Here is a 220,556-nt window from a genome sequence, read left to right as displayed (position 1 = left end):
TGAGATAGCTCGCCACCGAAAGTTCGCGGCCGTTGAGCGTCGCATCGCCAATGCCGTAAACGCCCTGATCCGTCTCGATCTTCAGGGTGACGAAATTGCGGCCGGGGCATGTGACGATGACCCGGGCATTCCTGATCTTCGGCATCGGCCTCCCTTCCATCTCGTTTTTTCGAGCTGTTGCGATAGTTGTCGTACAACTTTATTGACAGAGCCAGCGAAAAAGGAAAAGTGTTTTGTTACCGGTGTCATAAAATTGCTCGCCGGTGGGAGGATGTAGGATGGTCTGGAAGTCCGTGGCCGGCTGTGCAGCGGCGCTTGCGCTCGTCGTGCCAGTGGTCAGCGCCGCGCAAGATGCGGCGATCGTGCACCCGAATCAGTGGCCGGCGGTCGTGACGCCGCCGCCCGTGGATCCAGCGATCGAAAAACGCATCGAGTCGATTCTCGCGCGCATGTCGCTCGACCAGAAAGTCGGCCAGACGATTCAGGGCGATATCGGCAGCGTCACGTCGGAGGATGTCGCGACCTATCATCTCGGCTCGGTGCTCAATGGCGGCAGTTCCTCGCCCGGTGGCGACGAATTCGGCCCCGCCTCGGCCTGGGTTGCCGCCGCCGATGCCTATTATGCCGCATCGATGCGCCCGCAGGGCGATTTGCCGCGCATTCCGGTGATGTGGGGCAGCGACGCCGTGCATGGCCATAACAACATCGTCGGCGCGACGCTGTTCCCGCATAATATCGGCCTGGGCGCCGCGCGGGATTCTGCGCTGATCGGGCGAATCGGTGCGGCGACCGCCGCCGAGCTGCGCGTGACCGGGCTCGACTGGACTTTCGCCCCGACGATCGCGGTGGCGCGCGACGATCGTTGGGGCCGGACTTATGAGAGCTTCTCCGAGGACCCTGCGATCGTCGCCGACTATGCCACCACTTATGTCGAAGGCTTGCAAGGCAAGCGCGGAAGCGCCGACTGGCTCAAGGGCGCGCATGTCATCGCCACTGCCAAGCATTTCCTTGCCGATGGCGGCACGCTGAATGGCCGCGACCGCGGCGATGCGCAGATTTCCGAAGCCGATCTGATTCGTCTTCATGCCCCCGGTTATATCGCCGCGCTCAATGCCGGGGTGCAATCGGTCATGGCGTCCTTCTCCAGCTGGAACGGCGCCAAGATGCACGGCAATTCCGATCTGCTGACCGGTGTGCTCAAGCGCCGCTGGGGTTTCGACGGGCTGGTGGTCGGTGACTGGGACGGCCATGCCAAGGTGACCGGCTGCACCGCGACTGATTGTCCCGCTTCGATGAAGGCGGGGCTCGACATGTTCATGGCGCCGAATAGCTGGCGCGCGCTCTACGCCAGCACGCTTGCCGCGGCGCGTTCGGGCGCCTTGCCGATGGCGCGGCTCGACGATGCCGTGCGGCGCATCCTGCGCGTCAAGCTGCGTGCCGGATTGTTCGAGGCCGGGCCGCCATCGACCCGGCAGCTGGCGGGAAAATATGATCTGCTCGGATCGCCCGAACATCGCGCCATCGCGCGCCAGGCGGTGCGAGAATCGCTGGTGCTGCTCAAGAATCAGGGCGTGCTGCCGCTCAAGGCGTCGGCACGCATCCTCGTGGCGGGGGATGGCGCGAATGATGTCGCCAAGCAATCGGGCGGCTGGACGCTGACCTGGCAGGGTACCGGCACCAAACCCGAATATTTCCCCGGCGCGCAATCAATCTGGGCCGGGGTGCGCGACGCCGTTGCGGGCGGCGGCGGGACCGCCGAGCTGGCGATCGACGGGCAGTATAAGGTGAAGCCCGATGTCGCGATCATGGTGTTCGGCGAAGACCCTTATGCCGAATTCCAGGGTGACCGCGCCGACTTGCTGTTCGACGACAATCGCGACGCGCTTGGCGTGATGAGGCGGTTAAAAGCGCAAGGCGTGCCGGTGGTTGCGGTGTTCCTTTCCGGGCGTCCGCTTTGGGTCAATCGCCATATCAATGTCGCCGACGCGTTCGTCGCGGCATGGCTGCCGGGATCGGAGGGCGGTGGTGTCGCCGACATGCTGTTCGGCAAGCAGGAGTTTCGCGGCAAGCTGTCCTTCTCCTGGCCGGCGAAAGCGACGCAGTCGCCGCTCAATGTCGGCGATGCGACCTATGCGCCGCTTTACCCCTATGGTTATGGCCTGACACTCGCCGATCGCCGCCCGGCCGCGCCGCTGTCGGAGGATTCCGGCATCGACCTGTCCGCGCTTGCCAGGCCGACCGGCCCATTGTTCGATGCCGGTCGTGCGACCATGCCGCGCGCGCTGCAGATCGATGGGGCGAACGACAGCCCGCAGCTTGTCACCGGTACCGCCGACAATGGCTCGATCGCCATCCGCCCGGTCGACCGCGACCGGCAGGAGGATGCGCGCGAGGTCAGCTGGAGCGGTCATGGGCGCGGCGCTGTGCTGATCGCCAATCCGCGCCCTGTCGATCTGGCCCGTACCGGTCCGCTCGCGCTGGCGATTGCGCTACGGGTCGGTACTGCGCCTGCCGGCTCGGTGGCGCTCGAATTGCACTGCGGCGCGGGCTGCACCGGTAAGCTCGATGCGACCAGATCGCTCGCCGCGCTTGCCGGGCGCGGATGGCAGACCCTGACGATACCGTTTGGCTGCCTGGTCGGCGCCGATCTGTCCAAGGTGAGCGCGCCGTTCGTGCTCACCACCGCCAACACGATGCGGCTGACTTTGTCGTCGGTCGCGATCGTCGAGATAAAGGGAAAAGCCGTATGTCCATGATCGCTCTCGCGCCGATTGCCCTTGTTGCAGCGGCCGCGACTCCGGCCGAACCCGCCATGCCGCAACGCGCGGCGATCCTTGCCGCCACCCAGCGTGTCGCCGACTGGCAACTCGCGCATCTCGACACCTTCGATCACATGCCGGCCGCAGCGAAGAGCGTGCGCGACCCGCGCGACTGGCAGCAGGCGACCTTCTGGGCCGCGCTGACCGAACTTGCCGACCGTAGTCCCAAGCCGGTCTATGCCAAGGCGCTGCTCGATCTTGGCCGGAAGGAGCAATGGCGGCTGGGCGACAAGCCCTTCCATGCCGATGACCAACTGATCGCCCAAGCCTGGTTATGGGATGCGAAACATGGCGCGGGGGCAGCGGCGATCGCGCCGGCCCAGGCCTATTTCGAAAAGGTCTTCGCCAATCGTCCGACTGGCGATCTGGCTTTTGTCCTGGGTCCGCCGGGCAGTGGTGATCCGCCGTGCACGCAGCGCTGGTGCTGGTGCGATGCGCTGTTCATGGCGCCGCCTACCCTGTTGCGCATGGCGCGCGCGACCGGCGACCAGCGCTACGCCAGCTTCGCGCATGAGGAGTTCCGCGCCACCACCGATTATCTCTTCGACAAGGGCGAGCACCTGTTCTTCCGCGACAGCCGCTTCTTCGACCGGCGCGACCCGGCCGGGCGCAAGCTGTTCTGGAGCCGTGGCAATGGCTGGGTGATGGCCGGCCTGGTGCGCATCATCCAGGTGCTCGATACGAATGATCCCAGGCGTGCCTATTATATCGACCTGTTCCGCGACATGGCGGCGCGGCTCGTCACGCTGCAAAAGGCCGATGGCTATTGGGCGCCCTCGCTGCTCGACAATGGCGCCGATACACCGCCCGAATCGAGCGGCACCGGCTTCTTCACTTATGCCTTTGCGTGGGGCGTCGATAGCGGCGTGCTCGACCGCAAAATCTATCGCCCTGCGGCGATCAAGGGGTGGGCGGCGCTGCAGCGCGCGGTGCAACCCGACGGCAAGCTCGGCTGGGTGCAGCAGGTCAGCGACCGGCCCGACAAGGTCGCGAAGGACGATACGCAATATTATGGTGTCGGCGCTTTCCTGCTCGCGGGCAGCGCGATGGCCGATCTCGCGCGGCGTGAGGGGAAACGGTGATGCGCCAGGCATTTTTGATGGCGCTCGCCTTGCCGATGTTGGTCGCGGCGGCTCCAGCACCCAGTCCGGATCGCTGGGCGGATCAGCCGCATGGCCCGACCTATCTCACCGCGCCGCCAATGCACGACACGGTCGATAGGCGCCTGATGCCGCAGCTTGAAGAACTGCTCGCGCAGCTGCTGAAGGAGAAGCGCGCCATGACCCTGGGCGGGGTCAAGGTCTTCGAAAGTGGCGACAAGTTCCTGCCCGGCAAGATCGCCATCGCCATGTCCTACCGGCTGCTCGAATTGCCCAAGGACGATCCGCGCCTCGCGCAGCGTCTCGCCGATTTTGCCGACATCGCCGATCTGACGGTCGACGATACCAACGACACCTGGGGCATGTATTATTACATGTCGGCGCTGCACCAGCTGAAGGAAGCCGGGTTGCTCGACCGCGCGGTGCGGCCCGCGACACTCGCCAAATTGCGTGTGAAGCTCGACTGGCATCGCTTCGTGCGGCCCAATTTGACGCTGATCGACCTGCCCAACAATTATTTCGGCGTCGCGTTCAGCGTCGCGCGGCTGCGCTTCCTGCTTGGCTGGGAAGATGCCAGCGGCAGCGATGCGCTACTGGCCAAGACGCTCGATCATTATCGTCGTTATTCGGGCAAATATGGCTTTGCCGACGAGACCGAGGGTGAAGGCCGCTTCGACCGTTACAGCGTGCTGCTGATCGGCGAGATCGCCCAGCGGCTGGTCGAAACCGGCATGACCCCGACGGCTGAGGTCAAAGGCTGGCTACGGCGTTCGATCGACCTGATGCTGCCGCGTTTCAATCTGGAGGGCGAAGGGTTCGAATATGGCCGCAGCATTGGCCCCTATGGCGAAACCGCGTTCCTCGAAGTGCTGACCGCCGCCGCACGGCTGAAAGTGCTGAGGCCGCAGGAGGAGCGTATGGCCTATGCTTTCTCCAGCCGGATTGCCGCGCGCTATATGGATTTCTGGGTCGATCCGGCCAGTGGATCGGTCGATATGTGGGGGCAAGGCCGGCGCACTGACGCCTATCGCGGCAAGCATCGCATCTTCGGCGAGAATCTCAGCCTCGCGCGCCAGTATCTCTACACCGACGCGATCTGGAACAGCCTTGGCTATCGCGGCAAGGCACCGGCAAGTGCCGATTATGCCCGTTGGCTGAAGGCGCTGCCGCGCATCACCACCACCTGGTTCGCGCGTGGCGATCATGACCGTGCGCTGGTCACGGTGCGCGACGGCGGGCAGGTCATCGGCTTGCCGATCATCAATGGCGCCGAGGGGCAGCATATGCACAACCCCTATTTTCCGGTGCCCTTCTCGCCGGGCATGCTGCAGGGATCGGCCGACGCGGCTTATCCCCATCTCGTGCCGCGCATCACGCTCAGCGACGGCAGCGTGCTGATGCCGCTTGCTTACTTCAAGGGCGTAACGGTCAAGCGTCGCGGTGCAGTGACCGAGGTGAGCTGGCGTCAGGACGCGCTCGACCTGATGGGCGCACCCAACGCCAAGGCCGACCCGCGCGTGACGATCGTGACGCGCTATGTGCTGGCGCCGGGCGAGATCACGCGCAGCGACACGATCACCGCCAAACCCTTGGTCGGGATCGCGCGGATCGATCTGGAATTCGCCAGCTTCTCGCGCGGGGCGACGCAGCACGGGACCTGGATTCGATTCGGCTCGGGCGAGGTGTCGGGATTCGCGACGCAAGGGCTGGGCGACTGTGCCGTGACGCCGATCGATGCCGAGCCTTATCGCGCCCCGACAGGCCCGTTCAACACGCTCGTCCGGTGCGGGAAAACCGTGGATTCCGCGAGCGGATCATCTCCCAAAACTCTCACGTCAAGCTGGACATTGTCATACAACTCTCGAAATCGGGATTGACACTGCTCATGACGCGACTAGTTTCACCCATCAATGACACCGGTGACAATCGGGTCGTAGGCGCACCGGGGCGCTGACGAAATGGGGAGGATTACATGACCGACACGACGAGGCGCCGTCATATGATACGCGCGATCCTGCTGGCCTCGGTCGCCGGAATCGGCGTGTCGCCACTCACCGCATCGGCTGCCGACCTGGGGTCGACGCTTGGCACTGAAGTACTGCTCGCGGGCGCAGCGACTGATCCGGTCCCCGATCCAATTCAGGACCAACCCATTCCGCCGGCCGACACCGCCGACATCGCTGCGGAGGAAGGGACCAATGACGACATCATCGTCACGGGCGCCCGCGCCACGCAGCGTTCGTCGATCAGTCTGAAGCGCGATTCCTCAGTAATCGTCGATGGCCTGGTCAGTGACGAGATCGGCGCGACCCCGGACAATTCGGTTGGCGATACGCTCGAGCGTATCACCGGAGTGACGGCCGATCGCTTCAAGGGCAATGCCAATGAACTGTCGGTGCGGGGGCTTGGGCCGACGCTCAGCTTCTCGACCTTCAATGGGCGCGAAGTGTCTACCGCCGGCCCCGACCGCTCGGTCGCGTTTCAGCAATTCCCCTCCGAACTGGTCAATGGCGTGCTGGTCTACAAGACGCAGCAGGCCGACTTCCTGGAAGGCGGCGTCGGCGGCGTGATCGAGCTGCGCAGCCTGAAGCCGCTCGACTATGGCAAGCGCCGTATCCAGGCCGAGTTCCGTGCCGATTATCAGCCCAAGGACAATGACGTCTATCAGCATAGCGGCATCGGTTACCGCGCGAACATCTCCTACAATGACGTGTTCAAGACCGGCATCGGCGATATCGGCATCAGCATCGGTTATCAGCGCCAGGACACCAGCGCGCCGGAGGATTATTACAACGCCAATTCGAGCTTCCAGCTGTGCAATACCTCAGCCAACAACCCGTTCGTTTTGTCGGGTAACCAGACAGCGGCCGGGTCGAATCAGAATTGCGCGAGCGGGACCGGCCCGCGTGTCGTTTCCGGCACGACCGTTGGCGAAACGCGCGGGCAGAACTATTACGCCAATTCCTCGCGCAGTTTCCGCACCCAGAAGACCGCCGAGGTGCGTGATGCGATCATCGGCGCGTTGCAATGGCGTCCGTCGCCTGATCTCGAAATCTCCTTCGACGGGCAATATTCCAAGCGCGACAGCCTGGAGGACCGCAACGTCCTGTCGATCGCCGAAGGGCTGCGCGGCGTCCAGCCGCTGATCATCGGCACTGGCAGCAACGGCTATTCGAAAGGCGCGCTGATCAGTTATCGCGGCAATTCGAATATCGAGAACCAGCTCGAGAAGCGCCAGCGCAACGAGGAGTATCTCGGTGGTGGACTGAGCTTCACCTGGACGCCCGATCGCTGGACGATCAGCGCCGATGGTTCCTATTCGCGCTCGCGTCGCACCGAGACGCAAAAGGCGACGCGCATGCGCTCGACCGGTCGCGTCGGCTATACGCTGACCTATGTCGGCGACAATGTCGTGCCGAACGTCACGTTCGAGAATTTCGACGTGACCAACCCGGCCAATTTCCTCTCGGTCGGCAATAGTTCGGTATATGCGCGCAACCGCTTCGTCACCGATCGCAAGGACGAGATCTGGGCCGGCCGGTTCGACGCGGCGCGCGAACTCGACGGCTTTCTGACCTCCGTCAAAGTCGGTGCGCGGGTGTCCAACCATGATCGCACCAACGACAATGCCCGCAACTCCGATCTCAACGTCATTCCCGGCCTCGCCCCCGATGTCGCGGCACGCATCACCGCGGCCAATCAGAATTGCCGCGCACCCTTCACCACCACGTCCTACATGTCCGGACAGGGCACCAACCTGACCAATTGGGCGACGTTCGATAATGATTGCCTGTTCCGGGCCTTTGCCGGCAGCGACGATGCGCTGGCCTATCCCGCCGATGGCCGCGACCCGAGCGACATCAATGTGCGGGAGCGGATCTACGCCGCATACGCAATGGCGAACTTCCGCTCGAATGCCGGCAGCATACCCTTTAGCGGCAATATCGGTCTGCGGTATGTCCGCACCGACATTACCTCGATCGGCTATCGTCAGCCATATCTGATCACCATCGATCCCAATGCCGACAATTACGTCGTGGCGACGGATTCGCTCGGCACCGTGTCATCGAACACCGCAAAGGGGCGCTACCAATATCTGCTGCCCAGCGCGAACATCGCCTTTGATCTGACCGACAAGGTGAAGCTGCGTCTTGCCGGCTATCGCGCGATTGCGCGTTCGGGAATCGAGAGCTTCGGTGCGGGGATCACGATCACGCCGCAAACGAGCTCCGTTCCCGGCGCCGACAACATCGTCCTCAACGCCACCACGGGCAATCCGAACCTGAAACCGTTGCGCGCGTGGAATGCGGACGCCTCGATCGAACTCTATGCGTCGAAGGACACGCTGCTGGCGGTTGCCGGCTATTACAAATGGGTGACCGGCGCTGTCATCGGCGCATCGACGCCGATCCCGACGCCGATCACGGTGACGACGCAAACGCAGATACCGGGCAGCCCTCCCGGTCCGCGCGAGACACGGAACCTGATCATCAACCCCGTCGCCCCTGCCAACGACCTCAATACACGCCATCTCTATGGCGTCGAAGTGACGGCGAACCACGCTTTCACCTGGCTACCGTCGCCGCTCGACGGGTTCGGCGTCACCGCGTCGGCGAACCGCGCCTTTGCCGATTTCGAATTCCCCGACACCTCGACGCTGGCGAACGAACTCGATCCGTCGAACCTGATCGGGCTGTCGAAATTCACCGCCAGCGGCTCGGTCTATTTCGAGAAATGGGGTGCGTCGCTGCGCGCGTCCTATCGCTACCGCTCATCCTATTTCAAACCCAATGGCGGCACCAATCGCGAGGTGCGCGGGGCGGATTATATCAACCTTTCGGCACAGTATAATCTGACCAGGAACATCCAGCTGAAAGCGCAGGCGCTCAACGTCACGGGCACCAAGGACGTGTTCTACAAGGGCGGGTACGACAGCATCGCCGAGGTCAGCAACAGCGGGCCGCAATATTTCCTCGGTTTCCGGGTGCGCATGTGAACCCGGTCGGCAGGGCGAGTCTTCTCCCCGCTCTTGCCGTTTTCGCCGCTGTCGGAGGGGTTCCTTCGGCAGCGGCGGATTTTTCCTTGCGTGCACCCGCCAAGCCATCGGTGTGCCGCGCGGAGGAAGGATATGCCGCGGCATTCGGCGGACGCCGCACTTTCTATCTCAAGCCCGACCAGCTGCTCGCGATCAAGGCGGCGCGCGACAGCGACCCGGTGGTGGCGAAAGCCTATGCCGCGCTGATCGAGCGGGCCGACGTCGCACTGAAGCGCAAGCCCGGATCGGTGATGGACAAGACCACCATTCCCCTGTCCGGCGACCGCCACGATTATCTCAGCATCGCCCCCTATTGGTGGCCCGATCCGGCCAATCCCTCCGGCCCCTATATCCGCCGCGACGGCGAAGTGAATCCGAAGCGCGACACCAGATCGTACGACCGCACCGCGATCGGGCGGATGAGCAGCGATGCCGAGACGCTGTCGCTTGCTTATTATTATAGCGGCGAGCGCAAATATGCCGACAAGGCCGCGCAGGTCATCCGCACCTGGTTCCTCGATCCCGCGACGGCGATGAACCCCAATGCGACATTCGCCCAGGCGGTGCCGGGCCGGGAGAATGGCCGGGCCGAAGGCGTGCTCGATACCAGCGCATTTCAGCCAGTGATCGACGCGGTCGGACTGATCGGTCCATCGGGCGCGCTGAGCGACGCGGAGAACAAGGCGCTGGAGGCGTGGTTCGGCCGCTATATCGACTGGATGCTGAAAAGCCCCACGGGCCGTGAGGAGCAGGCGGCGAAGAACAATCACGGCATGTGGTTCGATGCGCAGCTCACCCACTATGCGCTGTTCGCGCGCCGCCCGGAGATTGCGCGGAAGACGGTGGAGGACTTCCCCAGGCGCCGCATCGCGGTGCAGTTCGATCCCTCCGGCTCGCTGCCGGCCGAACTGACCCGGACGCGCAGCTTCCATTATTCGATCTATGCGCTTGAGCCGGCCTATGACGTGGCGGAGATCGCGGCCTGTCTCGATCTCGATCTGTGGAACTATGCCGACGACAAGGGGCGGGGCCTGCGCAAGGCGACCGATTTTCTCAGTGCCTATCGCGGCCAGCCGGCAGCCTGGCGCTACAAGGAAATGCGCTGGCCGGCGGGCGAGCTGGACGCGCTGCTGACTCGTGCCGACTGGGCCTGGGGGCCGGGGCGCTATCCGCGTTCGGGCGAAGGCACGCTCGCTTTATTCTATCGTACCGACACACGGTGATGACGAAACGCCGCTTTCCTCCCCGGAAACGATTGCTGCTGGTGCTTGTGCCGATGCTCGGTCTGCTGACCGGTGCGGCGGCGCCGCGCGCTACCGTCTCGACCGCGCTGTATGGCACGCTCGCCGATGGCCGCGCGGTGCAGCGCCACACGCTGACCAATGCGCGCGGCATGACGGTCGAGATCATCGATTACGGTGCGGCGATCGCGCGGATCAGCGTGCCGGACCGGGCGGGCAAGGCTGAGAATGTCGTGCTTGCGCCCGGCGATCTGGCGGGATTCGTCGCCAGCCGCCGCCGTTATGGCGCGATCGTCGGTCGCTATGCCGGGCGGTTGCGCGGCGCGGCGCTGGTCGACGGCAAGACCTATCCGCTCGCCGCCAATGCCCTGGGCGTGACATTGCATGGCGGCGATCCGGGCTTCGACCATGCGGTGTGGCGCGGCCGGGCTTTCGAGACGCGCCGGGCGGTCGGAGTCGCACTGGTCCATCACAGCAAGGCCGGCGAGCAGGGCTTCCCCGGCGCGCTCGATGTGACCGCGCGCTACAGCCTGGCGCGCGACGCCAATGTCCTGACCCTCGACATTTCCGCGACAGCGGATCGGCCGACCGTCGCGAACCTGACCAATCACAGCTATTTCAACCTGACGGGTGGCGGCAGCGTTGCGTGTCATAGCCTGGCGGTCGATGCGCGGCGCTGGGTCGCCACCGACACGCGGCGCTTGCCGACCGGTGTTTTGCCACTGGTCGCCAGGGGGCCGCTCGACTTCGTCAAGGCAAGGCCGCTCGGCCCGTCGCTGCACTCCACCGAGCCGCTGATCGCCGAAGGGCTCGATCATATGCTGGTGCTCGATCGCGGCGGCACGGCGCAGCTGAGTGACGCGACGTCCGGTCGCATGCTGACCGTCTCGACCACCGAACCCGGCATGCAGGTCTATACCGCCAACGCGCTCGACGGCACCGACAGGGATGCCGCGGGCCGGCCGCTGGCGCGCCATGGCGGCATCGCGCTCGAACCGCAGCATTTCCCCGATAGCCCCTGGATCGCCGCGTTCCCCAGCACGCGCGTGTCGCCCGGCCATCCGCTGCGCTGGCACACGCAATGGGCGTTCGCGGCAGGCCGCCCGACACCGTGCGATGCGGGAAACGCGGCATGATCGGGCGGCGCGACCTGCTGATCGGCACGGCGTGCCTGGTCTTGTCGAACGCGGCGGCGGGCAGGGCGGGCGCCGCGTCCGCGCCGGTCGATCTGGCCGCGATCGAGCGGACGCGCGTGATGCGCGCCGGGTCGGCATTCCTCGCGCACGCACCGCGCACGATCGCCGCCATTCCCGCGCCGCGCAGTCCGGGGACCCGCCACGATTATTATTCCGAGGGCGATTATTGGTGGCCCGATCCCGCCAATCCCTCGGGGCCCTATGTGCGCCGTGACGGCTTCTCCAATCCGACCAAATTCGACGGCCACCGCGATGCGCTGATCCGCTTCGGGGTCGAGATGCCCGCGCTGGCTGCCGCCTGGGCGTTGTCGAAGGATTCGCGTTACGCGCAGCACGCGGTGGCGCATCTCAAGGCCTGGTTCGTCGATCCGGCGACGCGCATGGCGCCCAGTCTGGCGCATGCCCAGGCGATCATCGGCGTCAATAGCGGGCGCGCCATCGGCATCATCGACACGCTGCAGATCGTCGAGGTCGCGCGCGGTGCGGAGCTGCTCCGTCGCACCGGGGCGCCGGGGTATGTGGCGATCCGCGCCGGCGTCGAGGGCTGGTTCCGCGACTATCTCGCCTGGCTGACCACCTCGCCGGCGGGCCGGGAGGAGCGCGACCAGACCAACAATCACGGCACCTGCTGGCTGCTCCAGGCCGCGGCCTTCGCGTCGCTGGTTGGCGACACGCCAGTGATCGATGCGGTGCGCAAGCGGTTGATCGAAACGATCATCCCGCACCAGATCGCGCCCGACGGCAGCCAGCCGCTCGAGCTCGCCCGGACCAAGCCGTACAGCTATTCGCTGTTCAACCTCGACGTGCTTGCCGGTGCCTGCCGCCTGTTGTCGCGCGACAATGACCTGTGGCGCTTCGCCACGGCCGATGGGCGCGGGATCGGCAAGGCGATCGGCTTCATGGCGCCGTTCATTCGCGACAAGGCACGCTGGCCCTATGCGAAGGATGTCGAATATTTCGACGACCTGCCGGTACGCCAGCCAAGTCTGTTGTTCGGCGGCGAGGCGCTGGGGCGGGCCGACTGGCTGACCTTGTGGCAATCGCTTGATGCGGATCCGACCGTGGCGGAAGTGGTACGCAATTTCCCGATCCGTCAGCCCCTGTTGTGGCCCGCCACGGGCCTGACCGAGACATTTGCCGGAAGACAATTCGAGTCCGGCGACAGCATATATCATGGAAGGACGGCATGACTCGCGACACTTTATCAGGCGGCACGGTAACGTTTCAGGATGGGCCGCACGCGACCGCGGCGCGTTTCGTCGCCGCGCGCCGCGATGCGCGGCCGCTCGCCGATTATCCGGGCGTGCAGCCGCAATCGCTCGAGGATGCCTATGAGATCCAGCGCATCGCCATCGATCTGCGTGGCGATACGGTCGGCGGGTGGAAGGTCGGGCGAATTCACGCGCCGGCATCCGACCGGCTTGGCGCCGAGCGGCTCGCCGGGCCGATCTTCACCGACAGCATCATCACGCATGACGACGATGCGGTGACGATGGCCGTGATCGATGGCGGCTTTGCCGCCGCCGAGGCGGAGTTCCTCCTGCGTATCGGCACCCGGCCCGACCCGGCCAGGACCGACTGGACGATCGCCGAAGCACGCGCATTGGTCGACCGTGTCGCGATCGGCATCGAAATCGCCAGTTCGCCGCTGCCCACGATCAACGACCTGGGGCCGGCGGTGACGGTATCGGATTTCGGCAATAACAACGGCTTGCTGGTCGGCGCCGAAGTGCCGGGCTGGCAGGATGCCGATCTCGATGCGATCCCGGTCATGCTGTCGATCAATGGCGTGGAGGTCGGTTGTGCGACGACCGCGACGATGCTCGACGGGCCCTGGGGCGCGGTGCGCTTCATCGCCGCGCTGGCGGCGCGGCGCGGCTTGCCGCTCGAGCCGGGACAATGGATTTCGACCGGCGCCGTGACCGGCGTCCATCCGGTCGCGACGGGTGACCGGGTCGAGGCGCATTTCGGCACGAGATTGTCGGTCGGCTGCACCATCGCCGCACAGAACGGCACGCATCATCCGGGAGAGAGATAATGGCGACGCGCGATACAGTGGTCGAGAACGCCGCCGAACGGATCGGCCGCTATCGCTGGCTGATCTGCGGCCTGTTGTTCGCCGCGACGGCGATCAATTATGTCGACCGGCAAATGATCGGGGTGCTTAAATCGACCATCTCGGGCGATCTCGGCTGGTCCGAAACGACCTTTGCCGACGTGATCTTCTATTTCCAGGCGGCCTATGCGATCGGCTACCTCAGTTTCGGCTGGATCATCGACCGGCTTGGTGCGCGGGTCGGCTATTCGATCGCCTTCGTGATCTGGACCGCAGGCCATACGCTGTGCGGCTTCGTGTCGAGCGCGGCGCAATTCTCCATGGCGCGCTTCGTGCTGGGGATCGGCGAATCCGGCAATTTCCCGGCAGGCATCAAGGCGGTGTCGGAATGGTTTCCGGCCAAGGAACGCGCCTTCGCCACCGGCGTGTTCAACGCCGGCGCCAATATCGGCGCCGTGCTGACCCCCTTGCTCGTGCCGGTCATCACCATCGCCTATGGCTGGCGCATGGCGTTCATCATCACCGGCGCGGCCAGCCTGATCTGGCTCGTCGCGTGGATCGCGCTGTATCGCCGCCCGCGTGAAAGCACCAAGGTCGGCGCCGCCGAACTGGCCCATATCGAAAGCGATCCGGTCGATCCGGTCGAGAAGATCGGCTGGCTGAAGCTGCTGCGCTATCGCCAGACTTGGGCCTTTGCGTTGGGCAAGTTCATGACTGATCCGATCTGGTGGCTCTTCCTGTTCTGGACCCCCGATTTCCTCGGCAAGGCTTATGGCCTCGACCTGCTCACCTTTGGTCCGCCGCTGGTGGTGATCTACCTGATCTCCGACTTTGGCAGCGTCGCCGGCGGCTGGGCCTCGTCGAAGATGATGAAGCGCGGCCTGCCGGCCAATCGCGCGCGCAAGCTGACCATGCTTGCCTGCGCGATCCTGGTGACGCCGATCTTCTTCGCGCAATATGTCGCCAGCCTGTGGGCGGCGGTCGCGATCATCGGCCTGGCCACCGCCGCGCATCAGGCCTGGTCGGCCAATCTCTACACCCTGCCGTCGGACATGTTCCCGCGCGCGGCGGTGGGGTCGGTGGTCGGCATTGGCGGGACGGCCGGTGCGATCGGCGGCATGATGATGGCGAAGTTCGTCGGCTATGTGCTGCAGACCACCGGCAGCTACACGCTGATCTTCGCGGTCGCCGGCAGCGTGTACCTGATCGCGCTGGCACTGATCCATATCCTGGTGCCCCGCATGAAGCCGGTCGACGTGACCGCGGCAATGTAGGAACCGAACTGGCGCTTCCCCGGCGGCTGCCGGGGAAGCCGGTTGCCGATCACCCGGGCGTACCGCCATCACCGCATGGCGGTGATCCGCCCGATGAATGGGGACGTTCCCGGCGGCTTCAAGATCATCCGCAAAGGGCTCGATTCCGTCCGCGAATATTTCAAGAACTAGGCAGGACCCGGCCTAACCGGCCGGACTTTTTCGTGGTAGCGTCATTGCATGGAGGGCGAGCGCGAAATTTGGTTCTACAGGATCCTCTGGGGCTACACTCCCGTCCACTGGAAAGGCTGGCTGGTGCTTTTCGGGTTCGTGACTTTCATCCTCGCCGGATCGTTCGGCGGCAAAGCGGTGCTCGACGCGCTTGGCTTGAATGATGCCGACTGGATTCCGTTTCCCTTATTTTGGCTGACGGGCTTCATCCCCCTGATGATGATCGCTCACCGCCACAGCCGATAAGCGACTGTATCACCAGGATGGGTCATACACGTATATAGGCCCCATAGTTTTCCTGACACGACCAGCATGGCTTGGTAGAGCCCCTGAAGGGCAGGGGGCTGTACGCATGGACGAAATTCTCATCATCGCGCTGGCGAGCGCGCTGGGATCCGCCTGGCTTTCCGAGGCGACGTCGCGCGGGGTGATCACCTTTCTGCGCGATCGCGTCAGGCCCGATCCGGCGAAAGCGAAGCGCCTGGCACGGCTGATCGCCTTTGTCGCGCTGGGTTTCGTGATCGTTGCCGCACTTAGCCTCTTCTTGTATTTCTATGCCGACAAAATCGTCGCCGCGCTGCTGGCGGCAATATCGAAACCGAGCAGGACAGATCGAATATCCCTTACCCTTGTCGGCGTTGCCACGGGGGGCTGCTCTTCCTGTTTCGCAAATATGCGCGGGTCGGATACGGCGTGCTCGAGGTGCTGGTCGCCATTGTCGGCATTGCGGGATATCCATCCTCGCCGCAGGCCGGTGGCATCCCATGGCTGATCAGCCTGCTTGGCCTGATCTACATTCTTGTGCGGGGACTGGATAATATCGATGTCGGCATCGCCGCCAGGCGTGGCAAATCAGACGAACCAGCCGGGCCGGGCGAGGCGATCGCGGTGAAGTAGATCACGCCCCCGGCGGCAAAGAGCCTTGCTGGAGACTGATCGACAATTTGACCTGTTTTGACCTGATAATCGGCGCAGATTTTTTCCTTCCTGTTCCGTTGGATTTTTCAGGCGATTTTCCGGTTGATCTTCAATGGCTTGGTCCTGGTTCACCTGTTATCGAATAACAGGTCAGGAACAGGTGAATAACAGGTGGGTAATAGGCGCCTGTCGATGCCGGAACAGGCGTGCCGCAGGCTCGACACCGCTTGCTGTTTCATGCTGTTTTCCGGCGGTAATTTTTCCGATGCTGTTAAGTTGGATTTTCGGCCCGAAATACCGGCAGCTTTTCAACGGCTTGCGGGCCAAAATGCTGTTATTGAATAACAGCATGGAAACAGCATGGAAACAGCATCATAACAGCATGAAACCGGACGCTGTTCCGCGCTCGAACGGCAGGTGGCAGCCGCGTGATATTTCCAGTCATGTCAAAGAGCGGCGGCGGCCCATGGAGGGACCTGTCGCGGCGCTGTGCTGGCATGAACGGCGGTGCGTTTGAATCGATGGTCCGGCGCGACGCGCGTCATTGCGTCCGGTCGAAATGGAGCGTGATGCGCGACATGCGCAGCACGAAGCCGCGCGCGTCGTCGTCCGGCGTTATGTTGAACAGGCCGCCGCGGAAGGCGCCTTCGTCATTGCGCTTGAGCGCGATCGGCCCGGTCTTGCCGCCCTTGGCGGTCTCGACCGTCAGATCGATCGTGTCGCCCCTGACGTCGATGACATAGGTCGCGGCGATATTCGGGTTGCGATAGCGGCCACTCAGCGCCGAGCCGTCGGTCGAGGGCTCGGCAATGGCCGGCAGCCCCTCATTGAGCGCGGCGATCACCTCGCCGGCCTGTTTCGCCGGGTCGATCGCACCATTGTTGCACAGCAAGGCGATGCCGATGCGCTTTTCCGGCAAGCGGCCATAAAGCGTCCTGAACCCCGCAGCCCCGCCGGTGTGGTGGAACCAGTGCGGCCCAATGATCAGCCCATTGCCATAAGCGATGCCACGGCCCGATCGCACCACCGGCGCACCATTGGTGAATGTGCCGGGTGTGGTCATCAGCCGGGTGATTTCGGGCGTCCACACCATGTGGCCGGAATCGATGTCATGATCCCATTTCGCCAGATCGTTCACCGTGGTGATGAGTCCGCCGGACCCGCCAAACAGCGGATAGGCGTCGGCCGGCGTGATCTTGCCGTCGGCGGCGACATAGCCGCGGCTGGCGTCGGCATCGGTGGTGCGCTTGCCCAGCATCATGAAGCTGCGCGTCATGCCCAACGGTTTCAGCACCTGCGTGTTGACATAGTGCTCAAACGATTGCTTCGAGACGCGCTCGACGATCTCCGACAGCAGCAGATAGCCGCCATTGGTATAATCATATTGAGTGCCGGGCGTGAAATTGGTGTCCTTCTGCCGCAGCACGCCGGCAAGAGCGTCGGCGCGGCGGGGTGTGGAGATGTCGAGATTGCCTTCGAGCGCAAGCAGCGCGAGTGAATCGCGGATGCCCCCGGACATGTTGAGCAGCATCTGCACGGTGACGGTGGTGCCGTAATCGGGCAGTTCGGGGATGTATCGGCGGATATCTTCGGTCAGCGAAACCTTGCCCGCGACGACGAGCTGCATCAGCGCGATCGCGGTGAATTGCTTGGAGACCGAGGCAGCGTAGAATTGCGTGTCCGAACCGATCGCGCGGCCCGCCGCGACATCGGCGGCCCCGGCATTGACCAGCTCCGCCGTCTTGCCGGCGCGGAAAATGCCGACCGCACAGCCCGGCGCGGCGGTTGGGGAGGGGACGGCAAGCGCCGCCGCGATCCGGCTCGATGCTCCCGGATCGGCACTGGCCGGGGTTGCGAGCAGTGCGGCAAGCGACAACCAGCCACAGCGCGCCATTGGAGTCCTGCGATAGGGTGCGGGCCGCGCGGTGCGCCCGGTGATGCGTTGTGAAGCAAGCGCTGCCATGCCGAGAGATCCCCTGATTTCCTGATCGGGACGCACCATCCCTGCGACGGCCATGGCGAATCCAGCACCAAGCGTTCAGGGTTCCATAGCTTATCGTTATAGGCAAGCTGGCCGCCCGACATCGCGCGACGTTCGCTGGGGGGCATTGCGATGAAAAGGGCTGTTCCCCGGCGGGGGGCTGGTCGCCGGGGAACAGCGGGCTGCGGGACCTAGTGCGCCGCGCCCATTCCGACGCCGGCCTTGGGCTTGGGCGCGAGCCACACAGCCGCTGCGGCGATCACGAAGATCACAAAGGCGAGGGTGAAGACATGCGTCGCGCCGATCGTCGAGGCCTGCGCATCGACCAGCCGGTCGACCGCGCCGCGCGCCTGCTCGGTGGTCAGGCCGCGTGCCTCCATCGTCGCCATGGTCTCGCCGACGCCATTGAGCGAGGGCACCATGTCGGAGCGGCTGACTCGTGACGCATTGTCCCAGGCGGTGGTGGCCATCGCCGTGCCGACCGCGCCGCACAGCGTGCGCACGAAGCTCATGATGCCCGCCGCCGAGGTCGTCTCGCTCGGTTTCACCGCCGACAGCGCCAGCGCGGTCAGGCCGATGAAGAAGAAGGGCATGCCGATCCCCTGCAGCAATTGCGGCATCGACAGCGTCCAGAAATCGGAATCGGTGCTCCACCCGGCGCGCAGCAGCGACATCACCGCGAGCCAGGTGATCCCCGCACAGACAGTGATGCGAAGGTCGACCTTGCCGATCAGCCGTGCGGCGATCGGCGACATCAGCACCGCGAAGACGCCGACGAACGCGGTCGCATAGCCGGCCTCGGTCGCGGTATAACCGACCACCGATTGCAGCCATAACGGCGTCAGCACGACCGAGGCGAAGAACGCGCCGAAGCCCAGCGCCACCGCGACCGTGCCGACGGCAAAGCCGCGATGCCGGAACACCTTGATGTCGACGATCGGGTTCTTTTCGCCCAGTTCCCAGATGACGAAGGCGGGAAAGCCGATCCCGGCGATAATCGCCATCGCGACGACGAAGGGCGAGGAGAACCAGTCATGTTCGCGCCCGGTGTCGAGCATCAGCTGGAACGCGCCGACCCACACCACCAGCAGGACCAGCCCGACGATGTCGATGCCGACCTTGGCCTTTTTGGTCTCGAACGGCGTGATCAGGCGGGTGACGACGAAGATGCACAGCGCAACGACCGGCAGGTTGATGAAGAAGATCCACGGCCAGGACCAATTGTCGCTGATCAGCCCGCCCAGGATCGGCCCCGCGACGGGGGCGCAGACCGTGGTCATCGCCCACAGCCCCATCGCCGCGCCCGCCATCTTTCTGGGGAAGACGCGCAGCAACAGGCTTTGCGACAGCGGCATCAGCGGGCCGCCCGACAGCCCTTGCAGGATGCGGAAGACGACCAGCATCTCAAGGCTGCCCGACAGGCCGCACATCATCGAGAAGAAGCCGAAGCCAAGCAGCGACATGATGAACCAGCGCACCGTGCCGAAGCGCGCGGCGAGCCAGCCGGTCAGCGGTACGCTGATCGCGTCGGCGACCGAATAGGACGTGATCACCCACGTCCCTTGCGTCGGTGAAATCGCCAGCCCGCCGGCGATATGCGGCACCGAGACATTGGCGATGGTCACGTCGAGCACGACGACGAAATTGGCCAGCGCGAGCGCGATCCCCGCCAGCAACAGCTTCCCGCCGGCCAGTGGCGTCGGTTCGGCCGCGGTCATCTCGCTGCCCGTCATCTCACTGCCGGCCATGTTATTTGCCGCGGGTGTCGATGACCGCATCCATCGTCAGGCCGACGCGCAAGGGATGCGCGCTGAGGTCCTTCGGATCGATCGTCACGCGCACCGGCAGGCGCTGCACCACCTTGACCCAGTTGCCGGTCGCGTTCTGCGCCGGGATCAGCGAGAAAGCCGCGCCGGTGCCGCCGGCGAAGCCGGTGACCGTGCCGTGATACACCACATTGCCGCCATAAAAGTCGGAGGTCATTTCGACCGGCTGGCCGATTTTCACATGGCGCAGCTGGCTCTCCTTGAAATTGGCGTCGACATAGGCGGTGGCGATCGGGACCAATGTCATGATCGGGGCACCGGCCGCGATGCGCTGGCCGATCTGCACCTGGCGGTTGGTGACGATGCCATCGACCGGCGCCCGGATCACGGTGCGCGAAAGATCGAGCCGCGCCTTGTCGAGCCGCGCCCGCGCGCTCGCCACATCCGGGTTGGTTTCGATCGTTGTGCCGCGCACCAGCGCTTCGCTCGCCGCTGCGTCGCCGCCGGCCGAATTCTGCGTGGCGATGGCCGAGGCGACACCGGCATTGGCCAGGTCGCGTGCCGCACGCGCGCTGTCATAGGCGGCGCGGGCGCTACTCAGTTCCTCGGCCGAGGCCGCGCCGCTGCCGACCAGCTGCTGCCGGCGGCCGAAATCGATCCGGGTCCGTTCGAGCGTCGCATTGGCGTCGATCAGCCGCGCGCGCGCCTGGGCGATCTCGGCAGCGCGCGACTGGACCTTGGCGCGGGCGGAATCGGCCTGCGCAAAGGACTGGCCGAATTTCTGCTGTGCCTGGCGCAGCGCGGCTTCGGCGGTGGCGACGTCGATCCTGGCATCGGCGTCGTCGATCACGACCAGAATGTCGCCCTTCTTCACCGCTTGCGTCCCGCCGACGCGGACTTCGGTCACCGCGCCCGAGACGAGCGAAGTGACTTGCGCCGAATCCGCGCCGACATAGGCGTTGTCCGTGTGCACGCGCCCGGCCTGAGTCAGGAAATACCACAGGCCCCAGATCACCGCGATCGCCACCACGACGATGCCGAGGATGGTCAGCAACTTCCGGCGCTTGCCGGCGGTCGGCGGCGCGATTTCGACTTCGGTTGCGGTCGGCTGCGCTTCTGCGTCGGCCATTACTTCGTTCCCCCTGCAATTTCGGGTGTCTTGTTGTAGCCCCCGCCGAGCGCGCGGATCAGTGCGATATCGAGCGCGACGCGGCGCGCTTCGAGATCGACGACGGCGCGCCGGGTGGAGAGTTCGAAATCATCAGCGGTGAGGACGGGCAGCAAGGTCGACAGCCCGCCCTTGTAGCGTAGCGCGGCGATGCGGCTCGCATCGGCGGCGGCGGTCAGCGCCTGCTTCTGTTCGGACAACCTGTGGTCGAGCGCGTTGCGGCTGGCCACGGCATCGGCCGCTTCGTGCAATGCCGCGATCAGCGTGCTGTCATATTGCGCGACCGCGACGTCATAATTGGCGCGCGCCTGGACATAACGGCCGCGGATGCGTCCGCCGTCGAAGATCGGCAGACTGAACGCCGGCCCGGCCGAGCCATAGCTCGAATTGCCCGCGATCAGCCGCCCGAGCCCGAGCGATTGCAGCCCGACCACCGCCGACAGATTGATATTGGGATAGAAATCGGCCTTTGCGACCTTGATCCGCTTGGCCGCCGCTTCGGCACGCAGCCGTGCCGCCACGATATCGGGTCGGCGTCCGATCAGGTCGATCCCGGCGGAGTCGGGCACGCCGACCGCGCCGGCGGCGAGGGTCGGCCGGGCGATGGCCAGTCCGCGATCCGGGCCCGCCCCGATCAGGGCGGCCAGCCGGTTGCGAGTCAGCGCGATCGCTTCGTCGAGCGCGGCGATATCGGCGCGCGCCGCCGGCACGCGCGAATCCGCCTGGCGCTGGCTGCCCAATGCATCGACGCCGACCGCCACGCGCTGCGCGGTCAGGGTCGCGGTCGCACCGCGCACGCGCAAGGCCTCGACCGCGACATCGCGCTCGGCATGATATTGCGCCAGCTCGGCATAAGCGGCGGCGACATTGGTGGCGAGCATCAGCCGCGCCTGATCGGCATCGACCCGCGCCGCATTCGCCTCGGAGGTCGCGGCGGCCAGCGCGGCGCGGTTCTTGCCCCACAGGTCGAGGTCGAACGACGCGGTCGCGGTCAACCGACCGGTATCCTGGATGCCGTCGGGCACGAATTGCGGTGGGATGCCGAGATTCTTGCTTTGCTGGTTGCCGCCGACCGTGCCGTCGACGCTCAGCCCGGGCAGCAATGCCGCGCCCGTCTGCCGCGCCAGCGCATCGGCGGCGTTGATCCGCGCCACCGCCGCCGTCACGTCGGGCGAGGATTTCAGCGCTTCGTCGATCAACCCATCGAGCTGGGGATCGCCGAACGCCGTCCACCAGGCCGCCTCCGGCCAGGCCTGCGTCGTGCCGGCGGTGGTGGAGCGCAACGTCTGCGTCGAGTCGAGCGTCGCGGCGGCGCGCGGTTCGGGCGTCGCGCCGAGGTCGGGCACGGTCGCGCAGCCGGCGAGGAGCACGGCAGCCAGCGTGACGGAGCACGCCGAAAAGGAAACGGAGAATCGACGCATGGTCAGGCCTGATACTATCTGGTATCATTCGCCCCTGATCCTGTTCGTTACGGCTGTCAATCAAAATGATACCAGATAGTATTACCCACACCTCCAGCGGCCAACTCGTGCGGTCAAGCGATGAGGATGTGCATGGTTCGGCCTTTGTCGTGGTCGATCCCGCCACCGCCGCGAAGCAGCCGGACGGCCGCGCGCAACGGCGCCAGGCCTTTGTCGATGCGGCGCGCGACGCCTTTTTCGCCGAGGGCTATGGCCAGACGGCCATGTCGACGATCGCCTCGGCGGTCGGGGGGTCGAAAACCACGCTCTGGTCCTATTTTCCGTCCAAGCAGGATCTGTTCGCCGCGGTGGTCGATGATATCGTCGACCAGTATAGCAGCGTGTGGATGATCGATCTCGACCCCACCGAACCGATCGAACCGACGCTCCGCCGTTTCTCGACCGCGATGATGGCGACGATCCTGTCCGAGCCGATCGTCGCGCTGCACCGTATCGTGATGGGCGAAGCACAGCGTTTCCCCGAACTTGGTGCGATGTTCTACGAACGCGGGCCGCAACGTGGGCGGGCGCGGCTCGCCGCCTATATCGGAACGGCAATGGCGGATGGCCGGTTGCGTTCGGGTGACCCGATGACTGCCGCGCGGCAATTCGCGTCGATGTGCAAGTCGGGGTGTTTTCAGGAAATGCTGCTGGGGATCGAAGGTTTTCGCAATCCGGGCAGCGTCGCGCAGGATATCGAGGCGGCGATCGACACCTTCATGCGGGCATGGGGCGCAGCGCGATAGATCGTTCGGTGATCGCGGGCGGATCCGGCTATCCATGGCCCGTGCTTTGCGCAATATCGGCGGGTTCCCGACCCCTGACGGAGTAAGCCATTTGTCGCCGACACCATCCGATCGCATCGTCTGGCAGGATGTCGAAGGCGAACTCGTGCTGTTCGATCTGCGCGACGAAAAATACCATGGCCTCAATCCGGTCGCGTCGGAGATATGGCGCAGCATTGCCCGGGGCGACAGCGTTGGCGCGATCATCGACACGCTCGCCGCGCGCCATGCCGCGCCGCGCGCGACTGTGGCGGACGACGTCAATGCCTTTGTCGCCCAGGCTCTGGCCGGCGGCTTGCTTGAACCGGACGACACGCCCGCTTGAATGGAATCGTCGGCGTCGTCCTGACCGACGGCCGCGACGTCACAGCTCGACCGGAGTTCATCCGCCGCACCGCGCCGCGGGTCCGGCGGGACGGATGCTGATGCTCTATGGCCAGCGACTTCGATTGGCCCAGCCTTGTGCCGGACGAGAGTCTTATGCTGTCGAAGTTATGGAAGAATGCCGGTTTTCGGGATCAGCTGAGGTCGGATAATCCATCACCGTCCGGAGAGCCGGTTGCCGTCGTCCCGGGAGTAGCTGTTGAGCAATGATCTCCGACTTGATCCGGGTCGTTTTCGAAGCGGCCGACACCGCCCGGGGCGTCGTATCATCTCTGCCTGAGGCGAACGAACAATGTTGGCCCCTTTATCAACAAGGGCCGCGCACGCACCCCAAAGTGCATACGCGGCCCAGTCGATTGTCGAGGCAGGTCTATTTTTTGGGCAGGGTCGAGGAGAAGGCTCCGTCGGCGGTCGTGTTTCCGTCGAGGCGATTGTCACCATAGCTCTTCACGATTGCCGAACTGAGCAGCATGATCCCCGTGCCGTTATTGGTGATCGTGGTGTTTCCGACGCGCGCCGTGGTGGCTGCGCCGTTGATGATCATGCCATAGCCGGTGTTCTGAGTGATGTTCGAATCGGTCAGCGTGAAATCCGCCGTGCCGGTGCTCGCCGGCGTCTTGATCAGCAGGCCGCTTCCGTTGTTGATCAATTGCGTATTATTGATCGACGCGACGATCTGCGACCCGACGATGCCGGTGGTATCGATCCGCAGGCCGACGTTGAGATTGTTGACGATCTGCGAATTGACGATCGCGATCCGGGCCGTCACCCCGGTGGCCGGCGCCACGTTGATGCCGCCGGTCGTGACCGTCGATGCACTGCCGCTATCCGAGATGATCGTGTTCTCGACGAACAGCTGCGCGTTGGAATTGGGCGCGAAATTGATGCCGTAACCGTTGCGGAAGGCGCGGATCTTCATGTTGCGCACGACCAGCGACGCGCCATTCAGGAACGTGATGCCGTTGGTGCCCGAACCGACCGCGGTGTTGCCCAGACCCTCGAGGTCGATGCCGGCGATCACCACGCTGACATTGGTGCCGTTGATGATGAAGCCATTGACGCCCGACGCGGTAATGCCGCCCTCCGGGTTGTTCTCGCAGATGATCGAGATCGACTTGGTGATCGTGACCGTGCCGAAGCCGCCCGGATCGAGGCAGTTGATCTCACCGCCCGCGGCGGTCTTCGAGATCGCGCCGGCAAAGGTCTTGCACGGCGCGGTGCGGCTGCAAGGATTGACGTCGTCGCCGACACCGGAAATCCAGGTCCGCGTCGCCTGCGCCGCTGCCGGCGTGGCGTAAATCAAAGAGCTCGCCAATAGCGCGAACGCGGCGACCAATAGGCGCTTGCCAAATATATTCATGATATCCCCCCCCAGAGGTGCCGGTGGAACCGGTGATGCTCCATTAACCACAAAATTGTCGGGCTGCGACAATTATTTTAGGAGGGTGATCGGGCGCCTGTGCCATCTTGCGACGCGCGCATTGAGTCAGGCCTGCAATATTTCATGATGGTCGACGCCCGGCGTCATCTCGATCAGGAAATCCGGGTCGAACGGATAATATTTCGCCACTTCAGGATCGCTCCCGGCAAAGCGTGCGATCGCTGCCATGTCGGTCCAGAAGGTAAGCATGGTGATTTGGGTGAACTCGCCCTCCTGCCGGTGGAGGCACCACGCGCCGGCATTGCCCCTGACCGCGCGATAGTCGGGCAGTGAGACCGAACGCATCAGGTTGAGATAATCGGCTGCCTTCGCGGTCGGCACCGCGCCCTTCCAGATTCTCGCAATCATCGCAGACGCCCTCCGCTGGTTGACGCCTGCTTGTCCGGCGATCGGCCGGCTGTGACGAGCGTCGGCAGCGCCAAAGGAACGGCAGATCACGCCAATCACTCGGCTGCCTGAGGCCATTCTCCGTCGTGCCGGAACGCGGCGCGAAACTGGCTTGGCGTGGTGCCGACGACGCGGCGGAAATGGTGCCGGAACGTGTCGGCGGCAGCGAAGCCGGCGCGCTCGGCGATGCGCTCGACCGGCAAATCGCCTTCCGCCAGCATCGCCTTGGCCAGCCGGATGCGCTCGATCAGGATCCAGTCATAGGGTGTGTGCCCGGTCGCCGCGCGGAATTTGCGGAAGAAGGTGCGCGGGCTCATCGCGGCCAGCCCGGCAAGGGTTTCGATCCGGTGGTCGCCGGCCGGGTCGCGGCGCAATTGTTCGATCACGTTCGAGAATGCCTTGTGATGGACATCGGGCACCGGGGTCTCGGCATATTGCGCCTGTCCGCCTTCGCGGTGTGGCGGCACGACCATCGCCCGGGCCGCGGCGTTGCAGGCGGCCGGCCCGAAATCGCGGCGCATGAGATGGAGCAGCATGTCGATCCCGGCCGACGAGCCGGCCGATGTGACGATGCTGCCCTGGTCGATATACAGCGCCATCGCATCGACCGCGACGCGTGGATGGTCGCGCGCCAATTGCTCGGCGAATCGCCAATGCGTCGTCGCGCGCCGCTCATCGATCAGCCCCGCCGCCGCGAGCACGAACGCGCCGGTGCAGATCGACACGATGCGCGCGCCGCGCCGATGCGCCATGGCCAGCGCGGCGGCGATCTGGTCCGGGACCGGTCCCATGCGCCATCCGGGCACGATGATGGTCTGCGCGTCGTAAAATACCTGGTCCGCCGCGGGGACGGTGAGGGGCACGCCGCGATCGGTCATGATCGCCGCGCCTTCGAGCGAGAAGCTGGCCACCGCATAAAGCAGTTCGCCCTCGGTCGAGCGGCGGTTGCTCAGCACCTCCAGCGCGGTCGCATATTCGAACAGACACAGGCCCTGATAGGCCAGGACGGCGACTGAATGGGGCGGATGGGAAGAGGGTTTTTCTGGCATCATCATCTTATGGCCGAAGATCATGCCAATCTCAACGATTGGCGCGATGTTGAGCGCATTGGCATTCGCGTCACTTGCCCGCCACGCGCGCGGCGATAAGGATGGCGCCATGCCCGATGCGCCAACCAGCTTGTCCCTTGCCGGTGTCGGTCGCGGGTTTCGCGATCTGTTCGCCGCGGCGATCGCCGTTGCGGTGTTCGGCATCGGCTTCGGCGCGGCGGCGGTCGAAGCCGGCTTCACGCCGGTGACCGCGGCGGCGATGAGCGGGTTGGTCTTTGCCGGGGCGGCGCAATATGCCGTGCTCGATTTATGGCATTATCCGCTGCCCTGGCTCGCGATCCTGATGACCACGCTGGCGATCAACGGCCGCCACGTCGTGCTCGGCGCGACGCTGGGAGACTATCTCGGCGCCGCCCCGCCGGTGCGGCGCTATGCTGTGCTGGCGGTGCTCAGCGACGCCAATTGGGCCTCGACCCGGCAGGCGATTATCGGCGGCGAACGCGACCTTGGCCATTTGCTTGGCGGCGGCTTGCTGCTCTGGCTGAGCTGGGTCGCGGGGACTCTGGTTGGTGCGTTCGCCGGTGCGGCGATCGGCGATCCGCGCCAGTTCGGGGTCGATGCGTTGATGCCGGCCTTTTTCGTCTGCGTGCTGATCGCTGCCGCGAAAGGGCCACGCGACGTGCCGCCCTGGATCGTCGCGGGTGGCGCGGCGGCCGGGCTTTCGCTCGTCATGCCGACGCATTGGGCGATCATCGTGGCGGCGCTGATCGGCGCGATATTCGGCTATGCGCTCGATGCCCGGCGCTGAGATGTCGGCCCTGGCGATCGGCATGATGGCGCTCGCCACCTATGCCACGCGCATCCTGGGCGCGTGGCTGGTCGCGACGAACCAGGTGCCCGATTCCGTGCGGCGGCTGCTCGACCATCTCGCGACCTGTACGCTTGCCGCGTTCGTGGTGCCGGTGGTCCTGGCCGGGGACGTGGCGCTGGCCGTGGGTGTCAGCGCCGCGACGGTCGCGATGCTGATCCGGCGCTCGTCGCTGCTGGCGATGGCAGTTGCGGTGTCGGCGACCGCGCTGGTCAGGCTGCTCTGACCGGCATCGGGGACGTTACGAGGCTGGCGGCTGAAGTGGGCAATCGCCGTCGCGCTTGCCGCTGACGCTGCCGACGCCAAGGATGATCTTCGCGCGGCGCTCGAACGTCAGCGCCTGCCAGCGGCCACTATTGCCGATCGCGGTGCGGCTGCGCAGGAATGTCAGGCTGAGCAACTCATATTGTTCGGCATCGATCGCGGTCGCATCGATCAGGCAGTTCCAGCGCTGCACGTTCCAGCCATGGTCACGCGCCACGCCATCCTGATCGATCGTCTCGGCCAGCGCCTTGTACCAGGCGATGATCGCGCGCAGCCGCGGCCAGCGTTCGGCCTCGGGCATGACAGACAGTTTGGCGCGCAGCCGTGCGACATCCTCGTCGCCGGGCAGGAAGCCCTGTTGCACGCGCGTGTCGATCGCCCAGCGCACTTTGCGCAGAGTCATCGGCCCGGTCGGGAAGACGCGCAGCAGATCGAGCCGCACCGCGTCGAGCAAGTCGATATAGGTGTCCGCCTGCACTTGCAGCATGGCGTCGCTCTCGAAGATCGCAGCCAGCTCGGCGGTCAGCACCGGGTTCAGCCGCCCGGTCGCATCCTCCGCGGCAAGGATCGCGGCGCGGCACGTGTCGCCCACCGGCACCGCGCGGCACGCCTTCGAAAAGAGCAATTTGCCATAGGTCGGCGCCAGCGCCTTCAGCGTCTGTTTGAAGCGTCCGGTCGAGCCAAAGCCGTCGCGCCATCGCTGCAACACCGGCTGCAGGCTGCCGGTGCCGAAATTCCACTGCGCCATGCCGACCGAGATCAGCTGGCTGTCGAAATTGCCCGCCGGCATCGCCCAGCAGCCCATGGTTTCGGGGATCGATGTCTCGGCCATGCGCGCGAAAATGCCTGCGCGGTCGAGTCCGATCTCCGCCATGCGCGTGGCGGCGGCGGGGTCGATGCGGATGAATTGCACCATGCCGGCCGCGCTCGGGACATCGCCGACCATGCGGCAGGGCGGCGGGGCAGGGACGGGGGGCTGATCGGGGATCAGATCCTGTGCCGGGGCGATCGGCGCTGCGAACGACAAGAGCGCCGCGCCGATCATGGCGATCACTCGGGCGATGCGGAATGTGCCGATGTCCATCCCGCCAGCTTAGCCCGCCGGCGGGCCGGGGCAATGCATCCGATCAGCGCAACGCCGAACGCGGCGTGGGCGCCAGCCGCAGGATCTGCGGCGCACGTTCCTCGTAGTCAGCGAGCGCCGGGCCGATCGTCGCGTCGGCCCGCACCGCCGTCATTGCCCGGTGATAAGCGGCACTGTCGGCAACGCGGGTGAACCAGACGAACAGTTTCTCGCTTTGCCGCACCGGCAGGCGCGGGAAATTGTTCGGCGCGCGTTCGGGGACATAAGCGGAGAGTATCGGCAGTCCCGCCGCGATCAGCGCCGGCCGCATCCGATCGTGAAAGAAACGCGCGAAACCCTCATCGGCGTCTTTCCACAGATAATGGATCGTTGCGACCACCAGCTCGCCCGGGCCTCCCGCCACCGCCGATCGGGCTTGCGGGCCGAACCCGAGATCGGGCGCAGCCGGATGCAGCAGCAGGACATTGTCATTGTCGTCGAGCAGCGCATTGGCTTCATCGCGATGCGCTTGCCAATGGGGTCCGAAATAGAAGGCGTTGAGCGCGGTTGCGCGCGCCGTCATGCTGGTAAATTCGCGGACCCAGGTGAAGCGATCCGGATCGTCGAGATCGCGAAACTGCCCGATGATCCGTATGCCGAGCGCTTCCTGGCTATCGATGAATTCGCGCTCGAACAGTGCGATCATGGCGTCGCGGCGGCCCTTGACGATCTTGTACTGGCGCACCTCGATCACGGGTTGCGTTTCGGGCGGGCCGGCGGCGATGGCGCCGCTGCCCAGGGCTGCGAGTCCGGTCATGGTCATGCCGATCATTCTCCTGCGCGATAAGGGTGTCGTGATCATGAGCGGTGGAACGCCATGATCCAGTTGACCTCCCAACTGGTTCCGCCGTCGGCCGAAAAGGCCTGAGTCCATTCGGCGTGCGCCTCGTCGATTGGCTCATAGGTGGTGCGCACCCGGATCGGTTTGCCGGCGAAGAGATCGTCGCCGAAGAAAACCCCCTTGCGCCCCGTGAACCCGCCGACCACCGGCGGATCGATCGCGGGCGAGCGCCGGTCGATCCACCAGATCGACCATGAATTCGTCGGCGCGTCGAACAACCGGAGCGAATGCGCGCAATACGCGCCGCCGGGATCGTCGAGGTCGTTGATATCGATATTGCCCAGGCCATTCAGTACCGGATCGACCCGAAGCGTGCCGGGAAAGTCGAACCAGTCCCGCGCCCCGGAGAGCCTGGCCGTCAGCTTGCGGTGTGTGACCCGCCACTGACCGTGGAGGAAATCGAAGCCCTTTGCGCCCTTCGTCATTGTCTCGTCCTGACCCACGACTCGCATACTCCCTGTCTGATATTGCCATAACAGACCGGTTGTCCGGTTTTGTCAATGATGCTATCCGCGGTGCGAAGTCAGGAGGCACGAATGGCGCGCGCGGAACGGGCGAAATTTCGCAAGAACGACCCGGCAGGGATGCGCAAGCGCGTGATCGACGCAGCGGCCTGCGCATTCCAGGCGCAGGGTTATGGCGCGACCAGCATGCATGATGTGGTGCGCGCGGCGGCAGTGACCGGGGGCGCGCTTTATCATCACTTTCCCACCAAGAAGGATCTTGCGCTGGCCGTCGTCGCCGAGCGTGTCTCGGGTGAGATTGCCGAGACCTGGATCGCGGCGGTCGATGGCGCGGCGTCAGGGGCCGAAGGCGTGGTTGCGGTCTTCGAGGAAACCGCCGACGCGCTCGACCGGCAGGGATCGGTGTCGGGGTGCCCGCTGGGCAATCTGGCGCTTGAACTGTCGCTTGCCGATGACGGGCTGCGCCGGGCGGTCGAAGGCGAATATCGCGCCTGGCAGGATGCGATCGCCGCACGCCTCGACCGTGACGAACGGGCGGGACATGCCGATTTCGTCGCCGGCGATGCATTGGGGCTGGCCGATACCGTGGTGGCGATGTTCACTGGCGCGATGTCGATCGCCAAGGCGCGGCAGGACGCCACGGCACTGCGCGCCTGTGCGCGTCGCTTGCGCCTGATGATGGGGTTACCGGCTTGAGCTGAACAGAGGCGCGGCGCCAAGGTGAGATGGGCGTTGCCTGACGCGGGGACGTTGCCGAAATCGACCGATTTCGGCATTCGCCCCATCGGCGGGCAAGAGAGCATCTGCTCCGTCCGTCAGAGCGGAATGCGCAGCAGCTCGGTCGGTGCCTGCCGTACGGTGGCGGGTGTCTTCGAATCCTCGTACAAATCCCATTGCGCATTGGCGACGACCAGCATGGCGCCATGGGCGATGGTCACCTGAGTCGGATCGCGCAACGGGCCGGCGCGGGCGAGGAGTCCTGCCGCGACCGCGCGGGTCCCGGCGGGGTCGAGGGTGATCGCGATCAGCCGGGCGGGGCGCCAGCCATTCTGCACCGCGACGATCCGGCCACCCCAGGCGGTGAGGCCGTCCAGGCCGTCGAGCGCCACGCCCGGCGCGGTGCGCACGGGTCGCGCTGTCCCGGTCGCGAGGTCGACCACCGCCAGGCCATAGGCATAATCGGCGACATAGAGTCGCCGTCCGTCGGCCGATGCGACCATGCCTTGCGGACTGCGCAGCACGCCCGGCGCGAGCACGACTTCGAGCCGGGTGCAGCCGGGCCGGCAGCGATAGACGCCGCCGCCGCGGCTGTCGGCGGCGAAGATGCCGCCGTCCGGCCCAGGTGCAATGTCGCCAAGGCTGATGGCGTCGCCGGTCGGTCCCGGAATCAGCTGCCGACCGGGCCCGTCGAGCGACAGTTTCAGTACCCCGCCCTTGCCCGATGCGCCGGGCGCTCCGGGATCGAGCGCCGCCCAGAGCAGCTTGCGCGGCGGATCGATCGCCAAGGCCATCGGCGCGCCGAGACCGGCGGGAACCCGCCGGAATTGCCGCGCTCGCCCGGCGCCGTCGATACGGTAAATCGCGCGGCCGACGACGCTCGACACATAGGTCGCGTGAGCGCGAGGATCATGAGCGATCCCTTCGACCAGCCGGATCGTCGCCGGCAGTCTCGCCGCAACGCTGCCGCGCGCGACCGGCGTGTCGTTGGCGGCAAGCGCGGCGACCAGCGGATCGCCGGCCAATGCGCCGAGTTCGTCCGTGATCGCTGTCGTCCCCTTGGCGGAGAGCGTGCCGCCCTGCGCGACGAAGCGCGCGAGCAGGGTGCGCAGCCGGGCCCGGTCATGCGCGTGCAACGCCGCGCCGATCGCGGACAGGAGCAGGCCATTATTGCCGGGCGATGCCAGGATCGCCCGGTCGAACGCCGCGGCACGATCGGCGGCCCGCGTCGCGGCGATGTCGCGGGCCGATTGCCAGAGCGCGCGGACACCGAAGAAGTCGCCGACTGGCGCATCGTTCGCAGCGAACAGGGGGAGCAAAACGACCGCTAGCCAGACAGGCTTGCGGCGCGGAACGAGCGCGAGCGTCACGACCATTCCGCCATCGGGCGACCGTCGTGATGCGGCACCGCCGGGCTCAATCGTCCCGCCGGTTCAGCATGATATGATCCTGCCGTTCGCGATCATTTCGCGCACGGCCCGGCGATAGCTGCGCCCGACCGGCAAGCGGTTTCCGGTATCGGTGGTGAGCTGGTAACTGCCCGTCGGCAAGCGGCGAACCGAGGCGATGCGGTCGCGATTGACGATGCACGATCGGTGGATGCGCGTGAAGCGTTGCGCATCGAGCTGTTCGAGGATCGCCGTCAGCGATTCCCGATGAAGGTAATTGGCGTCGCCGAGATAGAGGCGGACATATTCACCCTCCGCTGCGACCCAGTCGACCCGGTCGAGGTCGACCCGCACCGTCTCCCCGCGACGCTGTACCCAGAGGTGACGCGGTTCGGTGAGGTCCCCGGCGCGTTCGCGGCGCAAGGCGTCGAGCTGTCCGGCAAGATCCTGGAGCCGGGACTGCGCACTGCGGTCTTCGATCGAGCGGCGGATGCGGTCGATCGCGGTCTGCAACCGGCCGAGCCGGATCGGCTTGGTCAGGAAATCGGTCGCACCGGTTTCGAATGCCGAGGCGGCGAAATGCGGGTAAGCCGTGACGAACACGATCAGCGGCGCGGCTTCCCCCGTCCGCGCGAGCTCCTCGACCACATCGAACCCGTCAAGCGCGGGCATTTCGATATCGAGCAGCACGGCATCGGGCGCGAGCGCCGCGATATCGGCCAGCGCCGCCGTGCCGCTGGCGGCGGTACCGATGATCTCCACCCCGTCAATCCGTTCGAGCAGGTCCTGCAACCGCTGGACCGCCAGCAGTTCGTCATCGCACAGCAACAGGCGAATGACCGGCGTCACCCTGCGGTCGAAAAGGGAATGTCGATCATGACCAGAAATCCCCCATCCTCATCCCGTCCGCTGCTGATAGCACAATCGGTGTCGAACTGCGCGCGCAGCCGGTCGGTAACATTGGCCAGGCCGACCCCGGTACCCTTGCTGGCCGAGGCGGTGCCGCCTTTCGCCGCGCTGTTATGCACGCTGATGTGCAGGCGGTTGCCCGCCCGCCGCGCCACGATGTGCAGCCTGACCGGTTCGACGCTCAATGCGACGGCATGGCGCACGACATTCTCGACCAGCGGCTGAGTGATCAGGCCGGGCACCAGTGCGCCCGCCGTGTCGGGGGACATATCGATCTCGACCTTGAGCCGGTCGGGGAAGCGCAGCGTCTCAATCGCGAGGTAAAGCGATTGCAGCTCGATCTCGCGCGCCAGCGGGATATCCTCCTGCGGGTCGAGCGACAGGCCCGCGCGCAGGAAATCGGCGAGATTCTCGACCATCAGCTCGGCCGTCTCCGCGTCACGCCGGGAGATCAGCGAGGCGATCGAATTGAGCGTGTTGAACATGAAGTGCGGATTGAGTTGATAGCGCAGCGCGCGCAACTGCGCGGTGTGTGCGACGCGTTGCAAATGCGCGATGCGGCGTTCGCGGTCGGCCAGTTCGAGGCTGGAGGTGATGGCGAGCAACAGCGCGCAGAGCGCGGCATAAGCCCAGAACCATTGCAGCAGCGCGCCAAGGAACATGCCGGCATCGAAGGTCTCGCTATAGGATCCTTCGACCAGCAGCCGGAACAGCGCGATATTGGCGCCGCCATGGATCAGGCACCCGATCAGCGCCAGCAGCGCCGCGGTACCGATCTTCACCCGCATCGACCGCCCTGCCAGCCGCCGCAGCCGATCGGCGATGACGAAGGAAATGCCGACGCCGATCAGCGTCACGCACAGCCGGGGCAACAGAAAGGCCAGCTTCTCCTCTTCGCCCAGATTGAGATGGCGCAGGATGGTCAGCATGGTGACCTGGGCGAACCAGAAAAGCAGGATGAACCATGTCGTGGTGCGGCGCACCAGCCGGGTGCTTTCCGTCTCCGCGACAAAGGCGTCAGTCATCATGTCCATAGTCCATCGTAGCGAGCGGCCGGTTCAGGGAAAACGGGCGTGCGTGACGTTGGTCGGCCCCAGCGTGCCATTGGAACCTTTTATGCCGTTCACCTGCGTCTCGATGCTGTTCGCGACGTCGCGGATCGGGGCGCAAGCGTGCACGATTACTATCACGGCATGGACCGCATCGCATCCCGTGCCGGCCATTGGACAAGCCCCGCCGCTTTCCGCCCCGCCGCTTTCCGCCCCGCCGCCTTCCGCTCCGCCGACACGTGCGGCCAAAGGGTCGGGCTGCATTCATTGAGCATTCAGGCAATTGACTACATGCGTAGTCATGATGATTACGGGCGTAGTCAGTACGGAAGCGATTCGAATGGCAAAACGGATATGCGGTGCGGAATACCGGGTCGCGGACGTGAGTCCGGACGCAGCGCCATTCCGATTTCCAATCCATGAGTGAGGAAGTGCGTATGCCGTCATCGCCATCAGCCGCCGAGGAAAGCCGCCGTCCGCTGATCAAGCGCGGCGCGCTGACCGCGACGTTCGACCCGATCGAGATTTGCTGGAACGGGCGGCGCGTGCCGCTCTCGCCGATGGAGGCGGTGATCGTCGCGCATCTGATCAAGCGCGAACGCGCGCGTTGGGCGGACATTCGCCAGGTGCTGGTCGACCATGGCGCGGGCGGCGACACGTGCGAAGTGCTGGTGTTCCGCATCCGGCGCAAATTCGCCGCGCTGGGCGCGAGTGATCCGATCGACACGATCCGCGGCTGGGGGTTGCGCCTGCGCGTCGAGCGCGACGCGCGCGGGTCGCGTTCGTTGTGGATTGGCGCGACCGAAGTGATGGACTGGAACGCGGAAGCTTAGGTGCCCCGGAACGCGGCGAGATCGATGCCGTGGCGGGTGATCTTGTCGTAGAAGGTCTTGCGTGGAATGCCGAGGAGGGTCAGCGCCCGGGCCACGCTGCCGCCGCTGGCACGCAGCGCATCCTCGATCGCCTTGGCTTCGAACTGAGTGACGCGGGTGGGCAGGTCGGCGCCGGGCTGAAGCGGCACGGCATCGTCCGGCGCTTTCAGTCCGAGCACCGTTTCCAGCGCGAAGTTGCGCAGCTCTCGGACATTGCCGGGCCAGTCATGGCTTTGCAATTTGCGCCGCAGCGCATCGTCGAGCACGACATCGGCGGCATCGAGGCGCTGGCGGAATTCCTCGACGAATGTCGCGAACAGCGCGAGGACATCGCCGGCGCGCTCGCGGAGCGGCGGCACGCGCAAGCGCAGGACGTTGAGACGATAGAATAGATCGGCGCGGAAAGCGCCGTCCGCCACTGCCTCGGCCAGGTTGCGCTTGCTCGTCGCGACGACGCGCAGGTCGACCGGCTGGGGACGATCAGCACCGACCGGCAGGACCTCGCGTTCCTCAAGCACGCGCAGCAGCTTGGCCTGGATTGCCGGCGACATGCTGTCGATTTCGTCAAGCAACAGCGTGCCGCCATTCGATGCGGCGATGCGGCCGGCGCGCGGTAGCCGCGTGTGCGCGACACTGTCGGCGGCATGGCCGAACAATTCGGTCTCGGCCAGTGCCTCGGGCAGCGCGGCGCAATCGACCGCGACGAAGGGCCGTCCGCGCCGTGGACCAAGCCGGTGCAGCATCAGCGCGACCAGTTCCTTGCCGGTGCCGGTTTCGCCTTCGACCAGCACATCGACATCGGCCTGGGCGAGCTGGCGGATCGTCGCGCGCAAGCTGACCATCGGCGCGCTCTCGCCGATCAACGGACCGTCGCTGTCGCTCTCCGCCGCCGCGGCGCGCAGCCGGCGATTGTCGATCACCAATTGGCGCCGCTCGAGTGCCCGGGTGACGCTGGCGGTCAAATGATCGGCGGCGAACGGTTTGATCAGGAAATCGAACGCGCCATTGTGCAGCGCCGATACCGCCATGGTCACATCGCCATGCCCGGTGACCAGGATCACCGGGATGTCGGCGTCGAGCGCCCGGACATGATCGAGCAGTTGCAGCCCGTCCATCCTCGGCATGCGGATATCCGACACGACGACACCGGCGAATTCCTTGGTGATCGCGGCCAGCGCATCGGGCGCGTTTGCAAAAGGCCGTACGTCGAACCCGGCCAGGTCGAGCGCCTGCACCGTGGCGAGACGGAGCTGGTCGTCATCCTCGACGAAGATGACCGAAGTGCTGGTGTCGAACATCAGGCGCGCCTCAGGGTGAACAGGAAAATGGCGCCGCCGGACGAAGGCGAGGGCGCAAGCGCGACATCACCGCCGAACTCACGCGCGATATCGCGGGCGATGGCGAGGCCGAGACCCAGTCCCTCGGGCTTGGCCGAGGTGAAGGGGGTGAACAGCGCATCGGCGATCGCCGGATCCACGCCGGCGCCCGTGTCGGCGACCGCCACCTGGACCATCTCATCGCCGCTGACGCGGATCGCGACCTGGCGCGCCGCCTGGCCCTCGACCGCGTCGAGCGCGTTCTGCAGCAAATTGATCAGCACCTGTTCGAGCCGCACCCGGTCACCGACCACGGCAGTTTCGCGTAAGGGAACGGGCAAATCGACAGTGATCACGCCGCGCGCGCGTTCGCCGATCAGCAGCAAGGCGCCGTCAATCACTGATCCGATCGGCACCGCACCGGTCGTCGGTGTGCGCCGCCGCGCGAAGGAGCGGAGTTCGGCGGTGATCGTGCCGATGCGCGCGGTGAGGCCGACGATCTGGTCGAGATTGCCGCGTGCGGTGTCGGAGGCGCCGCGATCGAGGAAACGCATGGCGTTTTCGGCAAAGGTGCGGATCGCGGCGACCGGCTGGTTGATTTCGTGCGCGACGCCGGCAGTGATCTGACCGAGCGAGCCGAGACGGTTGGCCTGGGCCAGTTCCTCGCGCGCGGCGCGGAAGCGGCGATCGGCCTCGATCCGCTCGTGCGATTCGACCGTCAGCCGGGCATTGGCGTCGCGCAATTCGACGGTGCGGTACGCGACTTCCTTTTCCAGCGCGGCGCGCGCTTCATTCTGCAAGCGCCGCGTATCGGCGGCGCGAATGAAGAAACCGGCGGCGAGCCCGACCAGCAACAGGATCGCCGCGCCCCATAATCGCGCCCGCGTCGTGGCCGCGGCAAGCGCCGGTTCAAGCGGTTCGAGCCGGACCAGATGCGCGCCGGTCAGCGCGGCGACTTCTGTCGCGACGCGGTACCGCGCCGCGCGATTGCCCAGCGCAATGGTTGCCGAGGGTCCAGCCAGTGTCAGGGGAGCGGGAATCGGCGGTTTCGCGCCGAACTGCAAGGTGCGGCGCGCATCGGCCAGCGTCGCGGCGTCAAGATCATGGGTGGTGCGGAAGCGCCAGTCGGCGCGGCTGGTGATCAGGATCACGCCATGCGCATCGGTCACGAAGCTGATGCCGCCGGCGCGCGCCCAGGCCTGTTCGAGCCGGTCGAATTCGACCTTGACCACCACCGTGCCAAGCGCGCGCGCGCCCCGGTCGACGCGGCGCGCGAGATACAGGCCGGGGCGGCCGCTGACCGTGCCGAGCGCGAACAATTCCGATCCGCCGGTGCGCATCGCGTCCCTGAAATAGGGCCGGAAGGCGTAATTCTGCCCGACAAAACTGGTCGGCAGCCGCGCATTGCTCGACGCAAGCGTGCGGCCGTGCGCGTCGATGACATAGATCGCCTGGGCATCGGTGCGGCCGGCCAGCAATTCGAGCGTGCCGTTGAGCCGCGACTGCGCCGCCGCGTCGCCGCCATCGAGCACTGCTGCGACATCGGGATAGTCGATCAGGACCAGCGGCAGCAGCCGGAACTTCTGCAGTTCGCTGGCGAGCAGCCCGGCCTGCGCGCTGGCTGTCTGGCGCGCCGCGCCATCGGTGCTGCGGTCCGCCTCGCCCAGCGCCCAGCGCCCGCTGACCAGCACCAGCGCGGCGATGCCGGCGAGCAGCAGAACAAGGGCCAGGGTCAAGCGAGCACGGAAGCGATTCACTTGAGCGGCATATCACACATGTCGAAAAATACTGTGCGTATTATCGCACAGAACCCGGGCCTCGATTGCCGTATGGTGGAATGATAATCGATAATTATCAACAGCTTGTCCCGATACGTCGGATCGCTGGCATGGCCCGGTTGCCCGATTAGGATAGCCGGCGAGGGTCCAGCTACAAGAGGCCCGGCGCACAAGCCGCGCCGCAAGAGGGGATCCATGAAAGTCACAGCCACCACAGCGTTGCCCGGCACCGACAGCCGCAAGCCGATCTACACGCACCTGTACGTCCAGGTGCTGGTGGCGATCGCGGCAGGTGTCGTCGTCGGCCATTTCTGGCCCGCGACCGGCGAGGCATTGAAGCCGCTCGGCGATTTCTTCATCAAGCTGGTCAAGATGGTCATCGCGCCGGTGATCTTCCTGACCGTGGTCAGCGGCATTGCCGGAATGCGCGAGCTGTCGACCGTCGGACGCATCGCCGGCAAGGCGTTCGGCTATTTCCTGTTCTTCTCCACCCTGGCGCTGATCGTCGGGCTGATCGTGGCCAATCTCGTCCAGCCGGGCGCGGGGATGAATATCGACCCCGCGACGCTGCACAGCGCTGCCGTCGCCGATTACAGCCATCAGGCAGCCGAGACGAGCTTCACCGGGTTCGTGATGGCGATCGTGCCGACGACCCTGGTCTCGGCGCTGACCGAGGGATCGATCCTGCAGACCCTGTTCGTCGCGATCCTGTTCGGCGTTTCGCTGCTGCTGGTCGGACGGCCGGCGGATCCGGTGCTCGACCTGGTCGAGCGCACCGCGATCGTGGTGTTCAAGCTGGTCTCCGTGCTGATGCGTGTCGCGCCGATCGGTGCGTTCGGCGCGATCGCCTTCACCATCGGCAAATATGGCGTCGGCAGCCTGGTCAATCTCGGTGCGCTGGTCGCGACCTTCTATCTGACGTCGCTGTTCTTCGTGCTGGTGGTGCTCGGCGCGGTCGCGCGGCTGCACGGCTTTTCGATCCTCAAGCTGATCGCCTATCTCAAGGCCGAACTGCTGCTCGTGCTCGGTACGTCATCGTCCGAGGCCGCCTTGCCCAGTCTGATGGAGAAGCTGGAACGCGCCGGCTGCGACAAGGCGGTGGTCGGGCTGGTCGTGCCGACCGGCTATTCGTTCAATCTCGACGGCACCAACATCTATATGACGCTGGCCGCCCTGTTCATCGCGCAGGCGTGCAATGTCGACCTGACCTTGGGGCAGGAACTGGCGCTGCTCGGCGTGGCGATGCTGTCGTCCAAGGGCGCGGCCGGCGTGACCGGCGCGGGCTTCATCACGCTCGCCGCAACGCTGTCGATCGTGCCATCGGTGCCGGTCGCTGGCATGGCGCTGATCCTCGGCGTCGACCGCTTCATGAGCGAATGCCGCAGCCTGACCAATTTCATGGGCAATGCCGTCGCGACGATCGTCGTCGCGCGCTGGGAAAATGCGCTCGACCGCGACCAGCTGACCGCGACGCTCGCCAACCGTGGGACCACCGATCTCATGTCCTCAAATTTCGTCGCCCCAAAACTCGGCGACGACAGCGGAATCATGACCGAAAAACCATAATCGACCGGGGAGGATATATATGACCAGGGGGCTTCGTGCCGCGCTTCGCGCGGGAACAGGGCTGATTGCGCTGACCATTTCGGGCATCGCCTTTGCACAGGAGGCGCCGCCGCAGCCGATCGAGAACAGTGCGCAAGCGGCAGCGCCGGAGACCCTCCCGGACGACGCGGCGACACCGCAGCCCGAGGGCGACATCGTCGTGGTCGGCTCGCAGATCAAGGGCGCCAGCTCAACCGCGGCATTGCCGGTGACGGTGGTCAGCGCGAAGGAGATCGATGCGACCGGCGCGCTGTCGGGCGACGATTTGATCCGCTCGATCCCGCAAATGGGCGATGTCAGCTTCAATCCGTCGAACAACCCGCAGACCAGCAATGCCGCGCGCGGCGACGTCAATTCGATCAATTTGCGCAACCTTGGCACCGGCAACACATTGGTGCTGCTCAACGGTCGCCGCCTGGTGCAGCATCCGTCCAGCCAGGCCGGCGAGGGCAATGTTCCCGTGCTTGGCTATAATTCCAACGCGCTTCCCGTCGCGGGTATCGAGCGGCTCGAAATCCTGCGCGACGGCGCCGCCGCCATCTATGGCGCGGATGCGGTTGCCGGCGTCGTCAACACCGTGACCAAGACCGATTTCCAGGGCCTGACGGTCGATGGCCGCTATCAATATGCCGAGGGTACGCACCGCAAGGAATATGAGGTGACCGCGTTCGGCGGCACCAATTTCGCTGACGGGCGCGGCAACATCTCGCTGTTCGTCGATTATACCAGGCGCACCGCGCAGCTCGCCGAGGATCAGCCCTATACCGCGACCGCCGACCTGCGCTCCTATTTCGCGGACGATCCCAGATTCGCTCCCAACCTCGGCTCGGACGGGCGCGCGACGCAGTCGCCCTGGGCCAATTTCGCGGTCGTTGGCGGCCCGGGCACGATCAAGGCGGGCGCAACGTCGCTCACCAGCCTGGCCGGTGCATTCCATACCCAGTCGATCACCAGCCCGGGTTGCCTGGTCGCGGTCAATGCCGACACCTGTTATGGCTCAGGCACGCGCGCGACCGCGGGGGCGCTGCGCGAGGAGCGGTTCGACGGCGCGATCGGCACCACCGTCTCGCCGAGCATTCAGCGCTACAACAGCTTCCTGACCGCACATATCGACATCAGCGATACCGTCACCGCCTATACCGAGATCGGCTATTACCAGGCCGAGACGCACGCGATCCAGCCGCCGACGATCAATCTCAACGCGATCGTCGTCCCGGCGAGCAATTACTGGAATCCGTTCGGTCCGGTGACCTTCGCCAATGGCACGCTCAATCCGAACCGCATCCCCGGCCTGACCAACGTACCGATCGCGGGGCTTCCGGTGCGGCTATCGACCTATCGCTTCGTCGATACCGGGCCGCAATATGTCGATGTGAAGAATTGGCAGGCACGCTTCCTCGGCGGGCTGAAGGGCAGGATCGGCAGCTTCGATTTCGACACCGCCGTGCTCTATTCCAAGGCGCAGGCGACCGACCGCTCGGACGCGATCGACATGACCGCGCTGCAGCGCAGCCTCGCACTGTCCACGCCCGATGCGTACAACCCGTTCAATGGCGGCTGCTCGAAGACGCCGACCATCGGCGACTGCAACCCCTCGTCGCAGGCGGCGATCGACGCAATCAAGTTCAAGCTGCGCCGGCAATCGACCACCACGCTCAGCCTGGCCGATTTCAAACTGTCGCGGCCCGACCTGCTCCGCTTGCCCGGCGGCGATCTGGGTATCGCCTTCGGGGTCGAGGCGCGACACGAAACCCAGCGCGACGAGCGCGACGCCAACCTCAACGGCAACATTGTCTTCAAGGATTCGGTGACCGGCGAAACCTCGCTCAGCAACGTCGCCGCAGTCAGCCCGACGCCGAGCACACAGGGCGCCCGCACCGTGCTCTCCGGCTTTGCCGAGCTGGCGGTGCCGGTCGTCGGCCCGGACATGAACATCCCGCTGGTCCGCCGCTTCGACGTACAACTCGCCGGGCGTTATGAGCATTACAGCGACTTCGGATCGGTCGCGAAGCCGAAGATCGCTGCGGCCTGGGATCTGGTCGACGGGATCCGGCTGCGCGGTTCCTGGTCCAAGGGCTTCCGCGCGCCGAACCTCGAACAGACCAAGACGGAGCAATATTCACGGCTCGGATCGGCCATCGATTCCTATCGTTGCGAAGCCGATCTGCGCGCGGTGCCCAAGCCCCGTATTCCGGATTTTCCCGGCTGCCAGCGCACCGTCAGCTTTTCGATCTTCGTCAGCGGCAATCCCGATCTGAAGCCCGAGAACAGCACCAACTGGAGCGTCGGTACCGTCCTTGAGCCAAAGCTGTGGCCGCGCCGCTTCGGCAAGCTGACGCTGACTGCCGATTTCTGGTCGATCAGCCAGGTCGGCATTGTCGGCCAGTTCGGCACACAGAACGCACTGGTGCTCGATTATCTCCTGCGCATGAAGGGATCGAGCAATCCCAATGTGATCCGCGCTGCACCGAATGCCGACGACATGACATTTTTCAACGGCACCGGCCTGACCCCGGCGGGCGCCGTGACGCAGATTCGCGATCAGTTCGTCAATCTGTTGCCGCAAACGGTGCAGGGCATCGATCTCGCGCTGCTCTACAACGTCAAGAAGACCGGGATCGGCGATTTCGACCTGTCGATCAACGCCGCGCGGCTGACCAAATATTCGCGCGACACGCCGCCGTCGGTACAGGCGCTGTTCGATGCGCGTGCGGCGGGCGACATCAATGTCGCCACCCCGCTGACCGATGCGAGCGATCTGATCCAGGTGCGCGGCAAGCCGAAATGGCGCGTGACCGGGTCGCTGACCTGGACGCTCGATCAGATCCAGGTCGGCGGCTTCGCCAATCTGATCAGCTCGGTCTACGACACCAGCTTCCTCGACAATAAGGGCAACCCCTATGTCGTCGACGGTCAGACGACGTTCAATCTGTACGCGCAATATCGCTTCAAGGGCGGCGCGCTGGACGGCACGCGCATCCGGCTCGGTGCGCGCAACCTGTTCGATAAACAGCCGCCGATCACGGCGGACGGCTATCTGGGGTCGCTTTACAGCCCCTATGGCCGCCAGCTTTATGTCACTATCGGCAAGCGATTCTAAAGGGACGACATGATGATCAAGCTGTTGCTGAAGGCGGGTCTGGCATTGGCGGTGCTGGAGGCAGGCGTCGCGCCCGCCGCCGCACAGCAAAAACCGCGCACGATCCTGTTCGTCGGTAACAGCTTTACCTATGGTGGCCATTCGGCGGTGCATTATTACCGCGGCGACGCGGTGACCGACCTCAACAATGAACGCGTCGGCGGCATGCCGGCGCTGTTCAAGACCTTCACCGAACAGGCCGGGTTGAACTACGCCGTCAGCCTGGAGACGATCGGTGGCCAGGGCCTCGACCGCCATTTCCAGACCAAGCGCGCACTGCTCAACCGGGCGTGGGACGTGGTCATCCTGCAGGGCCATAGCGTGCTCGACCGCGACGCACCGGGCGATCCGCGAGTGCATGTCGCCAATGCCGGGCTGCTTGCCGCGATGTTCACCGCCGCCAATCCGGCGGTCGATGTCGAACTGATCGCGACCTGGGCGCGCGCCGACATGGTGTACAAGAAAAAGAGCCCGTGGCTGGGCAAGCCGGTCACCGTGATGACCGCCGACCTGCGCGCGGCGTCGGATCTGGCGAAACGATCGTCGCGCGACATCGACGGCGTAATCCCGGTCGGTGAAGCCTGGACCCGCGCGATGGGCGAGGGCGTGGCCGACCCCAATCCCTATGACGGCAAGCCCTTCGGCCAGGTCGATCTGTGGACTTATGACCAGTATCACGGCAGCACCTATGGCTATTATCTCGAGGCGCTGATGGTGTTCGGAAAGATCACTGGCATCGACCCACGCACGCTTGGCGACAAGGAACGCGCCGCGGACGAACTGGGCATCTCGCCGAGCGAAGCGGTCGCGTTGCAGCGCGTGGCATATGAGCAACTGGCCAAGGGATAGGCGTGGTGCCCTCGGGCCGGGGCGCTTTGACAGAGCGCGACGTAGCATCTGGTTGAGCCGCTACTGTCATCCCCGCGAAAGCCGGGATCCCGCTGCCTTGCTCCGAAGCTAGAAAAAGAAGCGGGATCCCCACTTTCGTGGCGATGACGGTGGGAAATCCACTCAATGCCGCCTGACTCGAACGCGAAGTGCCCCAATGCCGCCGCGCTCTTTCTTCGTGTCGAGAACAGGATTGCCGTTGCCCGGCCGGTGCACTGGCTTGGTGCATGGCCCCAGCCGCCATGCGGGCGTCCGATACTGCGCTCGACGCTTTAGCTGTCCTGGCGCCTGCCCATCCAGATCGTCCGGGAATCGACGCTCTCCGGCGGCGTGATGTCTGCGAAGCCCGCCTTCCGCCAGAACCGGACCGCGCGTGAATTGCCTCGATTGACGCCGACATGGATGGCGTCCACGCCGTCGGAGCCAGCTTCAGTCAGCCATGCATCCAGCAGGGCGGCGCCATGTCCGCGTCCCTGCGATCGGGGCAGCAAATTCAGGTGCAGATGTGCCGGGAAAGCGGCGACAATCTCTTGTGGCGTTCGTCCGGGGTGATGGATCATGAACTGGCGGCGCTGGTCGGCGCTCCATCCTTCCTGCGGCGTCGGCCCGGGATCGGGATAGCGCAACCGCAACGCCGGCCACCAGGCTTGCTCCAGATGATCCTCCCAGGACCGCGTGTCCGGCACGCCGAGGGCATATCCGGCGATGCCCTGATCATCTTCCGCGACCAGCGCCAAGTCCGGCTTCAGCACTGCGTATGGCGCTGAATAGATGAGGCCGATCAACCGCTTGTCGGCATAGAGGTGCGATGCGTCCGATCCCGCTTCGCCCGTGGCCAGCGAAATGGCGTATAGCGACTCCAGGTCAGCCGGCTGGTAGCGGCGTAGCGTGATCATGGGCGCATCGTAGGGCCGGAACGCCATCTTCGCCATCGGTCCAATGTCGCGCGCGGAACATGTCTGGACAGCCGCGCCGGTCACGGGCTTAACACCCGGATGCAGCCTGCCGACCTTGCGACGATCACCCGGGACGGTCCGATCATCGTGTTCGATGCCCTGTGCGTGCTGTGCGCGGCCAATGCCCGGTTCGTGCTGCGCCATGACCGTCGGCATCATTTCCGGCTCGCCTCGATGCAGGGGCCGGTCGGCGACGCGTTGTACCGCGCGCACGGCATCGATCCGACACAGCCCGAAACGCTGATCCTGGTCGATGGCGACCGGGTGTCGATGAATTCCGATGCGGTGATCGCGATCTGGTCGGGGTGTGGCTGGCCGTGGCGCGCCGCCGTCGTGCTGCGCCTCGTGCCGCATGTCATCCGCGACCCGATCTACCGGCTGGTCGCGCGCAACCGCTATCGCTGGTTCGGCCAGCGCGAGACATGCTGGCTGCCTTCGCCCGCGGATCGGAACCGCGTGCTGTGAGCGTCGTGCTGATTCTGGGCGGCTATGGCGGGTTCGGCGCGCGGCTGTCGCGACGACTGTCCATACGGGGGCATAAGGTGCTTGTCGCGGGCCGGCATGTCGACAAGGCTGCCGCGTTCTGCAGCACGATGCCCAATTGCAGCCCGGTCGAGGCGGACCGCGATGGCGATCTTGCCGCGATACTGGCGGAGCATCGGCCCGACTTGCTGATCGATGCCGCCGGGCCGTTCCAGACCAGCGGCTATCATGTGGTCGAGGCGTGCATCACCGCCGGGATCGATTATCTCGACCTGGCCGATGGCCGCGCCTTTGTCGTTGGGATCGGAACGCTCGATGCGGCGGCGCGGCAGGCCGGGGTGGTCGCCGTGTCGGGCGCGTCGAGCGTGCCTGCTCTGTCCAGTGCGGTGGTCCGCGATCTCGCGACGGGCATGGAGCAAATCATGTCGATCGAGATGGCGATCAGCGCGTCCAATCGCGCGGCGGCGGGCGCATCGGTCGCCGCCGCGATTCTGAGCTATGCCGGCAAACCGCTGACGCTATGGCGTGGCCAGCGTTGGGCGCGCGCCTTTGGCTGGCAGGAAATGGGCAGCGAACGTTTCGTGCTCGATGACGGCACGACCCTGGGGCGGCGGCTGGTCGCGCTGGCCGATATACCCGATCTCGATCTGCTGCCCGACCGGTTGCCGGGCAAACCGGCGGTCATTTTCCGCGCCGGGACCGAACTGGCGGTGCAGAATGCGACGCTGTGGCTGGCGAGCTGGCTGGTGCGGTGGCGCTGGATCAGGTCGCTGTCGGGGCTGGCGTCGTGGCTGTTGCCGCTGCAGCGGCGGATGGCAGGCTGGGGATCGGACCGGTCGGGGATGGTGGTGCGGCTGTTCGGCCTGGCCGGCGGCAAGCGGGTCGAGCGGCGCTGGACGCTGATCGCGAGCGCCGGCGATGGCCCCGAAATCCCGACGCTCGCCGCCGCATTGCTCGCCGAGCGGATCGTGGCGAAGGAACTGGCGCCCGGCGCGCGCGATGCGGGACCGATGCTGGCGCTGGCGGATTTCGAGCCGGTCTTTGCCCCCATGGCGATCCGCCACGAGACGCGACAGATCGCGCAGCCGGCGCCGCTCTATCAACGGGTGATGGGTGACGCCTTCGCCCGACTGCCGGACGAGGTGCGCCGGATGCACGAGGTGCTACGTGACGGCGGCGCACAGGGGCGCGCGACGGTCGAGCGTGGCACGCATCCGCTGGCGCGGCTGGTCGGGGCGCTGATGGGATTTCCCAGGGCGGGCGAGCATGAATTGCATGTCGGATTCCGCGAAGAGCAGGGCGTGGAGCGTTGGACACGGACCTTTTCGGGGCAGGCCTTTCACAGCAATCTCGGCGAGGAAGGGGATCGGATCGTCGAGCGTTTCGGGCCGTTGCGCTTCCATTTCGATCTGCCCGGGGATGAGCAGGGCCTGACCATGATCATGCGGCATTGGTCGATCTGGCGGATTCCATTGCCCTTGTCGCTTGCGCCGCGCACGGTCGCGCGGGAATGGGCGGCGGAGAGCCGCTTTCATTTCGACGTGCCGATCGCGCTGCCGCTGATCGGGCCGGTGATCCATTATCGCGGCTGGCTGGCGTCGGGCGTGGAATAAGGCAATGGCGGCCCCGCATGGAGCCGCCATCCCTGTTGCCAGCCCTGTATCAGGCGGTGGCGGTTGCACGAACCCCGGGCCGCGTCTTGAACTCGAGCCACGCAAGGCCCGCCACGACCAGCGCTTGGGCAAGCACAAAGGCCGTGCCGAACGCGGTCGGTTCGGTCAGCATCACGACGGCGATGCTCGCCGCGACCCAGGCGATGTTGCCGACCACCGCCAGCAGCACGAGCGGCGCATTCAGCAGGCTGGTCTTCGCCATCCAGGCGAACAGCGCGGCGACCGGGAACAGGCTGCATCCGGCGACCAGCAACAGGGTCGGGTGAAGGCCGGTCGGTTCGGCAAGCATGCCGGCGCCAAGGCTCATCACCGCACCGGCGAGCAGGCAGGTGAGTGCATCAAGGCCAAGGATGCGGCGGACGGTCGATAGGGTCGTGTCGGTCATGATTACCTCCGTTGTTGACACGGGCCTTTTTGCTGACCGAGGTAGTTGCGTCGATTACCTGACAGGTAATGGCCGGAGATCGAGTGCCGGGCCTAGGGTCGGCACAGAGGAGAAAGACCATGGCGGTTGCTGCACGAAATGTCGGGGATCAGTTGCGCGAATGGCGCCAGAAGCGGCGTATGAGCCAGCTCGATCTCGCGCTCGATACGGAGATTTCCGCGCGCCATCTGAGCTTCCTCGAAACCGGCCGCGCCCGCCCGAGCCGCGAGATGGTGCTGCGCCTGTCCGAACAGCTCGAGATGCCGATGCGCGAGCGCAACCTGTTGCTCACCGCCGCCGGCTTCGCGCCCCTGTTCGGCGAGCGCTCGCTCGACGACCCGGAAATGGCCGGCGCGCGCCGCGCGGTCGATCTGATCCTCGCCGGGCATGAGCCCTGGCCCGCTCTGGTGGTCGACCGGTGCTGGAACCTGATCGCGGCGAACCGCGGCGTCGCGCCGCTGCTCGCGACGGTGTCGCCCGCGCTGCTCGCGGGGGTGCCCAATGTCATGCGCCTCGCGCTGCATCCCGACGGGCTGGCGGCGCAGATCGTCAATCTGGCGGAGTGGCGCCACCATCTGATCTCGCGTTTGAAGCGCCAGGCCCAGGCGGCAAGCGATTCCGGGCTCGACGATCTGGTCGCCGAACTGGAAAGCTATCCCGCGCCGCCGATGGCCGATGCCAAGCCGCAGGATCTGGGCGGAATCGCGGTGCCGATGAAGCTGCTGATGGGCGACCGGGTGCTGAGTTTCCTCAGCACCACGACGGTGTTCGGCACGGCGCAGGACGTGACCCTGTCGGAATTGACGCTGGAGACCTTCTTCCCCGCCGACGATGCGACGGCGGAGATGGTCAGGGCTTTGGCAAGCGGCGACCGCTAGAGTTTGATCCAGCTGCACTGAGGCTCGGCACCGGCCCGGTGCCGTCTTGCTGGATCAAACTCCAGGCGGCCACGCCGCTCACCCGCTTCAGAAACGATAGGCCAGCGTGGCCATCACGCTGCGCGGTGCGCCGATGAAGCAATCGCCCCGCGACAGGCAGGAGGCGAAATACGCTCTGTTGAACAGGTTCGTGGCGTTTACCGACAAGCGCCACTTGCTCCATTCGAGTTCGGCCAGCGCATCGACCAGCGTGTTGTCACCCGTCACGATCGTCCATTTCGAACCGACTGACTTGCGATTACCGGTGTAGCGAACGCCAGCGCCCAGTCGCAGCGACATGGCATCGCCCAGCGGCAGCGTCTTCATGCCCCAGATCGATGCGTTGTGACGCGGGTAATAGTCGAAATAGGGCGAGTCCCGTGTCTCGAGCTCGTTATAGCCATAATTGACCGACACCTCGTAATTGCCCGGCAAGCTGCGGGTTGCCTCGATCTCGAACCCTTTGGTGGTGAGTTCGCCCGACTGGGTCTGCCTGAGTGGGTTGAGCGGATCGGCGATCGGGCGGTTGCTCTCCCTGATATGAAAGCCGGTAACGGTGACCAGCGTGAAGGCATCGGGCTGCCATTTCGCACCGATCTCATATTGAGCGCCCTTCTGGGGCTTGAACGCCGAATGATCGACGGTGAACCCCGCGATCGGCTGGAAGCTTTCGGTGTAGCTGAAAAAGGGCGAGATGCCGGCACCGATCTCGCCGATGATGCCGGCGCGGAACGTGGTGGCATTGGCGGATGGCGAGCCGGGGCTGGTCACATGATCGCGCCGCGCGCCCAGCACCACCGAGACGCGATCGGCGAAACGGATCTGGTCCTGGACATAAATGCCAAGCTGCTTTTGCGACTGTCGCGCCGCCACGGGATCGATCACCGGAACGGACAGCGCGGCATAATCGATGTTGTAAAGATCGACTATATCACGCCCAGACCCGTAGCGCTCGGTAAAGCGGTTCCAGCTATAGTCCACGCCCGCGAGCAGCAGATGGCTGACCCCGGCGCCCGTGTTGAACTTGATCTGGACATTATTGTCGGTGCTGAAGACGTTCAGCGTCGCCAGCTTGTCGTCGCTGTAGAGCTGGATCAACCGCCCCTTGCTGCCCGCCAGATAGGGGTCGGTCGGGTTGGTGTAGCTGTTGGTGTAGTGCGTGAAGTAGCTCACGTTGCTGTCGATATAGCGCGCCTTCAGGTTCAATTCGATCTGGTCGGTGATGCGTTGCTTGATCATTGCGGTGCCCTGCAGCAACCGGCCATCGTAGCGGTCGTGTCCCGGCTTGCCGACGAACAGGGTGCGCGGCAGGCGCGGGTTGCCGGGATTGTCGAACAGCGTGCCGACGATCGGCAGGAATTGCGGTGTCGAGCCGCCATGGTCGTCCTGATACAGACCCAGCAGCGTGATGTCCGTATCGGCACCGGGTTCCCAGCGCAGCGACGGCGCGATCATCACGCGATCGTCGCGCACATGGCGGATGAAAGTATCGGCATCGCGCACCCGCGCGACCAGCCGTGCGGCCAGCCCGTCGCTGATCGGGCCGTTGATGTCGGCGAGCAGTTCCTTGCGATTGTCGCTGCCATAGACCGCCGCGATCTCACCGCGTGTCCTGAACTCAGGGGCCTTCGACACAAGGTTGACGATGCCGCCGATCGACCCCTGGCCGAACAGCACCGAGGCCGGTCCACGCACCACCTCCACGCGCGAGAAATTATACGGATCCGACGTGGCGCTGACATAGGAGCCGAAGATGTCGCGCATGCCGTCGCGGAACTGCAGCGCATCAATGCCGCGAATGACAAAACTGTCGACGCGCGTATCGCGGCCATAGGGGTTGGCCGTGATCCCGGCGGCATAGCGCACCGTATCGCTGATGTTGATCGCGCCCTGTGCCCGGAACGTCTCTTCGGTCAGGATCGTGATCGGCTGCGGTGTCTCGATCAGCGGCGTGGCGGTCTTGGTACCGGCACCCGACTCCTGCTTCGCACGCTCGCCGGTGACGATGATGTCATCGCGCTGGTCGGCATCCTTCACGTCGTCGGCTGCCCATGCCGTACCGCTCGACAATGCGATCAGCGCGATGCCGGACAGCCCAAGAATTTTATTGAATGTCATTGCGATCCCCTTATTCGGGCGAGCCTCTATCGCTAATGAGAATTGATCGCAATCATGAATCGGCGGCCAGAGAGTTGCTATTGATAATCGTTATTGCATCATATAGCCCGCCCTGCGGTTCGGGATTCAGCGGAAAAAACACATGACGAGATTGATCAGGCTCCCGTTCGCGGCGACCATCTTGCTGGCCGCCATGCCCCAATCCGCACAGGTGTCGGCACAGTTGTCGGCACAGTCGATCGACCGGCCGGCGGAGGAAAGCAGCGCGGACAGCGACGACATCTTCATCACCGCAACGCGCGCGACCACCGCAACCAAGACCGATACCGCAATCGTCGATGTCCCACAGGCGATCAGCGTCATCACCGCCGACCAGATCGCCGCGCGCGGTGCGACCGGCGTGCAGGAAGCGTTGCGCTACACGCCGGGCGTACGCACCGAACCCAATGGTGCGGATTATCGCTTCGACTATGTCACCGGGCGCGGCGGTTTCGACGCGCAATCCTATATCGACGGGATGCGCCAGCCGACGAGTTTCTACACCTCGCGAATCGAGGCCTATAATCTCGACCGGATCGAAGTGCTGCGCGGCCCGTCCTCAGTATTGTACGGCCAGGGCGCAGCGGGCGGAATCGTCAACAGCATCACCAAGCGCCCACAGTTCGAGACCGGCGGCGAGATCGCGGTGCAATATGGCAGCTTCGACCGCAAGCAAGTGCAGCTCGACCTGACCGGGCCGCTCGACCGCGCCGGCACGGTCGCCGCGCGGCTGGTCGGGGTGGTGCGCGACGCCGACAATCAGAATGATTTCGGCAAGGACGACCGGATCTTCATCGCGCCCTCGCTGCGCTACCGGCCCGACGATCGCACCGACATCGTGCTGGAGGGGCTGTACCAGCGCGACCGTGCCGCCTCGATCTCCACCTTCCTGCCGCTGGGCGCGACATTGCTCGCGCCGCCGGGACGCAAATTGCGTTTCGGCACCTATCTCGGGGAGCCGGGGCTGAATGCCTATAACAGCGAACAATATAGCATCTCGCTGCTCGGCACGCACCGGCTGAGCGATGCGCTGACCTTTACCAGCGCCGTGCGCTACAATCATTCCGATACGTACAACGCCAATGTCCAGGGCGACTTCTACACCGGCGCGGTCGATCCGTTTCTCGATCCCGACCACCGCCTCTATCCGCGCGTCCGCTCCGACGCGAAGGCGCGGCTGACGGTGTTCACCACCGACAATAATCTGCGGGCGGATTTCACGACTGGCGCGTTCACGCACAAACTGCTGTTCGGCATCGATTACCAGCGTTCGACGCTGAAAAGCGCCTTTCTCGACGCTGCCGCAGACCCGATCGACATTTATGCCCCGGTGTATGGCAATATACCCGAGGGCAGTTTCGCGCCGGCCCATTATGGGGTCGACACCCAGCTCGGCTTCTACGCGCAGGACCAGATCAACTATGCCGGTCGCATCATCCTGGCGCTGGGCGTGCGGCACGACCGCGCGACCTCGTCCGTCGATGACGACCGGCAAGTCGACAAGGCGACCAGCTTCCGCGCCGGCCTGATCGTCAAACTCGGCGAGACGATCTCGCCCTATGTCAGCTATTCGGAATCGTTCCAGCCGACGATCGGCCTCAACTATTACGGCAAACGCTTCCAGCCGCAGCGTGGCCGGCAATATGAGGCCGGGGTAAAGTGGCAACCCGATGCCGGCACGCTTGTCGCCCTGTCCGCGTTCGACATTCTCGGCACCAACCGGCTCGAAACCGATCCGCTGAACGGCAACAACCAGATTCAGCAGGGCGAAGTGAAATCGCGCGGGTTCGAGATCGAAGCCTCGCGTACGGTCGCGCGCAACGTCACCGTGACCGCTTCGTACAGCCATGTCGCGGCGAAGCTCGGCCGCAGCGCCGATCCGCTCGCGGTCGGCCTGCCGATTTCGGCGGTACCGCGTGACCAGGCCTCGGCCTGGGGCGAGAAGAGCTTCGCGCTGAGCGACGACATGTTGGTCAGGATCGGTGCTGGCGTACGCTATGTCGGACCGTCGACCGAGGCGGTGATCTTCAACGACATCGTGACGAGCGGCGCGGTCGAGCGGCTGACGACGCCCGGCTTCACCGTGGCCGATGCGCTGGTCGCATTCGACAAGGGCCGCTGGTCGCTTGCGGTCAACGCGACCAATTTGTTCGACAATGAGTACTACGCGTCCTGTTCGGTGCGCTCGGCTTGTGGCGCCGGCTATCGCCGCAACGTCATTGGCACGCTCGGTTATCGCTTCTGACGGGGCACGCGCGGAGCAGATGCCACTGGCGACAGAGCGGGTCGGGGTGCATGCTCGGCCGATGAACCGCAACGCCTTCACCATGATCCGCTGCGCAAACCGGCAGATCATGGCGGTGGAGGCGCGATCGCGGCAGAGCTTTGCGCGCCACACACATGACGATTATGGCATCGGCCTGATTGTCGCCGGTGCGCAGCGGTCCTGGAGCGGACGCGGCGCGGTGGAAGCCGAGGCAGGCGACATCATCACCGTCAATCCCGGCGAAGTCCATGATGGCGCTCCGATCGGTGCAGGCCGTGCCTGGAGGATGTTGTATCTGGCCCGTCCGACCGTGGCGGCGATCGCCGCCGATATCGGCGAAGATGGCAAAGGTGGGGCGGCGGATTTCGAATTCACCCGGCCGGTCCTGACCGGGCCTGCGCTGGTCCGCCGTTTCAACCTCGCTTATGCAGCGCAGACCGACGGCCGGAGCGATGCGGCTGACGCCGCCGAAGCGCTCATTCTGCTCCTCGCCGGACATATCGGTGAGACGCGCACCTTAACGTCTTCCCCGCCCTCCGGCCTGATGCGCGTCCGGACGCGGATCGACGACGATCCTGCCGCCCCGCATCCGCTTGAGGAACTTGCGCAGGACGCGGGCGGTAGCCGGTTCCAGACGCTGCGCGGCTTTGCCCGCCTGACCGGACTGACCCCGCATGCCTATGTCGTTCAGCGTCGCCTCGAGCTCGCCCGCCGCATGATTGTGGACGGGGCGCCGCTGGCCGACGCGGCCGCGGGCGCCGGCTTTGCCGATCAGAGCCACTTCAACCGCAGCTTCGTCCGCCGGTACGGCGCGACGCCGGGCGCCTATGCCGAGGCTGCGCGCTGACCCGTCTGCAATTTCGTCCAAGACCCACGGCACCCCGCTCTGCTGTTCTTCGCGTGACACGAAGAAGGAATTCAGACGATGCCAACACCCGATCAGAACGAGCGGATCATCCGACCCTGCGATCACGATGACGCGGGCGCATTATTGTCGATCATCAATGCGGCGGCCAAAGCCTATCATGGGGTCATCCCGGCGGATTGCTGGCACGAACCCTATATGTCGGAGGGCGAGTTGCATGACGAACTGGCGGCGGGGGTCGGCTTTATCGGATGCGAAATCCGGGGTGCGCTGGTCGGGGTGATGGGCATTCAACGCGTCCGCAATGTCGATCTGATCCGTCACGCCTATGTCCAGCCAGCCTGGCAGGGGCATGGCATCGGCCATATATTGATCGAGCAGTTGCGCGCCGCGAGCGAGCGCCCGCTGCTGGTCGGCACATGGCTGGCGGCGACATGGGCGATCCGCTTCTATCAGCAGCATGGCTTTCAGCTCGTGCCCGAGGACAGCAAGGCCCGACTGCTCGCAGCCTATTGGACGGTGTCGCCGCGCCAGATCGCCACATCGGTGGTGCTGGCATCGCCCGCTGTTGCCGTGACCGATGCGATGTGGCTGATCGAGCGGGGTTCCGGAGAAACCGCTGGCGCCGCGCCTGGAGTGCGCTAGGCTTTTTCGAGGTTCGAGGAGACGGGACGGCCATGGCGACGACAGCGGATATCATGCCGGACGCCGACCCCATCATCACTGCCGACCGCTCCTTCCTCGGTCACCCCAAGGGTCTGGCCTATCTTGCCTTCACTGAGGCGTGGGAGCGGTTTTCCTATTACGGCATGACCGCTTTGGTCGTGCTGTACATGGCGCAGCAGCTGTTCCAGCCCGGCCATGTCGAACAGGTCGCGGGACTGGCAGCCTATCGCAGCGCGCTCGAAGCCGTGCTCGGCCCTTTATCGCCCCAGGGGCTCGCATCGCAGACCTTCGGTTTCTATTCGGGCCTGGTTTATTTCACGCCGGTCCTGGGTGGATGGATCGCCGACCGGCTGCTTGGCGCCAAGCGGACCGTGGTGATCGGTGCGTTGCTGATGAGCGCGGGGCATTTCGCCATGGCGTTCGACCACAGCTTCCTGCTTGCCTTGCTGCTGCTGATCCTCGGGTCGGGCTGTCTCAAGGGCAATATCTCGGCGCAGATCGGGCATCTCTATCCGGCAAATGATGAATCGCGGCGAACGCGCGCCTTCACCATCTTCAGCATGGCGATCAATATCGGTGCGGTGCTCGGGCCGCTGGTGTGTGGCGGGCTGGCACAGGCCTATGGCTGGCATATCGGCTTCGGCACGGCCGGGGTGCTGATGCTGCTCGCGACCGTCACCTATCTGGCGGGGCAGCGCTATTTGCCCGACCAGCGCCCACGCCGGCGCGACCGCGCGGCGGCAGCGCCGCTGACCGGTGCCGAATGGCGCACCGTGCTGCTGCTCGTGGCCGTGATGGGTATCACGGTGTTCCAGACCATCACTTATTTCCAGTTCTTCAATGTCGGCATGATATGGATTGATCGCCATGCCGACCTGGCCACCCCCCTCGGCCATATCCCGGCGCCCTGGTTCAATTCGGTCGATGCCTTATCCAGCGTGATCGTGGTGGCGCCGCTGATCTGGCTCTGGGCGCGCGCGGCACGGCGCGGGCGTGAATCGAGCGACCTGACCAAGATCGGCATCGGCGCGGTGATCGCCGCGATCGCGGCCGGTACGATGGCGGTGGCGGGGATGCTGGCCGGTGCAGGCACCACGAGCGCGCTCATCCCGTTTGGCGCTTTTGTGCTGATCGGCATCGCGTTCGTCTATTACTGGCCGCCCAGCCTGGCGCTGATGTCGCGCGCTGCGCCACCCGGCGTGAATGCGACGATGATGGGTTGCGCTTATCTGTCGCTGTTCGTCGGGAATATCATCATGGGCTGGGTCGGCACCTTGTATGAGAGGATGACGCCGGGCGCGTTCTGGCTGCTCAATGCCGGCATTTCGCTGATGGGGGCGCTGCTGGTGCTGTTGTTCGGGCGCATGTTGACGCGCCGGCTGGCGGGACCCGCAGGCGCTTAGGCATTTGCTGAAACGCCCGGGCCACGCGGCGCGTCAGGCGACGCCCTGCAGACGCGTCGGGCTGGTGCTGCGGATCGTCACGCCGCCCTGATCCAGCTCGATCACCTGCACGGCATGCTCGATCAGCGCAGGGCGATGCGCGATGACGATGCGCGTGCGGTGCAGCCGGGCGAAGCTTTCCGCCACCGCCATCTCGTTCGCTTCGTCGAGATTGGCGGTGCCCTCGTCGAGGAACACCGCGTCGGGGCTACGGTACATCGCGCGTGCGAGCAGCAGTCGCTGGCGCTGGCCCGCCGACAGCGCACCGCCCATGTCGCCGATAAAGCTGTGATACTGCATCGGCATGTGCATGATTTCGTCATGGATCCGCGCGAACTGCGCACAGGATATGACGTCCTCCATGTCGGCTTGCGGATCGAAAAAGGCGATATTGTCAGCGATCGTGCCTTGCAGCATCGCATCATCCTGCAGCACCGCGCCGACCCGCGACCGCCATGCGGCGATCGTCGCCGGGCCGAGTGGGATGCCGTCGATCAGGATCTGCCCCGATGTCGGCGTCAACAGGCCGAGCAACAAGCGCAGCAACGTCGTCTTGCCCGATCCCGAGCGGCCGACGATCGCCAGATAGCTGCCTGCGGGCACATCGAACGACACGTCGTGCAGGATCGGCGGATCGGTCGGCGAATAAGCGAAGCTCAGCCGTTCCACCCGGATCGCGGGCGGACGCAGTTCATTGGGGCGGGGCGGCGCCAGGCCGATCTGTTCCTGCTTTTCCGATACGATATCGGCCAGCCGGTCGAGGTGCAGGCCGATCATCCGCCAGTCCTGCACGCGATGCACCAGTTGCGACGCGCTGGTCGCGAAACTGGTGCGGTAGGACAGGAAAGCGAACATCAGGCCGATCGTCATCGTGCCCGCGATCACCATGTTGGCGGCAAAGGCGAGGACCAGCAGCAATTGCAGGTTGAACAGCAGATTCTCGGCCAGGGTCAGCTGGATTCCGGTACGATCCGCACGATAGCTCGCCGACACGACATCGGCATAAAGGTTGCGCCAGCCGGCCTCGCGCATCGTTTCCATGCCGTGCAGCTTGATCGCGCGGACCGAGCGCATCGTCTCGAGCAAATGCGTTTCCTGCTTGGCGCGGGCGACGATCTCCTCCTCGGAACGCGCGCGCCATTGCGGGAAGAGCAATACGCTGATCAACGCATAAAGCGCGGAGGTGATCAGCACGACCAGCGCGAGCAGCGGGCTGATCAGCAGCATGACGATCAGCGTGGTCAGCGCGAGCAGCGCGTCGATCGCGACATTGACCACGCCCTGGGTGAGCAATTCCTGGATCGGCTTGATCGACTGAGTCCGCGACAACAGGTCGCCGACATGGCGCCGTTCGAAGAACGACACCGGCAAATGGATCAGATGCCGGACGAGATTGCCGGCAAGCTGGAACGAGATCGATTCCCCCAATGTCAGCACCACCCAGGAGCGCAGCGCCTGGACCAGCACATTGAGCAGATAGACGAAGCCGAACCCGATCGCGATCAGCAGCACGAGGCTGGTGTCGCCTTGCCCGATCGCTTCGTCGACGATGATCTGCTGGCAGAAGGGCAGGGCAAGGACGGTGACCTGCAACAGCAGCGACAAGCCGACCACTTGCGCCATCGCGCCGCGCAGCCGGCTGATCCGCGTCCACAGGTCGCTGATCCTGAGCGCCGACCGGGCGACGATCGGGGTGAAGTCCGGGCTTGGCGTCAACTCCAGCGCGACCCCGGTGAAATGGCGTGAGACTTCTGTCACGGAGAGGATGCGGCGGCCGGCGGCGGGGTCGAGAATCGTGACCTTGTTCCCCGACACACGCTCCAGCAGCACGAAATGACTAAGGTCCCAGTGCAGGATCGCGGGCAACTGCAGCTCGCCCAGCTCCTCGATCTCCAGCCGGACCGCGCGCGGCGACAGTTCGATCGCGCCGGCGATGCGCATCAGCTCGGCCAGAGTCATGCCCTGTGACGAGATCGGATACAGGCGGCGCAAGCCGGCCAGATCGACGCGGTGCCCGGCATTGGCGGCGGCCATCGCCAGGCACGCCAGCCCGCATTCATTGACCTCGGATTGCAATATCGGTCGGATGCGGCGCGACCAGGGCCATTCGACGCCACTCATCGACGCAGCGCCCGCAGGATCGGATCGAGGAACACTTCCCACAATTTGCGCTGTTCGAGCACCAGATCGGCATTCAGTGTCATGCCGGGACGGAGCTGGCCAAGGCCAGCGGCCGCTTGCGGTCCGACCACGCGGTCGACCCGCACGCGCACGCGGTACACCGGATCGGTGATCTTCAGCCCCGGATCGATCAGCGCGGGATCGGTCGGCGTTGCCGATATCGCGACGACATTGCCCAGGCCCGAGCCGAATTTCTGATAGGGAAAGGCATCGAACAACAAGCGCACTTGCTGCCCGACGCGCACCCGGCCGGCGGCGCGGCTGGTGATGTAGAGCCACACTTCCATCCGGCTGCCAGAGGGGATCAGCGTCAGCAGCGAACTGTCCGGGCTGACGCGCTGGCCGATTTCGGCGTTGAGGCCGCTGATTTCGCCGGCGACCGGTGCGGTCAGCTCGAGCCGGTCGAGCCGCATCAATGCCGCGCGCCGTCCGGCCAGGTCGGCACGTTGCGCGGCAAGCTCCGCGCCGCTGCGCGCGCTGCCCAACCGGCGTTGCGCGATGTCGGTGCCGATGCGGCGCAGCGCCTCGCGCTGAGTGATGATTTGCTGGTCGAGCGCCTCGACCTCGGCACGGCGCGACAAGGCCGCGGCGCGCGCTTCTTCGACTTGCCGTTTGGTGCCGGCTTGCTCGCGCAGCAAGCGCGCCGCGCGGGCGCTGCCCGACTCCGCCAGATCGGCTTGCCCGGCGGCCAGCGTGCGCTGGCGTTGCAGCGAGGCGATCTCGGCGGCCATTCCGGTCCGTTGCTGGCCAAGGCCACCAGTCTCGGCGGTGCCGAGTTCGGCGGCCAGCGCCTGCTGCCGCGCCAGTTCGCCATCCTGGCGGTCGATCTCGCGGATCTGCCCGGCCACGCCTTCGCCACCGGCATCGCGGCCCTGGGTCACCGCGACCGTGACCAGGGGGGTTCCGGCGGTGACGCGCTCGCCCTCGCTGACATGGATCGCGCGCACTTCGACTGCGCCGGGCGGATAGACGCGGGCAATGCCGAGGTCGGGCGCGACCAGCCCCTTCACGCTTTCGCGCGTCGCGAAGCTGCCGAACAGCAGCACCGCGACAAGCAGCGCGAAGGCGATCGCGAGGAGAGTGCCATAAATGCGCGCGCCCGGCGGGCTCGCGGCGATGACTGTGCCGGTCAGGCGCTGGCGTTGCGCCTCGATGACCTCGGTTCGGAACAACGTACTCGTCATACTGTCCTTCGACGCGGTCCCGTCAGCGGCCGGATCTAAGACCCAATTCTGAGGATGACGTTAATCACGTCAGGGCAGCCGGATCAGGGGACAGCGAAAGGGCCGCGGCATTGCTACCCCGGCCCCTTGCGTATTTGCTGTCCGAACCTGGTTCAGGATCGGGCCGAATTCCGAATGATCAGCAGTGGCGGCGGGGTTTCGGATCGCAGCGCCGCGGCGAGCCGAACAGCAAGGCGAGAACACCGCCAACCAGACCACCAAGACCACCGGAAACGTTATTCAGCTCTTCTTCGTTGAGAGTGCGCATAATCAAGCTCCTGTTACTCGAGTTATGGTCCCGGCAACTTGAATGCCGCTGCGGCGTTCGAGTTTCAACATGACATCTCAGGCATGGTCGAGATTCTTAGGGAAATCGTAAGCTATTGAAATAACGAAATATTAACTGCGTATTTTTACGAATCGGTATCAATACGGGACGAAATCGACAATCTTTACCGTATCGCAACATGGCACGGTTACCATGTCATCATGCGACTCCAGCCCCTGATCTTGCTCGCTATTATGCCTTCGGCCTGTATGGGGCCGTCGATTCAGGTTCCCGAGCCTGCGCGGATCTCCTCCGAGTCGTGGGGCGAGTCGTTGAACGATTCGGAGCTTGCCCGGGCGGACGAGGCGCCGGGCGAAGATTTCTGGCAGCGCTTCGGCACGCCCGACATGGCCGATCTGGTTGCGCGCGCGCGCGCCGCCAATCCGACGATCGAGGCCGCGCGCGCGCGCGTCGCGCAGTTGCGCGGGCAAGCGCGCATCGCCGGTGCGGCGCTGCTCCCGACGATCGGCGCCAGCGCCGGCGCCACCGCGACGCGCACCGACAATTCCAATACCGCGCTCTACAGCTACAGCGTCGGTCAGGCCGGGCTTGATGTGGCCTATGATCTCGACCTGTTCGGCGGCGCGCGCGCCGGCAAGCGCGCGGCGCGTGATCGGGTCGCCGCCGCCGGGTTCGACAGCGATGCCGCCGCGCTGGTGGTCGAAACCGATGCCGCACGCGCGCTGGTGCAATGGGCGGCATTGGGGGACCGCATCGCGGTGGCCGAGCGCGACAGCGCGAATGCGCGCGAGTTGCTGCGCATCCTGAATGTGCGGCTGCGCGAGGGCGTGGCGACGCGTGTCGATGTCGGGCTGCAATCGGGTGAGCTGGCCCGGCTCGAGGCGCAGCATTCCTCGCTGGCCGAGGCGCGGGCGCGGCTCAGCGCTGGTCTCGCTGCCCTGCTTGGCCTGGAATCGCCTGGCTTCAAACCCAGGCCGCTGGCGCTCAGCGCGCTCGCCACCCCGGCGATCGGTGCCGGCCAGCCGGGCGACCTGCTGTTCCGCCGCCCCGACATCCGCGCCGCTGAAGCGCGCATCTCGGCGGCGCGCGGCGATGTGCAGCAAGCGCGCGCCGCGTTCAAACCCTCGCTGCGGTTGTCGGGATCGGGGCTGGTGCAGGCGGCGGCGATCGGCGGACCGTTCGGGGTGACGCTCTCAGCCGGGGCCAGCCTGTTCGCGCCGATCTTTCAGGGCGGACGGCTGCGCGGCCAGTATGAAACGGCAAGCGCCACTCAGGTCGAAGCGGTCGCCTTGTACCGTGCGGCCTTGCTGCGCGCGTTGAGCGAAGGCGACCAGGCGCTGGCCGGGCTGCGCGAGGCGAACCGGCGTGTCGCGCTCTATGATCGCGCCAGCCGCGATGCGCGCGAAGCCTCGCGGCTGGCGCGCGTCCAGTTCCTCGAGGGGGAGATTCCGCTCGACACCCTGATCAATACCGAGCGCAATGAAACCCAGACCAATGACGCCGCCCTGGTCGCGCGTCAGGACGAATTGCTCGCCGCCATCGACCTGTTCAAGGCATTGGGCGGCGCCCCTCGGGTACCGGATGGGCTGAGCTCATAAGCCCGAACCATGGCCCGAACGGATCTGCCGCTTTCCGTTCGTTTCGAGCGAAGTCGAGAAACACGCCATAAACGCTATGCACGCTGCCCCGGCCAACGCGGCGGGGACAGGAAGCATTTTAGTGAGGCGCTCCGCCGAAATGCGCGCCGCACATCGACCGCAGTGAGGCCGCGATGACATCGGCGCGCGTCATCCCTTGGTCGCCTGGTACGGTCGCCGCCAGCGCCACGATCGGTACCAGCGCGAGCATCGCGGTGAGTCCGGCCATGACCATGCGCGGTTGCGCGCGCAGTCGCCGCCACAATCCCAGGATCATGGCCGCGAGCAGCGCGACGAAACCGCAGCACAGCATCGGCTCAGGCCGTCTCGGCCAGTGCGGGGGCGACGGCCCGTGTGCGGCCGTCATCCTCATAGCGGTCGTGGCGCTTGAGCCAGTCGGTCATCTGCCCGCCGCGCGCTTCGTTGCGGCCCTTGGGCAGGATGTCGAGATAGGCATAGACGCCCAGGAAACTCTCGCCGCCCCGGGCATATGACGAATAGCTGTGATAGATCGCGCCATCCTCGGCGCGGTAGAAGACGCTGATTCCGGGAAGTTCGTCGATCTCGGGGTCGGGCCGCGTTTCGAAATTATAGAAGACGCTGTCGCCGCGTTCGCCGTGCGGGAACGAGACATGATAATCGGCATTGAAGTCGCCGCCCGCCGAGGAGACCCAGCGAAAACCCCAGCCCATGCGCGTGCGATAGGCCAGCAGCTTTTCGATCGGCCCGCGCGACACCGCGACATAGCTGACGTCATTATGCTCGAAATGCTGTCGCGCACCGTCGACATGGTCGGCCATCAGCGAGCAGCCGATGCATCCTTCGTCCCATTCGGGGCCGAACATGAAGTGATAGACGATCAGCTGGCTGCGCCCGTCGAACAGCGCGGCCAATGTGACCGGCCCGCTCGCGTCCTGGAATAGATACTCCTTGTCGACCTTCACCCAGGGCAGGGCGCGGCGCTGTTCGGCGACACGGTCACGTTGCCGTGTCAGCGCCTTTTCCTCGATGACCAATGCGCGCATCGCCTCGGTCCATTGTTCTTTGGATACGGATTCATGAGGGGTCATGTTGTGCTCTCCATTGATGTGAACCTGGCTCAGGCGGCGGCGATCATCACGGCGGAAACCGGCTGGGTCCGGCCGTCATTCTCGTAACGGTCATGACGCTTCAGCCAGTCGTGCATCATGCCGGTCTTGGTCTCGTTGCGGCCATGCGGCACCACGTCGAGAAAGGCGTACACGCCGATGAATTTCTCCAACCCCCGCGCATAACAGGCATAGGTGCGATAGATCGCGCCGTCGGGCGCGCGATGGAATATGCTGAACCCCGGCATTTCCTCGACCTGCGGATCGGGACGGTGCTCGAAATTGTAGAACACGCCGTCCGACCGATCGCCCGCGAACGAGACATGGTGGTCGACATTGAAATCGCTGCGCGCCGACGATACCCAGCGGAACCGCCAGCCCATGCGTTGGCGATACGCCGCGATCTTCTCGATCGACGCCCGCGAGACCGCGGCATAGCTGACATCATTATGTTCGAAATGCCGCCGCGCACCATCGATATGGTCGGCGAGCAGGGAACAGCTCTGGCAGCCTTCGCTCCAGTCGCGGCCGAACATGAAATGCTGCACGATCAACTGGCTGCGCCCGTCGAACAGGTCGGCGAGGAGCATGGGGCCGTCCACGCCCTCGAACATATAGGGCTTGTCGATCCGCACCCAGGGCAGCGCGCGGCGTTGCTCGGCCAGGCGCTGCTGCGCCTGCGTGATCGCCTTTTCTTCGGCGGTCAGCGCACGCATCGCTTCGATCCATTGTTCCTCGGACACGATGGGATGGGATGTCATGTCACGCTCCACCGGATTGCAGGAAATACCGTTCGAGCTTGTCGAACGATCCGTTCCAGCCCGCTTCATGGCTGGCACGCGTCTCCTCGTCCGGCAGAAGGGCATGAGTGAAGGTCAGCTCGGTGCCCTCGGGGATCGCGCGCAGGTCGATCTCGATCAGCGTTTCCGGATCGTCGCCAGCTCCCTGATCTTCGCTTACCCCCCGATCTTCGCTTACCCCCCGATCTTCGCTTACCCACCGCCAGCTCATCGCCAGCCGGCGCGGCGGATCGACCTCCAGATAGGCGCCGAACGCTTCGTGCTCGGTGCCGTCGAGCATCCGGAACCGCACGCGGAACGCGCCGCCGACCCGCAGATCGGTTTCGGCGAGCAGTACCGGCCCCGCATCGGGGCCCAACCAGTGGCTCAGCCCCTCGGGCGTGCTCACGGCTTCGAACACGCTTTCGGGCCGGGCGCGGATGCGGCGTACCAACGTGAGGCTGGTCACTTGGCGGCCTCCTTCGCTTCGACATAGGTGACCAGCCGGTCGAGACTCGCCGACCAGAAGCGCTCGTAACGGCGTAGCCAGTTCATCGCTTCCTCCATCGGTTGGGGCGCCAGTCGCACCGCGACGGTCCGTCCCGTCTTGGTGCGCGTGATCAGCCCGGCATCGCCGAGCACATCGAGATGCTTCATCACCGCGGGCAATTTGATCGCGAACGGTCGCGCCAGTTCACTGATCGATACTTCGGTATCCTGCTCAAGCCGGGCGAGGATCGCGCGGCGAGTCGGATCGACCAATGCCGCAAAGGTGCGGTCGAGTTGTGGATTTTGATAGTTCACCATATAGTGAACTATTGACGGTCAAGGATGCGCTTGTCAACTGCCCCGTCTGTCAACTGCCGTGTCGGTGGATGCATCATCACCAGCGCCTGTCGTGCGATGGCGTCGGTCGAGATCAATTCAAAGCCGTTCAGGTCGAGCCTGTCGAAGCCCTAGCCCGCCTTTTTCTCGAACAGGCGCTGCATCACGGTGCCGATCGCATCGACGATTTCCCGGGCGTCCTGCGCTCCGGCCTGCGCCGCCCGCGTCGTCGGATCGGCCGCTTTCGCCGCGACCTTGCTTCCCGCCCGGCTGCGCGCCGCGGCCGCGACCACCGCGGTAATCCCGGCGGCGATCACTTCGCGCCCGATCGGGCTATTGGCTTTTTCGAGCAGCGCCGCGCCCGATTTGCGCAGTTCCTTGGGCACCTTGATCCCGGCGATCCGCTTGGGCAGCTTCGCGGCCTTGGCGGTTTTCGCGCTCTTGTCCTTCTTCGCCATCACCGATCCTTCATTGTGTATTGCGGAAATAATACACGAAGCATCCTGGTCCGTCCATCACCTGGCGATCGCGCTCAGGGCACGAGATAATCGTCGCAGGCGGGCAGGGGGATATCGGGCCGATCGTCGCCACGTGCCACGTCGGGCGACGGCATGCGGCGATAGCTGCACCCCGCATCCTTCACCCATTCGGTCGGTGCCTTGAACGACGTCAGTGATCATATCCGCATTTGTCCCAGGCAGCAGGCGCGGGCCGCTCGCGACCGGTCCGGCGAGAATTGGTACCGCCGCTCCCCAAATTCCGAACCCCGCTCATTGACCCGTCACATCGACGCCATCCTTGCGGGACGGCGGCCAAATTCCCAGATTGGAAATCCAGCCGGGCCAAAGCCAAGTCTTGCCCAATCCGAACAAATATGGAACATATCGCCGCATGCTGACTCATATCTCCGTCCGCGGCGCGCGCGAGCACAACCTCAAGAACGTGTCGGTCGACATCCCGCGCGACACGCTCACCGTGATCACCGGCCTGTCCGGCTCGGGCAAGTCGAGCCTCGCCTTCGACACCATCTATGCCGAGGGTCAGCGCCGCTACGTCGAGTCGCTCAGCGCCTATGCCCGCCAGTTCCTCGAACTGATGCAGAAGCCCGATGTCGATCATATCGAGGGCCTGTCGCCGGCGATCTCGATCGAGCAGAAGACCACCAGCCGCAACCCGCGCTCGACCGTCGCGACCGTGACCGAGATCTACGACTATATGCGCCTGCTCTGGGCGCGCGTCGGCATTCCCTATTCGCCCGCCACCGGCCTGCCGATCGCCGCGCAGACCGTCAGCCAGATGGTCGATCGCGTGATGACTTTGCCGGAGGGGACGCGGCTCTATCTGCTCGCGCCGGTGGTGCGGGGCCGCAAGGGCGAATATCGCAAGGAACTGGCCGAGTGGCAGAAAGCCGGCTTCACCCGCGTGCGCATCGACGGCGAGATTTACGAGATCGACGAAGCGCCCGCGCTCGACAAGAAATACAAGCATGACATCGAGGTCGTGGTCGACCGCCTGGTGATGGGCGACGGCATTGCCACGCGCCTCGCGGAAAGCTTCGAATCCGCACTCAAGCTGGCGGAGGGCCTGGCCTATGTCGACCTGGTCGACACCACGGTCGCGGAGCTCTCGTCGAACCGGGGCGCTTCTGATCGGGTTCGGGAAGCTCCCCAGAAGTTCATTGCCGAAACTTCCGTTCGCCCTGAGCTTGTCGAAGGGCCGTCCACCTCTTCCACTGCCGCCGGTAAAAAGAAGAGCGGTGCTTCGACAAGCTCAGCACGAACGGGGGAGGGGGCTGTCGCCACTCTCGACGGCGGCGCCATGAAAGGCGCCGGCGTTCCCGCCAACCGCATCGTGTTCAGCGAGAAATTCGCTTGCCCGGTCAGCGGCTTCACCATCGCCGAGATCGAACCGCGGCTCTTCTCCTTCAACGCGCCGCAGGGCGCGTGCCCGGCCTGTGATGGCCTGGGCGAGAAGATGCTGTTCGACGAGGATCTCGTCGTCCCCAACCACGCTCTGTCGCTCAAGAAGGGCGCGATCGTGCCCTGGGCCAAGTCCAACCCGCCCTCGCCCTATTACATGCAGGTGCTGGGCAGTCTGGCGCGCGAATTCGGCTTCAGCCTCGAAACGCCATGGGAGGATCTGCCCGGCGAAGTGAAGCTGATCATCCTCCACGGCACCGGCGGCAAGCCGGTCACCCTGACCTTTGTCGACGGCCGCAAGTCGTACGACGTGAAAAAGCCGTTCGAGGGCGTGATCGGCAATCTCAACCGCCGCCTGCTCCAGACCGAGAGCGCATGGATGCGCGAGGAATTGTCCAAATATCAAAGCAGCGCCGCCTGCGAAGTGTGCCACGGCGCGCGCCTCAAGCCCGAGGCGTTGGCGGTCAAGATCGGCATGCGCGACATTTCCAGCGTCACCCGCCTGTCGGTGGTCGATGCGCTCGCCTGGTTCGAAAATGTCCCCGCCGACCTGACTGATCAGCAGCGCGCGATCGCCGAGCGCATCCTGAAGGAAATCCTCGAACGGCTCGGCTTCCTCAACAATGTCGGGCTCGATTATCTCAACCTCGACCGCACCAGCGGCACTTTGTCGGGCGGCGAAAGCCAGCGCATCCGCCTCGCGTCGCAGATCGGCTCGGGCCTGTCCGGCGTGCTCTATGTGCTCGATGAGCCCAGCATCGGCCTGCACCAACGCGATAACGACATGCTGCTCAAGACGCTGCGCCGCCTGCGCGATCTCGGCAACACCGTGCTGGTGGTCGAACATGACGAGGACGCGATCCGCACCGCCGATTATGTCATCGACATGGGCCCCGGCGCCGGCGTGCATGGCGGCGCAGTCGTCGCACAGGGCTCGCTCGCCGAAGTGCTCGCGACTAAAGGCAGCATCACCGCCGATTATCTCAACGGCACGCGCGAAGTGCCGGTGCCGGCCAAGCGCCGCAAGGGCAATGGCAAGAAGCTGACCGTGCACAACGCCACCGCCAATAATCTGCGCGGCGTCACCGCGAGCATCCCGCTCGGCACCTTCACGTGCATCACCGGCGTATCGGGCTCGGGCAAGTCGAGCTTCACCATCGACACGCTCTATGCCTCCGCCGCGCGCACGCTCAACGGTGCGCGCGTGCTGGCGGGCAAGCATGACAAGGTCACTGGCCTGCAATATCTCGACAAGGTGATCGACATCGATCAGTCGCCGATCGGCCGCACCCCGCGCTCCAACCCGGCAACCTATACCGGCGCCTTCACCCAGATCCGCGACTGGTTCGCCGGCCTGCCCGAAAGCGCGGCGCGCGGCTACAAACCCGGCCGCTTCAGCTTCAACGTCAAGGGTGGCCGCTGCGAGGCGTGCCAGGGCGATGGCCTGCTCAAGATCGAGATGCACTTCCTGCCCGACGTCTATGTCACCTGCGACGTGTGCCACGGCGCGCGCTACAATCGCGAAACGCTGGAGGTGAAGTTCAAGGGTCGCTCAATCGCCGATGTGCTCGACATGACGGTCGAGGACGCGGTCGAATTCTTCAAGGCGGTCCCGCCGATCCGTGACAAGATGGCAATGCTGGCGGAGGTCGGCCTCGGTTACGTCAAGGTCGGCCAGCAGGCGACGACTCTGTCCGGCGGCGAGGCGCAGCGCGTCAAGCTCGCCAAGGAACTCTCACGCCGCGCGACCGGCCAGACGCTCTACATTCTGGACGAACCCACCACCGGCCTGCATTTCGAGGACGTGCGCAAGCTGCTCGAAGTGCTGCACCAACTGGTCGAGCAGGGGAATACGGTGGTGGTGATCGAGCACAACCTCGACGTGATCAAGACCGCCGACTGGGTACTCGACCTTGGGCCCGAAGGCGGGGTCAAGGGCGGCGAGATCGTTGCCGAGGGGACGCCGGAGCAGGTGGCCAAGGCGAAGGGGTCATTTACCGGGCAGTATCTGGCGCCGTTGTTGGCGAAGGGCAGGGGGCGTGTGGAGACGGTGGCGGCGGAGTAGAAGCGAGGGCAAAATGAGCACAAAGATCATGTTTGATTGCGAGCTCTGCGGCAGGCCATACCAGATGGGACCGCATGTTTACGAGGGACATCAGCTCGCGCACTATCAGTTGTGGCTCTGTCATCCATGTTATTCGATGAACTGGGATGGTTTTGCTCCCCACTATGAAGCTGCTTTAGAGAGGCACCTAGCTAGTAAGGGTATTCCGAAGCCACGGAGAAACGCTTTAGGTTGGTATCCGCGGTAATTCGCCTATTTGGCGTTCTGGTCGTAGTAGATTGTATCAAGCATCGCGACTCGGTAGTCCCACAATTCCTGATTGCGTCCTGAAGGGCGCGGCGCGTTGTACCAAGGTGAAATGCGGATGGGTTCGATGACTCGGTCCCAATAGTTTTTGAGCTTCAGCATGCTGGGGGCGAAGCCTAGCGCCTTTGCTAAAGTGGCCTTGTTTTTTCCATTGACGCAAACAAAGGTGTCGGGCCTCTTCATCGCTAAAAGGCGAGTGGCTGTTGCATAGTCGCCTTTGTGGTCAGCGTCAGCAAAGGTTAGTTCGAACTTATCACAATATTCCTGGAAATGATCCCGTGTAACCGGATCTTTGCGCGGTATGGCGTCTACGGCGGCAGACAGCCGGCCATCCCGTGACCCTACGCGACTAGCAAAATCTCCGTTCCCTCCCATTGATCCAAACCATCCCCAATCATGGTGATCAAGCTCGGCATCCTGACGCTCCCGCTTGCCGAGGACGCCCGCAACGCCCTTCCATTCGGCGACAGACATATCTTCGAACGAACTCGCGTTCGCGAACAGTCCTTGGATCTCGCGGAGAAGCTTCATTCGCTTTTTGAAATTATGATGCGGATCCAGGCGAGCTTGGCTGGCGAAAGTGTTCCAACTCATGGTCGCCAGTGTCGAGCTTATGCTTTTCCACTCAGCTTTGTCGTCCGGCAGCACCGGGTCGCGAGGGCCGCGCTTGGCAGCAGCTACGTCAAACTGCTGGCGATAGCTTTCGGCCAAAGGCTTCGTTACCGATCGGCGTAAAACCTCGTAGCCAGTCAATTCATCACGAAGCTGCCGGAAAATCTTGTCATTCGCCGCGCCAGCTAAGTGAACACATGCCTCAAGATTCCGATCCAGGCCGCCTTTTGTAAAATTGGCGCTACCAATAACAGCTTCTGCTGCCTCATCTGACTGAAAATAGTATATTTTTGGGTGAAAAATGCCGGGCTTTGCTTTGGCAATGTAGGCACCTTTCACATTGATCAAGCGATCCACTAAATCAGGTGATGTCGCAAACCCGTTCAGTCCAAAGGTAACTGACGAGAATTTGTGACTATTGATTAAAAGATGATCTGACAAATCGCCATTATAGCCCCATGCCACAGCAATATGAATCTCATCATATTTTGAAATGAGGTGTTTTAAAACATGGGCGGTGCTTTTGGAATTTAATAGCTCAACGTTCATCTGACGACCTTTGAGGTTTAAAGCAGAACAACGATGTCAATTGAATACGCTAGCAATGCATCCACTTCAATCCACGACCCCGTTCTGATTGGATGTCGTTCCCAGCCCCCCGCACGGTGGGGACCATGGAATATGCGAAGCGGCTAGCTGCGACACGATGGCGTTAATGATCCTCGGGTCGTCCGTGGGGAGTGGGTTATATATACCGACGACGCGCGGCACGACCCGTGTATTCTGTACATCATACATGATCGCTTTGATCGAACCCAGGCTCTGGATCGCATTCTGAATGGTGGTGGCGTTCAACTCGCTGGGTAACGGAATGCTCGCCGCAACCTGCTTGCCGTTAATTCCAAGAGTTTGAACCACAAGCGAACCCGCCGCGCGTTCGCCCTCGACGCTTGCGGCAATTGCGCCCAGGCTCGACAGATTGACATTTCCCTTAAGGACATCGACCGTGGCCGTCAGTCGGAGCCCGACACCGACATAGACTGGAATAATGACATCCGTCTGCGAACTAAATCGCGACTCGTCCTCGGGCAACCGCTGCACTCGAAGCCGGTCCGTTGGCGCCAGCTTGCCTTCTATAGGCTCGATGCGGGTGGTCTTGTCATCGATCGGCACTTCCTTGCCGATTAGAAACCGAATATTCGTCGTGTCGGCGTTGATATAGTCCAGAGTCACCTGATAGCGATTGCCACTGGTCCCCAGCACCACTGGCCCGAGGGTTGTCCCAGCTTTGCCGCTGATCGTCTTGATGGCGATCCGTACAGCGTTGTCTGGCAGCGCATCTAGAATCGACGTGTTCGCAGGCTTCGCCGGGCATCCCTTTGCATTCCGGACGATGACGGGAAGAGGATCCAGCGGAATGTAGGAGTATTGAGCCCTGATTTCGCCCGCACTGGACGGCTCATCGAGCGGCGCTGTCATGCAGCCGGAAAGCGATAGCAATCCGAGTATCGGTAATAGTTTCATGAGGCTCCCCTCTGAAAGGTATTCTAGCCTTCGGGTCCCCACCCGTGGTCAGATTACCTTTTTCCCCACAGTCAAGCTGACGCTAAGGACAGGGGGCGACAACTAGAGATGCATCCATCTTGGGCATTATACGACGTTACCGTAATTCCCGTGTCAGTTTTTACGTCAAGGATTACGATGACAGCTTACTTAACCCCCAAACCAGTGGGGCGCGGTGACGATCCGGCGTTCGCGAACAGCCGCCAACCCCACATCATCGACAACCCTTTGAATTACGGTGACAGTTTACTCAACTCTCCAAAGCCAATCTCCCATCGTCACGCACAGAATGCGCACTTCAGAAACAGCCCCAAGATCACTGACTCAACGAAGACACCCACCCCTTCTCCGACAAATCAGGCTGATCCGCGCTGAAGCGAGCATCAAAGCCCGGTTGCCAGGGGAACAGGGCGGCTCGATCCGGCCAGACCAGCTGGACGCACGGAAAGTCGTCACCGCCGTAAAACCAGCGGCTCCAGCCGAGATGATCCGGGTAATGCGCTTTGGCGATTGGAAACAGATAAGCGTCCGTGTTGCCGAAAATATCCGGCACCGAGGTGCCCATTGGCCGTCGGGCACCGGCCTTCGCGTCCCGGAACATGTCCCACAGCACGTCGTGCGCGATATCGCTCTTGAGCGAAAACACGATCACTTCCGGCACCTGCAATGTCAACCAGAAGCCGGTCGTATATGCGAAGCCCGGATGCCCCTCTTCCGCGGTGACGTGCGTGGCGAACCAGCCATAGTCTCGTACCTTGTCGACAAAGTTGGCCTCGCCGGCGTCAAGCATATCGGGCGGGGCATCGAGAGCGGTTCGCATGACGCCGGTCTGCCCGAGGCGATACTGTGCGTCAAAAGATCGCGATTGGGCCGGTCGCGGGATGACGGTCGCGGCTCGCCGAATACCGCAATCCGCTGCGCATCACGATGAGGCTGATCGAGCCGCATAATGTCGGTCCATGAAGACAAGCACCACGGCGTTACGCTAATCCGTCAGCCCATGCCGTTATCGCCAGCACAATCCTCAAAGCTGCTCCTGATCCTCGATCTGGACGAGACGCTGATCTATGCGACCGAGAAACCGCTGGACCGACCGGCTGACTTCTCGGTCTATGGCTATCACGTCTACCGCCGGCCTCATCTCGATGCCTTCCTGGCCGAGTGCGCGCGCCACTTCGACCTTGCCGTCTGGTCATCGGCGTCGGACGACTATGTCAGGGCGGTGGTGGATCGGATTTTCCCCGACCCGGCGGCGCTGCATTTCGTCTGGGGCCGGAGCAAGGCGACGCTGCGCCGCGTGTCTCCCTATGATGATGGCTATATGCTCGATCCCTGGGATCATCTTCACTACGTCAAGCCGCTTGCCAAGGTGAAGAAGCGCTGGCCGCTGCAACGCGTCCTGATCCTCGACGATACGCCGCAAAAGTGCGTGCGCAATTATGGCAATGCGATCTATCCGCGCGTGTTCGAGGGAGCGGAGGATGACACTGAGCTAAGCCTTCTTGCTCGCTATCTTCCCACCCTGAAGGATGAAGCGAACGTCCGCACGATCGAGAAGCGCCGATGGCGAGAGGGATTGTTGCCAGGGGCCGGGTCAGAGTCGGCATAAGGTCACAGGATTACGGTGACACGTGCAGGATTACAGTGACACGTGCAATAATCCCTTAATTATACAGCATGATGGCTGATGAGCCATTTCACGCGCCAAGGCCGTTTTAGAGGCAGCCCGGCATTGAAGGATGACAAAGCCCGGGTTTTCCACATAATCCACTGATCGTAGAACCGGTTGCGCCCTGCACCCCGCGGAAAGGTAACGCCGTGACATTCCTGAAGATCGCCACGGCACTCACGCTGTCGCTCACTGCCACCCAGGCCGTTGCCGCCGATCTCTGGCGCGCTCCGTCCGACGAGGGGCTCACCATCCTTTTCGACGGCGATCAACTCGGCAAGGCGGGCGATTTGACCACCGCGGTCTATTATATGGCTGGTCCGCTTGCTGAGCGGCGCTTCGCGGAGCTGCATGTCGAATTCAACTGTGCCGCCCGCCAGGTTCGGGTCACCTATGATTCAGACTTCAAGGCAACGAACGATACGATGTCGCCCGGTCGCGACAAATGGGAAAAGGCCGATGACGGCGCGACCGGCAAGGCATTGACCAATTTCGCCTGCGGTCCACGGGATGAATGGCCGCGTCTCGGCCGCAAGCAGTCCGAGCAGGATTGGCGGGCGGTCATGAAGCAACAGCCCGTGAAAAAGGATGCCGGCGAGACTTCCGCGCAATCCAGTGAAGCGCCACCGCGCTAGAGTTGCGGCGACGGTTTCCTTGACCCCGGGTTTGCCATGGCGGCGAACGCCTGGTCATCGATCGGCACGCCCCGTCCACCTGATCCACCGCCCTTGACCATGACGGCATTCGCGAACGCCCCCTGAGCTGCTACGAGACATGATGTCCGTTCGAACCTGGCTTGCCGATGTCGTCATCGTGAATGACGCTCCCGACATAGAGCGACCCGGCGGCGTGTTGATCTTCCGTAACGTCGATGATGCGCGATCCTATCTCGAGCATTGGGCGGATGAGCTGGAGATGCCTGTATTCTCCGCATCGGGTGAGAGGCTTGTCATGGTCGCCGACGAGCATGGCAATGTGACGGTCGACCGCCGCGAGCCTGATGATCGGGGTCAGGAGCTGATCACCGCTTGCCTGCGGCACAATGCCGAGGCGGTCCTTGCCGCTCGCCTTCATCGTTCCGGCAAGCGATGGCGGCGCGTTCATATCGGCGAGGCGGAAAGAGCGGGCGTGCTGCCGGAATCGATCGAAGGTCTTATCGCCTATATCGGCTTCACCATTTGACGCCCGTTGCCCGTTTCGTTCGACCATTCTGAAATTGCGGCGACAGCTTGCTTGACCCCTAAACTGATGGAGCGCGGCGACAATCCGGCGTTCCCGGAACGGGCCGAAGGTCGCGACGGCCTGCCGCGTTTCGCGAGCTTCCTGTCGCCCGGTACGGGGTCGGACAAGAGCCAAAGTGGAGGCTTATGTCGTTGCAGTATCACCATAAAACCGCAATTCTGGTACCCCGGCATTTGGTCTCGACAGGAGAAAATCATGAAGGGTCTCGGAACACGCGCAGCCATTCTGGCGGCGATATTGTATCAGCTCTCCGCCGGCGCCGCCTTGGCGCAAAGAGTGCAGGAGCCGACCATTTGCCTGGCCGATGCACGGAACTATTGCGCGGAATTCTATGCGCGCGACGGCTATAGTTCGGAAGGCGCCTGCTACTCCGAACAATATCATGCGTGTGCCGAGGGCGCGGAGGGGCAAGAGCCGAATTTCATTCCGCTGCCCGCGGGCGGTTACGTGACCTGCAACGGCCATCCCTGCTGAAATTGCCGGGCGGAGCGGTGCGCCGCTTCGCCCCGATTCCGGTCCATCCGATGCGACCCGGCGGCGCTCACCGCTCGCCGCCGTCCAGATCGCCCACGCATTGCAACTCGGGGTCGGTCTTCGCCATGCGCTTCAACTCACGCGCCCGGGCGGCAATGCCCGGAAACAGCGCGTCGGGCGCGACATGATAGGATGTGATCAGCCGCACCGCCCAGGCATAATGCCGCGCGCCAACCACGCAGCTATTGCTGCCGCCATCGCCTTCGCCCCAGACATTGCGCCACGCGGCCTTGCCGTCGCGCGTCAGGATCGACTGGAAGCCGCCGACCGCGCCGTCGCCCTCGACATAGGCGATCGCGCGCTGGCCGTCATGGACGACGCGGAACTGCTTGAAGGTGAAACGCAATTGCGGGTCGTCGTCACCACCGTGCAGCGTCTTGACGATCGCGGTGCGCTCCGCGCTGCCGGGCACGGGCGTATAGACCGGGTTCGGCCCGGCAACGGCCGGCGCGGCGGCCAGCGCCAGGGTTGCGGCGATCAGGCAGCGCGCCCCGCGCGTCATGCCCTCCGCCCTGGCGTCGCGACCGGCGGGGCGAGGGCATCGCCTATCGATGCGGATCGTGTCGAACCGGCGGCGGCGTGGCCGGCCCGACGGCAAGATGGCGTTCTGGATGCGGCAATCATGCCCCGCCCATAAGCGCGAACGCTCCCCGCCGCCACGGTTGGCGCAGGATCCATGCCGCGCCGGCGGCGTGGCGCAGGGCGCGCCATCCGGTGCGGTGTCTCACGGATGTTCTTGTTCTGTACGCACCTTTGCACTATAGGTCTCGCAAAGCTCCGGTCGCGGATTTCGCATCAAAATCCGGTGCCGCCCTGATTCAATGCGCCGCCCGCTTCTGGCAGCGTGCGTCCGGACGGAACGCCGTCCCCGCTCTTTCTCATGGCTGGCAGAACAATAATGCGACATTCGGCGGGACCATTTTCCCGTTACTCCCGCAACACGCGCGAAAAACTCCCGTGCGGATCCATCAAAACTCCCGCAGCTTTTCCCGCAGACTCCCGCAGAACCCTCAAAAAGCATTTTCCCCCGGAAACTCCCGCAACAACTCCCGCAGCTGCGGGAAAATGGGGCAGCGAAAACCGCCCGCCGACAAGTGGCGGCCTCGGGCCGGAATGCGCGCCGATCCGGCCCTCTCATCCCCGCCGATTCAACAGTTCGGGCTCGCCGCTAGACCCTCCCGCGACATGCCGGTTGCGTCCGCGCATGGGATTGCAGGAGCTATTGTGCAGGAACCATTTGATCATGATCCGTCGGCCGACCCGATCGAGCCAGTGGATTTGCCGCCGGCGGAAAACCACGCCCTCACACCGATCGAGGATCCGCTCGCCGATGACCGGGCGGACGCGGAGCCAGTCGAGCTTTCGCGGGACGACCTGTCGGATGAAGCGGTTGCGCCATCCGTGACGCCGGATGGCGGCGCGGCGCAGCGTCGCATCAGGATGCAGCTCTATTCGCGCATGATGACTGACCTGCAGGTCCTGACCGGCGATAAGCGCATGGCGACCGATACGGAGATCGACGAAGCGCTGACTCGTGCGGCGCGCGCTTTGGGCGTGTGGCGGCCGGTGACACAGGGGGCGGTCTGGCAAAGGCCGATGCCCGATCCGCTGAATGGCGAAATGGCGCCGCCGCGCCTGCAGGACGCAGCGGTGTTCAAGAGCGAAGAGCCTCGATCGGAATCGGCCATGTCCGGGCTGGATGTGGGGACGCCGGTCGACCAGGCCCAGTTCGATGCCGTGTTCGGCAATCCGCCACCCGTGCAGGCACTGGACTCCAGGGTCGATCAACCGTCGCCCGGCAATTCACAACCCGGACATGCCGCCAACATCTATGCTCAGTCGGCAAGATCGCCGGAGGATTATAAAAAGATCAGGCTGGGGCCGAAGGATACGGCTTACCAGAGGGACCTGATCCCGTTCGACAATGACATTATCGAAAATAATTTTCTCCCTTCCGGGCGTAAGAGGAAGGAGTTGGAAGTGTTGTTTAGAAATGGAAAAACGGATGAGATTATAAAACAGTATTTCCAGATAGAAAATACCCGAGATTTCGTCAGAGATAATCCTCTTCGTCGGGAGGCGCAAAAGAATCTGATGGAAGGTCTCAAGATACTGATCGGAACCAATGTCGGTCGAAGGCTGATCATGAACATGGCGTACAAGGGCGTGAAGCAAAAGATATTTCTCAGCCCAGTCGGGGAGACGCAGGCAATGTCAGGGGAAGGGAGTGCGATATTATTTAACTTCCGCCAGGTGGGAGAGGTCAAAGATCTTCCTGACAATGTTCCCGCAGTATACCGTTTCGCGATCGCGATCGCGCACGAACTTGGTCACTCTATTCTCGGTTATTCGGATCCAGCGAAGATGAAGGGGGCAAATCGTCCGAACATGAGCGAATTTCTGAAAATGTCCAAGCCAGATCAGAAGGTAATTATCGACACTTTGTTACCAAATACGATGGGTGACAGCGTAAAATACGTAGAAAATGCGTTGAGAAAAGAAATGAACATTATTCCAAGAAAATCATATCTTATGGATGGAGTGTGGAGACCGTTTTATGAGGCATATGAGCGTGGCAGGTAAGGTATTTTCGATTTATTGCGCAGGAATTTATTTAGAATCATGCAATAGTAATTAAATTCCAGCGGAAAAAAGCAGCCGGCGTGCTCAAATTTAGTGCCAGAAATTACATATGTTGATGAGAACATTTATCTGGATTTGCGAAAGCCGGGCTGGAATACCGCAAAAGACGCCAGTAATCAGGTCAAAAAAGGGAAGAGAAATATCATATATTCACGGAATAATGAGAGAAATATGAAAAACACAACGTGGCGATGAATGGCATAGGATCGCCGGAATGAGCTTATTACATGATAGACAGAAATTATGTAGCATTATGCGGCGATCATGCCAAAAATCTAAAGCAGTATTATCCAGAATATAACGGGGGTGCTTGAGAAGGCAGGCCGAATTGCGCCGTGTAATGTCGATCGATCTATACAAGTAGGCTCCGGCCCCGCTTTGTTGTCCATCTGAATTTGGGGCTTATCCAGGAAAATTGTGAATGATGTGGAGAGTACTGAGGAGGCAATATGAAATTCATTAAAATAATATATGGGGTTATTATATTTTTATCCGCCTCATCTGTCGTATCTTGTGCGGATTCATCCAAAATATCGGAACAAAAAATCGCGGAGGCTAATAGAAAATGCCCGATTTTATTCCAGTTCGATGAAAAACAATATCTGGATTTGAGAAAGCCGTGGAATGCGGCGGAGGATGCCAAGAATCATATCCGCAATGGAAAGAGGATGTTGATTGAAGTGCAAAGTGACCTTGAAGGGTTTACCTCTTTGCATGATTATAAATATTCCAAGCTTTGGACGAATATAAATAGAAATATCGAAGAGTATAAGCAAATATGTAATTTGGAGCTAACTGGTGTCGGGTCGGCAGTTGGGGTTATGTATCAAATAGCCCATAAAGACGAATATGTTTGTCGAGATCAGGTTGAAAATATGAAAATATACTCCGAGCAATATAATAATTATGTGTTGAATGACATCGCCAATGATCCGAAATGCCGCATCTTATTGCGCGAGTAACGTCGCCGACGCCGTTCTCGATACTCCCCGCCGGACGGCTGGCGCGGCGTCCGCGCCGCGACCCTGCTGCCGCCCGGGCGCGCAAACCGCTCGCGCCGGTTATTCGGATCCGGCACAGCCCGGCCACCTGTCGACATCCCGCGCAAGCCCCCTATTCCTCCCCGACGGAGCGTGACCATGGACCGTATCGAGGCGATGAAAGTGTTCATCGCGGCGCTTGAGGAGGGCAGTCTGGCCGGCGCGGGGCGGCGGCTCGGGCGGTCGCCGGCCGCGGTCAGCCGGGCGATTGCCTTTCTGGAGGCGCATGTCGGCGCGGAATTGCTCCATCGCACCACCCGGACGATGAAGCTCAGTGAGACGGGCGAGCGTTATGCCGCCGCGTGCCGGCGCGTCCTGGTCGATCTGGAAGAGGCCGATCTGTCCGCCGCGGGTGAGCGCGCCGCGCCGCGCGGGACGCTGACCATTACCGCGCCGCCGATCAGCGGCGAGGAAATCCTGCGCCCGATCGTCGATGCCTATCTCGCGGCCTTTCCCGCCGTCTCGGTCAATCTGGTGCTGCTCGACCGCCATGCCAATCTGGTCGAGGAGGGCATCGACATCGCGCTGCGTGTTGGCGAACTGCCGGATTCGTCGCTCGTCGCGATCCGCGTCGGCGGTGACGTGAAGCGGGTGATCGTCGCGTCGCCGCGCTATCTCGCCGAACATCCTCGCATCGTCGAACCGGGCGACCTGGCCCGGCACCGCATCGTCACCACCACCCATTTCGGCCATGACAATTGGGTCTTTCCGCCGGCGCCGGGTTCCTCGATCGCCCGATCGGTCCATTTCAAGCCGCGCCTGCTGGTCAACAGCGTCCGGGCCGCGCTGGCCTCGGCGGTCGATGGGCATGGCGTGACCCGGCTCTATACCTATCACGTCGCGGAGCGCGTGCTCGACGGCGCGTTGCGCATCGTGCTGCGCGATGCCGAATTCCCGCCGCTGCCGGTGCATCTCGTCTTGCCCAATGGCCGCAACCTGATTCCGAAGGTGCGTGCGTTCGTCGATTTCGCCGCACCCCGGCTCCGCGCCGAATTCGCCAGGCTGTCGGCCGAGGCCAGCGCCTTCCACGGTTAGGCATGATGCCATTCTTCCGATTCACGGAAGAGTGATCTGCGCATGTCGAATATTCTGCCGATGTCCGGTCGAGCCTAGATGAGAGTCACCGGCCCGAAAGGCCAGCCGATGGCAACCACGCCACCGGATCATCATCGAGGCAGATCATGAGCAACCAACAGAAAACAGTCATCGTCACCGGCGCATCGCAAGGGATCGGCGCGGCGGTGGTCAAGGCCTATCGCGACCGCGATTACCGTGTCGTGGCGACGTCGCGGTCGATCAGGCAGGGCAATGACCCCGACATCCTCGCCGTCGCGGGCGACATTGGTGATCCCGCCACCGCCGATCGCGTCGTCGCCGAAGCCATGTCGCGCTTCGGGCGCATCGACACATTGGTCAACAGCGCCGGCATTTTCCTCGCCAGGCCATTCACCGATTACACGCTCGACGATTTCAACGCGGCGATCGCGACCAACGTCGCCGGCGTGTTCCACATCTCGCAGCGCGTCGTCGCCGAAATGCTCAAGCAGGAGGCCGGGCACATCGTCAACATCACCACCAGCCTGACCGATCAGGCGATCGCCGGTGTTCCCACCGTGCTGGCCAATCTGACCAAGGGCGGCCTCAACTCGGCGACCAAGGCGCTGGCGATCGAATATGCCACGCGCGGCATCCGCGTGAACGCCGTCTCGCCCGGCGTGATCAAGACCCCGATGCACGCACCGGAGACGCATGAATTCCTCGCCGGCCTCCACCCGGTCAAGCGCATGGGCGAAATCCGCGATATCGTCGAGGCGATCCTCTATCTCGAATCCGCCGCTTTCGTGACCGGCGAGATTCTCCATGTCGATGGCGGGCAGAGCGCCGGTCATTGATCCGCCAGGAAGGAGCAAGTCATGCCCATCGTCACCATCCAGGTCACGCGCGAGGGGTCCGCCCCGGGCCGCGATGCCATCACCGCCGAAGAGAAAGCGCGATTGATCGCAGGCGTCAGCGCGCTGCTGCTCGATGTGCTGCACAAACCGCTGGAATCGACGTTCGTCGTCATCGAGGAGGTCGCGACCGAGAATTGGGGCTGGGGTGGCATGCCGGCGCTGGAATACCGCAGAAAGCGGGCGGCCGGCGGCACCTGATCGGAGCGGAGGCCGCTGGTGAGCCGGTGGCCTCCGGGAGCGATTCAACGCTGCCGCGGAAGATGGCAGTGCGGGAACGGTCGGGCGGCCAGACCCGTGTTTGTCAGTCGCGGCCTGATATGACAGTCTCACTCAATGATGCGGTACGCGCCATTCTTCTTTCTCTTGGCGTGCGTCGGGCAGCCTGCGGTGGCGTCGGACCTTCCGGGGCCGTCGGACATCGCAGGCGCATATGTACCGGACTGTGTTCCGTCGGATGAGTGCGACTGGGCGACAAGGGTCATCCCGCTCGGCAGCATCACATCGGTGATCTGCCGTCGTTCCGGTGACGGCATTGCTCGATGCCGGTTTTCGTTCAACGATCGGCGGTGTCGGGCCGCTTTCGTTGCCCGGCCTCGGGACGGACAATTAACCTGGTCCTTGGCGCCGGGCTCCGCGGGAGACCCGGACCGCCCGCAGTTTCGGTGCCGGTCTTCCCGGTCGCGATGACGTCGCTGTCGGTGTGACTGGAGGGTGCTGTCAGGATTGCCCGGCAAATCCGGGTTAAGGTAATGAGGGCAAGGGAGGGCGGATCATGGGTGCGGCAATCGATCTTCTGATAATGGCGGCGTGCGTCGCATTTCCCTTCATCGCCATGCCGCTGATGTGGCGACGCATGAAGCGGGTGCGCAGCCAGGCCTATGACAATAGTGGGCCCGTGACGCATCAGCCGTCATGGCAGGAACCGATCCGCTCCGAAAACGGCCTCGACCTCGGTCGCGCCAACAGCCCGAATGACGATCTGATCGGACTTGGCGACAAGGCGACCCAATCCCGCTGGCCGCTCGATAATCAGTAGGAACGAATGGCTGCGAAACATCCTGGCGGTGCATCGCAGCCGGGCTCAATTGCGACATCGCCCTTTTCCATGTCAGGCGGCGGAGATGATTCGCATATCCGACACAGCCAGGACTGAGCGGCTCTATTGCAGGGCGCTGAAGATCGCCGCGGGCGGCACACCCGGTCTCTGGTTGCCGATCATGCAGCATCTGGCGTTTCGCGGGAATATCGACGCCATGCGCGAGCTGGCAAACTGGTATTCACGCTCCCATCGCGTCGAGGCTCTCGGTGCTGCGGGCGATTATTCCAGCGCCGCCGGGCTTTATCGTCGCGCCTGGCGCCGGGGCGATGCCTATGCCGCGCAGCATCTCGCCATGAGCTGCTTCAATCGCGGCGACCTGCAGGGCTATCGTCGCTGGATGGGTCGCGCTGCGCAGGCGGGCGACACCGATGCCCGGCGCGAGGCGCGGCGCTTCGAGACCCGGCTGCCCCATGCAAACGCGCGCAAGATCGGCCGGCTCAGGCCGTTCGCCCGGCGTGATCAGCTCGGATAGGCGTGCGCGTCATTCGCGGTTCCCGTTGCGATTCTCGGTAACGCCATTCCGGGCTTCCCCGCTGCGGTTTTCATGCCACAACCCGGCCATGACTACAGTCGATGATCAACCAGAAGATAGCGCCCCCGGATGGGATGCGATCACCGCCGCCTTCGCGCCGCTCTATCCGGGACAGGAGCCCAGGCACGTCGGCTCGGTCATACCATGGATGCTCAATGGCAAGGATCCGCTCGACGGCATCAGTGCCTGGAAGCGTCTCGACCCGGTGCCGCACTGGCATTTCGTCAGCTATGGCCTGTCCGAACTCTACGACAAGGCGTCCGATGATCCGCAAATCAGTGGTTTCGGCCTTGAACTGACCTTCCGCCTTGCTTGCGATCCCGGCGAGACCGACCCGCCCTCCTGGGTGTTCAGCCTGCTTCAGAACCTCGCCCGCTATATCTTTCAGAGCGGCAATGTCTTCGATGACGGGCATTGGATGAACCTCAACGGTCCCATTGCGTTGGGGAGCGATACGCTGATCGGCTCGCTTGCCTTCGTCTTCGATCCGGAAGTCCCGCCGATCGACACGCCGCATGGCCGGGTCGCCTTCATGCAGCTCGTCGGGCTGACCGTGGATGAAGAGGCGGCTGGAAAGCGCTGGAATGCGCGCAAGATGCTCGACACGCTGCTGCCGCATATGCCGCTCTGGATCACCGATATATCCCGTTCGTCGTTGCTCGACCGCCCCGCTATCCGTGCCGCGCTCGACGCCGGGTCGGCGCGCGACGGCTCCTCGACCGGCATGCTGTTCAACGACGCGCTTGACTGGTCGCGGCAAAGCCGGTTGCTGCGCCCGGACATCACCACGATCACCGTCGGCGCCGGGCATGTCGAGGCGATCCTCGCCTTGCTGCGGCTTCGTTTGCCGTTCGGCAACGAACTGCACCTGAGGGGGGCTGAAAAGCGCATCCTGGTCGGACCAGGTGGTGTGAACGCCGTGGCGGCGGAGAATGAGCAACTTCGCCTGACTCTCACCAACGCGACGTTGGAGGCGCTCGCCGCAACGCTTCACCCGCGCGCCGGCAGCTATTCCGTGCCGGGTCTCGACACGGTGCGCTGGGACGTCCGCCAGACCCTGATCAAGGATGCCGATGGCAAGGTGGTCAAGACCATCGGCTAGCAGATGCCGGGCCGGCGAAGCTGCGGCTATTGCGACCCGGCGCTGGCGCTGGCGGGCAAGCGGCGCGCGATCCAGTCGACGATCATCCGGCCTTCTGGTTCGTCGACTCCCGCCGACAGGAAGATCCTGCTTGCGCCATAATCGAACTTCACCGCGCCGATGCGGGGCCGCCAGAAGATTGGCCATTGCAACTGCGATGCCATCTGGAAAGGGCCGACGACTGGGTCGTGGCTGGCCAGATGGTGGATCGCATCACCGCGATAGCGCCAAGTGCGGCGCACGCGACCCACACCGCTGCTTACTTCCAGGTCCCGATTGACCACCCGAATGACCTCGCTGCCGCCGATCTGCCCCGCGACCGTCAACGCGGCGAATAGCCAGCCGATCGCCCAGCCACAGAGCCAGAAGACCAGGAACGGTTCGAAATGCCGCGCGAGTTCGGACATCGCGGCAATGCCGCCGATCGTCCAGAGGATCAGCCAGACCGCGATGAACACCAGCGCGTACCATTGCCGCCGCACCGGCACGCGGATCTGCTCCACGCCGTCGATACGTTCGACGCTGTGGCGCGCCGTGCTTGGTTCGACATATCGATTGGCCATCCGCTTTCCCCCGCTCCGGCATAGCCTGCACCTGCGCAAGCGCATGATCAACCGTGGCGATTGCCGATCTTGCTCGATTCAGTTCCGATCCCTGATCCTGCAGTATCGGCATGGAACGATGGCCGAACGGCCGCCGCTCCCGCTCTTTCGCATTGTTATAAATGTCAGGGAGGCGGTCTGATCTGTTTTTCTCCCGAAAACAGGAATGGGCCACCTGTTTTCGCACCTGTTATTCACCTGTTGCGCAATAACAGGTGAGGTGCCGTCAAGGCGCTGAAAATGGGCGTGAATTTCGCGCCGAATAGCCAGTTTTTCCGGTCGAAAAAATGACGACGATTAACAGGCCGGAACAGGTGGCGCCGAACTGGTCGAACGCGACGTCACCGTCATGACCAGATCATCTGAATCGCTAACGCAACGAATTCGCCGCTCGTGCATTACCCCTGCACCCAAGAGGAGAGAAGCAATGCGCGCACTCACGATCGGTCTTGTCGCCGCCGCGACCATGGTCACCGGCTGTGTCGGTCCCGACGATGGCCGTCCCGATGGCCGTTACAGCGACTATAGCCGCTATGACTACAACCGTCCCGACCCATCCTATAATGGCTATGATGCCGGGCGCTATTATCGCGAGGACAATCGCCGCTATCGCGAGCGCCGCCTGAGCAACAATGACCGCGTCTATCGCGGCCAGGATGGTCGTTATTATTGCCGTCGCAATGACGGCACCACCGGCCTGATCGTTGGCGGCATCGCCGGCGGCGTGCTCGGCAGCCTCATTGCCCCCGGCGGTTCTGGCGTGCTCGGCGCTCTGCTTGGCGGGGCCGGCGGTGCGGTCGCCGGCAAGGCGATCGACAAGAACGACGCGCGCTGCCGCTGATCGGTCGCTCGCCGCGTTTTGATCCCTCGCCCTGTCCCGTAACATTGCGGGACAGGGTTCGCGGGGGCGTGGTAATGACCGATCTTCCGGTGACGCCGGCTCTGGTGCGGTGGTATCGCAAACCGCGAGCCAGCTTCCGTTTTGTGCGCTCGCGAGAGAGTTGTTTGTAGCGGCGCTAGGATCTAACCCGTCTTTGCCTTCCGCCCGAGCAGCTTCGCCAGCATCCGCTTGAGTACGACCAGCGCGGCTACCGAGGCCCCCAGGATTCCCAGTGCGATCACGACCGCCGCAATCGGGTTGGCCAGCGCGAGCACCAGCAGCCCGCCGGTTGCGACATCCTCGCCGGTCGACACGACGATGTTGCTTACCGGTTCGGGGCTGGCATTGACCACCGCGCGTGTGCCCGCCTTGGCGCTGTGCGTCAGCAGCGAGGCGCTCCCGCCAAGCAGCACCGCGATCACTTGCCATTCGGGCCGGCTCGGATCGACGATCGCAAGCGCGAGCAGCGCGCCGCCGACTGGGCGGACCAAGGTGTGGACCGCGTCCCATGCGCTGTCGATCCACATCACCTTGTCGGCGGCGAATTCGATCACCGCGAGCAGGCCGGCGACGCCCAGCACCCAGGGATTGGCCAGCACGTCGAGCTGCATCAGATGATCGGGTAACGGCACCCATCCGGTGCGCATCGCCACCCCGACCGCGAACACGCACAGATATAGCCGCCATCCGGCCAGCAGGCTGACGCTCGCCGCGACGCCGAGGATCTCGACGATGCTCATACCGGGCTCATGCTGGGCTCATGCCGTGGCCGCCTTGCGTGCGATCTGCCGGTCGACCCGGCGCAGGAACAGGCGCTGCCAGATCGGGATGGTCAGCAACCCCATCTGGCTGAAGCGCGGGTCGATGAACGCGATCAGCAGCGCGCACAGCGCCCCGAAGATCACTGTCCCGCTCCGCGCGCGGACATAGGCGATCATGTCGGGTGAGACATCCGTGGCGACGACGGGCGCGGAGGTGACGATGAACATCAGCCGCCGATTGAGCACGCCCGTGAGCAGCAGCGTCGCGGCATAAAGTGCGGAAGGCACCAGCGAGCCGCTATTGGCGCTCATGAACGCGGTGGCGAAGGGCAGGAACACGATGGTGCACAATACCATCAGATTCGCGCCGACCAGCCGTTCCGAATAATGCGCCGCCAGCCCGAACATGCGATGATGCGCGGCCCAGAACGCGCCGATCACGAAGAAGCTGACGACGAAACCGAAGAAGTTCGGCATCAGATGCCTCAGCGCATGGAGATAGGCCTGGTCGGGCGATCCCAGCGGCAAAGCGGGGACATGCACCTCGATGATCAGCAAGGTGATGGCGATCGCGAATACCGCGTCGGAAAAGAAGATCATCCGTTCGAGCGAATGCTCGGGCCCGCTCGGCCTGTCACCCTTAGCGCGTGTCGTCATATTCTGGCGTGCTCCCCTTGCCCTTGGGACAGCTTAGCCGGGGTGCAAGCGGCAAGCTAGGGTCCAGACCCTAGGGTCTGGAGGGGGGCGCTCTTGCCCTCAATTCGGCGTAATGCGGCGGGCCGTGACAATCATCCGCTGGCAAGCCGCGTCAAACTTGCTAGAGGCTGAAAGCTTATATGGCCGAGACCGAATCCCCTTCCGTCACTTTCCGCCTGCGCCGCGATGTCGATGGTGTTCGCGGATTTCTCGGGCGGACCTGGGCACGCTGGTGGGTGAAGGCGCTTGCCGTGCTTGCCGGGCTGGCGATGATCGGCATCTTCCTGATCTGGCTGCTGATCGCGCGCGACTTGCCGTCGGTCGAGAATCTGCGCGCTTATGAGCCGCCCTTGCCGACCAATGTGCGCGGCATCGATGGTACACCGATCCACAGCTATGCGCGCGAACGCCGCGTCGAGCTGAGCTATGACGAATATCCGCCGCTGCTGGTGCGTGCGTTTCTCGCGGCAGAGGACAAGACCTTCTTCGAGCACCACGGCGTCGATTATCCGGGCATCGCCTCGGCGATCCTGATCAATCTGCGCAATTCGGGCCGCCCGGTCGGCGCTTCGACCATCACGCAGCAAGTCGCCAAGAACCTGCTGATCGGCAATGAGGTCAGCTATCTGCGCAAGGCGAAGGAAGCGATTCTCGCCTATCGCATTGAAGATACGCTGACCAAGCAGCAGATCCTGGAGCTTTATCTCAACCAGATATTCCTCGGCCGGAACGCCTATGGCGTCGCCGCGGCGAGCCACGCCTATTTCGACAAGGATCTGGATGAGCTCAGTCTGCCGCAGCTCGCCTATCTCGCGATCCTGCCCAAGGGGCCGGCCAATTACGATCCCGACCGCAGTACCGCCAAGGCGCTGAAGCGGCGTAATTTCGTGTTGAGCGAAATGCAGCGCAACGATTTCATTACGCCGGCGCAATATCAGGATGCGATCACTCAGCCGATCGGCTCGGTCGCGCGGCAGAAGCCGAAGTTCGAGCGCGTCAGCGGTTATTTCGTCGAAGAGGTCCGGCGCGAACTGATCGACAAGTTCGGTGAGGCGGCGGATGGCGGGCGCAATCCGTTCAGCGTCTATGCCGGCGGCCTGTGGGTGCGTACCTCGCTCGACAACAAATTGCAGAGCTATGCTCAGGACGCGTTGCGCGACGGGCTGTTGCGCTATGATCGCGGGCGCGGCTGGAACGGACCGATCCGCCATGTCGACTTTGCCGACGATGCGTGGCTGCCGGCGCTGCTCAACACCAATATCGGCCTCGACTATGCCGACTGGACCGCGGCGATCGTGACCTCGGTCAGCGGAGACAGCGCCGGCCTCGGCTTCGCCAATGGCAGGACCGGCTCCTTGCCGCGCTGGGGTGCGCAAATGCCGGTGCGCGGCGAAGGCGGCACCGCCTTTGCCGCGCTGAAGGTCGGCGACATCGTTGCCGTTGCGCCCGAAGGCGATAGCTTCGCGTTGCGGGCGATCCCCAAAATCTCGGGCGGCATGGTGATCATGGAGCCATCGACCGGACGTGTGCTGGCGATGCAGGGCGGGTTTGATTCGCGGCTGCAATCCTTCAACCGCGCGACTCAGGCGATGCGTCAGCCGGGCTCGACGATCAAACCGATCGTCTACTCCGCCGCGCTCGAACACGGCATGACCCCGGCCTCGATCATCGTCGACGGGCCGTTCTGCGTCTATCAGGGCGGGCGGCTGGGGCAGAAATGCTTCCGCAATTTCGGCGGCGGCGCCGGGTCGGGGCCACACACCATGCGCTGGGGCATCGAACAGTCGCGCAACCTGATGACGGTGCGCGCGGCGGCGACCACCGGCATGGACAAGGTGGTCGGGCTGATGGATCAGATGGGCGTGGGCAAATATCCGCCCTATCTCGCCTTTGCATTGGGTGCGGGTGAGACCACCGTGATGCGCATGGTCAATGCCTATTCGATCCTGGAGAACCAGGGGCGGGCGCATTCGGCTACCCTGATCGACTTTGTGCAGGACCGTCACGGCAAGGTGATCTGGCCGGCGAACTGGCGTGCTTGCGACCGCTGCAACGCGCCCGACTGGAACGGCAAGGCGATGCCGCGCCCGGTCATTCGCGGCAAGCAGGTGCTCGATGCGATGACCGCCTATCAGATGGTGCATATCACCGAAGGCGTGATTCAGCGCGGCACCGCGACGACGCTGCGCGATCTCGACCGGCCGATCTTCGGCAAGACCGGCACCTCGTCCGGCCCGACCGATGTGTGGTTCATCGGCGGCACGCCGCAGATCATCGGTGGCCTTTATATCGGCTTCGACAAGCCGACCAGCATGGGCGGCTATGCGCAGGGCGGCACGCTCGCCGCGCCGATCTTCAAGCAATTCGCGCTGAAGGCCTATGACGGGATGGAGAAGCTGCCGTTCCGCGCACCCGCCGGCATCCGCATGGTGCGCATTGACCGTGCCTCGGGCAAGCCGGTGTTCGGCGGCTGGCCGGGCACCGATCCCAAGGCGGGGATGATCTGGGAAGCGTTCAAGCCGGAGAGCGAGCCGCGCCGTTCGATCAAACGCGCATCGCCGGAAGAACTCGCCGCGCAGGCTCAGGCGGCGGCGGTCAAGGCCCGCGCCGCACAGGCCGAACAGCGCAGCGATCAGCGCCGGGATACCGATTTCTTGCAAAGGGAAGGCGGAATCTACTAGTCCGCCCCGTCTGTATTATAGTGCGCCCGCACTGTATCACCCCATTATGCCCCGGCAGTTCCGGGGCCAATATATGACCCGGAGTACTCCCGATGCGCGCTGAAGCGCAGGCCCATGTCGACACCATCAACGAGGCGCTGGCGCTGTTACGCCGGTTCCTCGATTGGGACCGTGCACTCCGCCGTCTCGACGAACTCAACGCGCGGGTCGAGGACCAGGCGCTGTGGAGCGACCCCAAGGCAGCCCAGGACGTGATGCGCGAGCGCCGCCGCCTCGAAGAGGCGATCAACGCGACGCGCGCGATCGAGAGCGAACTGGCCGACACGTCCGAGCTGATCGAAATGGCCGAGGCCGAGGGCGATACAGAGATGGAGAGCGAAGGCGTCACTGCGCTCGCCGAACTCGCCGCACGTGCTGACCGCGACAAGGTCAAGGCGCTGCTTGCCGGAGAGGCCGATGCCAACGACACCTATATCGAAGTCAATGCCGGTGCCGGCGGGACCGAGAGCCAGGATTGGGCCGGCATGCTCAGCCGGATGTATTCGCGCTGGGGCGAACGTCATGGGCTGAAGGTCGAGCTGATCGACCAGCATTCGGGCGAACAGGCCGGGATCAAGTCGGCGACGCTCCTGCTCAAGGGCGAGAATGCCTATGGCTATGCCAAGACCGAGAGCGGCGTGCACCGGCTGGTGCGCATCAGCCCGTATGACAGCGCCGCGCGCCGCCACACCAGTTTCGCCAGCGTGTGGGTCTATCCGGTGGTCGACGACAATATCGACATCGAGGTGAACGAGAGCGAGCTGCGCATCGACACCTATCGCGCGTCGGGTGCGGGCGGGCAGCACATCAACACCACCGATTCGGCGGTGCGCATCACCCACATCCCGACCAACATCGTCGTTCAGTGCCAGAACCAGCGGTCGCAGCACAAGAACAAGGCCGAGGCGATGAACCAGCTCAAGGCGCGGCTCTATGAGCGTGAATTGCAGGCGCGCGAGGCGGTGGCCAATGCGGAGAATGCGGCAAAGACCGATATCGGCTGGGGCCACCAGATCCGCTCCTACGTCCTGCAGCCCTATCAGCTGGTCAAGGATCTGCGCACCGGGGTGACCTCGACCAGCCCGTCCGACGTGCTCGACGGTGATCTCGACGCGTTCATGGCAGCGGCGCTGTCGCAGCGCGTGACCGGCGAGGCGGTCGAGGTGGAGGACGTGGACTGATGCGTCCGATCGCCGCCCTGCGTGCGAAGCGAGCGATGCTGCTGGCGGGATTCGTCGGCCTGGCTTTGCTTGGCGCCTGCGAACCCGGCCCGCCGCGCGTCAAGAAACCGATCGATACGGCCGGGCCATTCCCCGCTGCCGACCGCCCCGTCGCGCATATCGTCTCGTCACGCTGGTCGACCGAGGAAGCGCGCGACCGGCTCAACGAGGCAAGCGAAGTGATGGACAAATCGGGTATCAAGCCCGGCATGACCGTTGCTGATATTGGCGCTGGCGAGGGTTATTACACCATTCGCCTGGCGCAGCGCGTCGGCAAGGACGGCCGCGTGCTGGCTGAGGATATCGTCGCTGCAGTGCGTGATGGTTTGGCTGAACGCGTCGCGCGTGAGCGCCTCGATAATGTCAGCGTGCGGCTGGGCGATGCGGATAACCCCAAGCTGCCCGACAACAGCTTCGACCGCATCCTCATGGTGCATATGTATCATGAGATCGAGGAGCCGTACGAGTTCCTGTGGCGCATGCGTCCGTCGCTGCGCCCCGGCGGCGAGGTGGTGGTGGTCGATGCCAAGCGCCGCACCCAGGATCATGGCACCCCGCCAAGCTTGCTGAAGTGCGAATTCGCCGCGATCGGCTACACGTTGGTCGAGATGCACGACATGCCCTCGGCCGGCGGCTATCTCGCCGTGTTCCGCGCTCAGGGCCTGCGCCCCGAGCCTGAGGCGATCAAGCCGTGCGTTACGGTTTCATCGCCTCCTCCCGCCACGCCGGCGGCAACGAACTGATGCAGCCCTATCTTGATCTGATGCAGCGTGTGCTCGACCATGGTGCCGAGCAGATGGACCGCACCGGCACCGGCACGTTGTCGGTGTTCGGGCATCAGATGCGCTTCGATCTGGCCAGGGGCTTTCCGGTCCTGACCACCAAGAAGCTGCATTTGCGCTCGATCATCGTCGAGCTGCTGTGGTTCCTGCGCGGCGACACCAATGTGCAATGGCTGCGCGACCGCAAGGTCAGCATCTGGGACGAATGGGCCAATGAAGATGGCGACCTCGGCCCGGTCTATGGCAAGCAATGGCGCGACTGGGAAACGGCCGATGGCCGCCATATCGACCAGATCGCCGAACTGATCGCGCTGATCAAGCGCGACCCGGGATCGCGCCGCCAGATTGTCACCGCGTGGAATCCCGGCGACCTGCATGCGATGGCGCTGAGCCCGTGCCATTGTCTGGTCCAGACCTATGTCGCCAATGGCAAGCTGTCGCTGCAACTCTATCAGCGCAGCGCCGACATCTTCCTCGGCGTGCCGTTCAACATCGCCAGCTATGCGCTGCTCACCCATATGCTGGCGCAGCAATGCGGGCTGGAGGTCGGCGAGTTCATCTGGACCGGCGGCGATTGCCACCTTTATTCCAACCATCTGGAGCAAGCGCGCGAGCAATTGAGCCGCACGCCGGGCGTGCTGCCGACGCTCGAAATCCTGCGCAAGCCTGCCGCGATCGATGCTTATGAATATGAGGATTTCGCCCTGATCGGTTATGAGGCGCAGGCTCATATCAAGGCGCCGGTGGCGGTTTGATCACGCTCCATCTCGCGCGCGCCGATAATGGCGTGATCGGCCGCGACGGCAAACTGCCCTGGCATCTTCCCGCTGACCTGAAGCGCTTCAAGGCGCAGACCATGGGTAAGCCGATGGTGATGGGCCGCAAGACCTTCGAAAGCTTCCCCAGCCCTTTGCCGGGCCGCCGTCATATCGTGCTGACACGCGATCGCAACTGGTCGGCGGCGGGTGCCGAGGTCGCGTATACCCCGGACGAAGCGCTCGCACTGGCTGGAGCGGGCGATGTGGCGGTGATCGGCGGCGCGGAAGTATTCGCGCTGTTTGTCGATCGCGCTGACCGGGTCGAATTGACCGAAGTACATCTCTCGCCCGAGGGCGATGCCACTGTCCCTGCCTTTACCGGCTGGCGGGAGAGTGCGCGCGAGGATCACCTCGCGGAGGGCGAGCGGCCAGCATATGGCTTCGTGACGCTCGAACGGCGCTGACCTTTGATTGTTGCGGTTCCCCGGTGGGCGGGGAGCGGATGTGCCGACTTGTCCCCGAGGCCACCCTCCCGCATACCCTTGGCGAGAGAATCTCGGCACGGTGAATGCCGGAACGGGTCCGGCATGACGGACCGGGCTTTGGGTGGGATGCGGCAATGAAGAAATGGCTCTGGGGCATCCTGGCCCTGATCGTTCTGGGTGCAATCGCCTTTTTCGTCTTCGCTCCCGGGGTCGTCGAGCGATCCATGAACAAGGTCGAACCGGTCGCGCTGAAGATCAGTCCCGCGGCGCGCGCGCTGCATGCGCGGCTGCAGGTCGCCGATATGCACGCCGATACATTGCTGTGGAAGCGCAGCCTGTTGACGCGCTCGGCACGGGGGCAAGTGGATCTGCCGCGACTGGTCGAGGGCAATGTCGCGCTGCAGGTCTTCTCCTCGGTGACCAAGACGCCGAAGGGGCAGAATTACGACGCCAATTCCGCGGCGACCGATAATATCACTTCGCTGGTGATTGCTGACCTGCAGCCTTTGCGGACCTGGAATTCGCTGCTCCAGCGCTCGCTCTGGCATGCGACCAAGCTCAACCGCTATGCCGCCGCCTCGAATGGCCAGCTGCGCGTGATCCGCACCGCTGCCGATCTCGATGCGCTGCTCGCGGCGCGGGCAGGGGGTGCGAAAGTCGTCGGCGGGATGCTCTCGATCGAGGGATTGCAGGATCTGGAAGGCAGGATCGGCAATCTCGATGTGCTTTATGGCGCGGGCTTCCGCATGGCGGGCATGGCGCATTTCTTCGACAATGATGTCGCGGGGTCGATGCATGGCGAGAAGAAGGGCGGACTGACCCCGCTCGGTCGCCAGGTCATCGCGCGAATGGAAAAGCTCGGCATGATCGTCGATGTGGCGCATGCCAGCCATGAGACGGTCGCCGAGATCCTCAAGCTCGCCCGGCGCCCGGTGGTGTCGAGCCATGGCGGTGTGCAGGCGACCTGCAAGGTCAATCGCAACCTGACCGATGCCGAGATCAAGGGCATTGCCGCGACCGGCGGCGTGATCGGTATCGGCTATTGGGATGCGGCGATCTGCGGCACCAATCCGAAGCAGGTGGCACTGGCGATCGCGCATGTCCGAGATGTGGTTGGGGTCGACCATGTCGGGCTGGGGTCGGATTTCGACGGGGCGGTGACGACCGGTTTTGATGTCAGCCAGCTGGTCGGGGTGACCCAGGCGCTGCTGGATCAGGGCTTTACGCCGGAAGAGATCGGCAAGGTGATGGGCGGCAATGTGCTCAGGGTATTGCGTGCGGGGATCGTGCCTGCTCCTTAGATCTCCCCTTCAGGGGCGGCGACTGAGAAGAAGGGCTTTCGCCTCTCGCTGCGCGCCCCTATAGCCCGCGTCATGCAGCGGCTGGACGGCAGCGCAACAATCCCGCCCGAACTCCGTGGCGGCATCGTCGCGCTCGGCAATTTCGATGGATTTCACCGCGGGCACCAGGCGGTGGTCGGTGCTGCGGTGGCGATGGCGAAAGCGCAGGGGCGACCCGCTTTGGTCGCGACCTTCGATCCGCATCCGGTGCGCTATTTCCGTTCCGACGCCGCGCCCTTTCGCCTGACCACGCTCGATCAGCGCGAACGGCTGTTCGGCGCGGCCGGCGCGGATGCGATGGTCGTGTTCCGCTTCGATGCGACGCTCGCCGCGCTGACCGCGGCACAGTTCGTCACCGAGCGGCTGTGCGGCAATCTTGGCGTCGGTGGCGTGGTGACGGGCGAGGACTTCACCTTCGGCAAGAACAAGGGCGGCGACGTGCATGTGCTGGCCGGGTTCGGCCGCCGCGACGGCTTTGCGGTCGAGACGGTCGGCGCGGTGGCGGATCACGGTGAAATCGTGTCGTCGAGCCGAATCCGCGAATTGCTGGTGGCGGGCGACCCGCGCGGTGCTGCGGCGCTGCTGACCCGGCCGTTCGCGATCCAGGGCAATGTCCAGCATGGCGACAAGCTCGGCCGTACGATCGGCTATCCGACCGCCAATGTCGACATGGGCAATTATCTGCGCCCGGCTTACGGCATCTATGCGGTGCGCGGGAGGCTGCCCGATGGCCGCGTGCTGAATGGTGCGGCGAATCTCGGCATCCGCCCGACCTTCGATCCGCCCAAGGAATTGCTCGAGCCCTATTTCTTCGACTTTTCCGGCGACCTGTACGGCCAGTGCATCGAGGTCGAGCTGATCGAGTATCTGCGGCCTGAAGCGAAGTTCGACTCGCTCGACGCGCTGACCGCGCAAATGGCGGCGGATTGCGAACGGGCCCGAGCGATATTGTCGTCCTAGTTCCTCGGTGAAGACCGGGGAACTGTTTGTGTCCGGCGAAACGCTCGTCTAATGCCCGAGCACTTATGACCGACACGCCTTCCGACACCGCACGCGACTATCGCGATACCGTCTTCCTGCCGAAGACCGACTTTCCCATGAAGGCGGGCCTCGCCGCCAGGGAACCGGCGATTCTGGAGCGGTGGGAGAAGCTCGGCCTGTACGACCGGCTGCGCGAGCAGCGCGCCGGGCGTGAGCGCTTCATCCTGCATGACGGCCCGCCCTACGCCAATGGCGACATCCATATGGGCCATGCGATGAACAAGGTGCTGAAGGACATCATCGTCCGCAGCCAAACCTTGCTCGGTAAGGATGCGCCCTATGTGCCCGGCTGGGATTGCCACGGCCTGCCGATCGAATGGAAGGTCGAGGAAGCGTACCGCGCCAAGAAGCTCGACAAGGACCAGGTGCCGGTCGCGCAGTTCCGCGCCGAATGCCGCGCCTATGCCGAGAAATGGGTCGCGGTGCAGCGCGCGCAGTTCGAGCGGCTCGGCGTGATGGGCGACTGGGAAGACCCGTATCTGACCATGAAGTTCGATGCCGAGGCGGCGATCGTCGGCGAATTGCTGAAGTTCGCCGAGAGCGGCCAGCTCTATCGCGGCGCCAAGCCAGTGATGTGGTCGCCGGTCGAAAAGACCGCGCTGGCCGAGGCCGAGGTCGAATATGAGGATGTCGTGTCGACTCAGATCGACGTGGCGTTCGAGATCGTGGAGGCGCCGGGCGCGCCCGAACTGGTCGGCGCGCACGCGGTGATCTGGACGACCACGCCCTGGACGATCCCGGTCAACCAGGCGCTGAGCTACGGGCCTGAGATCGAATATGTTCTGGTGCCAACATCTAAGGGCAACTTTTTAGTCGCAGAGCAACTAGTTAACGCGTTTATCGGCCGCTATGAACGGGGCGATTCCAACCAAGTCGAAAGTGTCGATTATGGCTTAGGTGGCGGCCCGGTGAAGAAATGGCTGGGCTCGCAACTAGCCGGCGCCGTCGCCCGCCACCCGATGCACGCGCTTGGCGGCTTCTTCGCCAAACCGCGCCCGTTCCTGCCCGGCGATTTCGTCACCACCGATGCCGGTACCGGTCTGGTCCATATGGCACCGGATCATGGCGAGGACGATTTCCTGCTGTGCAAGCAATACGGCATCGACCCGGTGTTCGCGGTCGATGGTGCGGGCATGTACCGCGCCGACTGGCTGTGGCTGGGCGGGCAGGGGAGCGTCATCAACAAGAAGTTCGTCGCCTCGGACGGGCCGATCTGTTCGGACCTGCGCGCGGCCGGCGCATTGCTCGCGGCGAGCGACGATTTCGCGCACAGCTATCCGCATAGCTGGCGCTCCAAGGCGAAGGTGATCTTCCGCGCCACGCCGCAATGGTTCATCCCGATGGACCAGCCGCAACAGACCGACGCCGCGCCGACACCGATCGAGATCGGCGCCGAGGCCGGCTTCGCGCCGGTGCTTGGTCACGCCAAGGGCAATGGCCCGACCCTGCGCAACATCGCGCTCGACGCGATCGAGCGCACGCGCTGGGTGCCGGCGCGGTCGCAGAACCGCATCCGTGCGATGGTCGAGCAGCGCCCCGACTGGGTGATCAGCCGCCAGCGTGCCTGGGGCGTGCCGATCGCGCTTTATGTCGATCGCAAGACCGGCCAATATCTCAATGACCTGGCAGTCAATGCGCGCATCGTCGAAGCATTCAAGACGGGGGGCGCGGACGCATGGTTCGACGCCGACCATCAGGCGCTGCTTGGCGAGAAATATGTCGCCGCCGATTATGAGGTGATCACTGACATCCTCGACGTGTGGTTCGATTCCGGATCGACCCACGCCTTCGTGATCGAAGCGCGCTATGGTGAGGGCACCCGCGCCAACCTGTATCTCGAAGGGTCGGACCAGCATCGCGGCTGGTTCCAGTCGTCGCTGCTCGAAAGTGCCGGCACGCGCGGCCGGGCGCCTTATGACGCGGTGCTGACGCACGGCTTCGCGCTCGACGGGCAGGGCCGGAAAATGTCCAAGAGCCTTGGCAACGTCGTCGACCCGCTCAAGATCATCCAGGAATCGGGCGCCGATATCCTGCGCATGTGGGTCGCGCAGACCGATTATTTCGAGGATGTGCGCATCGGCAAGGAAGTGCTCGGCACGACCAGCGACGCTTATCGCAAGCTGCGCAATACGTTCCGCTATCTGCTCGGCGCGCTCGACGGGTTCAGCGACGCCGAGAAGCTCGATGTCGCGAAGATGCCCGAGCTCGAGCTTTATGTCCTGCATCTGCTCGGCAAGCTCGATGTCGAGCTGAAGACCGCGACGGCGAATTTCGAATTCAACCGCTATCTGCGGCTGCTGACTGATTTCGCGGCGGAGGATCTGTCGGCCTTCTTCTTCGATATCCGCAAGGATTCGCTCTATTGCGATGCGCCGGGCGATGTGAAGCGGCGTGCCTATCGCACTGTGCTCGACATATTGTTCCACGCGCTGGTGCGCTATGCCGCGCCGATCCTGTGCTTCACCGCCGAGGAAGTGTGGCAGTCGCGTTATCCGAGCGACGATGGCTCGGTGCATTTCCTCGACTGGCCAGTGCTGCCGGCCTTGCCGGGCGACGATGCGATCTCGATCAAATGGGGCGATATGCGCGCGTTGCGGGTCCAGGTGACGGAAGCGATCGAGCCGCTGCGCCGCGACAAGCAAGTCCGCTCGAGCCTTGAAGCCGAAGTGACGGTGCCCAAATCGGCGCCCGGATCGGCCATGTCGCTCGCTGCGCTGGCCGAGGCGTTCATCGTGGCGAAAGTCACGCACGCCGACACCGTATCGGTGACGCCGACCGAGTTCCACAAATGCGGCCGTTGCTGGCGCCATCTTCCCGAAGTGACGGAAGACGGTACGCTGTGCGCCCGCTGTGCAGAGGTTGTCCCCGCATGAAATCGCTTCGCCCCGCCGGACTGATCACCGCCGCCATCGTGCTGATCGTCGATCAGCTTGCCAAATATGCTGTGACCGGGCCGCTTGGCATCGATCATCTCGGCGCGGTGCGGGAGATCACGTCCTTTTTCGCGCTGCGCTTCGTGCCCAATGTCGGCGTGTCGCTTGGCCTGTTCCCGGCCGATAGCGAGATGATGCGCTGGAGCCTGGTCGGCCTGACCGCGGCGATCGCCGTCGGTGTGCTGGTGTGGATGACACGCGAAAAGAGCCGCCAGGATCAGATCGCGCTTGGCTTCGTGCTTGGCGGCGCGCTCGGCAATATCCTCGATCGGGTGCGGTTTGGCTATGTCGTCGATTTCGCCGATCTGCATTTCGGCGAGTGGCGGCCCTTTTTGGTCTTCAATGTCGCCGACGCGGCGATTACGATAGGCGTGCTCGTCTTGCTTGTGCGCGCGCTTCTGGTACGCGACAAAACCAAGAATGTTCGGGGCGCGGAAAATGCTCCAGTGGAGAATATGAATGCGTAAGATGGCGTCGATCGCAACCGGGCTGGGCCTGGTGGGTATGCTGGCCGGGTGCGGCTCGACCGGGATCAACCGTGCGCGTCCCGACGAATTCGCCGTCGCGCGTCAGGCGCCCCTGGTGATTCCGCCCGATTTCTCGCTGGTTCCGCCGGCTCCCGGCACCGCGCCGACCTCCACCGCAAATCCCAATGCCCAGGCGCTCGACGCGCTGTTCGGCGGCTCTGCGGCGCGCAGCGCGTCGGAAACGGCGACGCTTGATGCGGCGGGCGGCGATTCGAGCGCTGCCGGCATCCGTTCCGATGTCGGCGATCCCGGCACGGCAGTCGTCGACAAGGCCGGCACGACGCGCGACATCGTCGCGGCGCCGGAAGGCGATGGCCAGGATGCACGCGCGACCACGCCTACGCCCAAGCCGTAAGGCGTCACTGCTGATGGAGTGCTGAAAGGCTGGCTCGACGCCTGGCGTCGAGCGACGTCGAGTCGCGCGCGGATCAGCGGCGCCGCTTGGTGAAGGTATCGAGCGTCGTACCTGATCCTTGCAGAGCGGCGCTGGCCATGCACGAGGCGATTGTGCCGGTGGCGCTGGGGCAATCCTTTTTTGCCGACGATAAGAAAGAGCGCGCCGGTGTAACGCCGGCACGGGTGACATGCCCAACCCCGAGTGATGGTTGAATCGCCACCGGCGACGGGGGTGCTGAAAGAGGCGGGGGGAGATATGTTACACCGGTATGTAACATATCCTATGTCGCCTATTCAGGCTGCCGTTTCGACCGTAGGCTGCATAATGTCGTTTTATATCAAATACTAAGATGAAATTGGCGATCCTGGGTGATGCTGGGTGCGAGGCTTGCCGACATTTGGAAGCAGCGAGCGGATTCCATCGCTGATCGGGCTCCCCCTCCACGAATCGCCGGCAGTTCCGGCGATCCGCGAAAGGGGAGGCGAGGATCAGAAGGACGCGCCGATCGAGAAGATCACTGCGCCGTCCGCGCCGAGCAATTCCTTGGCGTTGAGGACGTTTGTCTCGTTGGTGTTGACGTAGGAAACGCCGAAGGTCAGCGCCTTCCACGCCATTGTCGCGCCGACCGAATAATCGACCACATCGCCGGTCACGCCGCCCAGGAAGCTGTCGCTCTTGGCATAGCCGAGGTGGCCGACCAGGCTGAACGGCGTCTTGGGGATCGCGGCAGTGAGATCACCGTGGAAGTAGATGCTTGATTTATCGCCAAGCGCTGCCTGGCCGCCCCAGGCATAGTTCGCGCCAACCTTTGCTGTCACCGGGCCGAGCGTCCCGCTGACATTCACATAGGGCTCGAAATAGTCGGTGTCGGCATTGCCGTGCTTGGGATAGAGATAATAGAGCAGGCCGCCGTCGAGCGTGATGCCGCCGATCGTCTTCGAATAGCCGCCGTAGAGATCGACTTCGGTATTGCCGGCAAAGCCAATGCTCGATGCCCAGGTGCCGACATAGAAGCCGCTCTCATGCGTCAGGTTGATCGTGCCCTGGATCGCCGCATTCTCGTTATTCTGCGTGAAACCACGGAAGCGATAGTCGCTGACCAGAGTCGCGCCGCCGGTGATCTTGATCGACGACGGGGCCGATGTGTCCGATCCGGCCGCCGGCATCGCTGCGGTCAGGCTGAACACCACCGCGCCATCGGCGCCGATGCTCTCCTTATAGCCGCGGGGATACAGGCCGCCTCGGGTCGAATTGGTCTGGTCGGTGTTGACGTACGTCACGCCGAAGGTCAGCGATTTATAGGTCGCGGTCGCGCCGATCGAATAATCGATCACCTTTCCGTCGATGCCGCCTGGGAAGGCGTCGCTTTTGGCATAGCCAATATGCGCGGCGAGGCCGAATGGCGTCTTCGGGATCGCCGTGGTCAGGTCGCCGTGGAGATAGATGGCCGATTTGTCGCCCAGCGCCGCCTGGCCACCCCAGGCGAAATTCGCGCCGACCTTCGCCGTGACCGGGCCAAGCGTGCCACTGACATTCACATAGGGTTCGAAGAAGTCGGTGTCGGCATTGCCCTTCTTGGGATAGAGATAATAGAGCAGGCCGCCGTCGAGCGTGATGCCGCTGATCGTCTTGGTGTAGCCGCCATAGAGATCGACTTCGGTATGGCCGGCAAAGCCCACACTCGAACCGAACGTGCCGATATAAAAGCCGCTTTCATGGTTCAGGTTGATCGTGCCCTGGATCGCGCCATTCTCGCCGCTCTGCGAAAAGCCGCGGAAGCGATAATCGCTGACCAGAGTCGCATTGGCGGAGATGGTGAAGGGTGATGCGGGCGCGGCGGTTTCGGCGGGTGCCGCGTCCTGAGTGGCGACCGGCGCGGTTTCGTCGACGACGGTGGTGACGGCTTCCGGGGCCGCCGGGTTGGTCTCGGCGAACGCCGGGACGGCGTTGGCGATCATCAGCGCACTAAGGCTGATCATGGAAATACGGCGCATGGATACCCTTTCAATTAAGATCTGGTTCCACACCTGCGTCCGCCGGGTAGCGCATCTGTCGAAAGGATTGATCCTCCCCGCGCCGCTTCCCCGATCGGTATCTCAAAGTCGGCTAGAATTTGCTGCAGCACAACATAATTCTACCAAGGGGACACAATCCAGCAATATTGTGTTGCTGCGTTGCAACAGTGGTTGGCGCGCTATCGGCTTGCATTGCCCCATGGGTCGCGGGCATTCGAGCAGCGTTTTAGGCTTGTTACTCGACGTCGCTGGAACCGAACGGGGGTTAATCCATCATCGCTTCAGCGGGTCGAAGCGGCCGTCCGAAAACGCGCCAGGCCGGCGGAAAGGTCGGCGATCAGGTCGTCGACATGCTCCAGCCCGATTTGCAGCCGGACCATCGGCCCATCATCGTCGCGCCTGGTCACGCTGCGATAGCGCATCGGATCGACCGGCAGCGCCAGGCTCTCGAATCCGCCCCAGCTATAGCCGATGCCGAAAAGTTCGAGCCCATCGATCAGCGCGGCGCGGGCCGCTTCGTTGCCGCCGGCGAGGGTGAAGGAGAACAGGCCCGATGCGCCCTTGAAGTCGCGCACGAAAAAGTCGTGGCCGGGGCAATCGGGCAAAGCCGGGTGCAGCACTGCCGCGACCTCGGGCTGTTCCTGCAGCCAGCGCGCGATGGTCAGCGCGCTGGCCTCATGCTGTTTCAGCCGGATCGCCATGGTGCGCAGCCCACGCGAGCCGAGCCAGCAATCGTCGGGACTCGCCACCTGGCCAAGTTGCAGGCTGGTGTCGCGCAGCCTGCCGAAATGCCCCGGCGCGGCAGTGACCGATCCGAGCATCACGTCGGAATGGCCAACGACATATTTGGTGCAGGCGAGCACGCTCAGGTCGATGCCGTGCGCGATTGCCGGGAAGAGCAGGGGCGTGGCCCAGGTATTGTCGAGCAAGGTGGTCACGCCACGCGCCTTCGCCGCCGCGACGATCGCGGGAATGTCCTGCACCTCGAAGGTCAGGCTGCCGGGGCTTTCCATCAGGATCGCGCGCGTCTTGTCGCCGATCAGGTCGGCGATGCCGGCGCCGATCATCGGGTCGTAGAAGCGCGTCGTGATGCCCATGCGCTTGAGCAAGCCGTTCGCCATCGACCGGGTCGGGTCATAGGCGGTGTCGACCAGCAGCAGTTCGTCGCCGGGCGACAGCACCGAGAGCAAGGCTGCCGCGAGCGCCGCGACGCCCGAGCAATAGAGGAAAGTGCCTTCCGCGCCCGGTTCGAGCTCGGTCAGCGCATCGGCCAGCGCCCATTGCGTCGGCGTACCGCGACGGCCGTAGAACAGCCGGTGATGCGTATCCGATACGCGTTCGCGCAGCTCCGCGACCGAATCATAGAGTATGGTCGACGCGCGCCAGACCGGCGGGTTGACGATCCCGCCGGTCCATTCCTTGCGCCGCCCGGCGGAAACGACGCGGGTCGCGTCGTCTTTCGGGCGGCCTGTCTCTTTCGTCACGCTTTTGCGCTCACTGGGCGCCGGTCGCCTTGGGCGTCGAGCTGTCCGCGCCCCATTCGGACCAGCTGCCGTCATAGACCGCCGCTTCATTGCCGAGCAGATGCGCACCAAAGGCGAGCACCGAGGCGGTAATGCCCGAGCCGCAGGTGGTGACCAGGGGCTTGGCCAGATCGATCCCGGCGCCCGCGAACGCGGCCTTCAACTCGTCGCCCTGCTTGTAGGTGCCGTCGGCGTTGAACAGCTCGCCCTGCGGCAGGTTCTTTGATCCCGGGATATGGCCGGCATGTGTCGCCGGACGCGGATCCGGCTCCGCACCGGAGAAGCGCGCCGCCGAGCGTGCGTCGAGCACCTGCTCCGCGCCGCTGTCGAGATTGGCCTTCATCTGGGCCAGATTGCGCACGCCCTTGTCATCGGCCCAGACGGTGAAGTGACGGTGGCGCAACTGCTCCTTGCCGCTCGCCGTGTCGCGGCCTTCGGCCTTCCACTTGGCGAGGCCACCATCGAGGATCGCGACGTCATGCGCGCCGAAGGTGCGGAGCATGAACCAGGCGCGCGCCGCGGTGTGATAGGGGGAATCGTCGTACAGGACGACGCGGCTGCCATCGCCCAGGCCGAGCGACTGCATGCGGCTGGCGAATTTTTCGGGCGGCGGCAGCATCGAGGGCAGGTCGGTATTGGTGTCGGCCAGCTCGGCAAGATCCATGAACACCGCGCCGGGAATATGCGCTGCTTCATATTCGGCCGCCGGGTCGCGTTTGTCGCCGGCCAGCACATAGGTGGCATCGACGATACGCAGGTCGTTCGCGCCCAGTTCGTTCGCGAGCCATTCGGTCGTCACCAGCGAGTCCATTACCATCTCCCTTGCAGATAGCGGATCACTAGGGTCCAAACACAATCACCGCAATGGTTTGGCGACCGCTGCGCGGCAGACGGTTTTGAGCGAACCGCGACAGTCCGATCGATTCCCGGGGTGACCGATTCCGGGGTTGGCCAAAGGATGTTGGTCTATTTATTACAGGTTAGAGTATTGATCATTGGCTCGCGGCCAATATTTGAGTCGCGCGCGGGCGGGTTCGTGAAAGCGAATCGTGTCCAAGGAGCGCGATATGCCGGTCTGCGGCAGGAGATAAAGAAATAATGGTTCCTGTATTCGGCGCGGTGGTGCTGTTCGCAAATTTGCCGTTGTCCGCTGTCGAAGCGCCGATCCCGCCAGTCGTGATCCAAACGGCGAGCGGTCAGCAAGCCCCGGTCGCGGCACCGGAATCCCCTGTACCAACATTGGAGCCGGCGCCCGCGCCGACGACTCCCCCGTCGGTCGCGGCCGGCACCCCGCCAGAGGCTTTGCCCGTGGCTCCGGCCGCCCAAAACCCGGCAACGCCCGACGCGGCGGTGGATCCGGCGGCGCAGCAAGTGTCCGGCGGCGGCCTGGTCGATGACGATATTCTCGTCTCGGCGCGACGGCGCTCTCCCGGCGATCCGGCCGAACGGGTCAATGTCGAATCCTACAAGGCGGTGCAGGCGATCGATCGCGCCTTTGTCGGCCCGGTCGCCAACGGTTATAAAAAGGCCATTCCCAAGCCGATACGCAACGGCATTCACAATTTCCTCGATCATGTGCAGGAACCGATCGTCTTCCTGAATTACCTGCTGCAGCTGAAGCCGGGAAAAGCGGCCGAGACGCTGGGCCGCTTTGCGATCAATTCCACGATCGGGCTTGCCGGAACGATCGACATGGCCAAGCGCCGTCCCTTCAAGCTCCCGCATCGCCCGAACAGCCTGGCCAATACGCTGGGCTATTATGGCGTGAAGCCGGGGCCGTATTTCTTCCTGCCATTGATCGGGCCGACCACGGCGCGCGATCTTTTCGGGATCACGATCGATCGGCTCATCCTGCCGGTCAGCGTCGGAACCCCGTTCAACAAGCTTTATTACACCCTGCCGATGAACACGCTGAGCGCGCTGGATTATCGGGTGACCTTCGACGACAAGCTGACCGTGCTGCATACGGCCACCGATCCCTATGCCGCGACGCGGGATGATTACCTCCGCAAGCGCAAGGCCGAAATCGATCACCTTCACAGCCCGAGCTGGTCCGGGCATCGCTTGCCGGAACACCCCGTCACACCGGCGACCGCGCCTGCGCCCGTGACGGCGACATCGGCAGCGGCTGGCGTGCCCGGGACGGTCGCCGCACCCGCGACGCCGCCGCCCGCGCCGGTATCCGCGACAGCGGAGGCACCCGTGACCATGGTGCCTGCGGCACCGGTGCCGGTCGTACCGGCCCCGGAAGGCAAGGCGCCGGAAGCGGCAACGCCGACCCCATAGCGATGGCGGGATCCGCCACGGGGTGACGGGCGGTTCCCGGGCTCCTATATGGCCACCATGACCCCGACCCATCTCGGCAAGACCAGCGTGCTGCCCGCCTCCCCGGAGGATGCGGTGCTTGATTATGTGCCCAATCCGCGCCTCGGCCGGCCTTATCTGGTGCGCTTCACCGCGCCCGAATTCACCTCATTGTGCCCGGTGACGTCGCAGCCCGATTTCGCGCATCTCGTGATCGATTATGCGCCGGGCGCGACGATCGTCGAATCCAAGTCGCTGAAGCTGTTCCTCGGCGCGTTCCGCAATCATCAGGCATTTCATGAGGATTGTACCGTCGGCATCGGCGAGCGGCTGTTCGCGGAAATGGCGCCGGTGTGGCTGCGAATCGGTGGCTATTGGTATCCGCGCGGCGGTATCCCGATCGATGTGTTCTGGCAGTCGGGAGAGCCGCCCGCCGGCATGTGGCTGCCCAGCCAGGACGTGCCGGGCTATCGCGGCCGGGGTTGAATTTTTCAGTTCGTCCCGGGAATCCGTTCATCCGGCGTCAAGATTGATTTCAATCAGTCAGATTCACTTGTTGCGCTGCAGCATGACTGCAACCATATTCACATCTGGCCGTTCGGAGAAGGCATGGATGGGGTGAAAGACCCCTTTCGCACTCGGAAGGATTGAAATGTCGCTCCAAAAGGATGTCGTAGCGTCTATCGATCACCTTGCCCTGATCGGCAACTTCCTGCCGCGCAAATGCGGCCTTGCAACATATACTACCGATACATTTACCGCGTTGAAGGGCCGTTACCCGGACCTTCAGGTCGATGTCTATGCCATGGACGACCATCCCGGCCTTTACGATTATCCGCCCGAAGTGACCGGCAGCATCCCGCAGCAGGAGCGGGTCGCCTATCTCGACACCGCCCGCGCGATTGAGAAGAGCGGCGCCAGGGCGATCTGGCTGCAGCACGAATATGGCATTTATGGCGGGGCCGCCGGCGAACATATCCTCGCTTTGCTCGACCGGGTGTCGATTCCAGTCATCGTCACGCTCCACACCATCCTCGAAAAGCCCAGCGCCGACGAGCGTCGCGTGATGGAGGGGCTGTTACGCCGTGCCGCACGCGTGATCGTGATGGCCGAAAAGGGCCGTGAGATACTGGAGCGCGTCTATGCCGCGAATCCGCGGTCGATCGTGATGATTCCGCATGGCGTGCCCGATCGCGATTTCGTCGACCCCAATACGCTGAAGGCGCAGTTCGGCTGGGAGGGGCGCGAGACTGTCCTGACCTTTGGCTTGCTCGCGCCCAACAAGGGCATCGAGACACTGATCGAGGCCTTGCCGGCGATCGTCGAGGCCAACCCCGACACGCTCTACGCGGTGCTGGGCGCGACTCATCCCAATCTCGTCGCGCATGAAGGCGAGAAATATCGTGACCGGCTGAAGGCGCTGGCCGAGGAGCTCGGCGTTGCCGCCAATGTCGAGTTCATCGACGCCTTTCTCGAACATAATGAGTTGATCGACTATCTGCAGGCGTCGGACATTTATGCCACGCCCTATGTGAACCCGGCGCAGATCACCTCGGGCACGCTGTCCTATGCGATCGGCGTGGGCAAGGCGGTGGTCTCTACCCCCTATGTCCATGCCACCGAAATCCTGGCTGACGGGCATGGCGTGCTGGTCGATTTCGGCGACAGCGCGGCGTTTGCGCGCGAGATCAATGCGCTGCTCGGCAGCGAGCGCAATCGCGTCAAGCTGTCGGAACGCGCTTATGCGCGCGGCCGGACCATGATCTGGCCGGTGCTGGCGGAGACCGCGATGCGCGAGATCGAGGCGATGGTCGCGGCCAAGCCGCGCCGATTGTCCAAGACTCAGTCGATCTTCACCCCGCTCGCGCCCGATTTCTCCGCGGTCGAGCGGATGAGCGACATGACCGGCATGCTCCAGCATGCGATCCTGTCGGTGCCCGATCGCCGTCACGGTTATTGCATCGATGACAATGTCCGCGCGCTGATGCTGATGACCGCGATCGAGGATATGGACGAGCAGGTCCGCGACAAATGGATGACGGTGTACGCTGCGTTCGTCCAATATGCCTGGAACCCGGATCATCGCCGGTTCCGCAACTTCATGAATTTCGATCGCACCTGGTGTGAGGATGAAGGGTCGGAGGATTCGAACGGCCGCACGCTTTGGGCGCTTGGCGTCACCGCGAAGCGCGCGACCGCGGCAAAGCATCGCGACTGGGCGGTGCGTTTGTTCGACGAGACCGCCAGTCTCGCTTTCGACCTGGGCAGTCCGCGGGCGCAGGCCTTTGCGATGCTTGGTGCAGCCGCGATGCTCGGCGCGCATCCGGGCCATAGTCTTGCGCGCAATATCCTCGAACGTTTCTCCAACGACCTGCTGGCTCTGGTCGAGGAAACGCGCCGCCCGGAATGGGAATGGTTCGAGATCGTCCTGGCCTATGACAATGCGCGTCTGCCCGAGGCGCTGATCCGCGCCGGCATGATGCTCGGTCGCGACGACCTGCTTCGAACCGGCCTGTCGACGCTCGACTGGATCACGCAGCAGCAAACCACGCCGGAGGGGCGCTTCCGTGCGATCGGCACCGAGAGTTTCGGGCGACCTTATGCCGATCCGCTGCCGTTCGACCAGCAGCCGCTCGAGGCGCAGGCGACGATCGATGCCTGTGCCGCCGCATTCAAGGCGACCGGCGACCGGCGCTGGGTCGAGGAGGCGGTGAAGGCGTATCGCTGGTATCTTGGCCAGAACGATCTCGACCTGCCGCTCGCCACCGCGCAGGATGGCGGCTGTTTCGACGGGCTGATGCCAACCGGTCTGAACCGGAATCAGGGCGCCGAGTCGATTTTGGCGCTGCAATTGGCCTCTTGCGCCATTTCGGGGCTTTCAAAGGCAAGCGAAAGCGTGGCAGGACCGGACCGCGCCGTCGCATAGCCTCGCTAACGACGCCGCGGGGCGTTGCACGCGAGGCTGATCTTGGTCGATATTTTTCGTCACTCGTTGCGGCTCTATGCCGATCCGTCGCGCGTCGTGGTGCGGCCCTTCCATCTCGCCTGGGGCGGGAATGGCGGGCACCGCACCGAACGGCTGGTGCGCGAAGTGCTCGACATGGACACGGCGCAGACCCGCGCCGAACTCGAAGCGGTGCTGAAGGATTTCGAGGCGCGCCACTGGCAGACGCGGCGTGTGTTCATGACTCGCTATGATGAGATCGAGCAAATGCTCGGCCTCGACGGCACTGAGATCGGCGATGAGAAGCGTCAGTTGATCGGCGCCTATTTCTGCCACGAGTACAGCTATGCCGCCGCCGCGCTGATGAACCCCAGCGCGGTGCCGCATTTCGACCAGTCGGGCATGCCCAAGGGGTCGATGCGCATCCTGATGTCCTTACGCGCGGTGGGCGAGGGGCATATCTCCTCGGTCGCCTTTCGCGAGGGGATCATCACCGCGAAGAACGAGATGAAGCTCGCACCCGAGCCGCCTTTCGCCACCGCGACCGACGCGGTCGGGATGGACGAGGAAGAGATCCCCGAGGGACCGATCACCGTTTATCGCCACCGCGATTCGACCTTGTCGGGCACAGTGATCTTCCCGATCACCGCCGCCCAGTCCAAGGGGCTGGAGGATTTGCGTCTGGTCCATTTCACGCATGAAGATGGCAGCGTCGAATGGCTGGGCACCTATACCGCCTATAATGGCTCGAAGATTCAGTCGGAGCTGCTGCGTACGCGCGACTTCCGCGCCTTCGACCTGGTGCCGATGACGGGCGCCGCGTCGCGCAACAAGGGGATGGGCCTGTTCCCGCGCAAGGTGAACGGCCAATATATGATGATCGGGCGGCAGGACGGTGAGAATCTGTTCCTGATCAAATCCGACACGCTGACGCATTGGGACGAAGGCGAGAAGCTGCTCGAGCCGCATTATCCCTGGGAGCTGGTGCAGATCGGCAATTGCGGCCCGCCGATCGAACTCGACGAGGGCTGGCTGCTGCTGACGCATGGCGTCGGCGCGATGCGTAAATATTCGATCGGCGCGGTGCTGCTCGACAAGGATGATCCGTCCAGAGTGCTGGGTCGCACCAGCCAGCCGATCCTCGCCGCCGCCGATCAGGACCGTGAGGGCTATGTGCCCAATGTGGTTTATAGCTGCGGGGCGATCCGCCATGGCGAGACGCTGTTCGTGCCCTATGGCGTGGCCGACAGCTCGGTGGCGTTCGCGTTCATACAGATCAAGGAATTGCTGGCGGGGATGACGCGCTAGCCGGTACCGTCATGCTGACGCACGTTCAGCATGACGGCGGGCTGGTCACCGCGCCAGCGATTTGGTCCGATTGTACAGCAGTGCAATCAGCGCCGCGAAGAGCAGCGGCGCGGCATACATCGCAATCGGCTCGAATCCCGCACCGACCACGGCGAGCGGTGCATCGATCGGCGGCATCGGCGGCGGCGATCCGCGATTGAACCAGGCGACGATGCCGGCGAACGCCACGCCGAACAGGCTTTCGCCGACGATCAGCCCGGTTGCCGCCAGCGTGCCCAGCCGCTCCGCGAATCCGGGATTGGACGAGCGTTTCGCCCAGCGATCGTAGAAATGGCCGATCACCGCGCCGATCGGGATCAGCAAGGTGAGCGCCATCGGCAGATAAATGCCCATGCCGACCGCGAGCGGCGGCAAGCGCATCTTGCCGGTGCGACCGAGCAGTTCGTCGATGATGATCACGACCACGCCGATCCCGGCGCCGATCGCGATCAGGCTCCAGTCGAGGTCGCCGCCGAGCACGCCCTTGGCGAGCGACGAGATCAATGCCGCCTGCGGGGCGGACAGCGCATTGGGGCCGGCGCCCGGCATGCCGACAAAGCCAAGCGTGTCCTTCAGCAGATCGAGCACCCACGGAATGACCAGCGAACCGAAGATCACGCCCATGACCAACGCGACCTGCTGTTTCCACGGCGTCGCACCGACCAGTTGCCCTGTCTTCAGATCCTGGAGATTGTCGTTGGAGATGGTCGCGACCGAAAAGATGATCGCGGTGGTGAACAACGCATAGGCGATCAGTGCATTGGTGCGCGCGACGTCGGTCGAATAGCCGAAGATCGCCACGAGCAGCAGCGATGCGCCAAGCACGGCGAGGATGCCGACGCCCGAAACCGGCGAATTCGATGCCCCGATCAGCCCGGCCATATAGCCGCAGATCGCAGCGATCAGGATGCCGACGATCAGGATGTAGAGCAACGTGCCGCCGATCACCGCGAGCGGATAGTCATGCACCGGGCCACCGGCGGAAAAGCTCCACAACAGCCATGCGATCGGCGGCAGGGTGAGCAGGATCGACGCGCCGACGATACCGATCGGCAGATCGCGCTCGGTCAATTCCAGTGTGGAACCCTCGGCGCGCGCGCGCGATGCAGCCATGGCTGAGCGCAGCCCGCCGATGATCGGCCCGATGATACGTAGCAACGACCAGACCGCGGCCACGCCGATCGTGCCCGCGCCGATGAAACGCACCTGGCTGCGGAATACGGTGTTGACCACGGCGTCGACCGGATCGGCAAAGGCGTTGAACGAGGTGAGATACGGTACCAGCCCGGCCCAGGAGATGATCAACCCGAAGAACATCGCCGCGCCGACCGACAGGCCGACAAGATGGCCGACGCCAATCAGCGCCATCGAATAGCTGGTCGAAACGCCGGTTGCACTGCCGCCGATCTTGAAATTCTTCGCCGCTTCGGACGCGACCAGCTTCATCGATGCGAGCAGCGCAAAAATGGCCGAAATCGCTGATCCGAGGATGATGACGCGCAGGCCCTTGGCATTCTCGACATCGCCCTCGACGGATCCGGAGCCCACCTTCAGCACCTCGGCGGCCGCGACGCCTTCGGGATAGGGCAGGTCCGATCCGGTGACGAGCGCGCGGCGCAGCGGAACGGAGAACATCACGCCGAGAATACCACCCACCGCGCAGACCGCGACGGTCGTCCAATAGGGGAAACCGGTCCACCAGCCGACCAGGATCAAGCCGGGCAGCACGAAGATGATCGCCGCCAGCGTGCCTGCCGCCGAGGCGATCGTCTGGACGATGTTGTTCTCCAGGATGTTCGAATTCTTGAAGAAGCGCAGCACCGCCATCGAGATCACCGCCGCCGGGATCGAGGTTGCGAAAGTCAGGCCGACTTTTAGCCCGAGATAGACATTGGCCGCGGTGAACACGATCGTGATCAGTGCGCCGAGGATGATGCCGCGGATGGTGAGCTCGGCGAGTGGGCGACTTGTGGTTGAGGTTGTGGCGGGGGCGGTGGCCATAAGGATTACCCTTGAGAAGATGGGGCGAGGATGGGGAGGATGCCTGGGATCGCTGCCGTGGTGGCACAAGCCGGCGGCGAGGGGACGAGGGGGCAAAGCGTCATGCCGCACCGTGGCACAATCGCGACACCTAGTGACAGGATTTTTTAGCGTTGCGCCATCCGGGTGAGCGGCGCGCGATCTGGCCGCGCGGCAGCGCATGTGCCGCTATTATGGCACCGGGCGAGTCTGGTTCCAACGACGGCAGGCGCCCTGGGGTCGGCCGTCATGCTCGCAACCAGCCGCTCGAACCGCGCCCGGTCGGTCCAGTCGATGCCCTGACCGATCACAAACCCCGCACCAAGGTCGAGAATCGCGATGCTGGCCAGACCGGGTCGCCAGAACCGTTTGCGCCGCAACAATGACGCGGCACTTCCATCGCGCACGCGCGGCGGCCTGTGGCGAAACGCCTGATCGTGCCGCATGGTCCCGCGCGCCCTTCTTTTGGGTATATCCCTAACCAGGCACTGGTAACCGGAGTGCTAAAGGGTGCGATCAATCGAAGAAAAGATAGCCGGTATCGAACCCGGCAAAGTCCTTCAACGCAGCCCAGTCGAGGATCTTCACCAGACCCTGGCGGAATTCGACCAGCCCCTGTTCGCGCAATTGGCGCAGCATGCGGTTGGCATGGACTGCGGTCAGCCCGGTCGCATCGGCCAGGTCGATCTGCGTCACCGGAAAGTCGAACTCCAGGCCGCGCGTCATGCCGATCCGTTCAAGGCGGGTGAACATTTCGCAGAACAGATGCGCGAGCCGCGCGGCGGCGGAGCGGGCGCCGACCGAGACGATCCATTCGCGGTTGATCGCCGCATCGACCAGAGTCGATCGCCACAGCAATTCGGTCAGCGCCGCCGATCGCTCGGTCAGCGCACGGATCGCGGCATGCGGGAACGTTGCGATCGTCACCGGGGTCAGTGCCGCGACCGAATGTTCGAGGCGCTTGAGCGGATAGCTGTGCAAGTCGACGAAATCGCCCGGCACATGGATGGCAAGGATCTGGCGACGCCCTTCGGCGGTATCCTTGAAGCGTTCGATGAAACCGTTGAGCAGCAATGTGCACTGCGTCAGCGGCGTCTGTTCGCGTACGATAATGCGCTTGGCGGCAAAGTCCTGAGTGCGGGCACATGCCGCCTCGAGCGCACCGGCATCCTCTTCGGTCAGGATCGGTGTGCGATGAGTCTGCAGGAACAACCGAGTGATCATGAAACCCTCCAGCGCCGGAACACATGGCGCGATCTGACGTTAATAGCCTCTAACGTTTGGAGAAAACAGCGTGACCAGCAAATCTCCTCACGATACGCCCACTGAGGCCACGGCGGAACAGGGCGAGGTGATGCTCGACGGACCGGACGGTCTCGCCGTGTCGCTAACGCCTGATGCGGCAAGGCGATCCGCCGAGCGCATCGCGCGTGCGGCGCGCGAGGCGGGAAACCAGTCTCGTACGGTCGAGGCGAGTACCGGCAGCGCGCCGATTGACCGTCACCGGCTATAGATTCTATACGGTCCGCGTTCACCCCGGAGTGGTTCATGAAGGAAATTGTCGCCCGCTGATCGCCGACCCGGAGCATAGCTTCCGGTGGATCGGCATCGTGCGTCGCATCGCCCGTCCGGCACTTTCCCGGTCGGGTGGATTGCCGCGTCGGGCCAACCCCAGATCCGGGGTCATGATTTCCAATGAATATCTCGAAATACGAACAGCGCGTGTTGCACGCGCTGGCTCAGGGTGGACGCATCGTTCACCGCTGGGACGAAGACGGCAAACGCATCGTCGCGACCGACTGTTTCACGCGTGAAGGACACCGCCTGGCGGATTGCTCGCTCGCGCTGTTTCGCCGCTTGCGCCGCCGCGCATTGATTGCGAGCATGGGCGGGCAGCCCTATCGCATCACGCGCCTCGGCCTGGCCGCGGTGCGGTCGCAACTCGATAACCGCTGACTATGGGGCGTTGATCGTGGAACGCTGAGCGCAGGGGCCGGGCGGCAACATCCGGCCCCCAAGCGTTAACCGCCCGTGCGAGCGGCCTGTTAACCGTACAGGCGTAAGGCGGCATGATGATGTTCAGCCGCCTCTTCCGCAGCCGATGGGCCGCGCTCTTTTGGGCGTGCGGCATATTATGGACTGCGGTGGATGTCGCGGGCTATGCGCCCGCCGCGAAGCCGGTATCCGCCGATAATGGCGGCGAAGATGCGCTGGGCGACGCGGTCAACAATAGCGACCTCATGATTCTCGCCAATTCGATGCGATCGGGCGGCTAGGGCTATTTCCCCGCGAACAGGAATGCGACCGCACCGACCAGGCAAACCAGTGCGCCGAGATGGCGCCAGCCGACCGGTTCGCCCAGCACCGTCACCATGAAAATGCCGAAGACGAGGAGCGCGATTGCCTCCTGCGTCACCTTCAACTGTCCGCCACTCCAACCGGCGGCATAGCCGAACCGATTGGCGGGCACGGCCAGGCAATATTCGAACAGCGCGATGCCCCAGCTGATCAGGATGACCAGCAGTAACGGCTTCGCCATCCCACCTTTCAAATGCCAGTACCAGGCAATGGTCATGAAGATGTTGGATGCGACCAGCAGCAGGATCGTCGGCATTGCCCTAAGTCTCCGGCGTGCCGGAGGAGATCATCCGGCCCTAGGGTTTCGGCTTGATGTCAGCGCTCTTGATATGCCAGCTTTTTTGCGCCGGCGTCGCGCCGTCGATGTCGCCGACGCGGTGCAGGGTCACGCTCCCGAGCATATATACCGGCTTGGCGCCTGCCTTCAGCCGACCATAGATTTGTACCGGCACGGTGACATAGCGCTGGCCTGCGCCGGCATCCACATCGCCGGGTGCGCCGATATTCGCGTGATACTCGCTATATTTGGCGAAGCTCGCGGCAAAGGCATCGGCACCCATGCCCGATTCCTTGCCGCCATCGCCCCACAACGCCCAGGCCTGACGGTATTTCCCCTCGCCGAGCAGGGCATAATAGGTTTGCACGACATTCGCCGCGCCCTGTGCGCTGTCGGGGGTGAAGGGCGCTTCGGATACAGGTGTGCGATCGTCGGGCAGTCCGCCGGGTTCCCCCGGCGCGGGCGGATTGAGCGGCTCGATCGCGTTGCCTGGAGTGGCCGTCGGCGCTGGCACTGATCCCGGTGCATCCGCCGCGACATTCGACGCGTCATCGACCGAATTGGCGGCATAGCTGTCGATACTGTTTTGCGCCTGGCTGGCCGCCGAATTGATGTCGACGGTGTTTCCGGGCGGTTCGGCTGCGGGCGCGCATCCGGCTAGCAACAAGGGCAGCACGAAAAGCGGGCGCATGGCGGACCTCGTCATGAGTCTGGGAAGGGATCATCTTAACGAAGATCAATCCCTCCCAGTTCCGTCAAATGCGTCGAACTGCGGCCGGAAGTTTCAGAGGTCGCCAAACTTGGCGTAGCGCTCATTGCCGACAAAGCCGAGCCGGGTCACGCCGGCGCGTTTGATCGTCGCCAGCGTCTGGTCGAACCGCTCGTAGCGCGCGGTGGCAGCGGCGCGAATCTGCAACTGGGCATTGTCCTCTTTCATGAATCCGGCCAGCCGCGCGGGCAGCGCCGCATCGGCGATCGGCGCGCCGTCCCAGGTCAGCGAACCATTGGCGTTGAGATCGATGCGGTGGATGGTCACGGTAGCGGGGTTAGTGATAATGCCCTGCGGCAGGTCGACCGGCACCTTATGCGTCATGATCGGGATGGTCAGGATCATCATCACCAGCAGGACGAGCAGCACATCGATCAGCGGCGTGATGTTGAGGTCGGAAAAGGGCTCGGTATTTTCACTGCGAGCCGGACCATATTTTATCGCACGAGCAGCCATGGCATCCTCCTGTCTGACAAAAGATGTTACAACGTAACATACTCTTGCCGGCCCGCAAGAGGGTTCAGCAATTCTCATATTTCCAGTTGCGGCGTTTGCCTTCGCGCAGCCATCCGATCGTTTCAGCGGTGCGTTTCGCCCTGGTTTCCGGGCGCTTGGCGTCGCCGATCCATTCGCAATATTCACGGCGGCAGCTTGGCGGAAAAGCATTGAACGTCGCGGCTGCAAAGTCGTCATCGGCCAGCGCTTCGGCCAGCTCGGGTGGCACCTCCGCTTCAGGCTTGGGTGGTCGCGCAGCGCGAGTCCGCCCGCCGGCGCCCGCATCGACCAGCGCCGCCGCTTCTCGGATCAACGCATCGAAGACGGCCTCATCGGGCAGGTCGCCAGTCGCGGTGAGCTTGCCGAACTGACCCATCGCCTCGCCCTCGCGTCCGGTGGCCAACGCCTCGCGCTTCCAGAATCCGAAGCTCGCATGCGCCTTGAACGCTGCCATCCCGGCGAGCGGTTTGCCATGGTACATGAAGCTCGGCATGCCCCATTTGATCGTCTCCTCAACCTCGGGCAGCACGGCATGTAACCGCGTGCGGCACCAGGTGAGAATCGGCTGAGCAAAGGGTGCGCAAGCGGTGATATAGGTATCGACGCGGGGATCGCTGGGCATGGCAATGCTCCTGTTGCGACCGCCATGCTGGACCGATGAGGCGGGCGCGGTCAATCCGCGCCGCGCCGCTATGACCTCAGGGTTTCAGTGCCACATCATCGGCATCGGAGAGCGAGTCGTCATCAGCCAGGGTACCGCTTTCGAAATCTTCCTGCAGATCGTCCTCATCGTCATCGTCGTCGTCGCTGACATCCTCGTCATCGTCTTCGCCGACCTCGTCGCTGCTCATTTCGAGTTCGTCGTCTTCCTCGTCATCGCCGGTGTCGGGGATCAGGTCGGTCAGGATCGTGCCGTCGCTCGGCCCGTCGCGCGTGAATTCCAGGATTTCGGCGCGCTGACTTTCGTCATAGCCTTCTTCTTCGAACCCGTCGTCGCCGGTGCCGTCGCCCGGTACCTGATAGCCGCCCATAGTCATCTCTCGTCTCCCGTCCGACATGATAGCCGGTTGAAGTAGCGAACGGTAGGGCAGGGGTCAGAGTTCCGTCGGCATGCGACGAGCCACACTTAACTGGGACGAAACAGCCGTCCGCGCTCGACCACCGCGACGATCGCCAGTGCGACCAACCCAGCGGAGAAGAAGCCGATATAGAGCGGCACCGTCGAGCCGTCGAAGCTCTGCCCGATCAATGCGCCGAGCAGCGCGCCCGCGGTGACGGTGATGAATCCCTGCACGCTGGAGGCAGTGCCGGCGATATGACCCATATTCTCCATCGCCATTGCGCCGAAATTTGCCGTGGCGAGGCCGAAACAGCCCATCATCAGCGCCTGAAGGATCGCGAAGCTCCACAGCGTTTCATACCCTGCCCAGGCGATCAGCAGATGCGTGCCGGCGAGCAGGATCAGGACGGTCAGCGCGGTGTGCGAAATACGCCGCGTGCCGACTCGCATCACGATGCGGGAATTGAGCAGGTTGGCGAGCGCCATCGTGCCGGCGGTCACCGCGAAGACGATGACCAGCAGGTCGGGGCGGTGGAAGGTGTCGAACAGGATTTGCTGGATCGAATTGATATAGCCGTACAGCCCGCCGAGCAGCGCGGTCGAGGCGAGCGTATAGCCGATCGACCAGCGATCGGTGATCGCCAGACGGAATCCGCCGAACAGCCGCGCCGCCGACAAGGGCATCCGATCCGCCTCGTGCAGCGTCTCGGGCATCCGCCACCAGAACCAGATCAGGATCGCGGTACTGACTGCGGCGATACCCCAGAAGATCAGCCGCCAACTGCCGGCCAGCAAGACCGCTTGGCCGAAGGTCGGCGCGATCACCGGTGCTGCCATGAAGACGATGAAGGCCAGGCTCATCACCCGCGCCATCGCCCGGCCCGAATAGCAATCACGTACCAAAGCGACGGTCACCACGCGCGACGCGGCGATCGCCGTTCCGCCGATGAAGCGCGCGACCAGCAACAGCATGAAGCTGCCCGAAAAGGCCGCGATCACATTGGCGATGACATAGGCGGCGAGTGCCACGCCAAGCACCGGTTTGCGGCCATAGCGATCGGCGAGCGGACCATGGACGAGTTGCGCGGTACCGAAGCCGATCAGGAAGACGGTAATGATGAACTGGCGCTCATTGTCGGTCGCGATGGCGAGCGACTGGCCGATCGCGGGCAGCGCCGGCAGCATCGAATCGATGCCGAGCGCGGTCAGCGCCATCAAGCCCGCGATCAGCGCGACGAATTCGCGGAAACCGAGTGGTGGCGTATCGCGCTGGCGCGTTTCGGGGCCGGGCTGAGTCGCGTCCATGCGCATGCCCCTCGCAGATGCGGCACGGGAGGTCACCCCCCGATTATGTCCCACGGAACCGGCGCGCCATGCCGATGATTATGGTATCAGGCCGGCAGGACCACCCTGACGGTCCTCAAGGAGGAGACGGACATGAGCATATTCGGCGCAATCAAGGACGCCATTTTCGGTCATGAAGAAGCGGCGCCAGCTCCGGCTGCCCCCGCCGAAGCAGCTGCCCCGGTTGAAGCAGCACCGCCGCCGCCCGCCAAACCGGCTCCGTCGCGCGAAGCGATCGAAGCCGTATTGGCCGACCGTGCCGCCGCGCGTGGTGAAACACTCAACTACAAGACCTCGATCGTCGATCTGATGAAGGCGCTGGGCCTCGATTCAAGTCTCGATGCCCGCAAGACGCTCGCCACCGAACTCGGTTATACCGGCGATCAGGACGACACCGCGACAATGAACATCTGGCTGCACGAAAAGACCATGGAACGACTGCTCGGTTGATCGCTTGACGAATGCCATGGCGGGTCTGTAGTGTGTTGCTCTGATATAACACTCTGGAGGCTCGCCATGCTTCGCACATTCGCTGCTGCGCTGATTCTCGCTTTACCTCTGGCTGCCTGCGATTCGGGCGGGGACGGCACGACGATCTCGATCAACGCCTCCGGCACTGACGGCAATATGGTCGCCGGGGTCGATAAGGATGGGCAGGTATCGGTCAACGTCCCGGGCTTCTCCGGCAAACTCAAGCTGCCCAAAATGAAGCTCGACGCCGGGGATTTCGATCTCAACGGTGTGAAACTCTATCCCGGATCGACCATCTCGGCGATGAACGTCGACGCCAAGGACGGCGGCAAGGGGGGCACCGATTCCGGCCGGGTGCGGATCAGCTTTGACAGCCCCGGAACCCCGAAAGCGGTGCAGGACTGGTTCCTGCAGCGGCTCAACAAGGATGCCGGCTTCAAGGTCAAGGTGGACGGCACCGGGCTGACCGGCACGACTGAAAAGGACAAGCCGTTCAAACTCGAGCTCGCGCCGGTGGGCGCCGATCACGCCAAGGGCACGATCCTGCTCAGCGACTAGGCGGTTGGCACGAAAACGGGGCGGATCAATCCGCCACGGCGCAGCGTCAGGCGTCGATCGCAATCTTGGGCGCGGGCAAATCGCTGCCCGCCTGAAGGTTTTCCCACCAGCCGCCGATCGCATCGATCAGTGGTACCAGCCGCCACCCGGCCTCGGTCAGCGCATAATCGACGCGCAGCGGATAGCCGTCATGCTCGGTACGGCGCACGATCCCCGCCGCCTCCAGCTTGCGCAGTTCGAGCGCCAGAATGCGATGCGAAACGGTTGGATTGTCGCGCTGCAGGTCGCTGAACCGCTTGGTGCCCTCTTTCAGATAATAAAGCAGCAGCGTCGGCCAGCGGCCGCTCAGGACTTGCATCGCCCCGGCGATCGGGCAGCGCGAGACGACATGTTTCATGGGCGCTCCGTCTGGTTACAAAATTGTGCGTAATTTACTTGGGGCGGAGAGATCCTAGATCAAGCGTCGCTGCGCAGCGACCCGCTTACATCATCAGGAAAATCCAATGGACCCGATACTCGTCTATGGCTTCCCGCTGGGAAGCTCGATGGGGCTCGTCGCCGCGTTCGAACTGCTCGGCCAGCCCTATCACCTCACACGCGTCGACATGCTCGCCGATATGAAGAATGACGCCTATGCGCGCCTCAACCCGCGCCAGGAAACCCCGGTTCTGGTCATGGACGACGGGCATGTACTGACTGAGACCATGGCGATCGCGGCCTGGCTCGAGGCGCGCGATACAGACCGCCGGATCAGCTTTGCCGCCGGAACGCCCGATGCCGATCGCATGCATCAGTGGATCGGCTTCATCAACAGCGGCTTCACCGGCGCGTTCAGCCCGTTATGGGCCGCACTCGAAATGAGCCCGCCCGACCCGGACTTGCAGGCGGCGTTGCGCCGCTACGGGCGACAGGCGGTCGCCAACCGTCACGCGAAGCTTGAGGCGGCGATCGGCGATACGCCGTTCCTGGTTGGCGACCGGCCCACTTTGGCCGATCTGGTGCTGATCGGCGTGGCGCGCTGGGCCGAATTCCACCAGGCGATCGACTCGTCGGACTATCCGCGACTGGCGGCCTTGCGCAGTCGGATCGAGGCGCTTCCGGCAGTCCGCTTCGCTGTGGCGATCGAGGATGACGAAGGCCCTGCAGGCTCGGGCGCCATGCTCGGGCAGGTGCCGCTCGATGACGTGATCGAGCGCTTCGGTATCCCGGCCTGAGGAGCGAGGCTGTTCGTTCGGCGTTGGGCTTGTTATCTAGGTCGATTGAAGCCCCATACGGACGAACAGCCATGCTCGATACTCCCGCCGCTCAGGTGCCCGCGCTCTCGCTCAACGACGAGGCGGCCGACCCGAAAGCCTTTGCCGCGGCGCTTGGCGGATCGTTCGAACGCTTCGGCTTCGCGGTGATCGCGGATCACGGCATTCCCGCCGATTTGATCGAACGCGCCTGGGCCGAAACCAGGACGCTGTTCGAGCTGCCCGAAGCGGAGAAGCGCAGCTATCATGCACCCGGTGGCGGTGGCGCGCGCGGGTATACCCCGTTCAAGACCGAAATCGCCAAAGGCGCGAGCGCGGTCGATTTGAAGGAATTCTGGCATGTCGGCCGCGAATTGCCCGCCGGGCATCGTTTTGCCGCGCAGATGTCGCCCAATGTCTGGCCGACCGAGCCGGCGGGGTTCAAGCCGGTGTTTCTCGAACTGTTCGAAGCGTTCGACCGTGCCGGGGACCGGCTGTTATCGGCAATCGCCCGCCATCTCGGCCTCGCGCCCAACTGGTTTGACCATGCCGTCGGCGACGGCAACAGCGTGCTGCGCTTGCTGCACTACCCGCCGATTCCCGCCAATGCCGAGGGCGTGCGCGCCGGGGCGCATGAGGACATCAACCTCATCACGCTGCTGCTCGGCGCGGAGGAGGCTGGCCTCGAACTGCTTGACCGCGACGGCAAATGGCTCGCGATCAAGCCGCCCGAGGGCGCGATGGTGGTCAATGTCGGCGACATGTTGCAGCGGCTGACCAATCACGTCCTGCCCTCGACGACGCATCGCGTGGTCAATCCGCCGCCCGAACGCCGTGGCGTGTCGCGCTACTCGATGCCGTTCTTCCTTCATCCGGCGCCCGATTTCCTGATCGAGACGCTGCCCGGCTGCGTCGATGCCGATCATCCCAATCGCTATCCGACCCCGATCACCGCGCACGATTATCTGCATGAGCGGCTGGTCGAGATCGGCCTGGTCAAGAAGTGAGTGGTTCGGGGTGCCCGGCGCGCGCCTGACCCGATTCGATGTGCATGACGATGGCGTCAATGCCTGGAGCATGGCGCATATCGCGCCGCCACCGGCGCTCGCCGGGCTGATCAACGGCTATTGCGATTATACCGAGCGCACCGGCGGCTTTACCGCCCGGCGGGAATTGCCGCATGGCGAAGGGGTGCTGATCGTCAATCTCGGCGATCCGATCACCATCATCGGCGGCGACGGCAACATCCTCGAGCTCGGCATGGGCGAGGCTTTTGTAGCGGGGGTTCATCTTCAGCCCGCGCTGTCGCGGTCGAATGGTACGCAGTGCGGCATGCATGTCTTCCTGCCGCTCACCACGCTGCGGCGGTTGCTCGGGGTGCCGATGCATTTGCTGCTCGACCGGGTGGTGCCGCTCGACGCGGTGCTGGGACCGGCCGCACGACAGCTTGGCATGGAGTTGGTCGAGGCGCGATCGCGCGACGCGCGGATCGCGTTGCTCGATGCGGCGCTGGTGACGCGCATGGCTGAGACCCGACCGCTTGCCGCGATCAACGACCATGCCCTGGCGCTGGTGAGTCACCGCCCTGATCTCGATTTGCGCACGGTTGCCGATATGGTCGGCTGGAGCCGCAAGCATCTGGCCGACCGGATTCGGGACAATGTCGGCATCGGCCCGCGCAGCTTCCGCCGGCTGTTACGATTCCACCGCGTAACGCGCATGGTCAGCGCCATGCCGGATCCCGACTGGGCGGGATTGGCGCATGATATCGGCTATTGCGACCAGTCGCACCTGATCCGCGAATTCCGCGAATTTGCCGGGATTACGCCCAGCACATTTGTCGCCCGCTTGCTCGGGGAGAGCGGCGGGTTGGTCGAGCATTGAGGTGCGTTTGATCCAATACGCCGTGCGAGAGCCCGGCTAGGCCCTCCCGGTAACCCGAGGAGCTTGCCATGCGACACGAACTGATTCCCAATTTGCGCTATGCCGATGCGGCGCGTGCGATCGCCTTTTTATGCGACGCGTTCGGTTTCACGCGCCACGCGGTCTTTGCCGACGATGCGAACCCGGCCCTCATCCACCACGCTCAGCTGCTCTGGCAGGACCGGATGATCATGCTGTCGTCGGTCGTGGACAGCCCCTTTGCGCAGGGCGGCCGAATCACCACCGTTGCCCAGGCTGGCGGCGCGACCATGTCGCTCTACCTGATCGTCGCCGATGTCGATGCGCATGCCGATCGCGCTCGCGCGGCGGGCGCGGAAATCTTCCTTGAGCCGGTCGACCAGGATTATGGCGGGCGCGGTTATTCGGCGCGAGACTTCGAAGGCAATGTCTGGAGCTTCGGCAACTATGATCCATGGGCCGCCGTTTAGGGCATCGATCGCTTGATCCGATCCATCGGTGCTGAGCGGAGATCGCTTGTGAAGCGATACCAGCCGCGCGGATGCGCCATCGCCCGGGCAACGCCGATGTTCCCGAAACTCCGCTTGCCCGGTATCTGGTGATGTAAAATCCATATTAAGTAGCTGATTTATAACGAACTATACTGGAATTCTCGCCGGACGGCGGCAGAGGAGATATGTTACATCTACGGTGTAACATATCTCCCGCCACGCGTTCCCCAGCCCTCGCATAGGCTTCTGATATCGCGCTCAAGGCTCCGGCCGCGCGACGATGGCTTGCCTTGGCGGAAAGATCGGTTAGGCCGCGCCCGGAAAGGGTGGCCCAAATGACCAAACCGCTACGCATCGCGCTCGCTGGACTCGGCACTGTCGGCGGGGGCGTGATCCGACTGATCGATGCGAATGGAGCGCTGATCGCGCGGCGCGCGGGGCGCCCGATCGAGATCGTCGCCATTTCCGCGCGTGATCGCGCCAAGGATCGTGGCGTCGACCTGTCGCGCTTTGCCTGGGTCGATGACACGGCGGCGCTGTCGCATCATGACGATGCCGATGTTGTGGTCGAACTGATCGGTGGTTCGGATGGTCCCGCGCTGGCGTTGGCGCGCTCGACGCTTGCGGCGGGCAAGGGCTTCGTGACCGCCAACAAGGCGATGATTGCGCATCACGGCCTCGAACTCGCCCGCGCCGCCGAAAAGGCCGGCGCCGCGCTGAAGTTCGAAGCGGCGGTCGCGGGTGGCATTCCGGTGATCAAGGGCTTGCGCGAAGGCGCGGCGGCGAACGAGATCGCGCGCGTCTATGGCATTCTCAACGGCACCTGCAATTTCATCCTTTCCAAGATGGAGGCCGAGGGCCGCGACTTCGCCGAAGTGCTGGCCGAGGCGCAGGCATTGGGCTTTGCCGAATCCGACCCGACCTTCGACATCGACGGCATCGACGCCGCGCACAAACTGTCGATCCTGTCGAGCATCGCCTTCGGCACGCAGCCGGCCTTTGGCGATGTGGTGGCGAACGGCATCCGTCACGTCATCGCCGCCGATATCGCCGAGGCCGCGGCGCTCGGCTATCGCATCCGCCTGCTCGGTTTCGCCGAGGATGGCCCGCATGGCCTGTTCCAGCGCGTCCATCCGCATCTCGTGCCGGTCAGCCATCCGCTCGCCCATGTCACCGGCGCGACCAACGCGGTGGTCGCGGAGGGCAATTTCGTCGGCCGCTTGCTGTTTCAGGGCGCCGGTGCGGGTGACGGCCCGACCGCGTCCGCCGTGGTCGCTGACCTGATCGATATCGCGCGGGGCGAATATGGCCCGGCGTTCGCGATGCCCGCCGACGCGCTCGCCGCGCATCAGGCCGCGGACAGCGGCGATCGGCGCGCGCGCGCCTATGTGCGCTTCACCGTGACCGACAAGGTCGGCGTGCTGGCGGAAATCGCCGCGGCGATGCGCGATGCCGGCGTATCGATCGAAAGCCTGATCCAGCGTGGCGCAATGCCCGATGGCAGTGTGCTCGTCGCGATCGTGACGCATGAAGGGCCGGAGCGCAGCGTGGCGCAGGCGCTGGAGAAGCTGCGCGGATCGCAAAGCCTGGTCGGTCAGCCGATGTGGATGCACATCCTCAACTGATCGGGCTCAACTGATCGGGCCGGTTGAGGTCTATTTCGCACCGGTCGGCAGGAAATCGGCGCGCAGCACTGGTCTTGGTCTGGAGAGGCAGACCTTCGAGCCGATTACTTCGCAATCGCTGCCGTCCATCTTGACGGCGCGATCCTTGGACGAAGGTCCGATCGCCGCAAGGTCGGTCGACAGGCGATAGGGCGATTGCTTCTTCGCCGCGCAGCCCGGCAGGATGCTGCCGGCGCATTCATTGACGCTCAGCCGGGCAGGAATGCTGATCGGCAGCCGTCCCCGGGCCGAACGCCGGGCACGGCGCTTGGCGACCGTCACGATGACGGGTTTGCGGGCATGTCGTGGTGGCAGGGCAGTGGTGGGAGCGGTGGCCAGCAACAGAAGCGATAGAATGACCACGACAATTTCCAGTTCGACCCAAGCTTCATGCTAATCGTTTCAATCGCCGCTTGGTTGCGTCGCATCGTTCTTTTCCCTGGCTTTTCCCGGGATTGCTGGCGTGGCGACCGGGGCTGGATCATCGAGTGGGATGGGCACGCGTCCGGACTTGTCGGGATGCCTGGCAAGCGCGCCCTGGGCGAGCCCGACCAGGCCCTGGACGATCGGCATGATCGGCGGCCCGAAGCCTACCGTGCAGCCACGCATTTCCGTGGCGCAGGGCGCGGTACTTGCCGCAAGCGCACCAGCGCCGGTGCGGTTTGGGTTTGAAGGGCGGGGGCCATCGGGGACGGCTTCATCAGGTAATGGCAGACGCTGTGAGGGCAGCGGATCGGCGCAGACCAGGATGTCGTCCCCCTTTGCCGCCGGGCGACAAGGTTCGTTCGCGACCGGCACCAGGATCGACCAGCTTTGCGGGGCATCGGCCGCGACGGGCTTCTCTTCGGGAGCGGGGGCCGCCTGGAGCAGGAGCGCCAGCAGAATCATGGCGCGATCGGCCGTTCGCCGCCGAGTTGCACGCCGCGAGTACCGACCGTTACGCCGGCCATGCCGCATCCGACGAGGAAGCTCGATTTCTCAGCGCAATTGTTGCTGCGCGCCAGCAATCGTTCGCGTTCCGCCGGGACGCCTTCATTCTTGGGGTCACCCGGATCGGGCTCGATCAGCGGCACGCGGAAATTATCCGCGCGGCGGCGATCACAGACCTGTATCTCGTCCGGATCGGTCGATGCGGCGCAACGCGGGCCAGCCATGGTCAATGCGCGATACTGCTCGATCGCGGCGTCGGTGGGCGCCGCACTGGCGGGGCTTGCCTGGATCAGCACCAACAACAACACGCCCAGCATGACATCGCCTCCGGCCAGCGCGCAGAATGCACGCCGTCGGGACGGATGCAAGCCGGTTCGTCCAGATCCTGTCGGTTCAGCTCCGCCTGGCGACGCCGAGCCTGGGGATTTCAATCGCCGGGCAACGATCCATCACGACTTTCAGTCCAGCCGCCTCGGCCCGTGCCGCAGCCTCCTCGTTGATCACGCCGAGTTGCATCCACACCGCTTTTGCGCCCACCGCGATCGCCTGGTCGACCGCTTCGCCGGCGGCGGCCGAGTTGCGGAAAATGTCGACCATGTCGATCGGGTCGCCGAGCTGGTTCAGTTCGCGGAACACGAACTCGCCATGGATATGCTCGCCGGTGATCTGCGGATTGATCGGGATGACGCGGTAGCCATGCTCCTGCAGCATCGCCATCACGCCATAGGAAGGGCGATTCGGCCGGTCCGACGCCCCGATCAGCGCGATGGTTCGCGTCTCGTCGAGCAGGGCCCTGATATCCTCATCGCTGGTCAACGGCACATCAGCCTCCTTTGGGTATCCAGTCGAACACGCGCTGGCTCACTTCGGCAAACGCAGTGGTTTCGCCTGCGTTCCCCGCATCGGACGCGGTCCGGATGGCGATATCGAGCGGTATGCGACCGAGGAAGGGAATGCCCAGCTCCGCTGCCGCCGCTTCGGCGCCGCCACGTCCAAACGGATCGGAGATTTCACCGCATGACGGACAGGCATAGCCGGCCATATTCTCGACCAGCCCGATGATCGGCACGCCTGCCTTGACGAACAGGTCGATCGCGCGACGCGCGTCGATCAGCGCGAGGTCCTGCGGGGTGGAGACGATCACCGCGCCGGTCGGGCGGTATTTCTGCACCATGGTCAGTTGCACATCGCCGGTACCGGGGGGCAGGTCGATCACGAGGGTGTCCTGCGCGGCCCAATTGCCGTCGAGCATCTGGCCGAGCGCGCCGGCGATCATCGGTCCGCGCCAGGCAATCGCCTGATCGGGCGCGACGAGCTGGCCCATCGACAGCATCGGCACGCCGTGAGGGGTCGGCACCGGTTGCAGCACCTTGTCGCGCGCGGTCGGTTTCGATCCTTCGACGCCCATCAGCTTGGGCTGGGACGGGCCATAGATATCGGCATCGACCAGCCCCACCTTGCGCCCCAGCCGCTGCAGCCCGATCGCCAGGCTGGCCGAGACGGTCGACTTGCCGACTCCGCCCTTGCCGCTGGCCACCGCGATCAGGGTGCGGATGATTCGCTGGCTGGTCTGGGCGATTCGCACCGTGGCGACGCCCGCGACCCCCTCGGCAGCCGCGCGCACACGGCGTTCCAGCTCATCGCGCGATGGCTGATCCAGGCCAGTGACATTAAGGATGATGCTGGCGCGATCTCCTTCGATTCTGGCGGTTGCGCGGGGGCCTGCAACGGGCGCCAGCGCGGCGTCGAGCGCTACTTCTTGGGTCATTGTCGGTCAGATAGGGGCGTTAAGGGCGCTTGCCACTGTTTTTCCGCGGCCACACACCTATAAAGACGTTATGACGATCCTTTCCGGCTGGTTGCAGCGTTTCACTATTCTCAATTCCGATCGACCGAAAAGCCCTTGGGGCGGGTCGGGCGGTGACAATGGCGGTTCCGGGGGCGGTTCCGGAGGCGGGTCCGGGAGCGGCTCAGGCGGCGACGGCGGCCCGCGCAATCCCTGGTCGGTGCCTCCTGGCGGCACGCGCGGTCCCAAGCCGACCGCGCTCGACGAATTCCTCAAGCGCGCCAAGGGCGGCGGTGGTGGCGGCGGCTTTGGCGGCGGGGCTCCGCGCTTTCCGGGTTCGCCTGGTGCGGGCAAGCTATGGGGCATCGGCGCCGGGCTGATCGTGCTGTTGTGGATCGCGTTCACCAGCTTCCATCAGATCGGTCCGCAGCAACGTGGTGTCGTCACCTGGTTCGGCCGTTATGCCGGCACGCTTGAGCCCGGCATTCGCCCGACGCTGCCATACCCGATCGCCTCGGTCACCAAGGTCGATGTGCAGAAAATCCGGCTGGAGGATTTCCCCGAAGGATCGGGCGGCGAGAATCTCGTGCTGACCGGCGACCAGAACATCATCGATCTGGCCTATTCGGTCCGTTGGGACGTATCGAACCCGCAGGACTATAGCTTCCAGATCCGCAACCCGCAGGAAACCGTACGCGCCACCGCAGAAAGCGCGATGCGCGCGGTGATGGCGACGACCACGCTGGATGAAGCGATCGGCGCCGGGCGTGGCACGATCGAAGGCCGGGTGCAGGAGTTGATGCAGAACGTGCTCAACGAGTATAATAGCGGCATCCGTATCCAGGGCGTGGCGATCAAGCAGGCGCAGCCGCCTGCCGCCGTATCCGAGGATTTCAAGGCCGTTTCCGCGGCGCAGCAGGCGGCGCAGGGCAACATCAACCTGGCACGCGGCTATGCGCAGCAGCAACTGGCCTTCGCCCAGGGTGAGGCGACCTCGTTCGACAAGGTCTATGCGCAGTACAAGCTCGCCCCCGAGGTGACGCGTCGACGCATGTATTACGAGACGATGGAGGGTGTGCTGGCCAAGAGCGACAAGACGATCGTCGAGGCGCCGGGCGTGGTTCCCTATCTGCCGATCCCGGGCGGCACGCGTCGCTTGCCTGAAGCTCAGACCACGGCGCCCGCCGCCCAGGCCGCACCCGCGACAGGAGGCAGCCAATGAGCCGTTTGTTCCGTAATCCGATTACCCTTGGCTTCCTCGCGCTGGTCCTGCTGATCCTCGCGGCGAGCACGTTCGCGATCGTACCCGAGACCAAGCAGGCGGTGATCCTGCGTTTCGAGAATCCGGTGCGGACGATCAATCGCTGGCAGCCCAATCAGCCTTTCGGACGCACCGGCGCCGGCCTCATCGCGCGCGTACCGTTCATCGACCGGTTGGTTTGGGTCGACAAGCGGGTGCTCGATGTCGATCTCGACAATACCCAGGTGCTGTCGACCGACCAGTTGCGGCTCTCGGTCGATGCCTATGCGCGCTTCCGCGTGGTCGATCCGCTGCGCATGGTGGTGACTGCCGGAACCGAGGACCGCGTCGGCGATCAGCTGCGCCCGCTGCTGGGTTCGGCGCTGCGCAACGAACTCGGCAAGCGGCCCTTTGCCGCTTTGCTCAGCCCCGAGCGTGGCCAGGTGATGGATAATATTCAGGCCGGATTGCAGCGCCAGGCGACCCAATATGGCGTGCAGATCGTCGATGTCCGGATCAAGCGCGCGGACTTGCCGGACGGCAGCCCGCTCAACAGTGCGCTCGACCGGATGAAAACGGCGCGTCAGCAGGAAGTGGCGACGATTACCGCGCAAGGTCAGAAGACCGCGCAGATCATTCGCGCAGAAGCCGACGCCAATGCAGCCAAAATCTATGCCGAAGCGTTCAACAAGGATCCGGACTTCTACGACTTCTACCGCGCAATGCAGTCCTATCGTTATACCTTCGGGGTCAATAACGACGGCAAACCGCGGGGGGAGACGTCGTTGATCCTGTCGCCGAACAATGCATATCTGAAGGAATTCCAGGGCCGCGGCCGCTAAGCCAAAGCTTTCATCGCGTTCATATTCAATCGCCGTTCAGAATGGGAATCCCAGAAATGGGATCCTGCCGACCGGCAATCGAGAGGAAATGACCCAAGTGCGTTACGCTTACGCCATCACCGGTGCCCTGCTGCTGAGCGGCACTGCCGCGACCATGATGTTCCAGCCGACCGCCTCCGCGCAGACTGCGCAGAACGAACCCGGCGCGATCGAGGCGACTGTTCCCAAGCCCGGTGCGCCGATGAGCTTTGCCGATATGGTCGCGCGGCTCCAGCCCGCTGTCGTCAACATTTCGACGACGCAGAAGATCACGCAACAGGCCTCGGGCAACCCGTTCGAAGGCACGCCGCTCGGGGATCTCTTCGGCCAGTTCAATGGCGGCCAGGGCCAGAGCGCGCCGATCACGCGTGAGGCGCAGTCGCTCGGCTCGGGCTTCGTCATTTCGCCCGACGGTTATGTCGTGACCAACAATCACGTGATCGCGCCGGGCGCCAAGGGCGCGACGGTCGAATCGATCAAGGTGATCATGCCCGACCGCAAGGAATATGTCGCCAAGCTGATCGGCCGCGATCCGGCGTCGGATCTCGCGGTGCTCAAGATCGAAGGCACCAACCTGCCGTTCGTGAAGTTCGGCGATTCGACCAAGGCGCGCGTCGGCGACTGGGTCGTGGCGATCGGCAATCCGTTCGGGCTCGGCTCCACCGTCACCGCCGGCATCGTTTCGGCGCTGCACCGGGTGACCGGGTCGGGTGGCGCCTATGACCGCTTCATTCAGACTGACGCCGCGATCAACCGCGGTAACTCGGGCGGGCCGATGTTCGACCTGTCGGGCAACGTCATCGGCATCAATTCGCAGATCCTGTCGGAGACGGGCGGCAATGTCGGCATCGGCTTCGCAATCCCTGCGGAAGAGGCGCAGCCGGTCATCAACACGCTGATGAAGGGCGGCGCCATCAAGCGCGGCTATATCGGCGTGAGCATTGGCGGTCCGGTCGATGAGAATGTCGGCGCCGCACTGGGCTTGCCGAAGAATCAGGGCGAACTGATCGCCCGCGTCGAGCCCGAGGGCCCTGCGGCCAAGGGCGGCCTGAAGGCCGGCGACGTGGTCGTCCGCGTCAACGACAAGGCCGTGACGCCCGATCAGACGCTGTCGTACCTGATCGCCAATGTTACCCCGGGACAGCTCGCGCGGCTCGACGTGATTCGCCAGGGCAAGCCGGTCAAGCTGACGATAACGGCAGCCAACCGGCCGACCGAAGATCAGCTGGCGGCGATCGCCGGCGGCGGCAACGACGGACTGCCGGATGAGGATGACAGCCCCGGCGTTCAGGCGCCGACAGCGACCCCGCTCGGTCTGAACGTCGTGCCGCTGACCCCGCAGATTGCGCGGTCGATCGGTGTCGATTCGACGATCCAGGGTGTGGTTATCGCGCAAGCCAGCCCCGCGACCGATGCGGGCCAGAAGCTGAAGCGCGGCGATGTGATCCAGTCGGTCAACAATGTGGCGGTGCGCACATCGGCCGAGCTGGCGGCGCAGGTCGCACAGGCATCGACGGCCGGCCGTCCGCAAGTGTTGCTGCTGGTCACGCGCGGCCGGCAGACCAACTTCATTCCGGTGAAGATCAAGAACTGAGCTTGAGAAATTCCTCCCCGGGCACGTCCCGGGGAGGACATCCCGTCTTCCCCCTCACCGGCAAACGCGCAATAGTCGCTGCCGTAGCTGAGGAGCGATCATGACGGACGGACCTATCTTCATCGGCAGCGGCCCCGGCGGCGAGCATCCTCAGCAGCTCGAGCTGAAGCGCGCCAATCGCCACGGCCTGATCGCCGGCGCGACCGGCACCGGCAAGACCGTGACGCTGCAGGGCATCATCGAAGGCTTCTCCGCGCGCGGCGTGCCGTGCTTCGTCGCCGACGTGAAGGGCGATCTGTCGGGCCTGGCCATGGCCGGCTCCGCACTGACCAAGACGCACGAGATCTTCGCCGCCCGCGCGAAGGAGATCGGCTATACCGACTGGGCCTATGCCGACAATCCCGTGCAATTCTGGGATCTCTATGGCGAGCAGGGCCATCCGATCCGCACCACGATCAGCGAGATGGGCCCGCTGCTGCTCGCTCGCCTGATGGACCTGAACGAAGTGCAGGAAGGCGTGCTGACCATTGCCTTCCATGTCGCCGACAAGGATGGCCTGCTGCTGCTCGACCTTGACGATCTGCAAGCGATGCTGGCGCATTGCGCCGAGCGCGCGGACGAGCTGACCACCACATATGGCAATGTCTCGAAGCAAAGCGTCGGCACGATCCAGCGGTCATTGCTTCAGCTGCGCAGCCAGGGCGGCGAGCATTTCTTCGGCGAGCCCGCGCTCGACCTGGACGATTTCATTGGCGTCGACGACAAGGGCAGGGGGATCGTCAACATCCTCGCCGCCGACAAGCTGATGGCGAGCCCGAAACTCTATTCGACCTTCCTGCTGTGGCTGATGAGCGAATTGTTCGAGCACCTCCCCGAGGTCGGCGATCCGGACAAGCCCAAGCTGGTCTTCTTCTTCGACGAAGCGCATCTGCTGTTCGATGCCGCACCCAAGGCGCTGCTCGAGAAGATCGAGCAAGTCGTGCGGCTGATCCGGTCGAAGGGCGTCGGGGTCTATTTCATCACCCAGAACCCGATCGACATCCCCGACACGGTGGCCGGACAGCTTGGCAACCGCGTACAGCATGCGCTGCGCGCCTTCACCCCGCGCGACCAGGCAGCAGTCAAGTCGGCCGCCGAGACGTTCCGCGCCAATCCCGGCGTGAATGTCGCGACCGCGATCACCGAACTGAAGGTCGGCGAGGCGCTGGTTTCGCTGCTGCTGCCCGACGGGGCGCCATCGCCAGTCGAGCGCACGCTGATCAAGCCGCCTTGCTCCCGCGTGGGACCGGTCACGCCGGTCGAGCGCGGCGTGCTGATCCAGACTGATCCGATCGGCACCAAATACGACACTCTGGTCGATCGCGAATCCGCCGAGGAACTACTCGCGGTCAAGGCAACCGAGGCAAGCGCCGCCGCGGCTGAAGCCAAGGCCGATACCGACGCGGCTAAGGCGGCGGCGGTGCAGGCGAAGGAAGATGCGCGGCTGGCGCGTGAAGCGGAACGCCAGCGGCTCGCCGATCAGCGCGAGGCGGATCGCCAGGCGCGACTTGAGGCGCAAGCGCAGAAACAGGCCGAGCGCGAGGCGGCCAATTCGCCCTGGAATCGCGCGATCACCTCGGCGACGCGCAGCGCTTCGTCGGCGGTCGGGCGTTCGGTCGCCAATGAAGTGTCCAAGGCGGTGTTCGGCAGTTCGCGTGGCGCCGGATCGAGCATCGTCGGCGGGCTGGTGCGTGGCGTGTTGGGCGGCTTGTTCAGGGGGCGCTGAGCGACCCCGGCAGAGTATGAAGGAAGAGATGATGGATTTCACCAGCGATACCGCCACCGACTGGAGCGCCGTGGGCGAAGCGGAACTGGCCGATGTGGTCGAGCTGCGCCGCGCGATCCATGCCGATCCGGAGATCGGGCTGCACTGTCCGCGCACCGCAGACAAGATCAGGGCGGCACTGGCCGGCCTGCCGCTGGAGATTCGCGAAGGTGGATCGACCACCGGCTTTGTCGCGATCCTGCGCGGCGGGGCCGATCGGGGCGCCGGAAGCAACGGTCGCACCGTGCTGCTGCGCGGCGACCATGACGCGCTGCCGATGCAGGAAGAGACCGGACTGCCCTTTGCGAGCAAGGTCGCCGGGGCGATGCATGCCTGTGGCCATGACGCACACACCGCGATGCTGGTCGGCGCGGCCAGGGCGCTGTGCGCGCGGCGCGAGAGCTTGCCGGGCACGATCGTGTTCATGTTCCAGCCGGGCGAGGAAGGCCATCACGGCGCGCGCTTCATGATCGAGGACGGGCTGCTCGACGATCCCCGGCCCGAAGCGGCCTTCGCGCTGCACATTTCGCCCAACATCCCGGCGGGCACGGTGGTCAGCCGCACCGGCGCGCTGCTTGCCTCGACCGACACGCTGACCGCGACGATCACCGGGCGCGGCGGCCATGCGGCGATGCCGCATGATTGCATCGACCCGATCCCGGTCGCGTGCGAGATCGTCACCGCGCTGCAGACCTTCATCGCGCGGCAAATCCCGGTGACTGACCCCGCAGTGCTGACCATCGCCAAGATCAATGCCGGCAGCGCGCATAATATCATTCCCGGCGAAGCGACGATGCTCGGCACGCTGCGCACTTTGTCCGAGCGGACGCGCGCGACGATGCGCGAGGGGTTCGTGCGCATCGTCGAGAATATCGCCGCGGCGCATGGCGCGATCGGCGTCGCGCACATCGATCCGGGCTATCCGGTGACGATGAACGATGCGCGCGCGACCGAGCTGATGCGGTCCTGTGCGGTATCGCTGGGTGGCGAGCAGGCATGGCAAGTGATGCCGGCGCCGATGATGGGGGCGGAGGATTTCGCCTATGTGCTGCGCGACGTGCCCGGCGCGATGGCGTTCATCGGCGTGGCGCCCGAGGGCAGCGACGCGCGCACCAACCCGCCGCTGCACAATACCAAGATGACGATCCATGAGGATGCCCTGGCCCTGGGCGTGGCGATGCATTGTTCGCTGGCCGAGCGGTTCCTGAACGGCGGATTCGACTGAGCCGGGCCGGGCGTGCCGGCACCTGTTTTCGCCTGTTTTTCGCCGGAAATTTTTCCAGCCGGTCAAGTTGGAAATTCCGCGAGAGTTTTTTCTTGTTTTTGAAGCGGTTATGGGTCGGTCACCTGTTATTGAATAACAGGTCGATAACAGGTCGATAACAGGTGAAATAACAGGCGGGAAACAGGCGAACAGATAGCCTGTTCGTTCCGCCGATCATCGGTTTTTTCTTACGATGTGAAAGAGCGCGCCGGAACCCGGTCGGGTCGCTGGCGGATGCGACGCTGCCACGATCGGTCCCCGGGTTGAATCGCGTCGCTCGTCTAAGTCGAATACTCCATCGCCACCGCCGCCGGGCGTCGGACGCCCCAGCCGATGATCAGCATTGAAGCGGCAAGGGCGAAGGCGCCAGCGATCAGAAAGGCAAGCGTGTAGCTGCCGGTTTGTTCGCGGATCAGCCCGGCGCCGAACGCAGCGGTCGCCGCGCCGAGCTGATGGCCGACCAGCACCCAGCCGAACACGATCGGCGCCTCGCGCTCGCCGAAAGAGAGGTTGGCGAGCTTCACGGTCGGCGGCACGGTCGCGATCCAGTCGAGGCCGAAGAAGATCGCGAAGATCGTCAGGCTCGCCGGGCTGAAATCGAGGAACGGCAGCGCAAGCAGCGAGAGGCCGCGCAGGCCGTAATAGACGAAGAGCAATTTGCGCGGATCATAGCGATCGGTGAGCCAGCCCGAGGCGGTGGTGCCGACCAGGTCGAACAGCCCCATCATCGACAACAGGCCGGCGGCCGCGATCGGCGCGATGCCATGGTCGCCGCAAAAGGCGATCATATGCGTGCCGATCAGCCCGTTGGTGGTCAGGCCGCAGACGAAGAAGGTGCCGAACAACAGCCAGAATACCGGTTGCTTTGCCGCCCGGAACAAGGCGGCGAAGGCGAGCATCGGCGAGGCGGCCTGTTTCATTGGCGGGGGCGGTTCGCTTTCGTCGGTCTCCCCGAAGCGGCGCGTGCCGACATCGCCGGGGCGTTCGGGCACGATCCAGGCGACGAGTGGGACCAGCACGAGACAGGCGATGCTCACCGCCATCACCACTGGCCGCCACGCGCCCTCCCGCGCGAGCCAGGCGAGCAGCGGCAGGAAGACCAGCGCGCCGGTCGCGGTGCTCGCACTGAGCAGGCCCATCACTAGCCCTTGCCGTGTCGCGAACCAGCGATTGACCACTGCCGCGCCAAGTACCGAGGCGACCGCGCCGCTGCCGATGCCGGAGACGACGCCCCAGCTGAGCACATACTGCCAGGGCAGAGTCATCCACAGACTGGCAAAGGTCGAGGCGGACATCAACGCGAGTCCGGCAAGCATGGTGCGCCTGATTCCGAATGATACCATCAGCGCCGCCGCGAACGGGCCGACCAGCCCGTAAAGCAGCAGGCCGATCGCCGCCGAAAAGGAGATGGTGGCGCGGTCCCAGCCGAAATTGACCTCCAGCGGGACCATCAGCACGCCGGGGGCGGAACGCAGGCCAGCCGAAATGAGCAAGGCGCAGAAGGTTACCGCGACGACCACATAGGCATAGCTGCGCGCGGGCAGGCGGAGTGTCGTCATCGTGCGTCTCCCGCAATCGCGGTGAGAGTGCGCAGCATCGTCTCCAGCGCTTGCCAGTCGTCCACACCGAACTCGCCCAGGATACGCGTCTGCGCCGCTTCCCAGGGTTCGGTCGCGCGCAACATTGCCGCATGGCCGGCATCGGTCAGCGAAGCGATCCTGGTGCGTCCTTCGGGCGCCGGCGCGATCGACACCCATTCGTGCCGCTCCAGCGGGGTCAGTGCGCGGTAGAGTGAGGTGCGGTCCATCACCAGTTGTTCGGCAAGCCGGCTGAGTGGCACTTGCCCGCCGCGCCAGATATGCCGCAGGATCGAGAATTGCGCGATGGTCATGCCGGTATCGGCAAGCGCGGCGTCATAGACACCCGACAGGGCGCGAGATGCCTTGCGCAGTGCGGTGCAAGCGCAGGCCGCGTCGGCGATCGAATCTTTGTGATGCATATGCATGATGTATTTGCATCATAGATGAGGGTCAACCGGGAAGATCGACAGCCGGGCGATTTGCAGGTTGCCCGTTGTCGCATCCATGGCATGCTTCATTTGGTCAGCGCGGCGTCGGGTTGAATCATGTCCCCCTGCCGTTCGCGCCGAGCTTGTCGAAGCATCGCTTTTCTTCTCCCCTGTCAGGAGAGGAAAGAACGGCCCTTCGACAAGCTCAGCGCGAACGGCAGGGGCGGAGCGCGTGAAGGGGAGAGAATGGCCAGTTCAGCAGCGATTGTGATCCGCAGCGTCCTTGCGACGGTGGCGGGCCTGGCGGTGGTGGTGATCGGATCGACCGTCACCGACCAGGCGATGCATGCGACCGGCATCATTCCCCCCGGCGCGATGTGGAATCCGTGGCATAATCTGCTCGCGCTGGCCTATCGCTGCGTCGTCGCCGTTGCGGGCGGTTATGTGACCGCGTGGCTCGCCCCGCGCAATGCGATGCGGCATGTCATGATTCTCGCGGTGATCGGGCTCGCCGCCGGCACCGCGGGCGTGATCGCGACCGCTGGGCTCAATCTCGGGCCGCGCTGGTATCCGATCGCGGTTGCGGTGACCGGCTTTCCCTGCGTCCTGATTGGCGGACTGTGGCAACGCCGGCGGGCCGCCCTGGCCGCCTGAGGCGACAAGCGGGGCAGTCACCGGCCACCTTGGGGATCAGAATGCCGCGCGCAGGGTCACTTGGTACAACGGGCCGGCATTTTCGCGCTCAAGTTCGAATTCGTCGACAATGCCGTTGCGGCGGTTGCTGAGGATTTCCTGGTATGAATCGCCGTCATATTTGAGGAACGCCTCCTTCTTCGAGCGACGCAATATGTCCTGCACCGAGAAGCGCAGCACGAAATGCTTGCCCAGTCGCTTTTCGACGAACGCCTCCAGATCGGGGTCGTAGGTCAGGTCGACCGTCTCGTCGAAATTGGATTCGGTCGCCTTGGTGCGTCCCGATACCGTCGCGCCGAAGCTGGCATTGAGTTTCTTCAGCGTGTGGATGAAGCCGGCGTTATAGACATGGTGCGGCTGATTGTTGAATCGCCGCTTTTCACCGGTGAAGGGATCGCGGATCGAGCTGTCGAGATAGGTGTAGTTGGCGAACAGGCCGGTGTCGGGCAAGCCGATCACGTCGAGCGGTGCGGAGAAGTCGATTTCGGCGCCCCACACCTTGCCGCTGCCGACGTTGCGCGGTTCGAGAATGTCGAGGCCGTCGCCGTTCTTTCTGCCGGTATCGACCGTCTCGATGACGTCGGCCACCTTGCGGTAGAAGAAATTGATGCCGAAAATGCCCTGGCGACCGAGCTTGCGTTCGTAACCGACATCGACGCCCCAGGCCCGTTCGTTGCGCAGCAGTGGATTGCCGCGCGTGACATTCTCATCGACCGGTTCTTCTTCCTGCTCATAAGGCGTGATCAGGTCATAGTTCGGGCGGCGGACCGTGCGCGCGATCGAGGCGCGGAACTGATCGGCGCTGGTCGGTGCATAACGAAGATGCAGCGAGGGGTTGAGCGATTCGGTGTTGTAGCGCGCGCTTTGGGTCAGCGTGGCCGCATCGACCAGGTTGCTGCGGACATTGCGGCGGGTGATTTCGTAGCGGACGCCGGCGTCGATGGTCAGCAGCGCATTGGGCTCGAAGGTCACGCGCGCATAAGGGTCGTAGCGCTTTTCACGGATCTTGAAGGTCGATCCGGCCAGCGCCTCGAGTTCGCCCTTGTTGTCGAATGACGGGTTGGAGCCATTGCGCGTCTTGTCGAGCAAATCGATCCCGGCCTTGAAGCGCAGTGCGTCGCCGCCGATCGCATAGGAGAGGGTGCCGGTATATTCGTCATCCTTGATGTTGAGCTTCTCGGTGCCGTCGAGCACGAGGCCGGGCATCACGCCCTTTTTGTCGGCCTTGGCCTTGTCGACGCGGACATCGGTATCTTCGCGATAGCCTGACCAGCTGGCGGCAATGCCCACCGTCCCGCCGGCGAGTTCAAAGGCACCATCGGCGTTGATCGCATAGGTCTGCTGGTTGATGTCCTCATGCTGGGTTTCGATCTCCGAGAGCTTGAGCGGATTTCCCTTGGACGTGACCGAGCGTTCGAATTCATCGCGGTTGGTGTCGACGAAGAAGCCCTGCAAGCGGATGAAGCTCTTGCCGCCGAAATCATGGCGGATCTCGGCGCTGCCCGACAGATCGCTGCCGTCGCGCGTATCGTCCTGCAGCTCGGTATCCTTGAACTCGGGATCCTTCTCATCGCGCGGGCCGGTGGTGAAATCGTTGAAGCGCAGCGACACCTTCTTCTTGGCGTTGCGACGCTCCTGATAGTTGAGTGCGCCCCAATAGGAGGTGTTCTCGCCGATGCGTCCGGCATAGGCGGCGCCGAGCGACGGGCGGACGGTGCCGTCCTTGTTGATCAGCGCGCCGAGCTTGGCGAAGCCGCCTTCGAAAGTCGCCGCTTCCTTGGTGATGATATTAAGCGTGCCGGCGACGCCTTCGCTTGGCTGGTCGGCGCGCGGCGAGCGGATGATCTCGATCTTCTCGACCAGCTCAGCCGGGATGCGGTCGACGAAGAAGCTGCGATCGGCCTCGCCGCCGGGCGCGCGACGGCCATTGATCAGCACCTGGGCATAGCCGGGCGGCAGGCCGCGGAACTGCACCGCGTCATACTCCAGCACGTCGGAGGTGAAGGTCACGCCGGGCACGCGCTTGAGCATCTCGCCGACCGAGACGGGTTCGAAGCGCTGGAAATATTCCAGGTCATAGGACAGTACCGGATTGGGGTCCTCGGTCCGGTTGCGGAAGATGATCGTGCCGTTGACAATGATGTCGCTTGCCTGCTGCTCCTGGTTTTCCGCCACAGGCTGCTCATCTGTGGCCGAAGGTCCGCCAATATGTTCTTGTGCTACCGCAGATATTGGTAACATCAGCGCAGAATAGGCGCATCCAGCAAGCAATGCCCGAGTAAAAACCATGACGGCCCCCGTTTAGTATTATAAATTGACTTGAGGCGGCGTGACATGCCAACGGACCCCATCGGCAGCGCAGGTAGGTAATGATTATGACATGGTCGCGGAGTCTTGGTTTCACTTCAGTGACAGTTTTAGTGGCGCTTTTGTTACTGGGTGGGTGCGCGACGGCGAATGCGGCTGCCGAAGTGCCGGTGGAAACGCGCATCGCCAATGCGTTACCGGCCAAAACCGTTCAGGCGGCGGGTGAGACCGAGGCGGTGGCGACCGCCAATGCCGATGCGGCGGACGATCCCGCAATCTGGCGCAATGCGGCCAATCCGGCGGCGAGCCTGATCGTCGGCACCGACAAGAAGGCCGGGCTGTACGTCTATGGCCTGGACGGGCGGTCGCGCGATTTCGTCGATGCCGGGCGCGTGAACAATGTCGATCTGGCGCAGGTGAAGACGGTAACGGGCGAACGGATCATCGTTGCGGCGAGCGATCGCAACGACTTGGCCAATGCGCAGATCGCCCTGTTCGCGCTTGACGGCGCGACCGCGAAGCTGACGCCGCTGGGCAAGATCGCGGCGGGGGCCGGCGAGGCTTATGGCATTTGCCTCTATCACGCGCCGGGCGCGCTTTACGCTTTCATGGTGGTGAAGGACGGGACGATCCGCCAGATCGCGATCGACCTCAGCGGCGCGACGCCGCAAGGAAAGGTCGTGCGGACGATGAAACTTGGCACGCAATCCGAAGGCTGTGCGGTCGATCCGGCCAGCGCGCGGCTCTATGTCGCGGAGGAAGATGTCGGGCTGTGGCGTTTCGACGCGCGGCCCGAGGGTTCGGTCGAGCCGGTCAAGATCGCCGCCGCCGATGGCAAGGCGATCGTCGCCGATGCCGAAGGAGTGGCGGTGGCCGATGGCTATGTCGTGGTGTCGAGCCAGGGCGACAATGCCTATGCGGTCTATCGCTTGTCGGACGAGGCCTATGTCGGCCGGTTCCGCATCGCGGCGGGCAGTTTCGGCGCCACCGAGGAGACCGACGGGATCGACATTGTCGCGGGCGATTTCGGTCCGGCGTTTCCCGACGGCATCATGGTTGCGCAGGACGGCATGAACGCGCCGCGCGCGCAGAATTTCAAGCTGGTGCGCTGGGGTGAGATCAAGGCGGCGCTGGGGCTGTGATCCGCCATTGCCTGGGTGCAAAAGAGGGCATAGCCTCACCGCACTCTTGCAGGAGATCGAGCAATGCGCGGCGGAATGATAGCGATCCTGGGTTCGGCCCTGGTCCTGGCGGCGGCGACCGGCGCCAATGCGGGTGGGCAGACCGCCCCTGCCGCATCGACACCGTCGCGGGCGGTGAGCGTGCCGGTCGATCCAGCGGCGATCCTGGCGGGGCGCAAGGCGGCGTTCCTGCTCTCCGCGGCCAATTTCGGCGGCATGAAAGCCGTGATCGACAGTGGCGGTGACGTCACCAAACAGGCATTCGCGGCGCGATCGCTGGCCAATTGGGCAAAGGCGCTGCCGGGCATGTTCCCGCCGGGCAGCAATGTGGCGCCGACCGAGGCGCTGCCCAATGTGTGGACCGACCGTGCCGGGTTCGACGCGAAAGCAGCCGCCTATGCCGAGGCTGCCGGCAAGCTCGCGGCACTGGCCAAGGCGGGTGACAAGCCCGGCTTCGCTGCGCAGTGGGGCGAAGTGGGCAAGACCTGTGGCGGGTGTCACGACACTTACCGCAAGGACGACAAGAAGGGCTGACCGGCCCGGCCCTTAGTTGCGCGGCGGTTGCCAATCGCCTTGCCCGACATCGACGAACAGGCGGATCAGCTCGAACGGATCCTCATCGCCCATCTCCATTTTGCCGTCCGGCCGCAGCTTGCCGCACGCGGTGAGCAAGGTGGTTTCCCCGCCGCTGCCGGGCGCAACGCTCGCCCAGCCACGCTTGTCCGACGTCAGCAATGTGCCGTCCAGCTGGTGGAAACCGATGCTGAGATCGCGCGAGCGATGCGCATCGCAATCGAACTCGCTCAGCGCGACGCTGGCGATCCGTTCCTTGCCCTCAATGGCTGCGCCATAGACCTGGGCGCGGATCAGGGTGCCGGCGCGGACGATCGAATTGCGGTCGATCATCATCATCGAATGGCGGTCGCCATTGTTCGCGATGCTCGTCACGACCAGGTCGCGGGCGGAATCGGCCGATGACGCGGGCAGGCCAGCGGGCAGGCATTGCCGGAAGAAATCGCGCATCGTCTGGCGGCCCGGGCGCAGATCGAGCGTCTGCCCGCGCACTGTGTCGCCGCTGCGGACCCGGATCGCCATCTCGCGCGTGTCGATCAGGCGCCGGGCCATCTCCGCCGGGATCGCGCGGGTGAAGGTGACGCGGTCGTTGATCGCTTCCGCGCCATCGGCCCCAGGCATTTCCGTTCGTCCGTCAAGCTCGACATAGGCCTGGGTCGGTCTCGCCGCCCATGCCCGCGCACGTTCCGGTGTCACGATCAGCGCGGCGGTCATCGCCAGCCTGCCCTGCGGGCAGAAGAACAATGCGCGGCTGGTCATGTCGTGATGCCGTTGCTGCACCATCAGATAGGGGCGCATCCCGGCGGTGCCGATTTCCGCGATGGCGGGTTCGGCGCCATTATTGGCGAGGCGAAGGCGCAGTGCGGTGTCGGGCGAGAGCCAGCTGATATCGTTGGCGTCGGTCATGCTGGCGAGCGAGAAGAGCCGCGGCTCGACGCCCATCTCGATCAGGTAATCAATATACTCGGCGCTGGCGAGCTGAGTCCATTTCTCGGTCTCTTTGGTCGGCCTGGCGCGCGTGGCGAACTGGTGGATGCCGAGCGGGCCGCTGCGCGCGGTCAGGAAACGGCCGACGCCGCCGGCATAGGCATCGGCACAGGCGCTGGCGCAGACCGCGTCACCGGTCGGCCGGCCGATATCGGTGTTGAAGCGCAGCGCGCGGATCATGCGGCCCAGCGCCATTCCTTCGTCCATCAGGCCGCCGCTCGAATCGAAATAGATCGTCGCGGATTTGATTCCCCGGTTGCGGACCAGCGTGCGCAGCCGGTCGACAGTGCCGCTCTGGATCGAGCCGCTGGCGAGGATCGCAACCCCGTCGCCGAGCGTGGCGCGGTTCGCCTCGCGAAAGCCGGGCGCGTCGATCACGCGGAAGGTCATCGGTCGCTGATCGGTCGCCGACGCCATGTGCGGGGCGAGTGTGAGGAAATATGAAGCCAAGGCGGCGAGCGTGGCGCGGAGGATGTGGTGGCGGATCCTTCCGGCGCGCAGTGCCGGTGATGGCGCGTTGTTCAAGATCCCACTCCCCCCGAGGTGGCTGCCGTCAGTCCGATGCGCCGTCGGATAAGGCTAAGGGGTTGCCGGTTGCGCGTCCAGTGTACCGCGCCGGTACCGGTTGCCGTTATGTCGGAGTGTGGGTGGATGCTCGATGCGTGCATGATGGCAGCGATACTGGACGCAGTTGCGGCGCAGGTGAATCAAAGGGTAACCGGGGTGGGGCCGGCATGAATCCGCCTGTCGCCGCGGCGGGGAAATTCCCGTGGTTGCGGGAATTGCTGCGGGAACATGCTTTTTTGCGCGTTCTGCGGGACTCTGCGGGAATTTCTGCGGGAATTTTGATGGAGCCGCACGGGAATTTGACCGGGAAATCCGTCATGACGCAGCGTCCTTTGCGCATCGCCGGAGCAGGGCAATCGCCATGTGGACTCGCCACAGGCCGAACGGCACCAGCGCCGCACCCAGGACGCGGTGCAGGGGCGGGTCGAAATGCAGCACTGCCCAGACGCCGAGCGCGGCGAGCGCGAGCCCGGCCAGGACATTCACCACGCCGCCACCGATCCATTGCAGCGTCACCAGGCGGGTCGCGACCGCCAGGATGGGAAGGGCGATCCTGAGGTCGAAATAGCTCGCCAGCGCGCCGAGCCCGACCAGCAGCAACGGGACCACCGCCAGGCCGAGCAGGATGAACGCCATGATGGTGATCATATGGTCCAGAAGCGGGTTCATCAGGGCAACCTTTGGAGCGTTGGACTGTGGGGGCGCGGCGGCGAGGAGGAGAATGACGGATTGCGGGGTTCAGCATATCGCAACTGCCATGCGGTTGAGCGCGTGCCGTGCGTCATGCATCGCCGGGAATGGACGATGGTCATTGGGTCTCGTCATGTCAAAGAGCGGGCCGGTGGTTATGGGCATGCCGAATGATGCGACGCTGCATGCGATTGTCGCAGGAGTGAATCGAGCCAGTGACGGAGCGCCGGGTGTCGGGCGCGCGGGAGATGGCGACCTGACGCGCGATGCAGCCGGATCGGACGGTGCGAATTGCAATGCGGCCATGATCGGATATGCTCCTGCCGGGAGATCGATCCATGAGCCTGTTTCCGCGTATCCAGAGCCCGTGCCCGTACAAGGGCAATCTTTCCGACATCATGGACGGCAGCCTGTGCCGGCTGTGCAAGCGCGAGGTCTATGATTTGACCGCGCTGAGCGATGGCGAACGGCAGGCCCTGGTGAACGGCTGCGAGACGGAAATCTGCGTCAGCTATACGGTGAGCGCGCGTTCGGTCCTGGCCGCGGCGGCGATGGGCATGGCGGCGATGACCACACCGGCCTTTGCGCAGCAGACGCCGCAGGCGGGGCCAGTCGCCGCGGCGCTTGATGACGCGACCGAGTTCTCGGACATCATCGTCGGCGGCCTGCGTGCGCCGAAGCAGGCGCAATGGGTGAAGGACGAGCCCGTGAGCGACGCGCCGGCTCTTCCGGTCACTTATGATGATCCGGCGCCCGCGCAAGGCGCGGATCAGGCGGTCATGGCCCCGGCAGCGGTGACGCCGGCCGCTTCCTGACCTCGGTCATTCCCTGCCAGTCGAGCAGGCCGGCGATCTGCGTCGCCGCGGCGATGGCCCATGGTTCGCCATCGCCGATCGCGAGCGCGATATGCGACGCATCGAAGCTCCCGAACGAGATATCGAAGCTTTTCCACGACCCGTCGACATAAGCGACCACCCAGCTGTGCGGCATGAACGCGTTCCTGGCGCCATGATAGCGCGCGCGGGAATAGATCAGGCCGCTGGCGACCCGCGCCGGGATGCCGGCGGCGCGCGCGAGGCCGGCGAGCAGGGTGGCGTCCTCGGTACAGTCGCCCGCGCGGCGTCGCCATGATTGCATCGCCGAATAATGGCCGTCGAAATCCACATCCTTCAGGCGGCGGCGCGCGAGGCGCTCAAGCCGCTTCATCTTGCCGATATCGTCCTGCGCGGCGGTGGTGATGCTGCGGACCGCGCGCCGGAGTTCAGGCGCATCGCTTTCGATCCATGTCGATGCCCGCCGCCAACGCGCCAGATTGGACGGATCGGTCGACAGGCCAGGGCCACAGGACGCGCAAATATCGAGCAGCAGCGCGGCGCCCTCGATCGCCAGACGCTGTTCGCCAGTCACGGGCAAAACCGGGTGGAACATGGCGGGCAAGCCGAACCGGTAGCGAATATGGCCATCCAGTGCGGCGGGCGAGATCGCATAGGGCGACGCGATCATCTGGTGGCGCGTGGTCGGCGCCTTCAACTCCTGCGGCGCAATCGGCCGATCGGACCGTTGCAGGATCACGCTGTTGCCGGGCAGCGGCTGTTCGGCGCGCACGATGCGGCCCTTGTAATCGAGCTTGATCGACCAGACCAGACCGGGCAGCCCGTCCCGCCAGGCCGACAGGATCAGGTCGCCCTTACTCCCTCCCTCGGACCGCTGCCATCTTGTGCCGGATACTGATCCTGAGACCGGATCGACGCCGGGACGAGGCGCTGTGTCGGTCGTCGCCAGCCTTGCCTCCAGCTGCAGGATGGATTGGCCGTCATCGCCCGCGACCTCGGCGGCGTTTTCGAGATCGGGCGTGCCGTCATTGGCCAATGCCGGGTTGGCCTGAACCGAGACCGCCTGCAGCCGCCGCTTCTTGCCGTCCGCTGACTCGATTAAAACCCGGGTGGCTCTGCCCTGGGCATCAAGTTCGCGTACGGTGCGGATATGCGAGCGGGTTTCATCATGCCCCTCGACGCGAAAGGCCATGTCCCTTTCCCGGGTGATCCGGGTGCCGTTCGGGGTGGTCGCTATGGTCTCGTGCTGCCACCCGATCAGCTGGTCACGCTGATCGACGATGCGAAACCATATATCCTCCTGCGCGCCCGCAGCCGTGGGCCATAGCAGCAGGATGGCTGCGCTCAGTCCGAAGTTCAGTCGCGAATGCATGTGGGGAATGGTTGTCGCGTGGTCAGGTGCAGTCAAGCCTGGGCTCGGTTTCCCGTGAGCGATCTGCATAGTCCCTTTTGTGCGATATAATGGCGGGTGGCGCGGATCAAACAAACGTGCGGCTGCTGGCTATGGGTAAGGCTCGCTATGGCGTTACGCGATGTGATGACTTATTTTCCACCCGTGAAGCCGACCTTGCCTGAACGCGACGAGCTGGAAGCCGAAGGCGGCGCGACCGAGACCGGCTATGCCGACTGGAAGCGCGCGAAGGTCGAAAAGGGGCTGGCGCAAAGCCGTGACCGCAAGACGATGATTCCAATCGAGCAGATCTGGTCCGACCTCAAGCTTGAACGGTAATTTCACGCCGCAGGCGCGGGGTGATTTGCTGGCGATCCGCGACTGGATCGCGGCCGACGATGACCGCGCGGCGGATCGCGTGGTCAGCCGGATCGTGCAGACGGCGATGATGTTCGGGCAGTTTCCGATGCTGGGTCGGTTGGCTAGCGGCGTTCGCCAATGTCTAATTTGGCGTGCTGTCACCTTTGTTCCGAATCGATTTTTTGCCTGCATCTAGACACAGGCATGCGCATCTGAAAAAAAAGGGGGCGGTGATTACGCCCCCTCCCTAGTATGAATTTCAACTAAGCTGCGTTAGAGTCAATGTTCGGCACGAACACCGTACTTGTGCCTGAGCCCTGCATCAGGCTGATGCCGTGACGACAATCAGAGCGCTTAACGTAACTCTCGCTGCTGACGGCGATAGTGCGTCCGTTGCTGGCGCCATAGGTCCAGCGCCATTCGCCGCGAACGTCGCGGTACATCCAGTATGACGGAAAAGTACGATTGGTCATTTTAAACGTCCTTCTATTGCAGTTGCTAAACTGCGAACGAGAACGTATGTCTAACTTGCACGGTCGAGGCATACGTCTCACCACTGAGAGAATGCTGTAACATCCTCTCAGGTTGGGGCGGGGTCGCTAACGCGACCCCGCCCTTCGCGATTCCGCCATAGGGACTCTGTGGCCAGTGGTCAATCGCATTTTTTACCAAACTCGAGAATATTCTTCACCGATTAGGCTATTTGCAGTTGCATAGCCTTCACGTTGGCGGTCACGTTGGCGGTCACGTTGGCGGTCACGTTGGCGGTCACGTTGGCGGTCACGTTGGCGGTCACGTTGGCGGTCACGTTGGCGGTCACGTTGGCGGTCATGATCTCGAATTCACGGCGGTAGATTTTAGACACATATTCGTATAGACTTTGACGATGGCCTTTTGGAGCTAGTTCAATGGCAAGTTTAAATCCCCGCGATCGAAGCCGGAGTCCGCGTTTTCCCAGCTGTCCGCTGAGCGAGGCGGTCACATATGCGCGGCGCATATACGATGGTGTGCACCGTAGTCCCATTGATGCTTCGATAGCTTTTGGTTTGATGGGGTTTAGTGGTCGTAGTGGTGCGAGCTCTACGGCCCTGGGGGCGGTGCGTCAGTTTGGTCTAATTGAAGGCAGCGGTGGCAACACTCGAGTTAGCGAGCTGGCGTTGAAGATTTTAGAGCCGTCGTCAGCCACGGAAAAAATTGAAGCGCTACGGATCGCCGCCCGGGAACCCGAGGTTTTTCGCGCTATCTTAGATCGCTTCGACGAACGAATTCCTACTGCCGATGAGCCCGTTAGAGCGTTCTTGATCCGCGAGCTGGGGTTTTCGAAGGGAGGTGCGGAAGATTGCTTGTCATCGCTTCGTAAGACGGTCGAGCTCATCGCTCAGTTTGCAGATACTAATCTCCCAGTCGTTATTTCAGAAGACGAATCTGAAACTCACGATGCCGATTTACCGGTTAAGCGCTCGGAAATCTCGAAGGCTGGCGCAAAGGCAAATAGCGTTTATCGCATTCCGCTAACTCGAGATTGCGTTGCCGAGGTCAGTTTCCAGGGCGATGTCACTGAGAGAGCTGTTGAGCGCTTGATGATGCATATTGAACTTATGAGAGAAGTTTGGGCTGAGGATTAAATCGCTTTTGTGAAAGTGCCTATGTTCTTGTTCGGCATCGTTAATGATGCGCAGGAAGTGACCGAAATCGCTTCCTGCGCAAGATTTTACTCCGCCGCCACGCCAGCCTGCGAGAACATATCCCCGCCGGCGTCCCCACCATTGGCATCCTCGTTCGCCGCCGGCCCGGCCTTTGCCTTTTGACGCTTGTCGAAGCCGTCCCACACTTCGTTCCAGTTGCCGCGCGTCGCGGCCTTGGAATATTCGGTGGCGCGCTGTTCGAAGAAATTGGCGTGCTCGACGCCATTCAGCATCGGGGCGAGCCAGGGCAGGGGATGGTCGTCGACCATGTAGATCGGCTTGAGGCCGAGCTGACCCAGCCGCCAGTCGGCGATGTAGCGGATATACTTCTTGATCTCCTTCGGGGTCATGCCGTTGACCGGGCCCATTTCGAAGGCGAGATCGATGAAATTATCCTCGAGATGCACCGTCGTCTGGCACATGTCGCGAATGTCCTGCTTCACCGCCTTGGTGTAGCAATCGCGTTCCTTCACAAAGGTGTGGAACAGCTTGATGATGCCTTCGCAGTGCAGGCTTTCGTCGCGGATCGACCAGGTGACGATCTGGCCCATGCCCTTCATCTTGTTGAAGCGCGGGAAGTTCATCAGCATGGCGAAGCTGGCGAAGAGCTGAAGCCCCTCGGTGAAGCCGCCGAACATGGCGAGCGTCTTGGCGATGTCCTCATCGGTATCGACGCCGAAGCCCTGCAGATAGTCGTGCTTGTCCTTCATCTCGGAGTATTCGAGGAAGGCGCCATATTCGCTTTCGGGCATGCCGATCGTGTCGAGCAGATGGCTGTACGCTGCGATATGCACCGTCTCCATATTGGAGAAGGCGGCGAGCATCATCTTGATCTCGGTCGGCTTGAAGATGCGGCCATATTTCTCATGGTAGCAATCCTGCACCTCGACATCGGCCTGAGTGAAGAAGCGGAAGATCTGCGTCAGCAGATTGCGCTCATGGTCGCTGAGCTTCTGCGCCCAGTCGCGGCAATCCTCACCGAGCGGCACTTCCTCCGGCATCCAGTGGATCTGCTGCTGGCGCTTCCAGAAATCGAATGCCCAGGGATATTCGAATGGCTTGTACTGCTTGCGGGCTTCGGTGAGGGACATGGACGGGTCCTTACGCTTTTGAGTTCATGAAATAGACGAAAACGAGAATACAAAATGTGCCGATCGCGCCAATGCGGACTGCCTTGTCAGCCCAGGGCAGATCGTCGAACAGGCGATCACCGGCCGCACTGCGGGTCAGCAATTGTGGCGCTAATCCCAACCCGATGCAAAGGGCGGCAATGAGCCAGAGCGGTGTCATGCTTCCGTGCCCCACTGCCACATCGCGGTTGCGGAGAGCGCGAGAACAACGCCCAATGCCACGGCCATGATCCCGACCATGCGGAAGACATAGACTCTGGCCGGGCCGGCGGGCCGCAGCAGCGCGAGCAGCAGACCCGCGCCGACCAGGGCGAAGACCAACGCGACCGCGTACATGATGGCGATCTGCAGCGTCATCGCGACCGGCGCCGATCGATATAGATCCGCCGCGAGCCGCGATGCGAGCCGACGCCGAACACGACGATGCCGAGGAAATAGCCGAAATCATACCAGCCGCCATTATTGGGCACGGCATAGACCGCGACGTCGGGCATGAAGAGCGACAGGACCCAGGCGACCGGGAAGATGAAGCCGTGCCACAGGCCAAGCAGGAAGCCGGGCGCGGTGGGCGCGACTGCGGCGGGTATCTGGTGCGCGCAGGCGGTGAGCGTCGCCACAAGGGCGAGTGCGACGGTCAGGCGCAGGCGCGGTGTGGTGATCAGCATGGCCGGCTCTCCCGTGCATCCATTCGCGCCGGCACGCGTTCAATCGCGGCAACCATAACCAAGGAGCGACGAGCATGGCCGATCTGAGCGCAGTCAAGGAACATATGGACGTCATCGGCGCCGACGGCGTGCATGTCGGCACCGTCGACAAGGTCGAGGGCGACCGGATCAAGCTGACCAAGGCCGATAGCGGCGCGGGGAGCCATGAAGGGCATCATCACTTCATCTCGGGCGGCCTGGTCGCCGATGTCGAGGACGATACGGTGCGGCTGAGCGCCAATGCCGATGTCGCGGTGAGCTTCGAAGAAGAAGCCTGAATCAGCGCCGGGGGCGGTGATGTGCATACGCATCGCCGCCCCAACCTCGGATCCGGAAACCAACCCAGTGGCGCGCAAGGGTGCCGCGATGGTCACCGGCCCGCGTCGGGCGCGTTCGTCGCAAGGCGGCGGGATTCAGTGACGGGCAAGCCGCCCTCGGTCGGCACATAGATCAGCGATGCGTGGCTCGATTCCAGCGCCTGGATCTGCAGGTAGCGCAGATAGCCTTCCGGACCACCCAGGCTGTTCTGCAGAATCGCATTGGCCTGCGCTGCGCCGCGCGCCCGGATCACCTCCGCCTCGGCGAGCGCGATCGCGCTTTCCTTCTTGGCACGTGCTTCCAGGATCGCGACCTGACGCGACGATTGCGCCTCCGCCAGCGCGGCTTCGCCGGCCAGCCGCTGCGAATAGACGCGGTACTGCGGATAGGCGAACAGGGCGATCACCAGCAGCAATGCGCCCGCGATGATCGCCACCAGCGTACAGCCCGTTTTCTGATCCATGTCGCTATTCCCGTTAGCGCGTCAGCCGGCCTTCACTGGCAGGCGAGGCACTCATCATAATCCTTCGATTCAACCTGGATTTCGCGCAGGTCGATCGTGTTGTCGGCTTCCACCCCACCGGCGAAACCGGCGCGCTGGATCGACTTGGAGCGGAGATAATAGAGCGACTTGATGCCCAGCTCCCAGGCGCGGAAGTGGAGCATCAGCAGGTCCCATTTCTCCACATCGGCCGGGATGAACAGGTTCAGCGACTGCGACTGGTCGATATAGGGCGTGCGATCGGCGGCGAGCTCGATCAGCCAGCGCTGGTCGATTTCGAAGCTGGTCTTGTAGCAATCCTTTTCCTCGGTGCTGAGGAAGTCGAGATGCTGGACGCTGCCGCCCTGCTCCAGGATCGAGTTCCACACCGCGTCGCTGTTCTTCGATTTCTCGATCAGCAGCTTTTCGAGATACGGGTTCTTGATCGAGAAGCTGCCCGACAGCGTCTTGTGGGTGTAGATATTGGCCGGGATCGGCTCGATGCAGGCGCTGGTGCCGCCGCAGATGATGCTGATCGACGCGGTCGGCGCGATCGCCATCTTGCAGCTGAAGCGCTCCATCGCGCCCTGGTCGGCGGCGTCGGGGCAGGGGCCGCGTTCGACCGCGAGTTGCATCGAGGCTTCGTCGACCTGCGCCTTGATGTGCTTGAACATCTTCAGGTTCCACGACTTGGCCATCGCGCCTTCGAAGGCGAGGCCGCGCGCCTGGAGGAAGCTGTGATAGCCCATCACGCCGAGGCCGACCGACCGTTCGCGCATCGCCGAGTAAGCGGCGCGTTCCATGCCGGGTTCGGCGCGGTCGATATAGTCCTGCAGCACATTGTCGAGGAAGCGCATGACGTCCTCGATAAAGCCCTTCTGGTCCTTCCACTGGTCCCAGGTTTCGAGGTTGAGCGAGGACAGGCAGCAGACCGCGGTGCGGTCATTGCCGAGATGGTCCTTGCCGGTCGGCAAGGTGATTTCCGAGCACAGGTTCGAGGTCGAGACCTTCAGGCCGAGGTCGCGGTGATGCTTGGGCATCGCCTTGTTCACATGGTCGGAGAAGACGATGTACGGCTCACCGGTGGCGAGGCGGGTCTCGACCAGCTTCTGGAACAGGCTGCGCGCATCGACCTTGCCGCGCTCCGACTGATCCTTCGGGCTGCGCAGGGTCCATTCCTTGCCGTCGCGCACCGCTTCCATGAATTCGTCGGTGATCAGCACGCCATGGTGCAGGTTCAAAGCCTTGCGGTTGAAATCGCCCGACGGCTTGCGGATTTCGAGGAACTCCTCGATCTCCGGGTGGCTGACGTCGAGATAGCAGGCGGCCGAGCCGCGACGCAGCGAACCCTGGCTGATCGCGAGGGTCAGCGAATCCATCACGCGCACGAACGGAATGATGCCGCTGGTCTTGCCGTTCAGCCCGACCGGCTCACCGATGCCGCGCACATTGCCCCAATAGGTGCCGATGCCGCCGCCGCGCGAGGCGAGCCAGACATTCTCGTTCCAGGTGTCGACAATGCCATTGAGGCTGTCGGGCACCGAGTTGAGATAGCAGCTGATCGGCAGGCCGCGGCCGGTGCCGCCGTTCGACAATACGGGGGTCGCAGGCATGAACCACAGCTGCGAGATCGCGTCGTACAGGCGCTGCGCATGCGCGGCGTCATCGGCATAAGCGGAGGCGACGCGGACGAACAGATCCTGGTAGCGCTCGCCCGGCAGCAGATAGCGGTCGGTCAGCGTGTCCTTGCCGAAATCGGTGAGCAAGGCGTCGCGCGAATGATCAACATCGACCGGATAGAGCTGCGGCTTCACTTCCTTCGAATCGCCGCGTGCGTCGAGCTTGCGCTTGGCGGTGCCCTTGCCCTTGTCGTCGGGGCCCTTGTCGTCGAGGCCCTTGTCGTCAGGGCTCTTGTTTTCCGGGCCCTTGTTGCGAACGGACGCCTCGGTGGTGGTGCCCGTGGTCGCTTCCATCGCGTCGGTTGCCATGTTTACGCTCGCTTCCTGACCGTCTCTGAAATCCATCGAATGCCGCCCTTGATCAAATCATGTTTACCGGATCGGTGTTCCCGCTCCGTTCGAATCGGGGGCGAACCCCCAAGCTACCATTTTCGGGCGACCCAGGGAGAACAAATCTTGCCCCTCGCGCCACCGTGATGGCGCGTGCGGGTAAGCTCGCAATATGGTGTTGCGACTGATGTTCTACCAGCTCTTGGGTTCGCCCCCGAACTCAACCCCTACAGATTGTGCCCATTCTGGTCAGGTGGCAAGACGGTAAATGACAAATTAGAGACTCGGTTCGTCGCTATTTTGAGTCGGTTCATAGCGGCGGCGAACCGTCGCACCGTAGCGACGCGTGGTCAAAGCTGGCTTTGCCGAAAGGCAAGAGGACGAATACGGAACAGAGAAAAAATTCGCGAAAAAACCGCAGCGGAATCCGGCGGTGATTCAGATCGCGAAAAGTGCTCCAGATTGGTAGTCGGCGCTATCGTTCCAGGACGTCGGCGAGCGCGGTGAAGCTGTCGGCGCGATAGTCCCAGTCCTGCGCCAGATGCGCGTCGGGCGCGATTCGGCCGCCATATTCCATCGGGCGATGGACATAGGCCGTCATCAGGCCGCAGGCGCGCGCGGCGGCGAGGTCGCTATGGTGCGCGGCGACCAGGCACAGCGCGCCCGGTGCGATGCCAAGGATGTCGGCGGTGCCGAGATAGGCCTGGGGCAGCGGCTTGTAGTGACCGGTCGATTCGGCGCCGAGGATCGTGTCCCAGGGCAGATGCGCCCGGCGCGACATTTCCAGCGTGAGCGCGGTGTTGCCGTTGGACAAAGTGACGATCGCGAAGCCGGCCTTCAGCCGCGTCAGGCCCGCGACCGCGTCGGGCCAGGGATCGAGCCGGCGCCAGGCCTTGGCGAACGCGTCGAGCGCGACGTCGTCGATGCCCGCCGGGTCGATGTCGTGGCGGGCCAGCAGCGCCTCGAGCGTCTCGCGATTGAGGATGTCGAGCCGGGTATAGGGCCGCCGTCCGCTGCGGCATTCCTCCATCGCCGGCTGATAGAGGCCGCGCCACTGGTCGGCGAACTGCGCGCCGTCGATTTCATGCCCGAGCGTGGCGAAGAAGGCGTCGGCCGCGCGCGCGATGCCGGTGCGCCAGTCGACCACCGTGCCGAACACGTCGAAGGCGAGAGCGGTGGGGGTGGGCATGCGACTCTCCAGATGGCTATCCGCTATGGTAGACGGACGTCGAGCCCTTTAGCGATGCCGAATGGACTATCCCCACCATATCGATTTCGTCTGGCTGGCCAGTGATCCAGACGGCCAACTCGCTGCCATGATCACGGCGGGTAGCGGGCCAATGCCCGATGCGCTGCTCGCGGCGTTCGAAGAGTTGCCGGATCTGGAAAGCTGGATGTTGGGCCTGCCGCATATCGCGGACGCGATCCTGCTGGTCGATGTACCCGATCCCGCCAGTTGCAGGGCATTGAGCGAAAAAGGCCTGTTCGTTTACGACTGGACCGATATTCACCGGCCGACATCCCAATGCCTCAACGCCTATGAGTTGGTCGCGCGGCCGTCCGTCACGCTGCGGCTTGAAGAACTCCCGTCAGATTTGCGTTCGGCAGCCCAGCATGGTCCCTTGCACACGAGCTTTGGCTCGCCGGTCATCAGCTTTCTTTAAAAGAGCGGCAACCGCCCACTCATCCACCCGCCTTCACGAAATCAATGAACGCCCGTAGCGGCGCGGGCATGTGGCGGCGGCTGTGATAGTAAAGCGAGGGGCCGGGGAAATCCTCCTGCCAGTCGCTCAGCACCTCGAGCAGCGCGCCGCGCTCGATCTGGGGCTGGAGAAAGTCCGCGAAGCCGGCGATCAGGCCGAGCCCGGCCAGTGCCGCAGCCATGCCGATCGCTGGCGACGAGGAGATCAGCGGCCCCTCGGGTGTGATGCGGAAGCGTTTGCCGCCACGTTCGAAATCCCACAGCGCGAGATGGCCGCTGGCGAAGCGATGGCCGATCCGGGCATGATCGGCGAGGTCGCGGGGATGTTTCGGCACGCCGTGCGCGGCGAGATAGGCGGGCGATCCGGCGACGGCGAAGCGCTGATGTTTCGGGCCGATCGGGATCGCGATCATGTCCCTGGCGATGCTCTCCTCATACCGGATGCCGGCGTCGAAACCATGCGCCAGCACGTCGAGAAACGTGTCCTCGGCGATGATCTCCATGCGGATGCCGGGATGCGCGGCGAGGAAGCGCGCGACGATCGGCGGCAGGATGTAATGCGCGACGACCGTCGGCACATTGAGCCGCAGCGTGCCGCTCGGCTGGCCGTCCTGTATTGCCAGGCCGTCGAGCGCATCGCTGATTTCGGCCAGCGCCGGGCGCAGGCGTTCGAGCAGGCGCTGCCCCGCCTCGGTCGGCGTCACGCTGCGCGTGGTGCGGTTGAGCAGGCGCACGCCGAGATCACCCTCCAGCCGCCGCACCGCATCGCTGAGCGATGAGGCGGAGACGTTGCGGCGCTGCGCGGCGGTGCGAAAGCCGCCGGCCTCCGCGACGCTCGCGAAGAGCCGGATATCGTCGAGATTGGGTGTGGTCATTGTCCGACTTTCCGCACGGGCCGTTCCAATAACATCGGCTTATCGCACGATCGGTGGGGCGATATAAAGGGTCAAGAGATTTTGAGGAGACAGATCATGGAACAGCGCAATCTAGGTAACACCGGTCCGGCGACGGCAGCGATCGGGCTCGGCTGCATGGGCATGTCGGGCATGTACGGCCCGGCCGACCGGGCGGAGGGCATCGCGACGATTCATGCCGCGCTCGATGCGGGCGTGACCCTGCTCGATACGGGCGATTTCTACGGCATGGGGCATAATGAGATGCTGATCGGCGAGGCGGTGAAGGGCCTGTCGCGTGATTCCTATCAACTCAGCGTCAAGTTCGGCGCGATGCGCGATCCGGCGGGTGGCTGGTCGACATATGATGCGCGGCCCGAGGCAGTGAAGAATTTCCTCGCTTACTCGCTGCAACGGCTCGGCGCCGAGTATATCGATGTGTACCGTCCGTCGCGGCTCGACCCCGATGTGCCGATCGAGGAAACGATCGGCGCGATCGCCGAGATGGTGAAGGCTGGCTATGTCCGGCACATCGGGCTCAGCGAAATGGGCGCGGAGACGATCCGGCGCGCGGCGGCGGTGCATCCGATCTGCGACCTGCAGATCGAATATTCGCTGATCTCGCGCGGGCCGGAAGAGGCGATCTTCCCCACCACGCGTGAACTCGGGATCGGGGTCACCGCCTATGGCGTGCTGTCGCGCGGGCTGATCAGCGGGCATTGGCGGAAGGACGCCAGCCGAGCGGGCGATTTCCGTGCGATGAGCCCGCGCTTCCAGGCGGGGAATGTCGATGCCAATCTCGCGCTGGTCGATGCCTTGCAGGTGGTGGCCGCGGCGAAGGGCGCGACGGTGGCGCAGATCGCCATTGCCTGGGTCGCGGCGCAGGGGCGGGATATCGTGCCGCTGGTTGGCGCACGGCGGCGGGATCGGTTGAGCGAGGCGCTTGGCGCGCTGGACGTGGTGCTGAGCGCTGCGGACCTTGCGGCGATCGAGCACGCCGTGCCCAAGGGAGCCGCGGCGGGCGATCGCTATCCGACGCCGTTGATGGCGCATCTCGATAGCGAGCAGGGGTAATCTCAAATCCTCTCCCGGTTCCCCCGGGGGAGGATTCAGAGGGTGGCTGGCAGCGTCACAATAACGCGCAGGCCACCGCCTTCCGCAGCATCCAGCATCAGCGACCCGCCATAAAGCTCGGCCAGTTCGCGCGCGATTGACAGGCCGAAGCCATGGCCGTCACTGGATTCGTCGAGGCGGCGCCCCGGTTGCATGGCAGCGGTGCGTTCGGTGTCGGGAATACCGGGGCCGTCATCGGTGATGGTCAGCCGGACCCGTTGCGCGGCGCGTTCGGCGCTCACGGTGATGCGTGCCGACGCCCAGCGCCACGCATTGTCGAGCAGATTGCCGGCCAGCTCATCGAGATCCTGCGGATCGAGCGCAACCGACAGCCCGGGGTCGATGGCGATAGCGGCGGTGACGGGCCGGGCGGCATGGATCCGGCCCAGCGCCTCGGCCAGCCCCTCGATCGCCGGGCGCAGCGGCGTCGCGACCCTGGCGGCGCCGCCCGGCGTGCCGGTGCGGGCGCGGCCGAGATGATGGCGGACCGCCTGGTCGATGCGATCGAGCTGTGCGCCGAGCGACCCGTCGGGATCGCGGTCGCGCAGTGCGAGAGCGAGCGTGGCAAGCGGCGTCTTCAACCCATGGGCGAGGTTGGCGACATGGCCGCGCGCATTGGCCAGCGCCGCTTCATTGGCATCGAGCAAGGCGTTGATCTCATCCGCCAGTGGTGCGAGCTCGGTCGGCTGGTCGGGGGGGACGCGCGCATCGCTGCCACGTCGTACTGCCGCCAGCGCCTCGCGCAGCCGCCCGAGCGGGCGCAGCCCGATGCGCAGCTGGATCAGCGTCGATAGCGCCAGCGCGATGCCCAGCAGGGCGAGCGCGCCAAGCAGCGGGATCATCGCTGCCCGGATCGGGCGTTCGACGATGACGCGCGGCGCGGACGCGGTAATCCGGACGATGCCCGCCGAGGTGGGAATGGTCAGCGCGCGGGCATGGTGCGAGCGACCATCGGCCGCCCGCCAGAGGAGCGGGCGCGGCTCGTCCGGGCGATCGTTCCGGTCAGCAGGCAAGTGACGCGGCGGCTCTTCCAGCTGAAACGGCCCCGGATCGGGTGCGGCGGGAGAGCCGATCGTGCCGGCCGGTGCGTCGATCCGCCATCCCCAGCCGGAATCGGCCCGGTCATAGGGCGGGGCGAGTGCGATGCGCCCGCGATCGATCGCGCCGTCCGGCCCGACCGCGGTGGCGAGGATCGCGATCTGGGCATCGAGCTGCTGATCGAGTCCGTGCATCACGAAGCGTTCGAGCACGGCGCCGATCGCGACCGCGGCGAAGGCAAGCGCGGCCAGCGTTGCGAGCAGCGCGGTGGCGAGCAGGCGGCCGTAAAGCGATCTGGGGAGCAACCTCATTGCGGCATGTCCGTCAGCCGGTAGCCGCGCCCGCGCACCGTTTCGATCAGGTCGCGGCCGATCTTTTTGCGCAGCCGGCCGATGATTACCTCCAGTGAGTTGGAATCGGGATCGGCATCGCCTTCATAGACGCGTTCCATCAGGTCGAGCCGGTCGATCACCACGTCGCGGCGCAGCATCAATGCCGACAGCACGCGCCATTCGAGCGCGGTGAGGCGCAGCGGCAGGCCGTCGAGTTCGAACTGGCCGGTCTGTGCATCAAAAGAGACGGGGCCGCAGCTGACGATGCTTGCGGCATGGCCCGCCGCGCGGCGGACCAGCGCACGCAGCCGCATGACCAGTTCCTCGACCCGGAACGGCTTGGTCAGATAATCGTCGGCCCCGGCACGGAACCCCTCGACCTTGTCCGACCAGCCATCGCGCGCGGTGAGGATCAGTACCGGATGCGCCCGGCCCGCCGCGCGCCATTCCTTCAGTACCGTAATGCCGGGCTTCACCGGCAGGCCGAGATCGAGCACCGCAGCGTCGTAAAGCCCGGTGTCGCCAAGATGCGCGCCATCCTCGCCATTCGCCGCGACATCGACGGCGAAATTCTCGGCGCGCAGCGCACGGGCGATGCCGTCGGCGAGCGCGGTGTCGTCCTCGACCAGCAGGATGCGCATTCTCGTCCTTTCGATCGGCGGGCTAGGATCCTGCGTTAAACCGAAACTGAACGGGAAGGTTCAGCGGGCTGCGGTCGCGACTCGCTAGAAGATGCCATCGACACAGATGGAGTGACCGTAATGACCGAAGAAACCAAGACGAAGCGCACATTACCGCTCAAGGCATCGCTGGCTGCCGTCGCGCTACTCGGCGTCGGCGTTGCCGCAGGGGCGGCCGCGATCAGGGTGAACGGGCCGTCGATCGAACTGGCGCCGATCAAGCCGGTGGCGATCTCCGGCCTGACTGACAGCACCAACCTCATCACGCTGCGCGGGAAAGTGGCCGAAGTCTATGGCCCGATGTTCGTGATGCAGGACAGCAGCGGCAAGGCGTTGATCGATGGGGGGCGTCGGCATGGGATATTGGGCATGGGCGCGGATAGCCCCGTCGCGACCGGCGCGACGGTGACGATCCAGGGCCGTTTCCATGACGGCATCGTCCATGCCTCCTTCCTGATCGGGGCCGACGGCAAGGTGACCACGCTGGGCGGCCCGCCGCATGGGCCAAGGGGGCCGCGGCATGATGGTCCGGACGGCGGGCCGGAAGGGCGTGACGGCCCGCCGCCGCCACCGGCAGATGGTGCGGCACCGCCGCAGCCCGCCGCTCAACCGCCAGTTGCCCCGGCTCAGCCGGTCACCGGCAATAGCGCCGGCTGACAAAAAGGGCGGCGACCGGTCCGGTCGCCGCCCCATTTTGCTTAGCGGCAGATGCGCACGCGATGGTCGTAGCGCCACTCGGTCCAGCAACGGCGATAGCCATTGTTCCAACCATAGCGACGGCCACGATCCCAGCGGTCGCGCCGCCAGCCACGGTCGTCGCGCCAGCGGCGATCACCGCGCCAGCGGCGATCACCGCGCCAGCCACGATCACCACGCCAGCCACGGTCACCACGCCAGCCGCGATCACCACGCCAGTTACGGTCGCCACGATCAGAGCGGTCATGATAACCGCCACGATCATCGTAGCGCTGCGCTTCCGCAGCGGTGCTCGCGCCCAGCGCCGCGACCGCGAGGCCGATGGCAACGAGAATTTTGGGCATTTTCATGGGGTACATCCTTTCCAGCCCGCCACGTCGGGCATGCAGGCAAGATACGCGCACGATTGAATCCTGTTCCTGAACCGGGCGGTTATCGCAGGTTCAGGCTCGCGGACCCTAACCCAGCCGCACCGACTGTCCGCCATCGACCGGCAGCAGCGCACCGGTCACGAAGCGCGCATCGTCCGACGCCAGCCATAGCGCGGCATGCGCCACATCCCAGGCGGTGCCCATCCGCCCCATCGGCACGCGCGCGTCGCGCTTGGCGCGCAATTCCGCCTGTGCCTCGCCGGTCAGGCCGGCCCAGCCCTGGATCGCCATCGGCGTGTCGATCAGGCCGGGAAGAATCGCGTTGCAGCGGATCTGGTACCGGGCATTGAGCGCCGCGACGCTGGTGGTGAGCTTGTTCACGCCGGCCTTGGACACTTCATAGGCAATGATCCCGGAAGGCGCGAGCGCGGCCAGCGAGGAGACGTTGACGATCGCGCCGGCCCCTTGCGCGCGCATCACCGGCAAGGCGTGCTTGATCGTCTGCATCATCGCGGTGAGGTTGAGATGCAGGATCGCGTCGAACCGCACCGGATCGCTCTTTTCGACCGGTGCGTCGCCAGCACCACCGCCGACATTATTGTGCAGGATGTCGAGCCGGCCGAGCGCCGCCACGCCCGCCGCGATCAGGGCCGCGCATTCCGCCTCGTCACGAATATCGGCGGCATGGGCATGGGCTGTGCCGCCTTCACCGGTGATCAGCGCAGCGGTTTCCTCCGCCCGTTCGAGCGTGCGATCGACGCAGAACACCATCGCACCTTCGCGGGCGAACAGCATCGCCGTTGCACGGCCATTGCCGATCGTGTCGCCAGGCGTCTGTCCGGCGCCGATGACGATCGCGGTCTTGCCCGCCAGCCGGCCGGTCATGCGCGGCGGTCCAGATCGGGGTCGAGCGCCAGGCCCTTGTCGAGCTGCACGCCGAAGCTGTTCAGCAGCATCGACACCTGAGTGTACTGGCCGACGGTATAGACCAGGTCCATGCATTGTTCGGTGCGGAAATACCGGCCGAGCTCCGCCCAATGCGCGTCGGTGATGAAATGGTCGCGGGTTAGGTCGTCGCACGCATCGAGGATCGCGGCATCGGCCTCGCTCCAGCCGGGCGCGTCGCTGCCCGCCTTGATCCGCGCGACCTCGTCATCGGTCAGGCCGGCGCGCTTGCCGAGCACGACATGCTGCGCCCATTCATAGCCCGAGCCGCAATTGAAGCCGGTGCGCAATATGGCGAGTTCGCGCTCGCGTTCGGGCAGCGTGTTGTACTTGCCGAGGATGTAATTGCCCCATTTGAGGAATCGGTCGAGCGCGCCAGGATGCCGCGCCATGGTGCGGAAGATGTTGAGGACGAAGTTGCGCTCGACGAACGGCGCGAGGACTTCCCGTTGTGCGTCGGTCGCTTCCGCATCCGATAGCGGCTCGATTCGTGCTCTATTCAGGCGCATGCGACTCTCCCGTTTTTGAATTACGGGTATGCTATGCGTTCAGGCTGGCGGAGTCTCGGCCAAATCGGCGAGCGTCGCTTCATAAGCTGCCCGCAGGCGGCCGGCGACGCTCGGGCGGCCCGTTGGCGGTGTGCCGAGATGCGCGGTGCGCAGTTCATCCATGAAGTCCACCCACATCTCCGGCCCGCCCTCTTCGAGCAATTGCGCGCGGATCGCGAGATCCGGCGTGACGGGCAAATGGCGGCGGCCCCAGGCGCCGAGCTGCACGATCAGAGGCACAAGCTGAATCGCCGGCTCGGTCAGGCTGTAGATATGCTTCTGCTTATGGCTGGGGTCGTCGGTGATGATGAGAAAGCCCGCCGCGACCAGTTTCTTGAGCCGATCGGCAAGGATGTTCGACGCGATGCCTTCCTCCGACGCGACGAGCAGTTCGCGGTAATGGCGGCGGTTGCCGAACATCACGTCACGGATGATGATCAGGCTCCAGCGGTCGCCCAGCGCCTGGATCGTGAGATTGATCGGGCAGCCCGATCGGGGGACGTCGATATGGATCGTCATAACTGGTTGCAATGTAGGATCGGTTGTGTAGAAAGCAACTGCTTTTGATTCGCAATCAGTTTGGAAAGGACGGATAATGGCGAAGGTTCGCGTTGCCGGCTATTCGGTCTCGGTGGATGGCTTCGGCGCCGGTCCCGATCAGGATCTCGACAATCCGCTCGGCGTCCGTGGCAAAGAGCTTCACGAATGGGCTTTCGGCACCCGGACTTTCCGTACGATGTTCGGTGAGGAAGGCGGCTCGACCGGCATCGACGAAGGCTATGCCGCCCGGGCGATGCACGGAATGGGTGCCTGGATCCTCGGCCGCAACATGTTCGGACCCGTCCGCGGGGCCTGGCCGAATGAAGACTGGAAGGGCTGGTGGGGCGATACGCCGCCTTATCATTGCCCGGTATTCGTCCTGACGCACCATGCCCGGGCGCCGATCGAGATGAATGGCGGCACCGTTTTCCATTTCGTGACCGGGGGGACCGGCGAAGCGCTCGCGCGGGCGAGGGAAGCGGCGGGCGACCGCGATATCCGGATCGGCGGCGGACCGGCGACGATCCGCCAGTATCTGAAGGCCGGGGCGATCGACGAACTGCATTACGCAGTGGCGCCGGTGGTGCTTGGCCGTGGCGAAGCGATGTTCGCCGGGATCGATTTGCCTGCGCTCGGCTATAAAGTGACTGAGCAGGTCCAGGGCGAAAACGCGATGCACATCGTGCTGACGAAATAAGTGGAGAGAGACATGACCCTCAAAATCTACGCGCACCCTTTGTCGTCCTATTGCCAGAAGGTGCTGATCGCCCTGTATGAGAATGGCACCGCGTTCGACTATCGCGAGCTCGGGCCGGACACGCCCGACCATGCCAGGGAGTTCGCGACGCTCTGGCCGATTCAGCACATGCCGTTGCTGGTCGATGGCGCGCGTTCGGTGGCGGAGACCAGCGTGATCATTGAGTATCTCGACCAGTATCATCCCGGAGCGGCGCCGCTGATTCCGACGGACATCGACGCCGCGTTGGAGGCACGCTTCATGGATCGATGCTTCGACAATTATGTCATGACCCCGGTGCAGACCGTGGTGTTCGAGCGCCGCCGACCCGAGGGCAATGCCGATCCCTATGGCGTCGGAAAGGCGCGGGAGATGCTGGCCAGGGCCTATGGCTGGCTCGATACGGTGATGGCGACGCGCGAATGGGCGGCGGGTGACGCGTTTAGCCTGGCCGATTGCGCGGCGGCGCCGTCGTTGCTTTATGCGAAATATGCACTGCCGTTCGACGGGTTTCCCAATGTCACCGCCTATCACGAACGGCTCGAGGCACGGCCGTCGGTGGCGCGGACGCGGGAAGAGGGCAAGCCGTTCTGGGATTGGTTCCCGCTGGCGAACGGGTAGGGAGCTTGCAAAAATCGCCGTGTCACCCCGAAACAGGTCGGCCCCTATCTCAATCGGACATGGAATATGCCCTTATTCTTTCTTCCCGGAGCCGCTGGGAGTTCAGCGTTCTGGCGCCCGGTTGCTGAAAGGATATCCTCCCCCGAACCAAGGCGATTCTTTTCGTGGCCGGGCTTGGGAAATGAACCGGCAATATCGTCAATCCAGTCGATCGAAGATCTTGTCTCGCTTGTTGCCGAACAGTTGACGGTGCCGTCGGTTCTCATCGCCCAATCGATGGGAGGGTATATTGCGCTTCGCCTTGCTCTGCAGAAGCCCGATCTGGTGCGACGCCTTGTGCTGACGGTGGCCTCTGCAGGACTGCCGACAGAGCATCTCGGCGCGATCGACTGGCGCGCAAACTATCCACGAAATTTCCCGCGAGCGGCCAACTGGATAACGGAACCAACGGAGGATTTGCGCCCCCATCTCCACAAAATAAATGCGCCTTGTCTTTTGCTGTGGGGCGGAGCTGACCCCATCAGCCCGGTGTCGGTCGGCCAGCAGTTGCTGGCTGCATTGCCAAACGCACAGTTACACGTGTTCGACGACGCTGATCACGATCTCGCTATCAGCCATTCGCAAGCTGTGGCGCAATTGATCGAAGCGTATCTCGAATGAGTTTCAGTCTCACCGCCGAGATGCGAAATCGGCAGCTCACTATTATCCCGACCCCGAACGGCGGAACGCTGGGGTCTGGTTGACAGGGTTGAGCCGTTCCATGTTGAAATGCTGCGCGAATTCGATGCCGGCCTTGCCGTCGGCGGCCCAGCGCAGCTTGGCCGGGAACATCTGACCTTCGAGCAGTTCGATCAGCAAATCGATGCCATCGACCTCGCCATCGATCTCGATCCCGTCGATCATTGCGCCGGTCGAGGACATGTTGCGGATGCGAACCTCGCCTTCGATACCTTCGGTCGAGACGCGCGCGGTGCGCAGCATCTTGGTGCGGGGTGACCGGCTGACGCGGTAGCCGGTGGCGGTGGCCATGCCGCCCTTCGCCGCAAGCTGTTCGAGCACGGCCGAGGCGCGCGCGGCTTTGCCGTAGACATAGCCCTGGATATGGCTGCAGCCCAGTTCGCGGATCAGTGCGATCTCGTCCTGCACTTCGACACCCTCGGCAGTGGTTTCCATGCCGAGCGTATCGGCCAGCGTGACGATCGCCTTGATGATCGCGGCGTTGCGGTTGCCGGCGACCGCCGCGCCGCGCACGAAGCTCTGGTCGATCTTGATCTTGTCGAACGGCGCTTTCTTCAGATAGCCGAGCGAGGAATAGCCGGTGCCGAAATCGTCCAGCGCCAGGCGCACGCCGATCGTCTTCAGGCTTTTGAACATCTGTTCTGACGAAGCATCCTCGTTGTTGAGGAACACCCCTTCGGTGATTTCGAGTTCGAGGCGTTCAGGGCGAATGCCCGACCGGGCCAGCGCATTGGTTACCACGGCGGGCAAGGTCGGGTTGGCGAACTGGATCGGTGAGACATTGACCGCGACGCGAATGTCGCGCGGCCAGGTCGCGGCATCGGCACAGGCGGTGCGCAGAACCCATTCGCCGATCCCCTCGATCAGGCCGCAATCCTCGGCGACCGGAATGAAGTCGGCCGGGCTGATCGCGCCGCGCGTGGGGTGATCCCAGCGCAGCAACGCTTCATAGCCGACGATGCGCTCGCTCCTGGTGCTGACCACCGGCTGATAGGCGACATGGAATTCATTCTGCGCCAGCGCGTTGCGCAGATCGTCCTCGAGCTGTTTGCGGTTCTGTGCGCCGTGGAGCAGCTCTTCACGATAGAAACGGTGGATGCCGCGGCCATCGGCCTTTGCCGCGTAAAGCGCGAGATCGGCGTTGCGCACCAGCGTCTCGGAATCCTCGCCATCGACCGGCGCGATGGCGATGCCGATCGAACAGCCGATGGTGATCGACGATCCGTCGATGAAATAGGGCTGCGACAGCGAGGCGATGATCGCGCGCGCCAGTTCGGCGAGTCGGTCGCGATTGGCCTCGCGCGGCAGCACGACCTGGAATTCGTCACCGCCGAGGCGCCCGACCAGCCCGGCCTCGCCGACGCAGCGTTGCAAGCGCTGGCTGACCTGTTTGAGCAGCGCGTCGCCGGTCTGGTGACCAAGCGTGTCGTTGACCGCCTTGAATCGGTCGAGATCGAGCAGCAGCAACGCGGGCGAACCATAGCCGCCGCCTTGCGGGGCGAGCGTCTGGTCGAGCGCGAGGCGCATGCGCTGGCGGTTGGCGAGGCCGGTCAGGCTGTCGAACAGCGCGAGGCGGGTGATCTCGGCTTCCGATTTGCGCTTTTCGGTCAGGTCGCTGCCATTGCCGATAAAGCCCTGGAAGCGGTTGAGCTCGTCGAGGATCGGGCGGCCCGAAATCGACCACCAGCGCTCGGTCGCGCCGGTCGCGGCACGCACCGAATAGCCGGAAAAGGCAGTGCGGGAGGACAGATGGAAGCCCAGGGTCCGTTCGGAATCGGGGGACGCGCTATCGACCTTGAATACCGCGGTGAGCAATGATCCGATCACCGCATCGTCCGCGGTGCCCACTTCATTCGCGACCTGGGGCGAGAGATAGATGAGGCGGCCCTGACGGTCGGTCTGCCAGAACCACCCGCTGCGATGATCCTCGAATTCGCGCACCAGGCGCAGGGCGCGATTGCCTTCATTGGTGTCTGCGTCGCGCGCTTCGGCTTGCGCGCGGTCGAGCCGCGCCAGGCCACTGGTCGCGATGGTCAGGCACGCGAGAAACACCGCGGCGATGCCGGTGACCACGCCCAGTCCATTGTGCAGTGCAATGGTCGCGACCAGCGCCGCGGCATAGCCGAGCGTCGCGGCACGCAGCGCCTGCAGCGCCATCGCGGTAACGATGATCGCGCCGAACACGGCAACGAAGCCCGCGAGTTGCAACGTGCCGTTGGCGACATGCGTCGTCATCCACAGCATCGAGAACAGGGTGGCGCCCAGCCCGATCGCGTAGAATAGCGAAAGGCGAACCTTGATATGCGGCGGCCAGCTGCGTGGTGTCTGCAGCTTGAGCAGTGCCAGGGCGACGACTCCAAGCAGCACCACCGCCCCGCCCCGCAGCGCGATCGGTGCGATCAGGTCATGGAGCCCGACGGTCATGGCGGTGGCGAGCAGCATGGCTGCGGCGAGAATCTGGGTGAGTAGCGCCGCCGGCCAGGCCGTGGCCGCCTGTTCGAATTGCAATCGATGCGCGTCGAGCGCCCGATCCTCATCCACGCCGAGCGACAGGTCGCTCCACAACGAAGTCGTCGCTCCGACAATATCGGACACAGGATTGAACGGCCGGTGCATCACTGTGTCGATAACGACAAGGCATTCGGATTTGCTTGCCGTTGATGGTTAACGAGACGTGTCGATGGCGGAGAAAGGTGATGAAAGGGTGCGCGCAGGCACTTGGCCGCCCGGCATGCTGCGCATAAGGACAGCGCGATTGAGTGCCAGGAACCGACCATGACAGTGATTATCCGCGAAGACGACCTGATCGAGAGCGTTGCCGACGCGCTGCAGTTCATCAGCTACTACCATCCGATGGATTATATCCGCGCGCTCGGCGTCGCCTATGAGGCTGAGCAAAGCCCGGCAGCGAAGGATGCGATCGCGCAGATCCTGACCAACAGCCGGATGTGCGCCGAAGGGCATCGCCCGATCTGCCAGGACACCGGCATCGTCACGGTGTTCATCAAATGGGGGCAGGAGTGCCGGCTGGAGAAAGGCGACCGATCCTTGCAGGACGTCGTCGATGACGGCGTGCGCCGCGCCTATCTCCACCCCGAGAACAAGCTGCGCGCTTCGATCCTCACCGATCCCGCCTTCACCCGTCGCAACACCAAGGACAACACGCCGAGCGTGCTGAACGTCGAGATGGTGCCGGGCAACACAATCTCGGTCGACGTCGCGGCCAAGGGCGGCGGCAGCGAGAACAAGTCCAAGTTCAAGATGATGAACCCGAGCGATTCAATCGTCGACTGGGTGCTCGAGATGCTGCCGCAAATGGGTGCCGGCTGGTGCCCGCCCGGCATGCTCGGCATCGGTATCGGCGGTACGGCGGAAAAGTCGATGCTGCTTGCCAAGCAAAGCCTGATGGGCGCGATCGACATGGCGCAATTGAAGCAGCGCGGGCCCCAGAACGATATCGAGAAGCTGCGCATCGAGATTTACGACAAGGTCAATGCGCTGGGCATCGGCGCGCAGGGCCTGGGCGGCTTGTCGACCATCCTCGATGTGAAGATTTTCGACTGGCCGACGCATGCCGCGTCGAAGCCGGTGGCGATGATCCCCAATTGCGCCGCCACGCGCCATGCGCATTTCACGCTCGACGGGTCGGGTCCGGCCTATCTCGAAGCGCCGAAGCTGGAGGAATGGCCCGACGTGAACTGGACGCCCGACAAGGCGGCGATCCGGGTCGATCTCGACACGCTGACCCCCGAAGTGGTGCAGAGCTGGAAGCAGGGCGACCGGCTGCTGCTCAACGGCAAGATGCTCACCGGGCGCGATGCCGCGCACAAGCGGATCAAGGACATGCTCGATGCGGGCGAGGAATTGCCGGTCGAGTTCAAGGGGCGGGTGATCTATTATGTCGGCCCGGTCGATCCGGTCGGCGAGGAAGTGGTCGGGCCCGCCGGTCCCACCACCGCGACCCGGATGGACAAGTTCACCCGCATGATGCTCGACCAGGGCCTGCTCGCGATGGTCGGCAAGGCGGAGCGCGGACCCGCCGCGACCGAGGCGATCGCCGAGGCGAAGAGCGCCTATCTGATGGCGGTCGGCGGTGCGGCCTATCTCGTCGCACGGGCGATCAAGGGGTCGAAAGTGGTCGGCTTCGCGGATCTCGGCATGGAAGCGATCTACGAATTCGACGTGAGCGATTTCCCGGTCACGGTCGCGGTCGATTCGAGCGGGGCGAATGTCCACACGCTTGCGCCTTTGGTGTGGAAGGAAAAGATCGCGCGGGAAAGATTGCTCGAGGGGGTCTGAGCCGCATGGGCCGCCCGATCGTCCTGATCTCGCCGCTCGATCCGGTCGCGCTGGCGAAGAAATTGAAGCGGGCATTGGGTGGTCGCGACGGTCAGGCGAAGGTCGCGGGCGTTACCGGGCAAGGCACCGAACGCGACATGACCTTATTCTATTACCGGCCCAATGCCCGGACCAATTTCGTCAGCACGTTGACGGCGACAATGACGCCTGATCGGGATGGGACGCGGATCGAGGGGCGGATCGGCACGCTGAACGGCATGACGATTTTTCTGGGGTTCTGGTTCGGTGCCCTCATCCTGTTCCTGTTGATTGCCGGCAGTGTGATGCTCAACACCGCAACGCCGCTGGCCGATGCGTGGCCGGTTATCGCGGTGCCGCTTGGGCTGATGGCGTTCGGCGGCATGCTGTTCCGCGCCGGGTCTTCGACCGTGACGAATGACGAAGCGGCGATCCTCGCCTTCCTTGCCGATACGGTGGATGCGCGACCGCAAGCATGATGACCGCGCCGATCTGGCTTCCCGCGACAGTGTTCGCGGGCATGCTGCAGGCATGGCGGACAGCGGTTCAGCGGCGTGTGAACCGGTCGCTGTCGGTCAATGCGGCGGGGCTGGTGCGTTATCTTTTCGGCCTGCCCTTCGCGCTGGCCTTCGTCGCCCTGTATCAATGGGTGATCGCGCCAGCCGCTTTTCCCGCGATTGGTGGCCTGTTCTGGCTGTTCTGCGCGGCGGGCGGGCTGGCGCAGATCATCGCGACCAATTTGCTGCTGATGGCGTTCGAGGAACGCAATTTCGTGGTCGGCACCGCCTTTTCGAAGACCGAGGCGGTACAAAGCGCCTTGTTGTCGCTGTTGTTGCTCGGCGACCGGTTGAGCTTGCTTGTCTGGCTCGGCATCGCGTTCGGCGTGGCGGGGGTGATGATCCTGTCGACCGGGGGCAAAAGGATGGGCGCGGGCGAACTGCTCCGCTCGCTCGGGCAGCCCGCGGCGCGCTATGGCATCGCCTCGGGATTCTTCTTCGCGCTGACCACGATCGGCATTCGCCGTGCGACGATGGAGGTGGCGACCCCCGACCATATCCGCGCCGCGCTGATTGTGCTGGCGGCGACCGTCGCGCTGCAGACGCTGATCCAGGGCGGTTATGTCGTGTGGCGCGAACGCGATCAGGTGCGCCTCGTCTTCGCCAATTGGCGCGTCGCCGGTCAGGTGGGCATGATGTCCTCGCTAGGATCGGCATGCTGGTTCACCGGCTTCGCATCGGCGCCGGTCGCACTGGTCAGGATCGTCGGCCAGGTCGAAATCGCCTTCACCATGGCGTTCGGGCATTTCTATCTTGGTGAACGCATGCTGCGCAGCGAAGCGATCGGGTTGTTGCTGGTCGGGGCGGGGGTGATGCTGGCGCTGGCGGGCTCGCTTTGACATGAGACGATCGCTTGCCGCGGTCGCTCTGCTATGGGACGGGGCGTGATGTCGCCATCGAGTCTGAAGCGTGTTCTGCGCAGCATAGCGGTTGTCCTGCTGTTCGCTTGCGTAGCTGTTTGCCTGGTGATCACGATCGCGCCGCATTTCCTTGACCGGATCTATTATCGCGGGCCGGTCAGCACGCATTTCGATGGCCAGCGTTTCGTCAATCCGGACGGCGACCGGGACGTGCTGCGCGCGCCGGGTGGCGGCAGCCGGGCGGCATTCCTCTGGCGCTACCTGACCGGCAATGACGGGCGCGCGCCCTGGCCGGCTCATATCGCGGTCCATAAAAAGCCGGTCGCAGCGCGGGTCGCCGGCGATGCGATGGTCGCCACCTGGGTCGGTCATGCGACCGTGCTGGTGCAGACTCAGGGCCTCAATATCCTGACCGATCCGATCTGGGGCAGAACGGCCGGGCCATTCGGCACGGGGCCGAAGCGCGTGACCGAGCCGGGCATTGCGTTCGACGATTTGCCCAAGATCGATCTCGTGCTGATCAGCCACAATCATTACGACCATCTCGATCAGGCGACGCTGAAGAAACTCTGGGACCGCGATCGGCCGCAGATCGTCACCAGCCTGGGCAATGACAGTGTCATCGGCCAGGTCGGCGTGCCCGCCAGGGCGCTGGATTGGGGCGGACGGATCACGATCAGGCCCGGCATCGACGTGATCGTCACGCGCAGCCATCATTGGGACAGCCGCTGGTTCACCGACCGCAACCGGGCCTTGTGGTCGAGCTTCGTGGTGACGTTGCCCGGTGGCAATCTGTTCTTTGCCGGTGATACCGGACCGGGCGATCTGACATGGCCGGCACAGGCCGCGACCTATGGTCCGATCCGGCTGGCGCTGCTCCCGATCGGCGCGTTTCGCTTTCAGCCCGGGCAAATGCGATCGGACACGCATATCGGCCCGATCGATGCCGCCGAAATCTATCGCCGACTCGGGGCAAGCCGCGCGATCGCGATACATTGGGGAACGTTCCGGCTATCCTACGAAGCCTATGACACGCCGCCCAGGTTGCTGGAAAAAGTGCTGCGCTGTTCCGGGACGAGCGGCTTCATGACCGCGAAAATTGGTCAGCCGTTAACGATCGCACCCTATGCGCCGCCGAAGCGGGAAACGGTGGCGGAGCGCGGCGATCTCATGGCTTGCCTGAGGATGGCCGGAGGCCTGGCGCTGCGATAACAGGTGCCAGGTTTACGCGCAGCCGGGGTTGGGCGCCGGGTTGCGTAATGATAAGAGTCGTTTCGGTGGGAGAACGGACTTGGTCGAGCAGGTTGCGCTGCGGAGCTATGATACATCACTGGATCGCGCGGGACTGGCGCTGGCAACCGGGGGGCTGATGGGCGGCCTGTTCGCGGTGCTGCTCGTCCTGTTCGGCGGATCATGGTCATTGCTGCCGCTGGTGGTCGCCTTCATCGTCGGATCGATCATCTCGGCGATGGCGATCATAGCGATCGGCGGGCCGCTCTGGCTGATATGCCATGCGCTCGGCAAGCGCGGTCCGGTGGCCGCCGCGACGGTCGGCGCGGTTGCCGGCTTCGCCTTGTTCCTCGGCGGGCAGACCTATGGCTTCGGGCTGTTCGACATGCCCGTTTCCGATGCGCGCACCTTGTTGTTCCGCATCCTCAGCGGCATTGCCACCAGCCTGGTGCTGGCCGGCTTCTCCGCCGCCATCGGCCTGGCGATGTGGCGCGTCGCGTATCGGCGCGTGGTGTAACTCCCGAGGCCAGCCAAGGAAGCGAGCTCTCGCTAGCGCGATTTCGAGCTGAGTTGATCCACTCCTTCCGTTCGCCCTGAGCTTGTCGAAGGGCCGTTCTTCTTCGGCTGCCTTTGCCGCAAGAAAGAACGGGGCTTCGACAAGCTCAGCCCGAACGGGGAGCGTGATTCCACGCAAGCCGACGTTGCTCTAGAGAACCGCCGTCACCAATTGCCGGAACGCATCGGCGCGGTGGCTGATCGCATGTTTTGCATCGGGCGCGATTTCGCCGAAGGTTTCGGTCCCGCCATCGGGCAGGAACATCGCGTCATAGCCAAAGCCGTTCTGCCCGCGTGGCGGCCAGACCAAACTGCCTTCGACTCGACCCTCGAACCATTCGACATGGCCATCGGGCCAAGCCAGCGCGAGCGCGCAGACAAAATGCGCATCACGGCTGACGTCGGGTTCGAGCGCGTCGAGCCGATCATTGACCAGCTGCATCGCCAGCCCGAAATCGCGCGACTCGCCGGCCCAGCGGGCGGAGAAAATGCCCGGTTCGCCGTTCAGCGCATCGACGCACAGGCCGCTATCGTCGGCGAGCGCGGGCAGGCCCGACAGGTCGGCGGCCTGCAGCGCCTTCAACTCGGCATTGGCGACGAAGGTCGTGCCGGTTTCCTCCGGCTCGGGCAGGTCGAGTTCGGCGGCGGAGACGGGCTCGATGCCGTACGGCCCGAGCAGGTCGCGAATCTCGCGTATCTTGCCTTCATTGTGGCTGGCGATGATCAGCTTGCCGGGGGCGAGCTTGCGGATCGCCTGGGATCCGCTTCCTTCTCCACTCATTTCGCCACTGCCTTCGCTTGTGCCGCGAAGATGTCCGCGCAGCCGATGCGTGCCAAACGCAGCAGACGCAACAAGGCTTCCTCATCATAGGTCGCGCCTTCGGCGGTGGCCTGCGCCTCGGCGATATTGCCGTTTTCGAGCAGCACGAAATTGGCATCGGCGTCGGCGTTGGAATCCTCGTCATAATCTAGGTCGAGCACGGGCGTGCCCTGATAGATGCCGCACGACACTGCCGCGACCTTCTGGGTCAGCGGATCGGCGGTCAGCTTTCCCTCCGCCATCAGGCCGTCGATCGCGAGGCGCAGCGCGACCCAGGCGCCCGAGATCGATGCGGTGCGCGTGCCGCCATCGGCCTGGATCACATCGCAATCGAGCGTGATCTGGCGTTCGCCGAGCAGCTTCAGGTCGGTGACCGCGCGCAGGCTGCGGCCGATCAGGCGCTGGATTTCCTGCGTGCGGCCCGATTGCTTGCCCTTGGCCGCTTCGCGGCTGCCGCGCGTGTGCGTGGCGCGCGGCAGCATGCCATATTCCGCCGTGACCCAGCCTTCGCCCTTGCCGCGCATCCATGGCGGCAGGCGCTCCTCGACCGAGGCCGTCACCAGCACCTTGGTGTCGCCGAAGCCGATCAATACCGATCCCTCGGCATGGCGGGTGAAGCGCGGTTCGATCGTGATCGTGCGCATCTGATCGGGGGTGCGGCCGGATGGGCGCATAATCATTCTCCAGAAAAAACGGGTCGGCACGGCACCTAGACGGGTCGCCTCGAACGCGCCAGTGTCGTGCGCAGTTTCGAACCGCGAAGGGAAGCGCCGATGCGATCGACCGTCCTGCCAGCCATAGCGCTTGCTGCGCTTCTGCCCGCCGGATGCGCGGTGGCTCCCAAGGCGGCCGAGCCGCAGGCCGCCGAACTCGGGACCATCGTGTACGAAACCGCGCCCTGTTACGGCCTTTGCCCGGTCTATCGCGTCACGGTCGCCGCTGACGGGGCCGGAATTTTCACAGGCATGCAGTACACGGCGATCAACGGCGATCGGAAATTCGTGGTCACGCCCGAGCAGTTCGCCGCCTTCGCCAAGACCCTCGCGCCATACCGGCCCAAAGGCTCGCGCACCATCATGCCCGGTCAGCCCGATTGCAAGGACATGGCGACCGACATGCCGAGCGTGGATATACAATGGAAGGCGGGCGAGGCGACGGACAAGCTCTCATTCTATTATGGCTGTGCCATGGATAAGGGCCAGGCGATGGCGGAGGCGTTGCGAACGGCCCCCGAGGCGCTGCCGATCGCCAACTTTATCGGCAAGCGTTGAGCCATGCGACGCAATGGCCAGAGACGGCACGTAATGAGCGGCTGGATCGAACTATTGGCTATCTCTTCAGCCTCGATCGCACTCCTTGCCGGGTGCGCAACGTCCCGTCCATCTGGCCAGCTCAGTCCCGCTCCCATGTCGATCGTTCACCGCGCGCCTTCCGCGTCCCATGGAATCGCCGCAGACCGTCTCCACGATGCGCGGATCGAAATCGACTCGCTTGACTGTCGTCACAATATCGGATGCCGGCAGTTCCGGTTATCGCTCGACCATATCGGCAGAGGGGAGATGAGATTCGATCGAGGAGGCGTTCCTCAGGTCCGTTATTTTATTCTGACTCCGTACGATTTTCGCCGACTCCAGATCGTTCTGGAACCATTGCGGCCGGGTGGCGCTGCGCAAGACGCATCTATCGAGCGGTGTCGCGAGTGTAGCCCAAACACCGAGTCCATAATGATTTCCTGGCAATCGGATCGCTCCGCCGTGCAGCGGCTCAGCTATCGGCGTGATGTGTCGAGGACGGTGGAAGATATAGATGGCCCGATTTTGGTCGCGCAGAATATGTTGCTGGGCGTCCTTGCGCCCGACATCTTGGTGTCGCGGTAAACCAGGGCCATATGACCGGCATGTCCGCCCCCCCGATCAGCGATCTCAACGACCGCGCCCGCGACGTGTTTCGCGTGGTGGTGGAAAGCTATCTCGATACCGGCAGCCCGATCGGGTCGCGGACGATCGCGCAATTGTCGGGCCTGAACCTGTCGCCCGCCTCGATCCGCAACGTGATGCAGGACCTGGAGGAACTCGGCTTGCTCGCCGCGCCGCATACCAGTGCGGGGCGGATGCCGACCGAGATCGGGCTGCGCCTGTTCGTCGACGGCATGATGCACGCGCTCGAACCCTCGGCCGAGGAACGCGCCGCGATCGAATCGCGCGTGTCGCAGGTCGGGCCGGTCGAGGAAGCGCTCGCCGCGACCACCGCCGCGCTGTCGGGCCTGTCGGCCTGTGCCGGGTTGGTGATGGTGCCGAAGCATGAGTTGGTGCTGCGCCAGATGAGTTTTGTGCCGCTGTCCGCCGACAAGGCGCTGGCGGTGCTGGTCAGCGAGGATGGCGCGGTCGAGAATCGCGTGGTCGACCTGCCGATGGGCGTGTCTCCCTCCGCCCTGGTCGAGGCGGGGAATTACATGACCGCGATGCTGTCGGGCATGACCCTGGTCCAGGCGCGGGCGCGGATCGAGCGGGAGATCGGCGAGGAGCGTGCCTTGCTCGACAGCGTCGCGCGCACCCTGATCGAGCGTGGCCTTGCGGTGTGGAGCGAGGACGGTGATCGTCGCCCGGTACTGATCGTGCGCGGGCAGGGGCGGCTGATCGATGCGGCCGCCGCCGCCGACCTGGAACGGATCGGTACCTTGCTCGACGACCTTGAAGGCAAGCAGGAGATCGCCCATCTGCTCGACAGCGCAAGCGCGGGGGACGCGACGCGGATCTTTATCGGGGCGGAGAATAAACTCTTCTCGCTGTCGGGATCCTCGGTCATCGCCAAACCGTTTCGCGGGCTCGACGGGCGCGTCGTCGGCGTGGTGGGGGTCATTGGCCCCACACGGTTGAACTATGCGCGGGTTGTGCCAATGGTTGATTTTACCGCCGCGACCCTGGCACGGTTGATGGGGCGCGGCTGACGAGTTGAAGGCCGGAGGCGGCCCAGAGGATTGAAGCGAAGACATGATCGAAGACGAAAAGACTGCAGCAACGATCGACATGGCCGAAGACGCCGCACCGGCTGGATCGGACCCGATTGCAGAGGATCGGCTGGCCAGGCTGGAAGCCGAACTGGCCGAAGCCAAATCGGCGTTGCTCTATGCCCATGCCGAAGCGCAGAATGTCCGCCGCCGCGCGGAGAAGGAAGCGGTCGATGCCCGCGCCTATGCCGCGACGGCGTTCGCGCGCGACCTCCTGTCGGTCGCCGACAATCTGTCGCGCGGGCTCGATGCGATCCCGGCCGAACTGCGCGACGACGAGAAGATGAAGGGCCTGGTCGCAGGCCTGGAAGCAACCGGCCGCGAGCTCGATTCGGTTTTCCAGCGCCACGGCATCACCAGGATGACGGTGATGGGTGAGACGCTCGATCCCAATCGCCACCAGGCGATGTTCGAAGTGCCGAGCGATGAGAAGCCGGGCACTGTCGTGCAGGAAATGCAGGCGGGATACATGATCAAGGACCGGCTGTTGCGGCCGGCGCTGGTCGGGGTCGCCAAGGCGGGGTGACATCGCGCTGGCTTGATCTGGGTGACTGGCTCAGGCTGGCGGTGCCGCTCGCGGCGGCCGGCATTGTCTATTGGGTCCTCGCCCGATCCGGCTCGCGGCAAATCCCGGTGGCGGACGGTCCGCAGGACGAGCCATACCGTGTTTACACGAGAGACCATGACCTGAGCCTTCGCGCGCGCGATGTCCCCTCTGCCTTGACGGCTGACGGATCGGATCGCGCAGGGGGCTGGGTTTCGCGCGATCCTGCCGTTTGGCGGGAAAAGGTCGACTCTGCCGATCGGATTCTATCCGGTATTTCACCCGATCACGCGCCTATCCTGCGTAATGCCTTCTCTTCCGTAACGGCGGATGAGTGGGCAATTTGCTTGTTGATCGATCATTCCGGGTCGATGCGGGGCGATCCGATTCTCCATGCCGCGGCGACGTCGCGCTGGATATCGGGCCAGCTTGGGGAGCTCGGCGCGACGTCGGCCATTCTGGGCTTCTCGACTGTCGGCTGGCGCGGGGGGCGGGCGCGAAAGGATTGGTTGGCGGGTGGCCAGCCAAAGCGACCGGGCCGGCTCTGCGCCCTGTTGCACATACTCTACAAACCCTTTGACGAGCCCTTTGCCGATGAGGATTGGGCGATCATGCTGCACCCCGATGTGTTGCGCGAGAATGTCGATGGCGAAGCGATCATATGGGCGTGCGGCATGCTGCGCGACCGACCGGAGCCCAACAGATTGCTTGTTGTTTTGTCCGAGGGCGCGCCGGTCGACGACTCAACGCTCACGCAGAACGGCGGCAAGATCCTTTGGCGACACGTTAAATCGGTGATCGCCGAGGTTGAGGCCGTGGACGACATCATTCTCGCGGCGATCGGCATCAACTATCGGGTCGATGAATTTTATAAGCGCTCGCGATCGGTCGAGGATTTGACCGAGCTGCCCGCTGCATTATCGACGCTCATCGCAGATATTGTCCGTCAACCGGCTGGAACAGAATGAACCCGAACCTCACCACTGATCGCCCGACCTTCGTCACGCATCTCGAATGCTCGCTCACGGGCGAGCATTATGAGGCGGACCAGCTTCACGGCCTGTCGCGGGCGGGGCGTCCCTTGCTGGTGCGCTATGATCTGCCGTCGATCCGGGCCGTTGCGCCGCGCGCGATGATTGCGGCGCGGCCGACCGATCTGTGGCGCTGGCGTGAGCTCCTCCCGGTGCGGCGCACCAGCGATATCGTCAGCCTGGGCGAGATCGAGACGCCGCTGGTGCCGATACCACGGTCCGGCGGGCCGAACGTGCTGGTCAAGGATGAGGGGCGGTTGCCGACCGGCTCGTTCAAGGCGCGTGGGCTGGTCATGGCGGTGGCGATGGCCAAGGCGCTTGGCATCAAGAAGATCGCGATGCCGACCAACGGCAATGCTGGTGCCGCGCTCGCCGCTTATGCGACACGTTGCGGGATCGAGACGATCGTTTTTTGTCCCGACGACACGCCCGAGATCAATGTGCGCGAGATCGCCGCGCAGGGCGCGCGCGTCTATCGCGTCAACGGACTGATCGACGATTGCGGCGCGATCGTCGGCAAGGGTGCGGCGGAAGGGCTGTGGTTCGATTTCTCGACCCTGAAGGAGCCGTACCGGATCGAAGGCAAGAAGACGATGGGGCTGGAACTGGCCGCGCTGTTCGGTTGGAAGCTGCCCCACGCGATCTTCTATCCGACCGGCGGCGGCACCGGGCTGATCGGCATGTGGAAGGCCTTTGCCGAGATGGAAGCTTTGGGCTGGATCGGCTCCGAGCGGCCCAAGATGTTCGCGATCCAGTCGTCGGGCTGCGCGCCGATCGTGCGCGCGTTCGAAGCGGGCGAGGAACATGCCGAACGCTGGGAGGACGCCCATACCGTTGCGGCGGGGATCCGCGTGCCGCGCGCGGTCGGCGATTTCCTGATCCTGCGCGCGGTGCGCGAAAGCGGCGGACGCGCGATGGCGGTGGGCGATCCGGCGATCCTGCAAGCGGTCGAGGATGCGGCGCTGAAGGACGGGTTGCTGATGTGCCCCGAGGGTGGCGCGACCCTGGCGGCCTATCGCGAGGCGCTGCGGCTCGGGCTGGTCGATGAGGACGAGACGGCGGTGCTGTTCAATTGCGCGACCGGGCTGAAATATCCGATGGCGGACGCATCGAAGACGCTCGACCGGTTCGGCGAGATCGACCTGGGCGCGCTCTGAACCAAGGGCGTTGCGGCCGCCCGGTTTCAGGGCTCCGGCTGCACCGTCGCGCCGCCCCGCGCATCCAGATCGAGCATCTGTTTGTCGGTGCGGGAATAGGCGCGCCATAAAGGCAGGCCGGCACCGTTCGGATCGCCGCGTTTCACGAAATTGACCAGATAGCTGCTGGCCGTCCTGGCGGCGGCGCGGTCCGTGAGGCTGGTTTGCGCGCCATATTTGATCGCCGCCGTATCGAAGAAGAACGGGATGTCGGTCGCATGCGCCGCGCCTTTGCTCTTCGCGTTGGGCACCGATGTCGCGACATAGGAAAAGCGGTAATAATAGACCGGCACGCCCGTGCCGGAGAGCATGTTCGCAATGCTCCTGGCGCCGGCGATCATCGGTCCGGTCGGCCCGCCAATATCGTCGCTGGTCGCGCCGACCATCATCGGCACCTGGGCAAAGCGGCCGGCGCGATAGGCGACGACGCTGTCGATCGCGACCTTGCCGTCGACGATTGGACTGGAGAAAGTCTTCGGCCCGGGTTTCGGCGCGAACAGGGCCACCATGTTCAAACCGTCCGTGACCTGTTCGGCGCTCAGCGCCCGGAGTTTGATGAGCGCTTGCGGATCATCCGCCGCGATCCCGTTCGACCGCGCAAAGGCGATGCCGACCGCTTCGGCCGCGGCAAGCGTCGAATCACCCAGCGAGACCGGACCGCCGGACATGGCCATGGCCTTGTGGAACAGTCCCCGTGCCAGCGGCGACGTGACCAGCGTGTGGACCGAAATGCCCCCGGCGCTTTCGCCGACGATCGTGACATTCGCCGGGTCGCCGCCGAACGCGGCGATATTGCGCCGGACCCAGCGCAACGCCGCCAGCTGATCAAGATAGCCATAATTGGCCAGCAGGCCATGATCGGGGTCGACTTTGGTCAATTGCGGATGGGCGAATGTGCCGAAGCGACCGACGCGATAGTTGAAGCTGACGACCATGATTCCCTGCCGCGCCAGTACCGCGCCCGAATATGTCGGTGGCGATGCGCCGCCGTTCAGGAACCCGCCGCCATAGATCCACACCATGACCGGCAATTTGCCCGTGGCGCGTGCCGGCTTCCAGACATTGGCATAAAGGCAATCCTCCGCCGGCGGCGTCCCAAGCGGCGCGGCATCGCTCGGGAAAGGGGTCTGCATGCAATCATGGCCGTAAGCGCCGGCATCGCGGACGCCCGGCCAGCGGTGCGCGGGTTGAGGTGCACGCCAGCGCAGCGGGCCGACCGGCGGTGCGGCGAAGGGGATGCCCTTGAACGACGCCACGCCATCGATGGTGGCGCCGCGCAGCATGCCGGTATCGATCCTGACCTGCGGCGCAGGCGTTGCGGGAGTACGAGCATGACTTTCGCTGGTCATTACCAGCGCCGTGACGGCAATGAGCAACAGTCGCAGCGGCAATGTCATGGTGCATCCCCCAAAACTTTCCTTGCGCAAAGGCTAACCCGAAATTGCCGCAACATGGGCATCAAATATCGGTGCTGCGTCCCGATTGCGCATTCGCCCACATGTGCGGCCGGGGAGGATGCCAGGCTTTGATTTTGTGTCTTGCCCTTATCGGACATCCGAAAACGGCAAGATGGACCGATATTGTTCGAGCGATGGCGCGCCGGTGACCGCGCAGCCGCAGCGCAGCAGGAAAGCGTGCCGGACAATTTCCGCCTGCTGCTCCAGGCCATAGCGTTCGAACCGCTGTCCGGGCTTGATGGCATAATCATAGCGGCAAAAGGGGTGGCGCCTGAGCGGCAGGAAAATGCCCTTCTGATACTGCCAGATATGCGTCATCTCATGGATGAAGAGCCCCTGGTCGCCAAACGACGCCGCAGCGAAATCGTCGCGATAATGCGAGCCCCCGGGGTGGAAATGCATCGTGCCGGTCGGCGCCATCACCGTTTCGCGTGGCTGGAAGAACGCCCATTTGCGCCGTGCGATACGCACTGGCGCATAGTCGATCGCGGCGCCGAACACCGACCGGGCAAGATCGATCTCGCCCGAGGTGAGCGGGCGGTCGTTCAACGGCCCGTCCCGCGCGTCGCCAGGGGCCGGCGGGCGTCCGGCGTTGTCACTCCGGCGCCGAATCGCCTGCCGCGATCGCCACGGCCTTATGCTCGACGCGCTGGCCGTTGAGGAAGGTGAAGGTCAGCGGCACCAGGCTGCCGCGCTTGATTCCCGGATTGACGTCGAACAGCATGACATGCTTGCCGCCGGGGGCGAATTTGATCTCGCCCCCGGCCGGCAACGGCAAGTCGCTGATCGGCTTCATCGTCATTCCGGCGCCGGCTTTCATCGATTCGTGCATCTCGGCTTTGATCGCGACCGTGCTGCCCACGCTCATCAGGACGGCATCTTCCGCCCCGCCGCGCAGTGTGAAGTAGGCGGCGGCGGGCTGTCCCTTGACCGCGGCAAGGCGCACAAAGCTGTCGCTGACTTCGATTTCCGCCGGCTTTTGGCAGGCGCTTAGCAGCAATGCGGCGGCGGAAAGCAGGATGGCGGGGCGCATGTGACTCTCTCAGTTCGGGAAATGCATGTCCCAACTACGCAAGCGAAAATCTTGCGGCAAGCGAAAGCCCCCCTATATCGCCTTCTGTAACGTATCGTGTCTCGAACATCGGGACGCGGTCGAGAGGCATTTTTTTGAACGACGGGGGTCAGAGGACCAAATGGCTAAAGTAATCGGTATTGATCTGGGCACGACCAACAGCTGCGTTTCCGTGATGGAAGGCGGCAAGCCCAAGGTGATCGAAAACGCGGAAGGGGCGCGCACCACCCCATCGATCGTCGCATTCGCCAAGGACGGCGAGCGGCTGGTCGGTCAGCCGGCCAAGCGCCAGGCAGTGACGAATCCGGAAAACACCATCTTTGCGGTGAAGCGCCTGATCGGCCGCCGCTTCGATGACCCGGTGACCAAGAAGGACACCGAGCTGGTGCCCTATACCATCGTCAAGGGCGCGAACGGCGATGCGTGGGTGCAGGCCGGCGGCAAGGATTATTCGCCGTCGCAGATCAGCGCCTTCACGTTGCAGAAGATGAAGGAAACCGCCGAGGCCTATCTCGGCGAGACGGTGACTCAAGCGGTCATCACTGTTCCGGCCTATTTCAACGACGCCCAGCGTCAGGCGACCAAGGACGCCGGCCAGATCGCCGGCCTCGAAGTGCTGCGCATCATCAACGAGCCGACCGCGGCGGCGCTTGCCTATGGTCTCGACAAGGACAGCAACAAGACGATCGCGGTTTATGACCTTGGCGGCGGCACGTTCGACATCTCGATTCTCGAGATCGGCGACGGCGTGTTCGAAGTGAAGGCGACCAATGGCGACACCTTCCTGGGCGGCGAGGATTTCGACGACAAGCTGCTGCGCTTCCTGGCCGACGATTTCAAAAAGGCCGAAGGCATTGACCTGACCAAGGACAAGCTCGCCCTGCAGCGCCTGAAGGAAGGCGCCGAAAAGGCCAAGATCGAGCTGTCGTCGGCAGCGACGACCGAAGTCAATCTGCCCTTCATCACCGCTGACCAGAACGGCCCGAAGCATCTCGTCAAGACGATCACTCGCGCCGACCTGGAGAAGCTGGTCGATGATCTGATCCAGCGCACGCTCGAGCCGTGCCGCAAGGCGCTGGCCGATGCCGGCGTGAAATCGGCGCAGATCGACGAGGTCGTTCTGGTCGGCGGCATGACCCGCATGCCCAAGGTACGTCAGGTCGTGAAGGACTTTTTCGGCAAGGAACCGCATTCGGGCGTCAACCCGGATGAAGTCGTGGCGATGGGCGCGGCGATCCAGGCCGGCGTGCTGCAGGGCGACGTCAAGGACGTGCTGCTGCTTGACGTGACGCCGCTGTCGCTCGGCATCGAGACGCTGGGTGGCGTGTTCACCCGCATGATCGACCGCAACACGACGATCCCGACCAAGAAGTCGCAGACCTATTCGACCGCGGACGACAACCAGCAGGCCGTCACCATTCGCGTGTTCCAGGGTGAGCGCGAAATGGCGGCGGACAACAAGATGCTCGGCCAGTTCGACCTGGTCGGTATCCCGCCCGCACCACGCGGCGTGCCGCAGATCGAGGTCACGTTCGACATCGACGCCAACGGCATCGTCAACGTGTCGGCGCGCGACAAGGGCACCGGCAAGGAGCAGCAGATCCGCATTCAGGCTTCGGGTGGTCTCAGCGACCGCGACATCGACCAGATGGTGCGCGATGCCGAGCAGTTCGCCGAGGACGACAAGAAGCGCCGTGAGGCGGCCGAGGCGAAGAACAACGCCGACAGCCTGATCCATTCGACCGAGCGTCAGCTCGCTGAGCATGGCGACAAGGTCGATGCGACGCTGAAGGGCGAAATCGAAACCGCGATCGCGGAGACCAAGACTGCGGTCGAGAGCGGCGATCCGGAAGCGATGAAGGAAAAGACCAACACGCTTGGCCAGGTTGCGATGAAGCTCGGCCAGGCGATCTATGAGAAGCAGGCTGCGGCGGAAGCGTCGCCGGCAGCGGAAGCGACTGCCGAAGAAGCGCCCGCGGAAGATGTGGTCGACGCCGAATTCTCGGAAGTCGACGATAGCCACAAAGCGTAAATCAGTAGATGCGTACCCCCCGTCATGTCGGGTCAATCCAGGATGGATCGATCAGACATGATGGGGAGGGCGGGGGCCCGATATGACCACCGAAGTCGATTTCTACGAATTGCTCGAATGCGAGCGCGGCGCCGATGATGCGACGATCAAATCGTCGTACCGCAAGCTCGCCATGAAATATCACCCCGACAAGAATGCCGGGTGCAAGGATTCCGAAGGCCATTTCAAGGCGATCAGCGAGGCGTATGAATGCCTCAAGGATCCGCAGAAGCGCGCGGCCTATGATCGTTTCGGCCATGCGGCGTTTCGCAACGGCCAGGGCGGCGGTGGCGGCGGCCAGGACTTCAATGCCTTCAGCGATATTTTCGAAAATATCTTCGGCGAATTCATGGGCGGCGGCCAGCGTGGCGGCCAGCGCGGACCACGGCGTGGCGCCGATTTGCGCTATGACATGGAAATCACGCTCGAGGATGCGTTCCAGGGCAAGTCGACCGATGTGACGGTCGATGTCTCGGCGGCATGCGATACCTGTTCCGGTTCGGGCGCCAAGCCCGGCACCAGCGCGAAGAATTGCTCGACTTGTGGCGGCGCCGGCAAGGTGCGGGCGCAGCAGGGCTTCTTCGTCGTCGAGCGCGCCTGCCCGAGCTGCCATGGCCAGGGCCAGGTGATCAGCGATCCGTGCAATGCCTGTCACGGCGAAGGCCGGGTCGAAAAGACCAAGACGCTGACCGTCAACATTCCGCCTGGCGTCGATGAGGGCACGCGCGTGCGCCTGACTGGCGAAGGCGAGGCGGGCGCGCGCGGCGCGCCGGCGGGGGATTTGTACATCTTCCTGCATGTCGCACGCCATGCGATCTTCGAGCGGGAGGGCACGACGCTGTTCGCGCGCGCGCCGATCAGCTTCACCACGGCGTCACTGGGCGGCGAGATCCATATTCCCGGGCCCGATGGCGACTTGCACAGCATCAAGATTCCGGCGGGCACTCAGTCGGGGCGCGAACTGCGTCAGCGTGGCGCCGGCATGCCGGTGCTGCAAGGCCGAGGTCGTGGCGATCTGGTCGTGCGGATCGAAGTCGAGACGCCGACCAGCCTGACGTCGCGCCAGCGCGAGTTGCTTGAACAATTCCGTGCGACCGAGACGGGTAAGGAACACCCTCAGGCTACCGGCTTCTTCAACAAGATGAAGAAAGCGGTTGCGGGATAATATGAGATGAAGATCGTGGCCGTGTCCGCCCCTTCCTTTGAGAAGGGGCGGTCCGGCCGATGGATCAGAAGGTCGTGATGACCAACCCGACCACCAGCGCCTGGGCCGCAACCGCCAGCACGCTGCTGACCACGGCTTCCAAACTACGCATGGGTCGTCTCCGAAATGCCGGTTAAGTCCGGCACGGACCGAAATAGAAGATTTATGCTGCACTGCAACATTGTTGCGCACAGTTGCGAGTGCAGAAAATGCAATCGTTGCGGTGGAGATGCATCCGCGCCGGAGCGGCTTTTTTGCAGGACGTCCGTCCGCATCGTGTGGCGGACCGCCCTGGCAAAGGGCCGCCCTACACCGTCAATTTTCCATCCCCGTTGATTGCCGCAGGGCTTCGGAGTCGAGCCCTTCGTTGCGCGCCGCTCGTCCGCTCACAGCTAATACTCCGGGTTTCGATATAAATCGATAATGGATGTTGTTCATATTGACAGAAACAATATGTTACAATCCAAATAATGGTTACTATTTTCCTGTGAGTCGGCGATTAATAGCCTCTATCTTGAGGTAAGTTGAGATTGACGACTCATATTACTCCGTATCATACTCATTTATGGAGCAGTTGTTCTTTAGGGATTCGACTCGCTTCGAATGTCGTGTCTATGAATAGGAGAATATGATGTCGAGTATTCAAGCGCGTGTCGTCCGGCAACTGACGTCCGTCCCGAAGGAAATCAAGGCGCGCGTCGTCCGTCAGCTCACCTCCGTTCCCAAGGGGATCGAGGCGCGTGTCGTCCGTCAGCTAACTGCGGTGCCTAAATCGGTGAAGCGGGCTGCCTGATCCGAGATAGGGGGAGACGATAGTGACCTTTCAGTCGAAATGCGTTCATTTGATCGGTGCTGGCGTTTCCCCCGATCTCCACTTTACCCGCCAGGGGATGAAGCAGATCGCCGAAGCAGATTGTGTTGCCTATTATAGCGATCCAAGTCTGGATAAGGTGTTTGACGAAGCCGGTGTTCGCAACCGTGTTACTCTCGATGACCTTTATCCGCATGGCGGCATCGATGATGAAAGTTACGAAGCAGTATTAAAGAGAATTGTCGGACTGCTCCCTGAAAACAACTACGTGGTTTTCGTGCAGCAGGGAAATCCAAGGCTCGGTGTCACGCTGGCCGATATGCTTAAAGACGCGAGTGAGGTTGAGGGTTTCGACTTCGACGTATTTCCCGGTATATCCAGCCTCGATACCCTTATGATCGATGCCGATCGCGATCCGCTTGAATATGGATCGGTGATAATAGACGCAAACCGTCTTCTTCTATTTTCTCACAGGATATGCCCGGAATTCGATTATTACATCTACCACATATGTTCGGTAGGAACGCGCAAGACGAATATTGATGATCCCTCCGCGGATAACGCCATCGGCTTGCTGCAACAGCATCTGCTCGCTGCCTATCCCGCTGAACACCGATGCAAAATAATCGAGAGTAATGGCGCCGGCATTGATTCTGCGTCCGTTGCGGTGGAGGTCGCGATCGGCAACCTGCCATCGGCGCTGGGCGAAGTGACGTTCGGGACCACCTTGTTCATTCCATCGATAGGCCGTCCTCCAGTGAATGAGGTCGTGCTGGATCTGCTGATGGCCGAATGATGGTCGTTGGATTCCTTGCTCTTGATTCCGGCCTGCCGACGATCGGCGAGGTCGGCCTAGGTTTTGAGCCGGCGAGAGATGTCCGCCAGCTTGGCGATCTGCTGAACGATCTGCGGGACCTGATCCATGCTGGTGACGAAGCGCCAGATATAAGCGAAAATAGCATATATCGTCCCGGCCTCGACCGCATTCTGGCCGGCCACCCGCCAGAGCGCGACCCCGAAGAGAATGATCACGAACAGCTCGATGGAGCCGTAAGATTTGGCTTCGAGGTCGGAGAGTCTGATGCGCCACATCGCCAGCGCCTGGAAATGGCGTCGAACGCGCGCCGGCGCATCGCTTTGGAGAAGGCCGGCTTCCTTCTCGAGCCGATCATTCAAGCCTTTATTGAGAGCCTGCGACCTCTTGGCGAGGCGCCCGTTGATGAGGATCGACGGAACCAACAGCAACAGGCATGCCGCGCCGATCATCGGATCGAGCCAGAAGAGAGTAACGATCGCCACGGTAAGGCTGATGATGGAGAGCAGCGCCGCCGGCACGTCGCGCTCGAGAAATGTCACATATTCACGCAACAATGTCGCGCGCCCGACGATGAGCGATGGCGGCAATCCACGTCGATGGGCATCGGTGACGGCGTCGCTCGCAAAGGACGTGTGGATACGGGTGAAAACCCGCGTGTCCATCATCTTGGCGCTCACCTCAAGCGCGACCATCACGAAATGGCAAAGGCATAACCATAATATGGCAATATAGTTCTTTTGAAGAACGCCATTGATCGCGAATCCTGTAAGAAGAGGATATATCTGAGCGGCAGTATATCCTCCAACTGTTAGGCTATATGCTGCGATAAGCTGTCTCAAATTTTCCTTTACAACTTTGCCGATCATAGCATTTCTCACTAAGCATCTATCATTCTTTTTCGCCCAATATTTAGATATAAGCAACGGGATATCGTGATGCCGGTTCAATTGAGTCATCATGCTGAGATGTTGAACGATCATGTCCGGGTCCAGGCGTTTCGGGACGCCATTCACGAAGTCGTGCAGCCTGGCGACAGCGTCGTGGATATCGGTTCCGGTCTGGGCTTGCTGGCGGCAAGCGCGGTCGATGCGGGTGCCCGCTCCGTCACTGCGGTGGAGTATCTGCCGCAACTCGCCGCGCTATCGGCGCACATCATTGGCACCACGCCCGTCGAAATCATGGTGGGTCGCTCCTATGATATGGCCCTTGATCCGGCGCCTGACGTGGTGGTGACAGAAACGATCGGCCCGATCGGGCCAGAGGAAAATATCGTGGAGATCGCGAACGATCTCAAACGTCGATATCCAAGCATCCGCCGCATCATTCCGCATAGACTTGGACTCTATGCCCAAGCCGCATTCTCGGCTGACGCCGCGATCGCGCGCGAAACGGTGTTCTCGAAGATCGCGGGCAGCGCGGCGGGGAATTTCCAGCCTGGTCCGGCGCGGATTTCGCTGGATCGCGCTTATAGCGAGCAAATCTATCAGGATGATCTTTCTGATGCGCGGGCTTGGTCCGATAAGATGGTGCTCGCCGATTACGTCTTGGGTGAAGCGGAAGTCTCCGACTTTACCTGCGATTTGGTATTGTCGCATGGGAGCGAATGGAATGTCGTGATGATCGTATTTGAAGCTGATCTAGGAAACAGCGGTAAGTTGACCAATCATTTTGCAGCGCCTCAAACCCATTGGCTGAACAGCTATATATTTCGACCAGACGGGTATTCCAAGGTTCGAATATCTTACGAATCGCGGGATACGAGTTTCGAAATACAATGGTTCACCTGAGCGGGGGTGCGTGTCTTGTCAGATCTGGTGGAAAAATACTTCGATGGCGCCGCCGCTCTTTACAATGATGCCACGTCTACCGACGAGCAGTGGAGCATACCTCGCCATGTCGGGAACATTCTTTCATCGCTGAATGGTCGACTTGGATCGGCGTTAGCAATAGGCGTTGGCACGGGATATGACATCGACTTGCTCAAGGAGCATGGATGTAACGACATTACGGTACTCGATATCAGCCGCAGGATGTTGGATGTGGCTGCTGACCGTCATCCTGATGTTCCACAAATCCACGCCGACATTATGGATGACAATTCCCTGTCTCGTCGGTTCGACCTCATTCTTTGTATCGGGGTTCTGGAATTCGTCGGCGATACCGGCAAGCTGCTCGCGCGTTGCGCTTCGTTGTTGAACCTGGGCGGCTTGCTCGTCATCACCTACGAACCGGTCATCAAGGGCTACAAGCCGCAAGCGGTATCTACGCAACTGATCCACTCACGTGAGCAGGATCCAATCTATGATTGCGATGGTGTTCACATCCATAGGGACGAACTGGGTGATTTTACGGAATCTTGCTCCCGGGCGGGCTTGAGCATCCTCACTCACTCTCTCGCGCTCGCCTATATCGATGAGGATTCCATATTTTACGGGCTCGCGACCTTGCGGCGTAAGCCGTGAGCCTGTCTCGCCTCCGGCCAGGCGAGGAGATGGTCCGGGACATCTGGTCGCGGATCTGCGCGCAGGGATGGAGCCATCTCGATCGAATCGAGCGTTATCTTTTCAACATGCTCGATGGTGAAGCCACGCCCGAAAACAGCTCAAGCCGGGAGCTCTTCCGGCGCCTTTACATTCCCGGGCTTGGCGCTGGGCCATATTATGGGGCTGATGCGCTCCAATCCCCTGTGGGGATCGACGAGCTTGCCGCCATTCAGGGCGAAGCGATTTCTGCTTTTGGCGAGCGGGCTCTCGTTACCGATCACTCCGATCTCGTCGTGGCCAATGATTCTTCGGCACGTGCGGCCTGGGATTGCGTCTATTTTCGAAAAGAGTTCAAGGATGTCGAGAAAACGCACCATCTTTTCCCGGTGACATCAGCTTTCCTCAAGCGGCAGCGTCTCGCTACCGAAGCCCTATTCTCGCGCCTCGCTCCCAGTACGAATATCGAGCGCCACTCTGATTGCGCCAACTATGTTACTACCGTCCATCTGCCGCTTATGGACAGTTCTTCTGTTATAAATGTCGCTGGCGCCGCCAGACAATATGTTTCCGGGCAGGTTATAATATTTGATTCGAGTTTTTATCACTCGGTAGATAATTCATCTTGCTTCAATCGCGATATACTCCTGTTCAATATCTGGCATCAGGACCTGTCAGATCAGGAGATTGCTGCCATGATGTTGATCCGAAATCACTGGAATTCGGCTATCTCGTTCGATCCAGAGAGCGGTTTCCTGTGAAGCGCGAATGGCGGGGAACGTGCAGCGTCACTCGCATGGCCAGATATCGAAGCGGACCCCGTCGCCGGGTGCGTGGTGAAGCAATGAATCAGTGTCCGTTGTCGGACCAGTGCGGCGGATCGGCCGGCAGGTAAGCGAATTTGATCACGCCATAGCTTGCCCCGACGGCATGCAGCGCTGTGTTGTTCTCGCCACTGTTCGGCTTGCCGATGGGTTGGGCGGCGCCCGCTGCATCCTTCACCGTGATCGTTCCGGTCCAGTTGATCGTCATATCGATCGCCCGGCCCATGGTGTGGAGCGACAGGCCGGTCGACGGTTTGCGTACGATGCCGAACCTTTTTACCATCTCGCGCGCGGCTTTCCTGGATTTAACCGGATCGCCATGGTCCCAGTTGATGGCACAGCCGGGGATCGTCGGCACTGCAGTCGGCGCACGCTCGCCATTGGCGACTTCCCAGCAATAGAGCATCAGTTTCGCGCGTGCCGGATTACGCAGCGTCGACCCGACGCTGATCCGCGCCCCACCGGCCTTCATCGCAGTGGTGAAGGCAATGACTCGTTCGCGAAACGGCGAGGCGAGGTCGGCAAGCCTGCTGCTGTTGGGAAACGTCGCCTGATTGGCGTCCCACCACGCCGCGCCGCTGAGCGGATTGCCATTGGTGACGGGCGCGGGCGGCTTGGCCGGCTTCGGGTATAGTCCCGCCGCCAATGCGCTCCACGTCCGGCCGCCGGGATCGATCCGGCCATCGGGCAGCGCCGCGCCCAGGACTTTCGACTGATAGGCCTGGATGGCGATGATCGTGCCGCTGCCGCAATCGCCGTCCTCGACCAGTCTGGGCAAGCCAAGTGTGAGAATGCAGGCATTGAGCAGATGCTGAACAATGGTGACATCGGCTCCGTCATTGAAGCCGCCAAGTCCCACCGAAGCACCGATCGTCGTCATCGCCTTCACCCGCCCCGAATGATTGATGTATCAAAGCATATATCAATCATAGTCGGGCGCGAAGGGGTGTTATCAGTTGCCGAACACTCGGGCGTAGATCGTATCTACATGTTTCAGATGATAGCCAAGGTCGAATTTGTCGTCGATTTCGGCGGTCGACAAGGCGGCGGTGACTTCAGGATCGGCCTTGAGCAATTCCTGCAAGGACAATTCGCCGTCCGATTCCCACACCCGCATCGCGTTGCGCTGGACCAGACGATAGGCGTCCTCACGGCTGACGCCGGCCTGAGTGAGCGCCAGCAGCACGCGCTGCGAATGGACCAGGCCGCCCATCTTGTTGAGGTTCTTTTCCATCCGCGCCGGATAGACGACCAGCTTGTCCATCACGCCGGTCAACCGCGCGAGCGCGAAGTCGAGCGTGATCGTCGCGTCAGGGCCGATATAGCGCTCGACCGACGAATGACTGATGTCGCGCTCATGCCACAGCGCGACATTCTCAAGCGCGGGCGTGACGAAGCCGCGCACCATGCGGGCGAGGCCAGTGAGATTCTCGGTCAGCACCGGGTTGCGCTTGTGCGGCATGGCCGATGAACCCTTCTGCCCGGGCGAGAAATACTCCTCCGCTTCGAGCACTTCGGTGCGCTGCAGATGGCGGATCTCGGTCGCGAGGCGCTCGATCGAGCTGGCGATCACGCCAAGCGTCGCGAAGAACATCGCGTGGCGGTCGCGCGGGATGACTTGAGTCGAGACTGGCTCCACGCTCAAGCCCAGTTTCTCCGCGACATGCGCTTCGACGAATGGGTCGATATTGGCGAAGGTGCCGACCGCGCCGGAAATCGCGCACGTCGCGATATCGGCGCGTGCCGCGACCAGGCGGGCGCGGTTGCGGTCGAACTCGGCATAGGCCTGGGCGAGCTTCAGGCCGAACGTCACCGGCTCGGCATGGATGCCATGGCTGCGGCCGATCGTCGGGGTGAGCTTATGCTCGACCGCACGGCGCTTCAGCACCACCAGCAGCGCATCGATATCGGCGATGAGAATGTCCGATGCCCGTGCGAGCTGGACCGCGAGGCACGTGTCGAGCACGTCCGAGCTGGTCATGCCCTGATGCATGAAGCGCGCTTCGGGGCCGACATGCTCGGCGACATTGGTCAGGAAAGCGATCACGTCATGCTTGGTCTCGCGCTCGATCTCGTCGATGCGGTCGACCTCGAATGCGCCCTTGGCCCAGATCGCGGCAGCGGCTTCCTTCGGCACCACGCCGAGTTCGGCGAGCGCGTCGGTCGCATGCGCTTCGATCTCGAACCAGATGCGGAAACGCGCCTCGGGCGTCCAGAGTGCGACCATGTCGGGGCGGGAATAGCGTGGCACCATTACAACGGTTCCTGAAAATCGGAGTTCGGTTGATCGTGAATCGCGAACGGACTCGCGATGAACCGCGCGTTAGCAGGGACGAGCCGACGCTTCAAATCGTGAGAATATGAACTATCTCGATAGTGGGAGGTTGATACATGTGAGTGTTCTCGAGGGTATGTATAACGCCATCGAACATTCCGATACTATTTATTCGGAGAGAGATCATGTTGAAATATCTTCTTCTTGCCGGTGCAATGACTATTACTGTGCCTGCTCTGGCACAAGATAAGCCGGTTGCGGGTGATCCTACAGCATCGGCGCAAACAACTTCGCGGCCGACGACTCAGACTGCAACGAACCCGACTCCGGCCGAAGGCCAGACTGCATCTGATGCGATGGCTGCGACCGATCAGGCCGCAACCGGAACGCCTGCGGCGCAAGATTCTGCCAAAGCGCAGGCTGCACCGGCCGATCCTGCGGCAACACCTGCCGATCAGGCGGTTGCCCAGCAACCGGCCCCCGCCACGAGCAAGGCGGAACAGGTTGCGCAAGTCGTGAACACCGAATTCCCGTCCTATGACAAGGATTCGAATGGTGCGCTCAGCGAAACCGAGTTCGCGTCGTGGATGGTCGCGCTGAAGACCGCCAGCGATCCGACGACCAAGGCGGAAAGCGCCGAGGTCAAGAAATGGATCGGCCAGGCCTTCGCATCCGCCGATGCCGACAAGAGCAAATCGGTGTCGAAGACCGAGTTGACGGGCTTCCTGTCGCAAGGCGGCTAACCGCCAGCGTCAGGGAAATGTCCCTCCGGGGCGGCCGCCATATCCCAGGATATGGTGGCCGTTCTGCGTTTCTCTCAGATCAGCCCCAGCGCCCTCAAACTTGAATGCCCACTGGTACCCATGATGATATGGTCGTGCACCGCAATGCCCATCCGCTTGCTTGCCTCGACGATGTTGCGGGTCAGGTCGATATCGGCGCGGCTCGGGGTCGGGTCGCCACTTGGGTGGTTGTGAACCAAAATGATGGCGGCCGAGCCAAGTTCGATCGCACGGCGGATCACTTCGCGGACATAGACTGCGGCCTCGTCGATCGATCCCTGGCTCATCAGCTCGTCGCGGATCAGCATGTTGCGCGTATTGAGGTGGAGCACGCGCACGCGCTCGATCGAGTGATGCGCCATATCGGCGTGGAGATAATCGATCAGCGCTTGCCAATTGCCGAGCAACGGGCGCTCCTTGACCTCGGCCTGGAGCATGCGCAGCGCAGCGGCATTGGCGATCTTGATCGCCGCGATCGCGCTTTCACCCATGCCGGAAATGCGCGCCAGGCTGGTCGCATCCGCCGCGAGCACGCCACCGATGCCGCCGAATTCGGCCAGCAGGGTCTTGGCCAGCGGCTTGGTGTCTTTGCGGGGAATGGCCAGCGCGAGCAGATATTCGATCAGTTCATGGTCAAGCAGGCCGTCACCGCCATGGTCGTTGAGCCGCTTGCGCAACCGCGCACGATGGCCGGTCGCATCTTTGGCCTTGTCGGGGCCGGTCGGCTTGGGGTCGGGAACGCTCATCTTTCCCATGAATTACCTATTGGCGGCGGCTGCGCAATTGCGTGACACGGCGAAGCGTCTATTCTGGGCGCGGTTGTGACGCCATTCAGGAGCATCGAACGGCGTGACGGCTGACTTCAACGATCTGCCGAACGCCGAACCGGAGCCCGTCCCGCGGCGCCGCCGCTTGCCGAAACTGGGCAGGGGCGCGCGGATCATCGCGGTGATCGCGCTGGTCCTGCTTGGCGCGCTGATCGCGCTGTGGACGCAGCGCAAGACGATCGCGTCGAGCTATGTCGACAGCTATCTCGCCGACCATCATGTGCCCGCACGCTATGCCATCGCCGATCTCGGGTTCAACCGGCAGCGGCTGACCAATGTCGTGCTGGGCGATCCCGCTCATCCCGATCTGGTGGCGGACTGGATCGAACTCGGCACCAGTGTCGGTTTTTCGGGGGCGTCGGTCGATATGGTGCGCGCCGGACATGTACGGCTGCGCGGGAAACTGGTCGATGGCAAGCTCTCGATAGGCACGCTTGACCGGTTGCTGCCGGCGCCGAGCGGCAAGCCGTTCGCGCTGCCCGCGATCGGCGTGGATGTCGCCGATGGCCGCATGCGGCTGGAGACGCCGCAGGGTTTGATTGGGTTGAAGCTCAGCGGGCGGGGCAAGCTCGATAATGGTTTTGCCGGCTCGCTCGCGATGGTGTCGGAACGGCTCGAGGCGGGGGGCTGTATTGCCGACAAGGCGGCGGCAGTGATGAAGATCAAGGTCGCCGCGGCGAAGCCGTCGCTGGCGGGGCCGGTGCGCGCCGCGGCGGTTTCCTGTGGCGACACCCGTGTGGCCGGCCTGGGCAGCGATGTCAGCGTCGCGCTGAGTAAAGCGCTCGACCAATGGACCGGCAAGGCTCGGCTGGCGGTCGCGACGGTACGGCATCCGCGCGGGCAGCTGGCATCGGTCAGTGGCACGATCGGCTTTGCCGGCACTGCCGCCGACACAAAGGGTCGTGTCGATCTCGCTGCGGGCCGCTTCGCCAGCGCGCCGGCGAGCGGGTCCTCGCTGACCGTCGCGGGCGACTATCGCGTTGCGAAGCAGAGCGGTTTCACCGGTACGATCGGCGCCGGGCAAATGGCGGTGGCGAAATCCTATCTCGCGCCGGTCGAGCGACTGGGGACGACCGGACAGGGCACGCCGGTCGGGCCGATCGTGGCGCAATTGGCGAGGGCAGCGGTCGCAGCGGGAAAGTCATTCGGTTTCCGCACTGATGTCACGGCCATGATTCAGGGCGCGGCCGGCCGGATCGATGTGTCGAAAGTCGCACTGTCTTCGGCGTCCGGGGCGAAGGCCGCGTTCGACAAGGCGGCGATTTCCTATGGCTGGCCAAAGGGTGGCGCGCGCATTGCCGGCCAGCTTGATCTCAGCGGGGGCGGCTTCCCGATGCTGTCGGCCAGCCTGGCGCAATCGGCGCCGGGCAAACCGGTGACCGGGGTCGCCACGCTGCGTCAGCCTTATGGTGCGAACGGCGCCAGCCTGGCGCTGACCCCCGTGCGCTTCAGTGCGACGCCCGGCGGTGATACGCGCTTTTCGACCAGGGCGACCTTGTCGGGCCCGCTTGGCGACGGGCGCGTGGATGGACTGAACTTCGCCCTCGACGGGTTGTGGAATGGCCGCTCGCGGCTCGCGGTCAATCCCGCTTGCGCGCCTTTGTCGTTCCAGCGGCTGGCCGTGGCGGGGCTGGTGCTGCGTCCGGCGAGCTTGCACCTGTGTCCGGTCGGCGGCGCGCTGGTGCGGGTCGATGACGGGCGGCTAAGCGGCGGGGCGACGATCGCGGCACCGCGTCTGGCGGGTAATCTCGGCAACACCCCGGTCACCCTGGCGGCGGCGGGATCGCGCGTCACGCTTGGCGATACCGGTTTTGGGCTGACCGATCTCGCGGTGCGGCTCGGCACCGAGGAACGGCTGACACGGCTCGATTTCGCCACGCTCGATGGGCGGCTGGAGGGCAAGGTCGTCAAGGGCCAGTTCGCGGGCGGCGGTGGTCAGATCGGCAAGGTGCCGCTGCTGATGTCGGCGGCGGCGGGCGACTGGACGCTCGAAGGTGGACGGCTTGGCCTGCATGGCGCGATGAGCGTTGCCGATGCCGACCCCGATCCGCGCTTCAAGCCGCTCGCCGCGCGCGATGTCGTGCTGACATTGATCGACGGCAAGATCGCCGCGACCGGCACGCTGGTCCATCCCGAAAAGGGCGTGCAGGTCGCCACCGTCGCGATCGCGCATGACCTGTCGGACGGTGCCGGCAAGGCCGACCTCGCGGTTGCCGGCCTGACCTTCACCGACAAGTTCCAGCCCGACGAGCTGACCCGGCTGACCTTCGGCGTGATCGCCAATGTCGAGGGAACGGTGGCCGGTACCGGGCAGATCCGCTGGAATGCCGATGCCGTGACCAGCGATGGCGTGTTCCGCACCGCCAATGTTGATCTCGCCGCCGCTTTCGGTCCGGTCACGGGTATCGCCGGGGAAATCCACTTCACCGACTTGCTCAACCTGGAAAGCGCACCGGGCCAGGTGGTGACGATCAAGACGATCAATCCCGGCATTCCGGTCAATGATGGCCGCATCGTCTTTCGCACGCTCGCCAATACCCGGGTGCAAGTGGAAAGCGGGGACTGGCCGCTGGCCGGGGGGCAGCTCGTGCTTGAGCCGACCCTGCTCGACTTCACCGAGTCGCAGCAGCGCCGCATGACCTTCCGAGTCACGTCGATGGATGCCGGCGAGTTCCTGCAGCAATTCGATTTCGACAATCTCAATGCTACCGGCACCTTTGACGGCAGTCTGCCGATGATCTTCGACCAGACCGGCGGCCGAATCGAAAAGGGGCATCTGACGATGCGCGCCGGCGGCGGGACGGTCGCCTATCTGGGCGAAGTGACCAAGGAGGATGTCGGTTTCTGGGGCAATCTCGCCTTTCAGATGCTGAAATCGCTGCGCTACCGCAAACTCGACGTGGTGATGAACGGGCCACTTGCCGGCGAAATGATCACTGAAGTGAGCTTTGCCGGCATCGGTCAGGGCAAAGGGGCGAAACGCAATTTCCTGTTCGACCGGCTGCAGAAACTGCCCTTCGTGTTCAATGTCCGCATCACCGCGCCGTTTCGGCAGTTGATCGATTCGGCCCAATCCTTCTACGATCCGAAACGGCTGATCGAACGGAACCTGCCGGCGTTGATCGAGGAACAGAAGAAGCGTGCACTCCCGCCTCAAGTGACGCCACCGATACAGGCCCCCAATCAGCCTGGGGCCATTCAGCCTCAAGAAAGCAGGACCGTGCCATGACAGACGCAATGATCTGGAGACGAAGTATTGCGATGACCCTTGGGGTGATGACGATGACCGGGCTGGCGGGCGGATGCGTGAATGTCAGCGCACCCGACAAGCCGATCGTGATCAACCTCAATATCAACGTGAAACAGGAAGTCGTCTATCGTCTCGATGGTGAGGCGAAAACGACCATCCAGGCCAATCCGGGAATTTTCTGATGAAGACGATGGACAAAATCATGATTGCGGCGGGCCTGGTGCTCGCCAGTGTCTCGACGATTGCGATGGCGCAGCGCGACCCGGCCTATCAGGCCGCGCGCGATGCCGGGCAAGTGGGCGAACAGCCCGACGGCTATCTGGGTGTCGTCGGCGCCGGCAACGCGCAGCTGCGCGCGATGGTCGCCAACATCAACATCCAGCGCAAGGCGACCTATACGCAAAAGGCCGCCGCAGCGAACGTGACGGTGATCGACCAGGGCCTGACCTTTGGCTGCAACCTGATCACGCAGACCAAGCCGGGCGAGAAATATATGGGCCCCGACGGAAGTTGGAAAACGCGCACCGCCGCGCCGCCCGAACGCGACTCGCGCTGCCCGTAACGGCGCGTCCTCAGCCGAGCCATAAGGAAGGGGCCGCGAGTCGCATCGCGGCCCCTTTTGGTGTGGATCGGAATTGGGGGATCAGAATTTCGCGCTGATCGTCCCGAACCATTGGCGCGGAGCGAGCGGGAATTGATTGAACGTCCCCGACGCGGCGCCGATGCTCAGCGTCGATGCGGCCTTCTTGTCGGTGATGTTGGTGACGTTGAGGCTGATGTTCAGCTCCTTCACGAACGCGCTGTCGCCAAGCGGGATTGCCGCGCCCACTCGCCCAGCGAGCGTGAAATAGCTCGGGACCGACAGGTCGTTGGTATAGGTGGCGTAGCGCTTGCCGATATAATCGCCGACCAGTTGCACGTCGAAAATGCTGTAGTTCGCGCTGGCGATGACCTTGTAGAGCCAGTCCGGCGACCCGGGCACTTTCTTGCCTGCGGTCGGCACCGTCGCGGTGCCGCTGACATAATCGTCCTGATATTTCGACACATTGTAGGACAGGGCGTTGTAGAGCGAGAAATGCGATCCGACGCGCAGCGTGCCGGCGATATCCACGCCGTCGGTCTTCACGCCGCCGACATTGTTGATCAACGGCGAGCCGCTGACGATCGAGGTGATCACCGGCGTCGGGCTGACCGAGAGCAGCCGGTTGCTGAAATCGACATGATAATAGCTGATCTGGCCGTCAAAGCTGATCCCGCCGCCGAACGACTGTTGCGTCCGCACGCCGGCTTCATAGGTCCAGCTGGTTTCGGGCTTCGCTGTGTCGCGGAAAATGTCGAACGCCTTCTGGCTGCCCAATGCGAAGGGTGACAGGCCGCTTGCCGCGCTGGTCTGGAACTGGCGGATATTCTTTTGCGCATTGGCGAACAGCTGCACATGGCTGGTCGCTTCCCACAGCACGCCGAGCTGCGGCAGGAACCAGGTGCTGGTGTTGATCTCGCCATTGGGCAGTGCGGTCGATCCGGTGAAGGATCCCGGGATCGGCTGCACCTTCATCGTCTGGCGCGCGCGCTGGAACGTGCTCTTGAAGCCGGCCTGGATGGTAAGCGTCGGGATCGGCTTCCAGCTATCCTGGATATGCGTCTGGATTTCATCGACGCGCACTTCGCTCCAATATTGCGTGATCAGTGGAACCAGCGTGTCGCGCGGGCGCTGATAGGGCGTGGACGGGTTGTTGACGTCCAGCGCGTACCAGCGGCGCTTGGCTGATGAACTCTGATGCTCGTACCAGCCGCCGATCTCGATCTGGTGATTGCCCAGCTCGACCTGCAACGTCGACAACAGGCCACCACGATCGATACGATATTCGGTGGTGCGGGTCGCGAACCCCGATCCACCGAATACCTGAGTCAGGCGTGCGAGGTTTTCCGGCGATGTCGGGCTGCCGACGGCGGGGTAATAGAAGGAAAACAGCTGGGGCAGGCCGGCGACGTCGATCGGCCCGGCGACCACGCCGACGCCATCGTCATGGTGATAGTAAAGCTGGTTGGAGAAGGTCACCTTGTCGCTGACGTTCCAGTCATATTTCGCATAGCCGAGCCAGTCGGTGCGCTGCGCGTCGCTATAGTAGTTGCGATAATTGGACCCGGCCGCCTTGTAGGCGCCGGACGACAAATAGGTCAGCGCGCTCTTGAAGTCGGGATAGAGGAACGGGCGCGCATAAGGCGCTGTGGCGCGGTTGGCGACCGTGATGACCGTCGCATCCTCATTGGGTTCGGTCTTGTCCGAATAGGCGGCGTAAAGTGTCAGCTTGCCGGTCGAATCGTCATGCACGAACTTGGCGTTGGCCTGATACCCGCCCTGCTTGCCGTTAAAATCCCATGCCCGTGCGTCCTGGCGCAGGCCCGAGACATACAGGCTGTTGCCATTGCCGAACGTGCCGCTGTCGAGCCGGACAAAAGTGCGCGAGGTGGAATAGCTGCCAAATGTTTGCGCGATCGTCGCGCCCATTTCGCTTTTCGGATCGCTGGAGAACGTGTCGATCGTCCCGCCGAGATTGCTCGTCGATGCGGTACCGAGATCGCCCGCGCCCGAGGCAAGCGTGACGCGCCCGACATTCTCCGAAATGATCGCGCGCTGCGGCGACAGGCCATTGTAATTGCCATAGGTCTGGTCGCCGAGCGGCACGCCATCGAGCGTGTAGCCAAGCTGCTGCGCGTTGAAGCCGTGGATGAACAGCGAGATATTCTGCTCGTTATTGCCCCACGGATCGGCGGTCAGGAACGTCACCCCGGGCAGGGTCTGGATCGCCTTGAGCGGGGAGACGCCGGGCAGGATCTTCTGGATTTCGACATTGGTGACTTGAGTCACCGACCGCGTGGTGCGCGCGGTGACGATGATCGCATCGTCGGCCGCTTCCGTGGGCGCATCCGGCGCAGCGACGGGCGCACCATCGTCCGGCGTGGTCGCCGTGGTGGCTATATCGTCTTTGGCCAGGGCTGGGGTGGCGGAAGCCAGTGCCATCAGTGCCGCGCCGCTCAGCCAAAAGGTTCGCTTGTCGAAAAAGGTCATAGCCATCCCTGCCATTTTGTTGCGCCGCACAACGGCGAGAGGCTGGCCTGTAGCGAGGATAAAAAACGGGATGATTGCCGATTTGTGAAGGTTCCGCGTCAGTTGCTCGAGAGAATGATGACACTGCCCATCAGGTGTGGATTGTAACAGTATCGCACGCTCAGCGCGCATCCGCCCCATTGAGACGGTGTGGAGCCATGCAAGCTCGGCCGGGTCGGCTGTCATCGCCGGATGGCGCTTTGCCCGGGACAGGCCCGAGGCCTGTTCACTGGTCGTTCGGCCCTGTTATGACGCGGGTTGGTTTGCTCATTCCCGACTAAGATGCAAAAGCGCTAAAGCTCCAGGTGATTGAACGAACTCTCTGCTTTGAGATTTCGATACAAATGACCCCTTTACGCCAGGACGTATCGTGGGAATAAAGCGTATAATGACTTGATATTTGTCGAGGATCGCGCCTTGGATCGCGAGAGATGTCGTCAATTGTAAGGCCGATCGCCTTTAATTTGGTATTGACTGATTTTCTATCGTCTCCGACAGCGATACCAAATTTGCTGCCACTGATAATTTCGCCTCTTGGTTCAAAGAATGATACTATTAATAGTTCATTTTTATTGATTACCAGCGCACAGGAAAAGACAAATACAACGAGCGCCAGGGATATGGTGATCAGTTCTGACATTGTCTGTCCTCGCACGTCTCTATATTATTGTCTGACGGGCCTGCGGGTGCCTCCGCCGGAGTGTATATCGCCAGCATTGCGGTGACATGGCGTCATTGTGGTAGAGGGGCTCCTGCTGGGCGCGGACCCTATTGCGGTGACGGTTTTGATCCGGATCTCCTCGGAACGGGCCCGGCCTTTGGCGGACGCCCACGTTCGTCTGGTACGCGCTTCCAAGACGGCGATTCAGGCCGCATCGCCAATCGTCGTCCAGGTCGAGCCTCGAATCGGGCTTCGCGCCGTCTGCCGGGCCGGCCACGGGTGTATCATCCCCGCCGTTCACACCGGTTGACTCAGGACCCCCCCTTTTCTAAACGGACGCCGCAACGGGGGCCCTGTGCAACAGTTCTCCCAGGTTTCTCGTCGCCGTGCGCAAGCGCGGCGGCGTTTTCTTATCAGGATGCTTTCGCGTTGGTCGACGACCGCCAGACCGATGACCTCGATCTCCGCATCGCCAAGGCGCGTGCGGCGGAAGAGGCGCGTGCCGGCAATGTCGGCGTGGCGAAGCCGGCCAAGGGCTATGCCCAGGGTTCGCGCGTGCTCGCCGAGCTGATCGGTGCGCCGCTTGGCGGTGGTATTCTCGGCTGGGCGCTCGACCAATGGTTCGGGACCAAGCCGTGGTTGATGCTCATCCTGATCGCGCTGGCCATCGTCGTGGCCTTCCGTAACATTTTCCGTATTTCGAAGGAGCGCGCAGAGTGAGCGCCGGCAAAATCGATCCGATGGAACAGTTCATGGTCGAGCCCGTGCTCGGCCGGCATATTGAGCTGTTCGGGTACGACATCTCCTTCACCAACTCGGCGCTGTTCATGGTCGTCGTGTTCGTGCTGCTTGCCGTCTTCATGTCGGGCGGGCTGAAGCGTCAGCTGATCCCCGGCCGCTGGCAGGTCGCCGCCGAAGGCGCGGTGAGCTTCATCGACAATATGGTGAAGGTGAATATCGGGTCGGGCGGCAAGAAGTTCGCGCCGTACATCTTCTCGCTCTTTTTCTTCATCCTGTTCGCCAACCTGGTCGGCGTGCTGCCGCTCGCGATCCTGCCTGGCCTGCACACTTTCGCGGTGACCAGCCATATCACCGTCACCGCGGTGCTGGCGTTCCTGTCGTTCGGCATCGTGCTCGTCGTCGGCCTGTGGAAGCATGGCCTGAAATTCTTCTCGCTGTTCGTGCCGCACGGCACGCCGCTGTGGCTGATGTGGCTGATCCCGCCGGTCGAGCTGCTGTCGTTCCTGGTGCGCCCGTTCAGCCTCGGCCTGCGACTGTTCGTCGCGATGACCGCCGGGCACATCCTGCTCGAAGTGTTCGGCAGCTTTGTCGTTCAGGGCCTCAACGCCGGTGGCGTGATGGGCCCGGTCGTCAGCGTACTCAGCTTCGTGATGATCGTTGGGGTCAGCGCACTCGAATTGCTGGTCTGCGCGATTCAGGCTTATGTCTTCGCGCTGCTCACCTCGCTTTATCTCCATGACGCGGTGCATCTGCACTAAGTCCAACGAATTCCAACACTTGAAGACTATCTAAGGAGCTTTGAAATGACTGATCTTGGTGCAATGTACATCGGTGCCGGCCTCGCAGCGATCGGCGTGGGCATGGCCGCGCTCGGCGTGGGCAACGTGTTCGGCTCGTTCCTCGAAGGCGCGCTGCGCAATCCGGGCGCAGCAGACGGCCAGCAGGGCCGCCTGTTCATCGGCTTCGCGGCATCCGAGCTGCTCGGCCTGATCGCGTTCGTCGTCGCGATCCTCATCCTCTTCGTCGTCAAGTAAGAGCGAGCGCCTCCAATGCCTCAGTTATCCCAGATCGGAGAGATCTACGCGTCGCAGCTGTTCTGGCTCGCGATCGTATTCGCCCTGATCTATTTCGGGATCGGCAAGGCGATGGTGCCCAAGATCGAGCGGACGATCGACGATCGTACCGCGCGCATCTCGGGCGACATCGCTGCGGCGGAGGCGGCGCGCGCCACCGCGCTGGCATCGGACACGGCCTATCAGGCGGGTCTGGAGTCAGCGCGGAGCCAGGCGTTCAAGGCGGTGACCGAAGCCAAGGCAAAGGCGACCGCCAATGCCGAGACCCGGGTCAAGGCCGGCGATGCGGAGATCAACGACCGCATCACCGCCGCGACGTCTCGGATCGACGGCGCCCGGCAACAGGCGATGACCGACATCGAGACATCGACCGTCGATGCGGTGCAGGACATCGTCGCGAAGCTTTCGGGCGTCGCGGTCGACCGTGCATCGATCGAAAAGCAGGTAAAGGCGGAACTGGCGCATGGCTGAGGCGCATCCCGTAACGACAGTGGCGGAGACCGGCGTGGTCGAACTGCATCATGAGCCATCGGCGTTCGGCATCGCCGCGCCGGGTTATGTCGCGCTGTCGATGCTCGTCGTCATCGCGATTCTGCTGTGGAAGAAAGTCCCGGCGCTGATCGCGGGGATGCTCGATGCGAAGATCGCGGCGATCCGCACCGATCTCGACGAGGCCGCCCGGCTGCGGGCCGAGGCTGAGGCGCATCTCGCCGAAGCGAAGGCACGCAACGCTGCGAGCGCGGGCGATGCCGCCGCGATCGTCGCGCATGCCGAGGCCGAAGCGAAGCTGATGCTCGCCAAGGCGGAAAGCGATGCGCAGGAGCTGGTCGCGCGTCGCGGCAAGATGGCCGAGGACAAGATCGCCGCTGCCGAGCGCGCCGCGATCGGCGAGGTTCGCGCCAAGGCCGCTGATGCCGCCGCCAAGGCCGCTGCGGCGATCATCGCCGAACGGCATGGCGCGGAGGCCGACAAGGCGCTGGTTGATCGCACGATCACCGGCCTGGGCCGCCTCAACTGATCCTGGGCTGACCCTGAACTCATAGGGGTCAACGCGCTTGCTGACGCGAGCGTAAACATCGCATTTCGAATTGCTACTAATCCGGCTACACACCGGATTAGCGGCGATTCGCGCCGCTTTCATATTGAAAGAGGCTCCCTCATGAAGTCTGTCGTCCTCGGCGTTGCCCTTGTACTGGCCGCCGCCACTCCCGTTGCCGCCCAGACGAGCGCTCCCGCGGCGCCTGCGACGCCGGCTGCCCCCGCAGCAGCGGCCGCGGCTGCGACCAAGTTCAACCTCGACACGCCGATCGAAACGATCGCGGCGGATCCTGCCGGCAAGGCCGTGCTCGATGCCGACCTGCCCGGAATGACCGCGCATCCGATGTATGAAAGCTTCAAGGGCATGTCGCTGAACCAGGTTCAGCCGATGTCGGGCGGTGCCATCCCCGCCGAAGCGCTGGTCAAGGTCGGCACCGACCTGGCGGCGATCAAGTAAGACACGTTACGACCCACTCCGCTGCTGCCGTCGCGTGCGGCGTCAGTAGCGGAGCATCACGCGCCGCGCGATCGCGGGCGAGATGTTGTAAACCGTGTTGAGCAGTCGAGTCATGCCGACATTGGCCTGATCGCGGCCCTTCTCCATCGCGACGACGATCTGCCGCGCGCATTCCGGCGCGGGCATCTTGCTATGGGTATTCTCGGCGGTCATCCGTGTCTCGACCACCGGCGGCAGCACCTCCAGCACATGAATCCTGGTGTCCACGAGTTGCGCGCGCAGCGCCATGGTGAAGCTGCGCAGCCCGGCCTTGGTCGCGCAATAGACCGGGCTCTTGGCGGCGGGTGCGAGTGCCAGGCCCGATGTGACGTTGACGATCATCGCTTCGGGCCGCGCGCGCAGCGTATCGAGCATGCCGGCAATCAACCGGATCGGGGCGTTGAGATTGAGGAAGATCGATCGGTCGACCGCGTCGAGGTCGATCGGGGCGGTGACATCGAACGCCGCGCCCATGCCGGCATTGTTGACCAATATGTCGATCGGGCGACCGGCGACGGCGGCGAGCAGATCGGCGCAGCCCGCTTCGCCGCTTAAATCGACGGCGAGCGTCTCGAAGGCTTCCGCGCGTGCCGCCATCAGGCGCTCGGCATTGCGCCCGACCACGATGACGGTCGATCCGGCGCCCTGCAGTCGCCGGGCAAGCGCCAAGCCGATGCCGTCCGTTCCGCCGGTGACCAGGACCGTCTTTCCCGCAAGCTGCATCGCCATTCCCCTCTGTGCGTCGATATAGCCGTTGTTGCCTGCGTGCCGGAGTCCTAAATGAGGCGACCCCATATGAGACAATGATGTCCTCGCCCAACGCCCCAGACCGTTTCAACGAAGAGAAATCGACCTTTACCGTCCGGGGCAGCGATGCGCCCGATCTGGAGGCTGGCGTGGCCGCGATCCGCAACGTGCTGGCCACGCTGCCCGCGCGGCCGGGCGTCTATCGCATGCAGGATGCGCGCGGTGATGTGCTCTATGTCGGCAAGGCACGCGCGCTGAAGAATCGCGTGACCAATTACACTCAGGTCGATCGCTTGCCCAAAAGGCTGCAGCGCATGGTCGCGCAGACTCGTTCGATGACCATCGTCACCACCAACAACGAGGCGGAGGCGCTGCTGCTCGAGGCGCAGCTGATCAAGCGTTATCGCCCCGCCTATAATGTGCTGCTGCGTGACGATAAGAGCTTCCCCTTCATCCTGTTGCGCGCCGACCATGATTTCCCGCGCATCCAGAAGCATCGCGGCGCGCGGCGCGCCAAGGGCAATTACTACGGACCCTTCGCCAGTGCGGGATCGGTCAACAACACGCTCAATGCCCTGCAGAAGCTGTTCCTGCTGCGTTCCTGCACCGATGGTTTCTTCAAGAACCGCGACCGGCCGTGCCTGCTCTATCAGATCAAGCGCTGCTCCGCGCCGTGCGTCGGGCGGATCGACGCGGCGGGCTATGACGAGCTCGTCACTGACGCCAAATCGTTCCTCGCGGGCAAATCGACTCAGGTACAGACCAAGCTTGGCGGCCAGATGCAGGCTGCGGCGGAAGCGATGGATTTCGAACTCGCCGCGATTCTGCGCGACCGGCTGCGTGCGCTGACCTTCATTCAGGGGACGCAGGCAATCAATGCCGAAGGGTTGGGCGATGCTGACATCTTCGCGCTCGCCTGCAAGAACGGCGTGATGGGCATCCAGGCCTTCTTCATTCGCGGCGGGCAGAATTGGGGGCATCGCAGCTTCTTTCCGGCGCACACCAATGACGTGCCTGAAGATGAGGTGCTGAGCAGCTTCCTGACGCAATTCTACGAGGAAGTGCCGCCGCCGCGCACCATCTTCGTCGATCGCGAACTGGCCGAGGCGCCGCTGCTGGGCGAGGCGCTGGGCGCCGCCGCCGGGTTCAAGGTCACGCTGTCGATGCCGCAACGCGGCACGCGCCGCCGCTTGCTCGACCAGGCCAAGCGCAATGCCGAGGAAGCGCTCGACCGGCGACTGGCGGAGAGCACCACTCAGGCCAAGCTGCTGCGCGAAGTCGCCGACCTGTTCGATCTGGGCGAGCCGCCGGACCGGATCGAGATCTACGACAACAGCCATATCCAGGGCACCAATGCGCTGGGCGCGATGGTCGTCGCCGGGCCGGAGGGCTTCCGCAAGGGCCAGTATCGCAAGTTCAACATCAAGAATCCCGACACTGAACCGGGCGACGATTTCGCGATGATGCGTGAGGTGTTCGGTCGCCGTTTCGCGCGCGCGCAGGCCGAGGATCCGGATCGCGATGCCGGCGACTGGCCCGATCTGGTGCTGATCGATGGCGGCCGCGGACAGCTCAATGCGGTGAAGGGCGTGATGGAGGAACTGGGCATTGAGGATGTCTGCCTGGTCGGCGTGTCCAAGGGACCGGACCGCCACGCCGGACGCGAGGTATTCCACATGCTCGACGGGCGCGAATTCCAGCTGCCGGTCAATGCGCCGGTGCTGTTCTATCTCCAGCGGCTGCGCGACGAAGCGCACCGCTTCGCGATCGGGGCGCACCGGGCCAAGCGCGCCAAGGCGATCGGCGCATCGCCGCTCGACGAGGTGCCGGGCATCGGCCCGGCGCGCAAAAAGGCGCTGCTGATGCATTTCGGCACTGGCCGCGCGGTGCGCAATGCGAGCCTGCAGGATCTGCAACAGGCACCGGGCGTCTCCTCGGCGGTCGCGCAACAAGTCTATGATTTCTATCACAGCCGATAAGGACGATTTCGCGTTTGCCGATCGCCGGCGCTGGATTAGAGTCCGACGCTTCGTTCGGGGGTAAGATCATGTTTCGGCCAATTCTCTTCACTGCGCTCGTCGCGGTCGCCAGTGCTGCCCAGGCGAGCGACAAGCCGATCTATGCGCCGGCCCCTGATTGGGTGAAGCCGGCGCCAGCGATCGATACGGCGTCGATCAAGGACGATTCGCCCGTCTTCCTGTTGCTCGATGGTCAACAATTGCTGAAGGACGGGCAGGTCACCGCCTATGTGGAAACGGCCGCGCGGGTCGCATCGACTCAGATGCTCGATCAGATTGGCTCGATCAAACTGCCATGGCAGCCCGACAAGGGCGACCTGATCGTTCACAAGCTGGAGATCATCCGGGGCGCCGAGCATATTGATCTGATCGCCGCAGGTCAGCGTTTCTCGGTAATACAGCGCGAAGAGAAGCTCGAGCAGCGCATGCTCAACGGGATGCTCACCGCGACTCTGGCGGTCGAAGGCCTGCGCGTCGGTGACGTGCTGCACATGAGCGTTTCGATCAAGCAGAAGGACCAGGCACTTGGGGGCAACGTCCAGACGATCGCGCTGCTGCCGACCGATCCATTCAGAATTCAGTTCGGGCGAACACGGCTGATCTGGCCGAAGGATGCGCCGATGCATTGGCGCATCAATGCCGTCGATATCCAGCCGCAAGTGACGACGATCGGCGATTATCGCGAGCTCAACCTCGCGTTGCCGCTGACCAAGCGGCCGGAAATGCCTGGTGATGCGCCTGCGCGGTTCCGGCAACCGCCGATGCTGGAGGCGACCAGCTTTGGTGACTGGGCATCGATCTCGGCGATCATGGCACCGCTCTACGCCACTGACGGTTTGATTGCGCCGGGCAGCCCGCTGGCGGGTGAGGTCGCGAAGATCATGGCGGCTGAATCCGACCCGCTGAAGCGGACCTCGCTCGCACTGGGGCTGGTGCAGGACAAGATTCGCTATCTGTTCAAGGGCATGGACGGTGGCAATTACATACCCCAGACGCCGACCCAGACCTGGGCGCTGCGTTACGGCGACTGCAAGGCGAAGACGCTGCTGCTGCTCGCCATGCTGCACCAGATGGGGATCGAAGCCGAACCGGTGCTGGCAAGCAGCCAATTGGGCGACGCATTGCCGGACCGGTTGCCCAGCCCAGGGGCGTTCGATCATGTTTTCGTGCGTGCGACGATTGCGGGCGAAAGCTTGTGGCTCGACGGCACCGGGGCGGGCACGCAGTTCGCGGACATCCGCGACACCCCTGGCTTCCGCAATGTTTTGCCACTGCGCGTCGCAGGAGCGGGGTTGATGCCGCTCCCGACGCGGCCGAGCGGTCGGCCTGAAATCGCGGCGGATATCGAGCTCGACGAATCAGCGGGCGTGAATTTCCCGGCCCCCTTCAAGGTCGCTATGACCATGCGTGGGCCGCTCGCGCAGTTGATGAAGGCCAGCGCGGCGCAGGCCGGCAAGGATCAATTCACCGAGATGGCGAAAAAGATGAGCGAGAATCTCGTCGCATCGCCCACCATTATCACGCGCCGTCTGAGTTTCGACGATGTGGCGGGGACCGCGACGCTGAGCGCATCGGGTGTGGCCTATCCCGACTGGACGCGGGAGAATGAACGCTATCGCGTGACGCTCGACAGCACCATTGCCGACCTCACCTTCACACCGGATCGCACACGCGCAGCGTGGCGCGATATCCCGGTTTCGACAGGAGATGCGCTGTACACCACCCTGCGGTCGCGCATCACGCTGCCCGATGGCGGTCGCAATTACACGCTGGAGGGCAATATGACATTGTCCGACACGCTGATTGGCACCAAAGTCGAACGCACAGCGACGCTGGCCGATGGCGTGATCACGATGGCGGTGAAAACGATCGAAAGTGGAGCGGAGATCCCGGCTGCTGATATCGGGGCGACGCGCCAGCGGCTTGCTCAGGTCAAGCAGCACTTGCTTCGGGTCGTGGCGCCGGCCGACCTGCCGCCCGCGTGGCAGATCGTGGAGACCAGCAAACGCGCGCGCAAATTCGATTCGACGCTTGCGCTGTACAAGCAGGGAATCGCCGATGAGCCGGGCAAGGCCGAACCCTATACCAACCGCGCGTGGTTCTTCGAAAAGATCTTCGAACCGCGCCAGGCGATCGACGATATCACGCGGGCGATCGCAATCGAGCCGAGCGTCGACAGCTATCTGTGGCGTGCGCGGCTGCTCGGCAAGCTCGGCGATCGCGACAAGGCGCTCGCCGACGCGACGGCGGCGCGCAAGATCGATCCGGCATCGAGCAGCGCGGTGACTCAGCTCGCATCGCTTTATTCCGATCGGGGCGAAAAGGATCGCGCGCTCAGCCTGTTGGACGAGCGCATCGCCGAGGGCGGCAAAGACAAATCCGCGTTCATGGAGGCCAAGGCCCAGATATTGGGCGAGGCTGGCGACAAGGACGCGGCAATTGAGTTGATTGACGCCGCGATCGTCGCAAGCCCCGGCAACCCCGGGCTGCTCAACAGCCGTTGCTGGTTGAAGGGCACGCTCGACACGATGCTTGATACAGCGCTCAAGGATTGCACCAAGTCGATCGAACTTAGCGATGCACCGCAACAGCCGCTCGACAGTCGTGCCATGGTGTATTTCCGGCTCAACCGTCTTGACGATGCGCTGACCGATCTGAACGCGGCGCTCGATCTCGACGCGGATCGGCCTGAGAGCATCTATATGCGTGGCATGGTGCGCAAGCGGATGGGGGACGCCAAGGCGAGCGAAGCCGATTTTGCCGCCGCGCGGATGATGTTGCCGACGATCGACGAAACCTATGCCAAATATGGCATCAAGCCATGAGGTGACGAGCCGTCATGTGGCCGGCGTTGGGAGAATCTTCACCACGCCGCGTTAGCAATCGGTTGCATGACCAGTGTCTTCCTCACCGTCGATACCGAGCTCGCCTGGCGGCATCACGCGGCGTCGCTTGATGTCGAGACGATTTTCGCCCGCTCGCTCGAGCCGGCGGGGGTCGGTCTTGCCTATCAGCTCGCCCGGCTCGCCCGGCATGATCTGAAAGCGTGTTTCTTCGTCGATCCACTGCCCGCCCTGCTGTTCGGCCTCGAACCGATGAAGCGGATCGTCGGTGCGGTGATCGATGCCGGGCAGGAAGTGCAGCTTCATCTCCATCCCAACTGGACCGGCGCGGCGGCGGGGGATGGCGGCAAGACTCATGGCCGGTTCGAGCTGATCGATTTTCCCCAGGCCCAGCAGCGCGACCTGATTTCCGGCGCCACCGAATTGCTGATTGCGGCCGGCGCGCCGCATCCGATTGCGTTTCGGGCGGGCAGCTACAGCGCGAATGACGATACGCTGAGGGCGCTGGCGAGCCTCGGCTTTGCCTATGACAGCAGCCATAATGGCGCCGAGCATCCCTGGCCGAGTGCGATCGGGCTGCCGGTACGCCAGATCGCGCCGGTCGTGCGTGAGGGGCTGATCGAGGTGCCGGTCACCTTGATCGAGGACCGTCCGGGCGCCTTGCGCAATTTCCAGATTTGTGCGCTGTCCGCCGGCGAGATGGTCGCGGCGCTCGACCATGCCATGGCCGAAAACCATGCCGCGCTGACGATCGTCAGCCATAGCTTCGAACTCGCCAACCGCGAGGGAACGCGGCCTAATGCGATCCATGTCCGCCGTTTCGATGTACTGTGCACGATGCTCGACGCGCGTCGCGACGATTTGCCAACGGTCCATTTCGGGGATCGGCCCATGCTTGCGCTCGATCATGCCGATGCGCCGCTCGGGCCCAATTCGCTGCGCACCAGCTGGCGCCGCGCCGAACAGCTCTGGTCCAACATGATCGAGGAGCGCGCCGCGTGACCGCCGTACCGTTGCCGCTGCGTTTCCAGATCGGCGCACGGACGCTGGCGTCGATCCAGCGCCGGATGGTGCGTGTGCCGATGGCTCTCGACGATGTGCTGGAGGAGAGGCTTCCCGCCTTGCCGCCGCTCGACCGCGACGCGCATGGCTATCAGATCACCTCGTTGCCCGAGGCCAGCCACGACGCGATGATGCTGGCCGATAGCGGCATGATCGCCTTCGTTCGGCAACGCTATACGCGCTATTATGCCGATCTGACGATCGGCTATGACGGCTGGCTCGGCACCATGTCGGCGAATGCGCGCAGCGGCATGAAGCGCAAGGCGAAGAAAGTCGCGACCGGTTCCGGCGGCGTGCTTGACGTGCGGCGTTTTCGTACGCCGGACGATATGAGCGTGTTTCATGAAGTCGCGCGACGGATCTCGATGCGTACCTATCAGGAAAAGCTGCTCGGATCGGGCCTGCCCGAGGATGCAGCATTTCTGCGTCACATGTACTCGATGGCCGCCGCCGATGCGGCGCGGGGCTGGCTGCTCTATATCGCCGGGGAACCGGCGGCGTATCTCTATTGCCCGATCGCCAACGGCACGGTGCGGTACGAATATGTCGGTCATGATCCGGCCTTTAACGATCTGTCGCCAGGTAGCGTGCTGCATATGGAGGCGATGCGCGATCTTTATGCCGAGGGTAATTTGAAGCGCTTCGACTTCACCGAGGGCGAGGGGCAGCACAAACGCCAGTTCGCCACCGGCGGTGTGGCGTGCCTCGATTTGCTGCTGCTCCGCGCTAGCCTGGCCAATCGGTTGACCATTATCGCGCTGGGTACCTTCGACCGCGCCACCGCACTGGGCAAGAAAGCGACGCAGAAACTGGGGCTGGGCAATCTGGCGAAGAAGCTGCGACGGGCGTAATATCGAGCCGCGCGCATCCTGTGGCAATTATCGGCGCTGCGATCGGGAGGAGCGTTGGGCATGCGCAACACGTTGATCCTTTGTTTCGCGATGAGCCTGATTGGCTTGCCTGCGATCGCTGCGGAACGCTCCGATCTGGTGCTTGCGCAGGATCACGTTGCCGGCGAGCAGGCGGTTTCGGACGGGCCGGACAATTCGATTGCGGCGCACTACCGTTACGCCGATCGCGACCATGGCGAAGACATCACGGCGCGCTGGGTGCTCGGCCCGGACGGCATGCCGGTAGAATATAGCGCGATGGGGCATGACTATATGCGTGCCCGGATCGACGAAAAGTTCAGCTGGGATGGCCGCTTCGCAACCTGGTCGAGCGGCGCGGGGCGTGATCGCCGCGACCTTTCGGCTCCCGCATTCTATATGCCGGCCAATCCGGTTCCCGAATATTATGGCGTACTGGTCCGGGCCTTGCTCAAGACTCCAGGTCGTGAACTGGCGCTTCTTCCCAGCGGCCGGGCTCGGCTGGAGGAAGGGCGCAGCATCCATGTCAGGGTTGGTGGGCGCACGGTCGAATGGAAACAATATCGTATCGGTGGGCTGCGCTTCATGCCGTTGCCCGTCTGGCTCGACCATGCGGGTGCTATGGTTGGATTGGCCAGTCCTTTCCTGACCACGATCGCCGCGGGACATGGTGCGGACGCGTCAGCACTGCTGCGCGGGCAGGATGAGGATAATGAAGCCTGGTACGCGCGCATGGCGCGAGAACTGACCCATGACCCCAAGGGGCCTTTGCTGATCCATAATGCGAAGCTGTTCGATCCGCGGACTCTGCGGACCGAGGAAAAGATGAGCGTATTTGTCCGCGATGGCCGGATCGAGAGGGTCGGGCCGGACGGCAGCTTCCCGGTCGATGCCGCTGCTGGGCGGATGGATGCCCGGGGCCATTTTTTGATGCCCGGCATGTGGGACGTGCATGCGCATTTCGACGGTGTCGACGGGTTGCTGGACATCGCCAACGGCGTGACCAGTGCGCGCGATATCGGCAATGACGTCGATTTGTTCCTCAAACGCGTCGCCCGTTTCGAAAACGGTACGGAGGTTGGCCCCACCGTGATCAAAGCGGGTTTCATCGACCGCGAAGGACCATATGCCGCCCCGCTGCCGACTCGTGTCAGGTCGCTGGATGAGGCGCTCAAATGGGTCGATTGGTATGCGGCCCACGGTTATGTCCAGATCAAGACCTATATGTCGATGAAGCCGGAATGGATCCGGCCGATCGCCGCGCGTGCTCATCAGCTTGGCATGCGGCTGAGTGGTCATGTCCCGGCCTTCATGTCGGCGCGCCAGTTTGTCGAAGCCGGGGCGGACGAGATCCAGCATTTCAACTATGTCGAGCTCGATTTCCTTTATCCGCGCGTTCAGGAAACGACGCTATTGAAGAACCGGTTCATCGAAGTGGCCCTACATGCGGCGGAGAATGGCCCCGAGACCGAAAAAGCGAAGGATCTCATTGCCTTTTTCAAGCGTCATGGGACAGTTCTGGACCCGACGATGGCGTTGCTGGAAACCCGCCTGGCGGGGAGGCCGGACGATGTACCTCCAGGGTTGCGTGGCGTGGCGGATCGATTCCCGTCGCAAATCCGCCGGGGTCTGGTTGGCGGAGTCTATGAAGCGCCCAAAGGGCAGGAAGCCGTCTATCACGGGGCGATGCCGGCAATGCTGGCCCTGCTCGGCGCGATGCATCGCGCCGGGGTGAGAATCATGCCGGGGACGGATTTTCTTGCCGGCTACACGCTTCACCGCGAGCTGGAATTATATACTCAGGCAGGGATTCCGCCAGCCGAGATATTACGACTTGCGACCCTCACGCCGGCAGAGATTTTGGGGATCGACAAGGATCGCGGGATTATCGCTGTCGGCAAGCGCGCCGACATGATTTTGGTCGATGGCGATCCCACGCGCGATATTTCGGACATACGCAAGGTCGAGACCATCGTTAAGGGCGGGAAACTCTATTATCGGCGCGAAATAGAAGCGGCCCTCGGCATGCACATCGGCACCCCGGCGCGATAACATGCCCATTGGGTGTATTGTGTCGGCATCAGGCGATCGCTTCCGCAATACCCCTGAAAGGGAAGGGGTGAAGTCGCAGGCATCCCCGGCTACACCGCCCGCATGCATCTCCGTGCCGAAGCCCTGATCCTCGCCGTTCGCCAGCATGGTGAGCACGGCGCGATCGTGCGCGCGCTGACCATGGAGCACGGCCTGCAGCCCGGTTATGTGCGCGGCGGCAAGTCGCGGCGGATTCGCCCGATCCTGCAACCGGCAAACTTAGTGCTCGGCGAATGGCGTGCACGGACCGAGGATCAACTCGCCGGACTGACGGTCGAGCTGATCCATAGTCGTGCCCCGCTTTATGCCGAGCCGTTGCCTGCGGCGGCGCTCGAATGGGTGACGGTGCTGACCGCAACCGCGCTGCCCGAGGCGCAACCCTATCCACGTCTGCATACGGCACTTGACGGGGTGATCGGTGCGATCGAAGCGGCGCCCGCCGCGCGCGGCTGGGCACTGGCCCTGGCGCGCTATGAGTTGCTGCTGCTGGCCGAGCTTGGCTACGGCCTCGAACTCGACGACCTGCCGGTCATTTTGCGCAGCGGCGGCGAGGCGAGCTGGGGCGATATCCTGGCGGCGCTGAGCATTACCGGCGAAGCATTGGAAGCGGACATCCTGACCGATCGTCGCGCCGATACGCTCGCCGCGCGGGGGCGGCTGGTGGAAAGGCTCAAAAGGGCGGTTGCGTGAGCGACGGAGGGCGGGCATTGCCGCGACGCGAACCAGCGGAAGAACCTATGCTCATTGCCTTGCTGCCCGGTGACGGAATTGGTCCCGAAGTCGTTGCCGAAGCGCGCCGCGTGCTTGACGCGCTGGCGCTCGATCTGAGCTTCGAAGAGGCGCTGGTCGGTGGCGCCGCCTATCATGCGACCGGCCATCCTTTGCCGCCTGAAACGCTGGCGCTGGCGAAGCGCGCCGATGCGATCCTGTTCGGTGCGGTCGGGGATCCGTCGTGCGACGCGCTGGAGCGCGCGCTGCGGCCCGAACAGGCGATCCTTGGCCTGCGCAAAGAGCTCGCCTTGTTCGCCAATTTGCGCCCCGCCAAGCTTTTTCCGGGCCTTGAAGATGCGTCCGCGCTTCGGCCCGAGGTCGCGGCGGCGATCGACATGGTGATCGTGCGCGAGCTCAACGGCGATGTTTATTTCGGCGAGAAGGGCATGCGCACGACGTCTTCGGGCAAGCGCGAAGGCTATGATATCATGAGCTATGACGAGAGTGAGGTCGCTCGCATCGCCCATGTCGGTTTCCAGACTGCGGCGAAGCGCAGCGGCAAGCTCTGCTCGGTCGACAAGGCCAATGTGCTGGAAACCTCGCAATTGTGGCGCGATGTGATGATCGAGGTGTCGGCCGATTATCCCGACGTCGCGCTCAGCCATATGTATGTCGACAATTGCGCCATGCAGCTGGTGCGCAATCCCGGTCAGTTCGACGTGATCGTCACCGGCAATCTGTTCGGTGACATCCTGTCCGACCAGGCCAGCATGTGCGCCGGATCGATCGGCATGCTGCCCTCCGCCTCGCTCGATAGCGCGGGCAAGGGGCTGTATGAGCCGATCCATGGCAGCGCGCCCGACATTGCCGGGCAGGGCAAGGCCAATCCGTGCGCGACGATCCTGTCGGCGGCGATGATGCTGCGCCACTCGCTTGGCCTGGCCGAGGCCGCCGATCGCATCGAGGCGGCAGTCGGCGCCGCGCTGGCCAAGGGCGCGCGGACCAGCGACCTGGGCGGTACGCTGTCGACCCGGGCTATGGGTGATGCGGTGGTGGCCGAATTGGCATGACGGGTCTGCTCGAGCTCGCGGTGGTCATTCCGACGTTCAATGAGGTCGGCAATGTCCCCTTGTTGATCGCCAAGCTGGATGCCGCGTTGCAGGGCCGTATCTGGGAGGCAGTGTTCGTCGACGACAACAGTCCCGACGGTACGGCGCAGGCAGCGCGCGAGATCGCCCGGTCCGACCGGCGCGTGCGGGTGATTCAGCGCATCGGCCGGCGCGGCCTGTCTTCGGCCTGTATCGAGGGCATGTGCGCGACCGCTGCCCCGGTGGTCGCGGTGATCGACGGCGACCTGCAGCATGACGAAACGATCCTGCCGCAGATGCTCGACGCGTTGCAGAAGGATGAGACGCTCGACGTGGTGATCGGGTCACGTTTCGTCGATGGCGGCGGCACAGGTGACTGGGATCGTGACCGGGTGGCTAAATCGGCCTTTGCGACCAAGCTCTCACGGCAAGTGCTGAAAGCCGATCTGAGCGATCCGATGAGCGGCTTCTTCATGATCCGCACGCAGATCGTGCGCGATCTTGCACCGCACCTCAATGCGATCGGCTTCAAGATTCTGCTCGACCTGATGACGGGAAGCACCAGGGCGCTGAAGTTTCTGGAACTCCCCTACACCTTCCGCGTGCGGACCGAGGGAGAGAGCAAGCTCGATTATGTCGTGGCGATGGAATATCTGATCGCGATCTATGATCGGATGTTCGGGCGAGTCATTCCGGTGCGGTTTGCGATGTTCTCCGGCATCGGTGCGCTTGGCGCCGGGGTGCATTTCCTGGTTCTCGGATTGCTGTTCAAGGAACTGGGCACGAGCTTCATCGGCGCGACGATCGCCGCCACGGTGGCGGCGATGACCTTCAACTTCTTCCTCAATAACGCGCTGACCTATCGCGACAGCCGCTTGAAGGGAGCGAAGGAATTGTTCGACGGCTGGATCAGCTTCTGCGTCGTCTGCTCGGTCGGCGCGGTCGCCAATGTCGGCGTGGCCGCGTTCCTGTACGATGCGCGGGCGGATACCTGGGCCTTTTCGGCGCTGGCCGGAATCCTGGTCAGCGCGGTGTGGAATTACGCATTGTCGTCGCGTTTCACCTGGGGGCGATATTAAGGCTCGCCTCAGGGCCAGCTCGACAGCCACATCCAGTGCAGGAACGCCTGATCGTTGGGCAGCGCGGCGGCCGAGATGATTGGGTAGAACATCACGAACAGCAGCGTGACCAGCGCGAGATAGGCCCAGTCCCAGGACAGCCCCCAGTGCCGCCACTTGCCGTGCCGATGGTCGATCAGTGCGGCGAGCGCGATGCACAGGAAGATGCTCGGCAGGTAGTAATAATAGAAGAACCCCAGTGATTTCGGGATGATCGCCCAGATCAGATACGCGCCGAGCCATAAGGCCGCGACGCCGAAAAATTTGATCGACCGTTCGCGTATGCCGATGACCAGGCAGGCCGCGACCGCAACCAGCCCGCCCCACATGATCGCCGGATTGCCGAGCAGCAATATGCCGCGCACTGCGCCATCGACCTTTTCATAGAGATACCAGATCGGGCGGATCATCAGCGGCCAGCTCCACCAGCTCGACTGATAGGGGTGCGAGGGCAGGGCCTGAGTCTGTTGCGCGTACATGTGCAGCTGGAACGGGATCAGCCGACCGAGCGTCATAGGCTCCTCGGCATAGAAAAATGCCGGCGCGAAGGTCAGGAAATAGGTCGCGATGCTGACGCCGCCAAGGATCAGCAGGGCGGGGATCGGGCGCAGCCCCGGCCAGGCCGCGGCATCGCGCCGGCGCATGACCAGGAAGGCGATCGCGGCATAGGCGACGAACGGCGCCGCTGCCCATTTGGTCGCGACGGCAAGGCCAAGCAGCATGCTGCCCAATATCCAGCGGCGCATCACCTTGCCGGGCGGGCTGCGCATCGCGCGCAGCAGTGCGACGATCGCGAGGATGACGAATGCCGCCATGAACCCGTCGAGCATCCCGATCCGCGCCTGGATGAAGACGGTGAAGTTAAGGATCACGAACAGCGCGCCGAACACCGCGGTCCGCGTGCGTTGAAACAGCATCCACAGGATCGCGAACACGCCGATCACCACCGCGGTCGCCGCGATCGTCGACATGATCCGCCAGCCCAGCGCATTGTCGCCGAACAGCGTCATGCCGGTCGCGATCAGCGCCTTGCCGAGCAGCGGATGTTCGGTGTTGGTCGGATAAGCGAGCTTCATCAGCACGCGCGCCGCCGGGACATAATGCGTCTCGTCGAACACCACAGTGCTGGGACGGGTCAGGTTGAGCGCGAAGAGGAACTGCGCCGCGGCACCGATTCCGCTCGCGATCAGAATCGGGCGAGGCGGGGCGGGGGGGGTCTGCATCACCTGCCGCTATCCCTTCTTCGTCGCCCGCTTTCAAGGGAGGCATTGACGCAGGGCATTGACGTGGGGCGATCCCACCCGGCAAAGCGGCGCCATGAAACGCCGTACCGGACAGAACCGCGACATCACCCGCTCCTGGCGCCCCGCGACTCAGGCCATTCGTGGCGGCACCGCCCGCTCCGAATTCGGCGAGACGTCGGAAGCGCTCTTCCTGACCTCGGGCTATGCCTATGACTGCGCGGCCGATGCCGCGGCGCGGTTCGCCGGCGAGCAGGTCGGCATGACCTATTCGCGATTGCAGAATCCGACGGTCGAGATGCTCGAACATCGCATTGCGCTGCTTGAGGGCGCCGAGGCATGTCGGTCGATGGCGACGGGCATGGCGGCGATGACCGCGGTCCTGTTGTGCCAGTTGCAGACCGGCGACCATCTGGTCGCGGGCCGTGCCGCGTTCGGATCATGCCGCTGGCTGACCGATACGCTGCTGCCCAAATTCGGTATCGACGTGACGATCGTCGATGCGCGCGACCCGCAGCAATTCGCCGATGCGGTGAAGCCCAATACCAAGGTCTTCTTCTTCGAAACCCCGGCCAATCCGACGATGGACGTGGTCGATCTGAAAGCCGTGTGCGACATTGCGCGCAAGCATGGCATCGTCAGCGTGGTCGACAATGCGTTCGCGACCCCGGCATTGCAGCGCCCGCTCGAATTCGGCGCCGACGTGACGGCCTATAGCGCGACCAAGATGATGGACGGGCAGGGCCGCGTGCTCGCCGGCGCGGTGTGCGGGACTGAGGATTTCATCAACAACACGCTGCTGCCCTTCACGCGCAATACCGGGCCGACGCTCAGCGCCTTCAATGCCTGGGTGGTGCTGAAAGGCCTTGAGACGCTCGACCTGCGCATTCATCGCCAGAGCGAAAATGCCATGAAGGTCGGTGCGTTCATCGAGAAGCGCGTACCGCGAGTCCTGCATCCCGGCTTGCCGAGCCATCCACAGCATAATCTGGCGATGAGTCAGATGGATGCCTGCGGCCCGATCTTCGCCTTTGAGGTCGAGGGCGGACGCAAGCAGGCGCATGGCCTGCTCGATGCGCTCGCGCTGATCGACATTTCGAACAATATCGGCGATTCCCGGTCGCTGATGACGCACCCGTCGTCCACCACGCATTCGGGCGTGGCCGAGGATAAGAGGATCGAGATGGGCGTGACCGAGAATCTGCTGCGCCTCAATGTCGGTCTGGAAGACCCACAGGATGTGATCGACGATCTCGACCAGGCGCTGACGGCGGTCGGCCTATGACCGGCCTGTCGGGCATGAAAGCACTGTTCCCCAATGTTGCGGAGACGCGTGGCGTCGTCGTGCGGGTATCGGTCAGCTATTTGCCCGAACAGTCCGAACCGCAGCGCGGCCGCTGGTTCTGGGCCTATCATATCCGCATCGAGAATGAGGGCGAACAGGCGGTGCAGCTGCTCACGCGCCACTGGGTCATCACCGACGGGCGCGGCGCGCGCCATTCGGTCGAGGGCGAGGGCGTGGTCGGTGAACAGCCGCTGATCGCGCCGGGCGCCAGTTTCGACTATGTCTCGGGCTGCCCGCTGGCGACGCCGACCGGCTCGATGCAGGGCAGTTATCACATGATCGGCGAAGATGGGTCGGGGTTCGACGTCGACATTCCCAAATTCGCGCTGCTCGCGCCGGCGGTCGGGGCATGAAGCGGACGCATCTTCCCCTCAACGGCTTGCGCGTGCTCGACGCTGCGGCACGGCATCTGTCCTTCACGCGCGCGGCCGATGAACTCGCCGTCACGCCCGCCGCCGTCGGGCAGCAGATTCGCGCGCTCGAGGATACGCTGGGCGTCGTGCTGTTCCGCCGCACCACCAAGGGCCTGGAGCTCACGCCCGAGGGCGAGGCGGGGCTGTCGGCGTTGCGTCATGGCTTCCTGCAGTTCGAGGAAGCCGTGCGTGCCATGCAGGCCGGGCAGACCTCCAAGTCGCTGACCATCGCAGCGCCGCGAGACCTGACCGAGAAATGGCTGATGCCGCGCCTCGCCGAGATTGCGCGCAGCGATGGCGAGTTGCGCTTCGTGCTCGTTTCGGCGGACGAGGATGTCGATTTCACCGAGGCCAATCTCGACCTCGCAATCCGCTGGGGCGATGGCCCGGGTGAGCATGAGGGCGAGGCGATCGAGTCCGAGGGCATGATCACGATCGAGCGGCCGGGCGGCGGCATCGATACGCGCATCTCCTGGCCGGGTTGCGTCAACGATCCCGAGACATCCCTGGTGCGGGTCGGTGACGCGGGCCTTGCGCTTGACGCCGCCGCACAAGGGCTGGGCCGCGCGACGGTGCCCGAACTGCTTGCCGCCGCCGATATCGCGGCGGGGCGCGTGGTGGCGATCGGCGAACCCAAGCCGTATCGGCTCGGCTATTGGCTGGTCGCGCCACTGCCGCAATGGCGGCAGAAGAAGGTCAAGGCGCTGGTGGAGGCGCTCACCGCGTGAGTGACGCGTTCGAAAGCAAGCGGTTGGCGATGCGCCCGCAGCGCATCGAGGATGCCGAGGCGCTATACGAGGCGTATCGCGACACCGATCTGATGCGATACTGGTCGAGCGCGCCGCATATGAGCGTCGAGGAAACGCGCGACTATCTGCGGCCGATGCTTGAGGGTGGCGACTGGCGCGGCTGGGCGATCACGGTGAAGGGCGATGATCGCGCGATCGGCACGCTCGCCGCGGGCAAGCGCCGCGAGGGCGTGTCGGAGATCGGCTATATGCTGGTGCGCAGCGCCTGGGGTCAGGGCTATGCGCATGAGGCGGTGACGCGGCTGCTCAATCTGCTGTTCCTTGAGGAAGGCCATCGCCGGGTCTTTGCCGACACCGACCCCGACAATGTCGCGTCGAATGGCGTGCTGGAACGATTGGGCTTCACCCGCGAGGGGCATCTGCGCGGCGAATGGGAAACGCATATCGGCGTGCGCGACAGCTTCATCTGGGGGCTGTTACGCGACGAGTGGAAGAACAAATGATCCCATTGCCCGACCTGAGCACGCCTGAGGGACGCGCGATTTATCGCGGGGAGCTGCGCGGCATTGCGCGGCCGATTCGGTATATGGGCGTGATCCTGACGCTGGCCGGCCTGGGCCTGGCGCTGTTCCGCCATCTGTCGATGCCGACGCTGCCGGCGATCCTGCCGCTGGTCTTCATCATCCTCGGCGTGCTGCACATGCTGGCGGGCATGCTTGTGCGGATGCGCTACCATCAACGGCGAATGCGCGGGGAATAGCCTGCCTTGCCAGGGGGGACGCCTTACGCGTCGATCGCGTCTTCCTCGATCCGTGCGGCATTTTCCTGGATGAAGGCGAAGCGGTGCGCCGGGTTGTTGCCCATCAGCCGGTCGACCAGATCCTTGACCACCGCGCGCTCCTCATATTCCTGCGGCAAGGTGATACGCAGCATCGAGCGTGTCTTCGGGTCCATCGTCGTTTCGCGCAGCTGCATCGGGTTCATCTCACCAAGGCCTTTGAAGCGCGCGACATCGACCTTCTTGTTCTTGAACGCGCCGGCCTCGATCTCGGCGCGGTGCGCATCGTCCATCGCGTAGAGCGACTTGGTGCCGGCGGTCAGGCGATAAAGCGGCGGCTGCGCAAGGTAGAGGTGCCCGCGCCGCACCAGCTCAGGCATTTCCTGGAAGAAGAAGGTCATCAATAGCGTGGCGATATGCGCGCCATCGACGTCTGCGTCGGTCATGATGACGATGCGTTCGTAGCGCAGATTGTCGGGGATACAGTCCTTGCGCGTCCCGCAGCCCAGCGCCTGGATCAGGTCGGCGATTTCCTGGTTGGCGCCGATCTTGGCCGAGGTGGCGGAAGCGACGTTGAGGATCTTGCCGCGAATCGGCAGGATCGCCTGGGTCTTGCGATCGCGCGCCTGCTTGGCCGAACCGCCGGCCGAATCACCTTCGACGATGAACAGTTCGGTGCCCTTGGGATCGTCCGACGAGCAATCGGTCAGCTTGCCCGGCAGGCGCAGCTTGCGCGCGGACGTCGCGGTCTTGCGCTTGACCTCGCGCTCCGCCTTGCGGCGCAGCCGGTCGTCCATCCGCTCGAGCACATAGCCGAGCAGCGCCTTGCCGCGTTCCATGTTGCGGCTGAGATAATGGTCGAAATGGTCGCGCACCGCTTTCTCGACCAGGAACGCCGCCTCGGGCGAGGTCAGCCGGTCCTTGGTCTGGCTCTGGAATTGCGGTTCGCGGATGAACACCGACAGCATCAGCTCACAGCCGACCATCACATCGTCGGCGGTGATGTCCTTGGCCTTTTTCTGCCCGACCAGCTCGCCAAAGCCGCGAATGCCGCGCACCAGGGCCGCGCGCAGGCCGGCTTCATGCGTCCCGCCGTCGGGGGTCGGGATGGTGTTGCAATACCAGCTATACGATCCGTCGCTCCATAACGGCCAGGCGACCGCCCATTCGACGCGCCCCTGCTCATTGGGGAAATCCTGCGTGCCGACGAAGAAGTCCGCCGTGGCGCATTCACGCGCGCCAACCTGTTCGCGCAGATGGTCGGCGAGACCGCCGGGGAACTGGAACACCGCCTCGGGCGGCGTGTCGTCGGTGATGAGCTCGGGCGCGCATTTCCAGCGGATCTCGACCCCGGCAAAGAGATAGGCCTTGGACCGGGCGAGCTTGTGCAGGCGTGCCGGCTTGAAATGCATCTCCGGCCCGAAAATCTCTTCATCCGGCACGAAGCTGACCGACGTGCCGCGCCGATTGGGCGTGGGGCCGAGTGCTTCGAGCGGACCGAGCGTCACGCCGCGCGAGAAGCGCTGACGGTACACCGTCTTGTTGCGGGCGACTTCGACCGTGGTGTCGGACGACAGCGCGTTGACCACGCTGACGCCGACGCCGTGCAGGCCGCCCGAGGTCGCATAGGCCTTGCCGTCGAACTTGCCGCCCGAATGGAGCATGGAGAGGATCACCTCGAGCGCCGATTTGTCGGGGAATTTGGGATGCGGATCGACCGGCATGCCGCGACCGTTATCGACGATGGTCAGCCGGTTGCCCGGTTCCAGCGTGATCTCGATCCGCGTCGCATGGCCGGCGACTGCCTCGTCCATCGCATTGTCGAGCACTTCGGCGGCAAGATGGTGCAGCGCACGTTCGTCGGTGCCGCCGATATACATGCCGGGGCGGCGGCGAACGGGTTCGAGCCCTTCAAGAACCTCGATCGACGAAGCGTTGTAATCGGACCCGGCGGGAGTGGAGGAAGCGAACAGATCATCGGCCATGCCTCGCTATAGGAGAGCATGACTCCCTCGGGCAAGCGTGCCGCCGCTGTGGCTGGTTTGTCACACTCCCCGTTAATGAGGTGAGCTGCGCGTCCATGTTGCAACTGCGAACGTTCCTGCCCTCGCTAACGCACCATTTGGAGTAACACGATGCGCAGCCTGTACATGCTTACCCTTGCCGCCGGCACCGCCGCTCTCGCGGTCGCCAGCCCGGCTTTCGCCCAGGATAACGAGAAAGCGCCGTTCGACGGCGTCTATGTCGGTGGGACGATCGGCTTCGATGCCCAGCCCAATGATGGCAATGAAACGATCCTGTTCGACCGCAATCTCGACGGCAAGTTCGGCGATCCGGTCACCACCTCGGGTGGCGCCAATGCCTTCTCGCCGGGCTTCTGCGGTGGCGCGGCGACCTCGACCGCCAATCTCGCCTGCCGCAACGACAAGGACAATATCAGCTATTCGGCGCGGATCGGCTTCGACAAGCAGTTCGGCAACATTGTCGCCGGCGTGGTTGGCGAATTCGGCAAGAGCCAGGTTCGCGACAGCGTTTCGGCGTTCAGCACGACGCCGGCCAGCTACACCATGACGCGCGAGGTCGACTACAACGCCAATGTTCGCCTGCGTCTCGGCTATGCCGCGAACACCACGCTCTTCTATGCGACCGGTGGTCCGGCCTATGCCAAGCTCGACCATAGCTTCACCACCAGCAACACCGCGAACAGCTTCACTGAGCGCGGCAAGAACAGCAGCTGGGGCTATGTCGCGGGCGGCGGTATCGAGCAGAAGCTCGGCCGTCACTTTTCGATCGGGCTCGAATATCTCTACAATCAGTACAAGGACGATGACTACCGGGTTCGTGCCGGTGCCGGTTCGGCGCCAGCGACCAACCCGTTCATCCTCGCCCCCAATACCACCGGAACCGATTTCGCGCGCAGCGGCGACCAGTTCCGCTGGCACAGCGTTCGCGCTACCGCGCAGTTCCGCTTTTAAGCAGACCGGATAGGGAATGGGGAACGGCCGTCCGCGCGAGCGGGCGGCCGTTTTCCGTCAGGCGACCAGGCTGGCCATGCCGCAGCGCATGCCGGTCACCCGGACATCGGCCTCGCCATAATGCACCCCGAGTGCGCCGGTCACGGTATTGAGCAACCCATCGACGATCGGCGCGAGGATCGTGAGCTGCGACCCCACCGCGGAGAGCAATCCGCCGAGCGGGAGCGGCAGGCCGAGGAGATGCGGCGTCAGCGTAACATTGCTCATCAACGACGCGGCGATCCCCCCTACCGCGCTGCTGCTCGACACCGTCTTCGGTGTGCCGGCCGTGATCGCGGCATTATCGAAGCGCAGCGATTGCCAGGGTTCGGCTTGGCCGAGATTAAGGCCCGCGCGACCATCGACATCAAGCAGCAGCGTATCGAGAATCCGCGCATCGCTGAGCGCCACCGGGCGCTGGAAATTGTCGAATTGACTGGTGTCGATCGCGGCAAGGGCGGCCTGGCCGGGATTGGGGCGTGCTTCGATCGTGACCCCGCGGCTCGCCTGGGTCGAGCAGTCGATGCTGCTCAAACGCGCCTCCGCACTCGCCAGCTCGACGAACAGAGGCACGCGGATGGCGACCAATGTGCCGATCAGGGGCAGCGAGAGATTGCCGACCTGCACTTCGGTATAGATGCGGGCCTGTGCGGTGCGGATGATCGGCGCACCATTGTCCGTGACCGTGATCCAGGGCGATTGTGCCGGGCGTTCGCCGACCGCGATCATGACCTTGGTCGAGACCAGCCCGGCCACGCTCGCACCAAGGTCGAGCGAGACCTGGCGGCTGGGCGCGGCAAGCTGCAGCGCCGCAGTGACGAATGCCATGCTGTCGACCTTGACGAGGCCATTGCCGCCGGACCCCTGGTTGCCGAACGTGCCTGGGTCGATCAGCGTGTTGAGCTGGATGCTTCCGCCCGATACCTGCGCCGCCATGGTGCGCATCGCGCCGGCTGCGCTCGCATTGCTGCTGTCGAGCGCCCTGGCGAGCGCACTCAGTAGCTGTGATCGCGTGACCTGGGCGTTGAGGATGTCCTGGTACGTCGCGGCGTTGATGTTGGCGGTGGTGCGAAGCGCATCGAGCGTCGAAAACAGATCGACGTCGACGCCGGCGAGCGAATTATAATCCATCACCGACAATGACAGGGTGCTGCCGGTCAGCGCCGACAAATAGGAATTGAGCAGGCCGCCATTGAGCGAGGCAAGCCGGCTGCCGACACTGAATGCGGCGAGCCGCTCGCGCGCAGCGGTCGCGGAGCGCGCGATGGGAATCGAGGTCTGGCCGAAAGCGCGCGCGAAATAGGTCGGCGAAGGCGTTTGCAGCGAGACGCGCACCGCGTCGGTCGCCGCGTTATTGGGTGTGAAGCGCGCGCTGGGCGCGACACTGGGATCGCTGGTATAA

General features: G+C 63.8%; 219 protein-coding genes and 1 pseudogene (1 of these 220 running past the window's edge). 127 read left to right on the top strand and 93 right to left on the bottom strand.

Annotation, left to right across the window (positions count from 1 at the left end):
• A pseudogene (locus OO12_RS27640) lies at positions 1 to 145 on the bottom strand (bifunctional D-altronate/D-mannonate dehydratase); the annotation flags it as partial.
• A gap of 133 nt (positions 146 to 278) precedes the next feature.
• On the opposite strand from OO12_RS27640, the gene OO12_RS21005 reads away from it, so the two are divergent.
• The 12 genes from OO12_RS21005 to OO12_RS20955 all read left to right on the top strand — a co-directional run bounded on the left by OO12_RS21005 (position 279) and on the right by OO12_RS20955 (position 15,828).
• On the top strand, positions 279 to 2,756 hold the full coding sequence (locus tag OO12_RS21005; protein ID WP_034160644.1) for a glycoside hydrolase family 3 protein: 2,478 nt from the start codon (positions 279 to 281) through the stop codon (positions 2,754 to 2,756).
• Entirely contained in the window at positions 2,747 to 3,901 is a 1,155-nt protein-coding gene (locus OO12_RS21000) for a glycoside hydrolase family 88/105 protein (protein WP_034160643.1), read from the top strand. Before OO12_RS21005 ends, OO12_RS21000 begins: the two co-directional genes overlap by 10 nt.
• A complete protein-coding gene (locus OO12_RS20995) occupies positions 3,901 to 5,796 on the top strand; it encodes a hypothetical protein (RefSeq protein WP_052216126.1) in 1,896 nt (631 codons plus the stop codon). Before OO12_RS21000 ends, OO12_RS20995 begins: the two co-directional genes overlap by 1 nt.
• A gap of 95 nt (positions 5,797 to 5,891) precedes the next feature.
• Entirely contained in the window at positions 5,892 to 8,915 is a 3,024-nt protein-coding gene (locus OO12_RS20990) for a TonB-dependent receptor (RefSeq protein WP_034160642.1), read from the top strand.
• Between the two features lie 86 nt (positions 8,916 to 9,001).
• Positions 9,002 to 10,177, top strand: coding sequence for an alginate lyase family protein (locus OO12_RS20985; RefSeq protein WP_034160641.1), 1,176 nt, complete (start codon positions 9,002 to 9,004; stop codon positions 10,175 to 10,177).
• A gap of 41 nt (positions 10,178 to 10,218) precedes the next feature.
• Entirely contained in the window at positions 10,219 to 11,331 is a 1,113-nt protein-coding gene (locus OO12_RS20980) for an aldose epimerase family protein (protein ID WP_235364927.1), read from the top strand.
• Positions 11,328 to 12,581, top strand: a complete 1,254-nt coding sequence (locus OO12_RS20975; RefSeq protein WP_052216136.1) for an alginate lyase family protein — start codon at positions 11,328 to 11,330, stop codon at positions 12,579 to 12,581. Before OO12_RS20980 ends, OO12_RS20975 begins: the two co-directional genes overlap by 4 nt.
• On the top strand, positions 12,578 to 13,429 hold the full coding sequence (locus tag OO12_RS20970; RefSeq protein ID WP_052216124.1) for a 2-keto-4-pentenoate hydratase: 852 nt from the start codon (positions 12,578 to 12,580) through the stop codon (positions 13,427 to 13,429). Before OO12_RS20975 ends, OO12_RS20970 begins: the two co-directional genes overlap by 4 nt.
• Positions 13,429 to 14,721, top strand: a complete 1,293-nt coding sequence (locus OO12_RS20965) for an MFS transporter (protein ID WP_034160640.1) — start codon at positions 13,429 to 13,431, stop codon at positions 14,719 to 14,721. Before OO12_RS20970 ends, OO12_RS20965 begins: the two co-directional genes overlap by 1 nt.
• Positions 14,722 to 14,763: 42 nt before the next feature.
• Positions 14,764 to 14,892 (top strand): hypothetical protein, encoded by a 129-nt coding sequence (locus OO12_RS29325; RefSeq protein ID WP_268747932.1) that lies wholly within the window; start codon positions 14,764 to 14,766, stop codon positions 14,890 to 14,892.
• Between the two features lie 48 nt (positions 14,893 to 14,940).
• Positions 14,941 to 15,177 (top strand): hypothetical protein, encoded by a 237-nt coding sequence (locus tag OO12_RS20960; protein ID WP_034160639.1) that lies wholly within the window; start codon positions 14,941 to 14,943, stop codon positions 15,175 to 15,177.
• Between the two features lie 447 nt (positions 15,178 to 15,624).
• Positions 15,625 to 15,828: a hypothetical protein gene (locus tag OO12_RS20955; RefSeq protein WP_034160638.1), complete on the top strand. Its 204-nt coding sequence runs from the start codon at positions 15,625 to 15,627 to the stop codon at positions 15,826 to 15,828.
• Positions 15,829 to 15,999: 171 nt separating this feature from the next.
• Here the strand turns inward: OO12_RS20955 and OO12_RS28240 are convergent, their stop codons facing one another.
• The 5 genes from OO12_RS28240 to OO12_RS20935 all read right to left on the bottom strand — a co-directional run bounded on the left by OO12_RS28240 (position 16,000) and on the right by OO12_RS20935 (position 22,185).
• Complete coding sequence (locus tag OO12_RS28240; RefSeq protein ID WP_152616564.1) at positions 16,000 to 16,200, bottom strand: hypothetical protein; 201 nt, start codon at positions 16,198 to 16,200, stop codon at positions 16,000 to 16,002.
• Between the two features lie 190 nt (positions 16,201 to 16,390).
• On the bottom strand, positions 16,391 to 17,866 hold the full coding sequence (locus OO12_RS20950) for a serine hydrolase domain-containing protein (RefSeq protein WP_082006692.1): 1,476 nt from the start codon (positions 17,864 to 17,866) through the stop codon (positions 16,391 to 16,393).
• Positions 17,867 to 18,021: 155 nt separating this feature from the next.
• Entirely contained in the window at positions 18,022 to 19,578 is a 1,557-nt protein-coding gene (locus OO12_RS20945) for a DHA2 family efflux MFS transporter permease subunit (protein ID WP_082006691.1), read from the bottom strand.
• Position 19,579: 1 nt separating this feature from the next.
• Positions 19,580 to 20,725, bottom strand: coding sequence for an HlyD family secretion protein (locus tag OO12_RS20940; protein WP_034160636.1), 1,146 nt, complete (start codon positions 20,723 to 20,725; stop codon positions 19,580 to 19,582).
• On the bottom strand, positions 20,725 to 22,185 hold the full coding sequence (locus OO12_RS20935) for an efflux transporter outer membrane subunit (protein WP_034160635.1): 1,461 nt from the start codon (positions 22,183 to 22,185) through the stop codon (positions 20,725 to 20,727). Before OO12_RS20935 ends, OO12_RS20940 begins: the two co-directional genes overlap by 1 nt.
• Positions 22,186 to 22,250: 65 nt before the next feature.
• Here OO12_RS20935 and OO12_RS20930 point away from each other — a divergent pair, with 65 nt between their 5' ends.
• Together OO12_RS20930 and OO12_RS20925 are read left to right on the top strand one after the other, a co-directional pair.
• Positions 22,251 to 22,970 (top strand): TetR/AcrR family transcriptional regulator, encoded by a 720-nt coding sequence (locus OO12_RS20930; RefSeq protein WP_082006690.1) that lies wholly within the window; start codon positions 22,251 to 22,253, stop codon positions 22,968 to 22,970.
• Between the two features lie 34 nt (positions 22,971 to 23,004).
• Positions 23,005 to 23,334, top strand: coding sequence for a PqqD family protein (locus OO12_RS20925; RefSeq protein WP_034160634.1), 330 nt, complete (start codon positions 23,005 to 23,007; stop codon positions 23,332 to 23,334).
• 429 nt (positions 23,335 to 23,763) lie between these two features.
• Here OO12_RS20925 and OO12_RS20920 read toward each other — a convergent pair whose 3' ends face one another.
• The 3 genes from OO12_RS20920 to OO12_RS28235 all read right to left on the bottom strand — a co-directional run bounded on the left by OO12_RS20920 (position 23,764) and on the right by OO12_RS28235 (position 26,381).
• The gene (locus OO12_RS20920) at positions 23,764 to 24,753 is read right to left on the bottom strand and encodes a hypothetical protein (protein ID WP_052216123.1); all 990 of its coding nucleotides are present in this window, start codon (positions 24,751 to 24,753) and stop codon (positions 23,764 to 23,766) included.
• Between the two features lie 126 nt (positions 24,754 to 24,879).
• Positions 24,880 to 25,182, bottom strand: a complete 303-nt coding sequence (locus OO12_RS20915) for an antibiotic biosynthesis monooxygenase (RefSeq protein ID WP_034160708.1) — start codon at positions 25,180 to 25,182, stop codon at positions 24,880 to 24,882.
• A 95-nt stretch (positions 25,183 to 25,277) separates the two neighbouring features.
• Positions 25,278 to 26,381 (bottom strand): helix-turn-helix domain-containing protein, encoded by a 1,104-nt coding sequence (locus OO12_RS28235; protein ID WP_160296868.1) that lies wholly within the window; start codon positions 26,379 to 26,381, stop codon positions 25,278 to 25,280.
• On the opposite strand from OO12_RS28235, the gene OO12_RS20905 reads away from it, so the two are divergent.
• A complete protein-coding gene (locus OO12_RS20905; protein ID WP_034160706.1) occupies positions 26,380 to 27,078 on the top strand; it encodes an AzlC family ABC transporter permease in 699 nt (232 codons plus the stop codon). The genes OO12_RS28235 and OO12_RS20905 overlap by 2 nt on opposite strands.
• Positions 27,065 to 27,364 carry an AzlD domain-containing protein gene (locus tag OO12_RS20900; protein ID WP_160296867.1) on the top strand — a complete coding sequence of 100 codons (300 nt, stop codon included), beginning with the start codon at positions 27,065 to 27,067 and terminating at the stop codon, positions 27,362 to 27,364. Before OO12_RS20905 ends, OO12_RS20900 begins: the two co-directional genes overlap by 14 nt.
• Before the next feature lie 15 nt (positions 27,365 to 27,379).
• Here the strand turns inward: OO12_RS20900 and OO12_RS20895 are convergent, their stop codons facing one another.
• The 3 genes from OO12_RS20895 to OO12_RS20885 are packed head-to-tail and all read right to left on the bottom strand — an operon-like array spanning position 27,380 to position 29,791.
• Positions 27,380 to 28,486, bottom strand: a complete 1,107-nt coding sequence (locus tag OO12_RS20895; RefSeq protein WP_034160632.1) for a hypothetical protein — start codon at positions 28,484 to 28,486, stop codon at positions 27,380 to 27,382.
• Between the two features lie 43 nt (positions 28,487 to 28,529).
• A complete protein-coding gene (locus tag OO12_RS20890) occupies positions 28,530 to 29,288 on the bottom strand; it encodes a putative quinol monooxygenase (RefSeq protein WP_160296866.1) in 759 nt (252 codons plus the stop codon).
• 35 nt (positions 29,289 to 29,323) lie between these two features.
• On the bottom strand, positions 29,324 to 29,791 hold the full coding sequence (locus OO12_RS20885) for a hypothetical protein (RefSeq protein ID WP_034160631.1): 468 nt from the start codon (positions 29,789 to 29,791) through the stop codon (positions 29,324 to 29,326).
• Between the two features lie 111 nt (positions 29,792 to 29,902).
• On the opposite strand from OO12_RS20885, the gene OO12_RS20880 reads away from it, so the two are divergent.
• A complete protein-coding gene (locus OO12_RS20880) occupies positions 29,903 to 30,526 on the top strand; it encodes a TetR/AcrR family transcriptional regulator (protein WP_034160630.1) in 624 nt (207 codons plus the stop codon).
• A 119-nt stretch (positions 30,527 to 30,645) separates the two neighbouring features.
• Here OO12_RS20880 and OO12_RS27145 read toward each other — a convergent pair whose 3' ends face one another.
• From OO12_RS27145 to OO12_RS20860, 4 genes are all read right to left on the bottom strand, one after another.
• Positions 30,646 to 31,917: an SMP-30/gluconolactonase/LRE family protein gene (locus OO12_RS27145; protein WP_152616562.1), complete on the bottom strand. Its 1,272-nt coding sequence runs from the start codon at positions 31,915 to 31,917 to the stop codon at positions 30,646 to 30,648.
• A gap of 63 nt (positions 31,918 to 31,980) precedes the next feature.
• The gene (locus OO12_RS20870) at positions 31,981 to 32,784 is read right to left on the bottom strand and encodes a LytR/AlgR family response regulator transcription factor (protein WP_034160629.1); all 804 of its coding nucleotides are present in this window, start codon (positions 32,782 to 32,784) and stop codon (positions 31,981 to 31,983) included.
• Complete coding sequence (locus tag OO12_RS27140) at positions 32,781 to 33,872, bottom strand: sensor histidine kinase (protein WP_160296865.1); 1,092 nt, start codon at positions 33,870 to 33,872, stop codon at positions 32,781 to 32,783. Before OO12_RS27140 ends, OO12_RS20870 begins: the two co-directional genes overlap by 4 nt.
• Before the next feature lie 30 nt (positions 33,873 to 33,902).
• The gene (locus OO12_RS20860; RefSeq protein ID WP_034160628.1) at positions 33,903 to 34,157 is read right to left on the bottom strand and encodes a hypothetical protein; all 255 of its coding nucleotides are present in this window, start codon (positions 34,155 to 34,157) and stop codon (positions 33,903 to 33,905) included.
• Between the two features lie 155 nt (positions 34,158 to 34,312).
• Here OO12_RS20860 and OO12_RS20855 point away from each other — a divergent pair, with 155 nt between their 5' ends.
• Entirely contained in the window at positions 34,313 to 34,726 is a 414-nt protein-coding gene (locus OO12_RS20855) for a hypothetical protein (protein ID WP_160296864.1), read from the top strand.
• Here OO12_RS20855 and OO12_RS20850 read toward each other — a convergent pair.
• Both OO12_RS20850 and OO12_RS20845 read right to left on the bottom strand, forming a co-directional pair.
• Positions 34,723 to 36,063, bottom strand: coding sequence for a sigma-54-dependent transcriptional regulator (locus OO12_RS20850; RefSeq protein ID WP_034160626.1), 1,341 nt, complete (start codon positions 36,061 to 36,063; stop codon positions 34,723 to 34,725). The genes OO12_RS20855 and OO12_RS20850 overlap by 4 nt on opposite strands.
• Complete coding sequence (locus OO12_RS20845) at positions 36,063 to 37,817, bottom strand: sensor histidine kinase (RefSeq protein ID WP_034160702.1); 1,755 nt, start codon at positions 37,815 to 37,817, stop codon at positions 36,063 to 36,065. Before OO12_RS20845 ends, OO12_RS20850 begins: the two co-directional genes overlap by 1 nt.
• A gap of 237 nt (positions 37,818 to 38,054) precedes the next feature.
• Here OO12_RS20845 and OO12_RS20840 point away from each other — a divergent pair, with 237 nt between their 5' ends.
• From OO12_RS20840 to OO12_RS20830, 3 genes are read left to right on the top strand one after another with little or no spacing between them, the layout of a single operon-like run.
• Positions 38,055 to 39,425: a dicarboxylate/amino acid:cation symporter gene (locus tag OO12_RS20840; RefSeq protein WP_052216116.1), complete on the top strand. Its 1,371-nt coding sequence runs from the start codon at positions 38,055 to 38,057 to the stop codon at positions 39,423 to 39,425.
• Positions 39,426 to 39,444: 19 nt separating this feature from the next.
• Entirely contained in the window at positions 39,445 to 42,564 is a 3,120-nt protein-coding gene (locus OO12_RS20835; RefSeq protein WP_034160625.1) for a TonB-dependent receptor domain-containing protein, read from the top strand.
• A 12-nt stretch (positions 42,565 to 42,576) separates the two neighbouring features.
• Positions 42,577 to 43,452 (top strand): DUF4886 domain-containing protein, encoded by an 876-nt coding sequence (locus tag OO12_RS20830; RefSeq protein ID WP_152616561.1) that lies wholly within the window; start codon positions 42,577 to 42,579, stop codon positions 43,450 to 43,452.
• A gap of 311 nt (positions 43,453 to 43,763) precedes the next feature.
• Here the strand turns inward: OO12_RS20830 and OO12_RS20825 are convergent, their stop codons facing one another.
• A complete protein-coding gene (locus tag OO12_RS20825; RefSeq protein WP_200887526.1) occupies positions 43,764 to 44,423 on the bottom strand; it encodes a GNAT family N-acetyltransferase in 660 nt (219 codons plus the stop codon).
• Between the two features lie 63 nt (positions 44,424 to 44,486).
• On the opposite strand from OO12_RS20825, the gene OO12_RS20820 reads away from it, so the two are divergent.
• Together OO12_RS20820 and OO12_RS20815 are read left to right on the top strand one after the other, a co-directional pair.
• The gene (locus tag OO12_RS20820) at positions 44,487 to 44,912 is read left to right on the top strand and encodes a thiol-disulfide oxidoreductase DCC family protein (RefSeq protein ID WP_034160623.1); all 426 of its coding nucleotides are present in this window, start codon (positions 44,487 to 44,489) and stop codon (positions 44,910 to 44,912) included.
• A complete protein-coding gene (locus OO12_RS20815; RefSeq protein WP_034160699.1) occupies positions 44,909 to 46,543 on the top strand; it encodes an SDR family oxidoreductase in 1,635 nt (544 codons plus the stop codon). The genes OO12_RS20820 and OO12_RS20815 overlap by 4 nt, the downstream gene beginning before the upstream one ends.
• A 49-nt stretch (positions 46,544 to 46,592) precedes the next feature.
• Here the strand turns inward: OO12_RS20815 and OO12_RS20810 are convergent, their stop codons facing one another.
• Positions 46,593 to 46,988, bottom strand: a complete 396-nt coding sequence (locus tag OO12_RS20810; RefSeq protein WP_034160698.1) for a hypothetical protein — start codon at positions 46,986 to 46,988, stop codon at positions 46,593 to 46,595.
• A gap of 119 nt (positions 46,989 to 47,107) precedes the next feature.
• Here OO12_RS20810 and OO12_RS20805 point away from each other — a divergent pair, with 119 nt between their 5' ends.
• A complete protein-coding gene (locus OO12_RS20805) occupies positions 47,108 to 47,905 on the top strand; it encodes a helix-turn-helix domain-containing protein (protein WP_082006687.1) in 798 nt (265 codons plus the stop codon).
• Between the two features lie 87 nt (positions 47,906 to 47,992).
• Here OO12_RS20805 and OO12_RS20800 read toward each other — a convergent pair whose 3' ends face one another.
• Complete coding sequence (locus OO12_RS20800) at positions 47,993 to 50,062, bottom strand: TonB-dependent siderophore receptor (protein WP_034160621.1); 2,070 nt, start codon at positions 50,060 to 50,062, stop codon at positions 47,993 to 47,995.
• A 142-nt stretch (positions 50,063 to 50,204) separates the two neighbouring features.
• Here OO12_RS20800 and OO12_RS20795 point away from each other — a divergent pair, with 142 nt between their 5' ends.
• The 4 genes from OO12_RS20795 to OO12_RS20780 all read left to right on the top strand — a co-directional run bounded on the left by OO12_RS20795 (position 50,205) and on the right by OO12_RS20780 (position 55,301).
• A complete protein-coding gene (locus OO12_RS20795; RefSeq protein WP_034160620.1) occupies positions 50,205 to 52,346 on the top strand; it encodes a TonB-dependent siderophore receptor in 2,142 nt (713 codons plus the stop codon).
• Positions 52,347 to 52,428: 82 nt separating this feature from the next.
• Entirely contained in the window at positions 52,429 to 53,214 is a 786-nt protein-coding gene (locus tag OO12_RS20790) for an AraC family transcriptional regulator (RefSeq protein ID WP_200887525.1), read from the top strand.
• Positions 53,215 to 53,292: 78 nt separating this feature from the next.
• Positions 53,293 to 53,877 carry a GNAT family N-acetyltransferase gene (locus OO12_RS20785; RefSeq protein ID WP_152616560.1) on the top strand — a complete coding sequence of 195 codons (585 nt, stop codon included), beginning with the start codon at positions 53,293 to 53,295 and terminating at the stop codon, positions 53,875 to 53,877.
• A gap of 32 nt (positions 53,878 to 53,909) precedes the next feature.
• Entirely contained in the window at positions 53,910 to 55,301 is a 1,392-nt protein-coding gene (locus OO12_RS20780; RefSeq protein ID WP_052216114.1) for a peptide MFS transporter, read from the top strand.
• Positions 55,302 to 55,334: 33 nt separating this feature from the next.
• Here OO12_RS20780 and OO12_RS20775 read toward each other — a convergent pair whose 3' ends face one another.
• From OO12_RS20775 to OO12_RS28230, 3 genes are all read right to left on the bottom strand, one after another.
• Entirely contained in the window at positions 55,335 to 57,461 is a 2,127-nt protein-coding gene (locus OO12_RS20775) for a peptidase domain-containing ABC transporter (protein ID WP_052216113.1), read from the bottom strand.
• On the bottom strand, positions 57,458 to 58,705 hold the full coding sequence (locus tag OO12_RS20770; protein ID WP_034160619.1) for an HlyD family secretion protein: 1,248 nt from the start codon (positions 58,703 to 58,705) through the stop codon (positions 57,458 to 57,460). Before OO12_RS20770 ends, OO12_RS20775 begins: the two co-directional genes overlap by 4 nt.
• A 178-nt stretch (positions 58,706 to 58,883) precedes the next feature.
• Positions 58,884 to 59,012 carry a class IIb bacteriocin, lactobin A/cerein 7B family gene (locus OO12_RS28230; RefSeq protein WP_152616559.1) on the bottom strand — a complete coding sequence of 43 codons (129 nt, stop codon included), beginning with the start codon at positions 59,010 to 59,012 and terminating at the stop codon, positions 58,884 to 58,886.
• 221 nt (positions 59,013 to 59,233) lie between these two features.
• Between OO12_RS28230 and OO12_RS20765 the strand changes: the two genes are divergently transcribed.
• Positions 59,234 to 60,631 (top strand): efflux transporter outer membrane subunit, encoded by a 1,398-nt coding sequence (locus OO12_RS20765; protein WP_082006686.1) that lies wholly within the window; start codon positions 59,234 to 59,236, stop codon positions 60,629 to 60,631.
• A 118-nt stretch (positions 60,632 to 60,749) separates the two neighbouring features.
• Here the strand turns inward: OO12_RS20765 and OO12_RS20760 are convergent, their stop codons facing one another.
• The 6 genes from OO12_RS20760 to OO12_RS27135 all read right to left on the bottom strand — a co-directional run bounded on the left by OO12_RS20760 (position 60,750) and on the right by OO12_RS27135 (position 63,820).
• Positions 60,750 to 60,983 (bottom strand): hypothetical protein, encoded by a 234-nt coding sequence (locus OO12_RS20760; RefSeq protein WP_034160617.1) that lies wholly within the window; start codon positions 60,981 to 60,983, stop codon positions 60,750 to 60,752.
• A 4-nt stretch (positions 60,984 to 60,987) separates the two neighbouring features.
• On the bottom strand, positions 60,988 to 61,740 hold the full coding sequence (locus OO12_RS20755; RefSeq protein ID WP_034160616.1) for a DUF899 domain-containing protein: 753 nt from the start codon (positions 61,738 to 61,740) through the stop codon (positions 60,988 to 60,990).
• A gap of 29 nt (positions 61,741 to 61,769) precedes the next feature.
• A complete protein-coding gene (locus OO12_RS20750; protein ID WP_034160615.1) occupies positions 61,770 to 62,519 on the bottom strand; it encodes a DUF899 domain-containing protein in 750 nt (249 codons plus the stop codon).
• A gap of 1 nt (position 62,520) precedes the next feature.
• Positions 62,521 to 63,006, bottom strand: a complete 486-nt coding sequence (locus OO12_RS20745; RefSeq protein ID WP_034160614.1) for an SRPBCC family protein — start codon at positions 63,004 to 63,006, stop codon at positions 62,521 to 62,523.
• Positions 63,003 to 63,344 carry an ArsR/SmtB family transcription factor gene (locus tag OO12_RS20740; protein WP_034160613.1) on the bottom strand — a complete coding sequence of 114 codons (342 nt, stop codon included), beginning with the start codon at positions 63,342 to 63,344 and terminating at the stop codon, positions 63,003 to 63,005. Before OO12_RS20740 ends, OO12_RS20745 begins: the two co-directional genes overlap by 4 nt.
• A 149-nt stretch (positions 63,345 to 63,493) precedes the next feature.
• On the bottom strand, positions 63,494 to 63,820 hold the full coding sequence (locus tag OO12_RS27135; protein ID WP_052216112.1) for a hypothetical protein: 327 nt from the start codon (positions 63,818 to 63,820) through the stop codon (positions 63,494 to 63,496).
• 433 nt (positions 63,821 to 64,253) lie between these two features.
• On the opposite strand from OO12_RS27135, the gene uvrA reads away from it, so the two are divergent.
• The gene (gene uvrA / locus OO12_RS20730) at positions 64,254 to 67,346 is read left to right on the top strand and encodes an excinuclease ABC subunit UvrA (RefSeq protein ID WP_034160692.1); all 3,093 of its coding nucleotides are present in this window, start codon (positions 64,254 to 64,256) and stop codon (positions 67,344 to 67,346) included.
• A 252-nt stretch (positions 67,347 to 67,598) separates the two neighbouring features.
• On the opposite strand, the gene OO12_RS28225 is transcribed toward uvrA, so the two are convergent.
• The 3 genes from OO12_RS28225 to OO12_RS20710 all read right to left on the bottom strand — a co-directional run bounded on the left by OO12_RS28225 (position 67,599) and on the right by OO12_RS20710 (position 70,617).
• Positions 67,599 to 68,813 carry a phospholipase D family protein gene (locus OO12_RS28225; protein ID WP_152616558.1) on the bottom strand — a complete coding sequence of 405 codons (1,215 nt, stop codon included), beginning with the start codon at positions 68,811 to 68,813 and terminating at the stop codon, positions 67,599 to 67,601.
• Between the two features lie 66 nt (positions 68,814 to 68,879).
• Positions 68,880 to 69,788, bottom strand: a complete 909-nt coding sequence (locus OO12_RS20715) for a hypothetical protein (protein ID WP_152616557.1) — start codon at positions 69,786 to 69,788, stop codon at positions 68,880 to 68,882.
• Positions 69,789 to 70,143: 355 nt separating this feature from the next.
• On the bottom strand, positions 70,144 to 70,617 hold the full coding sequence (locus OO12_RS20710) for a DUF4262 domain-containing protein (protein ID WP_235364918.1): 474 nt from the start codon (positions 70,615 to 70,617) through the stop codon (positions 70,144 to 70,146).
• A 210-nt stretch (positions 70,618 to 70,827) separates the two neighbouring features.
• Here OO12_RS20710 and OO12_RS20705 point away from each other — a divergent pair, with 210 nt between their 5' ends.
• The 4 genes from OO12_RS20705 to OO12_RS28220 all read left to right on the top strand — a co-directional run bounded on the left by OO12_RS20705 (position 70,828) and on the right by OO12_RS28220 (position 73,212).
• Positions 70,828 to 71,436: an NIF family HAD-type phosphatase gene (locus OO12_RS20705; protein ID WP_034160609.1), complete on the top strand. Its 609-nt coding sequence runs from the start codon at positions 70,828 to 70,830 to the stop codon at positions 71,434 to 71,436.
• 209 nt (positions 71,437 to 71,645) lie between these two features.
• Positions 71,646 to 72,131 (top strand): hypothetical protein, encoded by a 486-nt coding sequence (locus OO12_RS20700; protein WP_034160608.1) that lies wholly within the window; start codon positions 71,646 to 71,648, stop codon positions 72,129 to 72,131.
• A 142-nt stretch (positions 72,132 to 72,273) separates the two neighbouring features.
• Positions 72,274 to 72,678 (top strand): hypothetical protein, encoded by a 405-nt coding sequence (locus OO12_RS20695; protein WP_152616556.1) that lies wholly within the window; start codon positions 72,274 to 72,276, stop codon positions 72,676 to 72,678.
• Positions 72,679 to 72,684: 6 nt separating this feature from the next.
• Positions 72,685 to 73,212 carry a hypothetical protein gene (locus tag OO12_RS28220; protein WP_152616555.1) on the top strand — a complete coding sequence of 176 codons (528 nt, stop codon included), beginning with the start codon at positions 72,685 to 72,687 and terminating at the stop codon, positions 73,210 to 73,212.
• Positions 73,213 to 73,279: 67 nt separating this feature from the next.
• Here OO12_RS28220 and OO12_RS20685 read toward each other — a convergent pair whose 3' ends face one another.
• Positions 73,280 to 73,774: a hypothetical protein gene (locus OO12_RS20685; protein ID WP_034160605.1), complete on the bottom strand. Its 495-nt coding sequence runs from the start codon at positions 73,772 to 73,774 to the stop codon at positions 73,280 to 73,282.
• A gap of 611 nt (positions 73,775 to 74,385) precedes the next feature.
• On the opposite strand from OO12_RS20685, the gene OO12_RS20680 reads away from it, so the two are divergent.
• From OO12_RS20680 to OO12_RS20645, 8 genes are all read left to right on the top strand, one after another.
• Positions 74,386 to 75,855, top strand: coding sequence for a hypothetical protein (locus OO12_RS20680; protein ID WP_152616554.1), 1,470 nt, complete (start codon positions 74,386 to 74,388; stop codon positions 75,853 to 75,855).
• Positions 75,856 to 76,364: 509 nt separating this feature from the next.
• On the top strand, positions 76,365 to 76,877 hold the full coding sequence (locus OO12_RS28215; RefSeq protein WP_152616553.1) for a hypothetical protein: 513 nt from the start codon (positions 76,365 to 76,367) through the stop codon (positions 76,875 to 76,877).
• Between the two features lie 177 nt (positions 76,878 to 77,054).
• The gene (locus OO12_RS20675; RefSeq protein ID WP_034160603.1) at positions 77,055 to 77,990 is read left to right on the top strand and encodes a LysR family transcriptional regulator; all 936 of its coding nucleotides are present in this window, start codon (positions 77,055 to 77,057) and stop codon (positions 77,988 to 77,990) included.
• Between the two features lie 146 nt (positions 77,991 to 78,136).
• Positions 78,137 to 78,847 carry an SDR family NAD(P)-dependent oxidoreductase gene (locus OO12_RS20670; protein ID WP_034160602.1) on the top strand — a complete coding sequence of 237 codons (711 nt, stop codon included), beginning with the start codon at positions 78,137 to 78,139 and terminating at the stop codon, positions 78,845 to 78,847.
• A gap of 21 nt (positions 78,848 to 78,868) precedes the next feature.
• Positions 78,869 to 79,105 carry a tautomerase family protein gene (locus OO12_RS20665; RefSeq protein WP_034160601.1) on the top strand — a complete coding sequence of 79 codons (237 nt, stop codon included), beginning with the start codon at positions 78,869 to 78,871 and terminating at the stop codon, positions 79,103 to 79,105.
• 574 nt (positions 79,106 to 79,679) lie between these two features.
• A complete protein-coding gene (locus OO12_RS20655; protein ID WP_034160599.1) occupies positions 79,680 to 79,943 on the top strand; it encodes a hypothetical protein in 264 nt (87 codons plus the stop codon).
• A gap of 85 nt (positions 79,944 to 80,028) precedes the next feature.
• Positions 80,029 to 80,478, top strand: a complete 450-nt coding sequence (locus OO12_RS20650; RefSeq protein WP_034160598.1) for a hypothetical protein — start codon at positions 80,029 to 80,031, stop codon at positions 80,476 to 80,478.
• An 88-nt stretch (positions 80,479 to 80,566) separates the two neighbouring features.
• Positions 80,567 to 81,640, top strand: coding sequence for a suppressor of fused domain protein (locus OO12_RS20645; protein WP_034160597.1), 1,074 nt, complete (start codon positions 80,567 to 80,569; stop codon positions 81,638 to 81,640).
• Positions 81,641 to 81,666: 26 nt separating this feature from the next.
• Here the strand turns inward: OO12_RS20645 and OO12_RS20640 are convergent, their stop codons facing one another.
• Positions 81,667 to 82,242: a hypothetical protein gene (locus OO12_RS20640; RefSeq protein ID WP_034160596.1), complete on the bottom strand. Its 576-nt coding sequence runs from the start codon at positions 82,240 to 82,242 to the stop codon at positions 81,667 to 81,669.
• Between the two features lie 466 nt (positions 82,243 to 82,708).
• Here OO12_RS20640 and OO12_RS20635 point away from each other — a divergent pair, with 466 nt between their 5' ends.
• Entirely contained in the window at positions 82,709 to 83,122 is a 414-nt protein-coding gene (locus OO12_RS20635) for a hypothetical protein (protein ID WP_034160595.1), read from the top strand.
• Positions 83,123 to 83,304: 182 nt separating this feature from the next.
• Here the strand turns inward: OO12_RS20635 and OO12_RS20630 are convergent, their stop codons facing one another.
• Both OO12_RS20630 and OO12_RS27130 read right to left on the bottom strand, forming a co-directional pair.
• Entirely contained in the window at positions 83,305 to 83,901 is a 597-nt protein-coding gene (locus tag OO12_RS20630; RefSeq protein WP_052216110.1) for a DUF4126 domain-containing protein, read from the bottom strand.
• Between the two features lie 18 nt (positions 83,902 to 83,919).
• Positions 83,920 to 84,579 (bottom strand): TMEM175 family protein, encoded by a 660-nt coding sequence (locus tag OO12_RS27130; RefSeq protein ID WP_082006685.1) that lies wholly within the window; start codon positions 84,577 to 84,579, stop codon positions 83,920 to 83,922.
• A 179-nt stretch (positions 84,580 to 84,758) separates the two neighbouring features.
• Between OO12_RS27130 and OO12_RS20620 the strand changes: the two genes are divergently transcribed.
• The 10 genes from OO12_RS20620 (at position 84,759) to OO12_RS20575 (ending at position 96,779) form a co-directional block, all read left to right on the top strand.
• Complete coding sequence (locus OO12_RS20620) at positions 84,759 to 87,299, top strand: penicillin-binding protein 1A (protein WP_034160594.1); 2,541 nt, start codon at positions 84,759 to 84,761, stop codon at positions 87,297 to 87,299.
• A gap of 92 nt (positions 87,300 to 87,391) precedes the next feature.
• Positions 87,392 to 88,519 (top strand): peptide chain release factor 2, encoded by a 1,128-nt coding sequence (gene prfB, locus OO12_RS20615; protein WP_034160593.1) that lies wholly within the window; start codon positions 87,392 to 87,394, stop codon positions 88,517 to 88,519.
• Positions 88,519 to 89,301 carry a class I SAM-dependent methyltransferase gene (locus tag OO12_RS20610; RefSeq protein ID WP_034160592.1) on the top strand — a complete coding sequence of 261 codons (783 nt, stop codon included), beginning with the start codon at positions 88,519 to 88,521 and terminating at the stop codon, positions 89,299 to 89,301. Before prfB ends, OO12_RS20610 begins: the two co-directional genes overlap by 1 nt.
• Complete coding sequence (locus OO12_RS20605; RefSeq protein ID WP_034160591.1) at positions 89,301 to 90,095, top strand: thymidylate synthase; 795 nt, start codon at positions 89,301 to 89,303, stop codon at positions 90,093 to 90,095. Before OO12_RS20610 ends, OO12_RS20605 begins: the two co-directional genes overlap by 1 nt.
• Positions 90,092 to 90,562 (top strand): dihydrofolate reductase, encoded by a 471-nt coding sequence (locus tag OO12_RS20600; RefSeq protein ID WP_034160590.1) that lies wholly within the window; start codon positions 90,092 to 90,094, stop codon positions 90,560 to 90,562. The genes OO12_RS20605 and OO12_RS20600 overlap by 4 nt, the downstream gene beginning before the upstream one ends.
• 155 nt (positions 90,563 to 90,717) lie before the next feature.
• Positions 90,718 to 91,884 carry a dipeptidase gene (locus tag OO12_RS20595; protein ID WP_034160589.1) on the top strand — a complete coding sequence of 389 codons (1,167 nt, stop codon included), beginning with the start codon at positions 90,718 to 90,720 and terminating at the stop codon, positions 91,882 to 91,884.
• 72 nt (positions 91,885 to 91,956) lie between these two features.
• A complete protein-coding gene (locus OO12_RS20590) occupies positions 91,957 to 92,883 on the top strand; it encodes a bifunctional riboflavin kinase/FAD synthetase (protein ID WP_034160588.1) in 927 nt (308 codons plus the stop codon).
• A 65-nt stretch (positions 92,884 to 92,948) separates the two neighbouring features.
• Positions 92,949 to 95,837, top strand: a complete 2,889-nt coding sequence (ileS, locus tag OO12_RS20585; RefSeq protein ID WP_034160587.1) for an isoleucine--tRNA ligase — start codon at positions 92,949 to 92,951, stop codon at positions 95,835 to 95,837.
• On the top strand, positions 95,834 to 96,364 hold the full coding sequence (gene lspA, locus OO12_RS20580) for a signal peptidase II (RefSeq protein WP_034160586.1): 531 nt from the start codon (positions 95,834 to 95,836) through the stop codon (positions 96,362 to 96,364). Before ileS ends, lspA begins: the two co-directional genes overlap by 4 nt.
• A 1-nt stretch (position 96,365) precedes the next feature.
• Positions 96,366 to 96,779 carry a DUF3035 domain-containing protein gene (locus OO12_RS20575; protein WP_443024592.1) on the top strand — a complete coding sequence of 138 codons (414 nt, stop codon included), beginning with the start codon at positions 96,366 to 96,368 and terminating at the stop codon, positions 96,777 to 96,779.
• Between the two features lie 530 nt (positions 96,780 to 97,309).
• Here the strand turns inward: OO12_RS20575 and OO12_RS27630 are convergent.
• The 3 genes from OO12_RS27630 to sseA form a co-directional block, all read right to left on the bottom strand.
• The gene (locus OO12_RS27630) at positions 97,310 to 98,815 is read right to left on the bottom strand and encodes a TorF family putative porin (RefSeq protein WP_152616552.1); all 1,506 of its coding nucleotides are present in this window, start codon (positions 98,813 to 98,815) and stop codon (positions 97,310 to 97,312) included.
• Positions 98,816 to 99,117: 302 nt separating this feature from the next.
• Entirely contained in the window at positions 99,118 to 100,320 is a 1,203-nt protein-coding gene (gene metC, locus OO12_RS20560; RefSeq protein WP_034160584.1) for a cystathionine beta-lyase, read from the bottom strand.
• A 10-nt stretch (positions 100,321 to 100,330) separates the two neighbouring features.
• Complete coding sequence (gene sseA / locus OO12_RS20555; RefSeq protein WP_034160583.1) at positions 100,331 to 101,170, bottom strand: 3-mercaptopyruvate sulfurtransferase; 840 nt, start codon at positions 101,168 to 101,170, stop codon at positions 100,331 to 100,333.
• 287 nt (positions 101,171 to 101,457) lie between these two features.
• Between sseA and OO12_RS20550 the strand changes: the two genes are divergently transcribed.
• The 4 genes from OO12_RS20550 to OO12_RS20535 all read left to right on the top strand — a co-directional run bounded on the left by OO12_RS20550 (position 101,458) and on the right by OO12_RS20535 (position 106,915).
• Positions 101,458 to 102,645 carry an MlaA family lipoprotein gene (locus tag OO12_RS20550; protein ID WP_052216108.1) on the top strand — a complete coding sequence of 396 codons (1,188 nt, stop codon included), beginning with the start codon at positions 101,458 to 101,460 and terminating at the stop codon, positions 102,643 to 102,645.
• A gap of 57 nt (positions 102,646 to 102,702) precedes the next feature.
• Complete coding sequence (gene queF, locus OO12_RS20545) at positions 102,703 to 103,149, top strand: preQ(1) synthase (RefSeq protein ID WP_200887524.1); 447 nt, start codon at positions 102,703 to 102,705, stop codon at positions 103,147 to 103,149.
• A gap of 166 nt (positions 103,150 to 103,315) precedes the next feature.
• Positions 103,316 to 105,589, top strand: coding sequence for a glycosyltransferase family 4 protein (locus tag OO12_RS20540; RefSeq protein WP_034160581.1), 2,274 nt, complete (start codon positions 103,316 to 103,318; stop codon positions 105,587 to 105,589).
• Between the two features lie 42 nt (positions 105,590 to 105,631).
• Complete coding sequence (locus OO12_RS20535; protein ID WP_034160685.1) at positions 105,632 to 106,915, top strand: glycoside hydrolase family 130 protein; 1,284 nt, start codon at positions 105,632 to 105,634, stop codon at positions 106,913 to 106,915.
• 45 nt (positions 106,916 to 106,960) lie between these two features.
• On the opposite strand, the gene OO12_RS20530 is transcribed toward OO12_RS20535, so the two are convergent.
• From OO12_RS20530 to OO12_RS20520, 3 genes are all read right to left on the bottom strand, one after another.
• Positions 106,961 to 108,955, bottom strand: a complete 1,995-nt coding sequence (locus tag OO12_RS20530) for an OPT family oligopeptide transporter (protein WP_034160580.1) — start codon at positions 108,953 to 108,955, stop codon at positions 106,961 to 106,963.
• Between the two features lie 146 nt (positions 108,956 to 109,101).
• Positions 109,102 to 109,380: a hypothetical protein gene (locus OO12_RS20525; RefSeq protein WP_160296863.1), complete on the bottom strand. Its 279-nt coding sequence runs from the start codon at positions 109,378 to 109,380 to the stop codon at positions 109,102 to 109,104.
• 109 nt (positions 109,381 to 109,489) lie between these two features.
• A complete protein-coding gene (locus tag OO12_RS20520; RefSeq protein WP_034160578.1) occupies positions 109,490 to 110,197 on the bottom strand; it encodes a Crp/Fnr family transcriptional regulator in 708 nt (235 codons plus the stop codon).
• A gap of 70 nt (positions 110,198 to 110,267) precedes the next feature.
• Here OO12_RS20520 and OO12_RS27625 point away from each other — a divergent pair, with 70 nt between their 5' ends.
• The 3 genes from OO12_RS27625 (at position 110,268) to OO12_RS20510 (ending at position 111,249) form a co-directional block, all read left to right on the top strand.
• Complete coding sequence (locus tag OO12_RS27625) at positions 110,268 to 110,486, top strand: hypothetical protein (RefSeq protein WP_082006683.1); 219 nt, start codon at positions 110,268 to 110,270, stop codon at positions 110,484 to 110,486.
• 182 nt (positions 110,487 to 110,668) lie between these two features.
• Positions 110,669 to 110,929: a YjhX family toxin gene (locus tag OO12_RS20515; RefSeq protein ID WP_034160577.1), complete on the top strand. Its 261-nt coding sequence runs from the start codon at positions 110,669 to 110,671 to the stop codon at positions 110,927 to 110,929.
• A gap of 119 nt (positions 110,930 to 111,048) precedes the next feature.
• Complete coding sequence (locus tag OO12_RS20510; protein ID WP_235364916.1) at positions 111,049 to 111,249, top strand: hypothetical protein; 201 nt, start codon at positions 111,049 to 111,051, stop codon at positions 111,247 to 111,249.
• A gap of 2 nt (positions 111,250 to 111,251) precedes the next feature.
• Here OO12_RS20510 and OO12_RS20505 read toward each other — a convergent pair whose 3' ends face one another.
• The 6 genes from OO12_RS20505 to OO12_RS20480 all read right to left on the bottom strand — a co-directional run bounded on the left by OO12_RS20505 (position 111,252) and on the right by OO12_RS20480 (position 115,237).
• Positions 111,252 to 111,587, bottom strand: a complete 336-nt coding sequence (locus tag OO12_RS20505) for a DMT family protein (RefSeq protein WP_034160575.1) — start codon at positions 111,585 to 111,587, stop codon at positions 111,252 to 111,254.
• Positions 111,588 to 111,627: 40 nt separating this feature from the next.
• A complete protein-coding gene (locus OO12_RS20500) occupies positions 111,628 to 112,299 on the bottom strand; it encodes a hypothetical protein (RefSeq protein WP_082006682.1) in 672 nt (223 codons plus the stop codon).
• Between the two features lie 93 nt (positions 112,300 to 112,392).
• Positions 112,393 to 112,833, bottom strand: a complete 441-nt coding sequence (locus OO12_RS20495; protein WP_052216107.1) for an ExbD/TolR family protein — start codon at positions 112,831 to 112,833, stop codon at positions 112,393 to 112,395.
• 64 nt (positions 112,834 to 112,897) lie between these two features.
• The gene (locus OO12_RS20490) at positions 112,898 to 113,494 is read right to left on the bottom strand and encodes a YdeI/OmpD-associated family protein (protein WP_034160573.1); all 597 of its coding nucleotides are present in this window, start codon (positions 113,492 to 113,494) and stop codon (positions 112,898 to 112,900) included.
• A gap of 76 nt (positions 113,495 to 113,570) precedes the next feature.
• On the bottom strand, positions 113,571 to 113,903 hold the full coding sequence (locus OO12_RS20485; protein ID WP_034160572.1) for a hypothetical protein: 333 nt from the start codon (positions 113,901 to 113,903) through the stop codon (positions 113,571 to 113,573).
• 95 nt (positions 113,904 to 113,998) lie between these two features.
• The gene (locus tag OO12_RS20480; RefSeq protein WP_052216131.1) at positions 113,999 to 115,237 is read right to left on the bottom strand and encodes a multidrug effflux MFS transporter; all 1,239 of its coding nucleotides are present in this window, start codon (positions 115,235 to 115,237) and stop codon (positions 113,999 to 114,001) included.
• Between the two features lie 132 nt (positions 115,238 to 115,369).
• Between OO12_RS20480 and OO12_RS20475 the strand changes: the two genes are divergently transcribed.
• Both OO12_RS20475 and OO12_RS20470 read left to right on the top strand, forming a co-directional pair.
• Positions 115,370 to 115,726 carry a DUF3597 domain-containing protein gene (locus tag OO12_RS20475; RefSeq protein ID WP_034160570.1) on the top strand — a complete coding sequence of 119 codons (357 nt, stop codon included), beginning with the start codon at positions 115,370 to 115,372 and terminating at the stop codon, positions 115,724 to 115,726.
• A gap of 66 nt (positions 115,727 to 115,792) precedes the next feature.
• On the top strand, positions 115,793 to 116,305 hold the full coding sequence (locus tag OO12_RS20470) for a hypothetical protein (RefSeq protein ID WP_034160569.1): 513 nt from the start codon (positions 115,793 to 115,795) through the stop codon (positions 116,303 to 116,305).
• A gap of 46 nt (positions 116,306 to 116,351) precedes the next feature.
• Here OO12_RS20470 and OO12_RS20465 read toward each other — a convergent pair whose 3' ends face one another.
• Complete coding sequence (locus tag OO12_RS20465) at positions 116,352 to 116,702, bottom strand: winged helix-turn-helix transcriptional regulator (RefSeq protein ID WP_034160568.1); 351 nt, start codon at positions 116,700 to 116,702, stop codon at positions 116,352 to 116,354.
• A 106-nt stretch (positions 116,703 to 116,808) separates the two neighbouring features.
• On the opposite strand from OO12_RS20465, the gene OO12_RS20460 reads away from it, so the two are divergent.
• The 5 genes from OO12_RS20460 (at position 116,809) to OO12_RS20440 (ending at position 121,555) form a co-directional block, all read left to right on the top strand.
• Positions 116,809 to 117,519 (top strand): glutathione S-transferase family protein, encoded by a 711-nt coding sequence (locus tag OO12_RS20460; protein WP_034160567.1) that lies wholly within the window; start codon positions 116,809 to 116,811, stop codon positions 117,517 to 117,519.
• Positions 117,520 to 117,590: 71 nt separating this feature from the next.
• Entirely contained in the window at positions 117,591 to 118,544 is a 954-nt protein-coding gene (locus OO12_RS20455) for an isopenicillin N synthase family dioxygenase (protein ID WP_034160566.1), read from the top strand.
• A gap of 10 nt (positions 118,545 to 118,554) precedes the next feature.
• On the top strand, positions 118,555 to 119,421 hold the full coding sequence (locus tag OO12_RS20450) for a helix-turn-helix domain-containing protein (RefSeq protein ID WP_052216106.1): 867 nt from the start codon (positions 118,555 to 118,557) through the stop codon (positions 119,419 to 119,421).
• Positions 119,422 to 119,489: 68 nt separating this feature from the next.
• Positions 119,490 to 119,909 (top strand): VOC family protein, encoded by a 420-nt coding sequence (locus OO12_RS20445; RefSeq protein ID WP_034160565.1) that lies wholly within the window; start codon positions 119,490 to 119,492, stop codon positions 119,907 to 119,909.
• Positions 119,910 to 120,265: 356 nt separating this feature from the next.
• Positions 120,266 to 121,555, top strand: coding sequence for a homoserine dehydrogenase (locus OO12_RS20440; protein WP_034160564.1), 1,290 nt, complete (start codon positions 120,266 to 120,268; stop codon positions 121,553 to 121,555).
• 30 nt (positions 121,556 to 121,585) lie between these two features.
• On the opposite strand, the gene OO12_RS20435 is transcribed toward OO12_RS20440, so the two are convergent.
• The 5 genes from OO12_RS20435 to OO12_RS20415 form a co-directional block, all read right to left on the bottom strand.
• Positions 121,586 to 121,957, bottom strand: coding sequence for a hypothetical protein (locus OO12_RS20435; RefSeq protein WP_034160563.1), 372 nt, complete (start codon positions 121,955 to 121,957; stop codon positions 121,586 to 121,588).
• A gap of 39 nt (positions 121,958 to 121,996) precedes the next feature.
• The gene (locus tag OO12_RS20430; RefSeq protein WP_052216105.1) at positions 121,997 to 122,482 is read right to left on the bottom strand and encodes a hypothetical protein; all 486 of its coding nucleotides are present in this window, start codon (positions 122,480 to 122,482) and stop codon (positions 121,997 to 121,999) included.
• Positions 122,479 to 122,841, bottom strand: coding sequence for a hypothetical protein (locus OO12_RS20425; protein WP_034160562.1), 363 nt, complete (start codon positions 122,839 to 122,841; stop codon positions 122,479 to 122,481). The genes OO12_RS20430 and OO12_RS20425 overlap by 4 nt, the downstream gene beginning before the upstream one ends.
• A gap of 76 nt (positions 122,842 to 122,917) precedes the next feature.
• Positions 122,918 to 123,346, bottom strand: coding sequence for a CoA-binding protein (locus OO12_RS20420; protein WP_034160561.1), 429 nt, complete (start codon positions 123,344 to 123,346; stop codon positions 122,918 to 122,920).
• Between the two features lies 1 nt (position 123,347).
• The gene (locus OO12_RS20415) at positions 123,348 to 124,292 is read right to left on the bottom strand and encodes an Mrp/NBP35 family ATP-binding protein (RefSeq protein ID WP_034160560.1); all 945 of its coding nucleotides are present in this window, start codon (positions 124,290 to 124,292) and stop codon (positions 123,348 to 123,350) included.
• A gap of 70 nt (positions 124,293 to 124,362) precedes the next feature.
• Between OO12_RS20415 and hflK the strand changes: the two genes are divergently transcribed.
• The 5 genes from hflK to OO12_RS20390 all read left to right on the top strand — a co-directional run bounded on the left by hflK (position 124,363) and on the right by OO12_RS20390 (position 131,054).
• Entirely contained in the window at positions 124,363 to 125,532 is a 1,170-nt protein-coding gene (gene hflK, locus OO12_RS20410) for a protease modulator HflK (RefSeq protein WP_034160559.1), read from the top strand.
• Positions 125,529 to 126,392, top strand: coding sequence for a protease modulator HflC (gene hflC / locus OO12_RS20405; protein WP_034160558.1), 864 nt, complete (start codon positions 125,529 to 125,531; stop codon positions 126,390 to 126,392). The genes hflK and hflC overlap by 4 nt, the downstream gene beginning before the upstream one ends.
• Before the next feature lie 97 nt (positions 126,393 to 126,489).
• Entirely contained in the window at positions 126,490 to 128,025 is a 1,536-nt protein-coding gene (locus OO12_RS20400) for a Do family serine endopeptidase (RefSeq protein WP_034160681.1), read from the top strand.
• 100 nt (positions 128,026 to 128,125) lie between these two features.
• On the top strand, positions 128,126 to 129,790 hold the full coding sequence (locus OO12_RS20395) for a helicase HerA-like domain-containing protein (RefSeq protein WP_034160557.1): 1,665 nt from the start codon (positions 128,126 to 128,128) through the stop codon (positions 129,788 to 129,790).
• Between the two features lie 31 nt (positions 129,791 to 129,821).
• Positions 129,822 to 131,054 (top strand): M20 metallopeptidase family protein, encoded by a 1,233-nt coding sequence (locus OO12_RS20390; protein WP_034160680.1) that lies wholly within the window; start codon positions 129,822 to 129,824, stop codon positions 131,052 to 131,054.
• A 320-nt stretch (positions 131,055 to 131,374) separates the two neighbouring features.
• Here the strand turns inward: OO12_RS20390 and OO12_RS20385 are convergent, their stop codons facing one another.
• Both OO12_RS20385 and OO12_RS20380 read right to left on the bottom strand, forming a co-directional pair.
• A complete protein-coding gene (locus OO12_RS20385) occupies positions 131,375 to 132,652 on the bottom strand; it encodes an MFS transporter (RefSeq protein WP_034160556.1) in 1,278 nt (425 codons plus the stop codon).
• A complete protein-coding gene (locus OO12_RS20380) occupies positions 132,649 to 133,092 on the bottom strand; it encodes a MarR family winged helix-turn-helix transcriptional regulator (protein WP_034160679.1) in 444 nt (147 codons plus the stop codon). The genes OO12_RS20385 and OO12_RS20380 overlap by 4 nt, the downstream gene beginning before the upstream one ends.
• A gap of 255 nt (positions 133,093 to 133,347) precedes the next feature.
• Between OO12_RS20380 and OO12_RS20375 the strand changes: the two genes are divergently transcribed.
• Positions 133,348 to 133,755, top strand: a complete 408-nt coding sequence (locus OO12_RS20375) for a hypothetical protein (RefSeq protein WP_034160555.1) — start codon at positions 133,348 to 133,350, stop codon at positions 133,753 to 133,755.
• A gap of 36 nt (positions 133,756 to 133,791) precedes the next feature.
• Here the strand turns inward: OO12_RS20375 and OO12_RS20370 are convergent, their stop codons facing one another.
• A complete protein-coding gene (locus OO12_RS20370) occupies positions 133,792 to 135,969 on the bottom strand; it encodes a TonB-dependent receptor plug domain-containing protein (protein WP_052216103.1) in 2,178 nt (725 codons plus the stop codon).
• 200 nt (positions 135,970 to 136,169) lie between these two features.
• Here OO12_RS20370 and OO12_RS20365 point away from each other — a divergent pair, with 200 nt between their 5' ends.
• Together OO12_RS20365 and OO12_RS20360 are read left to right on the top strand one after the other, a co-directional pair.
• Positions 136,170 to 137,243, top strand: coding sequence for a phytase (locus OO12_RS20365; RefSeq protein WP_034160678.1), 1,074 nt, complete (start codon positions 136,170 to 136,172; stop codon positions 137,241 to 137,243).
• Positions 137,244 to 137,318: 75 nt separating this feature from the next.
• Positions 137,319 to 137,816: a c-type cytochrome gene (locus OO12_RS20360; protein ID WP_160296862.1), complete on the top strand. Its 498-nt coding sequence runs from the start codon at positions 137,319 to 137,321 to the stop codon at positions 137,814 to 137,816.
• 12 nt (positions 137,817 to 137,828) lie between these two features.
• Here OO12_RS20360 and OO12_RS20355 read toward each other — a convergent pair whose 3' ends face one another.
• Both OO12_RS20355 and OO12_RS20350 read right to left on the bottom strand, forming a co-directional pair.
• Positions 137,829 to 139,367, bottom strand: a complete 1,539-nt coding sequence (locus tag OO12_RS20355) for a hypothetical protein (RefSeq protein ID WP_152616551.1) — start codon at positions 139,365 to 139,367, stop codon at positions 137,829 to 137,831.
• 357 nt (positions 139,368 to 139,724) lie between these two features.
• The gene (locus tag OO12_RS20350) at positions 139,725 to 140,078 is read right to left on the bottom strand and encodes a hypothetical protein (RefSeq protein WP_034160552.1); all 354 of its coding nucleotides are present in this window, start codon (positions 140,076 to 140,078) and stop codon (positions 139,725 to 139,727) included.
• Positions 140,079 to 140,437: 359 nt separating this feature from the next.
• Here OO12_RS20350 and OO12_RS20345 point away from each other — a divergent pair, with 359 nt between their 5' ends.
• A complete protein-coding gene (locus OO12_RS20345; RefSeq protein ID WP_034160551.1) occupies positions 140,438 to 140,914 on the top strand; it encodes a hypothetical protein in 477 nt (158 codons plus the stop codon).
• Here OO12_RS20345 and OO12_RS20340 read toward each other — a convergent pair.
• The gene (locus tag OO12_RS20340) at positions 140,877 to 142,304 is read right to left on the bottom strand and encodes a transglutaminase-like domain-containing protein (RefSeq protein WP_034160550.1); all 1,428 of its coding nucleotides are present in this window, start codon (positions 142,302 to 142,304) and stop codon (positions 140,877 to 140,879) included. The genes OO12_RS20345 and OO12_RS20340 overlap by 38 nt on opposite strands.
• A gap of 162 nt (positions 142,305 to 142,466) precedes the next feature.
• Here OO12_RS20340 and OO12_RS20335 point away from each other — a divergent pair, with 162 nt between their 5' ends.
• Positions 142,467 to 142,661, top strand: a complete 195-nt coding sequence (locus tag OO12_RS20335) for a hypothetical protein (protein WP_235364910.1) — start codon at positions 142,467 to 142,469, stop codon at positions 142,659 to 142,661.
• Positions 142,651 to 142,878 carry a type II toxin-antitoxin system RelE/ParE family toxin gene (locus OO12_RS20330; RefSeq protein WP_052216101.1) on the top strand — a complete coding sequence of 76 codons (228 nt, stop codon included), beginning with the start codon at positions 142,651 to 142,653 and terminating at the stop codon, positions 142,876 to 142,878. Before OO12_RS20335 ends, OO12_RS20330 begins: the two co-directional genes overlap by 11 nt.
• A 67-nt stretch (positions 142,879 to 142,945) precedes the next feature.
• Here OO12_RS20330 and OO12_RS27620 read toward each other — a convergent pair whose 3' ends face one another.
• Positions 142,946 to 143,155, bottom strand: coding sequence for a YegP family protein (locus OO12_RS27620; RefSeq protein ID WP_082006679.1), 210 nt, complete (start codon positions 143,153 to 143,155; stop codon positions 142,946 to 142,948).
• A gap of 221 nt (positions 143,156 to 143,376) precedes the next feature.
• The gene (locus OO12_RS28715) at positions 143,377 to 143,679 is read right to left on the bottom strand and encodes a hypothetical protein (protein WP_235364909.1); all 303 of its coding nucleotides are present in this window, start codon (positions 143,677 to 143,679) and stop codon (positions 143,377 to 143,379) included.
• 10 nt (positions 143,680 to 143,689) lie between these two features.
• Between OO12_RS28715 and OO12_RS20325 the strand changes: the two genes are divergently transcribed.
• Positions 143,690 to 144,307 carry a hypothetical protein gene (locus OO12_RS20325; protein ID WP_160296860.1) on the top strand — a complete coding sequence of 206 codons (618 nt, stop codon included), beginning with the start codon at positions 143,690 to 143,692 and terminating at the stop codon, positions 144,305 to 144,307.
• Between the two features lie 86 nt (positions 144,308 to 144,393).
• Here OO12_RS20325 and OO12_RS20320 read toward each other — a convergent pair whose 3' ends face one another.
• From OO12_RS20320 to OO12_RS20310, 4 genes are read right to left on the bottom strand one after another with little or no spacing between them, the layout of a single operon-like run.
• Positions 144,394 to 145,458, bottom strand: a complete 1,065-nt coding sequence (locus OO12_RS20320; RefSeq protein ID WP_034160547.1) for a ribonucleotide-diphosphate reductase subunit beta — start codon at positions 145,456 to 145,458, stop codon at positions 144,394 to 144,396.
• Positions 145,459 to 145,468: 10 nt separating this feature from the next.
• Positions 145,469 to 145,657: a hypothetical protein gene (locus OO12_RS28210; RefSeq protein ID WP_152616549.1), complete on the bottom strand. Its 189-nt coding sequence runs from the start codon at positions 145,655 to 145,657 to the stop codon at positions 145,469 to 145,471.
• Complete coding sequence (locus OO12_RS20315; protein ID WP_034160546.1) at positions 145,654 to 145,854, bottom strand: hypothetical protein; 201 nt, start codon at positions 145,852 to 145,854, stop codon at positions 145,654 to 145,656. The genes OO12_RS28210 and OO12_RS20315 overlap by 4 nt, the downstream gene beginning before the upstream one ends.
• Positions 145,851 to 146,162: a hypothetical protein gene (locus OO12_RS20310; RefSeq protein ID WP_200887522.1), complete on the bottom strand. Its 312-nt coding sequence runs from the start codon at positions 146,160 to 146,162 to the stop codon at positions 145,851 to 145,853. Before OO12_RS20310 ends, OO12_RS20315 begins: the two co-directional genes overlap by 4 nt.
• Positions 146,163 to 146,236: 74 nt before the next feature.
• On the opposite strand from OO12_RS20310, the gene OO12_RS20305 reads away from it, so the two are divergent.
• The gene (locus OO12_RS20305; RefSeq protein ID WP_034160545.1) at positions 146,237 to 146,479 is read left to right on the top strand and encodes a DUF2171 domain-containing protein; all 243 of its coding nucleotides are present in this window, start codon (positions 146,237 to 146,239) and stop codon (positions 146,477 to 146,479) included.
• 92 nt (positions 146,480 to 146,571) lie between these two features.
• Here the strand turns inward: OO12_RS20305 and OO12_RS20300 are convergent, their stop codons facing one another.
• The 3 genes from OO12_RS20300 to OO12_RS20290 all read right to left on the bottom strand — a co-directional run bounded on the left by OO12_RS20300 (position 146,572) and on the right by OO12_RS20290 (position 150,198).
• Positions 146,572 to 146,982, bottom strand: coding sequence for a hypothetical protein (locus OO12_RS20300; protein WP_034160544.1), 411 nt, complete (start codon positions 146,980 to 146,982; stop codon positions 146,572 to 146,574).
• A gap of 32 nt (positions 146,983 to 147,014) precedes the next feature.
• Positions 147,015 to 149,024 (bottom strand): ribonucleoside-diphosphate reductase subunit alpha, encoded by a 2,010-nt coding sequence (locus tag OO12_RS20295; RefSeq protein ID WP_034160543.1) that lies wholly within the window; start codon positions 149,022 to 149,024, stop codon positions 147,015 to 147,017.
• A gap of 460 nt (positions 149,025 to 149,484) precedes the next feature.
• Entirely contained in the window at positions 149,485 to 150,198 is a 714-nt protein-coding gene (locus tag OO12_RS20290; protein WP_034160542.1) for a haloacid dehalogenase type II, read from the bottom strand.
• A 61-nt stretch (positions 150,199 to 150,259) separates the two neighbouring features.
• Here OO12_RS20290 and OO12_RS27125 point away from each other — a divergent pair, with 61 nt between their 5' ends.
• A complete protein-coding gene (locus OO12_RS27125; protein WP_052216100.1) occupies positions 150,260 to 150,673 on the top strand; it encodes a hypothetical protein in 414 nt (137 codons plus the stop codon).
• 19 nt (positions 150,674 to 150,692) lie between these two features.
• On the opposite strand, the gene OO12_RS20280 is transcribed toward OO12_RS27125, so the two are convergent.
• Positions 150,693 to 151,586, bottom strand: coding sequence for a LysR family transcriptional regulator (locus OO12_RS20280; RefSeq protein WP_034160541.1), 894 nt, complete (start codon positions 151,584 to 151,586; stop codon positions 150,693 to 150,695).
• A gap of 96 nt (positions 151,587 to 151,682) precedes the next feature.
• Between OO12_RS20280 and OO12_RS20275 the strand changes: the two genes are divergently transcribed.
• Complete coding sequence (locus OO12_RS20275; RefSeq protein WP_034160540.1) at positions 151,683 to 152,678, top strand: aldo/keto reductase; 996 nt, start codon at positions 151,683 to 151,685, stop codon at positions 152,676 to 152,678.
• 35 nt (positions 152,679 to 152,713) lie between these two features.
• Here OO12_RS20275 and OO12_RS20270 read toward each other — a convergent pair whose 3' ends face one another.
• Together OO12_RS20270 and OO12_RS20265 are read right to left on the bottom strand one after the other, a co-directional pair.
• Positions 152,714 to 154,066 carry a sensor histidine kinase gene (locus OO12_RS20270; protein WP_034160539.1) on the bottom strand — a complete coding sequence of 451 codons (1,353 nt, stop codon included), beginning with the start codon at positions 154,064 to 154,066 and terminating at the stop codon, positions 152,714 to 152,716.
• Positions 154,063 to 154,728 (bottom strand): response regulator, encoded by a 666-nt coding sequence (locus tag OO12_RS20265; RefSeq protein ID WP_034160538.1) that lies wholly within the window; start codon positions 154,726 to 154,728, stop codon positions 154,063 to 154,065. The genes OO12_RS20270 and OO12_RS20265 overlap by 4 nt, the downstream gene beginning before the upstream one ends.
• Positions 154,729 to 154,848: 120 nt before the next feature.
• On the opposite strand from OO12_RS20265, the gene OO12_RS20260 reads away from it, so the two are divergent.
• Positions 154,849 to 155,424 (top strand): hypothetical protein, encoded by a 576-nt coding sequence (locus tag OO12_RS20260; protein WP_052216099.1) that lies wholly within the window; start codon positions 154,849 to 154,851, stop codon positions 155,422 to 155,424.
• A 41-nt stretch (positions 155,425 to 155,465) separates the two neighbouring features.
• On the opposite strand, the gene OO12_RS20255 is transcribed toward OO12_RS20260, so the two are convergent.
• From OO12_RS20255 to OO12_RS20240, 4 genes are all read right to left on the bottom strand, one after another.
• A complete protein-coding gene (locus OO12_RS20255; protein ID WP_034160536.1) occupies positions 155,466 to 155,813 on the bottom strand; it encodes a hypothetical protein in 348 nt (115 codons plus the stop codon).
• Positions 155,814 to 155,921: 108 nt separating this feature from the next.
• Positions 155,922 to 156,719, bottom strand: a complete 798-nt coding sequence (locus OO12_RS20250; RefSeq protein WP_034160535.1) for an SDR family NAD(P)-dependent oxidoreductase — start codon at positions 156,717 to 156,719, stop codon at positions 155,922 to 155,924.
• Positions 156,716 to 157,288 carry a carboxymuconolactone decarboxylase family protein gene (locus tag OO12_RS20245; RefSeq protein WP_034160534.1) on the bottom strand — a complete coding sequence of 191 codons (573 nt, stop codon included), beginning with the start codon at positions 157,286 to 157,288 and terminating at the stop codon, positions 156,716 to 156,718. Before OO12_RS20245 ends, OO12_RS20250 begins: the two co-directional genes overlap by 4 nt.
• A 39-nt stretch (positions 157,289 to 157,327) precedes the next feature.
• Positions 157,328 to 157,846, bottom strand: a complete 519-nt coding sequence (locus tag OO12_RS20240) for a winged helix-turn-helix transcriptional regulator (RefSeq protein ID WP_034160533.1) — start codon at positions 157,844 to 157,846, stop codon at positions 157,328 to 157,330.
• 76 nt (positions 157,847 to 157,922) lie between these two features.
• Here OO12_RS20240 and OO12_RS20235 point away from each other — a divergent pair, with 76 nt between their 5' ends.
• From OO12_RS20235 to OO12_RS20225, 3 genes are all read left to right on the top strand, one after another.
• Positions 157,923 to 158,564 carry a dihydrofolate reductase family protein gene (locus OO12_RS20235; RefSeq protein ID WP_034160532.1) on the top strand — a complete coding sequence of 214 codons (642 nt, stop codon included), beginning with the start codon at positions 157,923 to 157,925 and terminating at the stop codon, positions 158,562 to 158,564.
• 12 nt (positions 158,565 to 158,576) lie between these two features.
• Positions 158,577 to 159,224, top strand: coding sequence for a glutathione S-transferase family protein (locus OO12_RS20230; protein WP_034160531.1), 648 nt, complete (start codon positions 158,577 to 158,579; stop codon positions 159,222 to 159,224).
• A gap of 66 nt (positions 159,225 to 159,290) precedes the next feature.
• Positions 159,291 to 159,884: an alpha/beta fold hydrolase gene (locus tag OO12_RS20225; protein WP_034160530.1), complete on the top strand. Its 594-nt coding sequence runs from the start codon at positions 159,291 to 159,293 to the stop codon at positions 159,882 to 159,884.
• Positions 159,885 to 159,926: 42 nt separating this feature from the next.
• On the opposite strand, the gene OO12_RS20220 is transcribed toward OO12_RS20225, so the two are convergent.
• The gene (locus OO12_RS20220; protein ID WP_052216098.1) at positions 159,927 to 162,578 is read right to left on the bottom strand and encodes an EAL domain-containing protein; all 2,652 of its coding nucleotides are present in this window, start codon (positions 162,576 to 162,578) and stop codon (positions 159,927 to 159,929) included.
• Between the two features lie 159 nt (positions 162,579 to 162,737).
• On the opposite strand from OO12_RS20220, the gene OO12_RS20215 reads away from it, so the two are divergent.
• The 5 genes from OO12_RS20215 (at position 162,738) to OO12_RS20195 (ending at position 167,443) form a co-directional block, all read left to right on the top strand.
• On the top strand, positions 162,738 to 164,261 hold the full coding sequence (locus OO12_RS20215) for a fumarate hydratase (protein WP_034160529.1): 1,524 nt from the start codon (positions 162,738 to 162,740) through the stop codon (positions 164,259 to 164,261).
• A 5-nt stretch (positions 164,262 to 164,266) separates the two neighbouring features.
• Positions 164,267 to 164,758: a hypothetical protein gene (locus tag OO12_RS20210; protein ID WP_034160528.1), complete on the top strand. Its 492-nt coding sequence runs from the start codon at positions 164,267 to 164,269 to the stop codon at positions 164,756 to 164,758.
• Positions 164,755 to 165,675 carry an EamA family transporter gene (locus OO12_RS20205; RefSeq protein WP_034160527.1) on the top strand — a complete coding sequence of 307 codons (921 nt, stop codon included), beginning with the start codon at positions 164,755 to 164,757 and terminating at the stop codon, positions 165,673 to 165,675. The genes OO12_RS20210 and OO12_RS20205 overlap by 4 nt, the downstream gene beginning before the upstream one ends.
• A gap of 48 nt (positions 165,676 to 165,723) precedes the next feature.
• Positions 165,724 to 166,908: an MBL fold metallo-hydrolase gene (locus OO12_RS20200; RefSeq protein ID WP_034160672.1), complete on the top strand. Its 1,185-nt coding sequence runs from the start codon at positions 165,724 to 165,726 to the stop codon at positions 166,906 to 166,908.
• 79 nt (positions 166,909 to 166,987) lie between these two features.
• Positions 166,988 to 167,443 carry a hypothetical protein gene (locus OO12_RS20195; protein ID WP_052216097.1) on the top strand — a complete coding sequence of 152 codons (456 nt, stop codon included), beginning with the start codon at positions 166,988 to 166,990 and terminating at the stop codon, positions 167,441 to 167,443.
• A 189-nt stretch (positions 167,444 to 167,632) separates the two neighbouring features.
• Here OO12_RS20195 and rdgB read toward each other — a convergent pair whose 3' ends face one another.
• Positions 167,633 to 168,262, bottom strand: a complete 630-nt coding sequence (gene rdgB, locus OO12_RS20190) for an RdgB/HAM1 family non-canonical purine NTP pyrophosphatase (RefSeq protein ID WP_034160526.1) — start codon at positions 168,260 to 168,262, stop codon at positions 167,633 to 167,635.
• Positions 168,259 to 168,975, bottom strand: a complete 717-nt coding sequence (gene rph / locus OO12_RS20185; RefSeq protein ID WP_034160525.1) for a ribonuclease PH — start codon at positions 168,973 to 168,975, stop codon at positions 168,259 to 168,261. Before rph ends, rdgB begins: the two co-directional genes overlap by 4 nt.
• Before the next feature lie 99 nt (positions 168,976 to 169,074).
• Between rph and OO12_RS20180 the strand changes: the two genes are divergently transcribed.
• The 5 genes from OO12_RS20180 to OO12_RS20155 all read left to right on the top strand — a co-directional run bounded on the left by OO12_RS20180 (position 169,075) and on the right by OO12_RS20155 (position 174,040).
• On the top strand, positions 169,075 to 169,572 hold the full coding sequence (locus OO12_RS20180; RefSeq protein ID WP_052216096.1) for a DUF6438 domain-containing protein: 498 nt from the start codon (positions 169,075 to 169,077) through the stop codon (positions 169,570 to 169,572).
• 626 nt (positions 169,573 to 170,198) lie between these two features.
• Positions 170,199 to 171,248: a heat-inducible transcriptional repressor HrcA gene (gene hrcA, locus OO12_RS20170; protein ID WP_034160669.1), complete on the top strand. Its 1,050-nt coding sequence runs from the start codon at positions 170,199 to 170,201 to the stop codon at positions 171,246 to 171,248.
• Between the two features lie 79 nt (positions 171,249 to 171,327).
• The gene (locus OO12_RS20165) at positions 171,328 to 171,834 is read left to right on the top strand and encodes a nucleotide exchange factor GrpE (RefSeq protein ID WP_052216129.1); all 507 of its coding nucleotides are present in this window, start codon (positions 171,328 to 171,330) and stop codon (positions 171,832 to 171,834) included.
• 107 nt (positions 171,835 to 171,941) lie between these two features.
• Entirely contained in the window at positions 171,942 to 172,820 is an 879-nt protein-coding gene (locus tag OO12_RS27120) for a cobaltochelatase CobT-related protein (RefSeq protein ID WP_152616548.1), read from the top strand.
• Entirely contained in the window at positions 172,817 to 174,040 is a 1,224-nt protein-coding gene (locus OO12_RS20155) for a threonine synthase (protein ID WP_034160522.1), read from the top strand. The genes OO12_RS27120 and OO12_RS20155 overlap by 4 nt, the downstream gene beginning before the upstream one ends.
• 26 nt (positions 174,041 to 174,066) lie before the next feature.
• Here OO12_RS20155 and OO12_RS20150 read toward each other — a convergent pair whose 3' ends face one another.
• The 3 genes from OO12_RS20150 to OO12_RS20140 form a co-directional block, all read right to left on the bottom strand.
• Positions 174,067 to 175,476, bottom strand: a complete 1,410-nt coding sequence (locus OO12_RS20150; RefSeq protein WP_034160521.1) for a carboxylesterase family protein — start codon at positions 175,474 to 175,476, stop codon at positions 174,067 to 174,069.
• A gap of 147 nt (positions 175,477 to 175,623) precedes the next feature.
• Positions 175,624 to 176,085, bottom strand: coding sequence for a hypothetical protein (locus tag OO12_RS20145; RefSeq protein WP_034160520.1), 462 nt, complete (start codon positions 176,083 to 176,085; stop codon positions 175,624 to 175,626).
• Positions 176,086 to 176,131: 46 nt separating this feature from the next.
• Entirely contained in the window at positions 176,132 to 176,569 is a 438-nt protein-coding gene (locus tag OO12_RS20140; protein ID WP_034160519.1) for a copper chaperone PCu(A)C, read from the bottom strand.
• A 160-nt stretch (positions 176,570 to 176,729) separates the two neighbouring features.
• On the opposite strand from OO12_RS20140, the gene dnaK reads away from it, so the two are divergent.
• From dnaK to OO12_RS20125, 4 genes are all read left to right on the top strand, one after another.
• Positions 176,730 to 178,640, top strand: coding sequence for a molecular chaperone DnaK (dnaK, locus tag OO12_RS20135; RefSeq protein WP_034160518.1), 1,911 nt, complete (start codon positions 176,730 to 176,732; stop codon positions 178,638 to 178,640).
• Between the two features lie 82 nt (positions 178,641 to 178,722).
• On the top strand, positions 178,723 to 179,844 hold the full coding sequence (dnaJ, locus tag OO12_RS20130; RefSeq protein ID WP_034160517.1) for a molecular chaperone DnaJ: 1,122 nt from the start codon (positions 178,723 to 178,725) through the stop codon (positions 179,842 to 179,844).
• Between the two features lie 670 nt (positions 179,845 to 180,514).
• On the top strand, positions 180,515 to 180,676 hold the full coding sequence (locus tag OO12_RS28710; RefSeq protein WP_160296859.1) for a hypothetical protein: 162 nt from the start codon (positions 180,515 to 180,517) through the stop codon (positions 180,674 to 180,676).
• A gap of 22 nt (positions 180,677 to 180,698) precedes the next feature.
• Positions 180,699 to 181,490, top strand: coding sequence for an SAM-dependent methyltransferase (locus OO12_RS20125; protein WP_160296858.1), 792 nt, complete (start codon positions 180,699 to 180,701; stop codon positions 181,488 to 181,490).
• Positions 181,491 to 181,546: 56 nt separating this feature from the next.
• Here the strand turns inward: OO12_RS20125 and OO12_RS20120 are convergent, their stop codons facing one another.
• Positions 181,547 to 182,377, bottom strand: coding sequence for an ABC transporter six-transmembrane domain-containing protein (locus tag OO12_RS20120; protein WP_160296857.1), 831 nt, complete (start codon positions 182,375 to 182,377; stop codon positions 181,547 to 181,549).
• A gap of 69 nt (positions 182,378 to 182,446) precedes the next feature.
• On the opposite strand from OO12_RS20120, the gene OO12_RS20115 reads away from it, so the two are divergent.
• Genes OO12_RS20115 through OO12_RS20105 form a run of 3 tightly spaced genes read left to right on the top strand, consistent with a single transcriptional unit; the run spans position 182,447 to position 184,752 of the window.
• Positions 182,447 to 183,298 carry a 50S ribosomal protein L11 methyltransferase gene (locus tag OO12_RS20115; protein ID WP_152616547.1) on the top strand — a complete coding sequence of 284 codons (852 nt, stop codon included), beginning with the start codon at positions 182,447 to 182,449 and terminating at the stop codon, positions 183,296 to 183,298.
• 15 nt (positions 183,299 to 183,313) lie between these two features.
• Positions 183,314 to 183,973: a class I SAM-dependent DNA methyltransferase gene (locus OO12_RS20110; protein WP_160296856.1), complete on the top strand. Its 660-nt coding sequence runs from the start codon at positions 183,314 to 183,316 to the stop codon at positions 183,971 to 183,973.
• A 29-nt stretch (positions 183,974 to 184,002) separates the two neighbouring features.
• The gene (locus OO12_RS20105; RefSeq protein ID WP_152616546.1) at positions 184,003 to 184,752 is read left to right on the top strand and encodes an aspartyl/asparaginyl beta-hydroxylase domain-containing protein; all 750 of its coding nucleotides are present in this window, start codon (positions 184,003 to 184,005) and stop codon (positions 184,750 to 184,752) included.
• A gap of 88 nt (positions 184,753 to 184,840) precedes the next feature.
• On the opposite strand, the gene OO12_RS27115 is transcribed toward OO12_RS20105, so the two are convergent.
• Together OO12_RS27115 and purB are read right to left on the bottom strand one after the other, a co-directional pair.
• Positions 184,841 to 185,695 carry a peptidoglycan-binding domain-containing protein gene (locus OO12_RS27115; protein ID WP_152616545.1) on the bottom strand — a complete coding sequence of 285 codons (855 nt, stop codon included), beginning with the start codon at positions 185,693 to 185,695 and terminating at the stop codon, positions 184,841 to 184,843.
• A 72-nt stretch (positions 185,696 to 185,767) separates the two neighbouring features.
• Entirely contained in the window at positions 185,768 to 187,069 is a 1,302-nt protein-coding gene (gene purB / locus OO12_RS20095; RefSeq protein ID WP_034160511.1) for an adenylosuccinate lyase, read from the bottom strand.
• Between the two features lie 377 nt (positions 187,070 to 187,446).
• On the opposite strand from purB, the gene OO12_RS20090 reads away from it, so the two are divergent.
• Complete coding sequence (locus OO12_RS20090; RefSeq protein ID WP_235364908.1) at positions 187,447 to 187,833, top strand: EF-hand domain-containing protein; 387 nt, start codon at positions 187,447 to 187,449, stop codon at positions 187,831 to 187,833.
• A 74-nt stretch (positions 187,834 to 187,907) separates the two neighbouring features.
• Here the strand turns inward: OO12_RS20090 and radC are convergent, their stop codons facing one another.
• Positions 187,908 to 188,618: a RadC family protein gene (gene radC, locus OO12_RS20085; protein WP_034160666.1), complete on the bottom strand. Its 711-nt coding sequence runs from the start codon at positions 188,616 to 188,618 to the stop codon at positions 187,908 to 187,910.
• Positions 188,619 to 188,721: 103 nt separating this feature from the next.
• On the opposite strand from radC, the gene OO12_RS20080 reads away from it, so the two are divergent.
• The 3 genes from OO12_RS20080 to OO12_RS20070 are packed head-to-tail and all read left to right on the top strand — an operon-like array spanning position 188,722 to position 192,511.
• Positions 188,722 to 191,928, top strand: coding sequence for an intermembrane phospholipid transport protein YdbH family protein (locus tag OO12_RS20080; protein WP_082006673.1), 3,207 nt, complete (start codon positions 188,722 to 188,724; stop codon positions 191,926 to 191,928).
• A gap of 32 nt (positions 191,929 to 191,960) precedes the next feature.
• On the top strand, positions 191,961 to 192,131 hold the full coding sequence (locus tag OO12_RS20075; protein WP_235364907.1) for a YnbE family lipoprotein: 171 nt from the start codon (positions 191,961 to 191,963) through the stop codon (positions 192,129 to 192,131).
• Positions 192,131 to 192,511 (top strand): YdbL family protein, encoded by a 381-nt coding sequence (locus OO12_RS20070; protein WP_034160509.1) that lies wholly within the window; start codon positions 192,131 to 192,133, stop codon positions 192,509 to 192,511. The genes OO12_RS20075 and OO12_RS20070 overlap by 1 nt, the downstream gene beginning before the upstream one ends.
• Before the next feature lie 81 nt (positions 192,512 to 192,592).
• Here OO12_RS20070 and OO12_RS20065 read toward each other — a convergent pair whose 3' ends face one another.
• On the bottom strand, positions 192,593 to 195,019 hold the full coding sequence (locus OO12_RS20065) for a TonB-dependent receptor (RefSeq protein ID WP_034160508.1): 2,427 nt from the start codon (positions 195,017 to 195,019) through the stop codon (positions 192,593 to 192,595).
• A 316-nt stretch (positions 195,020 to 195,335) separates the two neighbouring features.
• Positions 195,336 to 195,698 (bottom strand): hypothetical protein, encoded by a 363-nt coding sequence (locus OO12_RS28205; RefSeq protein WP_152616544.1) that lies wholly within the window; start codon positions 195,696 to 195,698, stop codon positions 195,336 to 195,338.
• Positions 195,699 to 196,148: 450 nt separating this feature from the next.
• On the opposite strand from OO12_RS28205, the gene OO12_RS20055 reads away from it, so the two are divergent.
• The 6 genes from OO12_RS20055 (at position 196,149) to OO12_RS20030 (ending at position 199,028) form a co-directional block, all read left to right on the top strand.
• A complete protein-coding gene (locus tag OO12_RS20055) occupies positions 196,149 to 196,439 on the top strand; it encodes an AtpZ/AtpI family protein (RefSeq protein ID WP_034160506.1) in 291 nt (96 codons plus the stop codon).
• Positions 196,436 to 197,218, top strand: coding sequence for a F0F1 ATP synthase subunit A (locus OO12_RS20050; RefSeq protein ID WP_034160505.1), 783 nt, complete (start codon positions 196,436 to 196,438; stop codon positions 197,216 to 197,218). The genes OO12_RS20055 and OO12_RS20050 overlap by 4 nt, the downstream gene beginning before the upstream one ends.
• Before the next feature lie 63 nt (positions 197,219 to 197,281).
• On the top strand, positions 197,282 to 197,494 hold the full coding sequence (locus tag OO12_RS20045; RefSeq protein WP_055777096.1) for a F0F1 ATP synthase subunit C: 213 nt from the start codon (positions 197,282 to 197,284) through the stop codon (positions 197,492 to 197,494).
• A gap of 15 nt (positions 197,495 to 197,509) precedes the next feature.
• Positions 197,510 to 198,004, top strand: a complete 495-nt coding sequence (locus tag OO12_RS20040; RefSeq protein ID WP_034160503.1) for a F0F1 ATP synthase subunit B family protein — start codon at positions 197,510 to 197,512, stop codon at positions 198,002 to 198,004.
• Positions 197,997 to 198,551, top strand: coding sequence for a F0F1 ATP synthase subunit B family protein (locus tag OO12_RS20035; protein ID WP_034160502.1), 555 nt, complete (start codon positions 197,997 to 197,999; stop codon positions 198,549 to 198,551). Before OO12_RS20040 ends, OO12_RS20035 begins: the two co-directional genes overlap by 8 nt.
• A 141-nt stretch (positions 198,552 to 198,692) precedes the next feature.
• A complete protein-coding gene (locus OO12_RS20030; RefSeq protein WP_034160501.1) occupies positions 198,693 to 199,028 on the top strand; it encodes a hypothetical protein in 336 nt (111 codons plus the stop codon).
• Positions 199,029 to 199,070: 42 nt separating this feature from the next.
• Here the strand turns inward: OO12_RS20030 and OO12_RS20025 are convergent, their stop codons facing one another.
• Positions 199,071 to 199,790, bottom strand: a complete 720-nt coding sequence (locus tag OO12_RS20025) for an SDR family oxidoreductase (protein WP_034160663.1) — start codon at positions 199,788 to 199,790, stop codon at positions 199,071 to 199,073.
• Between the two features lie 83 nt (positions 199,791 to 199,873).
• Here OO12_RS20025 and uvrC point away from each other — a divergent pair, with 83 nt between their 5' ends.
• From uvrC to OO12_RS19985, 8 genes are all read left to right on the top strand, one after another.
• The gene (gene uvrC, locus OO12_RS20020; RefSeq protein WP_034160662.1) at positions 199,874 to 201,793 is read left to right on the top strand and encodes an excinuclease ABC subunit UvrC; all 1,920 of its coding nucleotides are present in this window, start codon (positions 199,874 to 199,876) and stop codon (positions 201,791 to 201,793) included.
• A 68-nt stretch (positions 201,794 to 201,861) separates the two neighbouring features.
• Positions 201,862 to 204,657 (top strand): DUF3857 domain-containing protein, encoded by a 2,796-nt coding sequence (locus tag OO12_RS20015; protein WP_052216093.1) that lies wholly within the window; start codon positions 201,862 to 201,864, stop codon positions 204,655 to 204,657.
• Positions 204,658 to 204,723: 66 nt separating this feature from the next.
• Positions 204,724 to 205,677 carry a polysaccharide deacetylase gene (locus tag OO12_RS20010; protein ID WP_034160500.1) on the top strand — a complete coding sequence of 318 codons (954 nt, stop codon included), beginning with the start codon at positions 204,724 to 204,726 and terminating at the stop codon, positions 205,675 to 205,677.
• Positions 205,674 to 206,588 carry a GNAT family N-acetyltransferase gene (locus OO12_RS20005; protein ID WP_235364906.1) on the top strand — a complete coding sequence of 305 codons (915 nt, stop codon included), beginning with the start codon at positions 205,674 to 205,676 and terminating at the stop codon, positions 206,586 to 206,588. Before OO12_RS20010 ends, OO12_RS20005 begins: the two co-directional genes overlap by 4 nt.
• A gap of 60 nt (positions 206,589 to 206,648) precedes the next feature.
• Positions 206,649 to 208,658 (top strand): amidohydrolase family protein, encoded by a 2,010-nt coding sequence (locus OO12_RS20000; protein ID WP_052216092.1) that lies wholly within the window; start codon positions 206,649 to 206,651, stop codon positions 208,656 to 208,658.
• A gap of 102 nt (positions 208,659 to 208,760) precedes the next feature.
• A complete protein-coding gene (gene recO / locus OO12_RS19995) occupies positions 208,761 to 209,387 on the top strand; it encodes a DNA repair protein RecO (protein WP_034160499.1) in 627 nt (208 codons plus the stop codon).
• A gap of 47 nt (positions 209,388 to 209,434) precedes the next feature.
• A complete protein-coding gene (leuB, locus tag OO12_RS19990; RefSeq protein ID WP_034160498.1) occupies positions 209,435 to 210,478 on the top strand; it encodes a 3-isopropylmalate dehydrogenase in 1,044 nt (347 codons plus the stop codon).
• A complete protein-coding gene (locus tag OO12_RS19985; protein WP_034160497.1) occupies positions 210,475 to 211,575 on the top strand; it encodes a glycosyltransferase family 2 protein in 1,101 nt (366 codons plus the stop codon). Before leuB ends, OO12_RS19985 begins: the two co-directional genes overlap by 4 nt.
• Positions 211,576 to 211,583: 8 nt before the next feature.
• On the opposite strand, the gene OO12_RS19980 is transcribed toward OO12_RS19985, so the two are convergent.
• On the bottom strand, positions 211,584 to 212,837 hold the full coding sequence (locus OO12_RS19980) for a glycosyltransferase family 39 protein (protein WP_034160496.1): 1,254 nt from the start codon (positions 212,835 to 212,837) through the stop codon (positions 211,584 to 211,586).
• A 94-nt stretch (positions 212,838 to 212,931) separates the two neighbouring features.
• Here OO12_RS19980 and OO12_RS19975 point away from each other — a divergent pair, with 94 nt between their 5' ends.
• The 5 genes from OO12_RS19975 to OO12_RS19955 are packed head-to-tail and all read left to right on the top strand — an operon-like array spanning position 212,932 to position 216,122.
• Entirely contained in the window at positions 212,932 to 214,140 is a 1,209-nt protein-coding gene (locus tag OO12_RS19975) for a trans-sulfuration enzyme family protein (RefSeq protein ID WP_034160495.1), read from the top strand.
• Between the two features lie 14 nt (positions 214,141 to 214,154).
• A complete protein-coding gene (gene apaG, locus OO12_RS19970; RefSeq protein WP_034160658.1) occupies positions 214,155 to 214,553 on the top strand; it encodes a Co2+/Mg2+ efflux protein ApaG in 399 nt (132 codons plus the stop codon).
• Positions 214,550 to 215,341, top strand: a complete 792-nt coding sequence (locus tag OO12_RS19965) for a LysR family transcriptional regulator (RefSeq protein WP_034160494.1) — start codon at positions 214,550 to 214,552, stop codon at positions 215,339 to 215,341. Before apaG ends, OO12_RS19965 begins: the two co-directional genes overlap by 4 nt.
• Positions 215,338 to 215,865 carry a GNAT family N-acetyltransferase gene (locus OO12_RS19960; RefSeq protein WP_034160493.1) on the top strand — a complete coding sequence of 176 codons (528 nt, stop codon included), beginning with the start codon at positions 215,338 to 215,340 and terminating at the stop codon, positions 215,863 to 215,865. Before OO12_RS19965 ends, OO12_RS19960 begins: the two co-directional genes overlap by 4 nt.
• On the top strand, positions 215,862 to 216,122 hold the full coding sequence (locus tag OO12_RS19955) for a hypothetical protein (RefSeq protein WP_034160492.1): 261 nt from the start codon (positions 215,862 to 215,864) through the stop codon (positions 216,120 to 216,122). Before OO12_RS19960 ends, OO12_RS19955 begins: the two co-directional genes overlap by 4 nt.
• Positions 216,123 to 216,145: 23 nt before the next feature.
• Here the strand turns inward: OO12_RS19955 and parE are convergent, their stop codons facing one another.
• A complete protein-coding gene (gene parE / locus OO12_RS19950) occupies positions 216,146 to 218,125 on the bottom strand; it encodes a DNA topoisomerase IV subunit B (protein ID WP_034160491.1) in 1,980 nt (659 codons plus the stop codon).
• Positions 218,126 to 218,275: 150 nt separating this feature from the next.
• Here parE and OO12_RS19945 point away from each other — a divergent pair, with 150 nt between their 5' ends.
• Positions 218,276 to 219,115, top strand: a complete 840-nt coding sequence (locus OO12_RS19945; protein WP_034160490.1) for an outer membrane protein — start codon at positions 218,276 to 218,278, stop codon at positions 219,113 to 219,115.
• A gap of 57 nt (positions 219,116 to 219,172) precedes the next feature.
• On the opposite strand, the gene OO12_RS19940 is transcribed toward OO12_RS19945, so the two are convergent.
• A protein-coding gene (locus OO12_RS19940) for a pilus assembly protein TadG-related protein (protein WP_034160489.1) crosses the window boundary here: on the bottom strand, positions 219,173 to 220,556 show its 3' portion. Its footprint extends 272 nt past the window's final position; the window shows 1,384 of its 1,656 coding nt (coding positions 273–1,656); its start codon lies beyond the right edge, outside the window; it ends in the stop codon at positions 219,173 to 219,175.

The sequence above is a fragment of the Sphingomonas sp. ERG5 genome (assembly GCF_000803065.1).
GTDB lineage: Bacteria > Pseudomonadota > Alphaproteobacteria > Sphingomonadales > Sphingomonadaceae > Sphingomonas.
Note: the sequence above shows the minus strand (reverse complement) of the source record. Positions and strands in the feature narration are given on the sequence as shown.

Coding starts and splice junctions, on each gene's coding strand:
- OO12_RS20850 (WP_034160626.1), bottom strand. CDS start 36,063: ATGTTCGACACCAGCACTTCGGTCATCTTCGTCGAGGATGACGACCAG.
- OO12_RS20895 (WP_034160632.1), bottom strand. CDS start 28,486: ATGGACATCGGCACATTCCGCATCGCCCGAGTGATCGCCATGATCGGC.
- OO12_RS20890 (WP_160296866.1), bottom strand. CDS start 29,288: ATGACCATGACCGGACTCGCAGCCCTGGGCAGCGGCGCCATCGCCGCC.
- rdgB (WP_034160526.1), bottom strand. CDS start 168,262: ATGAGTGGAGAAGGAAGCGGATCCCAGGCGATCCGCAAGCTCGCCCCC.
- OO12_RS20215 (WP_034160529.1), top strand. CDS start 162,738: ATGACAGTGATTATCCGCGAAGACGACCTGATCGAGAGCGTTGCCGAC.
- OO12_RS20000 (WP_052216092.1), top strand. CDS start 206,649: ATGCGCAACACGTTGATCCTTTGTTTCGCGATGAGCCTGATTGGCTTG.
- OO12_RS20380 (WP_034160679.1), bottom strand. CDS start 133,092: ATGCATCACAAAGATTCGATCGCCGACGCGGCCTGCGCTTGCACCGCA.
- OO12_RS20510 (WP_235364916.1), top strand. CDS start 111,049: ATGTTCAGCCGCCTCTTCCGCAGCCGATGGGCCGCGCTCTTTTGGGCG.
- OO12_RS20740 (WP_034160613.1), bottom strand. CDS start 63,344: ATGGTGAACTATCAAAATCCACAACTCGACCGCACCTTTGCGGCATTG.
- OO12_RS20245 (WP_034160534.1), bottom strand. CDS start 157,288: ATGCGCCTGAATAGAGCACGAATCGAGCCGCTATCGGATGCGGAAGCG.
- OO12_RS20225 (WP_034160530.1), top strand. CDS start 159,291: ATGCCCTTATTCTTTCTTCCCGGAGCCGCTGGGAGTTCAGCGTTCTGG.
- OO12_RS20790 (WP_200887525.1), top strand. CDS start 52,429: ATGATCCGCTGCGCAAACCGGCAGATCATGGCGGTGGAGGCGCGATCG.
- OO12_RS20830 (WP_152616561.1), top strand. CDS start 42,577: ATGATCAAGCTGTTGCTGAAGGCGGGTCTGGCATTGGCGGTGCTGGAG.
- OO12_RS20970 (WP_052216124.1), top strand. CDS start 12,578: ATGACTCGCGACACTTTATCAGGCGGCACGGTAACGTTTCAGGATGGG.
- recO (WP_034160499.1), top strand. CDS start 208,761: ATGCATCTCCGTGCCGAAGCCCTGATCCTCGCCGTTCGCCAGCATGGT.
- OO12_RS20775 (WP_052216113.1), bottom strand. CDS start 57,461: ATGAGTGGCGTCGAATGGCCCTGGTCGCGCCGCATCCGACCGATATTG.
- OO12_RS20835 (WP_034160625.1), top strand. CDS start 39,445: ATGACCAGGGGGCTTCGTGCCGCGCTTCGCGCGGGAACAGGGCTGATT.
- OO12_RS20825 (WP_200887526.1), bottom strand. CDS start 44,423: ATGGCGAAGATGGCGTTCCGGCCCTACGATGCGCCCATGATCACGCTA.
- OO12_RS28715 (WP_235364909.1), bottom strand. CDS start 143,679: ATGCGCCGCGCATATGTGACCGCCTCGCTCAGCGGACAGCTGGGAAAA.
- rph (WP_034160525.1), bottom strand. CDS start 168,975: ATGCGCCCATCCGGCCGCACCCCCGATCAGATGCGCACGATCACGATC.
- OO12_RS20105 (WP_152616546.1), top strand. CDS start 184,003: ATGGTCCGGGACATCTGGTCGCGGATCTGCGCGCAGGGATGGAGCCAT.
- OO12_RS20530 (WP_034160580.1), bottom strand. CDS start 108,955: ATGGCCACCGCCCCCGCCACAACCTCAACCACAAGTCGCCCACTCGCC.
- OO12_RS28710 (WP_160296859.1), top strand. CDS start 180,515: ATGTCGAGTATTCAAGCGCGTGTCGTCCGGCAACTGACGTCCGTCCCG.
- OO12_RS19980 (WP_034160496.1), bottom strand. CDS start 212,837: ATGCAGACCCCCCCCGCCCCGCCTCGCCCGATTCTGATCGCGAGCGGA.
- OO12_RS20180 (WP_052216096.1), top strand. CDS start 169,075: ATGCGATCGACCGTCCTGCCAGCCATAGCGCTTGCTGCGCTTCTGCCC.
- OO12_RS20785 (WP_152616560.1), top strand. CDS start 53,293: ATGCCAACACCCGATCAGAACGAGCGGATCATCCGACCCTGCGATCAC.
- OO12_RS19965 (WP_034160494.1), top strand. CDS start 214,550: ATGAAGCGGACGCATCTTCCCCTCAACGGCTTGCGCGTGCTCGACGCT.
- OO12_RS20665 (WP_034160601.1), top strand. CDS start 78,869: ATGCCCATCGTCACCATCCAGGTCACGCGCGAGGGGTCCGCCCCGGGC.
- OO12_RS20270 (WP_034160539.1), bottom strand. CDS start 154,066: ATGAGGTTGCTCCCCAGATCGCTTTACGGCCGCCTGCTCGCCACCGCG.
- OO12_RS20065 (WP_034160508.1), bottom strand. CDS start 195,019: ATGACCTTTTTCGACAAGCGAACCTTTTGGCTGAGCGGCGCGGCACTG.
- OO12_RS19985 (WP_034160497.1), top strand. CDS start 210,475: ATGACGGGTCTGCTCGAGCTCGCGGTGGTCATTCCGACGTTCAATGAG.
- OO12_RS20595 (WP_034160589.1), top strand. CDS start 90,718: ATGAAGAAATGGCTCTGGGGCATCCTGGCCCTGATCGTTCTGGGTGCA.
- OO12_RS20655 (WP_034160599.1), top strand. CDS start 79,680: ATGGGTGCGGCAATCGATCTTCTGATAATGGCGGCGTGCGTCGCATTT.
- OO12_RS20070 (WP_034160509.1), top strand. CDS start 192,131: ATGAAGACGATGGACAAAATCATGATTGCGGCGGGCCTGGTGCTCGCC.
- OO12_RS20200 (WP_034160672.1), top strand. CDS start 165,724: ATGTCGCCATCGAGTCTGAAGCGTGTTCTGCGCAGCATAGCGGTTGTC.
- OO12_RS20090 (WP_235364908.1), top strand. CDS start 187,447: ATGGCTGCGACCGATCAGGCCGCAACCGGAACGCCTGCGGCGCAAGAT.
- OO12_RS20150 (WP_034160521.1), bottom strand. CDS start 175,476: ATGACATTGCCGCTGCGACTGTTGCTCATTGCCGTCACGGCGCTGGTA.
- OO12_RS20455 (WP_034160566.1), top strand. CDS start 117,591: ATGCTCGATACTCCCGCCGCTCAGGTGCCCGCGCTCTCGCTCAACGAC.
- OO12_RS28210 (WP_152616549.1), bottom strand. CDS start 145,657: ATGACACCGCTCTGGCTCATTGCCGCCCTTTGCATCGGGTTGGGATTA.
- OO12_RS20035 (WP_034160502.1), top strand. CDS start 197,997: ATGGCTGAGGCGCATCCCGTAACGACAGTGGCGGAGACCGGCGTGGTC.
- OO12_RS20235 (WP_034160532.1), top strand. CDS start 157,923: ATGGCGAAGGTTCGCGTTGCCGGCTATTCGGTCTCGGTGGATGGCTTC.
- OO12_RS20120 (WP_160296857.1), bottom strand. CDS start 182,377: ATGATCGGCAAAGTTGTAAAGGAAAATTTGAGACAGCTTATCGCAGCA.
- sseA (WP_034160583.1), bottom strand. CDS start 101,170: ATGGACTCGCTGGTGACGACCGAATGGCTCGCGAACGAACTGGGCGCG.
- OO12_RS20040 (WP_034160503.1), top strand. CDS start 197,510: ATGCCTCAGTTATCCCAGATCGGAGAGATCTACGCGTCGCAGCTGTTC.
- OO12_RS20685 (WP_034160605.1), bottom strand. CDS start 73,774: ATGACGCGCGGGGCGCGCTGCCTGATCGCCGCAACCCTGGCGCTGGCC.
- OO12_RS20675 (WP_034160603.1), top strand. CDS start 77,055: ATGGACCGTATCGAGGCGATGAAAGTGTTCATCGCGGCGCTTGAGGAG.
- OO12_RS28240 (WP_152616564.1), bottom strand. CDS start 16,200: ATGCTGTTATTCAATAACAGCATTTTGGCCCGCAAGCCGTTGAAAAGC.
- OO12_RS20360 (WP_160296862.1), top strand. CDS start 137,319: ATGATAGCGATCCTGGGTTCGGCCCTGGTCCTGGCGGCGGCGACCGGC.
- OO12_RS20385 (WP_034160556.1), bottom strand. CDS start 132,652: ATGACGACACTCCGCCTGCCCGCGCGCAGCTATGCCTATGTGGTCGTC.
- OO12_RS20935 (WP_034160635.1), bottom strand. CDS start 22,185: ATGCGTCGATTCTCCGTTTCCTTTTCGGCGTGCTCCGTCACGCTGGCT.
- uvrA (WP_034160692.1), top strand. CDS start 64,254: ATGCTGACTCATATCTCCGTCCGCGGCGCGCGCGAGCACAACCTCAAG.
- OO12_RS21005 (WP_034160644.1), top strand. CDS start 279: ATGGTCTGGAAGTCCGTGGCCGGCTGTGCAGCGGCGCTTGCGCTCGTC.
- OO12_RS20990 (WP_034160642.1), top strand. CDS start 5,892: ATGACCGACACGACGAGGCGCCGTCATATGATACGCGCGATCCTGCTG.
- OO12_RS20445 (WP_034160565.1), top strand. CDS start 119,490: ATGCGACACGAACTGATTCCCAATTTGCGCTATGCCGATGCGGCGCGT.
- OO12_RS20610 (WP_034160592.1), top strand. CDS start 88,519: ATGCGTCCGATCGCCGCCCTGCGTGCGAAGCGAGCGATGCTGCTGGCG.
- OO12_RS20465 (WP_034160568.1), bottom strand. CDS start 116,702: ATGAAACATGTCGTCTCGCGCTGCCCGATCGCCGGGGCGATGCAAGTC.
- radC (WP_034160666.1), bottom strand. CDS start 188,618: ATGAGCGTTCCCGACCCCAAGCCGACCGGCCCCGACAAGGCCAAAGAT.
- OO12_RS20800 (WP_034160621.1), bottom strand. CDS start 50,062: ATGACATTCAATAAAATTCTTGGGCTGTCCGGCATCGCGCTGATCGCA.
- OO12_RS20575 (WP_443024592.1), top strand. CDS start 96,366: ATGGCGTCGATCGCAACCGGGCTGGGCCTGGTGGGTATGCTGGCCGGG.
- OO12_RS20310 (WP_200887522.1), bottom strand. CDS start 146,162: ATGCTGATCACCACACCGCGCCTGCGCCTGACCGTCGCACTCGCCCTT.
- OO12_RS20500 (WP_082006682.1), bottom strand. CDS start 112,299: ATGCGCCCGCTTTTCGTGCTGCCCTTGTTGCTAGCCGGATGCGCGCCC.
- OO12_RS20485 (WP_034160572.1), bottom strand. CDS start 113,903: ATGGGCGGCTATCAGGTACCGGGCGACGGCACCGGCGACGACGGGTTC.
- OO12_RS20640 (WP_034160596.1), bottom strand. CDS start 82,242: ATGGCCAATCGATATGTCGAACCAAGCACGGCGCGCCACAGCGTCGAA.
- OO12_RS20860 (WP_034160628.1), bottom strand. CDS start 34,157: ATGCAGCCCGACCCTTTGGCCGCACGTGTCGGCGGAGCGGAAGGCGGC.
- purB (WP_034160511.1), bottom strand. CDS start 187,069: ATGGTGCCACGCTATTCCCGCCCCGACATGGTCGCACTCTGGACGCCC.
- OO12_RS20115 (WP_152616547.1), top strand. CDS start 182,447: ATGCCGGTTCAATTGAGTCATCATGCTGAGATGTTGAACGATCATGTC.
- queF (WP_200887524.1), top strand. CDS start 102,703: ATGACCCCGACCCATCTCGGCAAGACCAGCGTGCTGCCCGCCTCCCCG.
- OO12_RS20765 (WP_082006686.1), top strand. CDS start 59,234: ATGCGACTCCAGCCCCTGATCTTGCTCGCTATTATGCCTTCGGCCTGT.
- OO12_RS20900 (WP_160296867.1), top strand. CDS start 27,065: ATGCCCGGCGCTGAGATGTCGGCCCTGGCGATCGGCATGATGGCGCTC.
- OO12_RS20925 (WP_034160634.1), top strand. CDS start 23,005: ATGGCCCGTGCTTTGCGCAATATCGGCGGGTTCCCGACCCCTGACGGA.
- OO12_RS20425 (WP_034160562.1), bottom strand. CDS start 122,841: ATGCTGGGCGTGTTGTTGTTGGTGCTGATCCAGGCAAGCCCCGCCAGT.
- OO12_RS20315 (WP_034160546.1), bottom strand. CDS start 145,854: ATGACGCTGCAGATCGCCATCATGTACGCGGTCGCGTTGGTCTTCGCC.
- OO12_RS20550 (WP_052216108.1), top strand. CDS start 101,458: ATGGTTCCTGTATTCGGCGCGGTGGTGCTGTTCGCAAATTTGCCGTTG.
- OO12_RS28230 (WP_152616559.1), bottom strand. CDS start 59,012: ATGCGCACTCTCAACGAAGAAGAGCTGAATAACGTTTCCGGTGGTCTT.
- OO12_RS20750 (WP_034160615.1), bottom strand. CDS start 62,519: ATGACATCCCATCCCATCGTGTCCGAGGAACAATGGATCGAAGCGATG.
- OO12_RS20390 (WP_034160680.1), top strand. CDS start 129,822: ATGGATTTCACCAGCGATACCGCCACCGACTGGAGCGCCGTGGGCGAA.
- OO12_RS20635 (WP_034160595.1), top strand. CDS start 82,709: ATGCGCGCACTCACGATCGGTCTTGTCGCCGCCGCGACCATGGTCACC.
- OO12_RS20010 (WP_034160500.1), top strand. CDS start 204,724: ATGACCAGTGTCTTCCTCACCGTCGATACCGAGCTCGCCTGGCGGCAT.
- OO12_RS20945 (WP_082006691.1), bottom strand. CDS start 19,578: ATGGCCGGCAGTGAGATGACGGGCAGCGAGATGACCGCGGCCGAACCG.
- OO12_RS20715 (WP_152616557.1), bottom strand. CDS start 69,788: ATGAAACTATTACCGATACTCGGATTGCTATCGCTTTCCGGCTGCATG.
- OO12_RS20255 (WP_034160536.1), bottom strand. CDS start 155,813: ATGAAAATGCCCAAAATTCTCGTTGCCATCGGCCTCGCGGTCGCGGCG.
- OO12_RS20760 (WP_034160617.1), bottom strand. CDS start 60,983: ATGCTGTGCTGCGGTTTCGTCGCGCTGCTCGCGGCCATGATCCTGGGA.
- OO12_RS20645 (WP_034160597.1), top strand. CDS start 80,567: ATGACTACAGTCGATGATCAACCAGAAGATAGCGCCCCCGGATGGGAT.
- OO12_RS20965 (WP_034160640.1), top strand. CDS start 13,429: ATGGCGACGCGCGATACAGTGGTCGAGAACGCCGCCGAACGGATCGGC.
- OO12_RS20240 (WP_034160533.1), bottom strand. CDS start 157,846: ATGACGATCCATATCGACGTCCCCCGATCGGGCTGCCCGATCAATCTC.
- OO12_RS20210 (WP_034160528.1), top strand. CDS start 164,267: ATGGGCCGCCCGATCGTCCTGATCTCGCCGCTCGATCCGGTCGCGCTG.
- parE (WP_034160491.1), bottom strand. CDS start 218,125: ATGGCCGATGATCTGTTCGCTTCCTCCACTCCCGCCGGGTCCGATTAC.
- OO12_RS20345 (WP_034160551.1), top strand. CDS start 140,438: ATGAGCCTGTTTCCGCGTATCCAGAGCCCGTGCCCGTACAAGGGCAAT.
- hflK (WP_034160559.1), top strand. CDS start 124,363: ATGACGATCCTTTCCGGCTGGTTGCAGCGTTTCACTATTCTCAATTCC.
- OO12_RS20495 (WP_052216107.1), bottom strand. CDS start 112,833: ATGGCTGCTCGTGCGATAAAATATGGTCCGGCTCGCAGTGAAAATACC.
- OO12_RS20520 (WP_034160578.1), bottom strand. CDS start 110,197: ATGATCACTCGGTTGTTCCTGCAGACTCATCGCACACCGATCCTGACC.
- ileS (WP_034160587.1), top strand. CDS start 92,949: ATGACCGACACGCCTTCCGACACCGCACGCGACTATCGCGATACCGTC.
- OO12_RS20515 (WP_034160577.1), top strand. CDS start 110,669: ATGAATATCTCGAAATACGAACAGCGCGTGTTGCACGCGCTGGCTCAG.
- OO12_RS20950 (WP_082006692.1), bottom strand. CDS start 17,866: ATGGCCGTCGCAGGGATGGTGCGTCCCGATCAGGAAATCAGGGGATCT.
- OO12_RS20930 (WP_082006690.1), top strand. CDS start 22,251: ATGATACCAGATAGTATTACCCACACCTCCAGCGGCCAACTCGTGCGG.
- OO12_RS20840 (WP_052216116.1), top strand. CDS start 38,055: ATGAAAGTCACAGCCACCACAGCGTTGCCCGGCACCGACAGCCGCAAG.
- OO12_RS20460 (WP_034160567.1), top strand. CDS start 116,809: ATGGACCCGATACTCGTCTATGGCTTCCCGCTGGGAAGCTCGATGGGG.
- OO12_RS20590 (WP_034160588.1), top strand. CDS start 91,957: ATGCAGCGGCTGGACGGCAGCGCAACAATCCCGCCCGAACTCCGTGGC.
- OO12_RS28225 (WP_152616558.1), bottom strand. CDS start 68,813: ATGAACGTTGAGCTATTAAATTCCAAAAGCACCGCCCATGTTTTAAAA.
- OO12_RS20820 (WP_034160623.1), top strand. CDS start 44,487: ATGCAGCCTGCCGACCTTGCGACGATCACCCGGGACGGTCCGATCATC.
- OO12_RS20780 (WP_052216114.1), top strand. CDS start 53,910: ATGGCGACGACAGCGGATATCATGCCGGACGCCGACCCCATCATCACT.
- uvrC (WP_034160662.1), top strand. CDS start 199,874: ATGTCCTCGCCCAACGCCCCAGACCGTTTCAACGAAGAGAAATCGACC.
- OO12_RS20905 (WP_034160706.1), top strand. CDS start 26,380: ATGCCCGATGCGCCAACCAGCTTGTCCCTTGCCGGTGTCGGTCGCGGG.
- OO12_RS20350 (WP_034160552.1), bottom strand. CDS start 140,078: ATGAACCCGCTTCTGGACCATATGATCACCATCATGGCGTTCATCCTG.
- OO12_RS20630 (WP_052216110.1), bottom strand. CDS start 83,901: ATGAGCATCGTCGAGATCCTCGGCGTCGCGGCGAGCGTCAGCCTGCTG.
- OO12_RS20340 (WP_034160550.1), bottom strand. CDS start 142,304: ATGCATTCGCGACTGAACTTCGGACTGAGCGCAGCCATCCTGCTGCTA.
- OO12_RS20375 (WP_034160555.1), top strand. CDS start 133,348: ATGGCCAGTTCAGCAGCGATTGTGATCCGCAGCGTCCTTGCGACGGTG.
- OO12_RS20490 (WP_034160573.1), bottom strand. CDS start 113,494: ATGCCCAGCGATCCCCGCGTCGATACCTATATCACCGCTTGCGCACCC.
- OO12_RS20810 (WP_034160698.1), bottom strand. CDS start 46,988: ATGACCGACACGACCCTATCGACCGTCCGCCGCATCCTTGGCCTTGAT.
- lspA (WP_034160586.1), top strand. CDS start 95,834: ATGAAATCGCTTCGCCCCGCCGGACTGATCACCGCCGCCATCGTGCTG.
- OO12_RS20470 (WP_034160569.1), top strand. CDS start 115,793: ATGCTTCGCACATTCGCTGCTGCGCTGATTCTCGCTTTACCTCTGGCT.
- OO12_RS19945 (WP_034160490.1), top strand. CDS start 218,276: ATGCGCAGCCTGTACATGCTTACCCTTGCCGCCGGCACCGCCGCTCTC.
- OO12_RS20620 (WP_034160594.1), top strand. CDS start 84,759: ATGGCCGAGACCGAATCCCCTTCCGTCACTTTCCGCCTGCGCCGCGAT.
- prfB (WP_034160593.1), top strand. CDS start 87,392: ATGCGCGCTGAAGCGCAGGCCCATGTCGACACCATCAACGAGGCGCTG.
- OO12_RS20995 (WP_052216126.1), top strand. CDS start 3,901: ATGCGCCAGGCATTTTTGATGGCGCTCGCCTTGCCGATGTTGGTCGCG.
- OO12_RS20415 (WP_034160560.1), bottom strand. CDS start 124,292: ATGACCCAAGAAGTAGCGCTCGACGCCGCGCTGGCGCCCGTTGCAGGC.
- OO12_RS20260 (WP_052216099.1), top strand. CDS start 154,849: ATGACCGAAGAAACCAAGACGAAGCGCACATTACCGCTCAAGGCATCG.
- OO12_RS20885 (WP_034160631.1), bottom strand. CDS start 29,791: ATGACGAAGGGCGCAAAGGGCTTCGATTTCCTCCACGGTCAGTGGCGG.
- OO12_RS20250 (WP_034160535.1), bottom strand. CDS start 156,719: ATGACCGGCCGGCTGGCGGGCAAGACCGCGATCGTCATCGGCGCCGGA.
- OO12_RS27630 (WP_152616552.1), bottom strand. CDS start 98,815: ATGCGCCGTATTTCCATGATCAGCCTTAGTGCGCTGATGATCGCCAAC.
- OO12_RS20650 (WP_034160598.1), top strand. CDS start 80,029: ATGATTCGCATATCCGACACAGCCAGGACTGAGCGGCTCTATTGCAGG.
- OO12_RS20695 (WP_152616556.1), top strand. CDS start 72,274: ATGTCCGTTCGAACCTGGCTTGCCGATGTCGTCATCGTGAATGACGCT.
- OO12_RS20975 (WP_052216136.1), top strand. CDS start 11,328: ATGATCGGGCGGCGCGACCTGCTGATCGGCACGGCGTGCCTGGTCTTG.
- OO12_RS27125 (WP_052216100.1), top strand. CDS start 150,260: ATGGACTATCCCCACCATATCGATTTCGTCTGGCTGGCCAGTGATCCA.
- OO12_RS20940 (WP_034160636.1), bottom strand. CDS start 20,725: ATGGCCGACGCAGAAGCGCAGCCGACCGCAACCGAAGTCGAAATCGCG.
- apaG (WP_034160658.1), top strand. CDS start 214,155: ATGAAAGCACTGTTCCCCAATGTTGCGGAGACGCGTGGCGTCGTCGTG.
- OO12_RS21000 (WP_034160643.1), top strand. CDS start 2,747: ATGTCCATGATCGCTCTCGCGCCGATTGCCCTTGTTGCAGCGGCCGCG.
- OO12_RS20680 (WP_152616554.1), top strand. CDS start 74,386: ATGCGCGCCGATCCGGCCCTCTCATCCCCGCCGATTCAACAGTTCGGG.
- OO12_RS20855 (WP_160296864.1), top strand. CDS start 34,313: ATGAGTGAGGAAGTGCGTATGCCGTCATCGCCATCAGCCGCCGAGGAA.
- OO12_RS20045 (WP_055777096.1), top strand. CDS start 197,282: ATGTACATCGGTGCCGGCCTCGCAGCGATCGGCGTGGGCATGGCCGCG.
- OO12_RS27115 (WP_152616545.1), bottom strand. CDS start 185,695: ATGACGACGATCGGTGCTTCGGTGGGACTTGGCGGCTTCAATGACGGA.
- OO12_RS20140 (WP_034160519.1), bottom strand. CDS start 176,569: ATGCGCCCCGCCATCCTGCTTTCCGCCGCCGCATTGCTGCTAAGCGCC.
- OO12_RS20075 (WP_235364907.1), top strand. CDS start 191,961: ATGACCCTTGGGGTGATGACGATGACCGGGCTGGCGGGCGGATGCGTG.
- OO12_RS20440 (WP_034160564.1), top strand. CDS start 120,266: ATGACCAAACCGCTACGCATCGCGCTCGCTGGACTCGGCACTGTCGGC.
- leuB (WP_034160498.1), top strand. CDS start 209,435: ATGCTCATTGCCTTGCTGCCCGGTGACGGAATTGGTCCCGAAGTCGTT.
- OO12_RS20015 (WP_052216093.1), top strand. CDS start 201,862: ATGTTTCGGCCAATTCTCTTCACTGCGCTCGTCGCGGTCGCCAGTGCT.
- OO12_RS19975 (WP_034160495.1), top strand. CDS start 212,932: ATGAAACGCCGTACCGGACAGAACCGCGACATCACCCGCTCCTGGCGC.
- hflC (WP_034160558.1), top strand. CDS start 125,529: ATGAGCCGTTTGTTCCGTAATCCGATTACCCTTGGCTTCCTCGCGCTG.
- OO12_RS20805 (WP_082006687.1), top strand. CDS start 47,108: ATGGCGGTTGCTGCACGAAATGTCGGGGATCAGTTGCGCGAATGGCGC.
- OO12_RS20275 (WP_034160540.1), top strand. CDS start 151,683: ATGGAACAGCGCAATCTAGGTAACACCGGTCCGGCGACGGCAGCGATC.
- OO12_RS20705 (WP_034160609.1), top strand. CDS start 70,828: ATGCCGTTATCGCCAGCACAATCCTCAAAGCTGCTCCTGATCCTCGAT.
- OO12_RS20280 (WP_034160541.1), bottom strand. CDS start 151,586: ATGACCACACCCAATCTCGACGATATCCGGCTCTTCGCGAGCGTCGCG.
- OO12_RS20475 (WP_034160570.1), top strand. CDS start 115,370: ATGAGCATATTCGGCGCAATCAAGGACGCCATTTTCGGTCATGAAGAA.
- OO12_RS20265 (WP_034160538.1), bottom strand. CDS start 154,728: ATGCGCATCCTGCTGGTCGAGGACGACACCGCGCTCGCCGACGGCATC.
- OO12_RS20305 (WP_034160545.1), top strand. CDS start 146,237: ATGGCCGATCTGAGCGCAGTCAAGGAACATATGGACGTCATCGGCGCC.
- OO12_RS27620 (WP_082006679.1), bottom strand. CDS start 143,155: ATGACCAATCGTACTTTTCCGTCATACTGGATGTACCGCGACGTTCGC.
- OO12_RS20505 (WP_034160575.1), bottom strand. CDS start 111,587: ATGCCGACGATCCTGCTGCTGGTCGCATCCAACATCTTCATGACCATT.
- OO12_RS20295 (WP_034160543.1), bottom strand. CDS start 149,024: ATGGATTTCAGAGACGGTCAGGAAGCGAGCGTAAACATGGCAACCGAC.
- OO12_RS28205 (WP_152616544.1), bottom strand. CDS start 195,698: ATGTCAGAACTGATCACCATATCCCTGGCGCTCGTTGTATTTGTCTTT.
- OO12_RS27140 (WP_160296865.1), bottom strand. CDS start 33,872: ATGATGACTGACGCCTTTGTCGCGGAGACGGAAAGCACCCGGCTGGTG.
- OO12_RS20770 (WP_034160619.1), bottom strand. CDS start 58,705: ATGACGAGTACGTTGTTCCGAACCGAGGTCATCGAGGCGCAACGCCAG.
- OO12_RS20205 (WP_034160527.1), top strand. CDS start 164,755: ATGATGACCGCGCCGATCTGGCTTCCCGCGACAGTGTTCGCGGGCATG.
- OO12_RS20430 (WP_052216105.1), bottom strand. CDS start 122,482: ATGATTCTGCTGGCGCTCCTGCTCCAGGCGGCCCCCGCTCCCGAAGAG.
- dnaK (WP_034160518.1), top strand. CDS start 176,730: ATGGCTAAAGTAATCGGTATTGATCTGGGCACGACCAACAGCTGCGTT.
- OO12_RS20395 (WP_034160557.1), top strand. CDS start 128,126: ATGACGGACGGACCTATCTTCATCGGCAGCGGCCCCGGCGGCGAGCAT.
- OO12_RS27130 (WP_082006685.1), bottom strand. CDS start 84,579: ATGACGACACGCGCTAAGGGTGACAGGCCGAGCGGGCCCGAGCATTCG.
- OO12_RS28215 (WP_152616553.1), top strand. CDS start 76,365: ATGAAATTCATTAAAATAATATATGGGGTTATTATATTTTTATCCGCC.
- OO12_RS20365 (WP_034160678.1), top strand. CDS start 136,170: ATGACATGGTCGCGGAGTCTTGGTTTCACTTCAGTGACAGTTTTAGTG.
- OO12_RS20320 (WP_034160547.1), bottom strand. CDS start 145,458: ATGTCCCTCACCGAAGCCCGCAAGCAGTACAAGCCATTCGAATATCCC.
- OO12_RS20300 (WP_034160544.1), bottom strand. CDS start 146,982: ATGGATCAGAAAACGGGCTGTACGCTGGTGGCGATCATCGCGGGCGCA.
- OO12_RS20710 (WP_235364918.1), bottom strand. CDS start 70,617: ATGCTTGACGCCGGCGAGGCCAACTTTGTCGACAAGGTACGAGACTAT.
- OO12_RS20220 (WP_052216098.1), bottom strand. CDS start 162,578: ATGCACCGGCCGTTCAATCCTGTGTCCGATATTGTCGGAGCGACGACT.
- OO12_RS27135 (WP_052216112.1), bottom strand. CDS start 63,820: ATGGCGAAGAAGGACAAGAGCGCGAAAACCGCCAAGGCCGCGAAGCTG.
- OO12_RS20030 (WP_034160501.1), top strand. CDS start 198,693: ATGAAGTCTGTCGTCCTCGGCGTTGCCCTTGTACTGGCCGCCGCCACT.
- OO12_RS20915 (WP_034160708.1), bottom strand. CDS start 25,182: ATGATTGCGAGAATCTGGAAGGGCGCGGTGCCGACCGCGAAGGCAGCC.
- OO12_RS20795 (WP_034160620.1), top strand. CDS start 50,205: ATGACGAGATTGATCAGGCTCCCGTTCGCGGCGACCATCTTGCTGGCC.
- OO12_RS20960 (WP_034160639.1), top strand. CDS start 14,941: ATGGAGGGCGAGCGCGAAATTTGGTTCTACAGGATCCTCTGGGGCTAC.
- OO12_RS20165 (WP_052216129.1), top strand. CDS start 171,328: ATGGCCGAAGACGCCGCACCGGCTGGATCGGACCCGATTGCAGAGGAT.
- dnaJ (WP_034160517.1), top strand. CDS start 178,723: ATGACCACCGAAGTCGATTTCTACGAATTGCTCGAATGCGAGCGCGGC.
- OO12_RS20880 (WP_034160630.1), top strand. CDS start 29,903: ATGGCGCGCGCGGAACGGGCGAAATTTCGCAAGAACGACCCGGCAGGG.
- OO12_RS20155 (WP_034160522.1), top strand. CDS start 172,817: ATGAACCCGAACCTCACCACTGATCGCCCGACCTTCGTCACGCATCTC.
- OO12_RS20755 (WP_034160616.1), bottom strand. CDS start 61,740: ATGACCCCTCATGAATCCGTATCCAAAGAACAATGGACCGAGGCGATG.
- OO12_RS28235 (WP_160296868.1), bottom strand. CDS start 26,381: ATGGCGCCATCCTTATCGCCGCGCGCGTGGCGGGCAAGTGACGCGAAT.
- OO12_RS20230 (WP_034160531.1), top strand. CDS start 158,577: ATGACCCTCAAAATCTACGCGCACCCTTTGTCGTCCTATTGCCAGAAG.
- hrcA (WP_034160669.1), top strand. CDS start 170,199: ATGTCCGCCCCCCCGATCAGCGATCTCAACGACCGCGCCCGCGACGTG.
- OO12_RS20540 (WP_034160581.1), top strand. CDS start 103,316: ATGTCGCTCCAAAAGGATGTCGTAGCGTCTATCGATCACCTTGCCCTG.
- OO12_RS20920 (WP_052216123.1), bottom strand. CDS start 24,753: ATGAATATATTTGGCAAGCGCCTATTGGTCGCCGCGTTCGCGCTATTG.
- OO12_RS20290 (WP_034160542.1), bottom strand. CDS start 150,198: ATGCCCACCCCCACCGCTCTCGCCTTCGACGTGTTCGGCACGGTGGTC.
- OO12_RS20480 (WP_052216131.1), bottom strand. CDS start 115,237: ATGGACGCGACTCAGCCCGGCCCCGAAACGCGCCAGCGCGATACGCCA.
- OO12_RS20025 (WP_034160663.1), bottom strand. CDS start 199,790: ATGCAGCTTGCGGGAAAGACGGTCCTGGTCACCGGCGGAACGGACGGC.
- OO12_RS20670 (WP_034160602.1), top strand. CDS start 78,137: ATGAGCAACCAACAGAAAACAGTCATCGTCACCGGCGCATCGCAAGGG.
- OO12_RS19955 (WP_034160492.1), top strand. CDS start 215,862: ATGATCCCATTGCCCGACCTGAGCACGCCTGAGGGACGCGCGATTTAT.
- OO12_RS20605 (WP_034160591.1), top strand. CDS start 89,301: ATGCAGCCCTATCTTGATCTGATGCAGCGTGTGCTCGACCATGGTGCC.